General features: G+C 64.5%; 198 protein-coding genes and 5 tRNA genes (2 of these 203 only partly in view). 95 read left to right on the top strand and 108 right to left on the bottom strand.

What is annotated here, in order from left to right:
• From gdhA to folK, 6 genes are all read right to left on the bottom strand, one after another.
• Positions 1-628, bottom strand: the start of a protein-coding gene (gene gdhA, locus D619_RS0105845) for an NADP-specific glutamate dehydrogenase (protein ID WP_017667639.1). Its footprint begins 731 nt before the window's first position; only the first 628 of its 1,359 coding nucleotides appear in the window; it begins with the start codon at positions 626-628; its stop codon lies off the left edge, out of view.
• Between the two features lie 139 nt (positions 629-767).
• Positions 768-1,883, bottom strand: a complete 1,116-nt coding sequence (locus D619_RS15730; RefSeq protein WP_017667638.1) for a patatin-like phospholipase family protein — start codon at positions 1,881-1,883, stop codon at positions 768-770.
• Positions 1,883-2,308, bottom strand: coding sequence for an FKBP-type peptidyl-prolyl cis-trans isomerase (locus D619_RS0105835; RefSeq protein WP_026090760.1), 426 nt, complete (start codon positions 2,306-2,308; stop codon positions 1,883-1,885). The genes D619_RS15730 and D619_RS0105835 overlap by 1 nt, the downstream gene beginning before the upstream one ends.
• A 56-nt stretch (positions 2,309-2,364) precedes the next feature.
• A complete protein-coding gene (locus D619_RS0105830) occupies positions 2,365-3,156 on the bottom strand; it encodes a dienelactone hydrolase family protein (protein WP_017667636.1) in 792 nt (263 codons plus the stop codon).
• 266 nt (positions 3,157-3,422) lie between these two features.
• Positions 3,423-3,499 (bottom strand) — tRNA-Lys (locus D619_RS0105825).
• Between the two features lie 20 nt (positions 3,500-3,519).
• The gene (gene folK / locus D619_RS0105820) at positions 3,520-4,008 is read right to left on the bottom strand and encodes a 2-amino-4-hydroxy-6-hydroxymethyldihydropteridine diphosphokinase (RefSeq protein WP_017667635.1); all 489 of its coding nucleotides are present in this window, start codon (positions 4,006-4,008) and stop codon (positions 3,520-3,522) included.
• 29 nt (positions 4,009-4,037) lie between these two features.
• On the opposite strand from folK, the gene D619_RS0105815 reads away from it, so the two are divergent.
• Positions 4,038-4,676 (top strand): uracil-DNA glycosylase, encoded by a 639-nt coding sequence (locus tag D619_RS0105815; protein ID WP_026090758.1) that lies wholly within the window; start codon positions 4,038-4,040, stop codon positions 4,674-4,676.
• On the opposite strand, the gene aac(3) is transcribed toward D619_RS0105815, so the two are convergent.
• The 5 genes from aac(3) to D619_RS0105790 all read right to left on the bottom strand — a co-directional run bounded on the left by aac(3) (position 4,666) and on the right by D619_RS0105790 (position 9,176).
• Positions 4,666-5,490 (bottom strand): aminoglycoside 3-N-acetyltransferase, encoded by an 825-nt coding sequence (gene aac(3), locus D619_RS0105810; protein WP_017667633.1) that lies wholly within the window; start codon positions 5,488-5,490, stop codon positions 4,666-4,668. The genes D619_RS0105815 and aac(3) overlap by 11 nt on opposite strands.
• Positions 5,490-6,353, bottom strand: a complete 864-nt coding sequence (locus tag D619_RS0105805) for a nitrilase-related carbon-nitrogen hydrolase (RefSeq protein WP_017667632.1) — start codon at positions 6,351-6,353, stop codon at positions 5,490-5,492. Before D619_RS0105805 ends, aac(3) begins: the two co-directional genes overlap by 1 nt.
• Positions 6,354-6,398: 45 nt before the next feature.
• Positions 6,399-7,373 (bottom strand): agmatine deiminase family protein, encoded by a 975-nt coding sequence (locus tag D619_RS0105800; RefSeq protein ID WP_017667631.1) that lies wholly within the window; start codon positions 7,371-7,373, stop codon positions 6,399-6,401.
• Positions 7,374-7,509: 136 nt separating this feature from the next.
• Positions 7,510-8,202 carry an RlmE family RNA methyltransferase gene (locus tag D619_RS0105795; protein WP_033373048.1) on the bottom strand — a complete coding sequence of 231 codons (693 nt, stop codon included), beginning with the start codon at positions 8,200-8,202 and terminating at the stop codon, positions 7,510-7,512.
• The gene (locus D619_RS0105790) at positions 8,199-9,176 is read right to left on the bottom strand and encodes a Ppx/GppA phosphatase family protein (protein ID WP_017667629.1); all 978 of its coding nucleotides are present in this window, start codon (positions 9,174-9,176) and stop codon (positions 8,199-8,201) included. Before D619_RS0105790 ends, D619_RS0105795 begins: the two co-directional genes overlap by 4 nt.
• A gap of 276 nt (positions 9,177-9,452) precedes the next feature.
• Between D619_RS0105790 and D619_RS0105785 the strand changes: the two genes are divergently transcribed.
• From D619_RS0105785 to D619_RS0105775, 3 genes are all read left to right on the top strand, one after another.
• A tRNA-Gln gene (locus tag D619_RS0105785) sits at positions 9,453-9,526 on the top strand.
• Between the two features lie 102 nt (positions 9,527-9,628).
• Positions 9,629-11,362 carry a DUF6538 domain-containing protein gene (locus D619_RS0105780; protein WP_081587053.1) on the top strand — a complete coding sequence of 578 codons (1,734 nt, stop codon included), beginning with the start codon at positions 9,629-9,631 and terminating at the stop codon, positions 11,360-11,362.
• 106 nt (positions 11,363-11,468) lie between these two features.
• Entirely contained in the window at positions 11,469-12,563 is a 1,095-nt protein-coding gene (locus D619_RS0105775) for a hypothetical protein (RefSeq protein WP_152417319.1), read from the top strand.
• 22 nt (positions 12,564-12,585) lie between these two features.
• Here the strand turns inward: D619_RS0105775 and D619_RS17815 are convergent, their stop codons facing one another.
• The gene (locus D619_RS17815) at positions 12,586-13,266 is read right to left on the bottom strand and encodes a hypothetical protein (RefSeq protein ID WP_152417318.1); all 681 of its coding nucleotides are present in this window, start codon (positions 13,264-13,266) and stop codon (positions 12,586-12,588) included.
• Positions 13,267-13,354: 88 nt separating this feature from the next.
• Here D619_RS17815 and D619_RS17570 point away from each other — a divergent pair, with 88 nt between their 5' ends.
• Positions 13,355-14,014 carry a recombinase family protein gene (locus tag D619_RS17570; protein WP_081587052.1) on the top strand — a complete coding sequence of 220 codons (660 nt, stop codon included), beginning with the start codon at positions 13,355-13,357 and terminating at the stop codon, positions 14,012-14,014.
• On the opposite strand, the gene D619_RS0105770 is transcribed toward D619_RS17570, so the two are convergent.
• The gene (locus tag D619_RS0105770) at positions 14,001-14,339 is read right to left on the bottom strand and encodes a helix-turn-helix transcriptional regulator (protein WP_017667626.1); all 339 of its coding nucleotides are present in this window, start codon (positions 14,337-14,339) and stop codon (positions 14,001-14,003) included. The genes D619_RS17570 and D619_RS0105770 overlap by 14 nt on opposite strands.
• A 228-nt stretch (positions 14,340-14,567) precedes the next feature.
• Between D619_RS0105770 and D619_RS0105765 the strand changes: the two genes are divergently transcribed.
• The 7 genes from D619_RS0105765 to D619_RS0105735 all read left to right on the top strand — a co-directional run bounded on the left by D619_RS0105765 (position 14,568) and on the right by D619_RS0105735 (position 25,241).
• A complete protein-coding gene (locus D619_RS0105765) occupies positions 14,568-15,617 on the top strand; it encodes a hypothetical protein (RefSeq protein WP_017667625.1) in 1,050 nt (349 codons plus the stop codon).
• Between the two features lie 106 nt (positions 15,618-15,723).
• Positions 15,724-16,212 carry a DUF488 domain-containing protein gene (locus D619_RS0105760; RefSeq protein WP_017667624.1) on the top strand — a complete coding sequence of 163 codons (489 nt, stop codon included), beginning with the start codon at positions 15,724-15,726 and terminating at the stop codon, positions 16,210-16,212.
• Positions 16,213-16,669: 457 nt separating this feature from the next.
• On the top strand, positions 16,670-19,213 hold the full coding sequence (locus D619_RS0105755) for a type I restriction-modification system subunit M (RefSeq protein WP_026090754.1): 2,544 nt from the start codon (positions 16,670-16,672) through the stop codon (positions 19,211-19,213).
• On the top strand, positions 19,210-20,403 hold the full coding sequence (locus tag D619_RS17155) for a restriction endonuclease subunit S (RefSeq protein WP_017667622.1): 1,194 nt from the start codon (positions 19,210-19,212) through the stop codon (positions 20,401-20,403). Before D619_RS0105755 ends, D619_RS17155 begins: the two co-directional genes overlap by 4 nt.
• Positions 20,400-23,465: an HsdR family type I site-specific deoxyribonuclease gene (locus D619_RS0105745; RefSeq protein ID WP_017667621.1), complete on the top strand. Its 3,066-nt coding sequence runs from the start codon at positions 20,400-20,402 to the stop codon at positions 23,463-23,465. Before D619_RS17155 ends, D619_RS0105745 begins: the two co-directional genes overlap by 4 nt.
• On the top strand, positions 23,455-24,192 hold the full coding sequence (locus D619_RS17565) for a SprT family zinc-dependent metalloprotease (RefSeq protein ID WP_081587051.1): 738 nt from the start codon (positions 23,455-23,457) through the stop codon (positions 24,190-24,192). The genes D619_RS0105745 and D619_RS17565 overlap by 11 nt, the downstream gene beginning before the upstream one ends.
• The gene (locus D619_RS0105735) at positions 24,189-25,241 is read left to right on the top strand and encodes an endonuclease NucS domain-containing protein (protein WP_017667620.1); all 1,053 of its coding nucleotides are present in this window, start codon (positions 24,189-24,191) and stop codon (positions 25,239-25,241) included. The genes D619_RS17565 and D619_RS0105735 overlap by 4 nt, the downstream gene beginning before the upstream one ends.
• Before the next feature lie 167 nt (positions 25,242-25,408).
• Here the strand turns inward: D619_RS0105735 and D619_RS0105730 are convergent, their stop codons facing one another.
• Both D619_RS0105730 and D619_RS0105725 read right to left on the bottom strand, forming a co-directional pair.
• Positions 25,409-26,566 (bottom strand): hypothetical protein, encoded by a 1,158-nt coding sequence (locus D619_RS0105730; protein ID WP_152417316.1) that lies wholly within the window; start codon positions 26,564-26,566, stop codon positions 25,409-25,411.
• A gap of 98 nt (positions 26,567-26,664) precedes the next feature.
• Positions 26,665-28,695 carry an NADPH-dependent 2,4-dienoyl-CoA reductase gene (locus D619_RS0105725; RefSeq protein WP_017667618.1) on the bottom strand — a complete coding sequence of 677 codons (2,031 nt, stop codon included), beginning with the start codon at positions 28,693-28,695 and terminating at the stop codon, positions 26,665-26,667.
• Positions 28,696-29,062: 367 nt separating this feature from the next.
• Here D619_RS0105725 and D619_RS0105715 point away from each other — a divergent pair.
• From D619_RS0105715 to D619_RS0105690, 6 genes are all read left to right on the top strand, one after another.
• Positions 29,063-30,249, top strand: a protein-coding gene (locus tag D619_RS0105715) for an IS3 family transposase (RefSeq protein ID WP_152417314.1) whose coding sequence is annotated in 2 segments (ribosomal slippage) — positions 29,063-29,315 and positions 29,315-30,249 — 1,188 coding nt in all. Because the reading frame shifts where the segments join, the coding sequence is not laid out codon by codon here.
• A gap of 287 nt (positions 30,250-30,536) precedes the next feature.
• Positions 30,537-31,679, top strand: coding sequence for an alpha/beta hydrolase (locus D619_RS15720; RefSeq protein ID WP_017667615.1), 1,143 nt, complete (start codon positions 30,537-30,539; stop codon positions 31,677-31,679).
• Positions 31,676-31,981, top strand: a complete 306-nt coding sequence (locus D619_RS0105705; RefSeq protein ID WP_017667614.1) for a hypothetical protein — start codon at positions 31,676-31,678, stop codon at positions 31,979-31,981. The genes D619_RS15720 and D619_RS0105705 overlap by 4 nt, the downstream gene beginning before the upstream one ends.
• A complete protein-coding gene (locus D619_RS0105700; protein ID WP_017667613.1) occupies positions 31,974-32,798 on the top strand; it encodes a hypothetical protein in 825 nt (274 codons plus the stop codon). Before D619_RS0105705 ends, D619_RS0105700 begins: the two co-directional genes overlap by 8 nt.
• Complete coding sequence (locus tag D619_RS0105695) at positions 32,795-33,559, top strand: alpha/beta fold hydrolase (protein WP_017667612.1); 765 nt, start codon at positions 32,795-32,797, stop codon at positions 33,557-33,559. Before D619_RS0105700 ends, D619_RS0105695 begins: the two co-directional genes overlap by 4 nt.
• Positions 33,556-34,188, top strand: a complete 633-nt coding sequence (locus tag D619_RS0105690) for a hypothetical protein (protein WP_017667611.1) — start codon at positions 33,556-33,558, stop codon at positions 34,186-34,188. The genes D619_RS0105695 and D619_RS0105690 overlap by 4 nt, the downstream gene beginning before the upstream one ends.
• Here the strand turns inward: D619_RS0105690 and D619_RS15715 are convergent.
• Together D619_RS15715 and D619_RS0105680 are read right to left on the bottom strand one after the other, a co-directional pair.
• A complete protein-coding gene (locus D619_RS15715) occupies positions 34,160-35,383 on the bottom strand; it encodes an MFS transporter (protein WP_017667610.1) in 1,224 nt (407 codons plus the stop codon). The two genes, D619_RS0105690 and D619_RS15715, sit on opposite strands and share 29 nt — an antisense overlap.
• The gene (locus D619_RS0105680) at positions 35,380-36,138 is read right to left on the bottom strand and encodes an SDR family NAD(P)-dependent oxidoreductase (RefSeq protein ID WP_017667609.1); all 759 of its coding nucleotides are present in this window, start codon (positions 36,136-36,138) and stop codon (positions 35,380-35,382) included. Before D619_RS0105680 ends, D619_RS15715 begins: the two co-directional genes overlap by 4 nt.
• An 83-nt stretch (positions 36,139-36,221) precedes the next feature.
• On the opposite strand from D619_RS0105680, the gene D619_RS0105675 reads away from it, so the two are divergent.
• A complete protein-coding gene (locus D619_RS0105675) occupies positions 36,222-36,851 on the top strand; it encodes a TetR/AcrR family transcriptional regulator (protein WP_017667608.1) in 630 nt (209 codons plus the stop codon).
• A 9-nt stretch (positions 36,852-36,860) separates the two neighbouring features.
• Here D619_RS0105675 and D619_RS0105670 read toward each other — a convergent pair whose 3' ends face one another.
• The 7 genes from D619_RS0105670 to D619_RS0105640 form a co-directional block, all read right to left on the bottom strand.
• The gene (locus D619_RS0105670) at positions 36,861-39,116 is read right to left on the bottom strand and encodes a TonB-dependent receptor (RefSeq protein ID WP_017667607.1); all 2,256 of its coding nucleotides are present in this window, start codon (positions 39,114-39,116) and stop codon (positions 36,861-36,863) included.
• Positions 39,117-39,528: 412 nt separating this feature from the next.
• Positions 39,529-40,656, bottom strand: coding sequence for an FAD-dependent oxidoreductase (locus tag D619_RS0105665; protein ID WP_017667606.1), 1,128 nt, complete (start codon positions 40,654-40,656; stop codon positions 39,529-39,531).
• The gene (locus D619_RS0105660) at positions 40,653-41,444 is read right to left on the bottom strand and encodes a xanthine dehydrogenase family protein subunit M (protein ID WP_017667605.1); all 792 of its coding nucleotides are present in this window, start codon (positions 41,442-41,444) and stop codon (positions 40,653-40,655) included. Before D619_RS0105660 ends, D619_RS0105665 begins: the two co-directional genes overlap by 4 nt.
• Positions 41,441-41,917, bottom strand: a complete 477-nt coding sequence (locus tag D619_RS0105655) for a (2Fe-2S)-binding protein (RefSeq protein WP_017667604.1) — start codon at positions 41,915-41,917, stop codon at positions 41,441-41,443. The genes D619_RS0105660 and D619_RS0105655 overlap by 4 nt, the downstream gene beginning before the upstream one ends.
• The gene (locus D619_RS0105650) at positions 41,914-42,582 is read right to left on the bottom strand and encodes a carbon monoxide dehydrogenase subunit G (protein ID WP_017667603.1); all 669 of its coding nucleotides are present in this window, start codon (positions 42,580-42,582) and stop codon (positions 41,914-41,916) included. Before D619_RS0105650 ends, D619_RS0105655 begins: the two co-directional genes overlap by 4 nt.
• Positions 42,579-44,918, bottom strand: coding sequence for a xanthine dehydrogenase family protein molybdopterin-binding subunit (locus D619_RS0105645; protein WP_017667602.1), 2,340 nt, complete (start codon positions 44,916-44,918; stop codon positions 42,579-42,581). Before D619_RS0105645 ends, D619_RS0105650 begins: the two co-directional genes overlap by 4 nt.
• 425 nt (positions 44,919-45,343) lie before the next feature.
• Positions 45,344-45,428 (bottom strand) — tRNA-Leu (locus D619_RS0105640).
• Between the two features lie 647 nt (positions 45,429-46,075).
• On the opposite strand from D619_RS0105640, the gene D619_RS18305 reads away from it, so the two are divergent.
• Together D619_RS18305 and rsmD are read left to right on the top strand one after the other, a co-directional pair.
• Positions 46,076-46,831, top strand: coding sequence for a pseudouridine synthase (locus D619_RS18305; protein WP_017667601.1), 756 nt, complete (start codon positions 46,076-46,078; stop codon positions 46,829-46,831).
• A complete protein-coding gene (gene rsmD, locus D619_RS0105630) occupies positions 46,831-47,367 on the top strand; it encodes a 16S rRNA (guanine(966)-N(2))-methyltransferase RsmD (protein WP_017667600.1) in 537 nt (178 codons plus the stop codon). Before D619_RS18305 ends, rsmD begins: the two co-directional genes overlap by 1 nt.
• Position 47,368: 1 nt before the next feature.
• On the opposite strand, the gene D619_RS0105625 is transcribed toward rsmD, so the two are convergent.
• Complete coding sequence (locus D619_RS0105625; RefSeq protein WP_017667599.1) at positions 47,369-48,265, bottom strand: prephenate dehydratase; 897 nt, start codon at positions 48,263-48,265, stop codon at positions 47,369-47,371.
• Positions 48,266-48,399: 134 nt separating this feature from the next.
• Between D619_RS0105625 and D619_RS0105620 the strand changes: the two genes are divergently transcribed.
• Together D619_RS0105620 and D619_RS15710 are read left to right on the top strand one after the other, a co-directional pair.
• Positions 48,400-49,020 carry a cytochrome c family protein gene (locus tag D619_RS0105620; RefSeq protein ID WP_017667598.1) on the top strand — a complete coding sequence of 207 codons (621 nt, stop codon included), beginning with the start codon at positions 48,400-48,402 and terminating at the stop codon, positions 49,018-49,020.
• 195 nt (positions 49,021-49,215) lie between these two features.
• Complete coding sequence (locus D619_RS15710) at positions 49,216-49,743, top strand: hypothetical protein (protein WP_033372985.1); 528 nt, start codon at positions 49,216-49,218, stop codon at positions 49,741-49,743.
• 96 nt (positions 49,744-49,839) lie between these two features.
• Here the strand turns inward: D619_RS15710 and D619_RS0105610 are convergent, their stop codons facing one another.
• Both D619_RS0105610 and D619_RS15705 read right to left on the bottom strand, forming a co-directional pair.
• Positions 49,840-50,709 carry a TIGR00730 family Rossman fold protein gene (locus D619_RS0105610; RefSeq protein ID WP_017667596.1) on the bottom strand — a complete coding sequence of 290 codons (870 nt, stop codon included), beginning with the start codon at positions 50,707-50,709 and terminating at the stop codon, positions 49,840-49,842.
• A gap of 61 nt (positions 50,710-50,770) precedes the next feature.
• A complete protein-coding gene (locus tag D619_RS15705) occupies positions 50,771-51,571 on the bottom strand; it encodes an SDR family oxidoreductase (protein ID WP_017667595.1) in 801 nt (266 codons plus the stop codon).
• Between the two features lie 85 nt (positions 51,572-51,656).
• Between D619_RS15705 and bla the strand changes: the two genes are divergently transcribed.
• The 5 genes from bla (at position 51,657) to D619_RS0105580 (ending at position 57,645) form a co-directional block, all read left to right on the top strand.
• On the top strand, positions 51,657-52,523 hold the full coding sequence (bla, locus tag D619_RS0105600; RefSeq protein ID WP_017667594.1) for a class A beta-lactamase: 867 nt from the start codon (positions 51,657-51,659) through the stop codon (positions 52,521-52,523).
• Positions 52,524-52,756: 233 nt separating this feature from the next.
• A complete protein-coding gene (locus D619_RS0105595) occupies positions 52,757-53,878 on the top strand; it encodes a phosphoserine transaminase (RefSeq protein ID WP_017667593.1) in 1,122 nt (373 codons plus the stop codon).
• A gap of 138 nt (positions 53,879-54,016) precedes the next feature.
• Positions 54,017-55,597: a phosphoglycerate dehydrogenase gene (serA, locus tag D619_RS0105590; protein WP_017667592.1), complete on the top strand. Its 1,581-nt coding sequence runs from the start codon at positions 54,017-54,019 to the stop codon at positions 55,595-55,597.
• 57 nt (positions 55,598-55,654) lie between these two features.
• Complete coding sequence (locus D619_RS0105585) at positions 55,655-56,752, top strand: ATP phosphoribosyltransferase regulatory subunit (RefSeq protein ID WP_017667591.1); 1,098 nt, start codon at positions 55,655-55,657, stop codon at positions 56,750-56,752.
• On the top strand, positions 56,749-57,645 hold the full coding sequence (locus D619_RS0105580) for a 50S ribosomal protein L11 methyltransferase (protein WP_017667590.1): 897 nt from the start codon (positions 56,749-56,751) through the stop codon (positions 57,643-57,645). The genes D619_RS0105585 and D619_RS0105580 overlap by 4 nt, the downstream gene beginning before the upstream one ends.
• Before the next feature lie 24 nt (positions 57,646-57,669).
• Here the strand turns inward: D619_RS0105580 and D619_RS17810 are convergent, their stop codons facing one another.
• The 4 genes from D619_RS17810 to D619_RS0105565 all read right to left on the bottom strand — a co-directional run bounded on the left by D619_RS17810 (position 57,670) and on the right by D619_RS0105565 (position 62,762).
• A complete protein-coding gene (locus D619_RS17810; RefSeq protein WP_152417312.1) occupies positions 57,670-57,915 on the bottom strand; it encodes a hypothetical protein in 246 nt (81 codons plus the stop codon).
• 45 nt (positions 57,916-57,960) lie between these two features.
• Complete coding sequence (locus D619_RS17805) at positions 57,961-58,146, bottom strand: hypothetical protein (RefSeq protein ID WP_152417311.1); 186 nt, start codon at positions 58,144-58,146, stop codon at positions 57,961-57,963.
• A gap of 129 nt (positions 58,147-58,275) precedes the next feature.
• On the bottom strand, positions 58,276-60,333 hold the full coding sequence (gene ligA, locus D619_RS0105570) for an NAD-dependent DNA ligase LigA (protein ID WP_017667588.1): 2,058 nt from the start codon (positions 60,331-60,333) through the stop codon (positions 58,276-58,278).
• Between the two features lie 155 nt (positions 60,334-60,488).
• The gene (locus D619_RS0105565; RefSeq protein WP_017667587.1) at positions 60,489-62,762 is read right to left on the bottom strand and encodes a TonB-dependent receptor; all 2,274 of its coding nucleotides are present in this window, start codon (positions 62,760-62,762) and stop codon (positions 60,489-60,491) included.
• A 147-nt stretch (positions 62,763-62,909) separates the two neighbouring features.
• Here D619_RS0105565 and D619_RS0105560 point away from each other — a divergent pair, with 147 nt between their 5' ends.
• Positions 62,910-63,548, top strand: coding sequence for a TetR/AcrR family transcriptional regulator (locus D619_RS0105560; RefSeq protein WP_017667586.1), 639 nt, complete (start codon positions 62,910-62,912; stop codon positions 63,546-63,548).
• Between the two features lie 184 nt (positions 63,549-63,732).
• Here D619_RS0105560 and D619_RS0105555 read toward each other — a convergent pair whose 3' ends face one another.
• From D619_RS0105555 to recN, 4 genes are read right to left on the bottom strand one after another with little or no spacing between them, the layout of a single operon-like run.
• Positions 63,733-64,383 (bottom strand): hypothetical protein, encoded by a 651-nt coding sequence (locus D619_RS0105555; RefSeq protein ID WP_017667585.1) that lies wholly within the window; start codon positions 64,381-64,383, stop codon positions 63,733-63,735.
• Positions 64,383-64,790 carry a DoxX family protein gene (locus D619_RS0105550; RefSeq protein ID WP_017667584.1) on the bottom strand — a complete coding sequence of 136 codons (408 nt, stop codon included), beginning with the start codon at positions 64,788-64,790 and terminating at the stop codon, positions 64,383-64,385. Before D619_RS0105550 ends, D619_RS0105555 begins: the two co-directional genes overlap by 1 nt.
• 21 nt (positions 64,791-64,811) lie before the next feature.
• The gene (locus tag D619_RS15700) at positions 64,812-66,122 is read right to left on the bottom strand and encodes a serine hydrolase domain-containing protein (protein WP_081587049.1); all 1,311 of its coding nucleotides are present in this window, start codon (positions 66,120-66,122) and stop codon (positions 64,812-64,814) included.
• Between the two features lie 3 nt (positions 66,123-66,125).
• Positions 66,126-67,793 carry a DNA repair protein RecN gene (gene recN / locus D619_RS0105540; RefSeq protein ID WP_017667582.1) on the bottom strand — a complete coding sequence of 556 codons (1,668 nt, stop codon included), beginning with the start codon at positions 67,791-67,793 and terminating at the stop codon, positions 66,126-66,128.
• A gap of 244 nt (positions 67,794-68,037) precedes the next feature.
• Between recN and rpmF the strand changes: the two genes are divergently transcribed.
• From rpmF to D619_RS0105510, 6 genes are all read left to right on the top strand, one after another.
• Positions 68,038-68,217, top strand: a complete 180-nt coding sequence (rpmF, locus tag D619_RS0105535) for a 50S ribosomal protein L32 (RefSeq protein ID WP_017667581.1) — start codon at positions 68,038-68,040, stop codon at positions 68,215-68,217.
• Positions 68,218-68,257: 40 nt separating this feature from the next.
• Complete coding sequence (plsX, locus tag D619_RS0105530; RefSeq protein WP_017667580.1) at positions 68,258-69,310, top strand: phosphate acyltransferase PlsX; 1,053 nt, start codon at positions 68,258-68,260, stop codon at positions 69,308-69,310.
• Complete coding sequence (locus D619_RS0105525) at positions 69,307-70,287, top strand: beta-ketoacyl-ACP synthase III (protein ID WP_017667579.1); 981 nt, start codon at positions 69,307-69,309, stop codon at positions 70,285-70,287. The genes plsX and D619_RS0105525 overlap by 4 nt, the downstream gene beginning before the upstream one ends.
• Positions 70,288-70,436: 149 nt before the next feature.
• Positions 70,437-70,739 carry an integration host factor subunit alpha gene (locus tag D619_RS0105520; RefSeq protein WP_017667578.1) on the top strand — a complete coding sequence of 101 codons (303 nt, stop codon included), beginning with the start codon at positions 70,437-70,439 and terminating at the stop codon, positions 70,737-70,739.
• Positions 70,740-70,770: 31 nt separating this feature from the next.
• Complete coding sequence (locus D619_RS0105515) at positions 70,771-71,145, top strand: MerR family transcriptional regulator (protein WP_017667577.1); 375 nt, start codon at positions 70,771-70,773, stop codon at positions 71,143-71,145.
• Positions 71,146-71,152: 7 nt separating this feature from the next.
• A complete protein-coding gene (locus D619_RS0105510; protein ID WP_017667576.1) occupies positions 71,153-71,872 on the top strand; it encodes a ParA family protein in 720 nt (239 codons plus the stop codon).
• Between the two features lie 114 nt (positions 71,873-71,986).
• Here the strand turns inward: D619_RS0105510 and D619_RS0105505 are convergent, their stop codons facing one another.
• The 3 genes from D619_RS0105505 to D619_RS15695 all read right to left on the bottom strand — a co-directional run bounded on the left by D619_RS0105505 (position 71,987) and on the right by D619_RS15695 (position 82,798).
• The gene (locus tag D619_RS0105505) at positions 71,987-75,631 is read right to left on the bottom strand and encodes an SDR family oxidoreductase (RefSeq protein WP_017667575.1); all 3,645 of its coding nucleotides are present in this window, start codon (positions 75,629-75,631) and stop codon (positions 71,987-71,989) included.
• Positions 75,628-81,120 (bottom strand): AMP-binding protein, encoded by a 5,493-nt coding sequence (locus D619_RS0105500; RefSeq protein ID WP_017667574.1) that lies wholly within the window; start codon positions 81,118-81,120, stop codon positions 75,628-75,630. Before D619_RS0105500 ends, D619_RS0105505 begins: the two co-directional genes overlap by 4 nt.
• Before the next feature lie 208 nt (positions 81,121-81,328).
• Positions 81,329-82,798: an undecaprenyl-phosphate glucose phosphotransferase gene (locus D619_RS15695; RefSeq protein ID WP_193743255.1), complete on the bottom strand. Its 1,470-nt coding sequence runs from the start codon at positions 82,796-82,798 to the stop codon at positions 81,329-81,331.
• Positions 82,799-82,905: 107 nt separating this feature from the next.
• On the opposite strand from D619_RS15695, the gene D619_RS0105490 reads away from it, so the two are divergent.
• Complete coding sequence (locus D619_RS0105490; RefSeq protein ID WP_026090749.1) at positions 82,906-83,163, top strand: XrtV sorting system accessory protein; 258 nt, start codon at positions 82,906-82,908, stop codon at positions 83,161-83,163.
• Positions 83,164-83,171: 8 nt separating this feature from the next.
• Here the strand turns inward: D619_RS0105490 and epsI are convergent, their stop codons facing one another.
• From epsI to D619_RS0105460, 6 genes are all read right to left on the bottom strand, one after another.
• Entirely contained in the window at positions 83,172-83,870 is a 699-nt protein-coding gene (gene epsI, locus D619_RS15690) for an exosortase-associated protein EpsI, V-type (RefSeq protein WP_017667571.1), read from the bottom strand.
• Positions 83,867-84,763: an exosortase V gene (gene xrtV / locus D619_RS0105480; RefSeq protein ID WP_152417310.1), complete on the bottom strand. Its 897-nt coding sequence runs from the start codon at positions 84,761-84,763 to the stop codon at positions 83,867-83,869. Before xrtV ends, epsI begins: the two co-directional genes overlap by 4 nt.
• Positions 84,763-85,710 (bottom strand): hypothetical protein, encoded by a 948-nt coding sequence (locus tag D619_RS15685; RefSeq protein WP_152417309.1) that lies wholly within the window; start codon positions 85,708-85,710, stop codon positions 84,763-84,765. The genes xrtV and D619_RS15685 overlap by 1 nt, the downstream gene beginning before the upstream one ends.
• Positions 85,707-87,101, bottom strand: coding sequence for a Wzz/FepE/Etk N-terminal domain-containing protein (locus D619_RS15680; protein ID WP_017667568.1), 1,395 nt, complete (start codon positions 87,099-87,101; stop codon positions 85,707-85,709). Before D619_RS15680 ends, D619_RS15685 begins: the two co-directional genes overlap by 4 nt.
• 72 nt (positions 87,102-87,173) lie before the next feature.
• On the bottom strand, positions 87,174-87,953 hold the full coding sequence (locus D619_RS0105465; protein WP_017667567.1) for a polysaccharide biosynthesis/export family protein: 780 nt from the start codon (positions 87,951-87,953) through the stop codon (positions 87,174-87,176).
• A complete protein-coding gene (locus D619_RS0105460; protein WP_152417308.1) occupies positions 87,953-89,320 on the bottom strand; it encodes a hypothetical protein in 1,368 nt (455 codons plus the stop codon). Before D619_RS0105460 ends, D619_RS0105465 begins: the two co-directional genes overlap by 1 nt.
• A gap of 342 nt (positions 89,321-89,662) precedes the next feature.
• Between D619_RS0105460 and D619_RS17150 the strand changes: the two genes are divergently transcribed.
• The 9 genes from D619_RS17150 to nhaA all read left to right on the top strand — a co-directional run bounded on the left by D619_RS17150 (position 89,663) and on the right by nhaA (position 98,839).
• Positions 89,663-91,054 (top strand): ATP-binding protein, encoded by a 1,392-nt coding sequence (locus D619_RS17150; RefSeq protein ID WP_017667565.1) that lies wholly within the window; start codon positions 89,663-89,665, stop codon positions 91,052-91,054.
• Between the two features lie 16 nt (positions 91,055-91,070).
• On the top strand, positions 91,071-92,009 hold the full coding sequence (locus tag D619_RS15670; protein ID WP_017667564.1) for a glycosyltransferase family 2 protein: 939 nt from the start codon (positions 91,071-91,073) through the stop codon (positions 92,007-92,009).
• Positions 92,006-93,094 (top strand): glycosyltransferase family 2 protein, encoded by a 1,089-nt coding sequence (locus D619_RS0105445; RefSeq protein WP_017667563.1) that lies wholly within the window; start codon positions 92,006-92,008, stop codon positions 93,092-93,094. Before D619_RS15670 ends, D619_RS0105445 begins: the two co-directional genes overlap by 4 nt.
• Before the next feature lie 103 nt (positions 93,095-93,197).
• Positions 93,198-94,142, top strand: a complete 945-nt coding sequence (locus tag D619_RS0105440; protein WP_152417307.1) for a hypothetical protein — start codon at positions 93,198-93,200, stop codon at positions 94,140-94,142.
• A 51-nt stretch (positions 94,143-94,193) separates the two neighbouring features.
• Positions 94,194-95,069, top strand: coding sequence for a glucose-1-phosphate thymidylyltransferase RfbA (gene rfbA, locus D619_RS0105435; protein WP_017667561.1), 876 nt, complete (start codon positions 94,194-94,196; stop codon positions 95,067-95,069).
• A complete protein-coding gene (gene rfbC / locus D619_RS0105430; RefSeq protein ID WP_017667560.1) occupies positions 95,066-95,611 on the top strand; it encodes a dTDP-4-dehydrorhamnose 3,5-epimerase in 546 nt (181 codons plus the stop codon). The genes rfbA and rfbC overlap by 4 nt, the downstream gene beginning before the upstream one ends.
• Positions 95,608-96,459 carry a dTDP-4-dehydrorhamnose reductase gene (rfbD, locus tag D619_RS0105425; protein WP_017667559.1) on the top strand — a complete coding sequence of 284 codons (852 nt, stop codon included), beginning with the start codon at positions 95,608-95,610 and terminating at the stop codon, positions 96,457-96,459. Before rfbC ends, rfbD begins: the two co-directional genes overlap by 4 nt.
• Complete coding sequence (gene rfbB / locus D619_RS0105420; RefSeq protein ID WP_017667558.1) at positions 96,456-97,550, top strand: dTDP-glucose 4,6-dehydratase; 1,095 nt, start codon at positions 96,456-96,458, stop codon at positions 97,548-97,550. The genes rfbD and rfbB overlap by 4 nt, the downstream gene beginning before the upstream one ends.
• A 128-nt stretch (positions 97,551-97,678) precedes the next feature.
• On the top strand, positions 97,679-98,839 hold the full coding sequence (nhaA, locus tag D619_RS0105415) for a Na+/H+ antiporter NhaA (RefSeq protein WP_017667557.1): 1,161 nt from the start codon (positions 97,679-97,681) through the stop codon (positions 98,837-98,839).
• Here nhaA and D619_RS0105410 read toward each other — a convergent pair.
• The 3 genes from D619_RS0105410 to D619_RS0105400 form a co-directional block, all read right to left on the bottom strand.
• Positions 98,836-99,327, bottom strand: a complete 492-nt coding sequence (locus D619_RS0105410) for a Dps family protein (protein WP_026090745.1) — start codon at positions 99,325-99,327, stop codon at positions 98,836-98,838. The two genes, nhaA and D619_RS0105410, sit on opposite strands and share 4 nt — an antisense overlap.
• Positions 99,328-99,422: 95 nt before the next feature.
• Positions 99,423-100,100: a glycine zipper 2TM domain-containing protein gene (locus D619_RS17800; RefSeq protein WP_017667555.1), complete on the bottom strand. Its 678-nt coding sequence runs from the start codon at positions 100,098-100,100 to the stop codon at positions 99,423-99,425.
• A 23-nt stretch (positions 100,101-100,123) separates the two neighbouring features.
• Complete coding sequence (locus D619_RS0105400) at positions 100,124-100,507, bottom strand: glycine zipper 2TM domain-containing protein (RefSeq protein WP_017667554.1); 384 nt, start codon at positions 100,505-100,507, stop codon at positions 100,124-100,126.
• 207 nt (positions 100,508-100,714) lie between these two features.
• On the opposite strand from D619_RS0105400, the gene D619_RS0105395 reads away from it, so the two are divergent.
• The 6 genes from D619_RS0105395 to D619_RS0105370 all read left to right on the top strand — a co-directional run bounded on the left by D619_RS0105395 (position 100,715) and on the right by D619_RS0105370 (position 111,384).
• A complete protein-coding gene (locus D619_RS0105395; RefSeq protein ID WP_017667553.1) occupies positions 100,715-102,856 on the top strand; it encodes a bifunctional TVP38/TMEM64 family protein/FAD-dependent oxidoreductase in 2,142 nt (713 codons plus the stop codon).
• Positions 102,857-102,947: 91 nt separating this feature from the next.
• Positions 102,948-105,971, top strand: a complete 3,024-nt coding sequence (locus D619_RS0105390) for a TonB-dependent receptor (protein WP_017667552.1) — start codon at positions 102,948-102,950, stop codon at positions 105,969-105,971.
• Positions 105,972-105,984: 13 nt separating this feature from the next.
• A complete protein-coding gene (locus D619_RS0105385; protein ID WP_033373012.1) occupies positions 105,985-107,241 on the top strand; it encodes a nucleoside transporter C-terminal domain-containing protein in 1,257 nt (418 codons plus the stop codon).
• The gene (locus D619_RS0105380; RefSeq protein WP_017667550.1) at positions 107,234-107,839 is read left to right on the top strand and encodes a CDP-alcohol phosphatidyltransferase family protein; all 606 of its coding nucleotides are present in this window, start codon (positions 107,234-107,236) and stop codon (positions 107,837-107,839) included. Before D619_RS0105385 ends, D619_RS0105380 begins: the two co-directional genes overlap by 8 nt.
• Positions 107,840-107,881: 42 nt before the next feature.
• On the top strand, positions 107,882-108,574 hold the full coding sequence (locus D619_RS0105375) for a DUF3047 domain-containing protein (RefSeq protein WP_017667549.1): 693 nt from the start codon (positions 107,882-107,884) through the stop codon (positions 108,572-108,574).
• A gap of 41 nt (positions 108,575-108,615) precedes the next feature.
• Positions 108,616-111,384 carry a phosphoenolpyruvate carboxylase gene (locus tag D619_RS0105370; RefSeq protein ID WP_017667548.1) on the top strand — a complete coding sequence of 923 codons (2,769 nt, stop codon included), beginning with the start codon at positions 108,616-108,618 and terminating at the stop codon, positions 111,382-111,384.
• 155 nt (positions 111,385-111,539) lie between these two features.
• Here the strand turns inward: D619_RS0105370 and D619_RS0105365 are convergent.
• The 4 genes from D619_RS0105365 to D619_RS0105350 all read right to left on the bottom strand — a co-directional run bounded on the left by D619_RS0105365 (position 111,540) and on the right by D619_RS0105350 (position 117,001).
• A tRNA-Val gene (locus D619_RS0105365) sits at positions 111,540-111,614 on the bottom strand.
• Between the two features lie 75 nt (positions 111,615-111,689).
• A complete protein-coding gene (gene lon, locus D619_RS0105360) occupies positions 111,690-114,080 on the bottom strand; it encodes an endopeptidase La (RefSeq protein ID WP_017667547.1) in 2,391 nt (796 codons plus the stop codon).
• 135 nt (positions 114,081-114,215) lie between these two features.
• The gene (locus D619_RS0105355) at positions 114,216-115,406 is read right to left on the bottom strand and encodes a CoA transferase (RefSeq protein ID WP_017667546.1); all 1,191 of its coding nucleotides are present in this window, start codon (positions 115,404-115,406) and stop codon (positions 114,216-114,218) included.
• Between the two features lie 11 nt (positions 115,407-115,417).
• A complete protein-coding gene (locus D619_RS0105350; RefSeq protein ID WP_017667545.1) occupies positions 115,418-117,001 on the bottom strand; it encodes an MFS transporter in 1,584 nt (527 codons plus the stop codon).
• Between the two features lie 123 nt (positions 117,002-117,124).
• Between D619_RS0105350 and D619_RS0105345 the strand changes: the two genes are divergently transcribed.
• Genes D619_RS0105345 through edd form a run of 3 tightly spaced genes read left to right on the top strand, consistent with a single transcriptional unit; the run spans position 117,125 to position 121,408 of the window.
• Positions 117,125-117,910: a sulfite exporter TauE/SafE family protein gene (locus D619_RS0105345; RefSeq protein WP_017667544.1), complete on the top strand. Its 786-nt coding sequence runs from the start codon at positions 117,125-117,127 to the stop codon at positions 117,908-117,910.
• A gap of 45 nt (positions 117,911-117,955) precedes the next feature.
• On the top strand, positions 117,956-119,542 hold the full coding sequence (locus D619_RS0105340) for an NAD(P)/FAD-dependent oxidoreductase (RefSeq protein WP_152417306.1): 1,587 nt from the start codon (positions 117,956-117,958) through the stop codon (positions 119,540-119,542).
• A 45-nt stretch (positions 119,543-119,587) separates the two neighbouring features.
• Positions 119,588-121,408, top strand: a complete 1,821-nt coding sequence (gene edd, locus D619_RS0105335) for a phosphogluconate dehydratase (protein WP_017667542.1) — start codon at positions 119,588-119,590, stop codon at positions 121,406-121,408.
• A gap of 57 nt (positions 121,409-121,465) precedes the next feature.
• Here edd and D619_RS0105330 read toward each other — a convergent pair whose 3' ends face one another.
• From D619_RS0105330 to D619_RS0105315, 4 genes are all read right to left on the bottom strand, one after another.
• On the bottom strand, positions 121,466-121,897 hold the full coding sequence (locus D619_RS0105330) for a pseudoazurin (RefSeq protein ID WP_017667541.1): 432 nt from the start codon (positions 121,895-121,897) through the stop codon (positions 121,466-121,468).
• Between the two features lie 193 nt (positions 121,898-122,090).
• A complete protein-coding gene (locus D619_RS15665; protein WP_017667540.1) occupies positions 122,091-123,119 on the bottom strand; it encodes a DUF2855 family protein in 1,029 nt (342 codons plus the stop codon).
• Positions 123,116-125,050: a beta-galactosidase gene (locus D619_RS0105320; RefSeq protein WP_017667539.1), complete on the bottom strand. Its 1,935-nt coding sequence runs from the start codon at positions 125,048-125,050 to the stop codon at positions 123,116-123,118. Before D619_RS0105320 ends, D619_RS15665 begins: the two co-directional genes overlap by 4 nt.
• Positions 125,051-125,068: 18 nt before the next feature.
• Positions 125,069-126,361, bottom strand: a complete 1,293-nt coding sequence (locus D619_RS0105315) for an acyl-CoA dehydrogenase (protein ID WP_017667538.1) — start codon at positions 126,359-126,361, stop codon at positions 125,069-125,071.
• Positions 126,362-126,634: 273 nt separating this feature from the next.
• On the opposite strand from D619_RS0105315, the gene D619_RS0105310 reads away from it, so the two are divergent.
• The 5 genes from D619_RS0105310 (at position 126,635) to D619_RS0105290 (ending at position 133,802) form a co-directional block, all read left to right on the top strand.
• Positions 126,635-127,774, top strand: coding sequence for a PEPxxWA-CTERM sorting domain-containing protein (locus D619_RS0105310; RefSeq protein ID WP_243442608.1), 1,140 nt, complete (start codon positions 126,635-126,637; stop codon positions 127,772-127,774).
• A 130-nt stretch (positions 127,775-127,904) separates the two neighbouring features.
• Positions 127,905-129,602 (top strand): amidohydrolase, encoded by a 1,698-nt coding sequence (locus D619_RS0105305; RefSeq protein ID WP_017667536.1) that lies wholly within the window; start codon positions 127,905-127,907, stop codon positions 129,600-129,602.
• Between the two features lie 11 nt (positions 129,603-129,613).
• Positions 129,614-130,150, top strand: a complete 537-nt coding sequence (locus tag D619_RS0105300; RefSeq protein ID WP_020480395.1) for a GNAT family N-acetyltransferase — start codon at positions 129,614-129,616, stop codon at positions 130,148-130,150.
• A gap of 365 nt (positions 130,151-130,515) precedes the next feature.
• Positions 130,516-133,242 (top strand): TonB-dependent receptor, encoded by a 2,727-nt coding sequence (locus D619_RS0105295; protein WP_243442607.1) that lies wholly within the window; start codon positions 130,516-130,518, stop codon positions 133,240-133,242.
• Positions 133,243-133,331: 89 nt separating this feature from the next.
• A complete protein-coding gene (locus D619_RS0105290; RefSeq protein ID WP_017667533.1) occupies positions 133,332-133,802 on the top strand; it encodes a Rid family hydrolase in 471 nt (156 codons plus the stop codon).
• A 139-nt stretch (positions 133,803-133,941) separates the two neighbouring features.
• Here the strand turns inward: D619_RS0105290 and D619_RS0105285 are convergent, their stop codons facing one another.
• Both D619_RS0105285 and D619_RS0105280 read right to left on the bottom strand, forming a co-directional pair.
• On the bottom strand, positions 133,942-134,580 hold the full coding sequence (locus D619_RS0105285) for a carbonic anhydrase (RefSeq protein ID WP_017667532.1): 639 nt from the start codon (positions 134,578-134,580) through the stop codon (positions 133,942-133,944).
• Between the two features lie 15 nt (positions 134,581-134,595).
• Positions 134,596-136,158, bottom strand: coding sequence for a SulP family inorganic anion transporter (locus D619_RS0105280; protein WP_243442606.1), 1,563 nt, complete (start codon positions 136,156-136,158; stop codon positions 134,596-134,598).
• A gap of 140 nt (positions 136,159-136,298) precedes the next feature.
• On the opposite strand from D619_RS0105280, the gene D619_RS0105275 reads away from it, so the two are divergent.
• Positions 136,299-136,961 carry an MBL fold metallo-hydrolase gene (locus D619_RS0105275; RefSeq protein ID WP_017667530.1) on the top strand — a complete coding sequence of 221 codons (663 nt, stop codon included), beginning with the start codon at positions 136,299-136,301 and terminating at the stop codon, positions 136,959-136,961.
• A gap of 113 nt (positions 136,962-137,074) precedes the next feature.
• On the opposite strand, the gene D619_RS0105270 is transcribed toward D619_RS0105275, so the two are convergent.
• The 5 genes from D619_RS0105270 to D619_RS0105250 form a co-directional block, all read right to left on the bottom strand.
• Positions 137,075-137,494 carry an MAPEG family protein gene (locus tag D619_RS0105270; RefSeq protein ID WP_017667529.1) on the bottom strand — a complete coding sequence of 140 codons (420 nt, stop codon included), beginning with the start codon at positions 137,492-137,494 and terminating at the stop codon, positions 137,075-137,077.
• 22 nt (positions 137,495-137,516) lie between these two features.
• A complete protein-coding gene (locus tag D619_RS15660) occupies positions 137,517-138,317 on the bottom strand; it encodes an outer membrane protein assembly factor BamD (protein WP_017667528.1) in 801 nt (266 codons plus the stop codon).
• A gap of 74 nt (positions 138,318-138,391) precedes the next feature.
• Positions 138,392-139,834, bottom strand: a complete 1,443-nt coding sequence (locus D619_RS0105260; protein WP_017667527.1) for an aldehyde dehydrogenase family protein — start codon at positions 139,832-139,834, stop codon at positions 138,392-138,394.
• 12 nt (positions 139,835-139,846) lie between these two features.
• Positions 139,847-140,821 (bottom strand): NADPH:quinone oxidoreductase family protein, encoded by a 975-nt coding sequence (locus D619_RS0105255; protein ID WP_017667526.1) that lies wholly within the window; start codon positions 140,819-140,821, stop codon positions 139,847-139,849.
• 44 nt (positions 140,822-140,865) lie between these two features.
• Complete coding sequence (locus D619_RS0105250; RefSeq protein WP_017667525.1) at positions 140,866-141,771, bottom strand: hydrogen peroxide-inducible genes activator; 906 nt, start codon at positions 141,769-141,771, stop codon at positions 140,866-140,868.
• A 123-nt stretch (positions 141,772-141,894) separates the two neighbouring features.
• Between D619_RS0105250 and D619_RS0105245 the strand changes: the two genes are divergently transcribed.
• The 4 genes from D619_RS0105245 (at position 141,895) to D619_RS0105230 (ending at position 144,308) form a co-directional block, all read left to right on the top strand.
• Complete coding sequence (locus D619_RS0105245) at positions 141,895-142,443, top strand: peroxiredoxin (protein ID WP_026090738.1); 549 nt, start codon at positions 141,895-141,897, stop codon at positions 142,441-142,443.
• A gap of 180 nt (positions 142,444-142,623) precedes the next feature.
• Positions 142,624-143,142: a carboxymuconolactone decarboxylase family protein gene (locus tag D619_RS0105240; RefSeq protein ID WP_017667523.1), complete on the top strand. Its 519-nt coding sequence runs from the start codon at positions 142,624-142,626 to the stop codon at positions 143,140-143,142.
• Positions 143,143-143,263: 121 nt separating this feature from the next.
• A complete protein-coding gene (gene epsC, locus D619_RS0105235) occupies positions 143,264-143,935 on the top strand; it encodes a serine O-acetyltransferase EpsC (protein WP_017667522.1) in 672 nt (223 codons plus the stop codon).
• A gap of 31 nt (positions 143,936-143,966) precedes the next feature.
• Positions 143,967-144,308: a DUF2794 domain-containing protein gene (locus D619_RS0105230; protein WP_017667521.1), complete on the top strand. Its 342-nt coding sequence runs from the start codon at positions 143,967-143,969 to the stop codon at positions 144,306-144,308.
• 171 nt (positions 144,309-144,479) lie between these two features.
• On the opposite strand, the gene D619_RS0105225 is transcribed toward D619_RS0105230, so the two are convergent.
• From D619_RS0105225 to gph, 9 genes are all read right to left on the bottom strand, one after another.
• Entirely contained in the window at positions 144,480-145,382 is a 903-nt protein-coding gene (locus D619_RS0105225) for an SDR family oxidoreductase (protein WP_017667520.1), read from the bottom strand.
• Between the two features lie 121 nt (positions 145,383-145,503).
• Complete coding sequence (gene phoB / locus D619_RS0105220) at positions 145,504-146,226, bottom strand: phosphate regulon transcriptional regulator PhoB (protein ID WP_017667519.1); 723 nt, start codon at positions 146,224-146,226, stop codon at positions 145,504-145,506.
• 33 nt (positions 146,227-146,259) lie between these two features.
• Complete coding sequence (phoU, locus tag D619_RS0105215) at positions 146,260-146,970, bottom strand: phosphate signaling complex protein PhoU (RefSeq protein ID WP_017667518.1); 711 nt, start codon at positions 146,968-146,970, stop codon at positions 146,260-146,262.
• Between the two features lie 37 nt (positions 146,971-147,007).
• Entirely contained in the window at positions 147,008-147,754 is a 747-nt protein-coding gene (gene pstB, locus D619_RS0105210) for a phosphate ABC transporter ATP-binding protein PstB (protein WP_051033464.1), read from the bottom strand.
• A gap of 50 nt (positions 147,755-147,804) precedes the next feature.
• Positions 147,805-149,127, bottom strand: a complete 1,323-nt coding sequence (gene pstA / locus D619_RS0105205; protein WP_051033457.1) for a phosphate ABC transporter permease PstA — start codon at positions 149,125-149,127, stop codon at positions 147,805-147,807.
• A complete protein-coding gene (gene pstC, locus D619_RS0105200; protein WP_017667515.1) occupies positions 149,127-150,521 on the bottom strand; it encodes a phosphate ABC transporter permease subunit PstC in 1,395 nt (464 codons plus the stop codon). Before pstC ends, pstA begins: the two co-directional genes overlap by 1 nt.
• Positions 150,518-151,582, bottom strand: coding sequence for a substrate-binding domain-containing protein (locus tag D619_RS0105195; protein ID WP_017667514.1), 1,065 nt, complete (start codon positions 151,580-151,582; stop codon positions 150,518-150,520). The genes pstC and D619_RS0105195 overlap by 4 nt, the downstream gene beginning before the upstream one ends.
• A gap of 128 nt (positions 151,583-151,710) precedes the next feature.
• Entirely contained in the window at positions 151,711-152,871 is a 1,161-nt protein-coding gene (locus tag D619_RS15655; RefSeq protein WP_017667513.1) for an ATP-binding protein, read from the bottom strand.
• Positions 152,865-153,536: a phosphoglycolate phosphatase gene (gene gph / locus D619_RS0105185; RefSeq protein WP_026090736.1), complete on the bottom strand. Its 672-nt coding sequence runs from the start codon at positions 153,534-153,536 to the stop codon at positions 152,865-152,867. Before gph ends, D619_RS15655 begins: the two co-directional genes overlap by 7 nt.
• 118 nt (positions 153,537-153,654) lie before the next feature.
• Between gph and glmU the strand changes: the two genes are divergently transcribed.
• Both glmU and glmS read left to right on the top strand, forming a co-directional pair.
• A complete protein-coding gene (glmU, locus tag D619_RS0105180) occupies positions 153,655-155,010 on the top strand; it encodes a bifunctional UDP-N-acetylglucosamine diphosphorylase/glucosamine-1-phosphate N-acetyltransferase GlmU (protein WP_026090735.1) in 1,356 nt (451 codons plus the stop codon).
• A gap of 1 nt (position 155,011) precedes the next feature.
• Positions 155,012-156,847, top strand: a complete 1,836-nt coding sequence (gene glmS, locus D619_RS0105175; RefSeq protein ID WP_017667510.1) for a glutamine--fructose-6-phosphate transaminase (isomerizing) — start codon at positions 155,012-155,014, stop codon at positions 156,845-156,847.
• Positions 156,848-156,909: 62 nt separating this feature from the next.
• Here glmS and msrA read toward each other — a convergent pair whose 3' ends face one another.
• Positions 156,910-157,446, bottom strand: a complete 537-nt coding sequence (msrA, locus tag D619_RS0105170; protein ID WP_026090734.1) for a peptide-methionine (S)-S-oxide reductase MsrA — start codon at positions 157,444-157,446, stop codon at positions 156,910-156,912.
• Positions 157,447-157,592: 146 nt separating this feature from the next.
• Here msrA and D619_RS15650 point away from each other — a divergent pair, with 146 nt between their 5' ends.
• The 5 genes from D619_RS15650 (at position 157,593) to glnA (ending at position 162,756) form a co-directional block, all read left to right on the top strand.
• Positions 157,593-158,357 carry a LuxR family transcriptional regulator gene (locus tag D619_RS15650; protein ID WP_017667508.1) on the top strand — a complete coding sequence of 255 codons (765 nt, stop codon included), beginning with the start codon at positions 157,593-157,595 and terminating at the stop codon, positions 158,355-158,357.
• A 72-nt stretch (positions 158,358-158,429) separates the two neighbouring features.
• The gene (locus D619_RS0105160; RefSeq protein ID WP_017667507.1) at positions 158,430-160,061 is read left to right on the top strand and encodes an MFS transporter; all 1,632 of its coding nucleotides are present in this window, start codon (positions 158,430-158,432) and stop codon (positions 160,059-160,061) included.
• Positions 160,058-160,828 (top strand): SDR family oxidoreductase, encoded by a 771-nt coding sequence (locus D619_RS0105155; protein ID WP_017667506.1) that lies wholly within the window; start codon positions 160,058-160,060, stop codon positions 160,826-160,828. Before D619_RS0105160 ends, D619_RS0105155 begins: the two co-directional genes overlap by 4 nt.
• Before the next feature lie 140 nt (positions 160,829-160,968).
• Positions 160,969-161,307, top strand: a complete 339-nt coding sequence (locus D619_RS0105150; RefSeq protein ID WP_017667505.1) for a P-II family nitrogen regulator — start codon at positions 160,969-160,971, stop codon at positions 161,305-161,307.
• Positions 161,308-161,346: 39 nt separating this feature from the next.
• A complete protein-coding gene (gene glnA / locus D619_RS0105145) occupies positions 161,347-162,756 on the top strand; it encodes a type I glutamate--ammonia ligase (protein WP_017667504.1) in 1,410 nt (469 codons plus the stop codon).
• 284 nt (positions 162,757-163,040) lie between these two features.
• On the opposite strand, the gene D619_RS0105140 is transcribed toward glnA, so the two are convergent.
• Positions 163,041-164,348, bottom strand: coding sequence for an ammonium transporter (locus D619_RS0105140; RefSeq protein WP_243442609.1), 1,308 nt, complete (start codon positions 164,346-164,348; stop codon positions 163,041-163,043).
• A gap of 536 nt (positions 164,349-164,884) precedes the next feature.
• Between D619_RS0105140 and parE the strand changes: the two genes are divergently transcribed.
• From parE to D619_RS15635, 9 genes are all read left to right on the top strand, one after another.
• Entirely contained in the window at positions 164,885-166,888 is a 2,004-nt protein-coding gene (parE, locus tag D619_RS0105135) for a DNA topoisomerase IV subunit B (RefSeq protein WP_017667502.1), read from the top strand.
• Entirely contained in the window at positions 166,881-168,173 is a 1,293-nt protein-coding gene (locus D619_RS0105130; protein ID WP_017667501.1) for a polysaccharide biosynthesis C-terminal domain-containing protein, read from the top strand. The genes parE and D619_RS0105130 overlap by 8 nt, the downstream gene beginning before the upstream one ends.
• Positions 168,174-168,262: 89 nt before the next feature.
• A complete protein-coding gene (locus D619_RS15645; protein ID WP_017667500.1) occupies positions 168,263-169,084 on the top strand; it encodes an FkbM family methyltransferase in 822 nt (273 codons plus the stop codon).
• A 49-nt stretch (positions 169,085-169,133) separates the two neighbouring features.
• On the top strand, positions 169,134-169,595 hold the full coding sequence (locus D619_RS18415; RefSeq protein ID WP_017667499.1) for an acyltransferase: 462 nt from the start codon (positions 169,134-169,136) through the stop codon (positions 169,593-169,595).
• 4 nt (positions 169,596-169,599) lie between these two features.
• Positions 169,600-170,343, top strand: a complete 744-nt coding sequence (locus D619_RS0105115; protein WP_026090733.1) for a 3-oxoacyl-ACP reductase family protein — start codon at positions 169,600-169,602, stop codon at positions 170,341-170,343.
• Between the two features lie 72 nt (positions 170,344-170,415).
• A complete protein-coding gene (locus D619_RS0105110) occupies positions 170,416-170,646 on the top strand; it encodes an acyl carrier protein (protein ID WP_017667497.1) in 231 nt (76 codons plus the stop codon).
• An 18-nt stretch (positions 170,647-170,664) separates the two neighbouring features.
• Positions 170,665-172,050: an AMP-binding protein gene (locus D619_RS15640; RefSeq protein ID WP_017667496.1), complete on the top strand. Its 1,386-nt coding sequence runs from the start codon at positions 170,665-170,667 to the stop codon at positions 172,048-172,050.
• Positions 172,047-173,141 carry a hypothetical protein gene (locus D619_RS0105100; RefSeq protein ID WP_017667495.1) on the top strand — a complete coding sequence of 365 codons (1,095 nt, stop codon included), beginning with the start codon at positions 172,047-172,049 and terminating at the stop codon, positions 173,139-173,141. The genes D619_RS15640 and D619_RS0105100 overlap by 4 nt, the downstream gene beginning before the upstream one ends.
• Positions 173,138-174,343 carry an acyl-CoA reductase gene (locus D619_RS15635; protein WP_017667494.1) on the top strand — a complete coding sequence of 402 codons (1,206 nt, stop codon included), beginning with the start codon at positions 173,138-173,140 and terminating at the stop codon, positions 174,341-174,343. Before D619_RS0105100 ends, D619_RS15635 begins: the two co-directional genes overlap by 4 nt.
• 115 nt (positions 174,344-174,458) lie before the next feature.
• Here D619_RS15635 and D619_RS0105090 read toward each other — a convergent pair whose 3' ends face one another.
• Positions 174,459-176,327 (bottom strand): ABC-F family ATP-binding cassette domain-containing protein, encoded by a 1,869-nt coding sequence (locus tag D619_RS0105090; protein ID WP_017667493.1) that lies wholly within the window; start codon positions 176,325-176,327, stop codon positions 174,459-174,461.
• 48 nt (positions 176,328-176,375) lie between these two features.
• Here D619_RS0105090 and D619_RS0105085 point away from each other — a divergent pair, with 48 nt between their 5' ends.
• Positions 176,376-176,840: a hypothetical protein gene (locus D619_RS0105085; protein WP_017667492.1), complete on the top strand. Its 465-nt coding sequence runs from the start codon at positions 176,376-176,378 to the stop codon at positions 176,838-176,840.
• On the opposite strand, the gene D619_RS0105080 is transcribed toward D619_RS0105085, so the two are convergent.
• The 10 genes from D619_RS0105080 to D619_RS15630 all read right to left on the bottom strand — a co-directional run bounded on the left by D619_RS0105080 (position 176,837) and on the right by D619_RS15630 (position 187,936).
• Entirely contained in the window at positions 176,837-178,207 is a 1,371-nt protein-coding gene (locus D619_RS0105080; protein ID WP_026090732.1) for a M20/M25/M40 family metallo-hydrolase, read from the bottom strand. The genes D619_RS0105085 and D619_RS0105080 overlap by 4 nt on opposite strands.
• A gap of 326 nt (positions 178,208-178,533) precedes the next feature.
• Complete coding sequence (locus D619_RS0105075; RefSeq protein ID WP_017667489.1) at positions 178,534-179,211, bottom strand: cistern family PEP-CTERM protein; 678 nt, start codon at positions 179,209-179,211, stop codon at positions 178,534-178,536.
• 269 nt (positions 179,212-179,480) lie between these two features.
• Complete coding sequence (locus tag D619_RS0105070) at positions 179,481-180,221, bottom strand: PEPxxWA-CTERM sorting domain-containing protein (protein ID WP_017667488.1); 741 nt, start codon at positions 180,219-180,221, stop codon at positions 179,481-179,483.
• A 273-nt stretch (positions 180,222-180,494) separates the two neighbouring features.
• Positions 180,495-181,301, bottom strand: a complete 807-nt coding sequence (locus D619_RS0105065) for a LysR substrate-binding domain-containing protein (RefSeq protein ID WP_017667487.1) — start codon at positions 181,299-181,301, stop codon at positions 180,495-180,497.
• Positions 181,302-181,332: 31 nt separating this feature from the next.
• Positions 181,333-181,752, bottom strand: coding sequence for a Co2+/Mg2+ efflux protein ApaG (gene apaG / locus D619_RS0105060; RefSeq protein ID WP_051033456.1), 420 nt, complete (start codon positions 181,750-181,752; stop codon positions 181,333-181,335).
• Complete coding sequence (metZ, locus tag D619_RS0105055) at positions 181,749-182,957, bottom strand: O-succinylhomoserine sulfhydrylase (protein WP_017667485.1); 1,209 nt, start codon at positions 182,955-182,957, stop codon at positions 181,749-181,751. The genes apaG and metZ overlap by 4 nt, the downstream gene beginning before the upstream one ends.
• 87 nt (positions 182,958-183,044) lie before the next feature.
• Positions 183,045-186,104, bottom strand: coding sequence for an efflux RND transporter permease subunit (locus tag D619_RS0105050; RefSeq protein WP_017667484.1), 3,060 nt, complete (start codon positions 186,102-186,104; stop codon positions 183,045-183,047).
• The gene (locus D619_RS0105045; RefSeq protein WP_193743254.1) at positions 186,101-187,201 is read right to left on the bottom strand and encodes an efflux RND transporter periplasmic adaptor subunit; all 1,101 of its coding nucleotides are present in this window, start codon (positions 187,199-187,201) and stop codon (positions 186,101-186,103) included. The genes D619_RS0105050 and D619_RS0105045 overlap by 4 nt, the downstream gene beginning before the upstream one ends.
• A gap of 200 nt (positions 187,202-187,401) precedes the next feature.
• A complete protein-coding gene (locus D619_RS0105040) occupies positions 187,402-187,725 on the bottom strand; it encodes a hypothetical protein (protein WP_017667482.1) in 324 nt (107 codons plus the stop codon).
• Positions 187,709-187,936: a hypothetical protein gene (locus tag D619_RS15630; protein WP_033372982.1), complete on the bottom strand. Its 228-nt coding sequence runs from the start codon at positions 187,934-187,936 to the stop codon at positions 187,709-187,711. The genes D619_RS0105040 and D619_RS15630 overlap by 17 nt, the downstream gene beginning before the upstream one ends.
• A 153-nt stretch (positions 187,937-188,089) precedes the next feature.
• Here D619_RS15630 and D619_RS0105030 point away from each other — a divergent pair, with 153 nt between their 5' ends.
• Positions 188,090-188,767 carry a S24 family peptidase gene (locus D619_RS0105030; RefSeq protein ID WP_017667480.1) on the top strand — a complete coding sequence of 226 codons (678 nt, stop codon included), beginning with the start codon at positions 188,090-188,092 and terminating at the stop codon, positions 188,765-188,767.
• A gap of 300 nt (positions 188,768-189,067) precedes the next feature.
• Here D619_RS0105030 and D619_RS0105025 read toward each other — a convergent pair whose 3' ends face one another.
• Positions 189,068-190,120 carry a ribonucleotide-diphosphate reductase subunit beta gene (locus D619_RS0105025; RefSeq protein WP_017667479.1) on the bottom strand — a complete coding sequence of 351 codons (1,053 nt, stop codon included), beginning with the start codon at positions 190,118-190,120 and terminating at the stop codon, positions 189,068-189,070.
• Positions 190,121-190,560: 440 nt separating this feature from the next.
• Positions 190,561-192,516 (bottom strand): ribonucleoside-diphosphate reductase subunit alpha, encoded by a 1,956-nt coding sequence (locus tag D619_RS0105020; RefSeq protein ID WP_017667478.1) that lies wholly within the window; start codon positions 192,514-192,516, stop codon positions 190,561-190,563.
• 434 nt (positions 192,517-192,950) lie between these two features.
• Between D619_RS0105020 and D619_RS0105015 the strand changes: the two genes are divergently transcribed.
• The 3 genes from D619_RS0105015 (at position 192,951) to D619_RS0105005 (ending at position 195,797) form a co-directional block, all read left to right on the top strand.
• On the top strand, positions 192,951-194,474 hold the full coding sequence (locus tag D619_RS0105015) for a fumarate hydratase (protein ID WP_017667477.1): 1,524 nt from the start codon (positions 192,951-192,953) through the stop codon (positions 194,472-194,474).
• A 10-nt stretch (positions 194,475-194,484) separates the two neighbouring features.
• Positions 194,485-195,147: an HAD family phosphatase gene (locus tag D619_RS0105010; protein WP_017667476.1), complete on the top strand. Its 663-nt coding sequence runs from the start codon at positions 194,485-194,487 to the stop codon at positions 195,145-195,147.
• A gap of 83 nt (positions 195,148-195,230) precedes the next feature.
• On the top strand, positions 195,231-195,797 hold the full coding sequence (locus D619_RS0105005) for a hypothetical protein (RefSeq protein WP_017667475.1): 567 nt from the start codon (positions 195,231-195,233) through the stop codon (positions 195,795-195,797).
• Here the strand turns inward: D619_RS0105005 and D619_RS15625 are convergent.
• Positions 195,791-197,056 (bottom strand): serine hydrolase, encoded by a 1,266-nt coding sequence (locus tag D619_RS15625; protein WP_017667474.1) that lies wholly within the window; start codon positions 197,054-197,056, stop codon positions 195,791-195,793. The two genes, D619_RS0105005 and D619_RS15625, sit on opposite strands and share 7 nt — an antisense overlap.
• Positions 197,057-197,134: 78 nt before the next feature.
• Here D619_RS15625 and D619_RS0104995 point away from each other — a divergent pair, with 78 nt between their 5' ends.
• Positions 197,135-197,635, top strand: a complete 501-nt coding sequence (locus D619_RS0104995; protein WP_017667473.1) for a RidA family protein — start codon at positions 197,135-197,137, stop codon at positions 197,633-197,635.
• Positions 197,632-198,228, top strand: a complete 597-nt coding sequence (locus D619_RS0104990) for a pyridoxamine 5'-phosphate oxidase family protein (RefSeq protein WP_017667472.1) — start codon at positions 197,632-197,634, stop codon at positions 198,226-198,228. Before D619_RS0104995 ends, D619_RS0104990 begins: the two co-directional genes overlap by 4 nt.
• 180 nt (positions 198,229-198,408) lie before the next feature.
• On the opposite strand, the gene ettA is transcribed toward D619_RS0104990, so the two are convergent.
• Positions 198,409-200,088 carry an energy-dependent translational throttle protein EttA gene (gene ettA, locus D619_RS0104985; protein WP_017667471.1) on the bottom strand — a complete coding sequence of 560 codons (1,680 nt, stop codon included), beginning with the start codon at positions 200,086-200,088 and terminating at the stop codon, positions 198,409-198,411.
• 135 nt (positions 200,089-200,223) lie between these two features.
• On the opposite strand from ettA, the gene D619_RS0104980 reads away from it, so the two are divergent.
• Complete coding sequence (locus D619_RS0104980; protein ID WP_026090728.1) at positions 200,224-201,612, top strand: M28 family peptidase; 1,389 nt, start codon at positions 200,224-200,226, stop codon at positions 201,610-201,612.
• A gap of 183 nt (positions 201,613-201,795) precedes the next feature.
• On the opposite strand, the gene D619_RS0104975 is transcribed toward D619_RS0104980, so the two are convergent.
• Positions 201,796-202,377 (bottom strand): hypothetical protein, encoded by a 582-nt coding sequence (locus tag D619_RS0104975; protein WP_017667469.1) that lies wholly within the window; start codon positions 202,375-202,377, stop codon positions 201,796-201,798.
• A 98-nt stretch (positions 202,378-202,475) separates the two neighbouring features.
• Entirely contained in the window at positions 202,476-202,658 is a 183-nt protein-coding gene (locus D619_RS0104970) for a hypothetical protein (protein WP_017667468.1), read from the bottom strand.
• A 103-nt stretch (positions 202,659-202,761) separates the two neighbouring features.
• On the opposite strand from D619_RS0104970, the gene D619_RS18030 reads away from it, so the two are divergent.
• The 4 genes from D619_RS18030 (at position 202,762) to D619_RS0104955 (ending at position 205,800) form a co-directional block, all read left to right on the top strand.
• On the top strand, positions 202,762-202,917 hold the full coding sequence (locus D619_RS18030; protein ID WP_193743253.1) for a hypothetical protein: 156 nt from the start codon (positions 202,762-202,764) through the stop codon (positions 202,915-202,917).
• 221 nt (positions 202,918-203,138) lie between these two features.
• Positions 203,139-204,869 carry an alpha/beta hydrolase-fold protein gene (locus D619_RS0104965; protein ID WP_017667467.1) on the top strand — a complete coding sequence of 577 codons (1,731 nt, stop codon included), beginning with the start codon at positions 203,139-203,141 and terminating at the stop codon, positions 204,867-204,869.
• The gene (locus D619_RS0104960; RefSeq protein WP_017667466.1) at positions 204,869-205,132 is read left to right on the top strand and encodes a hypothetical protein; all 264 of its coding nucleotides are present in this window, start codon (positions 204,869-204,871) and stop codon (positions 205,130-205,132) included. Before D619_RS0104965 ends, D619_RS0104960 begins: the two co-directional genes overlap by 1 nt.
• Positions 205,129-205,800: an MnmC family methyltransferase gene (locus D619_RS0104955; protein WP_017667465.1), complete on the top strand. Its 672-nt coding sequence runs from the start codon at positions 205,129-205,131 to the stop codon at positions 205,798-205,800. The genes D619_RS0104960 and D619_RS0104955 overlap by 4 nt, the downstream gene beginning before the upstream one ends.
• Positions 205,801-206,105: 305 nt before the next feature.
• Here D619_RS0104955 and D619_RS15620 read toward each other — a convergent pair whose 3' ends face one another.
• The 11 genes from D619_RS15620 to D619_RS0104900 form a co-directional block, all read right to left on the bottom strand.
• Positions 206,106-206,567 carry a cupin domain-containing protein gene (locus D619_RS15620; protein ID WP_017667464.1) on the bottom strand — a complete coding sequence of 154 codons (462 nt, stop codon included), beginning with the start codon at positions 206,565-206,567 and terminating at the stop codon, positions 206,106-206,108.
• Positions 206,568-206,577: 10 nt separating this feature from the next.
• Positions 206,578-207,828 (bottom strand): ATP-dependent Clp protease ATP-binding subunit ClpX, encoded by a 1,251-nt coding sequence (gene clpX / locus D619_RS0104945; RefSeq protein WP_017667463.1) that lies wholly within the window; start codon positions 207,826-207,828, stop codon positions 206,578-206,580.
• A 200-nt stretch (positions 207,829-208,028) separates the two neighbouring features.
• On the bottom strand, positions 208,029-208,658 hold the full coding sequence (gene clpP, locus D619_RS0104940; RefSeq protein ID WP_017667462.1) for an ATP-dependent Clp endopeptidase proteolytic subunit ClpP: 630 nt from the start codon (positions 208,656-208,658) through the stop codon (positions 208,029-208,031).
• An 18-nt stretch (positions 208,659-208,676) separates the two neighbouring features.
• Positions 208,677-209,678 (bottom strand): acyltransferase, encoded by a 1,002-nt coding sequence (locus D619_RS0104935; protein ID WP_017667461.1) that lies wholly within the window; start codon positions 209,676-209,678, stop codon positions 208,677-208,679.
• Positions 209,679-209,778: 100 nt separating this feature from the next.
• Positions 209,779-210,711 (bottom strand): acyltransferase, encoded by a 933-nt coding sequence (locus tag D619_RS0104930; protein ID WP_020480389.1) that lies wholly within the window; start codon positions 210,709-210,711, stop codon positions 209,779-209,781.
• A 29-nt stretch (positions 210,712-210,740) separates the two neighbouring features.
• Entirely contained in the window at positions 210,741-212,315 is a 1,575-nt protein-coding gene (tig, locus tag D619_RS0104925; RefSeq protein WP_017667459.1) for a trigger factor, read from the bottom strand.
• Between the two features lie 65 nt (positions 212,316-212,380).
• Positions 212,381-212,465: transfer RNA gene (locus D619_RS0104920), tRNA-Leu, on the bottom strand.
• 116 nt (positions 212,466-212,581) lie between these two features.
• Positions 212,582-212,902: a superinfection immunity protein gene (locus D619_RS0104915; RefSeq protein ID WP_017667458.1), complete on the bottom strand. Its 321-nt coding sequence runs from the start codon at positions 212,900-212,902 to the stop codon at positions 212,582-212,584.
• 226 nt (positions 212,903-213,128) lie between these two features.
• Positions 213,129-213,242 (bottom strand): hypothetical protein, encoded by a 114-nt coding sequence (locus D619_RS18025; protein WP_017667457.1) that lies wholly within the window; start codon positions 213,240-213,242, stop codon positions 213,129-213,131.
• Positions 213,235-214,239, bottom strand: coding sequence for a cytochrome d ubiquinol oxidase subunit II (gene cydB, locus D619_RS0104905; RefSeq protein ID WP_017667456.1), 1,005 nt, complete (start codon positions 214,237-214,239; stop codon positions 213,235-213,237). The genes D619_RS18025 and cydB overlap by 8 nt, the downstream gene beginning before the upstream one ends.
• Positions 214,240-214,244: 5 nt before the next feature.
• On the bottom strand, positions 214,245-215,666 hold the full coding sequence (locus D619_RS0104900) for a cytochrome ubiquinol oxidase subunit I (protein ID WP_017667455.1): 1,422 nt from the start codon (positions 215,664-215,666) through the stop codon (positions 214,245-214,247).
• Between the two features lie 82 nt (positions 215,667-215,748).
• Between D619_RS0104900 and D619_RS0104895 the strand changes: the two genes are divergently transcribed.
• On the top strand, positions 215,749-217,470 hold the full coding sequence (locus tag D619_RS0104895; RefSeq protein ID WP_017667454.1) for a formate--tetrahydrofolate ligase: 1,722 nt from the start codon (positions 215,749-215,751) through the stop codon (positions 217,468-217,470).
• A 122-nt stretch (positions 217,471-217,592) separates the two neighbouring features.
• Here D619_RS0104895 and D619_RS0104890 read toward each other — a convergent pair whose 3' ends face one another.
• From D619_RS0104890 to D619_RS0104875, 4 genes are read right to left on the bottom strand one after another with little or no spacing between them, the layout of a single operon-like run.
• Positions 217,593-219,368, bottom strand: a complete 1,776-nt coding sequence (locus D619_RS0104890; protein WP_017667453.1) for a hypothetical protein — start codon at positions 219,366-219,368, stop codon at positions 217,593-217,595.
• A gap of 46 nt (positions 219,369-219,414) precedes the next feature.
• Entirely contained in the window at positions 219,415-220,785 is a 1,371-nt protein-coding gene (locus D619_RS15615) for a phospholipase D family protein (protein ID WP_017667452.1), read from the bottom strand.
• Entirely contained in the window at positions 220,782-221,489 is a 708-nt protein-coding gene (locus tag D619_RS0104880) for an endonuclease/exonuclease/phosphatase family protein (protein WP_017667451.1), read from the bottom strand. Before D619_RS0104880 ends, D619_RS15615 begins: the two co-directional genes overlap by 4 nt.
• A gap of 47 nt (positions 221,490-221,536) precedes the next feature.
• Positions 221,537-222,106 carry a CHRD domain-containing protein gene (locus D619_RS0104875; RefSeq protein WP_017667450.1) on the bottom strand — a complete coding sequence of 190 codons (570 nt, stop codon included), beginning with the start codon at positions 222,104-222,106 and terminating at the stop codon, positions 221,537-221,539.
• Positions 222,107-222,285: 179 nt separating this feature from the next.
• Here D619_RS0104875 and D619_RS0104870 point away from each other — a divergent pair, with 179 nt between their 5' ends.
• Both D619_RS0104870 and D619_RS0104865 read left to right on the top strand, forming a co-directional pair.
• The gene (locus D619_RS0104870; RefSeq protein WP_017667449.1) at positions 222,286-225,717 is read left to right on the top strand and encodes an indolepyruvate ferredoxin oxidoreductase family protein; all 3,432 of its coding nucleotides are present in this window, start codon (positions 222,286-222,288) and stop codon (positions 225,715-225,717) included.
• Between the two features lie 398 nt (positions 225,718-226,115).
• Positions 226,116-227,813: a class I adenylate-forming enzyme family protein gene (locus D619_RS0104865; protein ID WP_017667448.1), complete on the top strand. Its 1,698-nt coding sequence runs from the start codon at positions 226,116-226,118 to the stop codon at positions 227,811-227,813.
• 16 nt (positions 227,814-227,829) lie between these two features.
• Here D619_RS0104865 and D619_RS17145 read toward each other — a convergent pair whose 3' ends face one another.
• The 3 genes in view from D619_RS17145 to D619_RS0104850 are tightly spaced (each overlapping or abutting the next) and all read right to left on the bottom strand, a layout consistent with a single transcriptional unit that may run on beyond the window.
• The gene (locus D619_RS17145) at positions 227,830-229,113 is read right to left on the bottom strand and encodes an SPOR domain-containing protein (protein WP_017667447.1); all 1,284 of its coding nucleotides are present in this window, start codon (positions 229,111-229,113) and stop codon (positions 227,830-227,832) included.
• Positions 229,110-230,342, bottom strand: coding sequence for a dihydroorotase (gene pyrC / locus D619_RS0104855; RefSeq protein ID WP_017667446.1), 1,233 nt, complete (start codon positions 230,340-230,342; stop codon positions 229,110-229,112). Before pyrC ends, D619_RS17145 begins: the two co-directional genes overlap by 4 nt.
• On the bottom strand, positions 230,339-230,686 hold the final stretch of the coding sequence (locus D619_RS0104850) for an aspartate carbamoyltransferase catalytic subunit (protein WP_051033455.1). 642 nt of this gene lie beyond the right edge of the window; only the last 348 of its 990 coding nucleotides appear in the window; its start codon lies beyond the right edge, outside the window; the stop codon is at positions 230,339-230,341. Before D619_RS0104850 ends, pyrC begins: the two co-directional genes overlap by 4 nt.

Genomic DNA, 230,686 nt, shown 5'->3' with positions numbered 1-230,686 from the left:
TGCGGATCAGGCTGCCGCCCCATTCCAGACCCTTGCCGGTGAGCACGCCGGTGAAATGATTGGTGATGCGCTTGTACTGGCCGAACATGAAGCCGATCTCGCGCCCGCCCACGCCGATATCGCCGGCCGGCACATCAATATCGGCCCCGATGTGGCGATACAGTTCGGTCATGAAGCTCTGGCAGAAGCGCATGATTTCATTCACGCTCTTGCCCTTGGGGTTGAAGTTGGAGCCGCCCTTGCCGCCGCCCATTGGCAGGCCGGTGAGCGCGTTCTTGAAGGTCTGTTCGAACGCCAGGAACTTCAGCACGCTTTCGGTGACGGACGGGTGGAACCGGATGCCGCCCTTGTAGGGCCCGATGGCGTTGTTGTTCTGCACCCGCCAGCCGCGCTGCACGCGGATATTGTTGTTGTCGTCCTCCCAGCACACGCGGAACGACACGACACGGTCCGGTTCGGCGATGCGGCGCAGGATCTGGGCTTCATGATATTTCGGCTTGTCGCCGATGAAGTCGAAAATATCCTCGGCCACTTCGGTAACCGCCTGCACGAATTCCGGTTGCCCCGGATTGCGACGGCTCACCCCTGCGATGAATCCCGCCAGATCGACATGATCGCCAATGCCCATGATGATTCTCCCCCGGCTACTGAGGCAGACGCAGTCGCGCGCCCTCAGTGCTGTTCGCCAATCGCCGGCTTATGATGCCGGTCAAATTGTCGCAGCGTGTAGCCTATCAGAAATTCGGCATTGGCAAAGGGGTGGAAAATCAACCCTGCGCGGTGGCGTCAAAGCTCCACACGCCCGGCCCGGCCGGCAGCGCGGCCCAGCCACCGCGGGCCAGCATGGCGGCCACATCGGCTTCGCCATGACGCCAGTGCGTCTGCATGGTGGCTCTGCTGAACTCGCGACCCTTGGCAGCGCCCTGCCACGGCTGATCGCGATACACCAGCTGGGCCACGAGGGCCCGGCGGCCCCGCGCCAACCGGTCGAGCAGCCTCGCCTCGGCACTGTCGCGCAGTTCGGGGGGCAATTTCGCGGCCAGCCGCGCCCAGGCCTCACGCGGGCCGTTCAGCCGGGCCTGGGCATCGGTGGTGAAGCGGGTGCGGCTGGAAAAACGGATATCGGCGGCGCGTTCCTCGACTTCGGCCAGCGTGGTCGGCCGCGCGCCCCGCGCCGGGAACAGATCGACCTGAAAAATCGCCAGATCCTCATCGTCATCATGATCGAGCACATGATCGAGCGGCGTGTTCGACACCAGCCCGCCATCCCACCAATATTGGCCATCGATCTCCACCGGCGGCAGACCGGGCGGCAGGGCCCCCGATGCCATCACGTGGCGCACGTCCAGCCGCTGCTGCGTGGAGCAGAAATATTTGAAATTACCGGTTTCCACGTTCACCGCGCCCACCGCCAGCCGCACGGTGCCGCTGTTCAGCAGATCCCAATCCACCAGTTCCAGCAACGTGTCTTTCAACGCATCGGTTTCATAGAGCGCGATCTGGCCCGGCCACCAGCCCGGCATCCACGGCCAGCGCGGGCGGAAGAAACCGGGCGCGCCCATCATCGCCGTGGCCGCTGCCGCCCATTGGTGGCGCAACCCTTCGGCAACATCACCAGCCTTGCCGTCGCTGTGCAGCCATGACAGCGTCGGGCTGCCGGTGATGCGTTCCCAGAAGGTCATCAGCCGTTCGCGCCGCCGTTCGGGTGGGTTGCCGGCAATCAGCGCGCCATTGATGGCCCCGATCGAAATACCCGCCACGGCCTGCGGGCAATAGCCAGCCTGATCCAGGCCCGAGAACACGCCGGCCTGATAACTGCCGAGCGAGCCGCCGCCTTGCAGTACCAGCACGGGCTGGCCTGGCAGGGCGGGAAGGCCGGCCATCACTGCACCGCCAGCAGCTCGACGTCGAACATCAGCGTCGCACCTGGCGGGATCACGCCGCCGGCACCGCGTTCGCCATAGCCGGCTTCCGGCGGCACGATCAGGGTGCGCTTGCCGCCCACCTTCATGCCGGCCACGCCTTCATCCCAGCCCAGGATGACTTCGCCAAGGCCCAGGGTGAAGATGAAGGGCTGGCCGCGATCGCGCGAGCTGTCGAACTTGGCGCCCTTGCCGCCATCCACATAGAGCCAGCCGGTGTAATGCACCGCCACGGCGCGACCTGGTTCGGCCAACGCGCCAGTGCCGGCCCTTTCCTCGGTAAAGCGGGTGCCTCCGGGCAGCACGGCCTGCTGGGCAGCAACGCTGGTGGCCGACACAGCGGCAACAGAGACAGCCAGGGCGGCGATGGAAGCGGCAGAAGACATCAATCTATTCCCGTTATTGCAGTGCAGCACCGATGTGGCTGCACTCGCTCCGGCAATCAAGGGGGAGTTCGGCTCGCCAGCCCCAAACGATACTGCAGAAATGCGATTGTCTTCGTCTCGGCCGCCTTGCCGGGGCCGGTCTCGGGCAAGTGCACGGTCAACACGCTGTGCGGCGCCATGCCGGTGCCGGTGCGGGCATGTTCGTCGCCCAGCTCGATGGTTTCCACCCGGCCGGGGAATTCGCGTTCATAGCGGCGGAAGCGGGCATCGGGCACCAGCTTGTCGGAACGGTAGCGCAGGGCGAGCAGCGACAGATCCTCTGCCTCGAAGCGGCGGCGGGCACAGGCGATTTCCGTGGGCGTCGCATCGATGCTGCCGGTCTTGGCGCCGCGGATGGGCAGGCTGGGCTGGCTCAACACCGGCGCGATCACGCTGGGTTCCGTCATCATCGCCAGCGCAAAGCCGCCTGTGAAGCACATGCCGACGGCTCCCACGCCCGGCCCGCCGCATTCTTCGTGGGCCTGTTTCGCCAGCGCCCGCAGCCAATCGACAATCGGGCTGGAGCGGCCATCAGCCCAGGCCGAAAACTCGCGCCGGATGCAGATGTTGAGGAACAACTGCTTCGCCGCCGCGGCCTTGGTGGGCACCGAACCGGGCGTGCCGAACAGGCTGGGGCAGAAGACCGTCATGCCGGCTTCGGCAAGACGGTCGGCAAAGTCGATGACCAGCGTATGGAGCGCAGGCACCTCGTGAATGACGATGACCGCCGGGCCGCTTCCGCGGCGGTAGACCGGGCGGGTGTAGGGGCCGGCGGTGAAGTCGGACAGGCTATAGTCGGATAATGGCATGGGTGGTTCCCCAATTTGCGATGAGAATGCGGTGGTTGTGTCGGGCTGACAAGCGCAATCAGCACACGCAGCTCCCCTCCCGCCGGTGGGAGGGGCTGGGGGTGGGTTTTGCCGCAGAAACCACGCTGAGCCCATGCGGGCGCGGCCGGCGGCGGAGCCACGCCGTCGAAGCTGTTCTGCCGGGCTGAAGCCCGGCAGCCAGCCCGTCCGGCCTTGCGCCTGTCGGCGCGCTTGGCTGCGCCATGCGCGCTCGCGGCGCTGCGGCGTGGTGGGTCCTTCGGGACTTGAACCCGAAACCTACCGCTTAAAAGGCGGGCGCTCTAACCGATTGAGCTAAGGACCCTCACGCGAGGCTGGCGCACATCAGGCGCGGGGCAGGCCTTTAGGGCGAAGCGCGCGGGCGCGCAACTGTCTTGCCGTCAGATTGTGAATCGGGTGGCGCCAGCCGGGCGCGACGGTAACCAGCGGATCCAGCACGAACCGCCGTTGCGCCAAACGCGGATGCGGCACATTCAGGCCCGGCACCTGCACCACCGTTGCACCCGCCGCCAATATATCAAGATCGAGCACGCGATCACCCCAGCGCCGGGCGGCGCGGCGGCCAAAGCGGCGTTCCAGGGCTTTCAAGGCGCGCAGCAGGTCGGGCAGGCTGCCGGGCCAATCCAGCGCTGCCACGGCGTTGGCATAGCGCCGGCTGCCCGGCCCGATGGGGGCGGTATCAAGGATCGGCGAAGCCTGCGCCACCGGCGCCAGCAACGCCAGTTCGATCAAGGCCGCGCGCACCACGTCCGCCGGCCGGCCATGGCGGCCGTGACAGCGGTTCGATCCCAGCGCGACAAGGGTGATTGCCATATGCGCCCAGCCCCCTACAGGCATAAACGATGACTGACGAGAGCCTCCCCCACCCGGGCACCCCACCTGCAGACTGTGCCTTGTGCCCGCGCCTTGCCACTTATCGTGCCGAACAGCAGGCCCGCCATGCCGGCTGGTGGAATGCCCCGGTGCCGCCCTTGGGCGATGCCAATGCGTGGCTGGCCATTGTCGGCCTCGCACCCGGCCTGAAGGGCGCCAACCGTACCGGCAAGCCATTCCACGGCGATGAAGCCGGCAAGATGCTGTTTGGCACGCTGGCGGAACTGGGTCTGGCCAGCGAAACACCCGCGGGCTGGGATGCGCCGGGCCTGTTCATCACCAACGCCGTGGCTTGCGCCCCGCCCGGCAACCTGCCCGAAACGGCGGAAAAACAGAACTGCCGGTCATTCCTTGTAGAACAGCTGGCCGCCCTGCCCCAATTGAAAGTGGTGGTGGCGCTGGGCGAGACCGCCCACCAGGCCGCAATCAAGGCGATTGGCGGCAAGCTGCCCAAATATCGCTTCGGCCATGGCGTGACGCACAAATTGCCGTCGGGCGTGATGCTGGTCGACAGCTATCATTGCAGCCGCCTCAACACCAACACCGGCCTGCTGACGCCGGAGATGTTCAAGGCCGCGCTTGAGTCGACACTGGCCTTCAGGGCCTGAAGCGGCGCTCCAGCCAATTGACGGCAAAACGCGTCATCGCGGCGGCCGGCACCAGCACACAGGGCGCATCGCCCACCTGGCCTTGCTGGCCCTGCCCGCTGGCCAGAAAGTCAACGACGATGCTGGCGAAATAGTCCTCGTCCAACCCGTCCACCACCGGATCGACCGTGTCGAACTCGGTGATTGCCTGCCAGGCCACACCTGCTTCGGCTGCCAGCGGCACTTCCATGCGGCGCACATGCTTGCCTGGGATATCGGCGATATGTTCGGCGTGGTGCAGCAGGCTCATCGTGTCCCACGGCGCACCCAGCATCAGCACCTTGCCGCCAGCTTCCGCCAGCCGCGCAAAGGGCGATCCGGCGCCATAGCCATAATCCATCGGATGATTGGCGGTGAAGCCTTCCGCCCCTGCCCCCAAAGCTGCCACCGATGCGCCAGGATTGCCGCTGCGCCGCGTGCCCGGCGTCGTGCGCAGCGCTTCGGCGAACCAGCCATGATCGGGATTGGCGCGCGAGGTGGCGGCATCAAAGGGCGGAATGACGGGCTTCAGCGACGGATCAAGCCGGCCGTCATCATCCAGGGCATCTTCGAACTGCTCTAGCCAGCTGACATAGGCGAGAATGCAGCCCTGCGGACCAACCACGCGCCGCAGGGCGGCAATCACGCCGTCTGCCCCGCCCAGCACCGGGCCAACGCGGCGCAGGCTGGCGTGGACCATCACGGCATCGCCTGAAGCCAGACCCAGCGCCACCAGATCGTCGGCGAGCGCCTCAGCCGTCCAGAAACTCTCTTCACCCAGAGTGATGCGGCGCATCAGATATCCTGGGCGATGCGCCCATAGAGATCGGGCCGGCGATCGCGGAAGAAGCCAAAGGCAGCGCGGTGACGGGCGGCGAGATCAAGATTGAACGTCGCCTTCACCACGCCCGGCGTTGCATCATCCAGATCATCCACGATGTCGCCGCGCTGATCGCAGGCGAAACTGGTGCCATAGAAAGTCTGCGCGTGCGGCGTGCCGGCTTCTTCGGTGCCGATGCGGTTGCAGGCCAGCACGGGCACGACGTTGGACACGGCATGGCCCACCATCGCCCGCCGCCACAGCCGGCGCGTGTCGAGTTCAGGATCATGCGGTTCGGTGCCGATGGCAGTGGGGTACATCAGCACTTCGGCGCCCATGAGCATCATGGCGCGGGCGGTTTCGGGATACCATTGGTCCCAGCAGATGCCGATGCCGATGACGCCCTTCTTCGTGTTCCACACCTTGAAGCCGGTATTGCCGGGTCGGAAATAGAATTTCTCTTCATATCCCGGCCCGTCGGGGATGTGGCTCTTGCGATAGACGCCCATCACGTTGCCGCCATCATCGATCATGGCCAGGCTGTTGTAATGATGATGCCCGTCCTTCTCGAAGAAGGAACAGGGGATATAGGTCTTCGTTTCCAGCGCCACTTCGCGCATGGCGGCGACCGCCGGGTGCTTGTCCAGCGGCAGGGCGTTCACGAACAGGCCTTCATCCTCGTGCCGGCAGAAATAATGGCCTTCGAACAACTCGGGCGGCAGTACGACATCCACGCCGTCAGCCGCCGCGCGGGCAGCGGCGGCGGTCATGGCGATATCGGCGTCGCGATTGCCGGAAAAGGCCAACTGCAGGCCGGCGACAGTGATGGTACGGGTCATGATTTCGCCCCTAGCGCACGATTGTGGCGGGCGAAAGATGGCGCCTTATTTCGGCTGCTGCTGGGTGATGCAGTGGAAGCTGCCGCCGCCGGTCAGAATATGGTCGGCGCGCATGCCGATCACCTCACGCTCGGGGAAGAGCGCGGCGATGGCTTTCACCGCATCCTCATCGCTTGGCGCGCCATAAAGCGGCACCACCACCACGGCATTGGCGATATAGAAATTCATGTGACTGGCCGGGATGATCTCGCCATCGCGCACCACCTTGCCGGGTGATGGGATCGGCACCACGTCCAGTCCGAAATCGCGAGCGCGGTCCCAGGCGTCTTCGTAGACATCCTTGTTGGGATCATCCTTGCCTGCGGCCACCGGCAGCGCCAGCCGGCCGGGTGCCACGAAGCGCGCCAGATTGTCGACATGGCCGTCGGTATGGTCGTTCATGAGCCCCTCGCCCAACCACAGCACGGATTCGAGACCCAGATCGCGCCGCAAATGGCTTTCGACCTCCACCCGGTCCATCCTGGGGTTGCGATTGGGATTGAGCAGGCATTGCTCGGTGGTCACCACCAGCCCGGTGCCGTCCACATCGATGGCGCCGCCTTCCAGCACCCAGCCATGCTTGGCGAGCGGCGTCCTGGTGGCGCCGGCGATGAACGCCGCTACGCCCTCGTCGCCGGGCAGATCATATTTGCCGCCCCAGAAATTGAAGCGGAAACCGGCCGCCGCCAGCCCGTGCGGCGATTGCAGGAACAAGGGCCCGGTGTCGCGCAGCCAGATATCGCCAAAGCCATATTCGTGGATGCGGACATTCGCATCGCCCAGCAGCGCCAGGGCGGCCGTCGCTGCGGCAGCGTTGGCCACGAGCAGCTCGACGCGCTCCCCCCTGGCGATGGCACGCACCATGGCGGCCACTTCGGCCTGGGCGGGAGCCAGATCCTCTTCCCACAGCTCCGCATGGGACGGGAATGCCGTCCAGGTGGCGGCGTGGGCAGCCCATTCTGCCGGTTGTCGCGCCGTCATCGTCTTGTCCTGCTCCCCACATGTTCGTTGCTGCCACGCACCGCCCCCGGCGTGGCTGGCCGCCCTAAACTGTTGCTGTGGCGTTTGATTGCCAGCCAATGCCGGCGCTGGCAACCGCGAAGTGCGACTGGCTTGTTCAGGCCGCGGGCGGCTTGAAGCCCTGGGCCACCACATACCATTCGCTTGAACCCTTGCGGCTGGCCGGGGGCTTCACATGCTTGACGCTGGTGAAATGCTTGCGCAGCGCCGCGGTCAAATCGCCATCGCCGCCGCCGGCCAGCACCTTGGCAACAAAGCTGCCGCCGGGCCGCAGCAAGCGCGTGGCCATGTCGAGCGCGGCTTCGATCAGGCCCATGGTGCGCAGATGGTCGGTCATCTTGTGGCCCACGGTGTTGGCGGCCATGTCGCTCATCACCAGATCGGCCGGGCCGCCCAGCGTGGTGAGGATCAGCGCCTCGCTGTCATCGTCGGTGATGTCCTTCTGGAACAGGTCGACCCCAGCCAGCGGCTCGATGGCGAGCAGGTCCATGCCGACCACTCGCGCTTTCGGGCGCTTTTCCTTCACCACCTGGCACCAGCCGCCCGGCGCGGCGCCCAGATCGACGACCCGTTCAACCCCGGCCAGCATGCCGAATTCGGCATCCAGTTCCTTCAGCTTGAACGCCGCCCGGCTGCGATAGCCCTGCGCCTTGGCAGCGGCCACGTAAGGATCGTTCAACTGCCGTTCCAGCCAGCGTGTTGATTGCGGGGAACGGCGCCGGGCGGTCTTCACCCGCACCTTGCCGCCGCGCGAACGCCCGCCAGGGCCTGTGGGACCAGCGCCGCTCACTTGCCCGCCGCCCACACGCCGTCGCGTGTCATCAGCGTGCGCAAGATGCCTTCACGGATACCGCGATCGGCCACCCTCACCTGCCCGCCCGGCCAGCGGGTGAGAATGGCTTCCAGAATGGCACAGCCGGCAACGATCAGTTCCGCCCGGTCCGGGCCAACACAGGCAATGCGGGACCGTTCCTGCACGCTGGCCACGCCGATCGATCGGCACAGGGCGGCCAGGCTGGTGGTGTCTACCGCGCAACCATCCACCCGCCGTCGGTCATAGCCGGGCAGGCCCAGCTGCACGCTGGCGAGCGTGGTGATGGTGCCCGACGTGCCGAGCAACTGCACTTCGTGCACGCCGCGCGCCGCCAACTTGGTGGACATGCGGTCAAGCCAGGGCCAGATCTGGTCCAGCATCCGGTCATAGGCCTGCACCCGGTCCGGCGCCTGCGGCCATTGCGGTTCGGTTTCGGCCAGCGAGACAACCCCCCACGGCATCGAAATCCAGTCGAGAATGGCCGGTGGCGCGTCACCGATCCCGGATGGCGCCACCAGCATCAGCTCGGTCGAGCCGCCGCCGATGTCGAAAACCAGCGCCGGCGGGCCATCACCATCGATCAGCACATGGCAGCCCAGCACCGCCAGTCTGGCCTCTTCGGCGGCGCTGATGACATCAAGGGCAATACCGGTGGCGTTGTAGACGCGCTCCACGAAAGCCAGGCCATTGCTGGCGCGGCGGCAGGCTTCGGTGGCGACATTACGGGTGAGCCGCACTTCCCGGCGCGCCAGTTTGTCGGCACAGGCCGACAGCGCGGCCAGCGTGCGATCCATCGCGGCATCGGAAAGCCGGCCGGCATCCAGCAGCCCCTCACCCAGCCGCACCACGCGGCTATAGGCATCGACCACCGTGAAACCATCCGGCGACGGGCGCGCGATGAGCAGCCGGCAATTGTTGGTGCCCAGATCAAGCGCGCCATAGGCCCGCACGCGGCGCTGCTGGGAAGCGTATGCCCGGTTTCGGGCGGAGGGACCGCGACGGGGACCGTCAGCGGTTTCAAGCGGAGCCGGCATCGGCAAGTCCAGTCGATTCAAAAAACCGCCTTGATCGAGACGTTCAGCAAGAACGTCGCCGCAGCGGAACCTGACATCACGCTAGCCAATATCGGCCATGTTGGCAAATCGGGCTGGTCCTGCAGGAGGCGACGGCACGCGGCGGTTGACCGTTGCCGCCGCAGCCGCTAAATGCCCGCCCTCGCTGGCTGTTGCCCCGTCGTCTAAAGGTAAGACTCCGGACTCTGACTCCGTTAATCGAGGTTCGAATCCTCGCGGGGCATCCAGGCCAGCGGTTTATCCCCAATAACTCAAATGATTAGGTGGACGTCTCTGGCGTCCAGACGGTCAACTGTCACACATTTGTGTGACAGTGCGAGGCTTCCATAATGTCTCGCCCTCCCCATCTGGAACGGCGCGGCGCGGTCTACTACGTGCGGATCAGGTTGCCTTCCACACATAGCCAAGCCCTTGAAATTGCAGATTTCAGGCGGTCACTGGCAACCAAGGACTACGTGATCGCCAAGAGACGATGTATTGAAGCTGCTCGATGGTTTCATAGAACGGTAGAGCGCATGGCCAGGTCAGGATTGTTGGACCGGGAGCAATTGGAAGAGGCGGCAAGAGCCTACTTTGCACAGCTCGTGATGGACGTTGATCAACCACGCGAACTGCCTGCTGAAGACTATCAAAACGCCCTCGCTTTCCAGATCGAGCAGACCGAAGGCGAGATCGAACGGCAGGAAGACCACCTTACGGCGCACAGCTACACAGACGGCGACAGGATCGCTGCTAGAGCCATGCTCAAACCTATGGGCGTGGACTTCGACAAGTTGGAGCCGAATGGCCAGATTGCGGCCCTTAGCCATGTCGCACGGGCAAAGCGCCAACAGATGCGCTACCTCCTGCACGGCTTGAAAACCCCAGCAAGCCGGTTCAGTCCCGACGATGAGCTTTTTGCGCAGGGCCACGGTGCTCCCGTCGTTTTGGAGACTATCAACCCGGCAGCAACCGGTCCGAAGATCATTCGTCCAGAGCTCACGCTGGCCAATGCCGTGACCGAATACAACGCCTACCTAGTGCGGACGGAACGGCAAGGCTCTACCCGCGACGAGACAGCTCGTGTGCTTCGCTGGCTTCAAGAGGAAATCGCTCCAGAGACGCCCGTTGCCCACATCACGCACGATCAGATGCGGGAGTTCCGCAATTGCCTTTTGCAACTCGGAGCAGGCGCGCAAGGCAAGAAGCTGCCCTTCCGCCACCGGCTAGCTTTGCCGGGTCAGGCGAACCTTAAGTTCGTCACTCGACAACGGTATTGGCGCTTCACCACCAAGTTCTTTGGGTGGCTACAGGCCGAATATCGCATCCCAAACCCAACCAAGGATTTGCCATTCGAGGGCGGCAGAAATGAGCTGCGCCAGTCGCCCGAACCATTCTCGACAGAGGAATTGAAACGCTTCCTACAAACGCCGCTCTTCACCGGCTACAAGTCGCACAGCCGCATGATGGCCGAAGGCAGCTCTCTGATCCGCAACGGTTATTGGTGGTCGGCAGCACTGATGATGTTCACTGGAGCGCGGGCGGGAGATATTGCCCAGTTGCTCCCGAGCGACTTCCGATTGGACGACGCGGTGCCCCACCTAATCATCCAACCGGGTAAGCTGCCGGAGGGCGTTCCCAAGCGAAGCAAGTTCGGCCCCCGGACACACAAGGTGCCGCTGCACCCTGCCCTTCTCGAATTGGGCCTAAAGGAGTTTGTGGAAGCTCGGGCCAAACTCCACCCCGGCAAGCGCCTGCTGTTTGAAATCAGCATCGGCAAGAACCGGATGAGCGATGGCATGACCAAGTTTTGGTCGAGATACCTCCATGAGTTCGATCTGTTCAAACCGGGCCGTGCAACCCATGTTCACCGGCATACGATGGCCGCCCGGCTCCGGGCCGCAGGCGTTACCAACGAAGACATTGGTGCAGTCCTGGGTCATTCAGACGGATCAGTCACGGCTGGGTATGGCGGCGATCAGGGCTTGGAACGCAAGTTGGCCACGCTGAAAAAGCTGGATCATGGGTTCGATGTGGTCAAGGCGCTGGGTGGATCATACGATCCCAAAGTGCATCGTTACTGATAGACTCGGCGGCACTGATCCGCTAACCAGAGTGTGGTCCAGGATGCTGGATAGTTGCCCCGTTCCATCCTGCGCCAGGCGGGGGAATTAGAAGGGGCAACGGCACGTGCCGGTCAAGATTTCCGCCACCGCGAGCCAATCCTCTAACAAGCCGCAACCGTTCCCGAAACCGAAGCCACCGTATGAGTTGTTCCCAACGACGCTGTCGATGTGTGACGGGAGGATAGTCCGGGTCTCAGTGCCGGTTCCTGACCGGCTCAGTATGATAATAGACATTACGCCTGATATCTTCGGCCCAAAAACACCGGCTGGGGTAACGGTTGCGCAGTGGGTTAAGGGTGCAGGGCATTACCTGAACTCCAATCCACACAACACCCAGCCGCTCGGTTGCCAGTATTTCGAGAACAAGCAATGGTATCGACACGTCACCCTAGGCATGGGGCCTCGGGATAGCTCGGTGCGTTTCGAGTTTTCCGAGCAGACGAATAAAGCCCCAGCCCGCCTGCGGATCGAACTGAACCCGCGCAAGTTGGGCCCAAAGGGGTTCAAGACGCTGCTAGCAATACTGAATGATCCGGATGGACCATTTGCCGGGAAGGCGGTTCTCAAATCTGCCCGTGTCACACGCATCGATTTGGCTGTCGATCTGGAAGGGGTGCAAACGGATGATCTGGTTGCCTTCCACAAGAACGAGCAACAGCGCTCCATCTATATCGGCAGCGATGGTGTGATTGAAACGCTCTACCTTCACGGGAAATCCAGCAAGACGAAGCCGGCCGGTAAAGTGTTAGTCGGTCTCTACGACAGAGCAAAAGAGCGCATCAAGAAAGGTAAGGAGCCTCCGTTCGGCCCATCGCCGACAACACGGGTCGAACTCGTAAAAACCATGAAAGCCCCACACAATTCGCTGGCGAAGATCGCGACCATGGCGGACCCTTTCGGCTCGATTCGGGTCGGCTACCTGATGGGGCAAGGAGCGAAGCCTAAGCAATGGTGGCGCGAATATGTGGGGCTGCGGCGGGGAAAGAACCACGTAGCTACGATTGCGCTGCTGGGCTTGGACGCTACAATGGCAGAACAGTTTGCTTCTGCCTACCTCGTCCCCTGCCCAGAACTCGTCTCGAAGGGCATAAACTGGTCCGGCTGGGACCAGGGCTTGGAGGTGACGGGCCTCAATCTATTGCTTGGCGCACAAAAATAGATTGGGCCGAAGTCATGGCACATCAGAGCTCGAAGAGGTTGCGCACTCCTCCCGCAGGTCCTCGCCGCCGCACATACAGTGAGAAGCCAAGCCCGCAGTGCGGGTTCCCGTTTTCTAGAGGCGTTCGAATTAGCCCCGGAGCTTCAACACGCATTCGATCTGCAACCTCATGGATGCGTTGGATCTCAGTGTAGCTTGGTTGCTCGCGCTTAACTTCAAGCCACGTGTTAAAGAAAAGAAGATCGAGTGCCGTCGATTTAACAAAGTCAACACCTTCACGGTATCCTGCAATCCAATTCAATGAAATGTTTCTGCTCAGCAGGTAATTTGCCAACTGCTGTGTTCCGAAAAGACAGGAGCCAAGGTATAGGCCTCTGAGCCTTGCGCCTTGAACCGCTGATATGGTTCGGAGGGTATTGCGCAGATGCGTTCGGGACACTCTATCGCCACTATGCAAGTGCAACCCGCGCTCATTGCCATGCATGCCTAAATAGGCAACTGTGACTCGCCGACTACGTGACAGCCGCGCAAGAGCTTCGTCCAGCGCGGGCCGAGTTCCAACCATTTCGTACTCGAACGCATGGTGGGTGCCGAAATGAATATCCGAAAGAAACTCGAATAATGGGCGCACGGTCGTATTGCGCTCAATGCCGTTAGAGGGGCTGTGCCAGCGACTCTCTAGAACAGCGATCTTTGTGCTCATGGCGCCCTCCATAAGTCGGTTTGGACTATACAGCAACACTCTCAGGAGGCAGTTTTAACAGGTAAACCAACCATAACCTGTTAAAGATATGCCTGATTTCATTGTCTACCTTCGATGCTCCACTGGAAAACAGCAAGCTTCCGGCCTCGGCATCGAGGCGCAACGCGAAGCTGTAGAGCGATATACGGCCCAATCTGGTGGAACGATCATTACTGAATACACCGAGACCGAGAGCGGCGCGAAATCCGACCGGCCTCAGCTTTCCAGGGCGCTCGCTCATTGTCGTAGGGCTAAAGCCACCCTGCTGATTGCTCGCCTCGACCGGCTTTCACGCTCGCTTTCCTTCGTGGCCCAACTCCTCGACGCGAATGTGGAAATCCGCTGTGCCGACATGCCAGAGGCCAACCGGCTACTCTTGCAGATGTTGGCTGTCTTTTCGGAGCATGAGCGCCAGATGATCCGTGATCGGACGCGGGCAGCCTTAGCTGCCGCGAAGGCCCGCGGCACCGTGCTTGGCACACACGGCAAGGTTCTGGCGGCGAAGCATAGAGCAGACGCGCAAGCACATGCGGAGTGTCTTCGCCCAGCCATTGTGCAGGCACGGGCATCAGGATGTGCAACCCTGCCTCAGATTGCCAATTTCCTGACCGCTGGGGGGCATCCGACATCATCGGGTGGCAAATGGCACCCCATGACCGTTCGGCGCATCCTGGATCGACTGGAATTGCCGCCGCCTAACGATGCTTGAGAACCGCCGCCAGCACATCATCCAGCCAATCAAGGTCATCGTCGGACAAGCGCGCCAGCCGTGTGACAATAGCGTTGAGCTTGGGGCGGTCCAAGGCGGCCCTGGGTGAGAAGAGCTCCTCAGGCTCCACGCCGAGCGCGGTGGCCAGTTTGGCAATCGTGGTGAACCTGGCACCGGTAGCGCCGGCTTCAATTCGAGAAATCATGTCCACGCTGATCTGGGCGTGAGACGACAGGTCGTCCTGCGTCCAACCCCTCTCGCGGCGCTTGGCCGACACCAGCCTTCCGAATTGCGTTCGAAGCTTCTGCAGCGAGTCATTGGCCATGCCCCGTGATGTGACCGGGAAGCCAGACGGGTTGGAGTGAAGTAGACTACGGATTTCGGATTTCCGCTTTTGGTTTGCAAGCAAGTGCAAATGCGGCATCCCGGAAATCGCAACTCACTTCAGGGAGCGTGATCGGTGCAGCCCTCAAACCCTAGGTCGCTCGTGAAAACATCACTCGGGCTAATTGGATATGCTTTGGGCTCTGTCATTGCCCTTTCCGGCATTTCCATGGTCTCGGCAGCAGACCCGCCATCCTTGAGACCCGTCGGACTGCTGTTGGTGGTGGCGGGCCTGCTGCTGATGCCACCAACCGGCAAACGGCTTGGTGAACGCTGGCCGAAGTTGTCGGCATGGTATGCCGCGCCGGTTCTGGGCGGCTTGGTCCTGACCGTCGGCCTAGCCACCACTCTGATCGTCACCGCCGACTGGGAACGGAAACACCCGGAGATTGTGGCAAAGCGCGAAGCCGACAGAAAGGCCCGCCAGGATGCCGCCCGAGCCGAAGAGCAAGCCAAAGTCCACAGCGAGGCTGAAAATGCGGCCCCCTCCGTCACCGCTGGAACAACGCATCTCGACAGGACAGCCATGCTCGATGAAGCGCGATCCGCATTGAAAGCCAACCAACCCGAACGCGCACTAACAATCGTCTATGACAATGCCCCTTCAGAGATGCTTCGCACCGATGCCGAGGTCAAAGCATTGGTGGAACAGATTGAAGCACGGATCAAAGCCAATGATGCCTTGGCTCCTAACAGCATCTTTGCGGAGAAGGTCCGAACTTACTGGTTGCCACAGATAACGGGCATTGCCACAACCGCACCGGCATCAGCGCCGGATATATGGAACGCCATCACCAAGCTGGAAGACGCCGCCCGCGCCCTTGAAGCCAGCAATGCCATGATGCTAGATCAGGCGGGCAAGGATGCTCAGCGCAAGCTCCAAAAAGCCATCGCCGTAAAGCAGCGCGCCCTCTTCCCAATTTTGCGCGCAGCATATGGCAAAATCGTGGGGCAGGTGATGTGGGAGCGCGACATCGATGTGCGCGTAGCTGGCGCAGGCAATCGCAGGATCACGTGGACTGGCGGGCTATTCGCTGCACGTGCCAATATCGCTCGCGCTCAGGGCGGAGCGCAAACTCATTTGCTCCGATTGCGTTTTACGCACTCTAGCTATGAATGGGTCCGAGGGATCAGTGAGCGTTACACCTACACCATGGATGCGCCGTCCGATGACGCGGTGGGCTATTGGGATCAAGGTGCGTTCAAAGCCGTGAGGTAATCGAAGCGCGGTATCCCGCGCGCAATCGGCAGAAGTCCGCCGTTCTGGGCTGTCTAGGGACTCGTTCAAAAGTTAGACTCCATTGGGACAACCAACTGGAGTTATTATGATTTACACGATTGGCTATTCGACGCGGACGCTTCCCGAGTTCCTCCGCGAACTGGAACGGCGGCGTATCACGCAGCTATGGGACGTGCGGTCATCGCCGTGGTCCCGGAACCAGCCATTCAACGCCAACCAGATCGAACGGTGGGCAGAGCGTGGCGGCATCTACTATCGACAGACTGGCCGCGTGCTCGGCGGGCAGTCGGAGGTTGCGCTCGATGACCCGCGCTATATCGAAGCCTTGGACCAGTTGCTTGACGCATCTTGCAAAGAGCCTCTCGTCATTATGTGCGCCGAGGGCGATCCAACACAATGCCACCGGACTTGGGATATCGGTGCAAGTCTGCTTTTCCGTTTTGGTGTCATAGCTCGCTCGATCCTTCGCGACGGGCGCGAAGAGGATGTTACCCAGACAATCGCTCGAACCCCCCTCACCCAATTTGACGCTCGGATACTACGGCTAGGCAGCCCCCAGCCCGACTTGTTCTAAGCTCACGCTCGATAAAGTTCCGCCCAGTTTACGGCCATAAATCGTTCCAGCCACCGCACCGAAAAGACTCAAGGAATTGCGCCTCGGCCAAGCAACCATTGCCCCCCGGAAATTGCCCCAAATCAGCGCCACAAGCCTCCACAAGGCCGCATTGCACGGTTGGGCAACCCACTCATCCAAATGGCCGAAACGAACACCAAATGGCCCCCATTCCGGTTGCCATCAGAATTGCGTTTCTGCCATACGTTCCCTCGATGGCGACCGCCGAGCGACGGCTGGCAGGCGCGGACAGGCAATTGCAATCAATTGCACGCGCGACGCTCTGGGCATCGAGCCGCTACACGTGCAGAGTGGCGCCATAGACATAGGCTCAAGAGGCGGCTGACGCCTCGCGGTCCGCTGGCTGCATCACCGCAACCTACGGGCCTTAACACCAACTTATGGGGGCAACCACACCTTGGCCGTAAAGAAGTCACAGATTTACAGCTCGCTGTGGGCAAGCTGCAATGCATTGCGCGGCGGCATGGATGCTTCGATCTACAAGGATTACATCCTCGTCCTGCTGTTCGTAAAATATGTTTCCGACAAATACGGTGATGATCCCTATGCGCCCGTGATTGTGCCCAAGGGCGGCAGCTTCGCCGATATGGTGAAGCTGGTTGGCAGCAAGAACATCGGCGAAGGCATCAATACCATCATCGCGACGCTGGCCGAGCAAAATGGCTTGCGTGGCATCATCGACAATGCTGACTTCGACGATAGCGACAAGCTCGGAAAGGGCGATGAAAAGGTCAAACGCCTTTCGAACTTGGTCAGCATCTTCAATCGGTCCGATCTCAGCTTCAAGGGCAATCAGGCTGGCGGAGATGATATCCTGGGCGATGCCTATGAATATCTGATGCGCCACTTCGCCACCGAAAGCGGCAAGAGCAAGGGCCAGTTTTACACCCCCGCCGAGGTGTCACGGATCATGGCGCGGGTGATCGGTGTGCATGAAGCGAAGAGCGCCAGCCAGACAATCTATGATCCCACCTGCGGATCAGGCTCGTTACTGCTGCGTGCCCACCATGAAGCGCCGGTTGATCTCACGATCTATGGCCAGGAAAAGGACGTGGCCACACGCGGCTTGGCCGTGATGAACATGTTCCTTCACAACGTGCCCACTGCCGAGGTGAAGGCGGGCAACACGCTGACCGAGCCACAATTCCAGAAGGCGGGCGCACTCGACAGGTTTGACTTTGTCGTCGCCAATCCGCCCTTCTCGGACAAGGCGTGGATGACCGGCATTGTGCCGGACAAGGACGAGTTCGAGCGGTTCGAGCACTTTGGGATACCACCGAAAAAGAATGGCGATTATGCCTATCTGCTCCATGTCGTCGCGTCGATGAAATCGACCGGCAAGGGCTGCATCGTCATGCCCCACGGCGTGCTGTTTCGCGGCAACACCGAGGCGACGATCCGCAAGAAGCTGATCGAGCGGAGATACATCAAGGGCATCATTGGCCTGCCTGCAAACCTGTTTTTCGGAACTGGCATCCCCGCCTGCCTGATCGTCCTGGACAAGGAGCACACGGGCAACCGCAAAGGGATCTACATGATCGATGCCTCAAAGGGCTTCGTGAAGGATGGTCCCAAGAACCGGTTGCGCGACCAGGATGTGCACAAGATTGTCGATTGCTTCACCCGACAGCTGCATGTTCCTGGCTATGCCGAGATGGTTTCGTTCGAGCGGATTGAGGCCGAGGGATATAACCTCAACATCCCGCGCTACATCGACAGCAGCAGCGCCGAGGATTTGCACGACATCGAGGCGCATCTTCGCGGGGGGATTCCGGCGGCGGATATCGATGCGCTGCAACCCTATTGGGACGTCCTGGCCGAAACGCGAGCCCGCCTGTTTGGTGATGGACCGCGCCCCGGCACAGTGTCGCCATTGGTGTCTCCAATAGAGATGAAGGCAGTTATTTGCGATGGTGAGGATTTTGCGGCCTATGCACAAGCAGTGCATCAGGCGTTCGCAGGTTGGCGCGATGCGCACCGGCCCGCCCTGGCCGGCTTCGGGGTTGGGCACAGCCCGTCTGCGCTGATCCATGCCTTGTCGGAGGATTTGCTGGGTCGGTTTGCCGAACTGCCGCTCATCGACGGCTATGACGTGTATCAGCACCTGATGTCCTATTGGGACGAGGTGATGCAGGACGATGCCGGCATCCTCGCGATTGACGGCTGGGACGCGGCGAAGGTGATCCGCAAGGTTGAGCGGGACGAAGACAAGAAGTTTGCCGAAGAGCCGGATATCAAACTGGGCGGCGGCAAGAGCGCGATCTATCTCAAGGCCGAACTGATCCCGCCCTCGCTGATCGTGGCGCGCTTCTTTGCCGATGAGGCAGCGGAGATTGAACGGCTGGAGGGCGAGGTCGAGCGGCTGGAAGCCGAGCTTGCGGCGATGGTCGAGGAACATGGCGGCGAAGACGGTGACCTGTCCGAGGCGGTAGATGAGGACGGCGATTTTGACGTGAAGGCAGCGAAGGTTCGCCGGGCAGCGATTGTCGCCGCGTTTGACAAGGGCATCTTCAAAAAGTTCGAGAAAGCCGAGAAAGCAGGCACGGCTATACCAGATCGGCTGTGGTCCGAGTTCGTGGAGGAACTGCCGGAATTCCTCGAGTTTTTCCAGATCGACGAGGCGCTGAGACTGGCTGACGCGATCAAGGATGCAAAGGCCGATGTGAAGGCGGCGAAGGCCGCGCTCGATGGGACGGTGGTGAATCAATATACCAAGCTGACGTTGGACGAGGCCAAGGCGCTGGTGATCGACGACAAGTGGCTGGCACGGTTGGCGGCGGCGGTGGAAGGCGAGCTTGCGCGGGTGGCGCAGCGGCTTTCGGTGCGGTGCGGCGAACTGGCCAAACGCTACGACCGCAACCTGCCTGACTTAATGCAGGCAGCGAACGATGCGCAGGCGCGCGTCGCGGCACATCTGGCGAAGATGGGTTTCGCTCTATGAGTGTGCCCGCCGGATACAAGATGACCGAATTAGGCGTTCTCCCAAATGACTGGGATGCGAAGCCGCTCAATTCATTGAAGCCGTTCATCACCAGCGGATCGCGTGGCTGGGCCAAGTATTACGCCGAAACCGGCGACGCTTTCGTTCGGATCACGAATCTATCGCGGGAAAACATCTATCCCGACCTATCTGATCTCAGGTGCGTCAAGTTGCCGGAAAGCGAGAATGAGGGCACCCGCACCGCACTATGCAATGGCGATGTGTTGGTCTCTATAACCGCCGACATTGGCATAATTGGCTATGTTGATGACCGCGTGCCAAAGCCTGCCTACATCAACCAGCACATCGCAACGGTTCGGGTTGATCAGACGCAAGCCAATCCCAAGTTTCTCTCATATTTTCTTGCGACCGAAGGCTCTCAGCGTCGTGTTCGCGCCACAACCGACGCGGGTGCGAAAGCGGGCATGAGCCTAACCGGCGTTGGGAATCTGCTTGCTGCAATTCCCCCAACTGTTGCCGAACAATCTGCCATCGCCGAAGCCTTGTCGGACATGGACGAGGCGATTGCGGCGCTAGAGGCAGTGATCGCAAAAAAGTGCGCCCTTAAGACCGCGACCATGCAAGCCCTCCTCTCCGGCACCCGCCGCCTTCCCGGTTTTTCAGGGGAGTGGGAAAGCCGACCGCTTGCGGCCCTCTGCTCAATGAAAAGCGGCTTTGGGATCACGAGCAAATCGTTGTCTGATTACGGTCCATATCGCTGCTTTGGAGGCAATGGCTTTCGAGGGTTCACTGATCGCTATACTCATGAGGGAGTATTTCCGCTTGTTGGCCGCGTTGGCGCCCTGTGCGGCAATGTTACCTTAGCAGAAGGTAAGTTTTTCGCCTCAGAGCACGCCATTGTAGTGTCACCCAACTCAGATACGTCAGCTTTGTGGCTCGCAATCGTGCTACGAGACTTGAATCTGAATAAATTCTCGGAGGCATCGGCTCAACCCGTGCTTGTGGTTTCCAAGCTTCTTCTCATCCACTGCCTTACGCCGCCGACTAAAGATGAGCAGGACGCAATTGCATCGGTCGCTATGGACATGGATTCCGACATTGCTGTGGATCAGGCGCAACTCGTAAAGCTGCGACAGGTCAAAATTGGGATGATGCAGCAACTCCTCACCGGAAAGATCAGGCTGGCATGACCGATCCCAAGCCCATCCCTGTCGGCCAAATCGAGCGCGTGGTTCAGAACCGGGTGGTGGCGCTGTTCCGGGATCGGCTGGGCTACACCTACCTCGGCGACTGGCACGAGCGCGAGAACAACCGCGCCATCGAGCGCGATTTGCTGGGCCGGTTTCTGTCGGAAGAACAGGGCTATGACGCCGAACTTATCAAGCGGGCGCTTTTCCAGCTTGAGCAGGCGGCGGGCAATCAGTCGGCTTCGCTTTTCGACGTGAACCGTGAAGTCTATGGCCTGCTGCGCTATGGCGTGAATGTTTCCACCGGGGCGGGCGAGCACAAGCGCACGGTCGAACTGATCGACTGGCAGAACCCTAGCCGCAACCATTTCGCGATTGCCGAGGAAGTGACGGTTGCCGGGCAGCACATCCGCCGCCCCGACCTGGTGCTTTACGTGAACGGGCTTGCGGTTGGCCTGATCGAACTCAAGCGGTCCACGGTTTCTATTGGAGAGGGCATAAGGCAGGCGATTTCACTGCAAGGTCCGCAGTTCATCCGCCCGTTCTTCGCCGCGATGCAGCTGATCATGGCAGGCAACGACACCGAAGGTCTGCACTACGCGACGACGCAAACCCCGCAAAAATTCTGGCTGCGCTGGTTGGAGGAAGGCGCGGAGATCGATTCCACGCAAAGCCTTCTAGATCAGGCGCTTGCCCAGCTGTGCAACAAGGACCGAATCATCGAATTGATGCACGATTTCATCCTTTTTGACATGGGCGTGAAAAAGACCTGCCGGCACAACCAGTATTTCGGGATCAAGGCGGCGCAAGCCTATGTGAAGCGGCGCGAAGGCGGGATCATCTGGCACACCCAGGGATCGGGCAAGAGCCTGACGATGGTGTGGCTGGCCAAGTGGATCAGGGAAAACATCACCGGCAGCCGCGTGCTGCTTATCACCGACCGCACCGAACTGGACGAACAAATTGAAGGCGTGTTCCAAGGCGTGGGCGAGCCGATCTATCGAACCAAGAGCGGCGCGGACCTGATCGCCAAGCTCAACGACACGATCCCGCCGCTGATCTGCTCACTGGTCCACAAATTTGGCGGCAAGGAGGATGACGACAGCATTGCCGACGATTTCATCGCCGAACTGATGAAGGCGATCCCTTCAGATTTTGCGCCCAAGGGCGACCTCTATGTGTTCGTGGACGAGTGCCACCGGACGCAATCGGGCAAACTCCACTCCGCGATGAAGGCCATCTTGCCCGATGCGCTGTTCCTGGGCTTTACCGGCACGCCGCTGCTGAAGCGAGACAAACAGACGAGCATGGAGGTGTTCGGCCCCTTCATCCACACTTACCGCTATGACGAAGGGGTGCGCGACGGGGTGGTTCTGGACCTCCTCTATGAAGCGCGCGACATCGATCAGGACATCACGTCACCCGAAAAGATCGACAAGTGGTTCGAAGCGAAAACCGCAGGCCTCTCCGACCTCGCCAAGGCGCAGGTGAAGGAAAAATGGGGCACGATGCGCAAGGTCATGTCCAGCAAGTCGCGCCTGGAAAAGATCGTGCAGGACGTTGTGATGGATTTCAGCACCCGCGACCGGCTGATGAGCGGGCGCGGCAATGCCATCCTGGTATCGGACAGCATTTATAACGCCTGCCGCTATTACGAGATGTTCCAGCAGACGCCACTCAAGGGGCAGTGTGCCATTGTCACTAGCTACGAACCTTCGGCGGCAGACATCAAGAAGGAAGACACTGGCGAAGGGCTGACTGAGAAGCTGCTCCAGCACCAGATTTACACCGACATGCTGGCTGGCAAGACCACCGAAGAGTTCGAGAAGGCAGCCAAAAAGAAGTTTATCGATGAACCGGGGCAGATGCGGCTTCTGATTGTGGTCGCCAAGCTGCTGACTGGGTTTGACGCGCCTTCGGCCACCTATCTCTATCTCGACAAGCAGTTGCAGGATCATGGGCTGTTTCAGGCCATTTGTCGGGTCAACCGCCTTGATGGCGACGACAAGGATTATGGCTACATCATCGACTACAAGGACTTGTTCAGAAGCCTTGAGCGGTCGATGAAGGACTACACTTCGGAAGCCTTCGATGCCTATGCCAAGGAGGATGTAGAAGGGTTGTTGTCCAACCGCCTCGAGAAGGCAGCGCAACAGCTGGGGGACGCTCTGGAGACGATCCGGGCGCTGTGCGAGCCAGTAGAAGCGCCCCGTGACACGCCTGCCTTCATCCGCTTCTTCTGCGGCGGCAACATCAGCAACAAGGAGGGGTTGAAGGATACCGAGCCCAAGCGGTTGGCGCTCTATCAGTGCACCGCAAAGCTGATCCGCGCCTATGCAAACATTGCAAACGAGATCGCAGAGGCGGGTTATGACCCAGGCACGGCCAAGGCAGTGCACGACGAAATCGCGTTCTATGAAAAAGTTCGCAACGAGGTGAAACTGGCCAGCGGCGACTTCGTGGACCTGAAGCTCTATGAACCGGCGATGCGGCACCTGATCGATGCCTATATCCGCGCTGACGAGAGCGAAAAGATTTCCGCATTTGATGACATGACGCTCATCCAGCTCATCGTAGAGCGTGGCGAAGGGGCCATCGACGCTTTGCCCGAAGGTATCAAGGGCAGTCAGGAAGCTGTGGCCGAGACCATCGCAAACAACGTCCGCAAACTCATCATCGACGAAACACCGGTCAATCCACGCTATTATGAGCAGATGTCGCAACTGCTTGACGATCTGATTGAGCAACGGCGGACCGACGCAATCGATTATGAAAAATATCTCGCGAAAATACTGGAGCTGGCAAAGAAAGTTGCAGCACCACAGGGAGGTAGAGCGCGACCAGTTGAGATCGATACGCCCGAAAAAGTGGCGCTGTTTGATTACCTCGGAGACGATGCCTCGCTCGCAATTGCCATCGATGCCGCAATCCGAGCGGTCAAGAAAGACGACTGGCGAGGCAACCTCATGAAGGAGCGCGAGATCAAGCGGGCCATCCGGCAGCATGTGGATGATGGCAAGGTTGAAGACGTATTTGACCTGGTGAAGGGTCAACATGGCTATTGAAACCTGCACCCTAAATGTCGGCGGCTTGTCCATCGACTTGGTGCGCAAGCCTATAAAAAACCTTCATCTTGCAGTTTATCCGCCCGATGGACGCATCCGCGTTGCTGCCCCATGGCATGTATCCGAGGATGCAATTCGGCTCGCAGTCGCTACGCGGGTTGCATGGATCAATCGCCAACGCCGGAACTTCAAGGCGCAAGACCGCCAAACCGAGCGGCGGTATGTCTCAGGAGAAACTCATTACTTCCTAGGCAAGGGATATCGGCTGCAAGTCACCAGCGGAGGACCGCCCATCCGCATCCGGCTAGCAGGAGGCAATCGCATAGAGTTTTTCGCTCCTGTGGAGGCCAGCAGTGAGGCACGAGAAAAAGCCATGCAGATTTGGCATCGTCGTGAACTTCGCGCGCGAGCTGAAGCGGAAGCGACAAAATGGGCCGCGCGGTTGGGGCTTGAGCCGCCTGCGGTTGGTATCAGGAAAATGCGCACGAAATGGGGGACATCAAATCCTGCCGCACGGCGTATCTGGCTGAATCTAGAACTCGCCCAAAAGCCTCCTCGCTGCATCGCTTACATCGTGTTGCATGTGATCGTTCATTTCATACATCGCAAGCATGGCAACGAGTTCGTGGCACTTATGGATCGCCAAATGCCAAACTGGCGCGCTATTCGTGACGAGCTGAACAAGCTACCTTTAGCTTCTGTGCCCTTCTGCGAGGTGAAGGCATGACAAACCTTTTCAAGATCCAAGGCGGTCGCCTAGTCCGTGCCGAGCGGCGCGCCTTGTCTCAGGAAAGTCAGATTGAGGGTTGGGTTGCCGATGACCCATCACTGTTGGGGCTCGATGCTCTGATAATCGGTCGTCAAGTTGCAACCGATCACGGAAAGTTCATTGATCTGCTGGCACTCGACCGCTCAGGCGGGCTGGTTATCATCGAACTCAAGAAGGACCGCACGCCTCGCGATATCGTCGCGCAGATACTGGACTATGCCACTTGGGTGCGCACACTGACCACGCCCGCTGTGTATGAGTTGGCAGAGCGCTATCTCCCAGCCCGTCTGGCAGCCACATTTCAAGAGCGCTTTGGCGAACGCATCCCCGAACAGCTGAACGGCAGTCACTCCATGCTGATCGTTGCCAGCGAGTTGGACCCCGCCTCGCGGCGGATCGTCGAGTATCTGTCTGAAGAGCATGGGGTGGCCATCAATACTGCCTTCTTCACGGTTTTTGGGGCGGATGGTGGAGAGTGGCTGACCACGGACTTTTTGCTCGATCAGGCGGCAGTTGAGGAGCGCTCAGAGCGGAAGGTTCGAGCGCCTTGGTCCGGCTTCTTCTTTGTCAACGCTGGACTCAGCGATCACCGCTCGTGGAAAGACATGAGGCGCTATGGCTATGTGCAAGCCGGCGGCGGCCCCTTTTATTCGGGACGTCTGGATCAGTTGAATGTGGGCGACAAGATTTTCGCTTATCACAAGGGTGCAGGTTACATTGGTTATGGGATCGTGACCTCTCCGAAAGTTTTGGCGAGCCAGTTTGAAACGGCTAATGGTCCACTGTTCGACCAGCCATTAGACGGCCCAGCCATAAAATCGCGGTCAACCGATCCCGCGCTTGCCGAGTATGTAGTGGGTGTTGAATGGAAGCGCACTTTCGAAGCTCACGATGCGCGCACATTCAAAGGGGCGTTTGCCAATCAAAATGTGGTTTGCCGGCTCCGTGATCCCGAGACTGTAGATTTTCTCATTCGGGAGTTCGGAGTGGAAGATGCGCAAGATTGAAAATCTGGGCCGCCTCTGGGGGCGGTGTAACACACTGTCACACAATTATGTGGCACAAGAGGCATCCACATTCTATAATATGCTCTATTAAATCAATTATTTAGAGACGCGCTTGATCTCAACCTTCCCCTCCTCGCGGGGCATCCAGCGCGGCAAGGCCGCTCGCATCATGGCATGCGCCGGGCCGTGATCACCACATCGATATCGTCGGGACGCGGATTGAGGAAATCCAGCCGCGTACGCCCATCGGCTGTGGTGCTGATCGCAGCCGGTATCGTCGAATTGGCGAGCATCCAGCCGGCCGGCAGCACGACGGCATTGGCCGGGCGGCCAAACGCGCGGTGCCAGACAAGTTCGCCGGCCACGACACGGTAGCGATCGGGATCGGTGTAGGTTTCGGCGATGCGGATGCGCCGGCTGCCCCCTGCCGCCACGGGCGGAAAGCGGAACACCACTGCCGTGGTGTCCGCGGTCACACGCGTTTCCCGGGGGTCGATGGCGGTGATCGCCGCCCCTTTCACCAGTTCCGTGGCCAGCGCCGCACCCGTATCCAGGTCCCGCGCCGACGGGTTGGATACCGTGCTGCCTGCCCGGACGACATTGACATAGGCGCCAACGCCAGCCCGTTCCTCGGTATAATCGTGGGTAAGATCAAAACTGTGGGTATCGGGTTCGCGCAGATAATAGACGATCTCGCGGGTTTGCGCCGCGCGTTCGACGAGCCGGGCCGCCATCGCTGATCCCGCAGCCATCACGCCGCCCGGAACGGCACGAATTCGCAGCGGCATCGGCGCTGGCGAGGCGTTCAGGAACGACAGCGCGATGCGGCCATCGGCCTGTTGCAGCACCTGCACAAGCACATTCACCGACACCAGCCGATAGCCTGCCGGCAAGACAATGCTGTTGCGCTTGATCCCCAGCGAACGATCGAACACGATGGCGTCTCCATCGCTGTAATAGCTCTTGGCGTCTTCATAGGTCTTGTCGATCCGGATGCGCCCGCCGCCGCCTTCGGGCACCGGCCGCGCCAGCGTGACCGCGATATATCTGCTTCCCGGCGGCGCGTTGGCGACTCCGCCGGTCCGGGCGATTTCGCCATCAACTTCGGCAAAGGCCAGCGGCGCGCCCGTCGCCCGGTCGGTCACATGCTCGTCGGTGGCGATGCTGCCGGCGCGGATGGGATTATAATAAGTTCTGGCCCCCGGCGTTGTGGCGGTGATGTCGTACACGATGCGGAACTTGTGGGATGAAGGCGCGAGCAATTCATAGCGCGTGTAGGCCCCGTCGTCGGTTTGCGCCGGTGCAGCGCGTGCGGCCCCCGCCATGACCAGCAACAGGACCGCCCCGGCTGCACACATTTGCCACAAGCCAGGCCGTGCTGCTGGTTGCATGTCTGCCTCCCCTGCGCAGATGCGCACTGATCCTAGCTGGCCAGCGCCAGTTCCGTCGCTTCGGCAATGGCGCGCTTGGCGTCCAGCTCCGTCGCTTCGCTGGCGCCGCCGATCAGCTTGGCCTTCAGCCCGCGCGCCAGCAGTGCATCATAAAGCGTCCGTTCCGGCTCCTGCCCGGCGCAGATGATCACCGTGTCGACCTCGAACAGCCGCGGTTCATTGCCGATCAGCGTGTGCAGGCCTTCGTCATCGATCCTGAGATAGGTGACGCCGCCCATCATCTTGACGCCGCGCCGCACCAAGCTCAGCCGGTGTGTCCAGCCGGTGGTGCGCCCCAGTGTCTTGCCCGGCGCGCCGTCACGGCGCTGCAGGATCACCACCTCGCGATCGGTCTTTTCGATCTGCGGCACCAGGCCGGTAACACCGCCACGCGGGTGATTGACGAAATCCACCCCCCATTCGCGGCAGAAGGTCGGGATATCCACCGCCGCCGACGGCCCGGCATGGGTGATCAGCGTCGCCACGTCGAACCCGATGCCGCCCGCGCCCATGATGGCCACGCGACGGCCAATCGGTCGGCGGCCCAGGATGGCGTCGATATAGGGCACCGCCTTGGGGTGATCGATCCCCGGCATGTCGGGCGTGCGCGGGCGAATGCCGGTGGCGACAATCACTTCGTCGTGGCCAGCCGCGGCCAGGCTGTCGGCATCGACACGAGTGTTGAGCTTGAGCGTGATGCCCAGTTTTTCGATCATGCGCTTGAAATAGCGCAGGGTTTCGTGAAACTCCTCCTTGCCCGGCACGCGCTTGGCAAGGTTGAACTGGCCGCCGATTTCGGATGCGGCATCATACAGCGTGATCCTGTGGCCGCGCTGGGCGGCCTCCACGGCAAAGGCGAGGCCCGCCGGCCCGGCGCCAACCACGGCCAGATCGCGCGGGGCGGCCGCCGGCACCACCGGCATCAGCGTTTCATTGCAGGCGCGCGGATTAACCAGGCACGAGGTCAGCTTGCCGGTGAAGGTATGATCAAGGCAGGCCTGGTTGCAGGCGATGCAGGTGTTGATCTCGTCCTCGCGGCCTTCCCACGCCTTGTTGACCAGATCGGCATCGGCCAGCATCGGCCGCGCCATAGAGACGAGATCGGCATGGCCGGCGGCCAGCACCTGCTCCGCCGTTTCGGGCATGTTGATGCGGTTCGAGGTGATCATCGGCACGCCCACATGCTTGCGGATTCGCCCCGTCACTTCGGCAAAGGCGGCGCGTGGCACCATGGTGGCAATGGTCGGCACTTGCGCTTCGTGCCAGGTGAAGTGGGTGCTGATGATGGTCGCCCCGGCGGCCTCCACCGCATGCGCCAGCTGAATCACCTCCTCGCCCGACATGCCGCCTTCCAGCATGTCCATCGCCGGGATGCGGAAGATCAGGATGAAATCGTCGCCCACAGCCGCGCGCGTGCGGCGGATCACCTCGACGGGGAAGCGCATGCGGTTTTCGAAACTGCCGCCCCATATATCCGTACGGGTGTTGGTCTTCTCGACGAGGAAGGTGGACAGGAGATATCCGGCCGAACCGATGATCTCGACGCCATCATAGCCGGCGGCCTTCGCCAGCACCGCGCAATTGGCGAAATCGGCGAGCTGCTTCTCGATCCCGTCGGCGTCCAACTCATTGGGCACGAAGCGACCGATGCGAGAACGGATGGCGGATGGCGCCACGCAAGCCGGCGTGCCAGCCAGCGGGCCGGCGTGGAGAATCTGCATGACGATCTTCACATCGGGCGCGGCAGTGTGCACGGCCTCGGTGACGATGCGGTGTTGGGCGGCTTCCTCCGCCGTTGAAAGCTTGCCGCCGCCGCCGGCTTCATGATTGGGGGCAATGCCGCCGGTGATGATCATCCCCACCCCGCCCTTCGCCCGCTCGGCAAAGAAGGCCGCCATGCGCTCGAACCCACCCTCGATATCTTCAAGGCCGGTGTGCATCGATCCCATCAGGATGCGATTCTTGAGGCGGGTGAACCCCAGATCGAGCGGGGTGAAGGTGAGCGGGTATTTTGGGTGAGCCATGGGGGAGAGGCTATCAGGGGCGGCGGGGGGCGTCATCCTTCCTAGATTGCAGAGGGCAGCGCGTGTTGGCGCAGCCGGCGGCAGAGCCGCCGAGTCTGCTGGGGTGGCAGCGAAGGGAAGGAAAGAGCGTGGCAGAGCCACGTCGTCGGACGACACACGAAAAAGGCGACCTGAGGGTCGCTTTTTTGGTCGCCGGCCGATCTTGTGCGAGTCTGACTGCGGCACGCAGCCAGCCGCACTGCGATTTGGTGCACCAAAGAGGACAAAACTGGGCACTGGAATCATTGGGAAATTTTGACGCAGTTGACCTGACGCCCTGATTTTCCTCCACGATTGATTAGAGTCCGGCCCTTGGAGGGGACGGACGATGAAGCGAACGCGGTTCACGGAAGAGGAGATAATCGGCATTTTGAAGGAGGCCGAGGCGGGCGCGAAGACGGCTGAGCTGGCCCGGCGGCACGGTGTGTCGGAAGCGACGATCTACAACTGGAAGGCCAAGTATGGCGGCCTGGAGGTGTCCGAGGCGAAGCGGCTTCGGGCACTGGAGGAGGAGAACGCCAAGCTCAAGCGGCTGCTGGCGGACACGATGCTCGACAACGCGGCGTTGAAGGATCTGCTGTCAAAAAAATGGTGACGCCTGCCGCGATGCGGGAAGCGGTGGCGCATCTTCAGGCCAGCCTGGGGATGAGCGAGCGGCGGGCGTGCCGGGTTGTTGGGGCTGATCGCAAGAGCGTGCGTTATCGCTCGACGCGGCCGGATGATGCCGACCTGCGTGAGCGGCTGCGTGCGATGGCGGCTGAGCGCCGACGGTTCGGCTATCGCCGGCTGCACATCCTGCTGCGCCGCGACGGCGTGCTGGTGAACCGCAAGAAGACCCAGCGCCTCTATACCGAGGAGGGACTGACGGTGCGCAAGCGACGGGCACGCCGGCGTGCTGTCGGTGTCAGGGCGGCGCCACTGGTGCTGGCGCTGCCCAACCAGCGCTGGAGCCTGGACTTCGTCCACGACCAGATGGCATCCGGGCGCCGGTTCCGCGTGCTGAACATCGTCGATGACGTGACACGGGAGTGCCTTGCCGCAGTGCCAGACACCTCGATCTCCGGTCGCCGGGTGGTTCGGGAGCTGACAGAGCTGATCAGCCATCGTGGCAAGCCGGGCATGATCGTCAGCGACAATGGCACGGAACTGACCTGCAACGCGGTGCTGGCCTGGTGCAGCGAGGCCGCGATCAACTGGCATTACATCGCCCCCGGCAAGCCGATGCAGAATGGCTACGCGGAATCGTTCAACGGCCGGATGCGTGATGAACTGCTCAACGAGACGCTGTTCCTCAGCCTCGACCATGCCCGCATCGCGATCGCGGCCTGGGTGGCGGACTACAACCAACACCGGCCACACTCGGCCCTTGGCTACGAGACCCCAGCGGCGTTCGCCGCTGAACTGAACAAGAAATGGCCTGCTCCGCTGCGCCCTTCGGGCTCCGCTCCACAGGCCATTGCTTCCAACGCGCCCATGCGCAACAACAATCGCCCGGCTCTAATCCCCGCTGGATGAAATCAGGGGGTCAGGTCACAGTCTGTTGTCTGGCCGTGGTCGTCCAAAAATGGCTTGTGGCGCGGGGCAGGTTGACCCAACTGGCTGCCTCTGGTGCCAGCACATTTTCGAGATTGCTTGGCCTTGGTGACTATCGTTTCAGCGATCCGGGGGGGGCGTGTCGGAACCAGCAACGCCGGGTGGCAGGGCCGTTACGGTTCGCCCCCAGATAATGGGCCATTTGGCCCCAGCGCAAACATCCACAAGCAGCGTTGACATGGACTGTACAATCGTACAGTAATTTGGCCATGTTTGATCAGACGCCATCGCTTCCGCCGCGGCCCGAGACTCAGGAAGACCGGCCGCGCACCCTGGCCGAGGCCAAAGCCTGGATGCTGGATCGGGCGTCGCGCAAGATCCACCCGATGAACAACCTGTCGCTCGCCGACACGAAGGCCGTCGTTGACCAGTTGCAAGGGCTTGATCCTGTTTCGTGGGCGTCGGCGTGGAGCCAGGCGGGGGAAGCGGCGTTCAGTGCGGCTGCGGCCATCGCCGATCCGGTTGAACGGCGTGCCGGCTATCTGCGGGCCCACGGGTTTTTCTTTCTGGGGCGGTTTCCCTGCCCCAACCACCCTGACAAGCTGGCCTGCGCCGAGCGTGAGCGGGACGCCTATCTCGCAGCGGGCGCCTTGTTCAATCCTCCGGTTGTGCGCGTCACGGTGCCGTTTGAAGACAGTGAAGTGGTGTTCCTGTACCGACGCCCCCCTGGCATCGAGCGACCACCCGTTGTGGTCATGTGGGGCGGGGTCGATGCCTGGAAGGAACAGATGACAGCGGCGAGCGATCTCGTGCTGGCGCGCGGGATTGCCACGATTGCGGTCGATGGGCCGGGAACCGGCGAAAGCCCGGTCAAAGGCACGCCCGACGCCGATCGCCAGTTCCTGCCGGTCCTCGATTGGGCTGCAGCCCAGGCCGACCTGCGGGGCGCTCGGGTCGGTTTGCTGGGTCGTTCGTTCGGCGGCTATTGGGCGACAAAACTGGCCCATGTCGTTCCCGATCGCATTGCCGCAGCGGTGAACTGGGGCGGCGGCGCACATTTCATGTTCCAGCGCGAGTGGATCGACCGTTCGCGCCACCCGGACAGCTATCTGATGGAACTGGTGGAAACGCGGATGCGCATGCTTGGGGTGGACAGCGAGGAAGGCTATGCAAGGGCATTTGCAAGCCTGTCGCTGCTTGATCAGGGTTTGCTCGATCGGCCTTCGGCCCCGCTGCTTCTGGTAAACGGGCGCGGCGATACCCAATGCCCGGTTGCCGACATCGATCTTCTCACCGGCCATGGCAGCCCCAAGACGGTGCGAATGTTCCCCGGCGGCCATATGGGCATCACGCCCCAGACCTTGCCGCTGATCGTCGATTGGCTGTGCACGCGCGTGGCGGCAGACGCATGATGGCGCGCAACTGGGTTCTCGATGTGCCGACGGACGATGCCTACCGGATCGGCCGCATCCTGTTTGACGTCCAGCATGATCGTGCCGAGGAGGCCCGGTTCTTTGCTGATCCGGCCGCCTATCTGGCCTCGGCGGACATCTCGGAGGGCGCGCGCAAGGCCCTGGCCGAAACCGATATCGGCGCCTTGTATCTTCTTGGCGCCAACCCGTATCTGCTGCGCGCTTATTGCTTGCAGCTGCGGGTCCCCGAGGCCAAATATCTGGCGGCGCTGCGGGCTGTCGAGGGCCAAGCCCATGGCTGAAATCGCTGGGGTTTTCGCCGTTAGCCATACCCCCATCATGAGCAACATGCCCGATGCACCGGGCGTCTCGCGGCGTGATGCCGCCTTCGCGCAGTTCGAACGAGTCGGCGCGGAGATCGACAGCCTGGCGCCCGACGCCGTGCTGCTGATTTCGAATGATCATCTTCACAACTTCTATCTCGACAACCTGCCGGCTTTTTGCATCGGCATCGCATCATCTTACATCAGCCCGGTCGAAGGCTGGCTTAAGGTGCCAAAGCAGACCCTGCCGGGCGATCCGTTGCTGGGTGCGCATCTGCTGCGCGAAGTGATTGAAGCCGGTTTCGATCCGGCCCTGTCGATGGAACTCGTCCTTGATCATGGCACGCTGACGCCGCTTGATCGCGCCGGCATCGCCGGCCGCCATCCGCTGGTGCCGATCCTGGTCAACGCCGTGCAGCCACCGATGCCGACGATGCAGCGCAGCGTGGCGCTGGGCGGTGCTCTGCGCGCGGCCATCCAGTCATATAAAGGTGCCGATCGGGTCGTGGTGCTGGCAACCGGCGGGCTCAGCCATGATGTCGGGACGCCGCGCATGGGCCAGCTCAATGCGGAATTCGACCGGCAGTTCCTGCGCCATCTGGAAGCCGGCGGTCTTGACGTTGCCGCCCAATACGCCCGCGCGCACGTGAATTCTGCCGGCAACGGGGCAGAGGAAGTGCGAAACTGGCTGGTCGCCCAGGGCATTGCCGCAGGAGCACCGTTTGAAACCTATTTCTACGAGGGCATGGCCGAATGGTATACCGGCATTGCCCTCGGTCGTTGGCGGCTGCCATGACGATGGCCGCCCATCGCGCCGGTCCGTCCGATGCACCGGTGCTGGTGCTGTTGCATGCCATAGCAACATCCTCGGCACTCTGGACGCCCCAACTGGCAGCACTCGCATCACGGTTTCACGTGGTTCGCATCGATCTGCCGGGGCATGGCGACAGCCCGGCCATGACGGGAAGCCCCGGTTATCCCGACTATGCCGACGCGGTTGCCGCCACACTTGCCGGGCTCGGCATCCACAGTGCAAGCATCGCGGGCCTTTCGTTCGGCGCCATGGTGGCCATGCAGCTTGCTGTCCGGCACCCGGCGCTGGCAAGCCGGGTTGCCCTGGCCAATTGTGCGGCATTCACGCCGCCACCGGTGGCAGACATGTGGCGGGCGCGGATTGCAGCGGTGGAACAGGGCGGCATGGCCAGCCAGCGCGCCGTCACGCTCGATCGCTGGTTCACCCCCGGTTTCGCGGCATCTGCGGCGCTGACACTCGACTGGATCGGCAGCATGATCGAGGCGACGCCGTCGGCCGGCTTCATCGCGGCGGCCAGGATGATTTCCTCCCTCGATCATCGGGATATCCTGTCCGCGATCGCCTCTCCCACGCTGGTGTTGAGCGGCGCGCATGACCTTGCAACGACGCCGGCCATCATGGCCGGCATCGTTGCGGCACTGCCCCATGCGCAACTGGCCAGCCTCGACGCCGCGCATCTCGCCAATGTCGAAGCGCCCGTTGCCTTTGCCGAAGCGCTCGGGGCGTTCATGCTGGCGGCATGACGCGCATCGCCCTGATTCATGCCCTGCGCCAGTCGGTCGATCCGATCGCCGACGCGTTTGCTGTCCATTGGCCGGAAGCGGAAATCAGCAACCTCCTCGATGACAGTCTGTCGGCCGATCTTGCCCGCGATGGGCAGCTGAACGAGGCGATGGTTTCGCGCTTCCTGAAGCTGGGGCGTTATGCGCGCGACTCCGGGGCCGATGGCATATTGTTCACCTGTTCCGCCTTCGGCCTGGCAATCGATGCCGTCGCCGCCGATCTGGCACCGATGCCGGTCCACAAGCCCAACAGTGCGATGATCACCGCAGCGTGCGCGGCTGGCCAGCGCATCGGCCTGCTGGCCAGCTTTGCGCCAACGCTGGCCAGCATGGTTGGTGAATTTCCTGCGGATCGCACGATCGTGGCCTGCCATGCAGCCGGCGCGCTCGAGGCCTTGGCGGCAGGCCGCGGGCCGGACCATGATGCGATTGCGGCGTCCGCTGCCATGGCGCTGACCGATTGCGACGTGATTGCGCTGGCGCAGTTCAGCCTGGCCAGGGCCGCTGCTGCCGTGGCGGCCGCCACTGGCCGCCCGGTGCTGACCACGCCGGAATGTGCGGTCAGTGCGCTTCGGATGGCGATGGAATAGGTCGTGCCGGATAGGGGCCCAATCGGGCAAAACCGATCATGAACAGACCGGTGGCAACCGCAAGCACAATCAGGGCCACCGAATAGCTGCCGGTTGACGCCACGCTTGCGGCGATGGTGGCGGCGCCGGCGCCTGCTCCCATCTGGAACAGGCTGAAGATCGCGCCATACATCTTGCCGAACGAGCGCATCCCGAAATAGCGGCGCAGCACATAGGCGAGAATGTCGAACTCGGCGCCTGAAATCAGCCCGAGCAACACAGCCGCCGCCATCGCCAGCGGCACCGGCGGCCCGGCGGCAAGGGTGAGTAGCGCGGTGGCAGAAGCCGCTGCAAAGATATTGGCGACGCGCACCGCGTGAAAGCGGTCGAGCAGCCAGCCAGTGAAGAACCGACCGGTGAGTGCGGCGATGCCGAACAACGACATGCCAAGGACCGCCGTCGCCTGACTGGCGCCGGTCGACGCCAGAATCGGCACCAGATTGGCCAGCAGGCCGGTGCCGGATATGCCGAGCAGGAAGAAGCCGACCGCGATCGTCCGCCATTCCTTCTGCCGTGCCATTTCGGCGTAGCCCCACAATGCGGCAGGCTTGCCCGGCGCCGCATCTGCCGGGCGTTCGCGCAGGAACAACAGGGCAACGGGCAACGCTGTCAGCGCCAGCAACCCCATGCCGACAAAGGCGTTGCGCACGCCAAAGGCTTCGATCATCCGGTTGGCGATCGGCGGCATGATGATCGTGCCGATGCCAATGCCGGCATTGGCAACGCCGATCGCCAGGCCAAGCCGCGCAACAAACCAGCTGCTTACTGATTTCAGATAGGATGCAGGCCAGACACCGAACGCGAGAATCGGCAGCATCACCCAGGCGGCATAGAATAGGGTCAGGCTGCGCGGCAGCAGCGCCAGCGCGGCCAGGCCAAGAGCGAACAGCGGCACAGACACCAGAACAACGCGCCGCGGCCCGAACCGATCGATCAGCAGGCCCTGTATCGGTGCAACCAGCATGATGGTGACCGCCATCAGGCTGACAGCAAAGCCGATCTCACCGCGACTCCAGCCGAATTCGGCCGAAAGCGGCGCGACGAACGTGCCAAAGCTGGCGACAAGCAGCGCCGACGGTCCGACCGCGAGGCACAGCATGGCCGCGATCGAAACGCGCCAGCCGGCAGGCCCATCAACCCGGTCAGCCGCGATCATGCGCTCATGCCGCCATCGATCATCAGCGTGCTGCCGGTGGTGAAGCTGCTGTCGGGGCTGGCGAGGAACAGCGCACCGCGCGCCACCTCCACGGGATCGACGTGACGGCCAAGCGGTATCATCTGATTGAATTTCGCAGCGGCATCACTGCCGGTGGCGGCGGTCATCTGGATCTCGGCGGCGCGCATGAAGTCATTGTCCACCGGGCCGGGGTTGATGGTGTTCACGCGAATGCCGCGACCCGCGACCTCCTTGGCGATCCCACGTGCCAGGCCAATCTGGGCGTGCTTGGCCGCGACATAGGCACAATTGGCAGGGACCCCCATGACGCCAACCACGCTCGAGGTGATGATGATGCTGCCGCCATTGGCCATGTGCGGCACAGCATATTTGCATGCCAGATAGGATCCGCGCACATGCACGGCCATGATGCTGTCGAACATCGCTTCGGGATAGTCGGTCACGGGCAGGATCGGCCCATCGTTGCCGGCGTTGCTGAACAGAACATCCAGCCCACCAAAGCGCGCCAATGTGGCGGCCACATAGTGTTCGGTATCCGCCGCACGGGTCACATCCGCTGCCACGGCCAGCACGCGATCACCATCAAGTGCGGCGGCAGCCGTGGCCAGCGCGGCCTCATCGCGATCGACGATCACCACCCGTGCGCCTTCATCCACAAACAGCCGCGCGGTCGCGAAACCGATGCTGCCGGCTCCGCCGGTGATGATGCAGATCTTGTCGGCCAATCGATTCATTGTTTAGCTCCGCGTTCACCGCCACCATGATTGCCCCCGGCCGGCAGAGCGACTAGCTGTTGCAGGAACGGAAAGGACCCAGATTGATCAAGCCGACCCGAAAGGAACTCATCCTTGATGCAGCCGAGGTCCTGTTCGCCGAGCGCGGTTTCGATGGCGTTTCGATGCGCATGGTTGCTGATGCGGCTCCCGTCGGATTGGGGCTGCTTACGTATCATTTCGCTACCAAGGAAACCCTTTTCGAAGCGGTTGTGGAGCGCCGGGCCAGCGTTTTGTCCGGCGCTCGGCTGGATGCTCTGGCGGCGTTGGTCGACCCGACGCTGGAAGAGCTGATGGACGCCTTCATTCGGCCATACCGTGACCTGATCATGACCGGCGGGCCGGGCTGGCGATCCTACGCCCGGCTGCACGCGAATCTGACGCAGGACGCGCGCTGGACGGCATTGGCCATGCGCAATTTCGGCGATGTCGGCCGCACGATGATCGACAGAATCTGCGCGGCCGAACCGGGGATCGACCGCGCACTGGCAGTGCGCGGCTATGTGCATGTCATCGGCACGATGGTGAGCGTGTTCGCCAACACCGGTCTCATCGACCAATTGTCGGGCGGCACATTGTCAAGCCATGACATCGATGCCAGCCTGGCGCCGATGGTGCAATTCGGCGCTGGCGGCATTCGCGCGCTTGCGAAGCCAGCGCCGAGCAACATTTGACGCTGGCCTTCAAAAGCCGACCGACGCACGAATGCCGAATGTCCGCGGCGGACGCAGGGCGTTGTAGACGACCGGCAGCACCGGACGCAGCGAGGACGATGCGTAGATTGTCCGATTTTCGGCGTTGTTGACGAAACCCGTCAGGGACCAGCGCTCATCATCTGCGGCAAGCGTCAGATACAGGTCCGACATGCGATAGGCGGCCTGCTGCTGTTCCGGGAGAAACTCGATGGCAAGGAAGCGGCTCGATTCGATCCGTGTCCGCACCCCCGGCGTCAGCATCAGCTTGCCCAGCTTGAAGCTATGCTCATACCCAAGGTTCAGTGACCATTTTGGAGCGTTGATCCCCGATTTGCCGGAACAATTGATGCTGAACAGACGTGCCGGTGCTGCGACCGGCAGCGAGGTATCAGGGCTGACCGCACACCCGGAACGCACCGGCGCACCGGTTGCCGAGATCGCTGTGTAGACAAAGCTGTCATATTTGCTGTCCAGATACTGGATATTGGCTGTCAGGCGATCATTGGGGGTCGGCTGGAACAACAGCTCGAGTTCTGCGCCATACATCCGTGCCTGACCGGCATTGACCGTCTTGCCGCCGGCGCCGAAGATCCCCGGCGCCGTTTCGACCGGTCCAACGAAACCGATCTGCTGGTTGCTGTAGTCCCAATAAAAGGCTTCAACATTGAGCTGCAACCGATTGTCGAAGAAGCGGTTCTTCGAGCCGATGGTGTAGGCCGTCAGGGTTTCGGGATCGAACGTGTTGTTCCGGATGGCCACAAAGAAGCCGCCTGCCTTGAAGCCGGTCGCGACATTGGCATAGAGCAGCGAGCGTTCCCCGGCATCATACTCGACGCCGACCTTCCAGGTCACCTTGCTGAAATCAAGATCACCCGTCACGGTGTTGAAGGGCGGATTGGGGTTGGCAAGGCTTTGCTGGCGCAAGGGCGTATTCTGGCTCTTGCTCTCATTGGTGTAGCGGGCGCCGCCGACCAAGCGCAGGCCTTCGGCCACATCATAGGTCAACTGGCCGAAAATCGCCCTGCTGGTGGTATTGAGGTTGGGATTGAAGGTGGTCCGGGAGATGAGACCCTGGGTGAAGGCATTTTGTGCCTTCTGTGATTCGGTGAACAGAAATGCCCCGAGGACATAGCGCAGCCGCTGATCATCCTTCGACGCAAGGCGCACTTCGAGACTGCCCTGATCATCGATTTCGCTCACGGCGGCGCGAAACCCGAGATTGAATGAAACAAAATTGGGCTCGCTGCGCCGATAGCCAGCCAAAACGGTCAGCGTTGCAAAATCGAGATCGGCCTCGACGGACCCCGTGACGCCATAGAATGTGCTGTCGACAAAGCCATCCTGGTTCGGCGTTGCTGCGAGCCCGGGATTGACCAGCGCCGCATAGCGCAAGCGCAGTTCATCGACACTGCGCGGATCGGCACCACCAATGCGACTGGACACCGGCGGGGCCGTCGGCGTGTTCACGCCCGGCACCAGCACCGATCCGACGCCCCGTCCACCCTGGTGGAAATAATCACCGGTCAGCTGAAACGACAAACGGTCATTGGGCTTGACCAGCAACGAAATGCGCGCCGCCTGACCGACTTCGTCGTCATAGCCATCCGACAAGTAACCGTTGCGGTCAGAAACCTGGCCGGCAACACGCACGGCAGCGATATCACCGATCGGGATATTGACCGCAACAGAGCCGCGCTTTGAGGCGTAATTGCCAAGCTCTGCAGTTGCATCAACACCAAAATCGCCGAGTTCGGGAGCCTTGGGAATGACGTTGATCGCCCCGCCGGTGGCGTTGCGACCATAGAGCGTGCCCTGCGGGCCCTTCACCACCTCGATGCGTTCAAGGTCGAAGAATGTGCCCAGCGGCGACGTCGGCCGCGCGACATAGACCTCGGCGAAGTTGAACGCGATCGCGTTTTCAGCAAAGGCGTTGGTGGCATAGGAGCCGACCCCGCGCAGATAGAAGTTCGTGCTCGAACCACCATTCGGCTGGACGACCAGCGACGGCACCAGCCGTCCGAGATTCTGCACATCCGACACGCCGGACGCGATCAATTCCTTTGACGAAACGGCTGACACCGCCACCGCGACACGCTGGAGGTTTTCCGATCGCCGTTGGGCGGTGACGATGATTTCCTCGATGCCGGAGTCTTCGGCCGGTGCTGCCGCCGCGGTTTGGGCCAGCGCAGTGGACGCGCTGCAAACGGCAATCGCGGTTGTGCAATAAAAGCAGAGCTTCTTCATAACGTTCCCCTCCCAAATGCCGGTGCGCTTATGTGGCGATCACCCAAACCCGGACTGCCTGTTGCGATGATTAGACATACCGTACGATCGTACAGGAATTTGCACATCTATCCGGTATGTCAAGGGGCTGTTTTCAAGGAACTGTAACTATCTGAATCATAACGCTTAAAGCGCATATCTCCGAAGATGCCTGCTCAAGACACCGCCAAATTGGGCCGTGAACTCATAAGTGGTTGGGGTCGTGACGATGGTGATTTTGTTCACTGGAAAGGAGTTAGGAGGGCGCGATGCCCAAAAGGACTCTGGGCATCGCAACCGACGACACGACGCGGCCAGTGGGCAAAAGCGCTTCTCCGGACGATCCCGACCCCAACCATTTATGAGTTCACGGCCCAGGCGTTCAGCCTGACTGTCAGATCGGTTGCGCCAGCACCGCCAGGGATTGAGCGACCAGGCGGGTCTGCTCGGTTGGCGGGGCACCAGCCTGCTCGAGCCTACCGATGGCCAGCGAGTTTTCGACCACGAGCTGGCAGCGCGCTGCACGCCGCGCCATGAAGCCCGCCAATGCGGCCGCAACATTGTCGGCGGTATCGATCTGTTGCCCCAGCACGATGGCATCCTCAACCGCCATACCCGCCCCCGAAGCGAGCTGCGGCGTGGTGGGGTGGGCTGCATCACCGATCAGCAGCACGCGGCCCCGATACCAGGGGGCCGGCAGCAGAAACGCTTCGAGCGGCCGCATGATGATCGGAGACTGGGGCCCCAGCCCGTCCCGCAACCGACCGACAATGCCGCCATATCCCGCCATCAGCCGCGCCATTTCAGCGGCAAGCTCCGCGTCAGGCATGATCGGCCGCCGCGGCGTGTTTTCCAGAAGGAACAGATAGAGGCTCTGCTGTGACACCGGCGCCACGCCGATCTTCACCGGCCCGCCGAGGAAGAAATGCCGCCGGTCAATTTCGGGCGGGCGGTCGGCAAACAGCCGCCAGATCGTCTGCCCCGTGTATTCGGGCACCGGTGCCTCCGGGAAAATCAGCCGGCGCACCTTGGAATTCAGCCCGTCTGCACCGATCACGAGATCGTAGCGCCCGTGACCACCATCACTGAAGCGCACATCGACCCCAAGTTCATCGCTGGCGAGCGCATCCACCGTCACCCCCAGCTGCACCGCCGTGCCAGAGGCGCGGGTCCGCTCCGACAGGATCTGATGCAGCACGGGACGCATGATGCCGCCGCTGCCCGGCGCATCGACCCCCAATTCTGCCGGATCGGAAACCTCGTCCACCGGGGTGCCGTCGGTCGTGCAGATGCGGATGCCGCGGCCGGAATAGCCCCGTTCCAGCACCGCATCGAGGATGCCGAGTTGGCCGAAGGCGCGAAGCGTTGGCGCGGTGATCGTGATTCCGGCGCCATAGACCCGCCATTGCGGATCGAGATCGATCAGATCGACGGCGATACCGCGCCGACGCAGCTCGATCGCCGTTGCCATTCCGGCAATGCCGCCCCCAACGATCAGCACCGATTGCAGAGGCGGCGTCATGTCAGGCGGGCGACTGCGCGGGCGGCCAGCACCCGCGCCAATTGGGCGCGATACGCGGCGGAGGCATGCAGGTCGCTGGCGAGGCCGTCGGGCCCCAGCAGCGCGGCATCAAAGCTGGCGGCGGCAGGATCGCGGGCCAGCACGGCTTCGATGGCGCTGGCGCGAAACACGCAAGGTCCGGCACCGGTCACGGCCACGCGCGTGCCCTCGGCGTGCACGCCCACGAACACCCCCGCCAGCGCATAGCCGGAAACCGGATTGGCGAATTTGGCATAGGCACAGCGGCGCGGCGCCGGGAACCGCACGGCTGTCACGATTTCGCCCGGTTCCAACGCTGTCTCGAACATTCCGGTGAAAAACGCGTCGGCGGATATCGAACGCCGGTCGGTCACGACTTCGGCACAAAGCGCCAGCACGGCAGCCGGATAGTCGGCGGCGGGATCATTATTGGCTACCGATCCCCCGATGGTGCCGCGATTGCGCACCTGGAGGTCGCCGATCTGCCCCGCCAGGTCGGCAAGTCCGGGCAGGTGCGCGATGACGAGCGGTGACGTGGCAACATCATAATGGCGTGTCATCGCGCCGATCTCGATCACGCCGTCTGCCAGCCTGATGCCGTAGAGCACATCGATGCCCGCGAGGTCGACCAGCGCCGCCGGCTGGGCAAGGCCCTGCTTGAGCGTGGGGATCAGCGTCATGCCGCCCGCAATCGGACGCGCCTGCTCATCGCGCAGCAGCGCCAGCGCGTCGGCAAGCTGCGTCGGCCGATGATAGACGAAGGGAGTCAACCCGCCAGCTCCTTCCCGGCTTCCAGCACCGCGGCGATGATCGGCTGATAGCCGGTGCAGCGGCACAGATTGCCTTCCAGGGCGCCGCGCACCTCAGCGGCACCCACTGTCGGGTCGGTCGCCAACAGAGAGGCGGCCGCCATGATCATGCCGGGGGTGCAGAACCCGCACTGCAAGGCGTGACAACGCTGAAAACTGCGCTGCAGCGGGTGATCCGCTGCCGGATCAAGGCCTTCGATGGTGGTGACGGTGGCATCCTGGGCCTGCACCGCGAAGATCGTGCAGCTCTTGATTGCAATGCCATCCAGATGGACCGTGCAGGCGCCGCACTGGCTGGTGTCGCAGCCGACATGAGTCCCGGTCAGCCCGAGATTGTCACGCAGGAACTCGACCAGCAGGGTTCGGGAGGGAACGTCCGCGGTCACGTCGCGACCATTCACTTCGAGCGTGATGCGGGATGTGGGTTCGCTCATGGCTTCAACGCGTACATGACGGTCATGAACACCAGCAGCAGTGACAGCACGACGATGGTGAAGCTCTGGCTGTCGAAGCGCTTTGCGGCAGACGCGGGGAAACTGGCATCGGGCCGATCATCCCGAGTGACCGCGGCGCCTGGTTCAGCATCGGCAGGCACGTGCGGCGCGGATGGAGCCGGCGCCTCCGGTTGCACAGCAGCGGCGACAGCCAGATCCCTCTCGCCGCCAAGGATTGCCGCAAGCTGTGCGAAGAAATCATCGGCATAGCGCTGCGCAAAACTATCGATCAGCCGCGATCCAATCTGAGCCAACTTGCCACCGACCTGCGCCTGTGCGGTGTAACGCAGCACGGTGGCATCGGTGCCATCGGCATCAAGCTGCACGGTCGCTTCACCGCGCGCGAAACCGGCCGCACCGCCGCTGCCCTCCCCGACGATGCGGCAGCTGCTGGGCGGATCGAGATCCTCCAGCCGGATATTGCCCTGGAACCGCGCCTTCACCGGCCCCACCTTCGCCGTGACACGCGCGGTCCAGTTGGTCGGCGTGTTGCGGGTGATGGCCTCGCATCCGGGAATGCAGTGCTGCAGGATTTCGGGATCGTTGATCGCATCCCACACGCGGTTGCGTGGGGCGGCGATCCGATACTCGCCGGTCATCTTCATGCTGCGCCTCGCTTGCTGGCTTGATCAATCGCGGTCCAGACTCGGGCTGGCGTCAGCGGCATGGCGATATCGGTCACGCCAAGCGGCCAGAGCGCATCAAGGACCGCGTTAACCAGGGTTGGCGGGGCGGCGATTGTTCCGGACTCGCCCACCCCCTTCACGCCCAGAACATTGGTCTTGCAAGGAATTTCGGCCAGTTCCGACTCGATATGCAAGGGCATGGTATCGGGACGGGGCATGCCATAGTCACTGAAACTGCCGCTCAACAATTGGCCGCTGTCGGGATCATAGACGATCGCTTCCAACAGCGCCTGCCCAAGTCCCTGGGCGATGCCTCCAACAATCTGGCCTTCGCAGATCATCGGGTTGAGAATGCGCCCGACGTCATCAACCACCACATAGCGGTCGATATGGATCGCGCCGGTGGCAGGATCGACCTCGACTTCGCAAACATGGGCGCCGTTGGGGAAGTTGGGGCTTTGGCCGCCCGCCGTTCCGATGGTGGTGAGGCCAAGCGACAGGCCGCCGGGCACCCCGATCGGTCGATAGAAGGCCTTGACGACATCAGCAAAGCCGATGGTGCGGTTGCCTTGGCCAACGCTGTATTGCCCATCGGCAAACATGATGTCGTCGATATCGGCATCGAGCAGCTGCGCGGCCATCGTTCGGCCCTTGGCGATGGCATCTTGCGCTGCCGCATGAAGCGCGGTCCCGGCCAGCATCGAGCTGCGCGCCGCATAGGTGCCGCGCCCAAAGGCCACCTTGTCGGTATCACCCTGGATATACTTGATCTTGTCGTAGGGAAGACCGAGCCATTCGTGGATGAGCTGCGGAAAGACGGTGGCATGGCCCTGGCCGTGCGAATGGGTTCCGGCCAGGATCGTGACATTGCCTTCGGGGTCGAAGCGGAGTTCCATGCGATCGTTGAACACCCCGGCGCTTTCGAGGTAGCTGGTCACGGCGCGGCCCCGCAGCCAACCCTTCGCCTCGGTCTGCCGCTGCCGCTCGGGAAAGCCCGACCAGTCCGCAAGGCTGAGGCAGCGGTCCATCATCGCGCCAAAATCGCCCGAGTCGTACGTCACGCCAACAGCGGTGGTGTACGGCATCTGGTCGGCACTAATGAGGTTGCGCCGGCGGATATCGACGCGATCGATCCCGATGGCGCGCGCCGCCATGTCCATAAGGCGTTCAAGCGCAAAACATGCCTCGGGCCGGCCAGCACCGCGATAGGGGCCTGTCGGCGAACAGTTGGTAAAGGTTGCCGTGGTTCGCACCGCAACAGCCGGAATATCGTACACGCCCGGCAGCATCCGCATTGCAAAGGTAATCGGCGCCACGGTGGCCGACGCAACATAGGCGCCGAGGGCATGACGCGCGGTGAGCCGCAAACCGAGCGCCCGGCCATGTTCATCAAGGGCCAGCGCCGCATCAGCTGTCTGATCGCGGCCATGATTGTCACCCATCAGGGCCTCTGACCGCGTGCCGACCCATTTGACCGGGCGGCCGAGCCGCCGCGCTGCCCAAAGCACGATCGCATCCTCGGGGTAGGCATCGGCCTTCATCCCGAAGCCGCCACCAACATCCGGCGAGATCACCCGGATGTCATTCTCGGGCACATGCAGCACCGATTGCGCCAGCACTTTGCGGACGCCATGCGGATTTTGCGAACTCGTGTGCAGCACGAACCCAGCGGTCGCCGGATCAAAGCACCCCACAGCACAGCGCGGCTCGATCGAGTTGGCGCTGATGCGATTGTTGTGGATGGTCAGTGCCACCACGTGGGCGGCACGCGCAAACGCCGCCTCGGTTGCGGCGACATCGCCGAACGCCAAGGTGAAACAGGCGTTTCCGGGGCAGTCATCCCAGACGAGCGGCGCCCCGGGAGCCGCCGCAGCATCCGGCGACACGACTGCCGGCAGCGGCGCGATGTCGACATCGATCGCGGCGGCAGCGTCACGAGCCTGGCGTTCGCTCTCGGCGATCACGACGGCAATGCGGTCGCCGATGCAGCGAACCCGGTCTGCAACCAGGATCGGGCGGATGGTCCGGTAACCCGGCGGCCCGCCGCTGTCGGCGGGCATGAAATAGGGCGGCAGTCCGCCGATTCCGTCGGCAACCGCATCGGCCCCCGTCAGCACTGCGATCACACCCGGCATGGCGCTGGCGCGGGACGTGTCGATGGAACGGATCATGCCGTGCGCATGCTGCGAATAGACAACGACGGCATGCGCCATCCCGGGCAGCACGATATCGCCGACATACCGCCCGGATCCGGCAACGAACCTGCGGTCCTCGGCGCGACGCACCGCCTGCCCAATGCCGAATTTTGCTCCCACGTTTACCCCAAACCGAAGCACCGGATACCTCGGCCATGATAAACAGTACGATCGTACAGTCAACCCCAGCCGCTTTGCTCAATGCTCGACGATTGCGGAGATGGCGATTGTCCCGCGCCCGGGATGCAACCGCCCATCGGTTCGGCCGTGCCGAGTACGATTCAGACCAGCAAAAGCGCCGCCCGTGGCGGTCAGGTGAGGTGATGCCCGTCCGGAACGCGAAATCAGCCCTTCGCGGTCTTCGCGCTCTCGCCGCATGCAAGTTCGCTTAGGCAAACCAGCCAATCATCTGACAACTGCCGGCACTTTCGAGCTGCCGGTCTCATGGCCGGCCCGAGCACCGGCTAAGCGGTGCAACCGGACAAACCGGCGTCAAACTCAACCTGTAGTCCCCGCCTGGCGGGCCGCTGCGCATTGCAGGGAGGTGGTGCCCCTGGCCGGACTCGAACCAGCACGGATTTCTCCACTCGATTTTGAGTCGAGCGCGTCTACCAATTTCACCACAGGGGCACAGGCGCGCCGGTTAGCGCAAGGCGCGGCGCAGGGCAACGGGCGATGGCAAAAAGAAACAGGCTTCGCAAGCAGGCCAGCATCACAACTTCCGGCGCCTTCTCTTTTTGACAATCATTCGGCCCGGCCGCATGGGAAGCCCGATGCGACCACCCCGCAAACCAACTGGCGGTAAACGCCCTACCGGCTCCACTGGTCCCAAGACTGGTCATCGCGCCCCCGACCGCTCTGGCCCCCGTCCGCCTGGCCCCCGTCCGCCTGGCCAACGTCCGACTGGCCAACGCCCGCCTGGCGCCCCGCCGCCATCGCGCCGTGACCAGCGCGCTGCGGGCTGGAGCGACCGCCGCGAGCGCGCCGAAACCGATGAGCGCCCGGCCCGTTCCGAACGCCCCGCCCGCGCAGAGCGCCCCATTCCCAGCGAACGCCCCATTCGCAGCGAACGTCCACAACGTAGTGGCCGCCCGGACCGGACTGAACGCCCGCAACGCAGTGGAGGCCCGGCCAGAGGTGCCCGACCAGACCAACAAGATCGTCCGCCCCGCGCCGAACGTCCACAGCGCGGCGAGCGCCCTGCCCGCACCACCCCTGGCCCCGGCAAGCCGGCGCCGCGCGCCGAACCACCGCGCCTCAAGCGCAGCCCGGCGCCCGTGCGCCAGACCGAAGTCGCGCCGCAACGCATCGCCAAGGCACTGGCCCGCGCCGGCGTCGGTTCGCGCCGCGATATCGAGCGGATGATTGCCGAAGGCCGCATCGCCATCGCTGGCGAAGTGCTCACCTCACCGGCGCTCAACATCACCAGCCTGGCCAATGTCACCGTTGATGGCGAACCCGTGGCCGGCATCGCGCCGGCCAAGCTCTATCGCTTTCACAAGCCTGCCGGCTTCCTCACCGCCGCGCGCGATCCCGCCGGTCGCCCGACCATCATGGACATATTGCCGCCCGGCTTGCCGCGCGTTGTCCCCGTTGGCCGGCTCGACATGAACACCGAAGGCCTGCTGTTGCTCACCACCGATGGCGAGCTGAAGCGCGCGCTGGAGCTGCCGTCCAGCCAGGTGCCGCGCGTCTATCGCGTCCGCGCCTTTGGCGAGGTCACGCAGCAGGCGCTGGAGGCGCTGGCCGATGGCGTCAGCATCGATGGCATCCACTATGGCTCCATCCTCGCCGATATCGAGCGCAAGACCGGCCATAATCTCTGGCTGATCGTCACCATCCGCGAGGGCAAGAACCGCGAAGTGCGCCGCGTGCTCGAACATGTCGGACTGCAGGTGAACCGGCTGATCCGGGTTGCCTATGGCCCGATCGGCCTCGACGATCTGCCGCCGCGCATGGCCGACGAAATTCCCGAATCCGATGTGGCCCTGCTGAAAGCGTTGCTGAAGGCCGCAAGGACAGAGCCACGCTGATGCGTGTGATATCGGGCAAATGGCGGGGCCGCGCCCTGAAAGCGCCCGCTGGCGAATCAACCCGTCCGACCAGCGACCGCGCCCGCGAAGCCGTCTTCTCCATGCTCACCAGCCGGCTCGGCACCTTTGAAGACCTGAACGTGCTCGACCTGTTCGCCGGCACCGGCGCGCTGGGCATCGAGGCATTGTCGCGCGGCGCCGGCAGTTGCTGCTTCATCGACAATGACGCGGCCGCCGTGAAGGCGATCAAGGCCAATCTATCCGCGCTGGGCGCCGCTGGCGACGTGCGGCAAAGCCCGGTTGCCAGCCTTGGCGCTGCCCCGCGCGCGTTCCATTTGGTGTTCCTCGATCCGCCCTATGGCTTGGGCCTCGCCGATCCAGCGCTCATCCACCTTCACGAGCGCGGCTGGATCGCGCCGGGCGCACTCATCAGCGTCGAAACGGCTGCGGCCGATCCCCTGAGCTGTGATTGGGAACGCGTCGTCGAACGCCGCTTCGGCAAGGCGCTGGTGCGCCTGCTGCGCGCTCCGGCTTGAGCTACTCGGCCCGATCCCGCGCGCGGGGATAAGTACCGATCACCTTCACCCAGTTGGTGAAATACTCCAGCTCCTCCAGCGCGCGCGCCACCGGCGGTTCCAGCGGCGACCCCTCGATCTCGGCATAGAACTCCGCCTGGCTGAACTTGCCGTCGCGCAGATAGCTTTCCAGCTTCGTCATGTTCACGCCATTGGTGGCAAAACCGCCCAGCGCCTTGAACAACGCCGCCGGCACCGAGCGCACCTCGAAATTGAAGCTGGTCATCGCCGGAATGCCGAGGGGGGGCACCACCGCCTCCCGGCTCAGCACCACGAAACGCGTGGTGTTGTGATCGGCATCCTCCACCCCTTCGGCCAGGATGTTCAGACCATAAAGCTCGCCTGCCAGCCGGCTGGCAATCGCGCCCACGCTGGCATCGCCCTCTCCAGCCACGGCAGCCGCACCGGCGGCTGTATCGAAAAACTGCACCGGCGCGATGCCCCAGGCCCGCAAATGCCGGCGCACCTGGCCCAACGCCTGCGGGTGGCTCTTCACTTCTCGCAGTGCCGCCTTGTCGCCCAGCCCCAGCAGGCAATGGCGCACCCGCACGAAATGCTCGCCCACGATGCTCAGGCCGGATTCAGGCAGCAGGAAATGGATATCGGCTACCCGGCCATGCAGGCTATTCTCGATCGGAATCATCGCCACCCCGGCGCGGCCAGACTGCACGGCTTCGATGGCATCTTCAAAGCTGGCACAGGGCAAGGGCAGTCGATCCGGGAACGCCTCCCGCACCGCCTGATGGCTGTAGGCGCCGGGCGCGCCCTGGAACGCCACAGCCTGTTCCGGCGCCGCGGCAGCAGCGGCCACCATGCGATCAACCAGAGTTTGGGCCAGGGGTGGATAGCTGCTCGTCATGTCCGTTCGTTATGATAGTGCGCTGCAACAAGCAAATGCTTGCGGGCCTGCGCGATATTGCCTAATCGCTGCGTCAGGAAGGCGCAGGCAGGGCTCGTCCCCTGGGGCAACCGCGCCCACATTGGAGCTTCGACGTGGACAGCTTTGAGTGGAACAAGATTTTTGGTGGCGTTCTGGCCGGCCTGCTGGCCGTGCTGGGCGTGTCGATCATCAGCGACATGATGTTCGCCCGCCACCTGCCGGAAAAACCCGGCTATGAAGTGGCCGGCGCTGAAGAAGCCCCGGCCGAGGGCGCTGCTGCTGCCGAAGCCGAAAAGCCCGCCGCTTTCTATCTGGCCTCGGCCGATATCGCCAAGGGCGAAGCCGTGTTCAAGAAGTGCGCGGCTTGTCACAATGTCGATCCCGGCGGCGCCAACGGCACCGGCCCGGCGCTGCACGGCATTGTCGGCCGACCGATCGCTGCCGCTGCTGGCTTCAGCTATTCCGATGCCCTGTCGGGCATGAAGGGCAAGAATTGGGATTGGGACAATCTGTGGGGCTGGCTCAAGAGCCCGAAGGCCTTCATGGCCGGCAACAAGATGAGCTTCGCCGGCATCGCCAAGCCCGAAGACCGTGCCGCCGTGATCGCCTATCTGAACAGCAAGAGCGCCAGCCCGCTGCCGCTGCCCGCTGCCCCGGCCGAAGAAGCCCCGGCTGCCGTGGAAGCCGCTGAAGGCGAAGCGGCGCCGGCTGCTGAAGCTACTCCGACCCCGTAAGAGCACGTCATCACGAAATCAGGGGCGGTGGCTGCAGCTGCCGCCCTTTTTTGTTGCGCAAGCAAGAACATGCCTCTGGCGGGCAGGGACTCGTCCCTGCACCCGTGGAATAACAAGCGTTTCCAAACAGCTGATCGATCAAGTTAACGTATACGATTTCAGTCTATGCTGTCTTTGGCAATATGCGGGGCGAACATGTGGAATGATGACAATGCCTTCTACGACGATGGTGAATGGATCACGTGGACAGATATAAATGCCCATCTGAGCCAGCTTGAGCGTTTAGAGTTGCGGGCTCGATTCCCTCACATCAATCTCAATATGCTCCCGTATTTGCGGAGTCTCCTCGATCTGGCGGAATCATATTATGACCAAACTGGTAGGCATTTGCAGGTCTATGGAGATATCGGTGAGCTGTTCGGAGAGGTCGCCCACGGCCTAAAGCTGCATCGCAACTACGCTGAAGGCTCTGATGGAAAAATTGGCAATGATTTTGTCGAGGTTAAAACAATAACACCGTTCAAGAATAAAAGTTCCGTGACTATCAATCTTGAACGAAATTTCAGCAAGGTTCTGATTGTCAAAATCAATGCCAATTTCGAAATCAGCAGCAAACTGATCGACCGAAAATCGCTTCCCAAAACGAAAGGAAAGCTGCTTCGGCTGGATTGGGATGGATTCGATCATGAAGCAACAACGAGCGAATGGCTTGAAGAAATCTAACGGCTAGAATTGACGCAAATCTCCGATCAAGCACTCGCCTCCAACAAACGGGTGCAGGGTCTGCGACCCTGCCCGCCGGAGGCCCCTCCCCTTCCCTTACAACCCGTAATGCGCCTTCACGATCGCCCACCCCTCTTCCGCCGTTTCAACGAAATGGAACAGCTTCAGATCATCCGGCGCGATCACGCCTTCTTCGGCCAGCGCTTCGAAGTTCACCACACGGTTCCAGAAGTCGCGGCCATAAAGCAGGATCGGCAGCGGCGCGACCTTGCCGGTTTGTACCAGAGTGAGCAGTTCGAAAAATTCATCGAAGGTGCCAAAGCCGCCGGGGAACACCGCGACCGCCTTGGCGCGCATCAGGAAGTGCATCTTCCTGAGCGCGAAATAGTGGAACTGCACTGACAGGCCGGGGGAGACATAGGGATTGGGCACCTGTTCGTGTGGCAGCACGATGTTGAGGCCCACCGACGGCGCACCGCTTTCCCAGGCGCCGCGGTTGGCGGCTTCCATGATCGACGGGCCGCCGCCGGAGCAGACGGTGAAGCAGCGTTCGCCATCCTGGCAGTGCGTGGAAACCAGCACCGCCAATTCGCGTGCCACCGCATAATAGCGGGCGTTGGCGGCCAGGCGCCTGGCGACGGCCTGGCGTTCGGGTGTGGCAGCGGCATCGATCAGCGCCTGCGCGTCTTCCGGGGCAGGAATGCGGGCCGAGCCATAGAAGACGAAGGTGCTGTGGATATTGGCTTCGGCCAGCAGAAGTTCGGTCTTCAGCAATTCCAGCTGGAAACGCACCGGCCGCAGATCTTCGCGCAGCAGGAAATCATTGTCCTGAAAGGCAAGGCGATAGGCCGAATGTTCGGTCTGCGGAACGGCGGTGGGCTGGTTGCCCAGCCTGGCATCGGCTTCGGCGGTGGGAAAGATCCGTTCGGGCACAGTCGGCGGCACGGCAGATGTCATCGTCTTCATACTCTTTGCAAAACGGTCGCGCGGCTTAAAGCAGGCGTGCCTGCTTGTCACGCCCCCATTGTCATTGCGGGCTGGTCAGGCCCAGGGCTTCGGTGGCTTCGCCCACGCTCTGATAACGCCAGCCCATGTCAGCATGAAGATGGGCGTGGGTCGGGATATGGAACAGGCCGAGATCGAGGCCCTTCAGGCACAGCGCGGCCGCCCGTTCCGGCATGATGATGCCCATGTCTGCCGGCCATTTCGCCGGATCATCGCCCAGCCCTGGCGCCGTCATCCCGGTATACACACCACCGGGCAGCAGCACATGCACATCCAGCGGTTTGCCGGCGTTGCGGCTTTCAGTAGCCAGCCATTCCGCGAGGATCAGCACGCCATGTTTGGACGCCGCATACAGGCCAATGCCGTTGTTCTGCACCGACGGTGGCAGCGACAGGCTGTTTTCCGATCCGGTGATCACGATCCGCCCGCGCCAGCCGCCGGCTTCGGCCGCCTGGCACAAGGCCTGCGCCAGCCGGGTTGGCCCCAGCATGTTGATTTCCCACAGCCGCGCCAGGCCAGGATCATCCAGATCAGCCTTCAGCAGCCGGCGCCGATAGCCGATGCCGGCATTGGCGAACACCGCATCCAGCCGGCCATGGCGGGCAACCAATTGCGCCACCGCTTGCCCGCCGGCCGCAGCATCGGCCAGATCGAGCACCAGCGCTTCGCCGCCACACAGCGCTGCCGTTTCGGCAACGCCATCTTCATTGATGTCCGCCGCCGTCACCAGCGCACCACGCCGGGACAACTGCACCGCCAGTGCCCGCCCGATGCCGCTGGCTGCACCGGTGATCAGCACATGTTGGCCCGTCCAATCGATCATCCCCAAATTCCTCTTCCTGGTTGGATTGACGAGACGCCATCACCGGTGCGAGGTCAATGCCCCGGCCTTTGCGAGGGAGCCACGCATGATCGACCGCCGCACGTTCATCGCAGGCCTGCCGCTCCTCACCGCCGCCCCGACGCTGGCAAAGCCGGACCGTTTCGCCGCCCTGCGCCGCGCCATCTCGCAGATCGAGCGCAGCGCCGGCGGCCCCATCGGCATATCGCTGATCGATACCCAAACCGGCGAACGCTTCGGCCATCGCGCCAATGATCGTTTTCCCTTGTGTTCCACCTTCAAGCTGCTGCTCGCTGCTCGGCTGCTGCACGGGGCCGACAAGGGCGAATGGACGATGAACGACCGCCTGCCCGTGACCAAGGCCGACTTGCTGTTCAACGCACCCTTCACCGAAAGGCGCGTTGGTGGCAGCGCGTCCTTGCTGGAACTGGCCGAAGCGATGGCGGTGCTCTCCGACAATCCCGCCGCCAACATCGCGCTGGCCAGGATCGGCGGCCCGGTTGCCCTCACCCGCTGGCTGCGCGCCACTGGCGACCGGATCACGCGGCTGGACCGCAACGAGCCGGAGATGAACAACGAAAGGCCTGGCGACCCGCGCGATACCACAACGCCCACCGCCATGCTGGCCACGACGCGCGCCCTGGTGGAAGGCGGTATCCTGTCGTCAGCGGCGCGCCGCACCTTGTTCGGCTGGATGCAGGCCAGCAAGACCGCCGACTCCATGATCCGCGCCGCGCTGCCGCCCGGCTGGCAGGAAGCCAACAAGACCGGGGCCGGTTCCTGGCACGCGCGCAACATCGTTTCGGTGATCACCCCGCCGGGACGCAAACCAATCTGGGTCGCCGCCTATCTGTTTGCCGCCAAATCCGAACTGGGCGAACGCAATCGCCAGTTCGTGCCGCTGGGCCGGGCCATCGTCGAGTCGGTCGGCTAGGCCGGAGCCAGTGCATGCCTCGACAGTCTCGGCATGAGCGGTTCTGGCTGGTGCGGCACGAAGGTCGCTCCATGCCTCTTCAGTCATGGAAAAGCCCGCTCATGCCGAGCTTGTCGAGGCACACGCACGCGCGCCGCCTGGCCGAAACAACTTGACGCCCTGTTGCAAACCACTATGGCCGGCGACGGGCCACGCCGTCCCAACGCGGCGCGCGCTCTCTGTGAGGAGAGAACATGACTGACAAGCCGACCGCGCTTCCGGCGCGCCCCCATTTTTCGTCCGGGCCTTGTGCAAAACGTTCTGGATGGAGCCCCGAACAGCTCGACACCGCTTCCCTTGGTCGCTCGCACCGCTCCAAGCTCGGCAAGGCGCGCCTGAAACACGCCATCGACCTGACCCGCAAGATCCTGGGCGTCCCCGACACGCACCGCATCGGCATCGTGCCGGCCAGCGACACCGGCGCCTATGAAATGGCGATGTGGACGATGCTGGGTGCCCGGCCGGTGACGGCCATCGCCTGGGAAAGCTTTGGTGAAGGCTGGGTGACCGATGCGGCCAAGCAGCTGAAACTCAATCCCACCGTCATCACCGCGCCCTATGGCGAACTGCCCGATCTGGCCGCCGTCGATTTCACCAACGACGTGCTGTTCACCGCCAACGGCACCACGTCCGGCGTGCGCGTCCCCAATTATGATTGGGTGCCGGCCGACCGCGAAGGCCTGACCTTCGCCGACGCCACCTCCGCCGTGTTCGCGCAGGATGTCGATTGGGACAAGGTCGATGTGCTGACCTATTCGTGGCAGAAGGTGCTGGGCGGCGAAGGCGGCCACGGCATGCTGATCCTCGGCCCCCGCGCCGTCGAACGCCTCGAAAGCTACACGCCGGCCTGGCCGCTGCCCAAGATCTTCCGCCTCGTCTCCAAGGGCAAGCTGACCGAGGGCATCTTCGTCGGCGAGACCATCAACACGCCGTCGATGCTGGCAGTGGAAGACTATATCGACGCGCTGGAATGGGCCGACAGCCTTGGTGGCCTCGATGCGCTCAAGGCCCGCGCCAACGCCAATGCCGCCGCGCTCGACGCCTGGGTGCAATCGCGCCCGTGGGTGGAGCATCTGGCCAAGGATGCCGCCACACGGTCGAACACGTCAGTCTGCCTCGTTCTCCCCGGCCTCGCCGAAGAGCAGGTGAAGGCGATCGTCAGCCTCCTCGAAAAGGAGAAGGCCGCCTATGACATCGGCGCCTATCGCGACGCCCCGGCCGGCCTGCGCATCTGGTGCGGCGCCACCGTCGACACCGCCGACATCGCGGCGCTGACCCACTGGCTCGACTGGGCCTACGCGGAAGTCACCCAATAATCTCCCCTCCCTGCAAGGGAGGGGCCGGGGAAGGGTGCGAGCGCAGCGAGCTTCTCCTCTTCAGCCAAGCCAGCCCTTGCGGGGAGCACCCTCCCCCAACCCCTCCCTTGCAGGGAGGGGAGTTGAAAGGTTCACCCCATGCCCAAAGTCCTCATTTCCGACCAGATGTCCCCCAAGGCCGCCGAAATCTTCCGCGCCCGCGGTATCGAGGTGGACGAGATCACCGGCCTGTCGAAGGACGAGCTGATCAAGATCATCGGCAACTATGACGGCCTCGCCATCCGCTCCTCCACCAAGGTGACGAAGGAGGTGCTCGCCGCTGCCACCAACCTGAAGGTCGTCGGCCGCGCCGGCATCGGGGTGGACAATGTCGACATTCCGGCCGCCTCCGCGCTCGGCGTCGTCGTCATGAACACCCCGTTCGGCAACTCGATCACCACCGCCGAACACGCCATCGCCCTGATGTTCGCGCTCGCTCGCCAGCTGCCCGAGGCTGACGCCTCCACCCAGGCCGGCAAGTGGGAGAAGAACCGCTTCATGGGCGTCGAAGTGACCGCCAAGACGCTGGGCCTGATCGGCGCCGGCAACATCGGCAGCATCGTCGCCGATCGCGCGCTGGGCCTGAAGATGAAGGTGATCGCGTTCGATCCCTTCCTCACCCCGGAACGCGCCGAGCATATGGGCGTGACCAAGGTAACGCTCGATGAACTGCTGGCCGGCGCCGATTTCATCAGCCTGCACACGCCGCTGACCGAAAGCACCCGCAACATCCTCAGCCGCGAAAATCTGCTGAAGTGCAAGCCGGGCATCCGCATCGTCAATTGCGCCCGTGGCGGCCTGATCGACGAAGTGGCACTGAAGGAACTGCTCGATTCCGGCCACATCGCCGGCGCCGCGCTTGATGTATTCCTGGAAGAACCGGCCAAGGCCTCGCCGTTGTTCGGCACACCCAATTTCGTCTCGACGCCGCACCTCGGCGCCAGCACCGACGAAGCCCAGGTCAATGTTGCCATCCAGGTGGCGGAACAGCTCAGCGACTTCCTGCTTACCGGCGGCGTCACCAACGCGCTCAACATGCCGTCACTGTCGGCCGAAGAAGCGCCGCGCCTGAAGCCCTATATGGCGCTGGCCGAACGGCTGGGCAGCTTGGTGGGCCAGCTCGACAATGAGGGCATCAAGTCGGTGCGCGTCGAGGTCGAAGGCGCTGCGGCCCAGCTGAACCTGAAGCCGATCACGGCGGCGGTGCTGGCTGGCCTGATGCGCACGCACAGCGATACGGTCAACATGGTCAACGCGCCCTATCTGGCCCGCGAACGCGAGATCGAGATCGCCGAAGTGCGCCACGACCGCGAAACCGATTATCACACGCTGCTGCGCGTGACGGTGATGACCGCCAGTGGCCCGCGCACCGTGGCCGGCACGCTGTTCGGCATGTCCAAGCCGCGCCTCACCGAGATTTTCGGCATTACCGTCGAAGCCGATCTCGCCGGCGACATGCTCTACATCGTCAACGAGGACAAGCCGGGCTTCATCGGCCGCCTCGGCACCGCGCTGGGCGGGTCAGACGTGAACATCGGCACCTTCCACCTTGGCCGCCGCGATGCCGGTGACGAGGCCGTGCTGCTGCTCAGCGTCGATACCGCCATCCCCGACGCGCTGCTCACCACCATCCGCGCCCTGCCCGGCGTGAAGGTGGCCAGCGCGCTGCGCTTCGTGTGATGGCTGGCGGGGAGGAAGCGCTTGCTGCCCTCCCCGCTTGCCGCTAACCGCCTCCCCATGACAAGTTTCGGCCTCCTCCCCGAAGGGTTGCGCGATCGGCTGCCGCCGCAAGCCCAAGCCCTTGCCAGCCTGGTGCGCACCCTAACCGATGTGTGCGCCATGCACGGATATGAGCGGGTGGCGCCGCCGCTGGTGGAATATGAAGCCAGCATGGCCGGCGGCAGCAGCCGCGAACGCCTGCGCTTCACCGATCCGGTCAGCCAGATGACTCTGGCGCTACGGTCAGACATCACTGGCCAGGTTGGCCGCATCGCCGTCACCCGCCTTGCTGGCCAGGCCCGCCCCGTGCGCCTGATGTACGCTGGCCCGGTGCTGCGCGTGCGCGGTGATCAGCTTTCGCCAGAGCGTGAACGCACCCAGGCCGGCGCCGAACTGATCGGCAGCGACAGCCCCGCCGCCGCTGCCGAAGTGCTGGCCGTCGCCGTGGAGGCGCTCATTGCCACCGGCCTGACCGGGCTTTCGGTCGATCTCACCATGCCCACATTGGTTTCCGATCTCGCTGCTGCCGGCTGGTCGCTGGGCCATGCGTCGCTCAGCGACGTACAGGCCTGGCTGGATGGCAAGGATGTTGGTGCCCTGCGCGCTGCCGGCGCCGATCAATATGTGCCGTTGATCGCCGCTGCCGGCCCGGTCAACGCGGCGCTGGCGGCCTTGAAGCAGCTTGATCTGCCCGATGCCGTGCTGGCGCGACTGGATGCCATTGCCGCGCTGGCCGATGGCCTGAACGGCGTCTCCGTCACGCTCGATCCCACCGAACGCCACGGTTTCGAATATCAGACCTGGCTGGGCTTCTCGCTGTTCGGCGCTGGCCTGATGGCCGAAGTCGGCCGGGGCGGCGCCTATACGGTGGCGCACGCCGATGGCGGACAGGAAGCCGCGATCGGCTTCTCGCTCTATGTCGATGGGTTGGTCGATCTGGGCCTGGGCCAGGAAAGCAAGACGCGCGTGCTGCTGCCGCTGGGGACGCCAGCCGCTGTCGGGCTGGAACTCCGCAAGCAGGGCTGGATCACGGTGGCGGCGCTGGAAACCGGTGCCGATGCCAGCGCACTGAATTGCAGCCACGTGTTTGCCGATGGCGTGGTGCGGCCCGCATGAGCTGGGCGCTGCGCTTTGCGGTCAACCGCGCCGAAGCCGAATCCCTGCCCGATCTGTTCGAATTGATGGACGAGCCGCCCACGCTGAACGTCGAGGAGCCGGACCCGTCCAAACCCGATGATTGGGTGCTGACCGCTTACTTCGCTGCTCAACCCGATGGTGACATCGTTGCGCAGATCATCGGCCTGTTCCCGTCTGCCGCCAACCCGGCGCTGGAAGAACTGCCGGAAGCGGACTGGACCACAATGTCACAGCGCGACCTTGCCCCTGTGCGAGCCGGACGCTTCATCATCCACACCGCCGATCATGCCGATGCAGTGCGGATCGGCGATTGGGCATTCCGCATCGAAGCCGGCCTGGCCTTCGGCACCGGCCAGCATGCCACGACGCACGGCTGCTTGGCGGCAATTGCGCGCCTGAAAAAATTCCGCGATTTCCGCAATATCGCCGATATTGGCACCGGCACCGGCGTGCTGGCCATGGCGGCCCTGCAGGCCAATCGCAGCGCGCGGGCCATTGCCAGCGATATCGATCCGATTGCCATCGACGTGGCGGCGGAAAATCTGGCGCTGAACCATTTTGTCGCAGGTGCATGTGCCGGGCGCATGGCTCTTGCGGTTTGCCCAGGGCTTGCCGCCCCGGCGCTGCGCGACCGCGCGCCCTATGATCTGGTACTGGCCAACATATTGGCGCCGCCGCTGATCGCGCTGGCGCGGGACATGGCGGCTGTGATTGCGCCCGGCGGCGTGCTGGTGATGGCGGGGCTTCTACACCACCAGCAACGCGCCGTCGCCAACGCCTATCGCCGGCACGGGTTGGTGCCGGCGTGGCCGATGGACCGCAGGGCGGAATGGCCCTGCCTGGTTCTGACGAAGAAAAAGGTGCAAGCCTAACGGCTTGCGCCTGTTGAACGCGCCTTAGAGCGCGTGGAACAGACGGGCTTCAACCGCAGCGGGCGTCAGCATGATGCGACGCTTGGCGGTAGGCAGACGGCGAACCGGGGCCAGAATTTCGGCAACCGGAACAGCGCGCACCTGCGGTTCAAATTCAGTCGATACGACTTTCATTGGTACGCTCCTGTTGATGAGCCGGGCCAATTCCCGGCTGACAAGAGCTTTATTAGGACTGTCACACCCCTTTGTGCAGTGCAGCAGATCGGGCAACAGCCATGCATTGGGCGCATGGATTACAATGAAGCAGGACTCAGTTTATCGCTTGGGCAAGGGTTGGTGGATCGCATCCTCGATCGGGCTGGGCAGATGTGGCACGGGTGCCGCCGGTACGGTTCCATGCAAGGCATGGAACAGCGGCGCGGCGGAGACCGGCGTGAGTTCAACATGGAAAGCCTGTGGCCTGATTCCGTCCACCGGCGTTCCGTTCGATATGGTCTTCATGGAGACGCTCCTGTCTGATCAGCGGGGATATCCCCGACTGCCGGGAGCTGTGGTTCATGCGTCTCAGGCCAATCTGCGACGCAGCAGACTCGACGACAGCGACTGAATCTTAGCACGAACGGCTCCCGATCAGGACTCCGATTGCGCCTGCGCAACCAGCGCCAGCCAGCCATCTTCATCCGTCACCTGGACGCCAAGCGCTTGCGCCTTGGCCAGCTTGGATCCCGCCCCCGGCCCGGCAACGAGCAGGCTGGTTTTCGCCGACACGCTGCCCGAGGTTTTCGCGCCAAGCAGTTCGGCCTGGGCTTCGGCTTCTTCGCGGGTGCATTTCTCCAGCGCGCCGGTGAACACGATCGTCTTGCCGGAAAGCCCGGTCTGCTTGATTTCCGGCAGCGGCTGCGGCGTCACTTCGGCCAGCAGGGCGGCCAGCGTCTCGCGGTTGTGCGGTTCGGCGAAGAAATCGATCAGCGCTTCAGCGACAATGGCGCCGATGCCGTTCACCGCCGTCAGCCGATTGACCGCATCCTCGGCTATTGCCGCGTCCTGCACCGCCTGTGCCGAACGGAAGGCACGGGCAAGGTCGCGCGCCGTTACCTCACCGACATGACGGATCCCGAGCGCGAACAGGAAGCGATCCAGGCTCACGCTGCGCCGCTCGTCGATGGCGGCAAGCAATTTGTCGACCGACTTTTCCTTGAAACCGGGCAGCGCCAGCAGCGCGTCGCGCTTTTCGTGCAGATGGAACAGCGACACCGGCCCTTCGATCAGTCCCTGTTCGGCGAAAAGCTCCAGCCGCTCGGTGCCCAGCCCCTCGATATCAAAGGCATTGCGGCTAACGAAGTGGCGGAGCCGCTCGTGCCGCTGCGCCGGGCAGGTCAGGCCGCCCGTGCAGCGCCGCACCGCACCATCTTCCTCGCGCACCGCTGTCGAACCGCAGGCCGGGCAATGATCGGGAAACACGAACGGAGCGCCGCGCGGAGGCTCTGACGGCACCACACCCAGCACCTGCGGGATCACATCGCCGGCGCGCTGCACCTGCACCCGGTCCCCCACCCGAACGTCCAGCCGGGCAATCTCGTCCTCATTGTGCAGCGTGGCGTTGGTGACGACCACCCCGCCCACCGTCACCGGCGCCAGCCGCGCCACGGGCGTGAGCGCGCCGGTGCGGCCAACCTGGATGTCGATGGCTTCCAGCAAGGTTTCGGCCTTTTCCGCCGGGAACTTGTGCGCCACCGCCCAGCGTGGGGACCGCGCCACCTGGCCCAGCCGTTCCTGCCAGTCCAGCCGCTCCACCTTGTAGACGACGCCATCGATATCGAACGGCAGATCGGCGCGGCGGCGTTCCAGATCGGCGGTGAAGGCGAGGCATTCGTCCATCGTGGCATTGCCCACCGCCAGGCTGCCCGTGTCGAAGCCCCAACCGGCAATGGCGGCGGTCACCTCGCTTTGAGTCGAGCCCGGCATCGCACTCATCTCGCCCCAGCCGTGGACGATGAAGGCCAGCGGCCGGCTGGCGCTGATCGCCGGGTCCAGCTGGCGCAGCGAGCCCGCGGCGGCATTGCGCGGATTGGCGAAGATCTTGGCCCCGGCCTCCGCCTGCCGCGCGTTCAGGGCGGCAAAACCGGCCTTGGACATGTAGATTTCGCCGCGCACTTCGGCCACGGCTGGCGCGGCTTCGGGCAGCGTGTGGGCCAGACCCGTCACATGGGAGAGATTGGCCGTCACCTCCTCCCCCACCGCACCGTCACCACGGGTGGCCCCGTGCACCAGCCGGCCATTTTCAAACCGCATCGCGCAGGACAGCCCGTCAATCTTGGCTTCGGCGCGCAGGCGCACATCTTCATCTTCGGGCAGGTTCAGGAACCGCCGCACCCGCGCCACGAACTCGCGCGCCTCGTCATCGCTGAACACATTGTCCAGGCTCAGCATCGGTTTCGAATGGGTGATCTTGGCAAAGCCGGCGGCGGGCTTCGATCCAACGCGGAAGCTTGGCGAGTCACCGCGCACCAGATGCGGGAAGGCGGCTTCAATGGCGCTGTTGCGCTGCACCAGCGCATCATAATCCGCGTCCGAAATCCTGGGCGCGTCCTTCTGGTAATAGGCTTCGCTGTGATGGGCGATGGCTTCGGCCAGCCGCGCCAGTTCGGCAGCGGCGTCAGACTCGGTAACAGGCAGCGCGTCGGTCATGGCTGCAGGAGTAGCAGGCTGTTCAGGGTCGGCAAAGTAGGCCGCGGCCGGCGGCAAAGCCACGCCGTCAGACGAGTCAAAAAGAGCGGGGTGTTGGCCCCGCCCTTTTCGCTTGCTGGCCAATCTTGCCGGAGTCGACGCTCGCCCGGCGGCGATCAGAACTTGAAGCCCACCATCACGTTCCACGTGCGCGGATCGCCATAATACACCGTCTGGATATTGCCGACCGAGCTGAACTCCTGCCCGTCGGTGCGATAGCGTTCGTCGCCCAGATTCTTCACGCCGCCCTGCACGTACCAGCGGCCACCTTCCGCATCGAAGCGCACATAGGCATTGGCCAGCCAATAACCCGGTTCCACCAGCCCCGGGCGGTTGTCGACGCTGAGGAAATGCTTGTCCACGAACCGCGCATCACCGCCCAGCGTGATGCTGCCGGCATCGCCCACCGGGATACGGTAATCGGTGGCCAGCGTGAGGGTGAGTGGCGGGGCGAAGGCCGGTTCGCACGTCACCTGCGCGCCGGTCGGGTTGCAGCTGAACGCCGGCGCGCGGCGGCCATCGTTGAACTCGTCGTAACGCGCGTTCAGGTAACCGGCGTTCATCCGCAGGTTCCAATATCTGGTCGGCTTCAACGCTGCTTCCAGCTCCACGCCCCAGATCGAAAGCCGGCCGGCGTTCAGCACGGGGAAGGAGGCGACTGAACCACCGCCCACGCGTGCCTGGAAATCGCGGAAGTCGCTGTAGAACACGGTGCCCGAAAGGAACACGCGGCCATCAAGGAAGCTGCCCTTGGCGCCGCCTTCATAGGTCCACACGGTTTCAGGGCGGAAGGTGGTGACGATGGTCGGCACGCCATTCACCGTCTGGGTCAGATCGGCGATGCCATTGGCGCGGCCATTGAAACCACCCGACTTGAAGCCGCGCGACGCCGAAACATAGATCTGGCTGTTGGCATCCGGCTTCCACGCCAGGTTCACGCTCGGCGTCCAGGCATCATATTCGGCCTTGTTGTCGAGGTTGAACGGCGCCGGCAGGCTGCCGGGAAAACGGAAGGCCAACCCGTTGAGAGCGCCAAAGGTCGAAACCGTGGTGGTGAAGCGATCATAGGCCCGCTCCTCATGGGTATAGCGCAGGCCGGCCGTCAGGCTCAGCCTATTGGTGAACTTGTAGCTGGCCTGGCCGAAGGCGGCATAGCTCTTGGTGTTCTGAGCGTCGTCGATCAGGCGGGTGAACGGCACGCCGAACAGATCATCGGCATAGGCTTCCTGATGTGAAGCGATATTCTCGTTCAGGTAAAACAGGCCGAACACCCCTGAAAAACGGTCCGTGTTCCACTTCAGCTGCAGTTCCTGGCTGAACTGGCGCTGGTTGATGCCCACGAACACGTCACCCAGCTCGGCCTGGGTGGCGTCGATATCGATGAACAGGTCCGGGTCCAGCTTGCGCCATGCCGTGATGCTGGAGACCATGATGGCGTCGGAGAGCTGCCAGTTGGCGGTGAGGTTCACCCCCCAGTGATCAAGCCGCTGGCCCTCGTTGCCGGTGAAGCTGGTGGAGGCCTTGAAATCATAGGCGCCATAGGGCGCCGCCACCACCGGGCGCACGCCACCCAGATTTGCCGTGGCATAGCCCAGGGTAAGCGCATTGCGCTGGCGGTTGTAATCGCCGGAGACGAGGATCTCGAGCGCATCGGTCGGCTTGGCGCGCAGCTTGCCGCGCACGGTCAGGCTGTCGCGGTCATTATATTCCCGGCCGGTGCGCGGATCGGTGACAAGGCCGTCGCGCTTGTCCCACTGGCCGGCGAGGCTGAACGCCAGCTTGTCGCCGACCAGCGGGGCCGAGACATAGCCGTTGAGCACGATCTGGTTGTAGCTGCCATAAAGCGCCGAACCGGCAGCCTTCACCACCTCCAGATCGGGCTTGCGCGACACGATGGAAAGCGCGCCACCGGTGGTGTTCTTGCCATACAACGTGCCCTGCGGCCCGCGCAGCACTTCGATGCGCTCCACGTCGAACAGGTTGAGCAGTGCACCCTGGATGCGGGAGAGATAGACGCCATCAACATAAACGCCGACGGCCGGATCGAAGGTCTGCAGCGCATCGGGCTGGCCGATGCCGCGAATGAAGATATTGGCGCTGGCCGCCGAGCCACGGCCCTGCACCAGATTGAGATTGGGCGCGGCCGCCTGCAGGCCCGACAGATCAACCGCCTGATATTTCTGCAGATCAGCCTGGGAGAAGGCCGTCACCGCAACCGGCACATCGATCAGTCGTTCATCGCGGCGACGGGCCGAAACGATGATTTCTGCGTCACTGGTCAGGGCATCGCCCGCAGCCGCCGTCTGGGCAGCAGCCGGCAGACTGGCCAACAGGCCGGCGCTGGCCAGCAGGGCGAGACGGAAATTCGGGCGGATTCTGGCAGCGATCATGTGCATTCTCCCCACGGCGGGCGCCTGGCTGGCGCCGGTCTTGCGTGACTGTTGGCGATGCAATACTGAAACCTGAACCAGGATTCAACTCCTGACAGAAAAACAGTGCGCTTGACCGGCGGACAGGGATGAGATTGGAACCATGCTGTGACCGCGACGCCACAGACATCGGCCGAGACGCCGCATACCGAAAGCCGGAGCAAGGAACCGCGCACGGCACGCGGCCGCAAGACACTGCGCCTGATCCTCGATGCCGCTGCCGAGGAATTTGGCGCGCGCGGCTATCACGAAGGCAGCATCGCCCGCATCGCCCAGCGCGCTGGCGTCGCCATCGGCAGTTTCTACACCTATTTCGATTCGAAGGAGGCGGTGTTTCGCGCACTGGTGGCCGACATGAGCCGACAGGTGCGCGAACATGTGGTGCCGTTCATCCTCGCTGCGCCGGACCGACTGGCCGGCGAACGCGCTGGCCTGACCGCCTATCTGGATTTCGTGCGCACCCACAAGGCGCTGTATCGCATCATCGATGAAAGCGCCTTTGTTGCCGAAGACGCCTATCGCCGCCACTATGTCGATGTCGCTGATGGCTATGCCACGTCGCTGGAGCAGGCGTTCGGGCGCGGTGAGGTTTCGGATGGCGACTGGCAGGTGCGGGCCTGGGCGATCATGGGCATGAACGTGTTTCTGGGCCTGAAATATGGCGTGTGGGATGATGGCCGACCGGTGGACGAGATCGCTGCGGCCGCCCATGCCCTGATTGCCGATGGGCTGGCGCCGCCACGCTGAGCCGATCGGGCGCCTTCATGCCACTTTCTGCTTGAACATTACATCTATGTAATTATCTTGTCAGGCAGCCGGCACCGGTTGCGCCCCTAATCCCCCCCCTATGGACCCGGGTGCGGCCGGGTCGCGGGCGCCCTCCCCACCTTGGGGCGCCCGCGACAGCCGGCACCAGCGACCCATAAGCGCCTCAGCGGCACCGGTCGGCGCGGTCCACCACGGCCGCCACAGCCATGGCGACGGAAAAGCCCAGCAGGGCCAGCGCGCCCATGCCTGCTGGCGGCAGCGGCTCGCCGGGCAGAACATTGATGATGGCCAGGATCAGCGCCGCGCCAAACCAGCCGATCGCCGGCCGTGCCGCCAACCCCGCCCGGCCGCGCGCTGCCACCCACAGGCACATGGCCAGGCCCAGCAAGCCAAGTTCGACCAGCATTTCCAGCGCCGGCAGGTTCCACAGGCCAAGACCCAGCTTGGGCCCCTGCCACAACAACGGCAGATCGGGCCGGTGCACCAGCAGATCAGCCAGCCAGTGCGAGAATACCACCGCGCCGATCAGCCAGCCGGCCCAGGGAATCCTTGGGCCCCACAGGATCGCCGCCGCCACCCCGGCCAGCGCAGACCATGCCACAGCCATCGGCAGGCTGTGCGACCAGGGCATATATTCCAGCACCAGCGGTGAACCCGGCAGTGACGGATCAAGCTGGAGCCGCTCCACCCCGGCGATCACCAGCACGCCCCACACGATATCAACCAGTTGCGCCGCACCAACACAGGCCCAGAACGGCAATTGCGGCCGCACCGCCTTGGCCGCCACCGATGCAGCGAAATGGCCAACGAACATCAGTTCCGCTTTCGGAACGGCCAGTCGGTCACGCCGCCAGCCCACAACGCCCACCACACGATGACAGGCTGGGCCAGCAGGCGGGGCACATGATAGCCCAGGCCCGCCACCTGCCCGCCCAGCGCGATGCCTTCCACCGCATGCTTGATGTTGGCCGGAAACACGCACACCGCATAGGCTGCCAGCCCCCACGCCGCCGCCACGCGCAGGCGCGGCACCATCAACCCGATGGCGCCGGCAATTTCGGCCACGCCCGTGGCCAGCACCACTTCACGGGGGAACGGCACCCAATCCGGCATGATCGGCAAGAAGCCTTCCGGGCTTTTCAGATGGACAACACCAACGGCGAAATAGGCCAGCGCCAGCACGACGCGGGCGATCCTGCGGGCCGCCGTGTCAGGCGTCATCGGATTTCCTCTGGCGCTCGTTCACCGACCGTCCGCATCGCGGGCCAACGCCGAGGCGAGATCAGCATCACGCTGCAAGCGGCTGTCGCCCATGGTTTGCAGCATCAGCACCACGCCGAACTGGCGGACGCTGTCGGCCATGAACAGGGTGCCGGCGGCCCCGCCCCACCCATAGGCATCGGCCGTGCTGCCCGACCAGCCGGCCCGGCTCAGGCCAGCGCCGTTGCGCGTATCGAACAGGGTCACTCGTCCGCCGGCGCCAAAGCCATGCTGATTATCGAAAAACACGCCGGCCGGCATCAGATTGCTGGTTGCCAGCCGCGCCGTGCCACGCGGCAGGATGGTGCGGCCTTCGAACTGGCCTTCATTCAGCACCATCTGGGCAAAGCGGGCATAATCCCGCGCCGAACCAACAAGCCCGCCACCGCCCGAGAGCAATCGCGGCCGCGTGGTAAAGCCATCCTTTTCCAGCACCGAAATCGGAATCGGCTTGTCCAGCACCTTGCTGGTGCCCGGCGCCGTCCACAGATAATTGGCGGCCAGACGTGTCTTGTCCCTTGCCCAGAAGCCGGTGTCCTTCATGCCCAGCGGACCCAGGATCTGCTGTTCCAGCACCTTGTCGAACGTCATGCCGGTCAGTCGTTCCAGCAGCGCGCCGGCGACATCGAGGCTGACCGAATATTTCCACGCGGTGCCGGGATCGAGCGCCAGCGGCAGGCCAGCCAGCGCCGTGGCCATCACCTGCAGATCGGGCAAGGCACCTTCGCCGGGCTGCAGGAAGGCCGGCACGCTGCCGGGCTGGATGCCCAGGCGCTTGTATTCCTTCTCCAGCGGGCCATTGCCGTTGATCGAATAGGAAAAACCCGCCGTGTGGGTGAGCAGGTGGCGCACAGTGATCTGGCGCGTCGCCGGACGCGATTCGAGGCCCTTGTCGGGATCGACCAGCACCTTCATGTCGCGAAATTCCGGCATGATGTCGGCGATCGGCTGGTCCAGTTTCAACTCGCCGGTGGCAATGCGCTGCATGATGGCCATGGCGGTAATGGGCTTCGACATCGAATAGATGCGCCACAACGTATCAGGCGTGACCTTTTCGCTGCCGCCAAAGGCCGTCACCCCGGCCGAGACAAAAACCGGCTTGTGCCTGCCTGGCTCCACCAGCGCCACGACTGCGCCCGGCACCGCGCCCTTGGCAACATAGGCATCGATGAGCGACTGCACCGCATCATGGCGCAGCGGCGCCAGCCGTCCGGACGGCAATTGCGCTGCCGCTGGCCCGGCCGCCGCCATGGCAATGGCCGACAGCATCTGACGACGATCAAAAGCCTGCATCACTCAAACTCCTTCCAGCAGTCGCGCTGCCTGGGCGCGGGCTTCGGGGGTGACATCCGCCCCAGACAACATACGGGCAATTTCTTCACGGCGCGCCTCACCGTCAAGCGCGGTCAGGCGGGTGCGGGTGATGCCGGCGTCCACCGATTTCTCGATCCGCCATTGCGTGTGGCCGCGCGCGGCTACCTGCGGGCTGTGGGTGACCACCAGCACCTGGGCTTCGCCCGCCAGGCGCGCCAACCGCTCGCCGATGGCCGATGCCACCGCGCCGCCAACGCCGCGATCAATCTCGTCAAAGATGATGGTGCCGGCACTGCCGGCACTGGCCAGCGCCACCTTCAGCGCCAGGATGAAGCGCGAAAGTTCCCCGCCCGAGGCGATCTTGATCAGCGGCGCGAAATCGGCGCCAGGGTTGGTGGCGATCTCGAACTCGGCCCGTTCCTGCCCGTCGGCTCCCCATTCGCTGGCCGGCAACGGCGTGATCCGCGTGCGAAACCGGGCCGCATCCAGCTTCAGCGGCTTCAGTTCGGCCGCCACGGCCGCGTCCAACCGGGCTGCGGCCATGGCCCGCGCCGCACTCAGCGTGGCGGCGGCGCGCCCATAGGCCGCTTCGGCAGCCTTCACGGCCGCATCAAGGACCACCAACCCTTCCTCGCCGGCCACCAGGGCTTCGGCCCGCGCTTTCAAGGCCGCCGCCAGATCCGGCAGGGCTTCGGCCTCCACCTTGTGCTTGCGGGCCACGCCGCGGAGTTCGAACAGGCGGCTTTCCACCTGTTCCAGCCGGGCCGGGTCCGCATCCAGCGCGCCAACAGCTTCGGCGAGGCGGGATTCCGCCTCGCCGGCTTCAACGAGGGCCCGGTCGAGCGCCTCCAGCGCGGCAGCCAGCAAGGGATGCTCCGCCGAAATCCGGTCGAGCCGCCGTGCCCCCTGCCCCAGGGTGGCGCTGCCCTGGCCGAACAGATCGGCAATCGTCGCCAGATCGTCGGTCAGCCGCGCACCCTTCTGCATGGCAGCGCGGGCCAGCGCCAGTTCGGCTTCCTCGCCCGGCTGGGGTTCCAGCGCTTCCAGCTCGGCGACGGCATGGTCCAGCCACTCGCGGTCGCGCTGGTCGGTAGCCAGGCGTTCCCGCGCGGCTTCGGCGGCAGCGCTGGCCTCCCGCCAGGCGGCCCAGGCTTCATTGGTGGCAGCCAGGGGCACCGCAAGGCCACCAAACTGGTCGAGCAAGGCGCGGTGCCCCCTGGGGCTGAGCAGCCCACGCTCATCATGCTGGCCGTGAATTTCCACCAGGCAGCCGCCCAGTTCGCGCAGCAATGTCGCCGAAACCGGCTGATCGTTGACGAAGGCCCGGCTGCCGCCATCGGCCTTCAACTGGCGGCGCAGGATGATGGCGCCATCACAATCCAGATCATTTTCGGCCAGCAGCGCCCGCACCGGATGGTCGGGCGCCACGGCGAATTCTGCCACCACGCGGGCGGTATCGGTGCCGGCCCGCACCAGCGATGCATCCGCCCGGCTGCCCAGCACCAGGCCGAGCGCGTCGAGCAGGATGGATTTGCCGGCCCCGGTCTCGCCGGTGAGCACCGCCAGGCCCGGCCCATGCAAACTTGGCGCGAACTCGATGGCCAACGCCTCGATCAGCACGACATTCTGGATGGCAAGCGCGGTGAGCACGGCTATGCTGTTAGCTCATTGCCACGCTGCGACGCGAGAGGCATTTTCACACACCCGAATGCCCGCCATTTGGCATTCACGCTTGCACTGGCGCGAAAATCGAATATAGCCGCGTGCTTCTCTGTCAATCCGGGGTTCTTGCCCGGTCTTTTGCCATGGCCAGCGTCACGGCACAGCCAGGGTTGGGGCACCCCACCGGTTGATGGATCAAACGACCGTTCAGATTGATGGATACAGGTGCCTCATGGCCGTTCCCAAGCGCAAGACTTCGCCTTCCCGCCGCAACATGCGTCGCAGCCACCATGCGCTGACTGCGACCCAGTTTCAGGAATGCCCGAATTGCGGCGAACTGAAGCTGCCGCACAACATGTGCGGGGCCTGCGGTTTCTACAACGGCCGCGAAGTCGTTTCCGTCGAAGCCTGATCCTGGCGCCCGGCGGGCTGGCCCGGTTCCTATGACAGGCATGCCAAACCGGGATCCGGTCATCGCGCTCGACGTGATGAGCGGCGATGCCGGGGCTGCCGAAGCCATCGCTGCTGCTGACATAGCTGCAGAACGCTACCCGCGCCTGTCGTTCCTGCTGTTTGGCCGGCAGGACGTGATCGCGGCCGAACTGGCGCGCTGGCCGCGGCTGGCGTCGCGGTCGCAGACCATCCATTGCGAAGATGTCGTCGCCATGAGCGACAAGCCCAGCCAGGTGCTGCGACGTGCCCGCACCACCTCGATGGGCATGGCCATTGATGCGGTGAAACAGGGCCAGGCCAATGTGGCCCTGTCAGCCGGCAATACCGGCGCGCTGATGGCGATGTCGCTGTTTGCGCTGCGCACCATGCCGGGCATCGACCGGCCGGCGCTGGCCGCGGTGCTGCCAACCCTGAAATCCGAATCGGTGATGCTCGATCTGGGCGCCAACACCGAATGCGATGCCCGCAACCTGGTGCAGTTCGCGGTGATGGGCGCGGCCTTTGCGCGCACCGTGCTGGGGCTGGAACGGCCAAAGCTCGCCCTGCTCAACATCGGTGAAGAAGAATTGAAGGGCACGGACGAAATCCGGGCCGCCGCCACCGTGCTGAAAGGCGCCCGCCTGCCGATGCAGTTCCTGGGCTTTGTCGAAGGCGACAAGATCGGTTCCGGCGATGTCGACGTGGTGGTGACCGACGGTTTTTCCGGCAACATCGCGCTGAAGACCGCCGAAGGCACCAGCCGGCTGGTCACGGGCCTGCTCGGCAACGCCTTCCGCGCCTCGATCTGGGGCAAGCTCGGCTATTTCATCGCACGCGGCGCCCTGCAGTCGCTGCGCGCCCATCTCGATCCCAATGCCCACAATGGTGCTGTGTTCCTGGGTCTCAACGGTCTGGTGGTGAAAAGCCACGGCAGCGCCAATGCCCGCGGCCTCGCCAATGCCATTGGTGTGGCGCATGATCTGGTGATCGGGGACGTCAGCCGCCGCATCCGCGACGATCTGGCCGGCATCGACATGGCGTCTGCCACCACAGCCGAGCCGGATGCAGCATGAGCAAGCGGCGTTCCGTCATCATCGGCACCGGCAGCTATCTGCCGCAGACCGTGTTGTCCAATGAGGATCTGGCCGCCCGGCTCGACACTTCGGATGAATGGATCATCGAGCGCACTGGCATCCGCCGTCGCCATATCGCGGCGGAAGGCGAATTCACTTCTGATCTCGCCGTCGAAGCCGCGCGGCGGGCGCTGGCAGCCGCACAACTGACGCCCGACGATATCGATCTGATTGTCGTTGCCACCGCCACGCCCGACCAGACTTTTCCGGCCGTGGCCACCGTGGTGCAGCACAAGCTGGGCATGATGCATGGTGTGGCCTTTGACGTGGCGGCTGTCTGCTCGGGTTTCCTCTATGCCCTTACCGTGGTGGATTCGCTGCTGGCTACCGGCGCCCACAATCGCGCGCTGGTGATCGGTGCCGAAACCTTCAGCCACATCCTTGATTGGGAAGACCGCACCACTGCCGTGCTGTTCGGTGATGGTGCCGGCGCCATCGTGCTGGAAGCACAAACGCAGCCCGGCGAAAATTCCAGCGATCGGGGGGTCATCGCCTGCCGCCTGCACAGCGATGGCCGCTACAATGATCTGCTCTATGTTGATGGCGGGCCGGGTTCCACCGGCACCACCGGCAAGCTGCGGATGAAGGGCAAGGAAGTTTTCCGCCACGCTGTTGTCAATCTTTCCAGTGTGATGGGCGAAGTTCTTGAGGCAGCGTCTTTGAAGCCGTCGGATGTCGCCTGGGTAGTGCCGCACCAGGCCAATCTGCGCATCCTGGAAGCCACTGCAAGGAAACTGAACCTGTCGCCCGATCAGGTGGTGGTGACGGTGGACCAACATGCCAACACATCGGCCGCCTCGGTACCGCTGGCGCTGGATACGGCCGTGCGCGATGGCCGGATTCAGCCGGGCGATCTGCTGCTGCTGGAAGCCATGGGCGGCGGTTTCACCTGGGGCGCTGCTGCCGTTCGCTGGTAAGCCTTGAACGCCCTGCGACAGGGTGCGACAATAAATATAGCGAATCAAAAAAAAGCGCGTAAAATCACGCGATAACAGGGCACGCTTGCCGCTTTGTCTCACCAATCGGGTCAACCGCTGTCGGGCAGGCAGCAAATGGGGGAGAAGTCATGGCCACCACAGCATCTGCAGGAAGCGTCACACGCGCTGATCTGGCTGATTCCGTCCATCGTGAGATCGGCCTGTCACGAACGGAATCAGCGCAACTGGTCGAACAGGTTCTCGACCGGATCAGCGAGGCGCTGGTTGCCGGCGGCAACGTCAAGATTTCCAGCTTTGGCAGTTTCGTCTTGCGCAGCAAGGGCTTGCGCGTTGGCCGCAACCCCAAGACCGGGGTGGAAGTGCCGATCGAGCCGCGCACGGTGCTGACCTTCCGGCCCAGCCAACTGCTGCGCGAAGCCATCAACAAGTAAGGACTGAGGCGGCCAGAGGAATGGGCAGAACGTGACCGACAAATCCGATACAGCGTTCCGCACCATTTCCGAAGCTGCCGACGAGATTGGCGTCCCGGCGCACGTGCTGCGTTTCTGGGAAACCCGCTTCACGCAGTTACAACCGCTGAAGCGCGCCGGCGGCCGGCGCTATTATCGCCCGGTCGACATGAGCTTGCTGCGTCAGATCAAGGCCTTGCTGCACGATGATGGCATGACCATCCGCGGCGCTCAGCTGGCGCTGACCGGCAAGGGCGTGGCCGCCAAGGATGTGCCGCCGGCACCGGCCATGGCAGCGCCGGTTGTGGCGGTGGCGCCCGCCCGCAGCCCGGATCGTCAGCGCCTGATCGCCATCCGCGATTCCCTTGTCGCCGCCCTGGCGGCCTGAGCCGCCCATGCGCTGCATTGCCCTGTTCAGCGTGAAGGGCGGAGTGGGCAAGACTGCGCTGGCCGTCAATCTGGCCCATGCGGCGGCAACGCTTTCCGGCAGGCGCACCCTGCTCTGGGATCTGGATGCCCAGGGCGCTGCCAGCTGGTTGCTGAAGGTGGAGCCCCGCGCCGGTGCCAAGGCCCGCAAGGGTCTTGCCGAGGCCGATCTTTCTGACTTGGTCCAGCCCACCGCGTTCCCCAATCTGGACGTGCTGGCCGCGGATCGCTCGCTGCGCCGGCTGGAGGCCGATCTTGCCACGGAAGGTGAAAAGAGGCTGAAAAAGGCCTTGAAATCGCTGGAAGATCGCTATGATCGAATCATTCTCGATTGCCCGCCTGGCCTGACCGAGCTGGCCGATCAATTGTTTCGCGCCGCCGATCTGGTGGTGGTACCTCTGATCCCCTCACCGCTTTCGACGCGCGCCCTGGTGCGATTGACTGAGCATCTCGGCAGCGAGATGAAATCACCGCCATCGGTCATGCCGGTGTTCTCCATGGCCGATCGCCGCAAGGGGCTGCACCGCGAAGCCCTGGCGCTGCACCCTGATTGGCCCGTGATCCCCTATGCGGCTGCCGTTGAAGCCATGACCGCCACGCGCACGCCATTGCTGGCGGGCCGCAGCAGCCCGGCCGCCACGGCCATCGCCGGACTTTGGGCCGATATCGAGCGGCGGCTGACCGCTTGATCTGACTGCCGCAAGGCCAGACCCGCTCATGCCGAGCTTGTCGAGGTACGCAGGAAGGGTGGTGCGTGCCTCGACAAGCTCGGCATGAGCGGTTCAGCCTTGTTACGGGCAGGCCTACACCGTCAGCGACATTCCGCGATAGATGCGGCTGCGATAACGGCTGTCCTCCGCATCCGGCAGCGGCGCACCGGCCAGCAGCACGGCCCGGGCAAAGCGGCGCACTTCTTCCTCATGCTCGGCGGCATTGCGCGGCTCCTCGGAGCGCACGCGGCGGGTGAGGTTGATCTGGTTCACCGCCACTTCGTGCACCAGCCGCTCATTTTCCACCGCGATGGTCGCCGTGAAGGCATGCAGCGTCGTCTTCACGAAATTGGCCAGTGCGAAGGCGCCCTTGGCGCCCTCACCCATCGGCACATCCGGCGATACCAGCACCAGCTGGCATTCGTCGAACAGCGACACCTTGCGGGCGATGCGGAAATGATGGGTCAGATTATGCTCCACCACATCGGCAAAGCCGTCACCATCCAGCGGGCTTTCCGCATCGAACAGCTGGTCCGGCAGGGCTTTCAGCGGGGTCGAAACGATGGTGGTGGGGTGGCCCCAGGTGGCCAGCGCCTGATCCATCGCGGCTTCGATATCGCCTTCGATCAGCTGCGTTTCGATACGGCCGCCCTCGGCGATATGGCCCTTGATGGCGTCGGCACCGGCCGCGCTGGCCGTGATCAGCACCACGCGCGCCACGTCGCAATCGAGGAAACCCCTGGCCGCCGCGCCGAGATAGTCAGCGAGATGCTCGCCGACCAGCCACACGGTCTTGCCGCCCATCTTGGCAAGGCGCTCGGCCTTGGGGCTGCCAAACAATTCGCGTTCGGTGTTGGACCGTTCGACGTTGAGACCTCCCGACGGCATGAAGGTTTCGCCTGACACGGCGCGATCAGCCAGGAAGAACACCGTGGCCTGCGCCACTTCCGTCTCCGTGGGCATCTTGCCCAGATGAAGCTGGCTCAGCACGCCGCCGCGCACCTTGGCGGCTTCACGGCCGATCTGGGCCAGCGGAAGCCAGGGCGTATCGTCCGGTGGCACGCGCAGCAGCCAGTCATTGGCGTCGCGGGTCTGCCAGTCGGTGCCGATCAGCCAGCCGCCCAGCCGCAGTCGCTTCAGCAGCTTGGCCGCCAGCGGCGGGGTGAGGATGAAGCGATCCCAGCAGCAGACCTCGTCCCCTTCGCGGGCGCAGGCCAGGGCCAGGTCGCGGATCGGCTGCGGGTTGGAACGGTCATGGCTCAATTGCACGCTGTCATTGCGGGCAAGGCGTGACAGCAATTGCGCGACCGGCGCGCCGCCGCGTACCGCCTTGATCACGGCGGCATGGACAGCATTGAGCCGCTTGTTCTCCAGGATCAGCCGGCCGCGCCGCTCGAACAGGCCGGGCTTGCCGCCCAGGCCGGCCAGGCGATCACCATCCACCGGGCCGGGCGCAATGGCGTTGATCTGGATTTCCGGGCCGAGGTGACGAGCCATGGATTCGACCATGGCGCGCTGTCCCGACTTGGAAACGGCATAATCGGTGCGGTTGGGGTAGGAGACAGCGAGAAACTTCTCACCACCGAAGTAACTGGACACATTCAGGATATAGCCCGAACCTTGGCGGCGCATCATCGGCACCACCATGTGCATCAGGGCATAGTTGGAGATGAGGTTGGCAAACTGGGTGTGGCGGAAATTCTCCACGCCCATGTCAACGGCCATCTCTTCCGCGCCCGACACGCCGGCGTTGTTGATCAAATAGTCGATGCGGCCAAAGGCGCGCACCGTCTCGTCAACAGCGTGCTTCAGGCTCTTCATGTCGGCCACATCGATACCGGCCAGCGTGCGCACGCGGCGCTCGACCCCGGCAAAGCCGATATCCTGCAGTTCGCCCACAATGCGTTCGCGCGCGGCATCCAGTTCGGATTCGCGGCGGGCGACCATCATCACCTTGGCCCCAGCCAGCGCCAGCAGGCGGGCGAGCGCGCCGCCGATGCCGGCTGAACCGCCGGTGATCAGCGCCACCTTGCCCAGGTGCAGGCCGGTGATGTTTTCCGCCGTGCCCGCCAACGCACGGCGCGCGCCGGTGGCGCGGCTGATGCTGGCGGGGATGTAGAGATTGATCGGCTCGATATGGCGACCGCCGAGCAGCAGGCGCGCGGCATGGCCAGCGGCAAAATCGCGGTTTTCCGCTTCGCCATTGCCAAAGCGCACGATCTGATTGCCCCACACCGGGCGGCGCGTCTTGCCCTGCGCGGCGGCGACGCGGGCTTCATCGCGCCACACCCGCAGCAATTCCTCGATGGCCGCACGGCCGACATCGGCCCAGCCATTGCCGGCACCGTCATCAGCATTGGTGATGAACAGCACGCGCGGATCGGCGGGCAGATCATCGCTCTGCTGCCAATAACGGTCGAGCGTGCGGGCCACGGCAATGGCGCCTTCGAGTTCGTCATCCACGAAGCGTTCGACGGCGGCATCACTGGCCTGCGCCAGATCGCCGGTGAAATAGCCGGCCCCGCGCGTTGGCAGGATGATGGCACCATCTATGGGCGCAACATGCGCGGTAAAGCGCGCCAGTTCGGCATCCATCGCCATATGATCGTGGCGCGGGAAGCGCACCGCCTTCACGCCGGCGGGCAGCCGTTCGGCGGCATCATCCAGCGCCGCCTGGGCGTGGAAGCCCAGCAGCACCTTGGCCCCCTGCCCGGCGAACAGGCCGGCCATGGCCAGCGTGTCGTCCAGCTGGTTGCCGGCGCTGATCAAGATGCCGTGGCCATCGCCATCGATGGCGCGCAGATCGGGCCGGTGCAGGAATTCGCTGCGCGATTCCAGCGGCACGGCCATGCCGTGGGTGACTTCGAAATCATGGGCGGCAAAGGCGGCGCTTTCGTCGGACCCCAGGAACACGCAGGTGTTGGCGATATCGGCGGGCACCGGGAAGGTCTTGGCCTTGGCCTCGTCGCCCACGCTGCGTTCCAACGCCATCAGGTTAAAGAAATGATTGGCGGTGCTGCCCGCGTCATCGCCCTTCAACTTGTCCATCGCCGCAAACACGGTGCGAATGCGTTCGGACGCAATCGGACCGGGATAGAGCTGGTTCACCCGGATTCCGCGCGTGCCGAGCTCGCGCGCCAACCCCTTGGAAAGGATGTTGAGCGCCGCCTTCGGCACCGTGTAGGCCGCGCGGCCGAAATAATCGGTGCGGCTGAAGATGGTGGAAACATTGATGATGCTGCCGCCCTCGCCCATTGCCGGCGCTGCGGCGCGCACCAGGTTCCAGGCCACCACCATGATGTTGCGGGCGGCGTCGCCCACGGTTTCGCTGTCGGGCGTGCCCTCAAGCTCTTCGGTTAGCAGCGGCAGATCGCCCAGCACCTGCTTCGGCCCCGCCGAACCGGCGTTGTTGACCAGGATATCGATGCGGCCGTGGCGAGCGACGATTTCGGCGATGCCAGCGCGCACGGATTCGATATTGGCACCATCCATGGTGACGATGCTGGCCGTACCGCCCACATCGGCCACGGCGGCATCCAGCGCGGCCTGGGTGCGGGCCGCATCACGGCCGCTCATCACCACGGTTGCGCCTTCGGCCAGGTAACGGCGCACGATGCTGCCGCCCAGATTGCCGGCGGCGCCGGTAATCAAGGCCACCTTGCCGGCGAGGCGGCCGGATGCGCCGGGCTGCGGCGCGGACATGGGTTCACCGCCCTTGGTCTTCGACATCGCGTTCATTCCCCCTGCCCCTTCAGTGAGGCCCAGGCCTCGTACAGTTCATCCTTGCCGCGCAGGCCCATCGCCGGCAGCGCGTGATTGACGATATAGGTCGCGCCGGTGTGGCGGTTGTCCCACATGCTCTGGTGCGCTTCCGGCAGGCCTTCCCACGGCACCACCGTCGGCTCGGTCACATCGAGGATGCCGGCCGCGATCATGTCGTTCATGCGGGTGACTTCATAGGCGTTGCACAGGTGGGTGCCGCGGATCTCCGCCATCGGCATGATGATCCGGCGCTGGCGGGTCCACACCTGCGGCGCGTAGAAGTTATAGCGCTGGCCGGCCATGTCTTCGCAGTAGACGACGCGGCCAGTGAACGGCTTCACCAGCGCCGTGGTCACGCCCAGCGTGTCCTGCTGGCTGCGTTCCAGCACGATATCCGGGTTGCCGCGCGGATTGTCGGGCGAACGCAGCAGCTTGCCGACGGCGTTGCCGAAGGGCTTCAGCACCTTGTCCTGGAAATGGCGCACGGCCTCGCGGAAATTCTCGATATCCTCGCGCGCCACCGGCAGGCGCGGCATGGTGTCGGGCCAATCGAAATTGGCACCCTCCCGCCGCTTGATGCCTTCGAGGCTGACAACGCCGGCCACTGCATCTTCAAAGCCGAGGCTGAGGATGAACTCGCGCTGGCCATCGGTGTTGGTGACGACGACGATGCGGCAGCCCAGGCCGCGCGCCGCCTCGATCATCTCGAGGCCGGTCTCGTCCGCCAGCTGGGTGGTGCCGGGGCCGTAGAAGATCAGCACCGCCTCGCCGCCACGCGCGCCGGCACGGGCCAGCATGGTGACGGGATCGGAACCGCCCTTCTTGCCCATGAAGCTGAGGTGATAGCCCGACGACGCGCCATAAAAGGCCAGCACGCCGCCATCGCCCAGCAACTGGAACGAGCGCGGGAAGGCGGTTTCGCCGGCGTGGCTGACGGCATAATCCGCCAGCTTGCCGCCATTGATGGCCTTGTATTCGGTCACCAGCGCTTCGCCAGCCTGCTCCCAGGCCGCCCAATCGGCCTTGGTGCCATCGGGGACGGGCGTGAACAGCGCCTTGAAGCGCGGATCGGTGCGATCGAGCGCACCGACGGCGCCCTTCGACTTCACGAAGTCGGCGCGGGCCGGGCTGGAGACGAGGCCGGTGACGGCGAGGCCGCTGGCCTTGGCCGATTTCAGCGCATCGAGGCCGGTGCCGGTGGCGGACCCTTCGATGAAGATGGTCTTGCCGCCGACGATCTCGAGCGTGGTATAGAGGCAGCGCCAGATGGTGCCGAGGTTGAGGATGTAGCTGCCGGCCTGTTCCAGCGTCAGGTCACCGGGCACCGGGTGCAGCTGCGGCGCCTGCACCGTGAGGAACTGCGCGTGGCTGCCCGATTTGGTCTCGTACCCCTGGATGGCGAAATCGGCATACATCGGGTCCCGCCCGGCCTGCGGGGACAGCAGATCCGAGGTGCCGGAATAGACCGCCACCATGTCCCCCACCTTCAGGCGCCCCTGCCCGCGCACTTCGCTGCCCAAGGCTGCGACCAGCGCCAGACCACCGGAACCGGTGAGCTGCACATCCTCCTCGTGATTGTCGAATGGGGAGACGGGGATGCCGGTCAAGGCCCAGATATCGTTGAAGTTCACTTCGCTGCTGAGCATGTACACCAGCGCCTCGTTCGGCTCCGGCTGCGGCGTCGGCACGATCAGCTGCTTCTCGTGGCTGGCGGGCGGGCCGAACTGCGGCGCACCGGTATCGGGGCTGCGGGCGATGCCGAAGCCATATTGATGGCCGGGGATCGGGGTGACGCCGGGGAAGAAGGGCGCGCCCACCGGCAGCAGGTCGCCAGCCGCTTCCAGGCGCTTGGCCTTGGCATCGAACTCGGCCTCGATATGCACGCCGTCGCGGCGGACGGGCAGCGGCGGCGCCTTCTTGTCCATGAACAGGCGGATGCCGGTCTTGCCGCCATCGGGATCGACCACGGCCTGCGCGAACAATTCGGCTTCGCGGGCGAGGCCGGCGGCCATGCCCTGGGTCCAGCCGGTGCGGATGGCGTCGATGGCGCGCATCCCCGCCTTGCCGCGGCCGGCCCAATCGAGCTGCTTCAGGATGCGCTGCACGAAGTCGTCGCTCAGCGCGTGATCGAGATCGACATGGCCTTCATGCTGCCAGGCGCTCTTGGCGGCCTTGCGGCGTTCGGCCCAGGCGCGGCCGAGATGGCTGGTGTCGCCGAGGCGGACGAACTCGCGCACGGCCGCATGGGCGAGGCTGAGCGCGTCGTTCGACCCATCGGCAATGGCATCGATGGCGCCCATTTCGAGCGCAGCCGACGCCTCGACACTGCGGCCGCCCAGGATCAGGTCGAGCGCGTCGAGCATGCCTTCCGGCCCGCGCCGATCAGTGAGCAGGCGCGGCAGGCGCTGGGTGCCGCCATAGCCGGGCAGCAGGCGCAGGCGGATTTCCGGCTGGCCAAAGCGGGCGTGGGATTCCGCCACGCGATAATGGCAGGCCAGCGCGAACTCCATGCCGCCGCCGAGCGCCACGCCCTGGATGGCGGCCACGCAGGGCTTGCCCATCTGCTCGATCTTGCCGAACGCCAGCTGGGCGTTGGCCGGCAGCACGCGGGCCTCCTCCAGCGTGTGGATTTCCTCCAGAAACTGGCGGATGTCGGCGCCGGCGACGAAGCTCGCCGTGCCGTCACCAGTGAATACCACGGCGGCGACATCGTCGCGGCGCGACAGATGTTCGACGACAATCACCAGTTCATCGATGGCGCGTTCGTTGAGCGCGTTCACCGGCGGGTTGGTGATGAACACCGTCGCCACCTTCTTGCCGGGCGCCACCGTGTTGTACTGGATGCGGAAATAGCGATAGCGGTCGAAGATGTCCTGATCGTCGGACAGGCGCTGCTTGCGCTCCCAGGCGGTGATGACGCGCTTGAGTTCGTCGAGGCTTTCGGGGTTCTTCAGCGTCGTCACGTCGCCAATGGGCGTGCCCTCCACCAGCGCGCGCACCATGCGGCGCATATATTTGCCGCTGCGGGTTTCCGGGAACTGGCTGACCGTGATGAAGTCACCCGGCACCGCCACCGCGCCCTTTTCGGTGCGGACGAGATCGGCGAGGCGGCGCTCGTCATCGCGGGTGATGACCTGGCCCGGCGCGGGGGTGATGAAGGCGAGCGGGGTCAGCCCCTTCTCACGGTGCGGCGCACCGACCACGAGCACGTTGCCGACAGGGCTTTCCGGGTTCAGCGCCTTGTCACGCAGGATGGCGCCTTCGATTTCCTCGGTGCCCATGCGGTGGCCGGAGACGTTGATGACGTCATCCGAACGGCCATGCAGCGAGAAGCCGTCATCATCGCCCTGGACGGCGAAATCGCCCTGGGTATAGGCCCAGACGCCCTGCCAGCGGCCCCAGTATCCATCGCGCCAGCGGTCGGCATCACCAGCCCAGTTGCCGGCAACCTTGCCATCCTCGACCCGGAAATTGTCGCTGTCGCCCCACACGGTGCGCGCCAGATAGGGATAGGGCGCGGCGATGATGATCTCGCCTTTCTCTTGCCTGCCGGCCTTGCGCCAGGTGACGCCGTCCGTGCCGTCGCGGGTCAGCAGCACGCGGGCGTTCTTGTCGCCGGCTTCATCTTCCACCCACACGTCCCCGACGATCCACGGCAGCGGGAAGGTGCGCGCGTCGGCGGCCAGCGGGAAATCGCCGTTGCCATAGAAATGGGTCCAGGCAATGCCGCCATGCTCGGTCGCCCAATAGCTGTTGATATATTGCGGCGTGATATTCGCCATGCCGAAGGCCTGAACGGGGGGCGAGCAGGGCTCGGCGCAGAAGGTGGCGACGCGCAGCTTGGTCAGGTCGTAGGCCTGGATGTCCTTCAGATTCTGCGGGTCGGTCATCACCGCCTTGAGGAAGGTGACACCGGCCTTGAAGATGGTGACATTGTGGTTCTCGATCATCGCGGCAAAGCGGCCGGCGTGCGGGAACACCGGCGAGCCTTCGGCCAGCACGGTGGTGACGCGGGACAGCAGCGCAGCAGCGATCATGTAGCTCTGGCCGGTGATCCAGCCCGGATCGGCGACGACGAAGATGGTGTCGCCCGGCCGCGCATCGAAGGCGACCTTCATCGTCTCCATGATGCCGCTGGCATAGCCGCCGTGGACATGGACAACGCCCTTCGGCTTGCCGGTGGAGCCCGAGGTGTAGATGAAGAACAGCGGATATTCGGCATCGACCGGCAGCGGCTTCGACGCCTTCCACAGCGCAGCGACAAAGGCCTCGTCATCCAGTGCGTGCAGCGCCGCTTCATCGGGCAGGCCGGCGGCGGCCAGGATGTCGGCCAGCGCGGCGTTGGTGAGATCATGGCTCCACACGTCGCGGTCGCGCCAGACGAGATCGGGCACATGCGTGTGGTTGGCGACGATCACCGCATCGACGCGCGGCGGGGTAGAGACCAGCGCTTCGGCAATGGCGATACGGATGCGCGCCGATTGGGCGGCATCCACTTGGCCGTCCTTGCCCAGTTCCGCCAGCGCCCGGCCAAGGCCGCGCATGACGTCGCCGCGCTCGACGGTGACTTCGCCCTTCAGCGCCGTCGCCACGATACCGGCCATGGCCGTGCGCGTGTCGGCCGACAGGCCCAGATCGGCTCCGTTCAGCCGCTCTTCCAGCAGGCGCAGCGCGACCGTGACCGGCACATAATTGTCCAGCGCCGGATCGGTGTAGGCCGTCTTGAACGGCACTACCTGGGCGTTGCGATAGCCGCCGTCCGCCGTGATGACGATGCGGGCACCGGCATCGTGGATGCGATCAGACAGGGTCTTGTCGGAAAAGCCGCCGAACACCGGCGTGTAGATGACGCCGATGCGCTTGGCGCCTTCCGTCCAGTACAGCTGGGCCGGCACGTTCGGCATGTTGAGCGCGATGCGGTCACCCGCCTTCAGCCCCAGCTTGGTCAGCGCAACGGCGCACTTGGCGGCCTCCAACAACAGCTGGCGGCGCGAGACGCTGAGGCAATCCACCGGCGCACCACGGCCGTTGTTGGCGGCCAGATCCCAGCGGTCGCCTTCGAAGATGAAGGCGGTCTCGGCGCCGTGACCGGCCAGCACATGGCGATCCAGCTCGTTGAAGGCGGCATTGGTGCGGCCGCCTTCGAACCAGCGGAAGTTCGGTGCGTCATCCGCGTTGAAGGCACGGGCCCACGGCGCGAAATCGGCCGGCAGATCGGCGTTCACCGGCGCCGCAGTCTCGGCATCCCAGCCCATCCAGCGGCCATCTTCGCCCCGGCTGGCCCAGGCCTTGCGTCCGCCCACATCCACCAGCCAGTGCAGGTTGCGCGCGGCGATCCTGCCGTGGAACGCGCCGGGATCGGCCAGCACTTCGGCGCGCATCGCATCCCAATCGGCGCGGTTGCGCACCGGGTTGATGCCGGGGGTCGGAACCGGAGCGCGCGTGGCGGCGGCGGGATCGTACATGCTCGTTCTGCCCAACTGATGCCGCAGGCCCGATTGCACCGAGCCAACAGACAGGAAACTTTGATGAGGCAGCCGTTAGAGTAATATTATGTCCGCGCCTAGATAGAAGCGGCAACATTCGAACACATGCGACATTCTGCCCTGCTCTCGCGACACAGGGCAGCGGCAGGATGTGCGGTGACGGCGGTGAGTGGTGGCTTTCGCCCGTTCAAAAGGCGTTCTTGGGCAGCAGCACGGCCCCAACGGTGCGCACCAAAATGTAGAGATCAAGCCAGATCGACCAGTTCTCGATATAGTAAAGGTCGTGCTCGAAGCGCTTGATCAATTTCTCTTCGGTGTCGGTCTCGCCACGCCAGCCGCACACTTGCGCCCAGCCGGTGATGCCAGGCTTCACCTTGTGGCGGGCGGCATAGCTTTGCACGACGTCGGAGAACAGGCGGCCACCGGCGCGCGTTGAGGCGGCGTGCGGGCGCGGCCCCACCAGCGACATGTCGCCCAGCAGCACGTTGAACAGTTGCGGCAGTTCATCGATGCTGGTGCGCCGCAGGAAACGCCCGATCCGGGTAATGCGCGGATCATCGCGGCTGGCCTGGGTGATATTCTTGTACTCCAACTGCTCATGATACATGGTGCGGAACTTGAAGCAGTTGAAATTCTGGTTGTTGAAACCTTCGCGCGGCTGCCGGAACAGGATCGGACCGGGCGAATCCAGCCTGACAGCCAGCGCCGCCAACAGCATGATGGGCGACACGCCGATCAGGATCAGCGCCGTCAACAGCTTGTCTTCCAGGGTCTTCACGATCGCCGACATGCCGGAAATCGGCCGTTCGAACAGGGTCATCACCGGAACGTCGCCCAAGATGACCACCGGTCGGCGCGCAAAGGTGAAGCTGACCAGATCGGGCGCCAGCCGCACCTTCACCGGGGTCAGCACCAGCCTGGCCATCACGTCCTGCAGGCGGCGTTCGGCCGCCCATGGCAGCGCCACCACCACCTGATCGATCATGCCTTCGCGGATCATGCCAATCAGCGTGGTGAGATTGCCCAGCACCGGCACGCCAGCCGCTTCCGTGGGCAGTCGATCGGGGCGACGATCATCGAAGATGCCAACCAGCGTGATTGTCAGGCGATCATGCGCCTGCACATATTCGGCAAAGCGCACGCCCTGCGGCCCGGCCCCGAAGATGGCGACGCGTTCGTTGAAGGTGCCACGCTTCTTGAGGCGACGCACCCACATGGTGGTAGCAATGCGGGTGAACAGCAAGGCACCGCCGCCGGCAACGAACCAGCTGATCGCCCAGGCCCGCGACACTTGCTCGGAGGATTTCAGCAGAAAGCCGATGGTGATGAGGAAGAGGGCCGCCATTGTCCACGCCAGCAGAACCCGGCGCCAGCCCAGCCGCAGGCTGAATTGCGCTTCGATGTCGTAACTGCCCAGGCTTTCGGCCAGAACGGCAAAGGCCAGGCTGGCGATCAGGGTGACGCGCGTATAGATGGCAACATTGCTGCCCAGATCTGTGGGTCCGATCTCGACCAGCATCAGGCCAGCCAGGCCCACTGCCATGAATTCCAGCAAGCGCACAATGAGGATCGCCAGGCCAAGCGGCATACCCGGCCCACCAGCAGCGGCAGCGGTTGGTGCAGGCGTCGCCGTGGTGATCTGATGGTGACTGTTCACGACACGGCGCCTCCGCCCAGCGGTGGGCAAAAACCATGACGAACCGGAAATATTCTGGCCAGCCGCTGCCAGATTGCTATAGAGGCGCAAGTGAAGGAGTTGATTGCATGGAAACGCCATACGACTGGTTGACGGTAATGACCTTCGCCGGCCTGATCGTGCTGTTCCTGCAGCGCAGCCAAGGCGAACCGCGCGACCATCTCTGGCAATATATGGTTGCTGCTGTAGGCTGTGCCGTAACCAACTATCTGGGCAATGAAGCCATGAAGTCCGGCGAGATGCTGATGCATGCCGGTGCCGTGGCGCTGTTCATTGCCACCATCGGTTTCATCTGGCGCGTGCTGCAGCCCTTCAACCAGGGCTGATCGCTGCTTCATGCCAACTGGGCCGCAAGCGGCCGTCCAACAAGCGCCGGCAGATCAACCGCCGGCACAGCTTTCACCAGTTCACGCGCGAACTCTGCCAGCTGGTCACGCACGCCGGGTTCCGGCGGCACGGCACAGCTCAAGCGCACCAATATGCCATCGGCAATATAGCCCGCCCATTGCTGCTTCAGCTTGGCGACACGTTGTTCGGTGCCGTTGGTGGGCAGATCATCGCCAACGCGCGTCCAGTAGGTGATGGTTTCGATCCGGCGTTCGGATTCGGCGACCAGCTCGCGGATCGGCAGTTCCACCCCCGCCGCCAGCGGCAGCCGGGCCGACGTGGTGCCCGAGACCTGAAAACCCACCGCCGTGTAGCACACCTCTGGACGGTGCAATTGCAGCAGATCATTCTGCACCGGGCCATAAGCCATCACCAGGATCACCGGCAGCCGCGATTCCGACACATAGACCCGGCTGAGCACATCGCCATACAGCTTGGCCGACAGCGTGCCTTCGGTGCGCGGCATGACGATGCCAGGGGTGGGCACATAGGTCCAGCCGCCCAGCTTCTTGGGCACGATGGCTTCCAGTTCATGCCCCTTCGGCATCAGCACCAGCCGGCCGCGCGGCACCAGCGCAGCGGCCCCGCCAGCACCGGCCAGCAAGGCGCCGCCCAGCAGCACATCACGGCGATTGATCCCGCTCATGCAACCTTGCCTTCGAGGCGGCGGCGGATCGGGCTGAGCGCCCAGTCCAGCGCGAAGATGAACAGCAGCGCCGACACAAAGGTGACCATGCCGGCGAAATTGTGCAGATAACCCTGCGCCATGGCGTTGCCCAGGTGATAGGTGATCAGCACCAACGCCGCAACCCGCACGCAGTTGGCGGCAATGGCGATCGGGATCACCATGGCCAGCAGCAGGAGCGAATAGAGCGGGTTGGAGCCGCGGATCAGATAGACATAGAACAAGCCGATCGCGGTCAGGCTGACCAGCGAATTGAGGCCGGAACAGGCGTCTTCCACCAGCAGCTGGTAGGAACCAATGTAAAGGGTGACACCCATGCGACCGACCGGATAGCCGGCCGCCGCCAGCGAGCCCGTGACCAGTTCGGAGACAAACTCCTTGAGCGGCAGGGTGATGGTATCAAGGAACCAGCCCGGGATGGGCACGACAAAGCCGAGATAGACGATCGGGAACCACAGCATGGCCGCGACCTTCAGCCCCCAATATTGGTGGGCAACCGCCACGATGGCCAGCAGCAGCGCTGCGGCTTCGATGCTGATGAATTCGAACGCGCGCCCTGCCACATAGAGCGGAATGGCGACGGCAAAGGCGGACGCTGTGAGCAAGGGATTGCCTTCCTGACGGGCCGCCATGATTTCATCTTGCCGGCGCCATACCAGCCACAGGCCGGTGACCAGCACGATGATGCCGTGCACGCCGGACTCTTCCTGCCATGGCCCCTGCGCCAGCGCGAGTAACGTCGGCAGGCCCATCGCTGCCAAGCCTAGCCACATCGGCCAGTGCGCCAGCAGCACCGCCCGCCAATCGGTTGCGGGCGGTGCCGCAGCCGGCGCTATTCCCCCCGTATCCGGCATCAGAACTCGTTCAGCACCGCGCCCACGACAGCGCAGCGGGCCGCCGCCAGCTGATCGGTCAGGGTGTTGATGTCCTTGTAGAAACTGTGATTTGAGCGACCGACCACGAGGGCATAGGCCGCGCCTGCTCCAACATTCAGCGCATCGGCGCTGGTGTTGGCGGCCGGCGTGTCAAAGATCACCAGATCATATTCACGCAGCAGCGTGTTGACGCCGTCGCGGAAGCGGTTGCCCGACAGCAACTCCTGCGGGCGGCTGGTCGGCGGGCCGGCCGTGATCAGCGCCAGGCCAGGCAGCACATTGGCATTCACCACGCGTTCCGGGCGGGCAACCTGCAGCGACAGGAAGCTCGACAGGCCGGGCGCATTGGGATCGAGGCCAAAGATCTGGTCCTGACGCGGCGAGCGCATGTTGGCATCGACCAGCAGGATCTTGAAACCGACCTGACTGAGCGCCACAGCGAGGTTGGCGGCGACCCACGAACAACCATGGCCATCGGCGGTGGCCACCACAGCCAGACCGCGCCGGCCGTTCTTGATATGCTGGGCGATCACCGATGTGCGCAGCATGCGGATCGATTCCGCCCGCACCGAACCAGGATCAGACAGCACCACCAGTTCGTCCGACACCGGACGGCGGGCGATATTCTGCAACGCCAGGCTGTTTATCAGCTGTTCTCGGGCGCGATCCAGATCATCGGTCGTGATGAAGCCCAGTTCCAGCGCTGCCTGATCGAAATCCAGGCCGCGTTCTGCGGCATGGACCTGCACCTTGGCTACCTGATCCTGCGAAAGATAGCCGAGCCGGGTGAGCACATCCCGGATGGGCGCGTCATAGCGGTCGTTGCTGTCCGTGCTGCCTGTGACCTGGCTGGCGGCGGTCCCATCGGTTTCGGCCTCGGTGGCGCCGATGTCGGTTTCGATATTGTCCATGGGATCACTACTCATTCGGCTGGCTGCATGCCCGACGCGGTGGTGTTACCGCGCGCCAGGATGCGCTTGAGGATCTGGTGCCATTCCGGCTTGCGACGTTCGGCGATGACGGCAAACACCGGAACGCGGGCCGCATAGCTCAAGTCTTCGGCGCCGCGAACCCGGCGGTTCACCAGTTCGACGAACAGCCCAAGAACGATGCCCAGCGACAGGCCGGCACCGACGGCCAGACCGATGATCAACGGCCAGTTCGGGAAGGACGGATCCTGGGAAACCGTGGCATCGCCCAGCACGACGAGGCCGGCGTCGGCCACATTCGATTCCAGCTGCAGATCGGCGGTGCGCTTGGCAGCGGCTTCATATTGACCGCGCCGCAGGACCACTTCGCTGACCAGCTGATTCAACTGGTCCAGCTTCTCTTTCATGGAGAAGACCTTGGCACGCTGCGCTTCATAGGCTGCTTCGATCTGGGCAACGCTGCTGCGCGATGCGCCTAGCTGGGCCGCGCCGGCCTGGCGGGCAGCGGCCTGCTCGCGGCCGAGCTGACGTTCCAGCTGCTGCCGGCGCGACAGCATGGCGATATAGGTCGGGTGCTGCACGCCCAGACGTTCCGACGCCATCTCGATCTGGTCGTTGAGCGTGGCCAGTTGCACCTTCAGCGTATCGACCACGCTCGATGTGGTGGACTGCTTGACCGCCTCGAACTGCTGCATGCTCTCGTTGCTACGCGCCGCGGTCAGCGCGGCCTGCAGACTGGCCAGCTTCACCGTTTCGGCTTCGCCGCCCGAGGTCATCACGATGCCGTTTTCCTGCTCGAACTTGGTCTTGGCCGATTCGGCGGCTTCCAGCGCCTTCAGGGCGCGATTGGCTTGTTCGCGATACCATTCGGCGGTCCGGCCAGCGCTGTCGGTACGGAACTTCAGGCTGTTTTCGATATAGGCCTCACGCAGGGCGTTGGCCGTGCGCCGTGCCACTTCGGGATTGCTGGCCTCGTAATTGATGGCGAGAATGTTGCTATTCTCGATGAGATCGACGCGGGTGCTGGCAATGATCCGATCGGCAACCCAGCGGCGGAAATCGCCGTTGCCGCCGGTGGCGGATTGCCACTGCGCCAGCAGATCGGCATTGCTTGTCAGGCCCAGCTTGTCCACAGCTTCACCCGCGATGCGATAATCCTTGATCAGCTCCATCTGGGTGCGCGTGAAGCTGCGCAGGCCCAGCGCATTCATCATGGTGCCGGTGACCGGGTCAGGCTTGAAATTGTCCATCAGCACGCGGGCCGTGGCCGGAAAGCGGGCCGGCAGGATCTTGCCCACTGCTCCTGCCACAATCAGGGCGAGGATCATGCTGCCAAAGACGATCCATCGCCGGGCCACCAATATACGCAGAAGCTGAATGATGCTCATTTTCTCATGCCAGTTTGCCTGGCCCCTTTCCCATTACCCACCGCAAGAACGCGCATTTCAATTATGCCCTGATCAGAACAGGCGTTCCTTGATGATGATCACATCGCCATTTTGTACCTTCATGGACGGATCGGCATCGATTTCCTTGCCTGAACCGCGCACCAGGCCAACCTTGTCCGCCTTGCCCGACGCCGACACGCCGCCCGAAAGCGCAATCGCCTGACGGATGGTCATGCCCGGCAGGATGCCCTTCATGCCCGGCGCATTGATCTGGCCATAGATGAAGAAGGTTTCCGCCGGCGGCACGAACAGCGTGTCACCGGGCACCAGCAACGGATCGCTGTTGGCATCGCCGCGCACCAGTTGTTCCACTTCAAGCTTGCGCTCGGGTTGGCCCACTCGGCGCAGATAGACATAGTTGGCGCCATCGCTACGCACCCAGCCGGCCTTGAGCAGCGCTTCAAGTGCGTGATAGGGCCGGTCCAGCGGGACGATGCCTGGCTGGCCTACAGCGCCCGCAATATTGACCGAGCGGGAGATGTAGCTGCCCACTTCGACGTTGACGAGCGGATCCTTCAGATAACCGCTGGCCACCAATTTGTCGGTAACCACCTTGGCCAGCGTGATATTGGTTTCGCCACTGGCCTTCACGATGCCGATCAGCGGCATGACGATGGAGCCATCTGCCTTCACTCGGGTGGTGACATTGAACTCGCTCTGGCCGTAGACGATCACCTGCACGCTGTCGTCGGGACCGAGCACATAGCCCTTGTAATCATTGTTCTGGGCCACAGCGGCGCCGGACAACAGCACCGAGACCATGGCTGCCTGCATCAGACGTGTCATCATCATCAACTTCTTCCCAACTGATAACCCAGCGACAGGCCAACACCTGTCGAGTTGAAATTCAGGACGGCCGGATTCGACTTGCGCCGGCTGTGCGCGACATCGACCGAGAAGCGCAAGCGCCGTCCCAGCCGTCCTGAAAACTGGCTGAAGATACGCGTGAAATCATCCGATTGACGCCGTACCTGGTCCAGATTCGACACAAAGGCACCGCGGAACTGGCTGTCACGCAGGTTGATCCCGGTCGACAATGTGTAACGCGAGCCAAGGCGATAATCGATCTGCGCCGCCCAGAAGGTCGAAATCGTGAACTGGGCGCCCACAACGCCATTGGCGCTGCTGTTGCGCCCGGCCGTGAAGCCCAGGTTGAGGCGCGGCGAGAAGGCGATATCAATGGCAGCATCATAGCCGGCCCCCTTGAACCCGGGCCGATCAACCAGCTGCGGCACGCCATCGACGAAGATCACATTCACCGTCGTGCTGGGCTGGGTATCGAGATAGGACACGCCAGCGGAAATATTGATCTTGGAACCGAACCGCCGCGAATAGCCAAGCCGCACGCTGCGCTGGTCAAGACCATCATCCATGAAGCCAGTGGGAGTCAGCACCTGGCGCCCCGGCATCTTCGAATCCGAAATCGAACCGCCCAGGTTGAACTGACCCAGCGTGGGATTGCCGAAGCCGATGCCTGCCGAATAGCTCCAGCGCTCCTGGTTGAAGGCCGAGGAGTTTGGGCCGGCGGCATTCTGCGTAACCGTCGAATCCGAACGCAGCACCGAACCGTTGATGCTCAGCGCCCCGCCCAGCCGGCATTGCGCGGCAAAGCCGGCTGTTGCCGTTTCCACTTCGAAACCACCGAACTGTGACACATCGGTGAGGAAGCTGAGACCGCGGCGCCAGGAACCGCCGACCTGGCCGGTGCAGCGCGACAGGCTGAAATCAAGGCCGCCACCCATCATCAGGCGTTCCGATGCTGCCACGCGCCGACTGCCATAGATCATGTCGCGGCCATAATTGCCCTGCACGAACAGGCCACCGCGCCCGAGACCAAGACCATAGCTGCCGCTCACCTGCGGTCGAACGCGCACGCCGTCGTCCTTGACCATCTGGCGCAGGAGATTGTCTTCATAACGGGTTGCAATCGAAGCCGTCAGCGCCAGGCCGCGGTTGTAGCCCGCCAGGCCCGGCACCGCCGAAGGCGCCCGCAGCGGATCATCATCATTGTCGCCGGCGCTGGCGGTCTGGGCATAGGGATTGATCTGGGCGGTGGCCGGTGCCGCCAGCGACGCGATCAACGCCAGCGATGCCAGCACGGGCCAAAGTGGCCGCTGCCGCATCTCGTCGTCAGTCCCGTTCAAACCTGCACCGTTCATCGTGATCCATTCCCCCGCCACGGCAGCTTGCCGCAAGATCAAGTCAACCCTGTTACGGCAATACAGCAGAAACCCTAACAGGCGGTTTGCTACACGTGTCCGCTACTTGCGGCAACCTTCTCACCCGATTTCGCAGCCGTTTTCGGGCGGATTGTCCCGTTCGGGCCACAATTCCCCCTCGCTTCAGAGGCCGCTTCGTGGCACATCGGCGGCAAGCGATGCCGCGTCGCGGCCGTTATGGCGCTGCAGGTTGCCGCCTGCTGCCAATGCGGTCCGGCCGGTGCGGTGCCGGCTTGCGCTGTTGCAGAAAGCCGGTGCCGGCCAGAAATTTTCGGGGTGTGTATGATTTGGAAACGCAAGCTTCGTGACGAAACCACCGAACTGATCGGCGGCGAGCAGGTCGATGCCGGTCTGCCGATCGCCCAGCCCGACGATCAACCGGCGCCAACCATCGTCGAAAGTGCGCCTGCTGCCAGCGGCGAAGTGTGGCGACGCCCTGCGGCCGAGCCGGGCCCGATGCTGCCGCGGTTCATGGCCAGCGCCTCCGACGACGTGGAAACCGATCTGGCCAACGAGTCGGCCCGCCGCCGCCTCGCCCTGCGTGATGCGCTCGGCGCGTCGCAGCCGGTGATCGCCCGCGAATCCTTTGCCGGCCGCCGCGATGCGATGTCGGACCTGATCAATGCCGTGGAAGAACAACGCGTTCACGTGGTCATCTACGGCGAACGCGGCATCGGCAAGACCAGCCTGGCCCATGTGTTTGCCGAAACCGCCCGCGAAGCCCGCTATCTCGTCATCTATGGCAGCTGCGGCACCGCCGCCAATTTCTCCGACATGTTCCGTTCGGTCTGCGCCCGCATTCCGCGCATCTATCACACATCGGTTCTGCCCAATTCGGCCGAAGCGGAAAAGGGCGAGAATTTCGAAGTCATGCTGCCCGATGGCCCGTTTGGCGCCCGCGAACTGGCCGACGTGATGGCCGGCGTGGTCGGCACCCGCGTGCTGGTCATCCTCGACGAATATGATCGTGTGGTGGATGTGAACTTCCGCCGCGAAGTTGCCGAACTGATCAAGAACCTGTCTGACCGTGCGGCCCGCGTGCAGCTGGTCATCACCGGTGTCGCGCTCAACCTCGACGAATTGATCGGCTATGCCCCGTCGATCCGCCGCAACATCACCGGCCTGCCGATGCGGCCGATGAACAGTGCCGAGGTGAAGGAACTGCTGCGCCTGGGCGAGCGCGCCGCCGAAATCCGCTATGATGCGGCCGCGCTGGCGATGATCACCCAGATGGCCGGCGGGTCGCCCTATCTGGTGCGCCTGCTTGGCCACCAGGCCGGCCTGATGGCCATGAACGACAATCGCAACGTGGTGGGTGACGCCGATGCCCGCGTCGCTGTGGAGCGGGTGATTTCGGACTGGCAGGCGAGCCTGCCGCGCCGTGTCCAGGCCAATCTGGCCCGCGATGAAGCCCGTGTCCACTGGGGCCTGCTGGTCGCCGCCGCCCGCGCCGGCAGTTCGGCCGATGGCTGGTTCACCGTGGATGATGTCTATGCCGAAATGGGCGGCGCCCATTCACCGCTGGCCATCGAGCGTGACCTCAAGCTGTTCGTCAACACCGTCGATCTGCTCGAACGGCGCGAAGGCCCTGGTGATCCGCATTTCCGCTTCGGTTATCCCGGCGTCGCCTCGCTGTTGATGATGTCGGCGGCAATGGCCCGGCTGGCCGCCTGACAGACAGGTGCCTGCCATGGCCAGCCTGCCGGCCAGCAGCCCGGATCAGTTTCGGGTGTCGGTGATCATTCCGCATTTCAACATGCCCGACGCGCTGGCGCGTTGCCTTGCCTCGGTAACGGGGCAGCAACTGGACGGCGCGGTGGAAATCATCGTGGTCGACAATGGCTCCCGCCAGTTGCCGACGGAGGTTGTTGCACAATTTCCGGGTGTGCGACTGCTGTCGGATCCCACGCCCGGCCCCGGCCCCGCCCGCAACACCGGCGTGGCGGCGGCGCAGGCGCCGGTGCTGGCTTTCATTGATGCCGATTGCCGGGCCGGTGAAGGCTGGCTGCAGGCCGCCGTTGCGGCGGTGGAAGCCGGCGGCAATCGCGCCGTGGTCGGCGGCGATGTGCGGATCGATTTTGTCGACCCGGTTCGCCTCACACCCGTCGAGGCCTATGAGGCGGTATTTGCCTACCGTCAGCGCATGTATATCGAACAACAGGGTTTTTCCGGCACCGGCAATCTGGCGATGCACCGCGACGTGCATGCCGCAGTTGGCCCCTTTGCCGGGATCGGCGTGGCCGAGGATCGCGATTGGGGCTGCAGAGCCAGCGCGGCCGGTTACCGCCCGGTCTATGTGCCAGCCATGCGCATCTATCACCCGGCCCGTACCGATGTGGCCAGCCTGGCGCTGAAATGGCAGCGCCACGTCGCTCATGATTGGGCCGAACACCGCAGCCAGGGCCGGCCGTTGTGGCGCTGGCTGCTGAAGGCGGCGCTGATGCCGGCTTCGGTGCTGGTGGATGGCGGCAGGATGTTGTTTTCGCAGCGGCTTCCCGGTTTTTCCAACAAGCTGCGCGGCATGGCGGTGCTCGCCCGGGTCAGGCTGCTGCGCGGCGCCGAGATGCTGCGCGTGATCGGCGCCACCGGCGAGGATGCCGGCACCCATTGGCACGGCGGCGCGGCATGACCAGCAGCAATCCCGGCACCAGTTCTGCCCCCCGCGCGCCCGGCGCGCTTGCCCCTTCGGCCCTGCCGCCGCTGCTGGGGGTGGTGATCGTCAATGATCGCAGCGTTTCCGATACGATCGAGTGTCTGGAAAGCCTGCTGCGGTCGGCCTTGCCGATGAAGATCGTGATTGTCGAAAACGGATCGGACGACGATTCCATCAGCCGCCTGCGCGCCTGGGCGGCCGGAACGCTGGAAGCGGTGCCGGAATCGACCGAAATGGCCGCCTTTTCAACGCCACCGGTGGCCAAGCCGGTGCCGATGGCCGAACTGCGTGCGGCCGCGCCAAGAGATGCCGCCACGGTGGCACCGTTGACGCTGATCCTGTCCGAGACCCGGCTGGGCATGGGCCGCAGCCACAATCTGGGCCTGCGCCACCTGCTGCGCGATGGCCAGCTCAAGCATTTCTGGCTGCTCAGCAACGAAACGGTGGTGGCACCCGATGCGGCGATGGGCCTGTTGTCACGCATGATGGCCACGCCGCGCGTCGGCCTGTGCGGCACGGTGGTGCGCCAATATTGGGCGCCGGCCCGCATCGAGGCGCTGGGCGGCTATGCCTACAACAAGGTGACCGGCCTGCGCCGTGCGCTGGGCGGTGATCAGCCGGCCACCATCAGATATAGTCCGCAGGATGTCGCCGACGCCACCGATTTCGTGTCAGGCGCCAGCCTTGCCGTCAGCCGCGCGTTCCTTTCGGATGTGGGCCTGATGGTGGAGGATGATCTCACCCATTTCGAGGAAATCGAATGGGCGGCGCGCAACCAGAAGCTGGGTTCGCAGGCCCTTGAAACCGCCTTTGCTCATGGTGCCACCGTGTTTCACAAGGCGGGCCGCACCACGGGCTATGGCCGGACGCTGGCCAAGCGCAGCGCCGAGACCGATCACGCCCTGGCGCGCTCGCGGCTGCGCTTCACCTGGCGCCATCATCGCTGGCTGTGGCCGCTGCATTGGCTGATCTGCTGGGGCCAGTTCCTGCAGCGGCTGCTGCGACGGCAGGGCCGCAACGCCTTTGCGATACTGCGCGCTGCCTTTGGCCGACCCTACTGACGCGCCGCGCCATTGACCATTGCAGCACAGGGCGGCAAGAGATGCACATCATCCGGCGCTCCGCAGGCGGGGCACCAAATGTGAAAATGGTGGGAGTGAAGTCATGAAAACGACACATGTTCCGATGTTGCTGGCCGCCGCGGCGGCGCTGGCGCTGACCGCATGCAGCAAGGACGCCAAGGCCCCGGAAGGCCAGGTTGTGGCCACGGTTGATGGCACGGATGTCACCATTCACGAGGTCAACGCCGAAATCGGCGGCATGGGCGCCCAGGCACAATCGGCACCGCGCAAGCTGGTCGAATCCGTGGCCCTGTCGCGGGTGATCGAGCGCAAGATGCTGGCGGCCGAGGCGCGCACCAAGAAGCTCGACCAATCTCCGCAATTCGTGCTGGCCAAGGCCCGCGCCGATGAAAATCTGCTGGTGCAGGCGCTGCAGGCCGATGTGGCCGGCAAGGTGCAGCAGACCCCGCGTGAAGCCGCCCAGAAATTCATCAGCGACAACAAGATCATGTTTGCCGATCGCCGCATCATGACGCTGGACCAGATCCAGTTCCTGCGCACGCCCAAGTCGGCCTCGCTGCCGCTGAAGGACGCCAAGACCATGGCGGAAGTGGAACGGGTGCTGATCCAGGAGAATATCGAGTATCGCCGCGCCCCGCAGCAGATCGACACGCTGGTGATCGATCCGCGCCTGAGCCAGGAATTCGTCAAGCTGGCAAAGGGCCCGAATGGCGAGCCCTTCATGTACACCGACCAGCCGCAGGGCGCGCCGGCGCCGGTGGTCTATGTCAACGTCGTTTCTGAAATGCGGATCGATCCGTTCCTGGACGAAAAGGCCATCACCTACGCCCAGCAGGTCATCCAGCGCCAGGAAGTGGGCAAGCGCCTGCAGGCCGAACTGACCCGCCTGCGCGAAGCCAACAAGGCGAAGATCAAATATGCCAACGGCTATGACACGCCTGACAAGGTGGCGGCATCGCTCGAGAAGGCTGGCGCGGCTGCACCGGCAGGCGGCGCCGCCAAGCCGGCGGCACCGGCAGCCAAGTAAGCGGTGAAGCGGGCGGGACCCCCATCCCGCCCGACAAGGAGAAGACAGGCGATGCGGCGTGGGATCATCCTGGCCGGCGGTTCAGGCACGCGCCTGTATCCGCTGACCAAACCGGTATCGAAGCAGCTGATGCCGGTGTATGACAAGCCGATGATCTATTACCCGTTGTCGGTGCTGTTGCTTGCCGGCGTGACGGAAATCCTGATCATCACCACCCCGGCTGATGCGCCGGCGTTCGCAGGTCTGCTGGGCGATGGCAGCCAGTGGGGCATCAGCATCCATTATGCCCAGCAGCCGCGCCCGGAAGGGCTGGCACAGGCCTATCACATCGGCGCGGACTTTGTGGGCGACAACCCCAGCGTGCTGATTTTGGGTGACAATATCTATCACGGCCACGGCCTGCCCGAACTGCTGGCCAGTGCGAACGCACGCACCGATGGCGCCACCGTTTTCGGCTATTATGTCAAGGATCCGCAGGCCTATGGCGTGGTGTCGTTCGACGCGAACGGCCGCGCCCAGACCATCGAGGAAAAGCCGCAGCACCCCAAGAGCCACTATGCCGTCACCGGCCTGTATTTCTACGATGCAGACGCTGTGGCGCTCGCCCGAGACCTGAAGCCGTCCCCACGCGGCGAGTTGGAAATCACCGATCTCAACCGGCTCTATCTCGACGCAGGCAAACTGCATGTCGAGATGATGGGCCGCGGCTTTGCCTGGCTCGATACCGGCACCCATGGGTCGCTGCTCGATGCCGCCAATTATGTGCGCATCGTCGAGGAACGCCAGGGTCTGAAGATCTGCTGCCCCGAAGAGATCGCCTGGCGTCTCGGCCATATCGATGATGCCCAACTGGAGGCCATCGCTGCGCCGCTGCGCAAATCAGGCTATGGCGAATATCTGCTTGGCCAATTGAAGGACGGCCGATGAACATCGTCGAAACCGCCCTGCCCGGCGTGCTGATCATCGAACCGAAGGTGTTTGGGGATGCGCGCGGCTTCTTCCTCGAAAGCTGGAACAAGGCGACGTTCGCGCAGGCCGGGCTGACCATGGATTTCGTGCAGGACAATCACAGCCGCTCTACGCGCGGCGTGCTGCGCGGGCTGCATTACCAACTGGAAAATCCGCAAGGCAAGCTGGTGCGGGTCACGCAGGGGGCGGTGTTTGACGTGGCGGTGGATATCCGCCGCTCCTCGCCGCATTTCGGCCAATGGGTGGGCGTGGAACTCAGCGCGGAAAACCACCGCATGCTGTGGATCCCGCCCGGCTTTGCCCACGGCTTTCTGGTGATCAGCGAGACAGCGGACTTCCTCTACAAATGCACCTCTCTCTATCATTCGCCCAGCGATCGCGGCATCCGCTGGGATGATCCGCAGATCGGCATCGCCTGGCCGGATGCCGGCATGGCGCCGCAGCTTTCCGGCAAGGATGCCGCCGCGCCACACCTCGCCCATGCGGAGGTTTTCGCGTGAAGGTGCTGGTCGCCGGAAGTGGTGGCCAGTTGGGCCGGGCGCTCGCCGCCAGTGCGCCGAACGGCATCACCCTGATCGCGCCGCCAGAGGCGGCGTTTGATATCGGCAATGCGGCACAGGTCGCCGCCGTGGTCGACGCTGCACGGCCCGACCTGCTGATCAACGCCGCCGCCTGGACCGCCGTCGACAAGGCCGAGGCCGAGGAAGCCGCTGCGCTGTTGGTCAACGCCACCGCCGTTGGCCATCTCGCGGCAGCCGCGGCCAGCGTTGGCGCCCGCTTCGTGCAGGTTTCGACCGATTATGTGTTCGACGGCCAGGCCTGCGCGCCCTATCGCCCCGACACGCCGCCCGCCCCGGCCAGCGCCTATGGCCGCACCAAGCTGGCCGGCGAGCAGGCGGCCGCCACCCATCACCCGGCGCCGCTGATCGTGCGCACCGCCTGGGTATATGCTGCGCAGGGCAACAATTTCGTCAAGACCATGCTGCGCCTGATGGCCGAACGCGACGAAGTGCGGGTGGTCGCCGATCAGGTCGGCACGCCAACCCACGCGCTCAGCCTGGCCCGCGCCATCTGGGCCCTGCACGGCCACAGCGGCATCTTTCACTGGACCGACGCCGGCATCACCAGCTGGTATGATTTCGCCGTCGCCATCCAGGACGAGGCGCTGCGCCTGGGCCTGCTCAGCCAGGCCAAGCCGATTATCCCCATCGCCACGGCCGATTATCCCACCCCGGCGCGCCGTCCGGCGTGGAGCGTCCTCGACAAGTCGACGAGCTGGGCCATCACCGGTCCGGCCCGGCATTGGCGCCACGAACTGATCGATTGCCTGAAAGCGATTCCCGCATGACCAACCTGCTCGTGACCGGTGGTGCCGGCTTTATCGGCGCCAATTTCGTCCATTACTGGCTGCAGCAGCATGCCGCTGACAAGGTGGTGGTGCTCGATGCCCTTACCTATGCCGGCAACCGCGCCAATCTGGCCGGCCTGAACAGCGTGGAATTCGTGCACGGCGATATCCGCGACACCGCGCTGGTCGAAACATTGCTGAGCGATCACGCCATCGATACCATCGTGCACTTCGCCGCCGAAAGCCATGTCGATCGCTCCATCCACGGCCCGGCGGCGTTTGTGGACACCAACGTGATCGGCACGCTTTCGCTGCTGACGGCGGCGCGGGCCATGTGGCTGGCGGGTTCGGGCAAGCCGCATCGCTTCCATCATGTTTCCACCGACGAAGTCTATGGCTCGCTGGGGCCAAATGATCCGGCGTTCAGCGAGACGACCGCCTATGCCCCCAACAGCCCCTATTCGGCGAGCAAGGCAGCCAGCGATCACCTGGTGCGAGCCTGGCACCACACCTATGGCCTGCAGGTCACCACCAGCAATTGCTCCAACAATTACGGGCCCTACCAGTTCCCGGAGAAGCTGATCCCGCTGTTCCTGATCAACGCCCTGCACGGCCGGCCGCTGCCCATCTATGGCGACGGCATGCAGATCCGCGACTGGCTGCATGTGGAAGATCATTGCCGCGGCATCGAGGCCTGCCTGATGAAGGGCCGGGTGGGCGAGACCTACAATATCGGCGGCGGCGCCGAACTGCCGAACCTGACCGTGATCGAGACTCTGTGTGCTGCCGTGGATACAGCGTTTGCGGCCGATCCGGCGCTGGCGGCGCGTTTCCCGGACTCGCCGGCCGCAAAGGGCCTGCCCACGGCCAGCCTGAAGCGCTTCGTCACCGATCGCCCCGGCCATGATCGCCGCTATGCCATCGACGAAACCAAGGCGCGCGCCGCGCTGGGCTATGCCCCGGCCCGCACCTTCGAACAGGGTTTTGCCGAAACGCTGCACTGGTATCTGGCCAATGAAGGCTGGTGGCGGGCAGTGCTGGACGGCAGCTATCGCGACTGGGTCGACGTCAATTACGCGGCGCGGGGGTAAAACAGGCCCTCCCCAGCCCCGCTTGGCTGCGGGAGGGGCTGGAGGTCGGAAACAGACATCGCTCAAGCCCACGTGCCGCTGTGCCGGTTTCGCTTTCCGGCCATGCCCGGGCCTGTTAATCCAAGGCCATGCGCCCGCCCCTGCCCCGCATCCGCTTTACGGTGATCCGCGAACTGCTGGCCAGCCAGGCCAGTGGCGGCCAGGTGCTGATGATGGCGGCGGCCGCGGCCATGTTTGCCGCCAACTCCGTGCTGTCGGAGCAATATTTTCACCTGCTCCACCTTCCGCTGGGCCCGATGAGCCTGCTGCACTGGATCAATGATGGCCTGATGGCGGTGTTTTTCCTGCTCGTCGGCTGCGAGATCAAGCGGGAGTTCGTCGATGGCGAAATGGCGACCTGGCCGCGCCGCATCCTGCCCGGCGTGGCGGCTGCGGCCGGCATGGCAGTACCGGCGCTGGTCTTTCTGGCGTTCAACCGGGCGGCGCCGGGCAATATCAATGGCTGGGCCATCCCCACCGCCACCGATATCGCCTTTGCCCTTGGCGTGATGGCCCTGCTCGGCAACCGGGTGCCGGCCAGCCTGAAACTGCTGCTCACCGCCATCGCGGTGATCGACGATCTCGGTGCCATCGTGGTGATTGCCGCCGTCTATACCGAAGGGGTTGATCTGGCGGCACTGGCGGCAGCGGCTGGGCTGTGCGGGCTGTTGGCGCTGCTGAATTGGCGGCGCGTGCAGCTGGTGTGGCCCTATCTGCTGGTGGGCATCGCCTTGTGGGTGGCGGTGCATGCCAGCGGCATCCACGCCACGCTGGCCGGGGTGATCACGGCGCTGGCGCTGCCGATCCAGCCCAGCCCCGGTGTACCGGAAATCCGCGACAGCCCACTGCTGCGCGTCGAACATGCGCTGGCGCCGATCGTTGGTTTCGCCATCGTGCCGATCTTCGGCTTTGCCAATGCCGGGGTCGATCTGCGCGACCTGTCGTTGAATATCGCGTTCGATCCACTGGTGCTGGGGATCGGGTTCGGGCTGCTGATCGGCAAGCAGGCGGGCATCTTCGGTTCGATCATGGCGCTGGTAAGGCTGAACATCGTCGACATGCCGGCCAACGCCTCGCCGCGGCAATTGTGGGGCATGACGCTACTGTGCGGCATCGGCTTCACCATGAGCCTGTTCATCGCCGCATTGGCCTATGGCACCGGCAGCGATCAGGAGGCCACGGCCAAGCTGGGCATCATCGCCGGCAGCCTGGCTTCGGCCCTGATCGGGCTGCTTGTCCTGCGCCGCTAGCCCAGGTTGGCGCGCAGCATCCACGCCGTCTTTTCGTGCACCTGCATGCGCTGGGTAAGCAGATCTGCGGTCGGTTCATCATGGGCGGCATCGGCCAGCGGAAAGATCGAGCGTGCCGTGCGGGCAACGGCCAGCTGATCATCGGCAAGGATGCGCACCATGTCGGTGGCGCTGGGCACCCCGTCGGCTTCCTTGATCGACGCCAGTTTCGCATAGGCGGAATAGCTGCCAGGTGCCGGTTCGCCCAGCGCGCGGATGCGCTCGGCAATCAGGTCCACGGCCAGCGCCAGTTCGGTATATTGGCCTTCGAACATCAGGTGCAGCGAATTGAACTGCGGGCCCGTCACGTTCCAGTGGAAATTGTGGGTTTTCAAATAGAGCGTGTAGGTATCGGCCAGCAGGCGCGACAAGCCATCCGCAATCGCCCGGCGTTGAGCATCGGGCATGCCCAGGTTGATCGCATCATCCCTGGCTTTTTTCTTGGCCATCATCTGTCTCCTTGGTGGCGCGATGATAGGCCGGTCAGGCAAATGGCGTCCATCGGGGATTTCCGATGAACGCCATCGCTTCCGTCAATTGTGGCTTAACGGCAAACCACGCGACCCCGATCGATGCTGTTGCCCACCACGGCTCCCAGCGTGCCGCCGATGATGCTGCCCAGCACCTTGGAGCCACCCGGCGCCAGCACATTGCCGAGCGTGCCGCCGGCAAGGCCACCAATGATCAGGCCCGTGGTGCCGTCGCTGCGGCGGCAATAATAGCGATTGTCATAGCCCCGCCAGATCGGATCGTTGACGCCCAGATAGCGCGGGCGATAGCGGCTGTCGTTCACGTAGAAACTCTCCGCGTGCCAGCCCGGCCGGTTCCAGCCATCGCGGTGCCAGGTCGGATCGTTGGCCGGGCGACCACCGGGACCCCAACCATTGCCACGGCCATTACCGCGCCGACGATCATCATCATCCCAGCGCCCACGGCGGCGATCATCATCCCAGCCGGCCCGATAGAGATCGGCACGGTCCTGGCGGAATTCCCGTTCGGCGCGGCGCAGTTCGCGGGCTTCCTCGCGGATGTCGTCGCGGTCGCCACGCCACTGGGCACGGGCCAGATCGCGACGCTCTTCCTGCACCCGGTCCCAACTGCGGGCCACTTCGCGCGGGGACGCGCTGCGGCGGTCGCGCCAATCATCGTCGCCGGCCAGGGCCGGGGTTGCGACACCCAGGGTGAGCAGCGCCAGGCTCAGGCTGATTTTCCTATTGATCATCGTCGCTCTCCTTGGTTCAAATTTCAGCGGCACACGGTGCGGCCGCGATCAATGCTGCGGCCTAGCAGGCCACCCACCACCGCGCCGGCCACCGTGGCCACCGTCTTGTCGCGGCGCTTGGCAACCTGGTTGCCGATCACGCCGCCCGCCACGGCACCAACGATGGTGCCGGTGCTGCCGCTGCTGCGCCGGCAATAGCCGTCGTCGCCGTTCCACTGGCCATAGCGACCATTGGCACGATTGCCGTTCCAGCCGGCGTTGCCATAATAGCCATCATCATAGCCGCCGCCCTGATAACCGCCACCCCAGCCGATCGGCTGCACGGGATCATGCCACTGCGCCGCGGCCGGGGCAGCCAGCCCCAGGCCCAGGGTGGCGAGAATTGCGATGGTCAGCTTCGTCTGCATTGCCCGTCTCCGGCTGGTGTTGATGGCAACTGATTCGCACAACGCACATGTGAACTGTCTGAACGGACTTGTTATCGCTCGTTCAGATTGGCAGCCGGCATGAAAGGGGGAGGCAACTGCATCCTTTGGCGCCCATGGTGCGAATAATCGCTTGGCGCTGGCGACGGTTTGCGTCCAACCTGCCACCATGAAACGAAAGCCCGCCCGATGAAACGCCTGCCCATCATCCTGCTGTTCGTGGCCGCGGTCATCGCCTGGTTCCAGTTCGACCTGGGCCAGTATCTGACGCTCGATGCGCTGAAGGCGCGGCAGGCCGATATCGCAGCGCTTTATGCCGCCAACCCGCTGCAGGTGATCGGCGTCTATTTCCTCGCCTATGTGGCGCTCACCGCGCTGTCCTTCCCGGGCGCTGCGATCATGACGCTGGCCGGCGGGGCGGTTTTCGGCGTCGGGCTTGGCACGCTCATCGTCTCCTTCGCCTCCACCATCGGCGCGACCCTGGCGTTCACCGCCTCGCGCTATCTGTTGCGCGATTGGGTGCAGGGCAAGTTTGGCGAGCGACTGGCCGCCATCAACACCGGCATCGAGAAGGACGGCGCCTTCTATCTCTTTTCGCTGCGGCTGGTGCCGGTCTTCCCCTTCTTCGTCGTCAATCTGCTCATGGGCCTCACGCCCATTCGCACCTTCACCTATTTCTGGGTCAGCCAGATCGGCATGTTCCTCGGCACCATCGTCTATGTGAACGCCGGCACCCAGCTGGCCAGCATCTCGAGCCTGCGCGATGTCGCCTCGCCGGGCCTGCTGGGGTCATTCGCCGCGCTTGGCCTGCTGCCGTGGATTGGCAAGGCGGTGATGGGCGCACTCAAGCGCCGCCGCGTCTATGCGCGCTGGCCGCGACCCAAGCGCTTCGACCGCAACATGGTGGTGATCGGCGGCGGCGCGGCCGGGCTGGTTTCGGCCTATATCGCTGCCACGGTAAAGGCGAAGGTGACGCTGGTGGAATCCCACAAGCTGGGCGGCGACTGCCTGAATTATGGCTGCGTGCCATCAAAGGCGCTGATCAAATCGGCCCGCATCGCCCACCAGATGCGCCATGCCGAAACCTATGGCCTGACGCCGAAGACCCCCGAATTTGATTTCCGCGCCGTGATGGCGCGCATCAAGGGCGTCATCGCCGCCATCGAACCCAACGACAGCGTGGAGCGCTACACCGGGCTGGGGGTGGACATGGAACTTGGCCATGCCCGCATCCTTGATCCGTGGACGGTGGAGATCACCCGCCACGACGGCACGACGCAGCGCCTCACCACGCGCAGCATCGTCATCGCCGCCGGCGCCGCGCCGCTGGTGCCGCCGCTGCCCGGCCTCACCGACCACAATCACCTGACCAGCGACACGCTGTGGGACGCCTTTTCGGCGCTCGAAACCATTCCGCGCCGCATCATCGTGCTGGGCGGCGGCCCGATCGGCTGCGAACTGGCGCAGGCGCTGGCGCGGCTGGGCGCACAGGTGCAACAGGTCGAAATGGGCCCGCGTGTGTTGCCGCGAGAGGATGACGATGTCGCCGCCATCGCCCACGCATCGCTGGTCGGTTCGGGCGTCGAGCTACTCACCGGCCATGCCGCGCTGCGGGTGGAGGGCGAGCAGACATTGATCGTTGCCCACGACGGCCAGGAACGCGCCCTGCCCTATGACGCGCTGATCGTCGCTGTTGGCCGCAAGGCGCGGCTGACCGGCTATGGGCTCGAAGAACTCGGCATCGAGACCGACCGCACCGTGGTGACCGACGATTATCTGGCGACGCTCTATCCCAATATCTACGCCTGCGGGGATGTGGCCGGGCCCTACCAGTTCACCCACGTCGCCTCGCACCAGGCCTGGTATGCGGCGGTGAACGCATTGTTTGGCCAGTTCCGCCGCTTCAAGGCCGATTACCGCGTCATCCCGTGGACAACTTTCCTCGATCCCGAAATCGCCCGCGTCGGCCTGTCGGAAGATGAAGCCAAGGCCAGGGGCATCGCGTTTGAAGTGACCACCTACCAGCTGCACGAACTCGATCGCGCCATCGCCGACAGCGCCACCACCGGCTTCGTGAAAGTCCTCACCCCGCCGGGCAAGGACCGTATCCTGGGTGCCACCATCGTCGGCGAGCATGCCGGCGAGTTGCTGGCGGAATATGTGCTGGCAATGAAGCACGGCCTGGGCCTCAACAAGCTGCTCGGCACCATCCATACCTATCCCACCATGGCCGAAGCCAACAAGTTCGCCGCGGGCAACTGGAAGCGGGCACACGCGCCGCAGGGCCTGCTGGCCTGGGTGGGCCGCTATCATGCTTGGCGCAGAGGGTAAGCTTGGGCGGGTAACCAAATGCCCTGCTGTTGCGTATTTGAAGCGCAGACGTCATGAAATCGGCGGGGCAAAGGGCTAACAGGGGAACGAAATGAAGGGTTTGAACCGGGCTGCGGCCGTCTTTCTGGCCGGCGCAGCGATGGTGGCGATGCCGGCGCAGGCGCAACAGGCCGGCATCCAGATTTCAGTGGTCGATGCCGTCAGTGGCGCGCCTGCTGCCGATATCGAGGTCGTCATCGAAAACCCCGGCACCGGTTTCCGCCGCGTGGCCCGCACCGATGCGCAAGGCCTGCTGCGACTGGAAGGTCTGACCACCAGCGGCCAGTTCCGCATCAGCACCGCCGCCAGTGCCGCCTATGACGCTGCCGAACCGCAGGCGCTGACCCTGCGCAGCAATTTTTCCAGCAGCATCACCCTGCGGTTGACCCCTGTGGGCCAGACCATCACGGTGACCGGCGCGCGGACGGTTGTTGGCCTCAACGCCGTCAACGCCGAAGTCTCCGCCTCGCTGGGCCGTGAGCAACTGACCGCCCTGCCCATCGAAGGCCGCGACGTGATCGGTTCGCTGATCCGGTTGCCGAACGTGGTGGCCAGCACCGGCTTCTTCCCGGAAGCGCCGTCGATCTCGATCAACGGCAGCAATGGCCTCGACACCAATTATCTGATCGACGGCCTGGACAATAACGAGAATTTCCTTGGCGGCATCAAGTTCCCGGTGCCGCTGGGCTTCACCCGCAGTGTGACCGTGCTCGCCAACAGCTACTCGGTCGCCTATGGCCGCACCGCCAATGGCATCGTGAACTACACCACGCCGTCGGGAAGCAACGCGTTGCACGGCGAAGCCTATGCGCTGCTCCGCCCCGGCCGGCCGCTTGATGCCGCCTCGCCCTTCCCGCGCCGCGACCTGTCGGGCAACCAGGTGGGCGAAAGTTTTGAGCGTTATCAGGCTGGTTTCGCGCTGGGTGGGGCGATCGCCAAGGACAAGACGTTCTTCTACATCAACTATGAATATACCCGCGACCGCAACACCCAGGTCGTTGATGCGCCGCTGCTCGGCATCACCGACAATGTAACCGGCAACAACCAGTTCCACCTCGCCTCACTGCGGCTCGATCACCGGCTGACCGACGACTGGACGCTGGGCCTGCGCGCCAACATCGGCCGCGTCACCATCGAACGGCCCGGCGGGGGCTTGGGCGGCGGCAACAACAGCCTGCCTTCGGCCGGTTCCAATCAGGATCGCCATTCGACGCTGATTGCGGCCACGGCGAGCTATGCCGGCGATGACTGGAGCTATGACGGGGCGGTGCAATATGCCCGCTTCCGCTGGGATTATGGCGAAGCGCTGGCCGGCCCGGGGCCGCAGGTGGTGATCCGCGATCCGTCGGGGCTCACCGCCGGCGTGGTCGGCCACCCGGGCTATCTGTTCGACAGCCTGGAAGAAACGATCCAGACCACGCACCGGCTGCAGCGCAAGCTGGGCGCGCACCGGCTGCGGCTGGGTGCTGACGTCATCCACAGCAAGTTCACGCTGCTGGGCGGCGGCAATCCCGATGGCAATTTCGTCGTCGATCTGACCGCGCCGCAGCTGACGGCGCTGCGTGCTGGCGGCCGCGGGCTGGGGCTGACCGCCTCCGACGTGCTGGCGCTGAACCCGGTGGTCGCCAATTATGCCGTTGAATTGCGGCCGCAAAGCTTTGGCACCGATCAGACTTTGCTGGCCTTCTACCTGGAAGACGAATGGCAGATCAGCCCGCGCCTCACCGCCACGCTGGGCCTGCGCTGGGATTATGACAGCCTCACCGCCAAGGGTGCCGGCGGCGGCGATTTCGACAATATCGCGCCGCGTCTGGCGCTGAACTGGCGGCCGGATGCGCGCTCGTCGGTGCGCTTCGGGGCCGGCATCTTCACCGGCAAATTGAGTTATGCCGTCATTTCCGACGCCCTGCAGCGCAACACCACGGCGCCGGGCTTCCTCACCCAATTGGGCCAGTTGCAGAGCCGCGGCCTCATCCCGACCGGTATCAACCTGCGCGATGTCACCTTCGCCGGCAATCTCACCGTCGCCCCGCCTTGCGCCACGGTTTCGGCCTGCCCAACCCCGGCGCAGGTGCAGGCGCTGCGCGACACCGCCACGCTGGGCGAAGCACGCATCCTGTCGCCCACCGGCTATGACAGCCCGTGGAGCCTGCAATTGAGCGGCGGCTATCAATATCAGGCGACTTCGACACTCACGTTGAGCGTCGATGGCATCTACAGCCGCAGCCGCAATCTGGTGCGGCTGCGCGATCTGAATGCGCCGGCGGCCTTCACGCCCAACGCCGCCGCGCTCACCCCGGCCAATATTGCCCTGCTGCAGGCCGCGCCCGACAATGCGGCGCGCACCGCTCTGGCGCAGACGCTGGGCCTCGTCCGCAGCCAGGCTGCCGCTGATGCAAGCCGGCCCGTTGCATTGGTGGCGGGCGGGGCACGGCAGATCACGGTGTCGGAAACCGCAGGCCGCTCGGAGTATATGGCGCTCATCTTGGCTGCCGTGAAGGAACGCGGCAGCGATGATTATGGCTTCCGCCTCAGCTACACGCTGTCGCGGCTGAAGAACGACACCGACGACATCAATTTCCGCGCCGCCAACGCCAATGATTTCAGCACCGAATATGGCCCGTCGGCCAACGATCGGCGGCATGTGATCTCTGCAGTCGGCTATCTCTATCCGCTCGATGGCCTCACCTTCACGGCCGCCGGCCTGTTCCAGTCGGGTCAGCCGGTCAATCTGGTGCCCGATGCACGGATTTTCGGCACGCAGGATCTGAACGGCGATGGCGCTTCGTTCGGCGAGAATTTCGTCGGCAACTCCGACCGTTTCCCCGGCGCCGCCCGCAACTCGGCGCGGCTGCCGTGGTCGGCCACGGTCGATCTCGGAATCCGCTATCTGCTGCTGAAGCGCATCGAGCTTTCGGCCGACGTGTTCAACCTGTTCAACGCCAACAACCAATCCGGCTTTGCCAACGCCGCCACCACGTCGAACCAGGTGCAGTTCGGCGGCGGCGCACCCTTCGTGCAACGCAACGCCGGCCCGCCAAGGCAGTTCCAGTTCGGTATCGCGTACAAATTCTGATATGCATGGCCTGATGCAGCAATTTCAGGGTCTGATCGGGCTGGCGGCCATCTTGCTGCTGGCTTGGACGTTCAGCGAAGACCGCGCCAATCGCCCAGGCTGGCGCTGGCTGGTCGGCGCGCTGCTGCTGCAACTGGCGATTGCTGTCATCGTGGTGCGGGTGCCGCCGATCTGGGCGGCCGTTGGCGTCGCCAATCAGGGGGTGGCTGCCATCGAGAAGGCGACGCTGGTCGGCTCCTCCTACATGTTCGGCTATCTCGGCGGCGCGCCGCTGCCGTTTGCGCTCGCACCTGGCGCCAGCCCACCGCTGATCATCGCCTTCCAGATCCTGCCGCTGATCATCGTGTTTTCGGCGCTTTCCGCGCTGCTCTGGCACTGGGGCATATTGAGGGCGCTGGTGCGCGGGCTCAGCTGGGCCTTGCGGCGCACGCTGGGCGTTTCGGGCGTCGTCGGGCTGGGCGGTGGCGGCACGCTGTTCCTGGGCGTCGTTGAATCGCCGCTGGTGCTGCGCGCCTGGTTTGCGACCATGAGCCGGTCTGATCTGTTCGCCATCATGGCGATGATCATGGCGACGATTTCGGGTGCGATTCTGGTGCTCTATGCCAGCACGCTGGGCAAGCTCATCCCCAACGCCGCCGGCCATCTGATCGTTGCCAGCCTGATTTCGCTGCCCGCCGCACTGATGGTTGCCCGGCTGATGGTACCGGGCCAGCCGCAGTCCGGCGACGCGGCCGAGCCTGACCTCGCCTATGATGGCGCCATGGACGCGGTGGTGCGCGGTGCCATGGAAGGCGTGCAACTGATGCTGGCCGTCATCGGCATCATCATCACCATCTTCGCGCTGGTGAACCTGGCCGATCAGATCCTTGCACTGGCGCCGCATGTCGACGGCACCGCCCTCACCCTCAAGCGCATGTTCGGCTGGATATTCTCGCCGTTCATGTGGGCCATCGGCGTGCCGTGGGATCAGGCGCCGGCGGCGGGCGCGCTGATGGGCACCAAGGCGATCCTGAATGAATATGTCGCCTATCTCGATCTGGCCGCCCTGTCCGCCGGCACGCTCGATCCGCGCAGCACGCTGATCGTCACCTATGCGCTGGCCGGCTTTGCCAATCTGGCCAGCATTGGCCTGCTCGTTTCCACCATCGCCAGCCTGTGCCCGCAGCGCCGCGCTGAAGCGGCCGGACTGGGCATCAAGAGCTGGATTGCCGGCAATTTTGCGACGCTGATGACCGGCGCGATGATCGGCCTGGTGACCCCTCTTGCTTGACGCCCGCCTGCGCCCGCTGATCGACCCGCCATTGAATGCGCTGGGGCGGACGCTGGCGGCGCTGGGCGTGACGGCCAATGCCATCACCTGCATCGGCATCCTGCTCGGCATCGGGGCGGGAGCGCTGCTGGCGCAGGGCCAGTTCAAGGCAGCGCTGGCGGTGATCATCGTCAATCGCCTGCTCGACGGGCTGGACGGCGCGGTGGCGCGAGCAACGAAGATGTCGGATTTCGGTGGCTATCTCGATATCGTCGGTGATTTCGTCTTCTATCTGGCTGTGCCTTTGGGCTTTGGCCTGGCTGCCCCCGGCAATCTGGTGCCGGCGCTCATCCTGATGGGCTGCTTCGGCCTCACCGGCATCAGCTTCCTTGCCTTTGCCACCATCGCCGGCAAGCGTGGGCTGGAAACCAGCGCCCACGGCAAGAAGAGCTTCTTCTACAACACCGGCCTGGCCGAAGGGACGGAAACGATCATCGTCTTCATCGCCTTCTGCCTGTGGCCGCAGCATTTCCCGATGATCGCGCTGGCTTATGCCGGCCTGTGCATCCTCACCGTCATCCAGCGCACGGTGGCGGCCTGGAATGCGTTCCGCGATTGACACGGGCTGCAACGAATTCGCCTGCTGCGGCGTAAGACAGACATGCTCACCCTCCTGCTCGCTGCCCAGTTGATGGTTTTTCCCGCCGAAGGCCCAGTGCCGCCGCCGTGGCAGGTGGCGCCTGTGTCGAAGAAGGTGCCGCCTACCCGGTACCGCATCACCCGCATCGATGGTGTGACCGGCGTCGAAGGCAGCGCCAGCAAATCCATGGCGCTCCTCGCCCGCCCGGTCAGCGTCGATCTGGCGGCTCATCCGATCCTGTGCTGGCGCTGGCGCATCGAAGCGCCCATCGCCGGTGCCAACATGAGGACCAGGGCCGGCGATGATTATGCCGCGCGCGTCTATGTCGGCTTCGACATTCCCGACAAGCAGATGGCACTTGGCACAAGACTGAAGCTCGGCATGGCCCGCCGCCTGTTTGCCGGCCCCATCCCTGATGCCGCCTTGAACTATGTGTGGGACAACAGCCACCCGATCGGCACCACCGCGCCCAACGCCTATACGGATCGCGCCCAGATGGTGGTGGCGCAAAGCGGGGCGGCCGCTGCGGGCCGCTGGGTGGAACAACGCATGGATCTGACCCGCGATTATGCCCGCGCCTTCCCCGGCACCAGCGGCACCCCCACCTCCGTCGCCGTGGCCGTGGATACCGATCAGACCGGCGGCACCGCGCGCGGCTGGTTCGCCGATCTGCACTTTACCGCCCGCGATCAGGCCTGCCGTTTCCCGGCCTGAACCATCTTGCCGCACTGCACAAAAAGCGCGAGCATGGCGGCATGATCGACTCCTATCGCCAGCGCCTGGCCGAACTCCACGCGCGAACGGCGGAAACGCCGTTGTTCAATCCGGTGTTCCAGCTGGGGCTGGAGATCAGCCGCGGGCTGGAAGATGGCACGGTGACGCTGGCCGGACTGGCCAATGCCATCGCCGAACTGGGCCGCGAAGGCTTGCAGGCACGGAGCCAGCGGCTGGCGCGCTTGCTCGGCAGCCTGGATGATGCTGCCAATATCGCCGCCTTCCGCGCCCAGGTCGAAGCATCGGCAACGGGCGATTTCGCGGCCTTCAAGGCCCGCTGGGAGGCGCCGCTGCTGCACGTGGTGTTCACCGCGCACCCGACCTTCCTGCTGACTTCGGATGAATATACCGCCGTGGCGCAGGCAGCGGTGAGCGGCGCGCCGGTGGCCGTGGCGCCTGTGGAAACCCGCCCTTCCCCCAGCCTGCTGGAAGAACATGAGGCGGTGCTGGCGGCCATCACCCGGGCACTGGCGGCGCGCGATCTGTTGCACAATGAATTGCTCGCCGTGGCGGCACGCGCTTATCCCGATGAATGGCAGGCGCTCACCCCCTGCCTGTTCCGGCTGGCGAGCTGGGTCGGCTATGACATGGATGGCCGCACCGACATTGGCTGGGCCACCAGCATCGGGTTTCGCGCCCATGAAAAGGGCGAGCGCCTGGCCCTGCTGGCCGGAGAAGCGGCCCGGCTGGGCGAGCTGGCCCTGGCCGAGCGCCTGTCACGCGCTGGCGCCCATGCCCATGCCCAGGCCGCGCTGTTCGCCGGCAACAGCGATGATGCCGCTGCGCTGTCGGCCATCGCCAACCGGGTGACTGCACCGCATGTCGACGCGCTGACCAGCCTGGCCGAACCCATTGCCCAATTGAAGGCCACCGCCGCCAGCCTGCCCGTCGATCAGGCGCGCGCGCATCTGGTGCTGGCCGCTGCCATGGCCGGCGATGGCCTGGGCATGGGCTGGATCCATTTCCGGGTGAACGCCGCGCAATTGCACAACGCCATCCGCCGCCGCATTGATCCCGATGGCCAACTCGATATGGGCAGCGGCCAGGCGCTGATCCGGCTGCGCGGCCTGCTTGATACGGTGAAGCCCTTGCGGTCGAACTTCGCGGCGCTGGCGGTGGAGAGCACGACCGCGGTGCGCCAGTTTCTCGCCATGGCGGCGATCCTGAAGCATCTGGATGCCGATACGCCCATCCGCCTGCTGATCGCCGAATGCGAACAGCCGCAAACCGTGCTGGCCGCGCTCTATTTCGCGAAGCTGTTCGGCATTGCGACCCAAGTGGACGTGTCGCCGCTGTTCGAGACGGAAACCGCGCTGGAGCATGGCGGACGTTTCCTTGATGCGCTGCTGGCGGAACCTGCCTATCGCGCCTATGCCCGGGCCCGCGGCCGGGTGGCGATCCAGACCGGCTTTTCCGATGCCGGGCGCTTTGTGGGCCAGGTGCCGGCGGCGCTGGCCATCGAGCGGCTGCAAGGCCGGCTGGCGCGCGCCATGGTCAAGAACGGCCTGTCGGACGTGGCGGCGCTGATCTTCAACACGCACGGCGAATCGATGGGCCGCGGCGCCCACCCCGTCAGCTTCACCGATCGCCTGGCCTGGCCACTCAGCCGCTGGGCGCGGGCACAGTTTGCCGCTGCCGGCATCCGCGTCGAGGCCGAAGCCAGCTTCCAGGGCGGCGATGGTTTCCTGTTCTTCGGCCATGACGCGCTGGCGCTGGCGACGCTGACCCGCATTGCCGAAATCACGCCGACGCTGGCGACAGGCGGCGCGGATGACCCCTTCTACACCCGCACCGATCTCAGCCTCGATTATTACCGCATGATCCGCCGCCACCAGCGCCAGATGTTCGAAGCGCGGCCCTATGCCCGGGCGATCACGGCGTTCGGCCTCGGCCTGATTCCGGTGACGGGTTCGCGGCGCCTGAAGCGCCAGAGCGATATCGGCAGCGATCGCGACGCGTCGTTGCGTTCGATCCGCGCCATTCCGCACAACGCGATTTTGCAGCAACTGGGCTATCCGGTGAACGTGCTGGCCGGGGTCGGCTCTGCCGGGATGGACGCGCAGGAAGCGCTGGCGGCGCTGCTGGCGAGTTCGGCGCGCGGGCGGCAATTGCTGGGGCTGGTGGAAACCGCCAACGCCATCGCCAGCATCAAGACGCTGGCCGCCTATGGCGAATTGTTCAACAGCGCCTATTGGGCCACCCGCCCCTATCGCGGCACCGAGGAAGCGCTGGCACGGCCCTGCCTCGCGCTGGCCGAGAAACTGGTGGAGGATGATCGCTCCGGCCAGTTCCGCCGTCTCGCCTCCATGTTGCGGGTCGATAATATCAAGCTGCGGCAGTTGCTGAGCCACCTGCCCGAACCAACGCCCGCCGATCCGGGTACCGAGGCCACCCGCCGCACGCTGGGCGTGCTGCACGCGCTGCGGCTGGCGCTGATGCAGCATCTGTTTTTGCGGGCCGTCGATATCCCGGCCTTTTCGCGCCGCAATGACATCAGCCGTGATGACGTGCTCGACATGGTGCTATCCCTGCGCACCGACGAGGCGCTGGAACAGCTGCGCCGCGCCTTCCCGGTGACAGCGCCCGATCTGGCGGATTATCGCATGGATGAGCCCACCGATTGGCCCGAGGATGACGCGCAGGCCTATGCCGGCATCCAGCGCCGCTTCATCGAGCCAATTGCCACGACCGCGCGACTGATCCCGCTGATCAGCATCGCAATTGCCAATCATTTCGGGGCCTATGGCTGAAGACTCCCCTCCCAGCCTGCAGGGAGGGGCTGGGGGAGGGTGAGTGGAGAATGCGCCACACCCCGAGGTCAGGCACGCGCGCGAAGCACCCTCCCCCGGCCCCTCCCTTGCAGGGAGGGGAGCAGGAAGGATTGCGCTTTTCGGGAGGGACCGAGTGGTGGGCGCGACAGGGATTGAACCTGTGACCCCTGCCGTGTGAAAGCAGTGCTCTACCGCTGAGCTACGCGCCCACTCGTGTCGGGAGGCGGCGAATTAGGCGAGATGGGCGGCGCTGTAAAGCCCCGCCCAGTCGTTTCGCACAAAAATCAGTGCCGCACCGCCGGTTCGCTGGCCACGGTGGCCGCTGGCATGGCGGCCTTCTCGTCGGCCTCGGTCCATTCGATCGGCACCAGCGGCTGGGTCAGCGCCAGCGCCAGCACTTCATCGACGTGGCTCACCGGCACGATCTTCAGGCCCTGCTTCACATTGTCGGGGATTTCGACCAGGTCCTTCTCGTTCTCGGCCGGGATCAGCACCATGGTGATGCCGCCGCGCAGTGCTGCCAGCAGCTTCTCCTTGAGGCCACCGATCGGCAGCACACGGCCGCGCAGCGTCACTTCACCGGTCATCGCCACGTCGCTCTTCACCGGCACGCCGGTCAGCGTCGAGATGATGGCGGTGACCATGGCGATACCCGCCGACGGGCCATCCTTGGGCGTTGCGCCTTCCGGCACGTGCACATGGATGTCCTTCTTGTCGAACAGGCTGGGCTTGATGCCATAGTGCGTCGCCCGCGCCCGCACGAACGACAGCGCCGCCGAAATCGATTCGGTCATCACGCTGCCCAGCTTGCCGGTGGTCTTGATATTGCCCTTGCCGGGGCTGGTGACAGCCTCGATGGTGAGCAGATCGCCGCCCACTTCCGTCCAGGCGAGGCCCGTGACGGCACCGATCTGGTCTTCGGCATCGGCCAGACCATAGCGATATTTCCGAACCCCGGCGAAATCGGCCAGATTGTCCGACGTGACGGCCACGCTGGTTTCCTTGCCTTCCAGGATGCGGCGCAGCGCCTTCCTTGCCAGCTTGGCAATCTCGCGCTCCAGCCGGCGCACACCGGCTTCCCGGGTGTAATAGCGGATGAGATCGCGCAAGGCATCGTCGCCCACGCTGAACTCCGCCTTCTTCAGCCCGTGCGCTTCATATTGCTTCTCGATCAGATGGCCCTTGGCGATCTCCACCTTTTCATCTTCGGTGTAGCCCGACAGGCTGATGATCTCCATGCGGTCCAGCAGCGGCTGGGGCATGTTGTAGCTGTTGGCGGTGGTCACGAACATCACGTCCGACAGGTCGTAATCGACCTCCAGATAGTGATCGTTGAACGCCTTGTTCTGTTCGGGATCGAGCACTTCCAGCAGAGCCGAGGCCGGATCGCCACGGAAATCCTGGCCCAGCTTGTCGATTTCATCGAGGAGGAACAGCGGGTTGGAGGTACCAGCCTTCTTCAGGTTCTGGATCACCTTGCCGGGCATCGAGCCGATGTACGTCCGGCGGTGGCCACGGATTTCGGCTTCATCGCGCACGCCGCCGAGGCTGTGGCGGATGAACTCGCGCCCCGTCGCCTTGGCGATGCTGCGGCCCAGCGAGGTCTTGCCGACACCGGGCGGGCCGACGAGGCACAGGATCGGCCCCTTCAGCTTGTTGGTGCGCGCCTGCACGGCCAGATATTCGATGATCCGGTCCTTCACCTTCTCAAGGCCATAATGATCAGCATCAAGCACGGCCTGGGCTGCGATGATGTCCTTCTTCACCTTGGATTTCTTGCCCCACGGCAGGCCGAGCAGCGTGTCGAGATAATTCCTGACCACCGTGGCTTCGGCCGACTGCGGCGCCATCGCCTTCAGCTTCTTCAGCTCGGCCACGGCCTTCTCGCGGGCTTCCTTGCTGAGCTTGACCTTCTTGATCCGCTCTTCCAGCTCGGCGATTTCGTCCTTCTCCTCGTCGGAATCACCCAGCTCGCGCTGGATCGCCTTCATCTGCTCGTTGAGATAATATTCGCGCTGGGTCTTCTCCATCTGCCGCTTCACGCGGTTGCGGATCTTCTTTTCCACCTGCAGCACGCCCATCTCGCCTTCCATGAAGGCGAAGATCTTCTCCAGCCGCGTGCCCACGTCCGGCTCGGCCAGCAGCGCCTGCTTGTCGGCGATCTTCAGGCCCAGATTGGCCGCAACCGTGTCGGCAAAGCGGCCGGGTTCTTCCACGGCTGAAATCTGGCTGGCAATTTCCGGGGCCACCTTGCGGTTCAGCTTGATGAACTGTTCGAACTGACTCTGCGCCGAACGCAGCAGGGCGGCGACTTCGGTTTCGTTGCGCTCCACGTCTGGCCGGTCCTCAACCTCGGCGACGAGATAGGGGCCGCTGGCATCGAGCTTGACCAGCGACGCGCGGCCCTGGCCTTCCACCAGCACCTTCACCGTGCCATCGGGCAACTTCAGCAACTGCAGCACATTGGCAAGCGTGCCGACATCATACAACTCGTCAGCACCGGGATCTTCATCGCCGGGGTTCTTCTGGCTGAGCAGGAACACGGTGCGGCCATCGTTCATCGCGGCTTCGAGCGCCGCCACCGATTTCTCGCGGCCAACGAACAGCGGCACGATCATCTGCGGAAACACCACGATATCGCGCAGCGGCAACACGGGCAGGGTCTGGTTGGTCATCTCATCTCCGTCGTGAGGCACTGAGCCTCACCTTGTCCCGGCTGATATGGGTAGCGGCCTTTGCGGGTGCAATGGCAGAATCAGCGCAAGCTTGTCGCAGATGATGCAAGAGCCGTGCCGGCCGCGATAGGGGCTTCAGCCCTTGAGGACGCCCTTATCCACAAGTGCGGCAATGGCGGCAGCATCATAGCCCAGCGCGGCAAGGATTTGCCGGCCATGTTCGCCCAAATGCGGGGCCGGGCCAACCGGATCCAGCGCGGAACCAAAGCGCGCCGGCGGCCGCGCCTGCTGCACGCGGCCCACGCCGGGGCCATGGTCCACCGCGACGCAAATGCCATTGTGCTGCACCTGCGCGTCATGCGGCACATCGGCCAGATGCACCACCGGGCCGCCGACAGCCCCCTGCTCCACAAAACCGGCCATCAGTTCGGCCCGCGTGCGGCGAGCAATTTCGGCGGAAACCTGCGGCGCCCATTCGCGCTGATGCTTGATGCGGCCCGCCGACGAGCGGAAACGTTCATCCTGCGCCAGATCCTCGCGGCCAAGGCTGCGGGTGAGCGCGACAAATTCCGCATCCTGCAGCGCGCCGATCGCCACCTGACCATCGGCGGCCTTCCACAGCCGCATCTGCGCGCCATATTCGGGCCAGGTCGCCGGCGCGTCATCCATGAAGCTGTAATTATACATGCCTTCCGGCCAGTTGAAGGCAATGGCGGCATCCAGCATGGCAACCTCGATACGCTCGCCAGGCGCATCGGCGCCGGCGCGTTCGCGGCGCAGCAGGGCCGCGGTGATGGCCTGCGCGGCGGTGAGCGCCGTCACCTTGTCTGCCACCAGATGGCGCACGAGGCCGGGGGTACCTTCCTTGTCCACCTGGGAAGCGGCAATGCCGGATACGGCCTGGATCACCGGATCATAGACGCGGACATTCTGATACGGCCCGTCCTGGCCAAAGCCGGTGATGCTGCAATAGATCAGGCGCGGATTGAGGGCCTGCATCCGTTCCCAATCCAGCCCCAGCCGGGCCAGCACGCCGGGGCGGAAATTTTCCACCAGCACATCCGCCGTCGCCACCAGCCGTTCCAGCACCGCCACACCGTCGGGCGATTTCAGATCGAGGCACAGGCCCTGCTTGCCGCGGTTGACGGCGATGAACATGGACGAAAGATCGGTCTTGCGTGGCCCCAGCCCGCGCACCGGATCGCCGCCGGGGCTTTCGACCTTGATGACCTCGGCGCCTTGATCTCCCAGCATGGTGCAGGCCATCGGGCCCGAAACGATTTGCGAACAATCAACGATGCGGAAGCCGGCCAGTGGTCCACTCATCGCCTTCACCCTCAATCGTTGATGTTGATATCGCGTGTGTCCTTCAGGAACAGCAGCATCACCACCAGCCCTACCACCACCACCGCGATCGTGTACCACAGCCCGGCAAACACATCGCCAGTCTTGACCACGATATATTGCGAGATGACGGGCAGGAATCCGCCAAAATACCCCGTGCCGATGTGATAGGGCACCGACATCGAGGTATAGCGCACCCTTGCAGGGAACATCTCCACCAACAGCGCCGCAATCGGCGCATAGGTCCAGCCGCTGAGCAGGCCGATGGCCATCACCGCCAGCAGCAATTGCCAGGCGACGATGCGATCCGGATCGGCCTTTTCCGGCCAGCCGGCGGCATTCAGCGCGGCGTTCCACTTGTCCTTGTCAAAGCCTTCCAGTCGCGCGCCAGCAACCCGCATGGCCAGCAGATCGGCGTCTTCCTTGGCATAGGAGACGCCGCGCTTGGTCAGCCATTCCAGCGCCTTGCCGCATTCGGCTTCCTGCTTGGTGAAGATATTATATTGGCAGGCCGGCAGCTCGACCGTGACCGGTGCCGTGGCGAGGGCTTCAGACAGGGCCGGATTGGCGCCCTTCGCCATCAGGTTGAAGATCGGGAACAGTGCGACCAGCGTGAGCGCAAAGCCCGCCACCAGCACCTGCTTGCGGCCAAAACGATCGGAAAGCCCGCCGAAATAGACATAGGCCGGGGCCGAAACCAGCACGCCGACCGCGAGATAGAGCAGCGCCTCGGTTTCCGGCAGGCGCGCCGTATTCTGCAGGAAATAGAGCGTGCCGAACTGGCTGGTGTAGAAGATCACCGTGAAGCCGGCTGAAACGGCCAGCGCCACCAGCAGCCGGCCCTTGTTGCCCGGCGCCGACAGCGCGTCCTTGAACGGATTCTTGGATGTGGTGCCCGCCGATTTCATCTTCTGGAACACCGGGCTTTCCGACAGTTTCAGCCGCACCCAGATCGAGATGCCGAGCAGCAGGATCGACATCAGGAACGGGATACGCCAGCCCCAGGCGGCGAATTCGGCTTCGGGGATGATCGCCTTGGCGCCCAGCACCACGCCCAGCGTGAGCATGAAGCCGCCGGCCGCCGCCGCCTGAATCCAGCTCGTGTACGCCCCGCGTTTGCCCTTGGGTGCATGTTCGGCAACATAAATCGCCGCGCCGCCATATTCCCCGCCCAGCGCCAGGCCCTGCAGGGTGCGCAGCAGCAAGAGCATGATCGGCGCGGCGATGCCGGCCTGTTCGAATGTGGGCAAGAGGCCGATGCAGGCCGTGGCGCCGCCCATCACGCTGATGGTGATCAGGAAAGTATATTTGCGCCCCACCTTGTCGCCGAACCAGCCGAACAGCAGCGCGCCCATCGGCCGGAAGAAAAAGCCGATGGCAAAGGCGAACAGACTGAACAGCAGCTCGGTGGTGGGGCTGCCGGTGGCAAAGAACAATTTGCCGAGCAGGCTGGCCAGGATGCCGTAGAGGAAGAAATCATACCATTCGAACACGGTGCCCAGCGAGCTGGCCACGATCACCAGCCGATCCCGCTTCGGGTCGATCACATCCTCGACCGCCTCTTGTGCAACGCTCAAACTGGCCTCCCCGCATGTTTCTTGCCTCCCCGCATAGCGAATGCGGCGAAGGTTGCAACCGGAGGGTGTGGGGGGCGGTCTTATCGATTGCGGCAGGGCCGGGTGGCCGGCATAGGGAAGGCCATGGATATGGTAGTGATCGCCGTGGTGGCAGCGCTGGCATCGGCGCTCACCCTCTATTCGGGCTTCGGCCTCGGCACCATCCTACTGCCGGCCTTTGCATTGTTCTTCCCGGTGCCGGTGGCGGTGGCGGCCACCGGCGTTGTCCATCTGCTCAACAATATCTTCAAGGCCGGGTTGCTGTGGCGGCAGGCGGATTGGCGGGTGGTGCTGCGCTTTGGCATCACGGCCGTGCCGGCGGCCATGCTGGGTGCCTGGCTGCTGGCCCGGCTGGGCGACACGCCGCAGTTGTTCACGTGGAATGCCATGGGCCGCAGCTTCGGGCCGACCGGTGCCAGCCTGGCCGTGGGGCTGCTGTTGCTGATCTTCGCGCTGCTCGAACTGCAGAGCTGGTTCCAGACACTGGCCGCGCCGCCGCGTCTGCAGCCGCTGGGCGGGCTGGTCACCGGCTTCTTCGGCGGCCTCACCGGCCAGCAGGGGGCGCTGCGTTCCATCTTCCTGCTGCGCGCCGGGCTGGACGCCAAGCCGTTCATTGCCACCGGCGTGATGATCGCGATTCTCGTCGATCTGGCCCGCCTGTCCACCTATGCGGCGTCTTTCACTGCTCTTGGCCTCAATCCGGCCGGGCGGGAGGCGCATTTGGTCGGCGTCGGCACACTCGCCGCTTTTGCCGGGGCATGGGCGGCCACGCGGCATCTCGAAAAGCTCACCATAACGGCGATCCGATCATTGGTCGCGGCGCTGATGGGCCTGATCGGGCTCGCACTGTGCGCCGGCGTACTAGGGTGAATCGCCGCCCGCAATTGACCCCTCGCCCACAGCGGGGCATGGCATCTGCCCATGCAATATGATGCGATCATCATCGGCGGGGGCCACAACGGACTGGTGACGGCCTTCTACCTGGCAAGGGCCGGGCTGAAGGTGCATGTGTGCGAAGCCCGCGACGTGGTGGGCGGCGCGTGCGTGACCGAGGAATTCGCGCCCGGCTTCCGCAATTCGACCGCCAGCTACACGGTGTCGCTGCTGCAGGACAAGGTCGCCTGCGACATGAACCTGGCCGAGCATGGCCTGAAGATCGTCAACCGGCCGCTCAACAATTTCCTGCCGCTGGAGCGGGATTATCTGAAGGTCGGCCCCGGTGTGACCGAACGGGAAGTGGCGCGCTTCAGCAAGAAGGATGCGGCGGCCCTGCCCGCCTATGACGCACGGCTGGAGGTGCTGGCCGATCAGCTGCGCCGGCTGGCACTGAAAACCCCACCGGGGCGCGGGCTGAAGGGCATGGCAGCGATGGCAGCGCAGGGCTGGCCACTGCTTGGCCTGTCTGGCCCCGAACAGCGCGACCTGTTCAACCTGTTCACCCGCAGCGCGCGCGAATTTCTGGATGGCTGGTTCGAAAGCGATCCGATCAAGGCAGTTCTGGGGTTCGATTCCATCGTCGGCCATTTCGCCAGCCCGGATACGCCGGGCTCGGCCTATGTGCTGCTGCATCACGTGTTTGGCCAGGTGAACGGCATCAAGGGCGCCTGGGGCCATGCCATTGGCGGCATGGGCAGCATAACCCAGGCCATGGCGCGGGCGTGCGAAGAAAAGGGCGTGAGCATCGGGCTGGAAGAGCCGGTGGCTTATGTGAATGTCGGCGGCGGCACGGCACGCGGCGTCACCCTCGCCGATGGCCGGGTGCTCGATGCGCCGATCATTGCCAGCAATGTCGGCCCGGCGCTGCTGTTTGGCCAGCTGATCGACCGGTCCGACCTTCCGGACGATTTCGCCCGCGCCATCGATGGTTATGCCTGCGGGTCCGGCACCTTCCGCATGAACGTGGCGCTTTCGGAGCTGCCGGAATTCTCGGTGCTCAAGGAGCCCGGGCACCACCACGGCGCCGGCATCATCATTGCGCCCAGCCTGGATTACATGGACCGCGCCTATACCGGCGCCAAGGCCTATGGCTGGTCGGCCAGACCCATTGTCGAAATGCTGATCCCGAGCACGCTCGACGATACGCTGGCCCCGCCCGGCAGCCATGTCGCCAGCCTGTTCTGCCAGCAGTTCGCGCCTCGCCTGCCCGATGGCCAGAGCTGGGACGATGTGCGCGAGAAGGTGGCCGATCTGATTGTCGATACCGTCACCGCCCACGCCCCCAATTTCAAGCGCAGCATCATCGCCCGGCAGATCCATTCGCCGTTGGATCTGGAACGCAAGTTCGGGCTGATCGGCGGCGATATCTTCCATGGCCGCATCAGCCTTGATCAATTGTGGGCGGCCCGCCCGGTGCTGGGCCACGGCGATCACCGCATGCCGATCAAGGGCCTCTATCTGTGCGGCAGCGGCGCCCATCCCGGTGGCGGCGTCACCGGCGCGCCCGGCCACAACGCGGCGCGCGAAATATTGGCGGATCGGCCCCTGTTCAAGCTGCGCGCATAGCTATTCACCCTGCCCAAGTGCGGCGATGCTGCCTATGGTGGGTCCATGACGACTCTGCACCCGACCCTCGCCCGCGTGACCGACCGCATCATCGAGAAGAGCCGCCCCGGCCGGCGCCGCTATCTCGATTTCATCGCGCAGGAGCGCGAGAATGGCATGGGCCGTGAGCGGCTGTCCTGCTCCAACCTGGCCCACGGCTTTGCTGCGGCACTGGATGATCAGGCCACCATCAAGGCTGGGACGCGCGTCAATATCGGCCTCGTCACCGCCTTCAACGACATGCTTTCGGCCCATCAGCCCTATGGCACCTACCCGCCGCAGCTGAAGCTGTTTGCCCGCGAAGTCGGCGCCACCGCGCAGGTGGCCGGCGGCGTGCCGGCGATGTGCGATGGCGTGACGCAAGGCCAGGTGGGCATGGAGCTTTCGTTGTTCAGCCGCGATGCGATTGCACTGGGCACGGCCGTCGCGCTCAGCCACGGCATGTTCGAAGCCGTCGCCCTGCTCGGCATCTGTGACAAGATCGTACCCGGCCTGCTGATCGGTGCGCTGCGTTTCGGCCATCTGCCGATGCTGTTCGTGCCGGCCGGGCCGATGCCATCGGGCCTGCCCAACAAGGAAAAGCAGCGCATTCGCCAGCTCGCCGCCGAAGGCAAGGCCAGCCGCGCCGAGCTGCTGGAGGCTGAAAGTGCTTCCTACCACAGCCCAGGTACCTGCACCTTCTACGGCACCGCCAATTCGAACCAGATGATGATGGAAGTGATGGGACTGCACGTACCCGGCGCCGCCTTCGTCAATCCCGGCACCGGCCTCAGGAACGCCATGAACCGCGCCGCCATGCACCGCCTGGCCGGCATCGCCCTGAATCAGCCCGACGAGCGCCCGCTGGGCGTGTGCGTGGATGAACGGGCCATCGTCAACGCCATCGTCGGCTTGCTCGCCACCGGAGGTTCCACCAATCACGCCATCCACCTGCCGGCGATTGCCCGGGCGGCCGGCATCAGCATCGATTGGCAGGATTTCGACGCGCTTTCGGCCGTTGTGCCGCTGCTTGCCCGCGTCTATCCCGGCGGCGCGGCGGATGTGAACCAGTTCCATGCGGCCGGCGGCATGGCCTTCACCATCAGCACCCTGCTCGAAGCCGGGCTGCTTCACGGCGATATCACCACCGCTGGCGGGCAGAACCTGGCCGATTTCGCCCGCGATCCGATGATGGCCGACGACAAATTGAGCTGGCAGGACGTGCCGGCCAGCCGTGACGAGACTATCCTGCGCGCCGTCTCCAACCCGTTCCGCGCCGATGGCGGCATGCGGTTGGTGAAGGGCAATCTGGGCCGCGCCATCTTCAAGACCAGCGCGGTGGAGGAAGATCGTTGGACCATCGAGGCCCCGGCCCGGGTGTTCGAGGATCAGGAATCGGTGCAGGCGGCCTTCAAGGCCGGCGAGCTGGATCGCGACGTGGTGGTGGTGGTGCGCGGTCAGGGTCCGCAGGCCAACGGCATGCCCGAACTGCACAAGCTGACCCCGCCGCTGGGCGTGCTGCAGGATCGCGGGCACAAGGTGGCACTCGTCACCGATGGCCGCATGTCGGGCGCGTCGGGCAAGGTGCCGGCGGCGATCCACCTGTGCCCGGAAGCCATGGCCGGCGGGCCGATCGCCCGGGTGCGCGATGGCGATGTGATCCGCCTTTGCGCACACAAGGGCCAACTGGATGTGCTGGTGGATGCGGCTGAATTTGCTGCCAGAACGCCTGCTTCCATCACGGCATCAGGCGATGGTACGGCACGCGAATTGTTCGCCTTTTTCCGCAGCGGCAGCGACGATGCCGAAGCCGGCGGTTCGGCGATGCTGAAGGCCGCTGGCCTGTAACAAACGAAAGCGGCCGGGGTGTCGCCACCCCGGCCGCTTCTCATCGCGTGGAGGCGATTACTTGGCCTGGGCCAGGTAGGCGGTCATGCGCTTGGTGGCGAGCGGCGAAAGCTTCACGGCCTTGGCGGCAGCGAGGTTGGCCGACGGGCCGTTGCCGGACTGCACCAGGGCAACCATGCCCATGGAGAAGTGCGGCAGGCACTTGATGCCATACAGGCCGGGCTTGCCAACCTTCAGCACGAAATCCTTGCCCATGGCGCCCTTCTGCTCGGCTTCACCGGCCGGCAGCATGCCCGCGATGGTCTGGGCGTTGTGGCCCGGATTGGTGGCCACGAACTTCACGGTGTCGCCCGGAGCAGCCTTGATGAACGCCGGTTCGAAAACCATGGCGCCTTCCTTGCCCTTGTTCAGCATCTTGACGGTGATTTCCTTGGCGGCAGCCGGAGCGGCGATCACCAGGGCAGCGGCGACAAAACCCAGAATCTTCATCTGTCTCTCTCCTCGCGCCGGCGTGTGGCCGGCAGGTTTTTCACACGCCCGGGCGTCTGCGCCGGATCGCTTGGACGGGCTCCATACGCTTCGACCCTTGTGTGCTCAAGCACTGGGGATTGCGACACTTTGTCCAAAACCCCAGCCGCGAGATGTAGATTGCTGCAGCGGCGCTTTCGGCAAGCTGAACAGATCAGAGGCTGGCGATGATGCCAACCGCCGGATCGATGCGCCCATCCACCAAGTCGGCCCAGGCCTTGGCAACCGCGGCATCGCCGGTTACCCGCTCCACCTTCAGCCAGCCCAGGGTGGCGACAAAACGCGCCCAGCTTGCAATCAGCCGCTGATCAAAGCCCGCCGGACCCCATTCGGCGACACGGGCCTGCGCAATGGTCGGCGCAAAGAAGGGCTGCGGCACCGGGCCGGGCAGTGATCCGAATTTGGGGCTATACCAATGCGTATCGCCGACAACATGGGTTTCCTTGAGCCGATCACCCAGCAACGCGTGTACGGCCGAACGCACGGCGCCATCGCCGGCGATATCGATGAAGGCAATGGCCTCGCCCGCGATCCTGTCGATCTCGTCATAGCTCAGCACCTGATCATAATAGCCTGTCTTGATGCAGAAATCGCGATTGATCGCCGACGTCAGGCCAACCACGCGTTGGCGACCCTTGGCTGCAAATGCCGCGCCGAGCGCCGTCTTCGAGGAGGCCGATGACAGTACCACTGTATCCACCGGCCGCGACGCAACCAGGCAATCGATCAGGAAGCTGGTGGTGTAGAGAATGCGCAGCAGCGATTGCAGCGCCTCGTCACCCCAGTCGGCACTGGCGGGCAAATAGCGATTGTAGATCGGCGGCAAGCCAGCGCGGTGCGCCGCGCCATCGGTAAAGCCATGGGCCGACAATTGCACAGGGGTAAGCACCAGCTGGGCGGCCATCGGCCAATAGCCGAAGAAACGCTGGCCAACGCTGATGCCTTCGGCTTTGCTTTCCGTGACACGGCCAAAGCCCCACACCGGTACGATGCCATGGCCTTCTGGCGCCGGGAAGAAGCGCCAATAGGCGAAATCATCGCCGTGCACGGCATAGGTGACATTGTTGGCAGTCAGCGCGAAATGTTCGACAACGAACCGCGCTTCACCTTCGCCAATCGGGCCGGGATCGGGCAGCGCGGTGGTTTCAGCGAGAGCGCCAATCTTGGCCGCAAGCGTCGTCATGGGGCTTCATCCTTCCAGATGGCGACGCCAGCGGGCGGCACCAATTTGCTTCCGATCACTACGCGTTCTTCAATCGCAACGGCTTGCGGGCCATAGTTGAACAGGAAATGCAGCGCGCCGCGCCGTTCGATCCGCACATCCGGGCCAAGATCGCGCGGATGCAGCCCGGCGGCCACGGCAACGTCGATCAGGATGCGGCGCAGCAGGCCATCATCGGTGTGGCCGGCGAGATAATGCGCCTTGTCGTGGGCAAACCACAGGCCGCGGCCATCATCGAGGGCAAGGCGGGTTTCGACCGCAGCGCTGGCCTCCACATCCTCCATCCAGCCCGTCACCTGCCCGCCATTGCCGGCAGCCAGCACGATGCCGGGCGGCAGGCTTTCCACCCGCGCCACCGTCACGTCGATCAGCGCCTGCAAACCATCCGGCGGCAGCGTGGCCGGAATGGCGAAATCCCGCGTTTTGGAACCGGTGCGCGGGCCGGCGAGCACGGTTGCGCCGCTTTGCGCAAGGCGCTGCGCCAACGCTGCATCCAGCACAATCTGCCCCGGCAGCAGCACCAATGCGTAACCACTGAAATCGGCATCGGACGCCACGATATCCACGCTCAAACCCAGCCGCCGCGCCGCCGTGTGCCAGGTCATCGCCGTGGCCAGCGCATCCTGATCGCGGCCCTGCGGCTGGCTCTGCACCGCCCACACGCTGTCATAATCGAACACCAGCGCCACATCGCTGCGGCCGCGCTCCGGCAGCGGGCCAAGCGCGGCCAGCCCGGCGGCGAGCGCCTTCACCTCCGGCCACGCCGCCGCCGGCTGATTGTCGGGCCGGTTCAGGCCAGCGTGCATGGCTTCCTGCCCCGTGGGTGCCTGCCGCCAGCGGAACCAGCTCATGCGTTCGGCCCCAAAGGCGACGGCTTCCCAGCCCCACAATTCCACCGCGCCTTTCGCCGGCGCCGGATTCCACGCCGCCCAGTTCACCGGGCCGGGCTGCTGTTCGATCACCCACCAGCGCCCCTGCCCGCAGGCGCGATAGAGGCTGTGGTGAAAGGCGGTGAGATCGGGGTGGCCGGTGCGCAGGTAGCGCGCCTTGTCCGCCGCGCTGAACGGCCCCTGCCCCAGGAAGCCGATCGGGTAACTGTCCCACGTCGCCACATCGAGCTGACGGCCGACGGCATAATGGTCGAACTCGGTAAACAGCCCCATGAAATTATGGACGATGTCCCGCCCCGGCGATGCGGCGCGCAATATCTCTACCTGCGCCGCGTTGAACCGCTCCACCATGGCGGAGGAGAAACGCTGCCAGTCCAGCCGGTGCGCCGGGTGGCTTTCGGTGACGGTGCCGAACGGCGCATCCACCTCGTCGAAGCTGCGATATTCCTGGCTCCAGAAGGCCAAGCCCCACGCCGTGTTCAGCGCCGCAACATTGCCATAGCGCGCCGCCAGCCAGCGCCGGAACGCCGCCTTGGCCGCGTCGGACGTGCTCACCACCGTGTCGTGGCAGCCATATTCATTGTCCGTCTGCCAGGCGACCACGGCGGGGTGGCGGCCATAGCGATCGGCCATCAGCGCCGTGATGCGTTTTGCCTGTTCGAGATAGACATCGGACGAAAAGCAATAATGCCTTCGCGAACCGAACCCGCGCACCTGCCCGTCGCGGCCCTTGGCCAATATCTCCGGATGGGCATCGACCAGCCATTTCGGCGGTGTGGCGGTGGGTGTGCCCATCACCACCTCCAGCCCCGCCGCGTGCGACAGATCGACGGCGCGATCGAGCCAGTCCCAGTCGAACTGACCGGGTTCCGGTTCGATCCTGCTCCACGCGAATTCGCCGATCCGCACGAAGGAAAGGCCCAGCGCGGCCATGCGCTGCACATCGCTGGCCCAAAGGGGCTCAGGCCATTGTTCGGGATACCAGCAAACGCCCAGTTTCATGAGCGTTTCCTGCCACGCTTACAGTTCTGCGAACAGCTTCTTTCGCGGCCCAAGATAGCCGAACAGATAGGCGGCCACCTTGCGCATCTGTATCTCTTCGGAACCCTCGGTGATGCGATAGCGGCGGTGGTGGCGGAAGATATGTTCGAACGGCTTGTGCCGGCTGTAACCGATGCCGCCATGTACCTGCATCGCCCGATCGGCGGCTTCGCACACCAGCCGGTTGGCCCAGTAGTTGCACATGGAAATCTTGTCGGAAAGCTGGCTCTCGATCGCCTCGTGGGGCATGTTGTCCATGTCCCACGCCGTCTTGTAGATCATCAGGCGCAGCATCTCGCACTGGGTGGCGAGCTCCACCAGCGGGAACTGGATGGCCTGGTTCTTCGACAGCGCCTCACCGAAGGGCTTCCTTTTGCGGGCATAGCGCACGCTCTCTTCCACACAGAATGTCGCGGCGCCCAAGGACGACGCCGCCTGGCGGATGCGGTTCTGGTGCACAAAGCTCTGCGCCAGTGACAGGCCGCCATCCAGTGGGCCAAGCCGGGTCGAATCGGGCACCCACACGTTGGTGAAGCTTACCCGTGGGTGATCGGTGGGCATGTTGAACGTCCACAGATATTCTTCCACCTTCAGGCCGGGCGTGTCGGTGGGCACCAGGAAGCAGCTGATCCCACGCGCCGCGCCAGGCGCACCCGATGTGCGGCAGAAGGTGGCGCAGTGGGTGGCGACGTGCATGCCGGTCGTCCACATCTTCTCGCCGTTGATCAGCCAGCCATCCACACCATCGCGGGTTTCCGGCACGGCGGTGGTTTCCATGTGGGTGGCATCGCTGCCGTGATCGGGCTCGGTCAGGCCGAAGGCCGTGATGCGGTTGCGCGCAAAGCCGCCCAGGATGAATTCCTCCTGCTGGGCCGGCGTGCCAAAGGTTTCGAACATGGCGACAAAGGGGAAATTGCCGACGATGCTGTGCTCGTTCTGCAGATCATTGTGCAGGCCCAGGCCCTTCGCAGCGAACTTGTCGCGGATCACCGCCATCCACAGGTTCGAACCATCCTTGCCGCCATATTTCTTCGGCGCCGAGAAACGCCAGTGGCCGGCCTTGTCGGCGCGGATGCTGGCCTCGCGCAGCAGAAGTTCCCATTCGCGGCGCGGCAGTCCACCGTGCTCGAAATCGGTCCGCGCCCATTCGCGGCGATGATCGAAGAAACGGATATTGTCGTCCTGGTTCTCCAGCGGCTTGATCTCGGCTTCGATGAAGGCGTCAAGCTCGGCCAGATAGGCAATCAGATCGGCGGGCAGGGCAAAATCCATGGCAATGTTCCTTGTTCGCTACCGGGCCAGTGTGGGCCGCCTGACGAGCCGACAAAACTGACTGATTGAGGGAGGTCGGGTCGCTGTCCTCAGGCCGCGCGAAAAGCGCCGAAATGGTTCAATTTGTGTCGGATTATCTTACAAAATGGGCGTAAATACTTCCTTAACTATTGTTTGTTTTCAATATGTTAACACGTTCTCCTGCAGTTGGCGCGATTCTTGCTAGCGAAGGGGGTGTAGTCCCATCGGGTCGGGATCAGAGGGTCGTTTTCAGTGACAAGATTTGCGAAGCTGGTTGTGATCATGTTCGGTGGGGCGAGCATGGTCGGTTCGGTGCAGGCGGCCACGCCGATCTCGGTGACTCAAAGCACCACGGCGGCCCAGTTCACCACCACCCAGGTGCAAAGCGCCAACGGAGGTGGCACCTTCAACTTCCCCGGCACTGTCAGCACCACCGGCCCGACCCTGGTACCGATCAGTCGCTTTGATACCAGCACCGGCATCCTGGTCGGGGCGCGGATGAGCGTGAACATCCCCTATTCGATGAGCGTTTCGGCGACCGGCCTCATCCCGGCCTCCGGCAGCGGTCGTACGGTTGATGTCACCTCGGGCATCGCCGGCACGGTCACCATCGCCGGCACCAACATCAGCACCACCAGCTTTGCCGCGTCACCGAAGTGCAATTCGGGTGACTGCCTCAACCAGTCCAACAACAACACCGCCACCACGACCGGCACGCTCACCGGCAACGCCACCGTCGCCACCGCCAATTTGGCGTCGCTGACCGGTACCAGCCCCGGCTCGGTGAACTTCTCCACCTCGGTGAACAACACCAACACGCAGATCATCAATGGTTCGGCGGTCACCACCGGTTTCGCGACCAGCAACTTCGTGATTGGCAGCACGACGCAGGCCAGCAATCAGTATAGTGTCACCTATGATTATCTGAACTTCGCCAATCCGTCGTTCAACACCGGATCCGTTGTCACCACCAGCACATTGGATTTCGGCACGCTGGCGTTGAATTCCGGTCTTGCCACGCTGAACTTCAACATCACCAATATCGGCAACATCAATTCGGCCGGCCTTGAACTGTTTCAGATCAATGGCCCCGGCAACGCCCAGTTCAGCAGCAACATTTCGCCGTTCCTCGATCTGGCCGGCGGCAACACCAGCGCCTTCACCGCCAGTTTCAATCCCTTGAATGTTGGCCTTTTCAGCGGTGCCTACACATTCCTGTTCCGCGATCATGCGCCGGGCGGGGTGGGCATCCGCAATTATTCGCTGACCCTGAACGTGATCGGCAATGTCTTTGATCCGGTACCGGAACCGGCAAGCTGGATGACGATGCTGCTGGGCTTTGGCCTGGTGGGCAGCATTGCGCGCCGCCGTGCCCTGGGGCAGCCTGGCTGATCTGATTTCGCTCGTCGCGAAATGGGCGGAGCTGGCGGGGGCCGGCTCCGCCCTTTTTCTTGCCTCTTGCACTCGCCGGTTTGTGGCGCGACGATGCCAGCAGTGGCAACGAGCCCAGGGGGACCAGCCAATGACCATGCACGCCAATCGCCGCCACCTGCTTGCCGCCGCCATGGCTTCACCCTTGTGGGCCAATTGGGCCGCCCGTGCCGCCGCGCATGAACGCGATGCCGATACGATCCTGCACAATGGCCGGCTGATCACCATGGATGAGGCCCGCCCCACCGCCACGGCGATGGCGATCAAGGACGGGCGCATCATGGCGGTCGGCGATGCGGCGGTGAAAGGCCTGGCAGGCAAAGCCACCCGCCTGGTCGATCTGAAGGGCGCCTGCGTGGTGCCGGGCTTCATCGATTGCCACAATCACCCCATTGGCGACGTGCTGCTGTATGAAGTGCTGGTGGGCAATCCGTTCGAGGTGGAGTTCGTCACCATCGCCTCCATCATCGACAAGCTGCGCGCCAAGGCCGCGCAGACGCCGCCCGGTTTCTGGGTGGAGGGTTATTTCCACGACGATACCAAGCTGAAGGATGGCCGCCAGCTGACCGTCGATGATCTCGACCGGGTGAGCCAGACTCATCCGGTGATGGTGCGCCACCGCGGCGGCCACACCGTGTTCGTGAACAGCGTGGCGCTGCAACTGGCCGGGGTGACGAAAGACACGCCCAACCCGCCCGGCGGCACCTTCGATCGCCTGCCCGATGGCCGGCTGAGTGGCCGCATCACCGACAATGCCATTGATCTGGTGGAGGAAAAGGGCCAGCGCCCGGTGCTGGATGCGGCCGAGAAGGCGAAACGCGCCCGCGCCGGCATGGCCCATATCAGCCGCGAATTCAGCCGCTATGGCCTCACCACCGTCCATCACCAGGGCGGCGACATGGCGGCGATCCAGGACGTGCGTGCCGCCGGCCAACTGACCCACCGGGTGAATTACGAAGCGCGCGGCGCCTTCCTGGACCAGATGGTGGCGAGCGGGTTGAAGACCGGTTTCGGTGACGACTGGATCCGGCTGGGCGCCACGGCCGAACATCTGGCCGATGGCAGTTTTTCCGAACGCACCATGGCGATGTCCACGCCCTACCCCGGCCGCACCCCACCCTATTTCGGCAATATCACCGAGCCGCAGGACGTGCTGGACGCCTGGGTGGAGAAAATGGTGCGCGCCGGCATCACGCCCAACATCCATGCCAATGGCGATGTGACCATCGGCATGGCACTCACCGCCTTTGAACGCGCGCAGGCAAAACTGGCCGTCAAGGATCTGCGGCCCAAGATCACCCATTGCACATTGGTCAATGAAGGCCTGCTGAAGCGCATGGCGGCGCTGGGCGCGGTGCCGGCACCGTTCACCAGCTATGCCTATTACAACAGCGACAAGTTCGGTTTCTATGGGGCCGACCGCATGGCCAATGCCATGGCCTTCCGCAGCTTCCTCGATCACGGCATCAAGGTGTGCGCCGGCAGCGATTTCTTCCCTGGCCCGTTTGCACCGCTGATGGGCATCCAGGGCATGGTCACCCGCACCGGCTGGAACGGCGAGACGTGGGGCGCCAACCAGCGCGTGAGCGTGCTGGAAGCCATCCGCATCAACAGTCTGAATGGCGCGTGGGCGGCAAAGGAAGAAGCCATCAAGGGCAGCCTCACCGCCGGCAAACTCGCCGATTATGTCGTGCTGGCCGAAGACCCGACCCAGGTGAAACCCGATCATATCAAGGACATCAGGATCATCGAAACCGTGGTGGACGGGCGCGCCATGTATCGGGCATGACAGATGCTGCCATGACCGACCTCATCATCCGCCCGGCCCGCGCCGACGAAATTCCGGCGCTGGAAGCGCTGATCACTGCTTCGGCCCGCATCCTGAGCCGGGGCTATTATTCGCCGGAGGAAACCGAGGCCGCCATCACCCACGTGTTTGGCGTGGACAGCGAACTGGTGGCTGATGCTACCTATCTGGTGGTGGAAGATGCCGCCGGTGACCGACTGGGTTGCGGCGGCTGGAGCAAGCGCGCCACCCTGTTTGGCGGCGACCGCTTTGCCGGCCGCGAATCCGGCCTGCTCGATCCGGCGCATGATGCTGCCAAGGTCCGCGCCTTTTTTGTGGCGCCACAGGCGGCCCGCAAGGGCGTGGGCGCCGCCTTGCTCAAGGCCTGCGAGGATGCGGCAGCGGCAGCCGGCTTTGCCCGCACCGAATTGATGGCCACCCTGCCCGGCGTGCCCTTCTATGCCGCCCATGGCTATGCCGCCCAGGGCGAGATCAGTCTCGATTGCGGCGGCGTCGCGGTGCGGTTCGTGCCGATGGGCAAGGCGCTTTAGGACTGCCCAAAGGCAATTTCCGAGCGAAATACCGTCCAGGACACCGGAAACTGTTGCGCGCAGGCCACGCCCGGCAACTGTATCATTGCCGCAACAGGCCTGCGGCCAAATAGCGGGGTGCGCAAATGGCGTATGTCATGCAGCATGGTCTCGGCGCTTGAAGACATCCGCCAATGAAGGGAAGCTGGCGCACAACACGTGCCATGGCGACCTTTTACGGTGGGCGTCGTCAGTGTGAAGGCGATCCGAATCGACCCAATCTGGCGATTGAGTCGCTTCGCGCCCGGCCAGGGTCAGTTGCGTGGGTGCGGTAGAGGGGACGCACCAAGGCAGTTGACGAAACGAATTATAACCAGGGGACTGACATGAAGCGAATGAACGAACAGGCTCAACGGGTCGATCTGAAGCTGGCCACCTCGATGGTCGCTCTGGTGCTGGCCGGCATGGCCGCACCGGCGCTGGCCGCCGATGATCAGGCCGCTACGGCCGCCGCAGAGGAATCCAAGGAAGATACCACGATCATCGTGACCGGCACCCGCCGTACCGACCGCACCGTCGCTGAAAGCCCGGTGCCGATCGACGTCTTCTCCACCGAAGATTTCAAGGCGCAGCCGTCGCCGCAGCTGCAGAACATCATCAAGACGCTGGTGCCGTCGTTCAACCAGAACCGCAACCTCTTGGGCGATGCCTCGGCCTTCGTGCGTCCGCCGAACCTGCGCGGCCTGCCGGCTGACCAGATTCTCGTTCTCATCAACGGCAAGCGCATGCACCGTTCGGCACTGGTGCAGGTCACCGGTGACGCCCTGAACGTCGGTTCGCAGGGCCCCGATCTTTCGCAGATCTCCAGCCCGGCCGTGAGCCGCATCGAAGTGCTGCGCGACGGCGCTGCCGCCCAGTACGGTTCGGATGCCATCGCCGGCGTGATCAACATCGGCCTCAACCGTTCCGATTCGGGCTACAATCTTGCCGCCCGCTATGGCCAGACCTATCGCGGCGACGGTGAAGACCTGCAGCTGTCGGCCAACGCCGGCTTCAAGCTGGGTGATGGTGGCTTCTTCAACATCACCGGCGAATTCATCGATCAGAACGTGTTCGACCGCTCGGTGCCGCGCCCGGAAATCGCTCCGCTGATCGCGGCCGGCATCACCCCGCCGCGCCCCACGGGTAACCGCCTGGGCCAGCCGTCCAACCGCGCCTATCGCGTGGTGTGGAACTCCGCCGTGCCGGTGGGTGACGGTGATGAAGTCTATGCCTTCGGCAACTATGGCTGGCAGCGCCAGTCCAACGACTTCAACTATCGCCGCCCGATTGGCGTGACCGCACCCGATATCCCGCTGCGTCCGGGCACCGGCAACCTGACCAAGTCGATCAACTCGCTGTGGTATCTTGATCGCATCGGCACCGATCCGGTGTCGGGCCGCGCCATCTTCAGCGAAACCGGTCGCACCTGGTCTGATACCGTGCTCTTCCCCAACGGCTTCGTGCCGGTCTTCGAAGCCTCCATCGAGGATCTGTCGATCGTCGGCGGCTACAAGGGTTCGACCGAAGGCGGCCTGAAGTATGACTTCACCGCTGCCTATGGCCGCAACCAGATCCGTTACTTCATGTATGACACGCTGAACCCGTCGCTGGGTCCAGCGACGCCGACCGATTTCTATCTCGGCAAGGTCACGCAGCAGGAATATAACCTCAACGCCGATTTCAGCTATGAAACCGATATCGGCTTGTACAAGCCGCTGTTCATCGCCGCCGGTCTGGAATTCCGGCGCGAAACCTTCGCGGTGGGCCTGGGTGACCGCGCGTCGTGGGAGCCGGGGATCTTTGGTTCCCAGCTCGTGCAACGCGCCAACGGCACCACCTTCAACGTGACCAAGCCGGTCGGCGCCAATGGCTTCCCGGGCTTCGGCCCGGACTCGGTGGCAGAAGGTGGCCGCAACAACTATTCGGCTTATATCGATTTCGAAGCCGAAGTGGTTGAAGGGCTCGATCTCGGCCTGGCTGCCCGCTACGATTATTTCAACGATTTCGGCAGCACCTTCAACGGCAAGTTCAGCGCCCGTTGGGCCATCAACGATGTCATCGCCCTGCGCGGTGCCGCGTCGACCGGCTTCCGCGCGCCGACCCCCGGCCAGCAGTTCACCCAGAACACGCAGACCGGCTTCCCGCAGGGCAGCCCGGTGCCGGTGGCCACGCAGACCGCCCGTCCGGACAGCATCTCGGCGCAATATTTCGGCGCCCAGGAACTGGAACCGGAAAAGTCGACCAGCTTCTCCGGCGGCATCGTGCTCACGCCCGGCAGCGGCTTCAACCTGACGGTCGATGCCTACAACATCGTCGTGCGTGACCGTATCGGCATCACTTCGTCGATCAACGTGACGGCGGCTGACCAGCAGGCGCTGCTGGCGCTGGGCCTGCCGACCGCGCTCGATCTGGGCCAGGTGAACTATTTCACCAACGGCTTCCGCACCCGCACCCAGGGCTTCGACATCGTGCTGTCGCACCGTGGCGACGTGGCAGGCGGCCGGCTGAATTCCAGCCTGGCGGTGAACTACAACAAGACCAAGGTCACCGACCGCCGCAGCATCGCGCTGTCGGCGATCCGGCCGACCGACACCCGCGTGCTGAGCCTGATCGACAACACGCGGAAGGGCAATATCGAAGACAGCAACCCGCGCTGGCGCGCGGTGCTGAGCACCAACTACACCAATGGTCCCTTCGATCTGACCGTGCGTGCCAACTATTTCGGCAAGTTCACCACCTACTTCCTGCCAGTGGGTTCGGTGCCGGCCGGGGTTGATCCGGTGGCCTTCCGCGCCCTCTATCCGGCGCCGAACGCGGCGGCGGGCATCCCGGAATGGGGCAAGACCTTCGGTGCCGAAATCGGCATCGACGTCGAAGCCGGCTTCACCGTCGCCGAGAATTATCGTCTCGCCGTCGGTGTCGAAAACCTGTTCAACAACTATCCGGATGTCGAAACCCGCAACGCCTATCCGTCCACCGGCGGCCAGGCCAACGGTTCGCTCTACCCTGGCTCCTCGCCGCTGGGTCAGGCGGGCGGCTTCTGGTACGTGCGCGCAACCGCCAAGTTCTGAGGCGGGGCCAAGCATTATCGCTTGCCAACAGCGGGCGGCAGGGCAATCCTGCCGCCCGCTTCTTTTTGCAACCGAAGGGGACCTTACCCATGAAATTGTTCACGCTTGCCGCTGCCACCCTGGCCATGGCGATTGCCGCACCGGCGTTCGCTCAGAATGTCGAGAAGGTCGGCCCTGCCGGCGGCCGCATCCTCACCGCCGCCAAGGTCAAGGCCGGTGCCACCACCGTGTATCTGTCGGGCAATCTCGCCTCGCCGGCCACGCCGGGCGGCACGGATTATGGTGACACCAAGACCCAGACGATCAGCACGCTGAAGAAGATCAAGGAACTGCTGGCCGCCCACGGCATGACGATGAAGGACATCGTGCGCATGGATGCCTATCTGGTCGCCGCGCCCGGCATGGACGGCAAGATGGACTTTGCCGGCTTCAACGCCGGGTTCGCCGAGTTCTTCAACAATGCCGAGAACCCCACCACCACCACCCGCACCACCATGCAGGTCGCCGCGCTAGCTGGCCCGCAGTTCCTGGTGGAGCTGACGGTAATCGCCGCCAAGTAAGGCCATTCTCACACCTCTCCTCGCCGGGGAGAGGTCGAGAGACGAGCGCAGCGAGGCCCGGGAGAGGGGTGGGCGACGAGGCCGCCCCTCTCCCGCCGGGCTTCGCCCGAGCCGACCTCTCCCCGGCGGGGAGAGGTGATCAGAGCAGCACGCGTTCCGGTTTCGGCACTTCGTTCAGGATTGTTTCGCGATCGATGCGCATCAGTGGCTTGATATGGCCGTCGCGCAGATCATAGACCCAGCCGTGCAGTTGCAGCGGCTTGCCAGCAGCAAAGGCATCCTGCACCGGGCCGGTGCGGGCGAGGTGCAGCAGCTGGTCGCGCACATTCACTTCCACCAGCCGGTTCACCTGCTCGTCGCCCTGCGGCAGGGCTTCGATCTCGCCGCGGTGATCGTTCAGCACCTGGCGAGCATGTTCAAGCCAGTGGGCGATCGGGCCTTCGGGCGCCCCGTCGAGCGCGGCCTGGATGCCGCCACAGCCATAGTGGCCGCAGATCACCACATGGTTCACTTCCAGCACGTTGATGGCGTAATGCAACACCGCCATCAGGTTGCGATCATCAGGGTAGACAAGATTGGCAATGTTGCGATGCACGAACAGGCCGCCCGGCACCGCCTGGGTCATCTGGTCGGGCGCCACCCGGCTATCGGAACAGCCGATCCACAGAAACACTGGCCGCTGCAGATTGACGTTGCGATTGAAGAATTCCGGGTTCTCGGCCAGCATTTCGGCGGCCCAGGCTCGGTTTGACAGCAACAGCTGATCGATTTCGTGCATGGTGATGGTCCGGATTCAAGTCGCGCGGGCGCGGGTGACGGGGGCGATGATCTGCGCGGCGGCGCGGCGCGTGTGATCGGCGCGTATCTTCACGTCGATGCCGCGATATTGGGCAGCCTTGGCAAAACCGTTGATGATGTCGATGCAATCCAGATCGACGTAGGAGGTCGCCGACAGGTCGATCAGCAATTGGCGGCCGGCCGGCACCCGTTCCAGCGCCTGCTGCAGTGCCGGCTTGTGCATGAAATAGAGGTTGCGCCGCGCCCGCACCATCACCGTTTCGCCCAGTTCGACATAGGTGATGATATTGCCAGTGGAGCGCCATATGACAAAGCCCATGCCGACCACCAGGCCGATGGCGATGCCCACCAGCAGGTCGGTGAACAGGATGGCCAGCACGGTCACCACGAACGGGATGAACTGGCTGAGCCCCTGTTTCCACCGCTGCAGGAACAGCGCTGGCTTGGCCAACTTGTAGCCGGTGGCGATCAGCACGGCGGCCAGCGCGGAGAGCGGGATGAGGTTGAGGATGGCCGGCATCAGCGCCAGGCCGAGCAGCAGCCAGGTGCCGTGCAACATGGTGGACAGGCGCGAATCCGCACCGGATTCGACATTTGCCGACGAGCGCACGATCACCGAGGTGACTGGCAGGCCGCCCAACAGGCCGGAGACAAGGTTGCCTGCGCCCTGCGCCAGCAATTCGCGGTTCTTGTCGGTCACCCGGCGCTTGGGATCGAGTTCGTCGACCGCCTTCACGCTGAGCAGGGATTCGAGGCTGGCGACGATGGCCAGGGTGAGCGCCACCGTCCACACCTTGGGATTGGTGATGGCGGTGAAATCCGGCAGACGGATCTGATCGGCGAGGTCCCAGGGCGTCGCCGACACCGGTACCTGCACCAGATGGCTGGAGGCAATGTAGAGATCAGGCGCGAATTGCCGGAAGGCTTCGTTGGCGCCCACCGCAAACAGCACCACCACCAGCGGGCCGGGCAGCAATTTCAGTGGGCCATCCTTGGGTTTGGCCTTGTCCCACCAGAACAGGAAGGCCAGGCTGAAAACGGCGACCAGCGCTGCACCCCACAGGAAATCATTGGTCAGCATATGGCCCAGAGCAGACAGCGTGTTATCGCCGTCGCGCTGGAAAAAGCTGAAATCACCCTCCGGATCACCATCATAGCCAACCGCATGCGGCAATTGTTTCAGGATCAGGATCAGACCGATGGCGGCCAGCATGCCGGTGATCACGGCGCCCGGCACGAATTCGGCGATCACACCGCCGCGGGTGGCGGCAAACACCAGCTGGATTGCCCCGCCCAGGCAGACGGCAAGCAGGAAGGCTTCAAAGGTTGGCAGGCTGGTGATGCCGGCGAGCACGATGGTGGTCAGGCCGGCCGCTGGCCCGGAGACCGACAGCGGCGAGCCGCTGAGCGCACCAACGACGACGCCACCAACGATCCCGGCCACCAGCCCCGCCATGAGCGGCGCGCCAGAGGCCAGCGCGACACCCAGGCACAATGGCAGCGCCACCAGCGCCACCACGATCGACGCGGGCACATCCTGCCGCCAACTGGCCAGCATTCCAGACTTTTCCTGCATCTAACGCCTCGTTCATTACAGACAGGCAATGGATAGCAGCCCTGCACTGCATTGCATCATTACGGAACCGCAATGTTTCTGCCGGCTTGCACTGAAGGCAGGGATTCGCCACTGATAGCGGCATGTCGACAAAGCCGCCGCTGCAAGCCGTCATCGTGCCAGTCACGCCCCTCCAGCAGAATTGCACCCTGATCTGGTGCACGAAAACCATGCGCGGCGCCTTCACCGATCCGGGCGGCGATCTTGAACGGTTGAAGAAGGTGGCGGCCGATCATGGCGTCACCATCGAGAAATTGCTCGTGACGCACGGCCATATCGATCATTGCGGGCTGACGGCCGTGCTGGCCCGCGATCTGGGCGTGCCGATCGAAGGCCCCCACCCTGACGACAAGTTCTGGATCGACATGAACCCCGCCCAGGGCGCCGCCTATGGCGTACCCGGCGCCGAAGCCTTCACGCCGGATCGCTGGCTGCATGATGGTGACCAGGTGACGGTGGGCGAGCTGGTGCTGGATGTCTATCATTGCCCCGGCCACACGCCTGGCCATGTCGTGTTCCACCATGCACCCTCGCAGCTCGCCATCGTGGGTGACGTGCTATTCCAGGGCAGCATCGGCCGCACCGATTTCCCCAAGGGCAATTTCAACGATCTGGTGGAAGCCATCACCACCAAGCTGTGGCCGCTGGGCAATGAAACCGCGTTTGTGCCCGGCCACGGCCCGATGAGCACCTTCGGCCGCGAACGGCAGGCCAATGCCTTTGTGGCGGATCGGATGCTGGGTTAGCGTCGAATGGAAGCTGCAATAGGGTTCATGCCGAGCGTGTCGAGGCACTAACCACATTTGGCGGGTGCCTCGACACGCTCGGCATGAGCGATTTCGTTCTGCTCTGGCCGAGACTAGACGAAGTTCGGGGCGGTGGCGGAGCCCAATCCGAGGCCCAGCGCCAGCGCCCACAGCGACAGCCCGATCATCAAGGTGAAGGTCACGGCAATACCGACGGAACGAAAGCCATTCGGTGACGGCCGCGACATGCCGACGGCGTGCGAAATCCGGGCCAGCACCAACGTTGCCCCTGACAGCCAGAGCCAGGGCGAATGGTGGCCGGCGGTCAGCTCGATGCCGGCCATCAGCACCAGCAGAAACGGCACATGTTCGGCAAAATTGCCGTGGGCGCGGATGCGTTCCAAGAGGGTCGGATCGCCGCCGTCACCCATGGAAACCATGCCCGCCAGCCGACGCTGCACCACCCGCAGGCTGAGCACGAAGAACACCAGGCCCAGCGCACCCGCCGTCAGCAATGTGGCCGGAATCAGCATGGCATCTTCCCTTGCGCGATTGTCAGGACTGCGCGCCCTTCCTCGGCGCGTCCGGCACCCAGCGGCCGATCAGCTTGTAGCTGCGATCATACCATTTGGACGACGGATAATTATTGCCCAGCACGGCGGCAGATTTTGAAGCTTCTTCCGGGATCCCCATCGCCAGATAGGATTCGACCAGCCGGTGCAGCGCTTCGGGCGCGTGGCTGGTGGTATCATAATTGTCGATCACGGTGCGGAAGCGGATGATGGCCGCCAGATACAGGCCCTGGCTCTGGTAGAAACGCCCGACCTGCATTTCCTTGCCGGCGAGGTGATCGCGGGCCAGATCGATCTTCAGCCGGGCATCGGCGGCATAATCGGTGTTGGGATAGCGCCGGATCAGTTCGCCCAGCGAGTCGAGCGCCTGCTGCGTCGTCTTCTGATCCTTGGTCACCGGCATGATCTGGTTGTAGTGGCTGAGGGCCACCATGTAATAGGCATAGGGCGCTTCACGGCTGCCGGGGTGCAGCGACAGGAAGCGTTGCGCGGCGCCAATGGCTTCCTGATATTCGCCGGCGGCATAATAAGCGAAGGATGACATCAGCTGCGCGCGGCGGGCCCACACGCTGTAGGGATGCTGACGCTCCACTTCATCGAATTGCGCGCCGGCCAGGCGATAATTGCGCCGTGCCAGCGTTTCGCGGGCGGCGCTGTAGAGCGTCTCGACATCCTGCGCGAGATAGCTCTGATCCTTCTTGGCCTTGCGGGCACCACCGCAGGCGGTAAGCACCAGCGGGGTCAGCAGCAGCAGGGCAAGCGCGGAGCGGTTCAGACGGGGCATGCAGGCACCACTAGCAGGATGGATGTTGGGGGGAAAGGTGCGCTTGTGAGGATGAATGGCGGCTGGCCGCCGCCTCACATGTCCTGCGGGCGTCGGCGGATGACGAGATTGCGGATCTCGGTCATGTCCTCCATGGCAAAGCGCACGCCTTCGCGGCCCAGGCCCGAATCCTTCACGCCGCCATAGGGCATGTTGTCGACCCGGTAGCTGGGCACATCATTGATCACCACACCGCCGACATCGAGCACATCCCAGGCCTTCAACATGTGGAACAGATCGCGGGTGAAGATGCCGGCCTGCAGGCCGAACTTGCTGTCATTCACGATGTGCAGCGCTTCATCGAACGTCTTGAAGCGCGTGAAGAAGGCGACCGGGCCAAAGGCTTCCTCGGTATTGAGCTTCGCGCTGCGCGGCACATCTTCCAGCAGCGTCGCGCCGAGCATGGCGCCGTCGCGCTGACCGCCGCACAGCAGCTTCGCACCACCAGAAACGGCTTCACCAATCCAGTTTTCCAGCCGCGCCGCTTCCTTCACGTCGATCATCGGCCCGATGAAGGTGCTCTCGTCGCTCGGGTTGCCGGCAATGAGCTTTGCGGTGCGCTCGACCAGCTTGGCCTTGAAGGCGTCGTAGACATCATCATGCACCAGGATGCGCTGCACGCCGATGCACGACTGGCCGGACTGGTAGAAGGCGCCAAACACCGTCCGGTCCGCCGCATCATCCAGATCGGCATCGGGCATGATCACCACGGCGGCATTGCCGCCCAGTTCCAGCACCACCTTCTTCTTGCCGGCGCGCGCTTTCAGATCCCAGCCCACATCGGGCGACCCGGTGAAGCTCAAGAGTTTCAAGCGATCATCGGTGGTGAACAGGTCTGCGCCTTCGCGGTGGGCGGGCAAGATGGAAAAGGCGCCCGGCGGCAGATCGGTTTCGGCCAGCACCTCGCCGATGATGATGGCACCCAGCGGCGTGCGGCTGGCCGGCTTCATCACGAACGGGCAGCCCACCGCGATGGCCGGGGCGATCTTGTGGGCGGCCAGGTTGAGCGGAAAATTGAACGGGCTGATGAAGCTGCACGGGCCGATCGGCACCCGCTTCCACATGCCCTGATAGCCCTTGGCGCGCGCCGAAATGTCGAGCGGCTGCACTTCGCCCGTCATCCGCACGCTTTCTTCGGCCGCGATGCGGAACGTGTCGATCAAGCGGCCGACTTCGCCACGCGCGTCGCGGATCGGCTTGCCGGCCTCGATGCACAGCGCCTGCGCCAGCTCATCGGCGCGCTCGGTGAAGCGCTTCACGCAATGGGCGAGCACGGCCTGCCGTTCAAAGCTCGCCATGCGGGCCATCGGCTCGGCCGCGGCCACCGCTGCGGCGATACCACGGTCAATCGTCGCGGCATCAGCCATGGCGACCCGCGTGGCGGGCAAACCGGTGAACTTGTCGGTCACCACCAGATCGGCGTTGGGCTGCTCCGGCACATTGGCCACATAGAGCGGATAGGTGTCGCGCAGCGCCATCGCCTTCTCTCCTCAGACGGTCAGGACGATCTTGCCGAGCGCCTTGCGGTCCATCATCCAGCGGATCGCCTGCGGGCCTTCATCCAGCGCGAAATGGCGCGAGACATGCGGCTTCAGCTTGCCTTCGGCATACCAGCGCAGCAGCTCTTCCATGTTCTGCTGGTGCAGCGCCGGTTCGGCCTGGGTGAACGCGCCCCAGAACACGCCAACGATGCTGGCGCCCTTGATCAGCGGCAGGTTCAGCGGCAGCGCCGGGATGGCGCCGGCGGCAAAACCGATCACCAGATAGCGGCCATTCCAGGCAATGCCGCGGAAGGCCGGTTCGGCATAACGATCGCCCACCGGATCATAGATCACATCAACGCCGCGACCGTTGGTGAGCGCCTTGATACGCTCCTTCAAATCTTCGGTGGCATAGTTGATCACCTCGTCGGCGCCCATCTCGCGGCACAGCGCCAATTTCTCATCGGACGAGGCCGCGGCAATCACCTTGGCGCCCATCACCTTGCCGAGTTCCACCGCCGTCAGGCCCACGCCGCCGGCCGCGCCCAGCACCAGCAGCGTTTCGCCGGGCTTGAGCGCGCCGCGCTGCTTCAGCGCATGATGGCTGGTGCCATAGGTCATGGTGAAGCCGGCAGCGACGTCGAACGGCATGCCGGGTGCCATGCGGACGATCTGGCCGCGATTGGCGATCACTTCCTCGGCCATGGCGCCATTGCCGGTCATGGCGATCACTTCATCACCCACCGCGATATCGGACACGCCCTCTCCCACCGCGCTCACTACGCCGGCACATTCACCGCCGGGGCTGAACGGCAGCGCCGGTTTGAACTGATAGAGATTCTGGATGATCAGCGTATCGGGGAAATTCACCCCTACCGCCTTCACGCTGATCCGCACCTGGCCGCGGCCGGGCTCCGGCGTGGGAATGTCCTTCACCACCAGCTTCTCGGGTGGCCCATGTTCAACGCACAGCACGGCCTTCATGCGATTGTCTCCCCAACATCAATTCGCCAGACCATAGCGGCGGGTTACGGCAGCGCCAATCCTGCCAATAGTGACTCGCCCAGCAAGCGGAATTCGGCTTCGCGTGGGCTGCCGTGCCGCCACACCAGCGACACGGTGCGCGCCGCGTTGCCTGAAACCGGCCGCGCAATCAGATTGCCGTGGGTGAGGATGCCGGCATCCAGCGCCAATTTCGGCACCAGGGTCTGGCCCAGGCCGCCGGCCACCATTTCGACCAGCGTCACCAGGCTGGTGCCGCGATGTGCGGGATCGGCGCGCAATTCGGGTCGGCCGCAGGCGGAAAGCGCCTGCTCTTTCAGGCAATGGCCATCTTCCAGCAGCAGCAATGCATGCGGATCGATTGAATCCGGCGCCACGGCTGGCGGCGGATCGGGCAGATCACCGGGACGAAACACCAGGAAGAAGGGATCATCGAACAACGGCATCACGCTCAGCCCTGCCGTCTCCCACGGCAGCGCCAGCAGCACCACGTCCAGCATGCCGCGCGCCAGGGCTTCGGTCGCCGGGCCGCTCATCTCCTCGCGCAGGTGCAGTTTCAGCTCGGGCCAATCGGCGCGCACCCTGGGCAGCGCGCGCGGCAGCAGGAACGGTGCGATGGTAGGGATGACGCCGAGCCGCAGCGGGCCAGAGAGCGGCTTGTCCCCACCCACGGTCAGCCCGGCCAGTTCATCGGCTTCGCGCAGCACGGCATAGGCCTTGGACACCACGCGTTCGCCCATCGGCGTGAAGCGCACGACCCGGCGGTTGCGCTCCACCAACCGCACGCCCAGCAGCGATTCCAGTTCGGCCAGACCGGCCGACAGGGTGGATTGGGTGACGAAGCAGGTTTCCGCTGCCCGGCCGAAATGGCCATGGATGTGCAGCGCGGTGAGATACTGCAATTGCTTCAGCGTGGGCAGGAAGGCTGTCATCGACAAACTCGATTTGTAACAGCGATATTATCGATTGGATTTCTATCTCGCGCAAGGCCAATGGAACCGCGCTGGCCTCTGGTCAGTTCCGATTTTCTCCCTCACTTCACAAGGATCCACCTCATGGCTCTCACCGTAGGCGATAAAGTTCCGTCCTTCGATCTTCCCGTGCAGCAGGGCGTTGCCGCGCTGCCGAATGGCGAAACGCTCGACATCACCACCGCTTACCCCGGCAAGTGGAAGATCCTGTTTTACTGGCCGAAGGATTTCACCTTCGTCTGCCCGACCGAAATCATCGGCTATGGCGATCTGAAGGGCGATTTTGCTGACCGCGATGCCGTGCTGATCGGCGCTTCGACCGACACCGATTTCGTGCACTTCGCCTGGCGCAAGAGCGACGAGCGCCTGGCCGCCTGCGATTTCCCGTGGCTGGCCGACAACTCGAAGCTGCTCGCCGATGCGCTGGGCATTATCGTGGCCGGTGCCGGCGTGCCGCTGCGCGCCACCTTCATCATCGATCCGGAAAACGTGATCCAGCACATCACGGTCAATGGCCTGAACGTGGGCCGCAACCCGGCCGAAACGCTGCGCATCCTCGACGCGCTGCAGACCGACGAGCTGTGCCCGTGCAACTGGCAGGGCGGCGAAGAAACGCTGAAGCCGGCGGCCTGATTTCTTCCCTCTCCCCTCGTGGGAGAGGGTCGACTCGCGCGAAGCGCGGCGGGGTGAGGGGGTGCCGCACGCGCCCCCTCCTCCACCCTTCCCTACCCCTCACCCCGGGCCGCGCCTGCGGCGCGTCTCTCGCCCTCTCCCTGCCCAAAAGCACTTGGGGGAGAGGGGAAAGGTTGACCCATGATCTTTTCCGAACTCGCCAAGACCCTGCCGGATTACGCCAAGGATCTGCGCCTCAACGTTTCCAGCCTGCTCACCGAGCAACTGCTCAGTGATCAGCAGAAGTGGGGCACCATCGTCGCCGTGGCCCATGCCTGCGCGCACAAGCCGTTGATCGACGCGGTGGAAGCCGAAGCTGCCACCAAGCTCAGCCCCGAAGCGCTGAATGCCGCCAAGGCGGCCGCCAGCATCATGGCGATGAACAATATCTATTACCGCTTCACCTACATGGCGTCGCGGCCGGACTACAAGACGATGCCGGCCAAGCTGCGCATGAACGTGATCGGTACGCCCGGCATCGAGAAGGCCGATTTCGAGCTCTACAGCCTGGCGGTTTCCGCCGTGAACGGCTGCGGCATGTGCATCGACGCCCACGACAAGGTGCTGGCCCAGCACGGCGTCGCCGCCGACAAGATCCAGGCCGCGGTGCGGATCGCTGCCGTGGTGCACGCCGTGGCGCGGACGCTGCAGGCGCTTTGAACACGCCTGACGTGAACATGAAAGGTCAGTCATCCCATGCGGGATGGCTGGCCTTTTTGCTTGAAATGGCTTAAGTGACGCTCAAATCGGCTGCCACCCCCGGGCCGGCCGGAGACATGCCATGGGTTTGATCACCTATCTCGATTCGGTGAAACAGCGCGATCCGGCGCCGCGCTCGCGCTGGGAAATTCTCACCTACCCGGGCGTGCTGGCGTTGGGGCTGCACCGGGTTGCCCATCTGCTCTTCCGCGGGCGCTTCTTCTTCGCGGCGCGGCTGGTCAATCATTTCAGCCGCTTCCTTACCGCCATCGATATCCACCCGGGCGCCCGCATCGGCCGCAATTTCTTCATCGATCACGGCTTCGTGGTGATCGGCGAAACGGCGGAAATCGGTGACGAGGTGACCATCTATCAGTGCGTGACGCTGGGCGGCACCGATCCGGCTGGCGGCACGGGCGGCAAGCGCCACCCCACCATCCTCGATGGCGCCATCGTCGGTTCCGGTGCGCAAGTGTTGGGCCCGATCACGGTTGGTGCCAAGGCCCGCATCGGCGCCAATGCAGTGGTCACACGCGATGTACCGGAAGGCGCCACCATGGTCGGTATCCCGGCCAAGCCGGTGGTCATGGCGGCGGAAGATTATGTGAAGCCGTTCCTGCCCTATGGCACGCCCTGCGCGCAGAAATTCGATCCGGAAACCCAGAAGCTGGAATTGCTGCGCTGCGAGATCGATACGCTCAAGGCCCGGCTTGACGAGCTGACCCGCGAGGATACGCACCGCAAGGCTGGTTGACCTTGGCGCTGCCGCGGGCCAGATTTGCGGCGTGAGCATCGTCATCCCGCTGGCCCCCACCGCAGGCGTTCGTCAGGTCGCCTTCACCCGGTTCGAACTTGATCGCATCATGTCGCTCTATGGCCGCATGGTCGCTGCCGGCCTGTGGCGCGATTATGCGCTGGAACTGGGCGCCAAGGTGGCAAGCTTCTCCGCCTTCCGCCGCTCTGCCGAAAACCCGGAAGTGCGGCTGGTGAAGGACCCTGCCCTGCGCCAGCGCCAGGGCGAATGGGTGCTGTATGGCGAAGGCGGCGTGGTGCTGAAGCGTGGCCACGAGCTGGCCGGCGTGCTGGCCGTGGTGGAACGGCGATTGCTGAAGGCGGTGGAGGGGTAAGCGCGGCCGGCGGCAAAGCCGCCGAGTCCGCTTCTGCAACAGCAAGAGGCAGAAGGAAGATGCGCGGCGAAGCCGCGCCGTCAGACGAGTCAAAAAAGGCGGCCCGAGGACCGCCTTTTTCGCTCGCTGGCCGGGCTTGGCCGAGTCAGACGATAAGGCCTGGCCTTATCGTCAGCCGGCCCGCGCCCCGCCCAGCGCCATTGCCGCCTGCGCACCGCCATTGTCCGGCGCCACTTCACCAGTGCGATCGCTGATCTCGGCAAAGCGCGCGGCGACGTTTTCGGCGGTCAGCTCGTCAGCACCAAGATGGATGCCGCGGGTGAGTGTCACATAGGCACGCTCGACACCGCCGCCGCCAGCGTTGAGGATCACATTGGTCGGCGCTTCTTCCGACACAAGATAGACCGACGCCGGTACCACGGTTTCCGGGCCGAGCTTCTCCAGCATCGCCGGTGGCATCAGATCCTCGGTCATGCGGGTGGCCGCCAACGGCGCGATGGTGTTCACATGCACGTTGTACTTGGCACCTTCCAGCGCCAGCGTCTTCATCAGGCCGACCAGCGCCAGCTTGGCCGCGCCATAATTGGCCTGGCCGAAATTGCCGTACAGGCCGGTCGAGCTGGTGGTCATCAGGATGCGGCCATAGCCTTGCTCGCGCATCAACTCCCACACCGCCTTGGTGCAGTTGACGCTGCCCATCAGGTGCACATCGATGACGGTGCGGAAATCATCCAGGGTCATCTTCACGAACGTCTTGTCGCGCAGGATGCCGGCGTTGTTGATCAGGATGTCGACACGGCCCCAACGCTCCTTCACGTTGGCGACCATCTTTTCCACCGCCGCCATGTCGGTGACGCTGGCGCCGTTGGCCATGGCCTCGCCGCCGAACGCCGTGATTTCGTCCACAACGGCCTGCGCCGCCGACAGCGAGGCGCCCGAACCGTCGCGGGCGCCGCCCAGATCATTGACAACCACCTTGGCGCCGCGCCGCGCAAGATCAAGCGCATAGGCCCGGCCAAGGCCGCCGCCGGCGCCGGTGATGATGGCAACGCGCCCTTCAAAACTGATGGTCATGAGATGCTGTACCCCTAATCAATGGAATCATGCTCGCAGATGGGCGGTTTAACCAAGCCGGCCGATGCTGCAAAGCGATTCCGCCACTGGGACACAGAGGCAAAGCGCCAGAACGGGCCGATCAGGCCGCCGCTTGCGCCGACACCGGAGCCGCATCCAGCGAATAGCCGGCCGAGCGCACCGTGCGGATCAGATCGGGCAGTTCCTCGCTGCCCGGGCCGGCGTTCACGGCCTTGCGCAGGCGGCGGATATGCACGTCCACCGTGCGCTGCTCCACATAGACATCGCGGCCCCACACGGCATCGAGCAATTGTTCACGGCTGAACACGCGGCCCGGATGTTCGAGGAAGTGGCGCAGCAGGCGGAACTCCGTGGGCCCCAGCTGCACGGTGCGGCCATCGCGGGTCACCCGGTGGGCGGTGGTGTCCATGGCAATGCCGGCGAATTCCAGCGCGCCACCCTGCAGGGCCGGGCGCAGGCGGCGCAGCACGGCGCGGATACGGGCGACCAGTTCGCGCGGCGAAAACGGCTTGGTCATGTAATCGTCGGCGCCGGTTTCGAGGCCGCGGATGCGATCCGCCTCGTCACCGCGCGCAGTGAGCATGACGATCGGCAGATTGGCCGTGGCCGGCGCGCGGCGCAGGCGGCGGCACACCTCGATGCCCGACAGGTTGGCGATCATCCAGTCGAGGATGACGAGATCGGGCTTTTCCTCTTCGGCCAGGGTCAGCGCTTCCTCACCGTCGCCGGTGCGGACCACGTCAAAGCCTTCCTTTTCAAGGTTGTAGGTCACCAGCTCAACCAGGCTGGCATCATCTTCAACAAGCAGGATCTTGGCGCGCATGGTGCGAACTCCTGTGGGTTATTCGAGCCAAATTCACTCGGGACTGTAAACGGTGGACGTGAAATCATTCTTCGGTCGCTCGGCCGGGCGCTGGCCGGTGACGGAATAATAGACCATCTCGGCCACCGACGTGGCGTGATCGCCAATCCGCTCCAGATTCTTGGCGACGAACAGCAGATGGGTGGACGGCGTGATATAGTGCGGATTTTCCATCATGAAGGTGAGCAGCGCGCGGAACAGCGAGTTGTAATATTCGTCCACCTGCTGATCGCGCTGCAGCAGGGCCACCGCCTTCACTGGATCACGATCAACAAAGGCATCCAGCGTGTCACGGATGATTTCGACCACCACGCGGGCCATTTCCGGGATGATCACCGCCGGCGCCACCGGCTGCGACTGGGCCACCACGGCGGACCGCTTGGCGATATTCTTGGCATAATCGCCGATGCGTTCCAGCACGCCGGCGATCTTCAGCGCCGCCACGATCTCGCGCAGATCATCGGCCAGCGGGGCGCGCAGGGCGATGATGCGCACAGCCAGCGCCTCGGCCTCGGCTTCCAGCGCATCAAGGCGCTTGTCATTCTCGATGATGGTCTGGGCGGCTTCGGAATTGCGGCTCATCAGCGCGTCGACGCTTTCGGCGATCTGGGTTTCGCACAGGCCGCCCATGCGCGTGATCACCGCGCGCAGCTGGGCAATGTCCTCGTCGAAACTCTTGACGGTGTGGGCGGCGAATTCGGCCATGGCAGGTGCCTTTCAGGGGCGGCGGATCGGGGGCGGATCAGCCGTAACGTCCGGTGATGTAATCCTTGGTGCGGGTCGCCTTCGGGTTGGTGAAGATCGACGACGTGTCATCATACTCCACCAGCGTGCCGAGATGGAAAAAAGCCGTCTTCTGGGAAACGCGGGCGGCCTGCTGCATGTTGTGGGTGACGATGACGATGGCATATCGGCCACGCAGTTCGTCGATCAGTTCCTCGATGCGGGCCGTTGCGATGGGATCAAGCGCGGAGCAGGGCTCGTCCATCAGGATGACTTCGGGATCAACCGCGATGGCGCGCGCGATGCACAGGCGCTGCTGCTGCCCGCCCGACATGGCGGTGCCGCTTTCGCCCAGGCGATCCTTGGCTTCATCCCACAGGCCGGCGCGCTTGAGGGCGGATTCCACAATCTCGTCCATGTCGGCCTTGGACCGGGCCAGGCCATGCAGACGCGGGCCATAGGCGACATTCTCATAAATCGACTTGGGAAACGGATTGGGCTTCTGGAACACCATGCCAACGCGGGCGCGCAGCTGCACCACGTCCATGTTGCTGGCATAGACATCCTCGCCGTCGAGTTCGATGCGGCCTTCGACGCGGGCGCCGTCTACCGTGTCGTTCATGCGGTTGAGGCAGCGCAGGAAAGTGGACTTGCCACAGCCCGACGGGCCGATGAACGCCGTCACATGTTCGGCCGAAATATCGATGGAGACGTTCTTGATGGCCTGTTTCTGGCCATAGAAAACGTTGACATCACGCGCCGTCATCTTGGGGACGGCATTGTGGCCGATTGCCGGCTTTGGGGCAGGGTTCTGGTTCACCAGCGCCTCTCGAAACGGTTGCGAAGATAGATGGCCAGGCTGTTCATGGCGATCAGCACCAGCATCAGCACCATGATGGCCGCCGAGGTTTTCTCGACAAAGCCGCGCTGCACATCATCGGACCACAGGAATACCTGCATCGGCAGCACCGTGGCCGGCGACGTGAAGCCCTGCGGCACATCGGTGACGAAGGCGCGCATGCCGATCAGCAGCAGCGGCGCGGTTTCCCCCAGCGCGCGGGCGATACCGATGATGGTGCCGGTCATGATGCCGGGCAGCGCCAGCGGCAGCACATGGTGGAACACCACCTGGATCGGTGAGGCGCCGATGCCCAGCGCGGCATCGCGGATCGACGGCGGCACCGCCTTGATCGCCACGCGCGAGGCGATCACGATCACCGGCATGATCATCAGCGCCAGCGTGATACCGCCCACCAGCGGCGCCGATCGCGGCATCCCGGCAAAATTCAGGAAGAAGGCGAGGCCGAGCAGGCCGAAGATGATCGACGGCACGGCGGCGAGATTGTTGATCGACAGCTCGATGATGTCGGCCAGCCGGCCCTTGGGGGCGAATTCCTCCAGCCACACCGCCGAAAACACCCCCAGCGGGAAGGCAATCGCGATGGTCACCGCCAGCGTGAGCAGCGAGCCCAGGGCGGCGCCGCCGATGCCGGCCAGTTCCGGCTCGGTGGAATCGGCGCCGAACAGGAAGGTGGTGTTGAAGCCGGTGCGCAGCCGGCCAGCCTTTTCCAGCCAGCGCCAATCGGAGACTTCGCGATCAGTGACGCCGCGGCTTTCGGCGGGCGCTGTCAGATCATATTTGCCCTTGGCCAGCAGATCGATCGACGATCGCACCGGCACCCACAGGCTGGCGCGCTTGCCGAGCAGAGCGGGATTGTCCATCAACGCTTCGCGCAATTCCATCCACGCCGCATCCGACAGCGTGCCATCGGCCGGGCCGAGTTGTTCGGCCGCCTTCAGCAGCAGCGCCTGATAGTCGGCACGGGCCAGCAGGGACTGCCCCTGCGGACCCGCCACCGCTGCCGGATCAACGCCAAGCGTGGCGGCATCAAACTGCACGTCGATGCGGGTTTCGGTGCGCTGGAAACCGGTCCAGCCATCGCGCACGATGGTGAACAGCAGGAAAGCGAGGAAGCTGGCGGCAATCACCAGCGCTGCGGCACCCAGGCGGCGGAAATTGCGTTCAGCGCGGTAGCGCGCGGCGATGCGCGACTGCATGGCCGGGGTCGTCCAGTCGGTGGGCTGGCGCTCGGCGATGGGCGCGGCAGGGGCGGCCAAGGGACTCGACACTGTCGCCATCACTCGTAGGCCTCGCGATAGCGCTTCACCACGGCGAGCGCATAGATGTTGAGGATCAGCGTCATCACGAACAGCACCAGCCCCAGTGCAAAGGCCGAAAGCGTCTTGGCGCTGTCAAACTCCTGGTCCCCGGTGAGCAGCGCGACGATTTGGGTGGTGACGGTGGTGACGCTGCTGAACGGATTGGCGGTGAGATTGGCCGCAAGCCCTGCCGCCATCACCACGATCATCGTCTCGCCGATGGCGCGGCTCACCGCCAGCAGCACGCCGCCCATGATGCCGGGCAGCGCCGCGGGCACCATCACCTTCTTCACGGTTTCCGATGGGGTGGCGCCCATGGCCAGGCTGCCATCGCGCATGGCGCGCGGCACGGCGGCCAGCGCATCATCGGCCATCGAGGAGACGAAGGGAATGATCATCACCCCCATCACCAGCCCGGCGGCCAGCGCGGAATCGGATGAGGCATCGGTCATCCCCAGCGCCACGGCAAAGCTGCGCACCAGCGGCGCGATGGTGAGCGCGGCGAAGAAGCCGTAAACCACCGTGGGCACCCCGGCGAGCAGTTCCAGGATCGGCTTCAGCCATTTGCGCAGGCGCGGATCAGCATATTGGGTAAGATAGATCGCCGACATCAGGCCGAGCGGGATGGCCACGGCCATGGCGATGATGGCGCCGATGAAGATCGTGCCCCAGAACAGCGGCACCGCCCCGAACGCGCCGGTGGAACCAACCTGATCGGCGCGGATCGCCGTCTGCGGGCTCCAGGCCAGACCGGTGAGGAATTCGACCGGGGACACCAGCTGGAAGAAGCGGATCGATTCAAAGATCAGCGACAGCACAATGCCGAAAGTCGTCAGGATCGCCACGATCGACGCGATCAGCAGCAGTGCGCGCACCTGGATTTCCACGCGGTTGCGGGCGCGGAAATCCGGGCGCAGCCGCGACCAGCCCCACAGGCCGCCCATCGCCAGCAGGGCCACCGCCAGTGCGCCGGCGAGCAGATCGCCGTTGGTTCGGGCTGCCGCATAGACCGGCGCCAGTCGCGGCGCGAGCGGGTTGAAAGCTTGCGGCAGATCGCCATTCACCAGGCCGCGCACTTCGTTCATCAGCGCATCGCTGTCGTTGCCAGAAGCTGGCCGCTCGGCGGCTGTCAGGCTGCCCAGCACCTGGCCCTCGATCAGGCCTTCGCCCACCATGCCCCAACCGGCCAGCACCAGCAGCGCCGGCGCCAGTGCCAACACCGCGACATAGGCACCATGATAGACGGGCCGCGAATGCACCGCCCCGATCCGGCCACCGGCCGCCACCACCATGCGGTTGCCGCGGGAACGGCCAGCCAGATAGGCCAGGCCCGCCAGGCCCAGCACCAGCGCAAGGGCGATCAGCAACCTCATTGCAGGGCACCTTCGTCCATCGCGGTCAGGTTGCGGGCCGTGGTTTCACCGGCGCGGCGGATGGCTTCCGGTGCGGCCACCAGGCCCTTTCTGGCCAGATAGCCTTCACGGCCCCAGGTCGATTCCCGCGCATATTCGGCCAGGAACTCGCGCATGCCGCGCACCGCCGGCACGTGCTGCACCTTCACATAGAGATAGAGCGGCCGCGACGCCGGGAAACGGCCGCTGGAGATATTCTCGTAGGTGGCGGTGACGCCGGACAGCGGCACATCCTTCACGCGGTCGCTATTCTCTTCCATGAAGGAAAAGCCGAACACGCCCAGCGCCTGCGGATTGGCCGATACCTTCTGCACGATCAGATTGTCGTTCTCGCCGCCTTCCACATAGGCACCATCTTCGCGCACCTTCTCGCAGATCTGCTTGTGGGCGCTCTCGTCGCGCGCCTTCAGATCCTTCATCGCGGCTTCCGTGTTGCAGCCCTTCAGCATGTACAGCTCGTTGAAGCTGTCGCGCGTGCCGCTGGTCGGCGGCGGGCCGATCACCTCGATGCGGATGTCGGGCAGCGCCGGGTTCACATCCTTCCAGGTGCGCGCCCGATTGGGCCCCTTGCCGAACGGATTGGCGGCCAGCGCCAGATAGACATCGCGTTCCGTGAGCGACGGGAAATTGGCTTCGCGGGACTGGGCGATGACCAGGCCATCGATGCCGACCTGCAATTCGATCAGGCCCTTCACGCCATGCTTGGCGCAATCATCGACTTCGCTTTTCTTGATGCGACGGGACGCGTTGGCGGCATCGGGGAATTGCGCGCCAAGGCCGGCACACATCAGCTTGATGCCGCCGCCGGTGCCGGTCGATTCGACGATGGGCGCCGGAAATTCCGTCCACTTGCGCTTGAACTGTTCCGCCACGGCCGTGGTGAAGGGATAGACGGTGGACGAACCAACGATGCGGATCTGCGTACGACTGCCGCCCGAACAGGCCGCAAGCCCTGCCGCCAAAAAGGCAGCCAGGCCGAAACCGAAGGCGGCAGACGCGCGGCTTGGAAGCAAGAAATCCATCCTCTTGGGGTCATGGCCAGGCGACTCGCAGTCCCGTCCTTCTGCCCCACTGGCTCGGCCTTTATGACCGTCGGATGTGGGCCATATGACGCTTTGGTGACATATTTGTTACGCCGCCTGTGGATGGTTCAGGCGATGGGCAAGGTAAACGAAACGCTTGTGCCTTCCCCCAGCCGGCTGTCGATCTCCAACCGGCCGCGGTGCCGTTCCACGATATGCTTGACGATGGCCAGCCCCAGCCCGGTGCCGCCCAGCGTGCGGCTGCGCTGGGAATCCACGCGGTAGAAACGCTCGGTCAGCCGCGGCAGATGCTCGGGCGCGATGCCATCGCCTTCATCGGCCACCGTCACCTTCACGCTGCCGCCCGGCGAGGTGGCGACGCTGGCCAGGCTGACCCGGATCGGGGTGCCGCTGCGGCCATATTTCAGCGCGTTGGAAATCAGATTGTAGAGCACCTGCAGCACCTGGTCGCGATCGGCGATCACGCGCGGCAGCTCGACCGGTTCATCGATCAGCAGCGCGCGGCTGTCGCCTTCCAGTCGCATGGCCAGCGTGCTGCCGACTTCGGCGACCAGGCCCTTCAGGTCGAGCGGCTGGGTGGGGCGCACGAACTTGTCCAGTTCAATGCGCGACAGGCTCATCAGATCGTCGATCAGGCGGCGCATGCGATCGGCTTCGGTGGCCATGATGGTCAGGAAACGCTGCCGCGCCGGTTCATCCTCTGCCGCCGGGCCCTGCAGCGTTTCGATGAAGCCGGCCAGCGTGGCCAGCGGCGTGCGCAGTTCATGGCTGGCATTGGCGACGAAATCGACGCGCATGCGCTCGGTCACCTTGGATTGGGTGATGTCATCCAGCAGCACCAGGCAGCGGATCGGGCCGTCATCGTCGTCATCACCCACCACGCGCAGGCGGAAACTGCGATTGCCGCTGCCAAGACCAGTCAATTCGCGATCTTCGGCCAGCTGCCCGGCCATCACCGCTTCCACCGCATCCAGCAGCGCAGGGTGACGCACGGTCAGCCGAAGATCGCTGCCGACAATGCGGTTGCCGAACAGGGCGCGGGCCGCGGCATTGGCGGCCTCCACCAACGGGCCACGGGTGAGCAGCGCTGCATCGTTCAGGCTTTCGATGTGGATGCGGTCAGCCGATGGCAGCGGCGGTGGCGGCGGTGGGACCGGCGCGGGGGGCAGCGCCGGCGGCCCCGGATCGGGCGCGCTCATGCGGCCGAGCACGAAGCCCAGCAGCAGCGCGGCAAAGCCCAGCAAGGCCAGTTCAAACGCCGTCACCATCGCCGCAACGTCCGCAAGGCCGGCAGCAATGCATCATAATGATCGATCACCATGTCGCCGCCCAGTTCATGCGCCGGCCGATCAGTATAGCCGAAGCTGACCAGCACGACCGGCAGGCCGGCATTGCGCGCCGCGCCCACATCGGTCGCGGAATCGCCGACGAACGCCGCATCATCCGCCACGCCGCCAGCCGCGGCCAGCGTGGCAAAGACATGGCCGGCATCGGGCTTGGGCCGTTCGACACTGGTAGCCCCGATCACGGCGGCAAAGCGCCGCTGCCAGCCGAGCGCTTCGACCAGCGCTACCGCAAGATGGGTGGGCTTGTTCGTGCAGATGGCAAGCCGGCAGCCGGCATCGGCCAGTGCATCCAGTGCCGCCTCCACGCCATCGAAGGCACGCGAATCATTGGCGATGTTGGCGGCATAATGGGCCAGGAACAGCGGCATCGACGGTTCAACGAGCTGCAGCGCCGGATCCCCCGTCGCCGCCAACCCGCGCGTCACCAGCGCCCGCGCGCCATGGCCCACGAGGTGGCGCACATCGTCCGCCGGCAAGGGCGGGCGGCCATGGGCGGCGAGGACATGGTTCATCGCGCCAGCCAGATCAGGCGCGGTATCGACGAGCGTACCGTCGAGATCGAACAGGATGGAACGGGGCAAAGTCACGAGCGCTGGGCCTTGCACTTCTATTATTGCAGTCGTGCGACAGGCGTTGCGCCGGGTGGCGGCACTTTTCAACCCCCCAAGCTTTTCAACCACCGGCCATTATGGCAGGGCTGCGTTCGTGACATCCCCTGCCCCCTTTGCTGCCATCATCCTTGCCGCCGGCATGGGCACGCGCATGAAATCGGCCCGCCACAAGGTGCTGCATGCCATTGCCGGCAAGCCGATGCTGCGCCACCTGACCGACAGCCTGGCAACCCTCAATCCGGCACGCACCGTGATCGTGGTGGGTGCGTTGAAGGAGCAGGTGGAAGCCGAAGTCGCCGGCCACTCCGGCCTTGGGCCAGATGTGGTGGTGCAGCAGCCGCAACTCGGCACTGGCCATGCCGTGCAGCTGGCAGCGCCGCAACTGGCCGGATTCGAAGGCAAGGTGCTGGTGCTCTATGGCGATGCGCCGCTGGTGCCGGCCGCGACCATGCAGCGGCTGCTCGATGCGCTGACCGATGATGTGGCGGTGTCGGTGCTGGGGTTCCGGCCAGAAAATCCGGGTGCCTATGGTCGCATCATCGCAGGCAATGGCGCGATCCGGAAGATGGTGGAATACAAGGACGCCTCCCCCGCTGAACGGGCAGAAACATTGTGCAACAGCGGCCTGATGGCGGTGCGGGCCGCCGATCTGTTCCCGTTGCTCGCCCGCGTCACCAACAATAATGCAGCAGGCGAATATTATCTGCCCGACGTGGTGGGCCTGGCGCTGGGTGACGGCCGGGCATGCGTGGTGATCGAGACGGCGGCAGATGATGTCGCCGGTGCCAACAGCCGCGCCGAACTGGCCGCGCTGGAAGCGATTTTCCAGCGCCGCCGCCGTGCCGAATTGATGGCCGCCGGCGTTTCGATGCAGGCGCCCGAAACCGTGTTTTTCGCCGCCGACACTGAAATTGCGGCCGATGTGGAGATCGAACCGTTCGTGGTGTTCGGCGCCGGGGTGAAGATTGCCAGCGGTGCGCGCATACGGGCCCACAGCCACATCGAAGGCGCCACCATCGGCGAGGGCTGCGAGATCGGCCCGTTCGCGCGACTGCGCCCGGGCACGGTGCTGGGCGCCAATGCCAAGATCGGCAATTTCGTCGAGACCAAGAAGGCCGTGCTGGGCGAGGGCGCCAAGGCCAATCACCTGACCTATCTGGGCGACGTGACGGTGGGCGCCAGGGCCAATATCGGCGCCGGCACCATCACCTGCAACTATGATGGCTTCTTCAAATATCAGACGGTGATCGGCGCCGGCGCCTTCATCGGATCGAACAGCGCGCTGGTGGCGCCGGTGAACATTGGCGATGGTGCCATCGTGGCGGCCGGCAGCACGGTCACCCGCGATGTCAGCGGCGATGCGCTGGCGCTGGTGCGCCCCGAACAGAGCGAAAAACCCGGCTGGGCGGCGCGTTTCCGCAGCATCCAGTCGGCGAAAAAGGGCAAGTGACATGTGCGGTATCATCGGCATCGTATCAGGCGAAGCGGTGGCGGACCGGCTGGTTGATGGCCTGCGCCGGCTTGAGTATCGCGGCTATGACAGCGCGGGCATTGCGACCATAGAAGTGACTGGGTCCGGGGCGTTGATGGACCGCCGCCGCGCGCCCGGCAAACTCGCCAATCTGGCCCGCGAACTGGCCCTCTCCCCCCTGCCCGGCCGCATCGGCATTGCCCACACCCGCTGGGCCACCCACGGCGCGCCAACGCGGGACAATGCCCACCCGCATGCGACGGAAAATGTCTGCCTTGTCCACAACGGCATCATCGAGAATTTCAAGCCGCTGCGCGCCGAAGTGCTGGCTGCCGGGCGCACGCTGAGCAGCGACACCGATACCGAAGTCGTCGCCCACCTGCTTGAACTGGCGCTGGCGAACGGCGCCTCGCCGGATGCGGCGGTTGCAGCGACGCTGAAGCGCCTGCACGGTGCGTTCAGTTTCGCGATCCTGTTCCGCAATCACCCCGGCATCATCTATGGCGCGCGGCGCGGTTCACCGCTGGTGGTCGGGCGTGGTGACGGCGAGATGTTTCTGGGGTCCGACGCCCTCGGCCTTGCGCCCTTCACCAACCGCATCGCCTATCTGGAAGAAGGTGACTGGGTGCGGCTGACCACCGACAGCGTCGCCATCTTCGATGCGAATGACCAGCCGGTGACACGCGCCTTCATCACCTCGTCGGCCAGTGCGGCGGTGATCGAGAAGGGCAACCACCGCCACTACATGGAAAAGGAAATCCACGAGCAGCCGATCGTGGTGGCGCAGACATTGGGTGCCTATCTTGACCCATTGGCCGAAACCGTCGCCCTGCCCGGCCTGCCCTTTGATCTCGCCGCCGTGAAGCGTGTGCAGATCGTCGCCTGCGGCACCGCGCTGCTGGCAGGCCATGTCGCCAGTTACTGGCTGGAGCAACTGGCGCGGGTGCCGGTGAGCATCGAGAACGCGTCGGAATATCGCTATCGCGACCCCGTTTATGAAGACGGCGGCCTGTGCCTGTTCATCAGCCAGTCGGGCGAGACGGCCGACACGCTGGCGGCGCTGCGCCATGCGCTGGCCGGCGGCCAGATGGTGGCGGCGGTGGTCAATGTCGCCACCTCGACGATGGCGCGCGAGACGCAGCTGCTGCTGCCCACCCACGCCGGCCCGGAAGTGGGCGTCGCTTCCACCAAGGCCTTCACCTGCCAACTTTCGGTGCTGGCCGCCTTTGCCATCGCGCTGGGCAAGGCCAAGGGCCGGGTGGATGCGGCCGAGGAAGCAAGGCTGGTGCATCTGCTCACCGAAGTGCCAGCCGCAATGAACGCGGCGCTGAAGACCGAGGATGCCATCGCCGCCCTCGCCCCCAATTTGGCGAAGGCGCGCGACATTCTCTACATCGGCCGCGGCCCGGATTATCCGATGGCGCTGGAAGGCGCGCTGAAGCTGAAGGAAATCAGCTATATCCACGCCGAAGGCTATGCGGCCGGCGAGTTGAAGCACGGCCCCATCGCGCTGATCGACGAGCATGTGCCGGTGATCGTCATCGCGCCATCAGGCCCGCGTTTCGAGAAGACCGTGTCGAACATGCAGGAAGTGATGGCGCGCGGCGGCCAGGTCGTGCTGCTGTCGGATGCCGAGGGCATTGCGACCCACGGCCAGGGCACCGCCGCTGCCGTGGCGCTGCCCACGGTCGATCCGTTCATCAGCCCGCTGGTCAGCGCCATTCCGGTGCAGTTGCTGGCCTATCATGTCGCCGTGGCCAAGGGCACCGACGTCGATCAGCCGCGCAACCTCGCCAAATCGGTGACGGTCGAGTGAGTGATTTCCACGCCGCGAACTGAAACAGTTCACGGCTCGGAAACCACGTCAACCAAGGCCGGTCAGCGGCCCTTCAGCCGCGCCGCATAGCCCTTGCGGAACTTGGCCAGCTTCGGCCCGACAACCGCGACGCAATAGCCGTTCTTGGTGCCATTGTTCTCGAAATAGCGCTGGTGATAGGCTTCGGCCGGCCACCACGGGGCGTTGGGCTCGATCGCGGTGACGATGGGATTGTCCCAACTTGCCTGGTTGCGGGCAATTGCCGCTTCGGCCTCCACCGCCTGCACGCCGTTCTGCGGGAAGATGGCCGAGCGATATTGCGTGCCGACATCGCCGCCCTGGCGGTTGAGCGTGGTCGGGTCATGCGTGTGGAAGAAGATATCGAGCAGCTCGGCATAGCTGATGATGTCCGCATCATAGACGATACGCACTGCTTCGGCATGGCCGGTGCGGCCAGAACAGACTTCTTCATACGTGGGATTGTCGCGGGCGCCTCCGATATAGCCCGATTCGACTGTGTCGACGCCCTTCAGCTCGTTGAACACAGCTTCGGTGCACCAGAAACAACCGCCGGCAATGATTGCGACATCGCGTGACATGAACACCTCGTTGTCAAATTTTTCTGTGGTGACTATAAAGAAATCTGTCACCTGAATTTGTTCGCATAAGCTGGTAACAGGGGCCCGGCAAGTGCGAAGCCAGCAGGCGATGCGTCGCAGTGTCACGCGATTGCCAGGGGGTCTTTGTGAGCAAATTCCAGGACGTGCAGACCTTCGTGCGCGCCGTACGCACCGCCCCAAGCCTGACCGATATCGGTCTGGTGCTGAAGGAGGCCACGCGCAGCTTCCACTTCGATCATTTCGCCCTGGCGCAGCGCATCAACAGCCCCGGCCGGCTCGGGCCCTTGGCGCTCACCGATTTTCCCGATCAATGGGTCAATGGCCTGATACCCAGTGGCCGGGTGGCCGATGATCCGGTGCTGCTGGCCTGCGAACGCAGCGTGGCGCCCTTTGCCTGGAGCAACCTCGATACCATCCTGCCGATGACCGCCCGGCAGAGGGCCTACATGACCCAGGCGCGCACTGCCGGGCTGGCCGAAGGCTATACCGTGCCGATCCATGTGCCCGGCCAGGCCTCCGGGTTGGTCAGCTTCGTCATGGCCGAAGGCCGGCAATTGCCCACGGATTCCCTGCCAGCCGCCCAATATCTCGCCTGTTTCGCGTTCGAGGCGGCACGCCGGCTGAAGCTGCAGATGGCCGGCGACGATCCACCCGAAGGCCCGAAGCTGACCCAGCGCCAGCTCGATTGCCTGGTGCTGGCAGCACGCGGCAAATCCAATTGGGTGGCCGGGCAATTGCTCGGCCTGTCGGGCGGCACGGTCCACAAATATCTGGAAGCCGCCAAGACCCGCTATGGCGTCTCCACCCGTACCGAACTGGTGGTGCGCGCGCTCTATGACGGCCAGTTGGCATTCTCCGATGTGATGGGTGACAGCCGCCGGGACGGCTGATAAGCCTTTGGCCAGATGGGGCCTGTTGACGCCCTGCAGCAGCTTGAGAGTCATTGGGGGCGAGCAGAGCGGATGGCCGAAAGCGAAACCGAATCCGGCAAACCGGTTCCGCCGGTTGGCGGGCCCTATGCCTGGTATGTGCTGGCGCTGCTGGTGCTGGTTTACGTGATGAACTTCATCGATCGGCAGATATTGTCGATCCTGGCGGAAGACATCAAACGCGACCTCGGCCTGACCGATGCCCAACTGGGTTTCCTCTATGGCACCGCCTTTGCCGTGTTCTACGCGTTGTTCGGGGTGCCGATCGGCAGGCTGGCCGATAATTGGGTCCGCACCCGCCTGCTGGCGCTGGGCCTGACCCTGTGGTCGGGGATGACTGCCATGTCCGGCCTGGCCGGCAGCTTCGCGCAATTGTCGCTGGCCCGGGTCGGCGTCGGCGTGGGCGAGGCCGCTGCAGGCCCGTCGGCCTATTCGATGATTTCCGACTGGTTCCCCAAGGCCCGCCGCGCCACGGCAATCTCCATCTATGCCGCCGGGCTCTATCTGGGCGGCGGCGTGTCGCTGCTGATCGGCGCGGTCGTGGTGAAGGGCTGGAATGCCGCCTATCCCGGCGGCGGCCCGCTGGGGCTGGTCGGCTGGCAGGCGGCGTTCATGGCGGTCGGCATTCCCGGGCTGTTGCTGGCCCTGTGGGTGGCCACGCTGATCGAACCGATCCGTGGCCGCGCCGATGGCCTGCCGCCGCCGGTGCCGATGAACGGCAAGACGATCATCCGCAATTTCGCCGCCGATCTGGCCAGCGTCATCCCGCCGCTCACTCTCGTCAACATGGCGCTGCTCGGCCGCCGCGCGCTCATGGAAAATGTCGCCGCGTTGGCGCTGGTGGCGGGCCTTGTCGCCACGCTGGTGCATCTTACCGGCGAAATCCCGCAGTTCCTCGCTGTTGGCACCGGCCTCTATGCGGTGATCAGCTGGGCGCAATCGATCAAGCGCCGCGACAAGCCAACCTATGAGATGATCTGGGGCACCCCGGCCTTCATCCTCACCATCCTGGGCTTTGGTTCGATCAGTTTCGTCGGATACAGCGTCGGTTTCTGGGCGGCGCCCTATGCGCTGCGCACCTTTGCCGAACCGATGATCGCGGCGGGCGGCCCCATCCCCTGGTATGGCACCAAGGAGGCGGTGGCCTTCATCCTGGGCGGTGGCGGCGCGCTGGGCGGCTTTGTCGGCACCATCTTGGGCGGCGTGCTCGGCGATTGGGCCAAGAAGCGCCATCCCTCTGGCCGCATCATGGTGGGCGCGCTGGCAACACTGGTGCCGGCGCCCTTCATCTGGCTGCAATATACCACCAGCGATCTGGCGATGTTCTTCCTGTGCTTTGCCCCCACCACCGTGTTCGGTTCGATGTATGTCGGCGTGGCCGCGGCCACCACGCAGGATCTGGTGATGCCACGCATGCGCGGGGCGGCCACCGCCACCTTCTTCATTGGCACCACCCTGTTCGGGCTGGGCCTGGGGCCGTGGTTCACGGGCTTTGTTTCGAAGGTCAGCGGCAGCCTGGGCACTGGCGTGCTGGCGCTACTGTTGATGGCGCCCTTCACCGTCACCTGCCTCTATTTCCTCTATCGCCTGCTGCCCAAGGCCGAAGCCACGCGGCTCGATCGCGCCCGCGGCGCCGGCGAAATCATCGGAGCCTCCGCCACATGAGAATCGAATCCCTGTTCAACGTTGCCGGCAAGACCGCCGTCGTTACCGGCGGCAGCCGCGGTATCGGCGAGATGATCGCCCGCGCGCTGATCGAGAATGGCGCCAACGTCATCATCACCAGCCGCAAGATCAGTGATTGCGAAAGCCTCGCCGCCCAGCTGGGCCCGGCCTGCACCGCCATTCCGGCCGATCTCAGCCAGATGGCCGAGATCGAGCGTTTTGCTGCCGCCGTCGCCGCCGTCACGCCAAAGGTGGACATCTTGTTCAACAACGCCGGCGCCTCGTGGGGGGCAGGCTTTGACGAATTCCCGGAATCTGGCTGGGACAAGGTGATGGACATCAATGTGAAGTCCGTCTTCTTCCTCACCCAGAAACTGGCGCCGTTGCTGGAGGCCGCTGCCGGACCCGGCAATCTGGCGAAGGTGATCAACATCGGCTCGATCGATGGCCAGCATGTCTCTGATCTGGAAACCTACTCCTATGCCGCGTCCAAGGCCGGCGTGCTGCACATGACGCGGATGATGGCCAAGTTCCTCGCCAAGCGGCACATCGCGGTGAACGCCATCGCGCCGGGCTTCTTCCCATCCAAGATGACTGCCGGCATCGCCGAGGAGTTCCGCGAGGCCTTCCGCGCCGCCACCCCGATGCAGCGCTGGGGCACGCCCGAAGACATGGCCGGGGTGGCGCTTTTCCTGTCCAGCCGGGCCAGCGATTATCTGTGCGGCAGCGTGATCACGGTCGACGGCGGTTACGCCACGACGGTGTGATTCTGGTGGGCGCTTATTGCCGGCATATGGGGAAAATACCGGTGGCGCGGCCAAATCAAAAAGCGCATTGAAATCCCATCCGGCCCGTGGTTATCGCCACGGGTGTGCGTTGATTGTGCCTTCACAGGCGGGGATGGACCGTGAAAAAGATCGAAGCTGTCATCAAGCCGTTCAAGCTGGATGAAGTGAAGGAAGCGCTGCACGAAGTGGGCGTGTCCGGGATCACGGTCACCGAAGCCAAGGGCTTTGGCCGCCAGAAGGGCCATACCGAACTGTATCGCGGCGCCGAATATGTGGTGGATTTCCTGCCCAAGGTGAAGCTGGAGGTTGTCGTGGACGACGACCAGGTGGAACGGGTGGTGGATGCCATCACCAACGCGGCGCGCACCGGCCGCATCGGCGACGGCAAGATTTTCGTGTCGCCCATCGAAATGGCCGTGCGCATCCGCACCGGCGAACGCGACAGCGACGCAATCTGAGTTTTTTAGCCAACCAAGAAGAAGACAAGGGAAGATCCGATGACCACGGCTGCTGACATTCTGGCGATGATCAAGGAGAAGGAGATCGAGTGGGTCGATCTGCGCTTCACCGATCCCAAGGGCAAGTGGCAGCATTTGACCATGGTCTCCAGCGTCATCGATGAAGACATGCTCAACGATGGCTTCATGTTCGACGGATCGTCGATCGCCGGCTGGAAGGCGATCAACGAGAGCGACATGATCCTGATGCCGGATCTGGATGCGACCTATATCGATCCCTTCTCGGCCACGCCGATGATGATCCTGGTGTGCGATATCGTCGAGCCGTCGACCGGCCAGCTCTATGGCCGCGATCCGCGTTCCACCGCCAAGCGTGGCGAAGCCTATCTGAAGGCCAGCGGCATCGGTGACACTGTCTATGTCGGCCCGGAAGCCGAATTCTTCGTGTTCGATGATGTGCGCTTTGGCCTGGGCTACAACGAAGGCTTCTTCCACCTCGACGATATCGAACTGCCGACCAACAGCGGTCGCCAGTATGAACAGGGCAACATGGCCCACCGTCCGCGCGCCAAGGGCGGTTATTTCCCCTGCGCACCGGTCGACAGCGCCGTTGATCTGCGCGCCGAGATGGTCGCCACCATGCTGGAAATGGGTCTGCCTTGCGACAAGCATCACCACGAAGTCGCCAGCGCACAGCACGAGCTGGGCCTGACCTTCGGCAAGCTGGTCGAAACCGCTGACCGCATGCAGGTGTACAAGTACGTCGTGCACCAGGTCGCCCATGCCTATGGCAAGACCGCGACCTTCATGCCCAAGCCGATCAAGGACGACAACGGCAGCGGCATGCACACCCACCTTTCGATCTGGAACGGCAAGACCCCGCTGTTTGCCGGCGACCAATATGCCGGCCTCAGCGAGATGGCGCTGTTCTTCATCGGCGGCATCATCAAGCACGCCAAGGCCTGCAACGCCTTCACCAACCCCGGCACCAACAGCTACAAGCGGCTGGTGCCCGGCTTCGAAGCCCCGGTGCTGCTGGCCTACAGCAGCCGCAACCGTTCCGCCTCGTGCCGCATCCCGTACGGCACCGGTGCCAAGTCCAAGCGCGTCGAAGTCCGCTTCCCGGATGCGCTGGCCAATCCGTATCTGGCCTACACTGCGCTCTTGATGGCCGGCCTCGATGGCATCGAAAACCGCATCCACCCTGGTCCTGCCATGGACAAGAATCTTTATGACCTGCCGCCGCGCGAACTGAAGAAGGTGCCGACGGTGTGCGCCTCGCTGCGCGAAGCGCTGGCGGCTCTGGACAAGAGCCGCGCGGTGTTCACCAAGGGCGGGGTGTTCACGGATGACCAGATCGATTCGTATATCGAATTGAAGATGGAAGAGGTGTTGCGGTGGGAGATGACGCCGGCGCCGGTGGAATTTGATATGTATTACAGCGCATGACGGCGTGCAGATAACGCGCAGCGTTATCTGCCGACTCGTCAAAGATCGGACGGCGAGCGAAAAAGGCGGCCCCAACAGGCCGCCTTTTTTGACTCGTCCGACGGCGTGGCTCCGCCACGCTCTTCCTTTCTTTCTTCCTTGAATGCCCTGCACGGACTCGGCGGCGCCGCCGCCGGCCGTGCCCTCCCCGGCGGCCAGCCCTCTGGCAAGCCGGCTTCGACAAGCTCAGCCTGAGCGGGTGCTGTGGCTGCAAAGGCCGGAGTCAGCGAAGACCCCTGCTCACCTCACGGATTATACGCCCGCTCGCCATGCTCGCCCAGGTCAAGCCCTTCGCGCTCCACATCGCTGGTGACGCGCAGGCCCGTCACCGCCTTGGCAACATAAACCGCGACCACCGTGCCAATGGTGGCCCACAATATCGTGGTCCCCACCGCCGCCAGCTGGACGCCGATCTGGCTGACCATGTCGAACGACGCAGCCCCCTGCCCGCCCAGTGCCGGCGAGGCGACAACGCCGGTGCCAACGGCCCCCACAATGCCGCCAACGCCGTGAATCCCGAAGGCATCGAGCGAATCGTCATAGCCAAAGCGCGGCTTCAGCGTGGTCACGGCGGCATAGCAGACCGCCGACGCCACGGCACCGAGCAGGATGGCGCCCATCGGCCCGGCCAGGCCCGCCGCCGGGGTAACGGCCACCAGGCCAGCGATGATGCCCGAGGCAAGCCCCAGGCCCGACGGCTTGTGGCCGGCGAGCCTTTCCACCGCCAGCCAGGCCAGCGCGCCCGAAGCGGTGGCCACAAACGTGTTGATCATCGCCAGCGCCGCCGAGCCATTGGCTTCCAGCGCCGAGCCGGCGTTGAAGCCGAACCAGCCCACCCACAACATGCCGGTGCCCACCAGGGTGAGAGTGAGCGAGTGCGGCGCCATGATCTCGCGGCCATAGCCGATACGCTTGCCCAGAATGATGGCGGCGACCAGCGCCGACACGCCGGCATTGATGTGGACGACGGTGCCGCCGGCAAAATCCAGCGCTCCCATGGTGAAGAACAGGCCCGACGAAGCCCACACCATGTGCGCGATCGGCAGATAGACAAGCGGCAGCCAGACCAGGGTGAAGATCAGCACGGCAGCGAATCTGATCCGCTCCACCACCGAACCCAGCACCAGGCTGACGGTGATGGCGGCAAAGGTCATCTGGAAGCAGACAAAGACATATTCGGGGATGACAACGCCGGTCGTGAAGGTTGCTGCGGTCGACGCCGGGGTGATGCCGGCCAGGAACAGCCGGTCCAGGCCGCCAATATACGGCTTCAGCGCACCGACGGCTTCCGGGCCAAAGGTCAGCGAATAGCCGAACATCACCCACATCAGCATGGCCATGCAGGTGGCGGTGCCGATCTGCGTCATCGTGGAAAGCATGTTCTTGGTGCGGGTGAGGCCGCCATAGAAGAGCTGCAGCCCGGGCAGGATCATCAGCAGCACCAACAGGGTGGAAACCATCATCCAGGCGGTATCGCCCTTGTCGGGCACCGGCGCGGTCTCTGCCGCCAGTGCGGGTGCCGTCAGCACCAGGGCAGGCAGCACGGCGGCCATGATCCGCAAGGCCGAAACCGGTCGCTTTTCGAACATCCTGGTCATCATTCCCCGTGCCCTGCTGCCCTGACGGGCTCAACTTTCAGATATGATGTTGAGCCTGTGGCTGAACCATGTGCAAGCCAAGTTGCGATAGTGGTAAAATTGCGGTGGCGCCAATCGTCCGGAAAAGGCATCGCGCCCGGCGCTCCGGCAGCGGTTGCAGCCGTTTGCCCGCCGTCGAACGCCGCCGCTGATGCGGTTCACTGATTCGACAGCAGACCATCAATTGTGCATTGCACCAATTTCCACCGGCTCGATCCGGCCTGCCCGCCTTCCTATCCAACAATCGGAAAATACATAAAAAAAGGGCCGGAACCTGAGTTCCGGCCCGAGTAAATCCTTGGGGAGGATCGCCATATCGGCATCGCCCTTTTGCACCGCACAATGTTACAGAACAATGCGCGAAATGGCGTAGGGCCAAAAAAAATTGTCGCACCCCGCCCAAAGTCCCTACCCGCTGGCGGCCCGTGCCGGAGCACCCTATACAAGCGCCCATGACACCACCGCCCTCTGATCTGTTCGCTGCCACGCAAAGCTCCACCGATTATGACGCCAGCCATATCGAGGTGCTGGAGGGGCTGGAGCCCGTCCGCCGCCGCCCCGGCATGTATATCGGCGGCACCGATGAGCGCGCCCTGCACCATCTTGCCGCCGAAGTGCTGGATAACGCGATGGACGAAGCCGTGGCCGGGCACGCCAGCCGCATCGAGGTGACGCTGGAGGCCGACAACAGCCTGACCATCACCGACAATGGCCGCGGCATCCCGGTTGATCCGCACCCGCGCTTTCCCGACAAATCGGCGCTGGAAGTCATCCTGACGATGCTGCATTCGGGCGGCAAGTTCAGCGGCAAGGCCTATGCCACGTCCGGCGGCCTGCACGGCGTGGGCATCAGCGTCGTCAACGCGCTGTCGGACGAAACGGTGGTGGAAGTTGCCCGCAACAAGCTCTTGTATCGCCAGCGTTATTCGCGCGGGATTCCGCAAGGGCCGATCGAGGAACTGGGCGCCACCCAGAACCGGCGCGGCACCAGCGTCAAGTTCCATCCCGATGCCGAGATCTTTGGGGAAGATGCCCGCTTCAAGCCGGCCCGGCTCTACAAGCTGGCCCGTTCCAAGGCCTATCTGTTCGGCGGCGTCGAAATCCGCTGGCGTTGTGCGCCGGAACTGGCGACTCCCGATGTGCCGGAAACCGCCGTCTTCACCTTCCCCGGCGGCCTGGCCGATCACCTGAAGGAGCGGCTCGACAATCGCCCGCTGGTGGTGCCCGATCTGTTCGCCGGCCGCACTGATCTGCCCGCCGGCCCCGATGGCAAGCCGATGGGCGCGGTGGAATGGGCCTGCGCCTGGCCGCAATATGGCGAAGGCTCCGCCAGCTTCTATTGCAACACCATCCCCACCCCCGATGGCGGCACCCACGAAGCCGGCCTGCGCCTGGCGCTGACGCGCGGCCTGAAAAATTATGCGGGCCTGACCGGCAACAAGAAGGCGGCTGATCTTTCCGGCGAGGACGTGTTTGCCGGGGCGGAGATCATGCTGTCGCTGTTCATCCGTGACCCGCAGTTCCAGAGCCAGACCAAGGACCGGCTGACCAGCCCGGAAGCCACGCGGCTGGTGGAAGGCGCCATCAAGGATCATTTCGATCACTGGCTGGTGGCCAATGGCGAACGTGGCAAGGCGCTGCTGGCCTTCGTGGTGGAGCGCATGGAAGACCGGCTGCGCCGCCGCCAGGAAATGATGGTGAAGCGCAAGACGGCGACCAGCAAATCGTCCTTGCGCCTGCCGGGCAAGCTGACCGACTGCGCCCGGGACGACGCAGTGGGCACCGAATTGTTCATCGTAGAAGGCGATTCGGCCGGCGGCAGCGCCAAGCAGGCCCGCGATCGCAACACGCAGGCCATATTGCCCATCCGCGGCAAGATATTGAACGTCGCCAGCGCCAACATGGCCAAGATCGGCGCCAATAATGAAATCGCTGATCTGACGCTGGCCATGGGCTGCGGCACGCGCGACAAGTACAGCCCGGAAAATCTGCGTTACGAACGCATCGTCATCATGACCGACGCCGATGTCGACGGGGCCCATATTGCCACGCTGCTGATGACCTTCTTCTTCCGCGAGATGCCGGGCCTGGTGCGCGATGGCCGGCTCTACCTGGCCCAGCCGCCGCTCTATCGCCTCGCAGCTGGCGGCACCGTCGCCTATGCCCGCGACGATGCCCACCGCGCCGAGCTGATGAAGACCGTGTTTGCCGGCAAGTCCAAGGTGGAAGTCAGCCGGTTCAAGGGCCTGGGCGAGATGAACCCGGCGCAGCTGAAGGAAACCACCATGGATCCGGCGCGGCGCAGCCTGATCCGGGTGAAGCTGCCCGAAGATGTGGATGGCAGAGCCGATGTCGCCGATCTGGTGGAGCGGCTGATGGGCCGCAATCCCGAACATCGCTTCCATTTCATCCAGAGCCACGCCACCTCGATCGAGGCCGACGCCATCGATGCCTGACGCGCCGCCCTCGGGCTGGCGGGCGAATATCGCGCCGCTTTTGCGCTATGCCAGCGTGATGGGCATCAAGGCCGGCAACATCGCCACCGGCCTGATCGTCACCCTGCTGCTGGCCCGCGCCGGCGGACCTGAAGTGCTGGGCAGCTATGCGATGGCGATCCAGACGGCGCAGCTGGTCTCCATTCTCGCCGTCGTCGGGTGCGATCAGCTTGCCCTGCGCGAAGTGGCGGCTCATCTGCGGTTGGGCGACAAGGCGGCCGCGGCCAGTCATATGCGCCATTATCTGAAGTTCGTGACACCATTGGCTGCACTGGTCACCGGGCTGTATGCCGGCGGCATCTGGCTGCTGCTCAACGCCGGCTTTGCCCCGGCACAGCAGGGCGCGCTGCTGGCGGCGACCGGTTTTGTTGCGGCCAACGCCTTTTATCTGATGGGCCTGGGGATCGTGCGCGGGCTGGGCAACGCGGTCAGGGCGCAAGTGTTCGATGGCCTGTTCACCGTGCCGCTGGCGCTGGCGCTGGGCCTGCTGCTGCTGAACGGAGGCCGCATCGAGGCGCAGACCAGCGTGCTGGCCGCCACCGCCTGCCTGATCGCCCTGATGGCGCTGCTGTTCGTGCTGGTCTGGCGGCAAACGCGGCATTGGGGGGCGTCGGCGGTGCCGGATGCCCCGTCACCGTGGCGGGACGGCGCGCCGATGATGCTGATTTCCTTCCTGATGTTCTTTGGCCAGTGGCTGCCACAATTCCTGGCCGGCGCATTGGGCAGTGCTGGCGATGCCGGGGCGTTTCGCGCGGCCTGGCAGGTCGCCATGCCGTTTGCGGTGATCTATTCGACCGTGGCGACCATGATATCGGCGCCGGTTTCGGGCGATCTGCGCCAAGGCCGCCCTGATCTGGCCCATCGCCGCCTGCGCCGATACCGCTATGCCGCGCTGGCATCGACCTTGCCGGTGGCCGTGCCGCTGCTGATCTGGCCGGAACCGGTGTTGGCCCTGTTGTTTGGCCCGGCGTTTGCCGGCGCGGCCCCGCTGCTGCAGTGGCTGGTGGCAGCCAACATGCTGGCCATCCTGGCCGGGCCATCGGGTGCGATCATCACCATGGCCGGCCGCAGCCGCGAGACCATGCCCTGGATGCTGGCCGGCGCCGCGCTGATGGTGGCGTTGGCCTTTGCGCTGGTGCCCATGCTGGGAATCGCGGGCCTGGCGATGGCCTATGCCGGGGGTTATGCCCTGCGGACCGTGCAAGCCTGGTGGCTGGCGCGCCGTATATTGTTGGCCAAGCCCTGAGACAAGCGGGCCGCCCGGCAGCCGGTTTGAGACTTGACAAGCGTTGTTGCACTGCGACAAGCCAGCACTCTGTAAAACGGGAGTATCAGATGCAAACCGGCCAGCCGGCAACAGATCCGGAGTCGATCGATACTGGGGCGCTGGATTCAGCGGTCCGACACAGGCGGTCGGCCGGGGTCATTCTGCGGGCGCTGTTCGAACGCCGCCACTATGTTGCTGCCGCCAATGCGCTGGCCAAGGTGGATGCGCCCATCGATTTCCTGAAGCGCTATGTGTCGAATGGCGGCACCTATCCGGCTGATATCACCGTGCGCACACCGCAAGGCCCGATCACGCTGACCACCTATTCCCCCGACGATGTGCAGACCATCAACGAGATTTTCCTGCGCGGCGACTATGATGCGCCGGCCGATGGCCAGGTGGTGGTCGATTTCGGTTCCAACATCGGCATTTCGGCGGCCTTCTTCCTGTCGCGCCGGCCGGATGCGGTGATCTATTGCCACGAACCGGTGCCACGCAACATCGAACGGCTGAAGAAGAATCTGGCCCAGTTCGGCGACCGGGTGACGCTGCATGAAACCGCCGTGGGCACCGAAAACGGCATGGTGCAGTTCGGCTGGGAACCCACCGGCCGCTATGGCGGCGTGGGCCGCGATACCGGCACGTGGATCGAAGTGCCGTGCGCCGACAGCAATGAAATGCTGGCCGCCGTGATCGCCAAGCATGGCCGCATCCACACGCTGAAAATCGACATTGAAACCATGGAAGCCGCGGTGACCAGCCGCATCACCCCCGAACTGTCTGACAAGATCGACAATGTCGTGGTGGAATATCCCTTTGAAACCAATCCGCTGGCCGCCACACACGACATGGAGCGGCGGCATTTCGTGACCTTGTTCCGGCATCGCTGAACGGAGCGGAACAATGGCAACAACAAGACTGTCCAGACTGCGGCGCGATTTGCGCAACGCCATCATGGAATGGCGGCGCTTCTACTTCAACCGCGTCTGGGGCATGAACATCGGCAAGGGCAGCGCCATCAGCTTCTCCGCCAAGCTTGATCTCACCAACCCGGCCGGCATTCACATTGGTGAGGATACCGCCATCGTGTTCGGCGCCACCATCCTGTCGCATGACATGACGCGCAACCTGCACATCGATACGAAGATCGGCAGCCGCTGCAGCATCGGCGCGCACAGCATCATCATGCCGGGCGTGACGGTGGGTGATGGCAGCATCGTGTCGATGGGCAGCGTGGTGATGCGCGACGTGCCGCCGGGCAGCATCGTGTTCGGCAACCCGGCGCGCGTGCTGGAGACCGGCATTGTTACCGGCAAGTGGGGCCTGATCCTCGATCGCGAAAGCAAGCGCACAGCCGAAGGCGCGGCCCCAGCTGCCACCCAGGCCGCAGCGGCCGAATAAGGCCATGGCAGGCGAACTTTCCGGCCGCGTCGCAATGGTCACGGGCGGCACCCGCGGCATCGGCCGGGCCATCGTGCTGGCCCTGGCCGGCGCCGGTGCCACCGTTTTCGTCGGCGGCCGCAGCGCCGAAGCAGTGGACGCCATGATCGCCGGCAGCGGCATGGCTGATCATCTGCACCCCCTGCCCTTTGATGTCGCCGATCCGGCGGCGGTCAAGGCCGCCTTCATGGCCCTGCAGAAACAGGCTGGCCGGCTCGATATCCTCGTCAACAATGCCGGTGTGCTGAAGGACGCGGTGATCGAGATGACCAGCACCGGCCTCATGGCGGAAACGCTGGCCACCAATCTCACCGGCACCCTTACCTGCTGCCAATATGCGGTGCGGCTGATGGCGCGCGCAGGCGGTGGTTCGATCATCAACCTCACTTCGATCATCGGCCGCGTCGGCTATCCCGGCCACACCGCCTATGGCGCCGCCAAGGCCGGGGTGATCGGCCTGACTCTCAGCCTTGCCCGCGAGGTTGGCGCGCGTGGCATAAGGGTGAACGCGGTCGCCCCCGGCACGATCGAGACCGACATGACCGCCGGCATCCCCGACGACAAGCGCGCCGCCCTGGTGGAGCGCATCGCGCTAGGCCGGACCGGCCGGCCGGAGGATGTGGCGCCGCTGGTGCTGTTCCTGGCCGGCGACGGCGCCCGTTACATCAGCGGGCAGGTGATCGGGGTGGATGGCGCGATGGCGATGTGAGGCCTGCGTGCTTGATTCTGCAACGTCCAACCCGTTATGAACGGTCATCCTTTTGTTGCCGGGAATTGCCTGATGAAATCGCTTGCCGAAGTCTTTGCGGAATCGCTGATGATTGATGCGGCGAGCGTGGTGGACAGCCTTGCCTATCAGTCGATCAAGGAATGGGACTCGGTGGCCCACATGGTGCTGGTGACGGCGTTGGAAGACAATTTCGACATCATGCTGGATGCCGACGACATTGTTGCCATGTCGAGCGTGGCCAAGGTGCGCGAGATCCTGGCCAAATATGACGTTGCAGCCTGAACGACTGACCCGCCGGCCATGACGACCGGCACCCCCTGGACTGCGATTCTTGCCGGCCATGGCGATGCCGTGGCGGTGCGCGATGATGCCGGCACCGCATTGACCTACGCCGACGTGCTGGCGCAGCGGGCCAGGCTGGATGCGGCGCTGGGCAGGCGATCCCTCGTCTTCCTGCGCACCGCCAACAGCGCGCCATCGGTGGCGACGTGGCTGGCGCTGCTGGCCAGCGATCACGCGGTCCTGGCCATCGAGCATGACCTGGCGCCGGACCGGCGGGCGGCGCTGGTCGATCTCTATCGCCCCGATGCCATCATCGATCCCGACGGCACGATCACGCCCGGCCCCGGCGGCACCACGCTGCACCCCGATCTGTCCGTGCTGCTCTCCACCTCGGGCAGCACCGGCAGCCCGAAACTGGCGCGCTTCACCGCCGCCGCCCTGATGGCCAACGCGCAGGCCATTGCCGACTATCTGGGCCTGACCGCTGCCGAGCGCCCCTTCCTCGCCCTGCCGACCAGCTATTCCTATGGCATGAGCGTCATCAACAGCCACGCGCTGGTGGGTGCCTGCATCGAGGTGACCGCCCACGGCGTCATGCAGGCCGAATATTGGGACGGGCTCAGGACCCGCGCCGCCACCAGCCTGTCGGGCGTGCCCTTCCATTATGACGCCATCCGCCGGCTGGGGCTGGACCGGCTGGCAACACCGACGCTCACCACCCTCACCCAGGCCGGCGGCAAGCTGGCGGCGCCGGTGGTGGCCAAATATGCCGAATGGGCCGCCGGCAACGGCCGGCGCTTCATCACCATGTATGGCCAGACCGAGGCCGGCCCGCGCCTGACCTGGCTGCCGCCGGAACATCTGCCCGGCCATGCCGGCGCCATCGGCGTGCCGATCCCCGGCGTTTCCATCGATCTGATCGCCGGCGATGGCAGCGTGATCACCGAACCCGGCGTTTCCGGCGAAATGCGCTGCACGTCGCCCGCCATCATGATGGGCTATGCGCAAGGGCCCGATGATCTGGTGCGCGGGGACGAGCTGGGCGGCGTGCTGATGACCGGCGATCTGGCCAGCCGCGACGAACAGGGCATCCTGTCCATCACCGGCCGCGCCAGCCGCATGATCAAATTGTTCGGCACGCGGGTGAATCTGGATGATATCGACGCGCAGCTCGCCCGCATGGACGTCGCCGGCGCTGCCTTCGGGCTGGACGACCAGCTTCGCGTGCTGATCGAGGGTGGCGACGCCGATGCCGTGCGCGCCGCGCTGGTGGAGGCCTTTTCCTTCCCGCCACGCGGCCTGCTGGTGAAGGCCGTGGCGTCCCTGCCGCGTGCGTCGTCGGGCAAATTGCTCTATGGCGCACTGGGGGCAGCATGGGATCAGGTGGGGGAGGCAGCGACATGAGCGAGGCACTTGAGGCACGCGATGCGGTGCTGGCCACCCCGCCCTTTGCGCTGAACGCGGCCGAAAAGGGCCGGCTGCTCGGTGCGGCGCTGGCCGAACTGACGGCCCATCACGCCGCCCATTGTGCGCCCTATGCTGGGATCCTTGCCGCGCAGGACGGCGGGCCGCCGATCGGCATTACGCAAGTGCCTTTCCTGCCGGTGCGGCTGTTCAAGGAACTGGACTTGCGGTCCATCCCGGCCGATGCGGTGTTCAAGACGCTCACCTCGTCGGGCACCACCGGGCAGGTGCCGTCGCGCATCTACCTCGATCAGGCCACTGCCCAGGCCCAGAGCCGGGCACTGGCCGCCATCACCACCGATTTCATCGGCAAGGATCGCCGGCCGATGCTGATCATCGATCACCCCGGCGTGGTCCGCGATCGCACCAGCTTCTCGGCGCGCGGTGCCGGCATCCTCGGCATGATGACCTATGGCCGCGCCCACACCTATGCCCTCAACGATGAGGACATGGGGCTGAACCTGCCCGCCATCACCGAATTTGCCGAGAAGCACGCCGGCAAGCCGATCTTTGCCTTCGGCTTCACCTTCATGGTGTGGAAATATTTCCTCTCCGCGCTGGAGCGCGCTGGAATCACGCTGGATTTCCCCGGCAGCGTGCTGATCCATTCGGGCGGCTGGAAAAAACTGGAAGACGAGGCGGTATCGAACGAACAGTTCAAGGCCGTGGCGCAGGCCCGCGCCGGCTTCGATCATGTCCACAATTTCTATGGCATGGTCGAACAGGTGGGATCGGTGTTCATGGAATGTGATCATGGCCGCCTGCATGCGCCGGGCTTTGCCGATGTGATCATCCGTGACCCGCTCGACTGGAAACCGCTTGGGCTGGGCCAGGAAGGCATTATCCAGGTCGTTTCCGCCATCCCGCTTTCCTACCCCGGCCACAGCCTGTTGACCGAGGATCGCGGTGTGCTGACCGGCGAGGATGATTGCCCCTGCGGCCGCATGGGCAAGACGTTTCGTGTGCTCGGCCGCATCCCGGCCGCCGAAATGCGCGGCTGCTCTGACACGCACACGGCCCGCGCCGCATGAGCATCGCGCCCGAGATTGCGCGCCAGATCAGCATCATGGCGCCGGCCAGCGGCAGCCTGGCCGCCACGCTGGCCGCACCGCGCGCCGCGCCGTTTGCGCCGGAACGGCTGGCGCTGGTCGATGCGGTGCGCAAGGCCATCCTCGCCGATCCACAGGCACGCAGCCGGCCGGAAATGGTGGCGCTGGCCTTCTGGGCCCGCGCGGCCAGCCTGGCACAGCTCGCGCCCAAAGATGGCCTCACCCGGGCTCCACGCGGCCTCGCCCTCCACATCGCGCCCGGCAATGTCGATACGATGTTCCTCTATTCGGCGCTGCTGTCGGTGCTGGCTGGCAATGTGAACATCGTGCGCGTCTCGGGCCGCGAATCCGATGCGCTCACCCTGCTGCTGCGCCTGCTGAACGAGGCGCTGGCCACGCTGCCGGAGGACGTGCGGGCCTGCCTGCTCATCGTGCGCTATCCAGCCGAAAAGCCGATCAACGATGCGCTGTCCGCCCATGCCGATGTGCGGGTGATCTGGGGCGGCGACGACACGGTGCGCGAGGTGCGCCTGAGCCCGCTGCCGCCGCACGCCAGCGAACTGACCTTCCCCAGCAAGGTCTCGGCCGCCGTCATCGACGCCGCCGCTTGGGGCTCCGCGCCCGACAGGCAAGAACAGGCCCGCCGCTTTGCGCTGGATGCCATCACCTTCGGCCAGCAGGCCTGTTCCTCCCCGCTCGCCCTGTTCTGGCGTGGCGACGCCGCCAGCGTGACGGCCGCGCAGGCGACCTTCTGGCCCTTGGTGGAATCCGCCATTGCGGCTGCTGGCGAGCCCTTCGCCGCCCGCGCCGCCGTGGACAAGCTGGTTGCCGAACAGATGCTCGCCGCCGCCGGCCCGGTGCACCACCGCGACACAAGCGATTATCGCCTGCGCGTCACCGAAACGCCCGATCTCGCCCGCCTCACCCGCCATGCCAGCGACGGCTTCTTCGTCGAGCGCCGCATCGATGCGCTGGCCGATCTTGCCCCCATGGTCCAGCGCGACTGGCAGACCATCGCCAGCCTTGGCGTGAGCGGCGACGACTGGCGCGCCATGCTCGCCGCCAGCCGCCCGCACGGCATCGATCGCATCGTGCCCTTCGGCCAGGCGCTGGCGTTCGGGCACGTGTGGGACGGGGTGAATTTGCTCACCGCGCTCACCCGCATCGTCAGCGTCGAAGTCTAATCCCTCTTCGAAAACCTGGACAGAGCCGCTCATGCCGAGCTTGTCGAGGCACGCTCGGGCTGTGGCGCGTGCCTCGACAAGCTCGGCATGAGCGGGCCAGAGCGTTCCACGGCCCTCAGGGCGCGGCCACCGCCACGTCATAGGCCTCGCTGGCTGCGGCCCACGCGTCTTCAGCGGCCGTGATGCCGGCATCCAGCACACTGTGCCGCTGCATCAGCGCGGTGATATCGGCCGGGGCCTGCGTCATCTGCTCGTCCACCGCCTCGCGTTCGGCAATCAATCGGTTCATCTGCGCTTCGGCGGCCAGCATCGCCTGGCGCAGCGGCTTGGCCGCCTCTCTACGGGCGGCAGCCTGGCGGCGGGCTTCCTTGGGGTCGATGCGCTGGGCCCTGGCGGCGGGGGTGGCGCCATTGCCACTGGTGCCGGGGCCAGCCAGGATGAGCGCCTCATAATCATCAATGCTGCCGTCGAACTGGCTGGCGCGTCCGGCATCAACCAGCACCAGCCGATCGGCACTGGCCTCGATCACGTGGCGATCGTGGCTCACCACCACCACCGCGCCTTCGTAACCGGCCAGCGCCTGCACGAGGGCTTCGCGGCAATCGATGTCCAGGTGGTTGGTCGGTTCGTCGAGCACGATCAGGTGCGGCGCATCGCGGGTGACGAGCGCCAGCGCCAGCCGCGCCTTCTCGCCGCCGCTCATCGTGCCGATGCGCTGCTCAGCCACCGGCCCGGTGAAGCCGAAGCGGCCCAGCTGCGCCCGCACCGCGCTGGGGGTGGCGCCCTTCATGGCGCGGCCCATCATCAGCACCGGCGTGGCGTCGCCGTCGAGTTCCTCCACCTGATACTGGGTGAAATATCCCACCTTCAGCTTGCCCGAGGCAAAGCGCGTGCCGGCCATCGCCGGCAACTGGCCGATCAGCAGCCGGGCCAGCGTCGTCTTGCCATTGCCGTTGCGGCCAACCAGCGCCAACCGGTCATCAGGATCCAGCCGGATATCGAGATTGTTCAGGATCGCCCGGCCATCATAGCCGACATCGGCATGATCCAGCGTCACCAGCGGCGGGCGCAGCGGTTCCGGGCTGGGGAAATCGAACTTCATCGTCGGATCATTGGCGGCTTCGGCAACAGGCTGCATCTTGGCCAGCGCCTTCTGCCGGCTCTGCGCCTGCTTGGCGGTGGAGGCGCGGGCACTGTTGCGGGCGATATAATCCTGCAGCTTGGCGCGCTGCGCGGCCTGGGCGGTACGCGCCGCTTCCAGCTGCGCCAGCCGCTCGGCGCGTTGCCTTTCGAAACTGTCGTAATTGCCGGTATAAAGCTGCACCTTGCCGCCTTCGAGGTGCAGGATCATGTTGGCAACGCGGTTCAAGAGATCACGCTCGTGGCTGATCAGCACGATCAGGCCGGGATAGCTCTTCAGGAAATTTTCCAGCCACAGCGCCGATTCCAGATCGAGGTGGTTCGACGGTTCGTCGAGCAGCAGCACATCGGGCCGGGTGAACAGCAGCGCCGCCAGCGCCACGCGCATGCGCCAGCCGCCCGAATAGCTGTCGAGCGGGCGGCCCTGCATCTCCTCGTCGAAACCCAGGCCCACCAGGATGCGCGCAGCGCGGGCCGGCGCGGTGTGGGCATCAATGGCGATCAGCCGCTCGTGGATATCGGCGACACGCTCCGGGCTGGCGCCGGCGTCTTCCTCGGCAATCAGCGCCGCGCGTTCGGTATCGGCGGCCAGCACGGTTTCAAACGGCGTGCCCTGGCCCATCGGGGCTTCCTGCTTCAGCCAGCCCAGCCGCGTGCCGCGCGGCCGTTCGATGCTGCCGCCGTCGGGTTCAATGGTGCCGGCCATCACCTTCATCATCGTGGATTTGCCGGCGCCGTTGCGGCCGATCAGGCCCACACAGCCGCGCGGCGGCAAGGTGGCGTTGGCGCCATCAATGATGGAGCGCCCGCCCAGTCGGACGACGAGATTTTGCACAGACAACATGATGCGCGCCGCCTAGCAGGATGCGCCGCTGCCGGCTAGGCTGTTGCCATGGTCAATCGTCGTATCGTCCTTGCCCTGCCCCTGTTCCTTGCCGTGCCGACATGGGCCCAACCGGCTGATGCACTGGCGGCGGCGCTGGTCGCTTGCTGGCAGGCACGCGGCATCCGCTTCACGGTGGAGCAGGTGGCGGCCCGCATCGGCGGGCGCACCGGTCGCGAAGCGCTGCTCGCCGTGGCCGGCGCCGCGATCAGCGCCGATGAGGACGAGGTCGAAACCGCCGTCGAGATCCTGTGGGAGGCCGGCGCCACCTCCTCCCCGGCGGCGCCGTTGATGGCGCGCGATCTGGGGGCGGGCCTGCCGCTGCTGCTGATCACCGGCGATGGCCGCGCGCTGCTGCTCCACGCGGTGAACGGCGGGAGCGCAACGGCCAGCGAGCCGCTCAGCGGTCAGCGATTCACCTTGCTGATGAACGAGATCGCCTTGATCGGCCGGCCCGTGATTGCCGGCGCTTAGGGCCGCGGCTGGGGGGACGGGAACGGCGGGTTGCTGATGAAGTTGCCGGCATCGCCCGGATAGGCGATCGGGCTTTCGCTGCCATCGGCGGCCACGGCGGAAACGCCGAACAGCCAATCATCGATCGACACATGTTCCAGCACCAGCGAGGTGGCGGCAGCATCGGCGCTGCGGCTGTTCTGCCACTGCGGCGCAGTGGTGTCGCGCCACCAGATCTTGTAGCCGGCAGCACCCTTCACCGGGGCCCAGCTCACCATGGTGTTGGAACCGGCATTGCGTTCGATGGAGACGGCCGGCGGCATCGGCGCACGCGCCAGCGCAGCCAGGCCCGCCACATTCAGCCTGGTGACCTTGCCAAGATACTGGAAATCGACGCCATCGATCAGATCGCCATAGCGGCGGCCATTTTCCACCCGCACATTCTGGTGCTGGCGGTCATAATGTTCCACGCTTTCGGTGATGCGCACCGCCGGATAGCCGGCTTCCAGCAGACGGGTCTGATCGCCGCCCCGGCCAAACCTGTCGGTGCGATAGATCATCTTCACATCCAGGCCATCGATGGTGTGATCGGCAAGGCGGTCGAGGAAGCGCGCCACGTTGCGGCTGGGCGAATCATTCTCGCCGCCGTTGTAGCGACGACGGTTGGCCTGGGCGGCGCTTTCCACCGCCTTGGTGCCTTCGGAAAACACGCGGACATGGCCTGAATCCTTCATGCCGCCGATACCCGTGCTGTTGCCGATGATGTCGTTGTTCAGATCGGCTTCCACCATCCAGCCCTGGGCGCGGGCATAATCGGCCAGCACCTTGCCGCCGTTCAGCCCCTGCTCCTCACCCGACAGCACGGCATAAACGATGGTGGCGGGAAATTTGTGCTGCGACAGCACCCGCGCCGCCTCGATCACGGCGGCGGTGCCGCTGCCATCATCGTTGGCGCCCGGCGCATCGCCCTTGGCGTCGTTGGGATCGCTGTTGCGGCTGTCGATATGGGCGGAAATGATGATGACCCGGTTGGGATCACTGGTGCCGCGCTGGATGGCCAGCACGTCCACGATCTCGGTCGGGTTGGGCAGGCGTTCACCTGTGAAGATCTGCGCCGGCTTTTCGATGGTCAGGCAATTGCCGCAGGCGGCGCTGAACGCCTGGAAACGGGCCTCGGTCCAGCGGCGGGCAGCGCCGATGCCACGCGTCGGGCTGCTTGTGTCACTGGCCGAATGGCGGGTGCCGAAACCGACCAGCGCGGTGATGTTGGCCTTGAGCTCGGCTTCGTTCACCCCGGAGGCAAGCGCAGTGAGCGGCACTTCGGCAGCCAGCACCGGCGACGTTCCCGCCAGCAAGGCCGCCACAGCCACCATTGATCGCATCATCATCATCGCATTGCCCCTGTTGCTGCCGGTTGTTCTTGCGATGGCGTGACGCTGCCGCCTTGGCAAGACTGCGTGTATGGGCGGGGCTGCGCCAAATGGCTGCAGAATTTGACGGAGATCAACAATTGGCCGGCAAAATGCGGCTAAGCACGGCATTGGCGCAGCCATAACCATGGCGGGCCGTGTTCAGCCCGGGATTGTCCCAACCGGGTTGAAGGTGACGGCGGTGCCTCCCGGGGTGCCGCCGGCGCCATTTTGGGCCACAGCGCACAGGCACGAAAAAGGCCGGCCCCCGCGAGGGGACCGGCCCTTTTTGTGGCGCCGTTGCTTCAGGCAGCGACGCTGAGCGCACCGCGGCGACGGCGGGCGGCAAAGCCGACCAGGCCGAAGCCCGTGAGCAGCATGGCCCAGGTCGCCGGTTCCGGCACTGCGCCGCCACCCGGGATGAAGCCGTTGCCACCCAAGCCGATGCCCGAAGTGCCCAGCGTGGTGCCGGTGACCGACTGGTAGCGGATGATGAAGTTGTTGAACGTCACCGATGTGATCGGATTGGCGAAGCTCAGCGAGAACGTCTGAGTGGCAGAAGCGCCATCCGCCACGCCGCCACCGCCGCCGCCCTGGCAGTTGTTGTTGGCAGTGAGGCAGAAATCGATGGTCGTGCCGCCACCAAGCTGCGGGAAGCCGGCATTCAGCAGCGCTCCGGTGAAAGGACCCGAAAGCGGCGTCGCGCCCGTGATTTCCGGGTTACCGTTGAAGCCGAAGCCCGAGATGCGGCCGCCGACGGGGGCGGTCGACTGGGCGTTGTCGAAATCAGCCGAGAAGGTCCAGACGTTGGCCGACACACCGGTGAGCGTGAACGTGATGGCCGCGGTCAAGCCGTCAACGAACGTTTCGCCGACGATCCCATTGAAATTGTAGGTGAAGGACGACCCGATATCGCCACTGTTCACGGTGACCGGCGAATCCACCAAATCGACCGCAGCCGCTGGAATTGCGCTGAAAGCCATGGCTGTCGCTGCAATGAGCATTCCAAGTTTCATGATTACCACCCTCGCATTTTGTGGAAGCGAGCCGCTTCCGATTGTCCCGTTCACAATGATCAACAATGTGTGACCAAATGTCAACGATGGTTAGGTCTTATTTAATATTTCATATATATTTTTTAGTCCTGCCAGCGCCCGAGCGACCATAGGCTGTTGGCAGTCAGTGTGCGGGGCCAGGCCCAGACCCAATTCGCCGGCCGCGCCGACGTCTGGGCCTGGCCCACGCAATGCAATCAGGCAGCAACCGCCGTCTGGCGGCGGCGGGCGGCGAAGCCCACCATGCCGAAGCCGGTCAGCAGCATCAGCCAGGTGCCCGGTTCCGGAACGGTTGCGGTGAAATCACCCGAACCGCGCGCCACAAAGTCGGTGAAGCGGGCGTTGGACTGGGTGCCCAGACCACCGCTGCCGATGACGAAGCCAGGAACCACGTTGGCCAGGCTGATCGAGAAATCGGTCAGCTGGACGGGCGGGAACGGCAGATAGTCGCTCGTCACGTTGGCGAAGCCGTCGCCCGGGATCGAGACCAGCGCGTTGCCCGAGCTACCCGGCACCACGGCCGACAACTCACCACCGGTGAAGCTGAGGGTCAGGATGTTGGAGCCAGCCGCATAGACGGTCGAACCAATGGAGAAAGCAGCGGCCGAGGTGAACGACACGGTGCCGCCGGTGAAAGCTTGCGACCACAGGTTACCCGTCGTGTTCTGGGCAAAGCTGGTGCCGGTGCCGGAGAACGTCATCTGGGCTGCGACGCCCGAAACGAAGCCGCCGCCGAAATCTTCCAGCGTCACCAGCACGTTCTTGGGGGTCACGGTGGACAGCGTCCAGCCAGCTGCACCGTTGTCGGTGTAGGTCAGGTTCGGACCGGCCTGGTTGGCGGTGAAGCTGACGATCGACACGGTCGTGGTGGCCTGCGCAGCCATCGGCATCGCTGCCAGCGCCACAGCGGCGATCGCGGACTTCAAGAAATTACCCATAATCTACTCCCTCGTTGAAACTGTCCCACCCTGGCGCTCACAGGCCCCAGTTGCTCTCATTCATGCAAAATTCATACCAACTTAATAACTTTGTAAGTTTCTGAACGATTCAAGCACCTTAAGAAAGAACTGCGTTTTTCTTAATTTTATGGATTGTAAAGTTTTCCGACAGTTTTCTGTTAATCTAGGTTAACCCTAACGCCTTTTCACGCAGAGGTTCATCGCCGCGCCAGAGGCTGGCGGCAACGCGCGTTGGGACCGATTTGGAGCTATTCAGCCGATGAGAAAGGCGACCAGCGCCCGCACCTTGGCCTGTCGCCATTGCGGGGTTGGTGCGGTCAGCCACCAGGCCGCAGCCATGGCTTCGCCCGCATCCAGGGCGACAACCCGGCCCGCAGCCAGGTCGGCGGCGGCAAGCAGGGCCGGCACCCGGGTCTTGCCCAGGCCGGCGGCGGCGGCGTCAATGGCCAGACCAGCGTCGGCCACGGTCAGCCCGCTTTCGACACAAGGGGTTTCCGGATCAAGCGGATGCGCGATGCAGGCCGCATCCGGCGCTGTGCCCGGCGCCGCCACCGTGATCAGCCGCTCTTCCCCCAGCGTGCGACCGTGAATGCCTTCGGCTTGCGGTTCGCCGCCGAACGACAGCGCCAGATCGAGATTGGCCTGGGTGAAATCCACCTCGCCGGCTTCATGCGCACTGATCGAGAAGCGCAGTTCGGGATTGAGCCGGCCATATTCGGCGAGCCTGGCCGTCAACCATTTCGCCATCAAGGCGCGCGGCGCCGCGATGGACAGCACCCGGCTGGACTGCCCCGCCTGCATCTGCCGCACCGCCTCTTCAAACGCGAGGAAGCCCTGCTGCAAGGCCGGCAGTGCCTGTTCGGCTTCATGGGTGAGTTCCAGATTGCGGGTCAGCCGGCGGAACAGCACGACGCCGAGCGTTTCTTCCAGCGCGCGGATCTGCTGGCCCACGGCTGCCGGCGTGACCGCCAGTTCATCGGCCGCACGGGTGAACGACAGGTGGCGCGCGGCCGCTTCGAACACGCGCAGGGCATTGAGGGGCAGATGGGTACGCTTCATGGGGAAAGAATGGCTGGCCTGCGCGCCGCAATCAATGGACTGGCGGACGACCGACCGGCACTTCCAGCGCAAAGGCCGGGATGACAACGGTGTAGCGCACACCATCTTCACCCATCATCACGTAACGGCCCTGCATGCGCCCTGATGCGGTGGCCAGCGGGCAGCCCGAGACATAATCATAGGCGCCGCCCGGCGCGATCAGCGGTTGCACGCCCACCACGCCATCGCCTTCCACCTGCTCGGTACGGCCATCGCCATCGGTGATCAGCCAGCGCCGCGCCATCAGCCGCACCGGCGCCGTGCCGCCATTTTCCACCCGGACATGGTAGGCCCAGACATAATAGCCGCGTTCCGGATCAGACTGATCGGGGAGATAGTGAGGGGCGACTCGCACGGTGATGCCGCCGGTGGTTTCGGCATAGGGGAAGATCTGGCCGATCATCCCCGTCATAGGCCGGCCGATCTGAGCGCGGCGGAGAGATCATCGATCAGATCGTCCGCATCCTCCAGCCCGATGCTCAACCGCAACATGCCTTCGGTGATGCCCATTTCCGCCCGCACCGCATCCGAAACGCTGGCGTGCGTGGTGCTGGCCGGATGGGTCATCAGCGACCGCGAGTCGCCAAGATTGTTGGAGATATCAATGATGGTGAGCGCATCGAGCAGCGCCTGCGCCTGGGGCCGGCCGCCATCGAGATGCAGGGCAATGATGGTGCCGCCGGCCTGCATCTGGCGCTGGGCCAGGGCGTGCTGCGGATGGCTGGCAAGACCGGGATAGACCAGGCGCGGCACGCGGCCTTCGAGGAAGCTGGCCACCTTCAGCGCATTGGCGCATTGCTGGCGCACGCGCAGATCGAGCGTTTCCAGGCTCTTCAGCACCACCCAGGCGTTGAACGGTGACAGATTCGGCCCGGTGTGGCGCGCAAACGCCAGATAGGTGTCGTTGATCCACTTCTCGCTGCCGACCACGGCGCCGGCCAGCACGCGGCCCTGCCCGTCCATCAGCTTGGTGGCGCTGTAGGCGACAATATCGGCACCATGTTCCAGCGGCTTCTGCACGATCGGCGAGGCAAAGGCATTATCCACCATCACCAGCGCGCCGGCATCATGGGCAATATCCGCAATCGCGCGAATGTCGCACAGGTCGAGCCCCGGATTGGTCGGCGTTTCGAGGAAGAAGGCCCTGGTGTTCGGCCGCCGCGCCCTGGCCCAGGCATCGACATCGCGCGCATCCACCGTGGTGGTTTCAATGCCGAAGCGCGGCAGGATCGTATCGACCAGCACCCGGCACGACCCGAACAGCGCCCGACCCGCCACCAGGTGATCGCCCGCCGACAGGGTGGACATCAGCATCCCCGTCATCGCGGCCATGCCGGTGGCCGTCGCGCGCGCGGCTTCGGCGCCTTCGATCAGGGCGATGCGCTTTTCCAGCATCTCCACCGTCGGGTTCTGCAGGCGGCTGTAGGTCATCCCCGGCCGCTCGCCGCGGAAACGCGCGGCCGCTTCCTCGGCATTGTCGTAGCAATAGCCGGAGGTCATGAAGATGGCTTCGGAGGTTTCGCCCACCTCGGTGCGCATGGTACCGCCACGCACCATCTGCGTGGCCGGGCGCCACTGTCTTACCTGTTCAAGATCCTGGCCGGCATGACGCTTCATGCGAGTCGCGATAAACCTGTGCCGGCCCGGGCGCAATGAAGCGCGCCGGAAAATTGCCAAAGCGTCACACAAGCCTGAACAGGCGGCCTATTCTGCCGGAACCGCGATGGTCTTGTCGCCCTGTACGATCAGCAGATACATCACCGGCGTGACGACGCGGCTGAGCACGGTGGACGACACCAGCCCGCCGATGATCACCCAGGCCAGCGGCGAATAGAGGCCCGAGCCCGACAGCGCCAGCGGCAGCAGGCCGCCGATCGCCGTCACGCTGGTCAGCAGCACCGGCAGGAAGCGCACCTCGCCGGCTTCCTCGATGGCTTCGCGCAGCGGCCGGCCGGCTTCGCGCAGCTGCGTGGTGAAATCGACCAGCAACAGGCTGTTCTTGATCTCGATCCCGATCAGCGCGACGAAGCCGATGACAGCGGTATAGCTGAGGCTGTTGCCGGTGAGGAACAGCGCCACCAGCCCGCCGAACAGGCCGAGCGGGATGACCCCGGCCACCACCAATGTTTCACGGAAGCGGCCGAATTCAATCACCAGCACCGCCAAGATGCCGAACACCGCCAGCGCAATGATCGGGCCCAGCCCACCGAAACTGCGTGCCGCGGTTTCCGCTTCGCCGCCCACTTCGAAACGATAGCCTTCGGGCAGTTTCACCTTGCTCTGCACGGCCTTCACCACCGCGTCGTTCACCTTGGCGATGAGGTAGCCTTCCTGCACCTGCGCATCGACATAAACCACCCGGCTCTGGCGGGAACGGTTGATGCGCGGCGGCGCCGAATCAAGATAGGGTGTCGCAATTTCGCGCAGCGGCACCGCGCTCTGGTTGCCGGGCAGGTAGATATCATCAAGCACGCTGATATTGTGCCGCTCCGCCAGCGGCAGGCGCACGACAACATTATAGCTGTCGCCTTCCACATCGCGGAACCGCCCGGCGGTCTCGCCGGCCAGCGCCAGCCGCAGCGCCCGCCGCGGTGCACCCGGTGCCACACCCAAAAGGGCGGCCTTGTCGCTGTCCAACCCTAGATTGAGCCGCGGCGTATCGACCGCCACCGGATTGCGCACGTCGCGCGTGCCCGGCACGGTGCGCATCACCGCCTCGGTTTCTGCAGCCAGCCGTTTCAACACATCCAGTTCCGGCCCGATGATCCGCATCTGGATCGGCGCATCGATGGGCGGTCCGTTCTGGAAAATCTTCACCACGAACTGTGCATCCGGAACCTTGGCAAGCTTGGCGCGCAGACGCTCCACCATATCAGGGCTGCCGGGCTTGTCCCAGGCTTTCAGCGTCACCAGCACTTCGCCGATGTTGCTGCGCTGATCATTGTTGACCTGATTATAGAAGATACGCGGATTGGCGCGGCCGATATTGCTGGCAATGCCGGTCACGTTCGGTTCACCCTTCAGCGCTTCCTCCACGGCCAGCACGGCCCTGGTGGTGGCCGGAATGGCGGCGCCTTCGCTGGCTGTTACCTGCACGGTGAAATAGGGCGTTTCAGCCGGCGGAAACAGGCTGGAGCCGATCAGGGGTACCAGGCCAAAGCCGGACAGGATCAGCAGCGTCGAAACACCCATCGCCCGCCACGGATGCGTGAGGCCCCAATGCAGCACCGGCTGGTAAAAACGGTGGATGCCGCTGTTCACGGCCTGCAGGAAGCGGTTGCCATGCTCGCTTTCTTCGCGTGGCAACAGGCGGCTGGCCAGGAAAGGCACGATGGTGAGACTGACAAGCAGCGACGCCGCCACCGTGCCAAGCACCGCCACCGGCAGGCTGCGCGTGAACTTGCCGGCGCCTTCGGGCAGCATGGTGAGCGGCAGGAAGGCAAAGAGCAGCACGAACGTGCAGCCGATCACCGCCACGGCAATCTGGGTAGTGCCATCGATGGCGGCCTGTTCGCGCGTCTTGCCCATGCGCAGGTGGCGGGCGATATTTTCCGTCACCACGATGCTGTCATCCACCAGCAGGCCCAACGCGATGATGAAGCCTGAAATCGCCAGCTGGTTGAGGGTGAAGCCGCTCCATGCCAGCACGGCCACACCCATGGCGAGGCTGAGCGGCACCGATACCATCACCACGATACTCGCCCGCCAGCCCAAGGGCAGCAACGTGATCAGCACCAGGCCCAGCGCAATGCCGAAATCGCGGCCCAATTGCCCGAGCTTGCGGGCGATATCGTCGCTCTGGTCAAACGCCACATGCAATTGCACATCAGGCGGCAGCAGGTTGCGAAATTCATCTGCCGCTGCCACCGCGCCATTGCGGATATCGAGCACGTTGAGCCCATCCTTCTGGGTCATCGTCACCCACACCGCGCGCTTGCCGTTGTAACGGGCGAAATGCGGCTGTTCCTCATAGGCCCAGCCAACGCTGGCAATATCCTTCACCCGAACGATCCGGCCATCGCGGGCCCGCACGGGCTCATCGCCCACATCGGCAACCGACTTGTACGCACCGCCGGCCTGCACATTCAGCCGGGCTTCGCCGGATTGCACGGCGCCCGGTGGCAGATCCTGGCCACCACCGCGCAGCGCATCCGTAACTGCGGTGACCGGGATGCCGATCTGCGCCAAGCGACCGGTGTCGAGCGCCACCCGCATTTCCGGCGTGGGCAAGGCAAACACCCGCGCGGCCCGCACGCCCGGCACGCGGATCAGCCGCTCGCGCAGGTCCTTGGCAACTTTTTCCAGCCGACGGTAACTCGCCGTGTCTGATACCAGGGCGAATTGCAGCACGGCCGCTTCGGTGGTCCGCGATTTCTGGAATTCCAGCCGGGTCAGCGCGCTTGGCAAATTCTGCCGAATGGCGTTCACTTCGCGCACGATCTCGTCGTAGTTTTTCTCCGGATCGCCATCCCAGCTGAATTCGCCGGTGATGATGGCGGTGGAATCGGTCGATCGCGATTCCACCTTCACGATGCCATCAAGGCCCTGAATCACGTCCTCGATCGGCTTGGCGATCGTGGTTTCCATGTCGGCCGGCTCGGCGCCAGGCACGTTGGCGATCACGCTGATGAACGGCGACGGGAAATGCGGATCAACCGATCGTGGAATGGTGAAGAACGCCGAAAGCCCCAGCGCCGCCAGCGCCAGGAATATCACCAGCGTGATCTGCCAGCGCTGAATGGCAAAGCGGATGATGGCGTTCACTTGCCCGCCTGCCTCCCGGCAGGCACTGAATTTGGCGCGACCTCGATCACCTGGCCTTCACGCAGCCGATCTATGCCGGTCGTGGCCACCATTTCGCCGGGCTTCAGGCCGCCTGTCACCACCACGCCCTGCGGCCCGACGGTGCCCAGCGACACCAGCCGCTGCCGCACCCGCCGGGTTTCCGGCTCAAGCACATAGACAAAGCCTTCATCGGCCCGCGCCGAAAACACGGCCGTGGCCGGCACCAGCAAGGGCGCCCCCGGTTCCGCCGGGCCGAGCACCAATCGCGCGCTGCCGATCTGACCAGAAGCGAGGCGGGCATTGGCCGGCAGCTTCACTTCGATGCGGAACGTGCCGGTGCCATCATCGCCGCGCGCGCCCACTTCGCTCACCTGGCCCTGCATCGATTCGTTGCCCAGCGCCGGAATGGTCACCGTCGCCGGCTGACCCTGCCGCACCCGTGCGGCATCACGGTCGGCCAGCGGAAGCCGCATCACAAAGCCTTGATTCAGCTCGCCAATGGTCAATATGGCCTGGCCCGGCTGGGCGATCTGGCCCGGCTCTCCGGGCCGCGCCAGCACGATGCCGCCGGAAGGGGCCCGCAAACTGGCCAAGGTGATGTCAAAGCGTGCCGCCCGTGCCCGTGCCTGCGCCGCCGCCATCGTTGCCCGCGCCTGCTCGACGCGCGGCGCCGTCACCCAGCCCTTGGCAAACAGATCTTCGGCACGCCTCACATCGGCCTGCGCCCGCACCACTTCGGCGGCGGCAGACGCCTGGTTCGCCCCCAGCGCCGTGGTGTCGAGCCGCGCCAGCAACTGCCCGGCCTGCACCCGATCACCTTCGCGCACCAGGATGGCCGCGATGCGCCCCGGCGTGTTGAAGGCCAGCGGCGTTTCGCGCTTCAGCCGCACGGTGCCGGCCACATCAAGCGCGGTCACGCCGCTCACCGGCGCCACGCTCACCACCCGCACCGGCAGGGCCGGGCCGGGCTGCGCTTGCGGCGCAGCCGGTTCGCCGCACGCCGCCAGCAGGATTGAAAGGAAGAAGATGGCCGGGATGCCAGTGCCCGGCGCGCGGCCTGCGGCTCTGGTTGCCATGTCCAAGGTGACCATATGCGCCCGCCGACCCCGTTGCTGCCGGCCGAAGGGCCGTTTTGATTGCCACTCATATCTTGCCCACACGCCAAACGGCTGGCAAGTTTTTTTGAGCGCCGCTCAACTTTGTCGCAGGTCAGGGGCCCCGCCGGCGCCAGCACGCCCGGCGCGTGCTGGCGAGGCAGGTGACGGCCTTCGTCCGTTCAGTCGTTGATCACCAGGACGCAGATGGTCATGGCCACGCCCGTGTCATCCGCCGTGCCGGGTTCGATCACGGCTTCCGCCACGATCTGGCCCGGGATGCTGATCGCCGCTTGCGGCAGGCGCTCCCCCAGGGCGGCCATGGCAGCCGCTGCACCCGGACCATCCAGGCGGACATCCAGTTCATGGCGGCTGCCGGTCAGGGTCAGGCTGGCCCAATCACGGGCTCGCAGTTCTTCGATCACCAGCATCGCGCCATAAGGGGCCGCGATGGCGGCCGCCGCCCGCAGGATGGCAGATTGGGCTTTGTCACAATGCGGTCGCATGAGGACCCTCCATCCGGCTGTTGGCGATGCGAAGTTGGGATTCGGTGCTGGCAATATGGGCCAGCACGCGGTCACGGGTGGCGGCGCGCGGTTCGCGGCCACGTCGCAGGTCGAACACAAGTCGCGGATCACCGGTCACCAACCGGCCAAAGCGCGAGGGTGGTACGCTGTGAGCGCGCAAATGGCGCTCCACGACAGGCAACAAGCTCATGTCGTTCACTCCCTATTCGGATTGGACACAATATCAGCCTATCCCTCGCGATACGGCTGATGTCTCACTTTATTCCTATCCAAATCCTACTAGTCTAGGGAAAAAACTACTGTTATAGGCCCTTTCGTGGGCTTGGAGAGGAGGCCCACACCTATGGACAGCACCGCCATCCGGTCACGGTTGGATGCGCTGATCGCATCGCGTGGCGAGGATTATGCCTCGCTCTCACGCCTGCTCGGTCGCAATGCCAGCTATATTCAACAGTTTATCAAACGCGGCGTGCCGCGCCGCCTGTCGGAATCCGATCGGCGCATACTCTCCCACCATTTCGGCATCGCCGAACATCTGCTCGGCGGCCCCGCCGAAGAAGGCCGTGCGATTCTGCCGCGCCCCGGCCTCGCCCGCGCCGCCGACGATTATGTGCTGATCCCCCACTACCAGGTCCGCGCCTCCGCAGGCCCCGGCGCCCTGCCCGATGCCGAAACCCCAACAGCCCGCATCGCCTTCCAGGCCGGCTTCATCCGCGATCTCGCCCAATCCCCCCCCGAAGCCCTCGCCATCCTCTCCGTCGAAGGCGATTCGATGCTGCCCACCCTCGCCCACGGCGACCAGATCCTGATCGACACCAACGACCAATCCGCCGCCCGCGACGGCATCTACGTGCTGCGCGTCGACGACTCCCTCCTCGTCAAACGCCTCTCCCTCCACCCCGCAACCCGCCGCCTCACCATCAATTCCGACAACGACGCCTACCCCAGCTGGCCCGACTGCGACCCGGGCGCGATCCACATCATCGGACGGGTGGTGTGGGTCGGACGGAAACTGAGCTGAGAACAGGCAATTTCCTTTCTGGGAAAAGGAAGAAGGAGGGCCTCCGGCGGGCAGGGACTCAGTCCCTGCACCCGTTTGTTGGGGATGGTTCTCACTGCACGGCCGTCGCTCCGGACTTGATCCGGGTTCCGCTGACTTCGGTCGACCGGCACGGGGGCACCAAAAGGGAAAAGCCTGCCGCCAAAGGCAGCAGGCTCGATTCCATGTCAATATCGGCGAACGCGCTGATATCGGGTGCCGGCTCCAGCGAACGGGTGCAGGGACTGATTCCCTGCCCGCCGGAGGCCCCTTTGTTGCCTCTTACTCCGCAGCCACGCCCAGCAACCCACCCTGGGCGTCATCCGCATTCGCCGGCGCACTTTCACTGGCGATCTTGGCGGCCTTGCGGCTGTCGAAGGCGGTCCACACTTCGTTCCAGTCGCCCTTGGTCGCGGCCTTCGAATATTCGGTGGCGCGGGCTTCGAAGAAGTTGGCGTGTTCCACACCGTTGAGCAGCGGGGTGAGCCAGGGTAGCGGGTGTTCCTCGATCATGTAGATCGGAGCCAAGCCCAGCTGCTTCAGACGCCAATCGGCGATGTAGCGGACGTAGCGCTTGATATCCTTGGGCGCCATGCCGGAAACCGGGCCCTGTTCGAAGGCCAGATCGATGAACGCGTCTTCCAGGCGCACGGTGCGCTGGCACACGTCGGCGATGTCGTCGCGGATCTTGCTGGTGAGCACCCCGGTTTCGGCACAGAAGGCGTGGAACAGCTTCACGATGCCTTCGCAGTGCAGCGATTCATCGCGCACGCTCCACGAAACGATCTGGCCCATGCCCTTCATCTTGTTGAAGCGCGGGAAGTTCATCAGCATGGCAAACGACGCAAACAGCTGCAGGCCTTCGGTGAAGCCGCCGAACATCGCCAAGGTCTTGGCGATATCCTCGTTGCTGCCCACGCCGAACGTGTTCATGTAATCATGCTTGTCGCGCATTTCCTTGTAATTCAGGAACGCGCTATACTCGCTCTCGGGCATGCCGATCGTATCGAGCAGGTGACTGTAGGCCGCGATGTGGATCGTTTCCATGTTGGAGAACGAGGTCAGCATCATCTTGACTTCGGTTGGCTTGAACACGCTGCCATATTTATCGTGGTAGCAATCCTGCACCTCGACATCGGCCTGCGTGAAGAATCGGAAAATCTGGGTGAGCAGGTTGCGCTCGTGATCGGTCAGCTTTTGCGCCCAGTCACGGCAATCCTCGCCCAGCGGCACCTCTTCCGGCATCCAGTGGATCTGTTGTTGACGTTTCCAGAAGTCATAGGCCCAGGGATATTCAAACGGCTTGTACGACTTGGATGCCTGAAGCAACGGCATGGTTCAAAATCCTGCGCTAATGATTGAAGAAACAACAGAAAAACTAGGCCTTCGGCGGACAGGGGCCGAACCCCTGCACCCACCCTTCGCCGGTGCCTGGGCCATCAGTGGGCCAGCCCGGAACGCCTGCGAAGGTGAGGACAATGTTGCACGGCTGGTGCGCCTTGCACCCGCACCAGCCGTGGAACATGAGAACTTTGCCTGCAGCGCTGCGACACCCGATGGCATCGGCAAACATCCACTGGAGGCGATACGCATCCCGCCGAAGGCACGCCCACTCGCAACTTTGGCCCCGGCATGAACAACCATCTGGCCTACGGTTGGGAGGGGGTCGTGGCCACACGTCGTGGAGTGCATCGCCACGACCCCCTCACCGTCCAGCCGGGCAGCATCCCGGCCGGTGGATCGCCCCGCGGAATGGCAGGGCAAGCTGAAACGCATCACTGACAAGCAAGACACTCGTCGTAATCACGCCGCTCTACCTGGATCACGGGGGCTTCGCTCGTATTGTCGGCTTCAACGCCGCCGGCGAACCCAGCCCGCTGTACACTCATCGAGCGGAGATAATAAAGCGATTTGATGCCCAGTTCCCAGGCGCGATAGTGGAGCATCAAGAGATCCCACTTTTCGACATCGGCCGGGATGAACAGGTTCAGCGACTGCGCCTGATCGATATAAGGCGTGCGATCGGCCGCCAACTCGATCAGCCAGCGCTGATCAATCTCGAAGGCGGTGCGATAGGTGGCCTTTTCGTCGGCGGTGAGGAAATCCAGGTGCTGCACCGAACCGCCGCGCTCCAGGATCGAATTCCACACCGCATCGCTGTTCTTCGCCTTGGAAATGAACAGTTTTTCCAGGTAGGGATTCTTGACGACAAAGCTGCCCGAAAGCGTCTTGTGGGTATAGACATTGGCGGGGATCGGCTCGACGCAGGCCGAGGTGCCGCCACAGATGATGGAAATGCTGGCTGTCGGCGCAATCGCCATCTTGCAACTGAACCGTTCCATCACGCCCATGTCTGCGGCATCCGGGCAGGGTCCGCGCTCCACGGCGAGATTCATCGACGCCTGGTCGACCTGAGCGCGGATATGCTTGAAGATCTTCTTGTTCCAGCTCTTGGCCATTGCGCCTTCAAACGGCAGCCCGCGCGCCTGGAAGAAGCTGTGCAGGCCCATCACGCCCAGGCCCACCGAACGTTCGCGTGATGCGGCATAGGCGGCGCGCGCCATCGCCGGTTCGGACCGGTCGATATAATCCTGCAGCACGTTGTCGAGAAAGCGCATGCAATCCTCGATGAACAGCGGATCATCGTGCCACTGGTCCCAGGTTTCGATGTTCAGCGACGACAGGCAGCACACGGCTGTGCGATCATTGCCGAGATGATCGGTGCCAGTGGGCAGGGTGATTTCCGAGCACAGGTTCGATGTCGACACCTTGAGCCCCAGATCACGCTGGTGCTTGGGCATGGTCCGGTTCACTTCATCGATGAAGATGATGTAGGGCTCGCCGGTGGCCAGGCGGGTTTCCACCAGCTTGGTGAACAGCGCGCGGGCATCGACCTCGGCACGCTTCTCGCCGGTCTTCGGGCTGACCAGATCGAACTTGTCGCCGTCGCGCACCGCTTCCATGAACTTGTCGGTGATCAGCACGCCGTGATGCAGGTTCAACGCCTTGCGGTTGAAATCGCCCGACGGCTTGCGGATTTCGAGGAACTCCTCGATCTCCGGATGGCTGATGTCGAGATAGACAGCCGCCGAACCGCGGCGCAGCGAACCCTGGCTGATCGCCAGCGTCAGGCTGTCCATCACCCGCACGAACGGGATGATGCCGCTGGTCTTGCCGTTGAGGCCGACCGGCTCGCCAATGCCGCGCACATTGCCCCAATAGGTGCCGATGCCGCCGCCGCGCGAAGCCAGCCACACATTCTCGTTCCAGGTGCCGACGATGCCATCCAGGCTGTCAGACACGCTGTTCAGATAGCAGCTGATCGGCAGGCCACGGCCGGTGCCGCCGTTGGAGAGCACCGGAGTCGCCGGCATGAACCACAGCTTCGACACATAATCATACAGGCGCTGGGCATGTTCGGCATTGTCGGCATAGGCGGCGGCCACGCGGGCAAACAGGTCCTGATAGGATTCGCCCGGCAGGAGATAGCGGTCGTCCAGCGTGTCCTTGCCGAAATCGGTGAGCAGCGCGTCGCGGCTGCGATCCACCGTCACCGGGAAGCGCCACGGCATGACCTCGCTGCTGCCGGGCTTGGCCGGCTTGGCGGTCGCAGCCGAAGCCGCGGCCTGCGCCAGCACACCGGCCGCCATGCTCGCCGCCAAAGCAGCGCCAGCGTCGGCGGAGTCGGTCGTGTGATCGGCGGTGGTCAAACCGGCGCTACTGTCAGTCATGCGAAACTCGCTCATTGTCACTTATGCCCCTCAATCATACGAGGGGAACAAATCGGGGTCACGCGCCTTCTTTGCCGCAGCGACACTTGTCCCCGATATCCACAGGCCGGTTCGCCCTACCGCCCGTGTGTCCCCCGCCCGGAACCACCACAACTTGTGTCTGGCTGGCTCCGATACGCTAGCGATAGTGCCACAGCCGATTCCGCGCGCAAGCCCCAATGTTTGCTTGACGTGCCCGAAACGGTTGAATCGGCTTGGATTCATCCACAGGCTGGCGACGCGCTGGCGCCCGGGGGATTCGTGTCATCAAGGGCTTATGTAAACTTCCTGCAACACGGCCACAGCCAGGCCCCGTGAAAATATGGACGCTTCGCCGCGCCCGGCCTACAGATTGGCCAGCAACCCGTGACCAAAAGGCAACAGGATTCCCCCCCATGACCGCTACGACCGTGATCCGCGAAGAGGATGTCATCACCTCCGTGGCCGATGCGCTGCAGTATATCAGCTATTTCCACCCGATGGATTATATCCGCGCGCTTGGCCGCGCCTATGAACTGGAAGAATCGCCGGCCGCCAGGGACGCCATCGCCCAGATCCTCACCAACAGCCGCATGTGCGCCGAAGGCCATCGCCCGATCTGCCAGGATACCGGCATCGTGGTCGCCTTCGTCAAAGTTGGCATGAATGTCCGCTGGCAAGCCACGAAAACTGTTCAGGAAATGGTGAACGAAGGCGTGCGCCGGGCCTATCTGCACCCCGAAAACAAGCTGCGCGCCTCCATCGTCGCCGATCCGGCCTTCACCCGGGTGAACACCCGCGACAACACGCCGGCCGTGGTCCACATCGAACTGGTCCCCGGTGACCATGTCGAAATCATCGTTTCGGCCAAGGGCGGCGGCAGCGAGAACAAGGCGAAATTCGCCATGCTCAACCCCAGCGATTCGATCCGCGACTGGGTGGTGAACACCGTGCCGCTGATGGGTGCCGGCTGGTGCCCGCCCGGCATGCTGGGCATCGGCATCGGAGGTTCGGCGGAAAAGGCGATGATCCTGGCCAAGGAATCGCTGATGGAGCCGATCGACATGGCCGAGCTGAAGGCGCGTGGGCCGAAGACGCCGATCGAGGAGCTGCGGATCGAGCTTTACGATGCGGTCAACGATCTCGGCATCGGTGCGCAGGGGCTGGGCGGGCTTTCGACCATCCTGGATGTGAAGATCCTCGACACGCCCACCCACGCCGCGTCGAAACCCATTGCCATGATCCCCAATTGCGCCGCCACCCGCCACGCGCACTTCACCCTCACTGGCAATGGCCCCGCCTATCTTGAGCCGCCGAAGCTGGAGGACTGGCCGCAGGTGCACTGGACGCCGGACAAGGCCTCGAAGCCGGTCAATCTCGACACGCTCACCCCGGCCGAGGTGGCGAGCTGGAAACCGGGCGACCGGCTGCTGCTGTCGGGCAAGATGCTCACCGGCCGCGATGCCGCGCACAAGCGCATGACCGACATGCTGGCGAAGGGCGAGGCCCTGCCGGTCGATTTCACCAACCGCGTCATCTATTATGTCGGCCCGGTCGATCCGGTGGGCGATGAAGTCGTCGGCCCCGCCGGCCCGACCACCGCCACCCGCATGGACAAGTTCACCGAGACCATGCTGGCGCAGACCGGCCTGATCGCCATGATCGGCAAGGCCGAACGCGGGCCGATGGGCATCGAGGCGATCAAGCGCCACAAGGCCGCCTATCTGATGGCGGTGGGCGGCGCCGCCTATCTGGTGGCCAAGGCGATCAAGGCTGCCCGAGTGGTGGCGTTCGAGGATCTGGGCATGGAAGCGATTTACGAATTTGAAGTCAAAGACATGCCGGTGACTGTTGCGGTTGATTCTGAAGGCACCAGCGTCCACCAGACCGGCCCGGCCGACTGGAAAGCCCGCATCGCCCGCGCCAAGCAATCCGCCTGACTGTCCTCACATGATAATAGTCCGCCCGGCGGCCATCCTGTTCGACATGGACGGCCTGCTGCTCGATACGGAACGGCTGATCCGCGATGCCATGATCGCGGCGATGGGCGATCTGGGTTTTGCCATGACCGGCGCCGATTATGCCGAACTGATCGGACGGCCGGAACCGGCGAGCCAGGCGATCATGCAGGCGCGCTTTGGCGCCGAACTGGATTATGATGCGATGCGGGCCGAGGTTCGGCGGCGCATCCGGGAAGAATGGGGCCCGATCCGGCCCTTGAAGCCCGGCGCGGCGGCGCTGCTGGCGCAGGTGAATAGGGCCGGCATCCCGGCTGCCGTGGTCACCTCGTCCGAACAGGCGCTGGCCCGCGCGCATCTGGGCCATGTCGGTCTGCTGGATGGGTTTGCCACCATCGTCGGCTGCGACGACGTTGCCAACGGCAAGCCACATCCCGAACCCTATCGCACCGCCGCCGCCCGCCTTGGTATCGCGCCCGGCGCCGCGCTGGCGCTGGAAGACAGTCACAACGGTATCATCGCCGCCCACATGGCGGGCGTGCCGGTGATCATGGTGCCCGATCTGCTGCCCGCCACACCCGATATCAGGCCGCGCCTGCTGGCCGTGGCCGATGATCTGCACCAGGTCGGCCGCTGGCTGGCGGATACACGCTGACCCGGAAGCAGCGTTCAGCTTGCTGAAAGCTGGCCTGATGTTGATTGCAGGACGGCAAGACCATCGTTGCGGGAGAGGGAATCATGCACAACATCAAGGCGCTGGCATCGATGCCAGCGAAGGGGACACATGTCTTCACCATGCTGTCCCTGCTGGCCCTCGCCGCGTGCAGTACCGGCATGCGACCGCCGCCGCAGGCAGCCGCACCGCCAACACAGGTGACGGCCGTGGTCCCCACTGCCCCCACCCGCATCGTGCCCGATGCCGTGGCAGCCAGCGCCGAAGTGGTGTGGGCGCTGCGCGGCGGCCTGAACGTGGCAGCGCTGATCTGTCAGAATCGTGCACTGGCAGCAGATTACAACCAGATCCTGAAAACCCATCGCAATGTCTTGAACGAAGCCTATGCCGCCGAACAGGCGCGCTATCGCCAGCAGCATGGCAGCGCCGGCCTGGCCCGCCACGATGTTGCAATGACCCGGCTGTACAACGGCTTTGCCAGCGTGCCGGATCGCCGGCGTTTCTGCACGCAGGCCAGCCGCGTTGCCGATGAACTGTTGACCCTGCCCTCGGCCGATGTGCCGCGCATCGCCGCCCGCGCGCTCACCACCATGGAACCCGGCGCGATGCGACTGGTGAACAGCGCTTATTGAAGCGCCGCCACCACCGCATCATAGGCCGGCACCGTCACGGCCGCATTGCCGCGGTTGCTCGCCACCGGATGGCTGCCCAGCCGGGCAATCACCACGCCGGCGCCGCGATCGACATAAATGCCCTGGCCGTGCACACCCATCGCCATCAATTGCCCGCCGGCGCGGTGCCACCACTGGCTGCCATAATTGCCATCCAGATTGCCGGTGTACTGGCAGGCGACGAACGCCGCCGGCTCACCGCCGGCAAAGATGTGCTCCACCACGGCTTTGGGGACGATCTGCGCGCCATTGAAGTGCCCGCCCAGCCGCATCATCTCGCCAATGCGGGCAATATCGCGCAATGATGCCATCAGGCCGCCGCCGCCAAAGCCGGTGCCCAGCCGATCCACCCCCAGCGCCGCATCATGGTCCATGCCCATCCGCGCCCAGAAGCGCGCTTCGATCTGTGCCGACAGGGGCTGGCCTTCGATACGCTCGATGATCCATTGCAGCGCCGTGGTGTTGGGCGTGCGATAGACGAAATCGCCACCATGGGGCGCGTTCTTGCCCAGGCTCGCGGTAAAGGCGAAATTTCCGTCCGGCCCCTCGTAATCGGCCAGGCGCGGCACCCAGCCGGTGGCGATGCTCATGCGCTGCACATCGGTGAGGCCGGTCTGGCCAGGCACATAATCTTCGGAGAAGGCAAGGCCCGTGCGCATGTCCAATATCTCGCGCACGGTTGCATCGCCAAGGCCAGAGCCAGTCAGTTCAGCCACATAGACCTGCGCCTTCGCATCCGGGTTGAGCTTGCCTTCGTCGATCAGCAGCTCGGCAATGGTGCCGACAAAGCTTTTCGTCACGGAGAAGAGGATATGCTGCGTGGCCGGCGTGGTGACGCCGAAATAGCGTTCATGGATCACCACGCCATCCTTCATGATCAGGATCGCGTCGGTGTAGGTCGCCGCCAGCGATTCCCGCCACGTCATCACTTGTCCGTCCAGCGTCGTCAGCCGCACATCATCCACATCATCGCGCAAGTCCACCGGCAGCACGCTCACCGGGCCGGCGCGCCCGATATTCACCGTCGGCACCAGTTCGCGCATGTGCGAAAAGGCCCAGCGCTGCTGCGGGAAGCGCCACATCGAACCATCGGTCCAGCGCACCTGTTTGTCGGGCGGCACCGGCGCGCCCTGCATCAGGCCCAGCACTGCCGGATCGGTTTCGGCAGCGCTGCCATTCTGGCCATGGGCAAAGCCCGGTACGTGATGCGATGCGGCCATGACCGGCCCTCCCCTGTTTGCGGTTGTTGGCCTTGATGCTAGGCGGGTGGGGTGAACCCGGCAAGGAGTCCCCGGCTTATGCGCATCGCTCTCATCGCTCTCGCCCTTCTGGCCAGCCCGGCGCTTGCCGAAACCCCGGAACAGCGGCTGGCCAAGGCAGGCCTCACCCTGCCGCCGCCCAACGCGCCGATCGGCCTGTATGTGCCAGCCGCGCGGGTGGGCAAATTGCTGTTCCTGGCCGGCCACGGCGAATGCCCGGCGGGCGGTGCCGGCAAGCTGGGCGCGACGATGGACGTGGCCGCCGGCAAGGCCCATGCGCAGCGCGTTGGCCTGTGCCTGCTGGCGACCCTGAAGGCCGAGCTGGGCGAACTGAGCCGCGTGAAGCGCGTGGTAAAGGTGATGGGCCTGGTCAACGCCACGCCGGAATTCACCCAGCATCCCGAAGTGATGAACGGCTTTTCCGAAGTGATGGTCACCGCGTTCGGCGATGCCGGCAAGGCGCCCCGCGTCGCCGCCGGCGCCGGCAGCCTGCCGCGCGGCTGGCCGGTGGAGGTGGATGCGATTGTTGAAGTGAAATGAGGCCGGAAGACTCGCTCCCCGACATACGCGCCCACGCCTGGAGCCTGCTGGTGCGCGGCGGGGCAGACCGCAAGAGCCCCATCCACACGCCGGTGATCGCCAGCGTGGACGCGGATGGCCTGCCCCATGCCCGCGTGATGGTGCTGCGCAAGGCCGATCCCGCCACGTCCACACTGCGCCTCCACACCGACGCGCGCAGCCCCAAGGTGGCGCAACTGGATGGCAAGCCGGTCGCCGTGCTGGCCTATCACCCAGCCGAACAGGTGCAATTGCGCCTCTCCGGCACCGCGCGGATCGGTCGCAGCGTCGGCGAAGTGGACTCGATCTGGGAACAATCCACCTTGTTCGCCCGCCGGTGCTACCTGGCCGAGCAGGCCCCCGGCACCCCCATGCCCGGCCCATCGTCGGGCCTGCCGGCGTGGATCGAGGGCGAACAGCCGACCGCCGAGCAGATCATGCCGGCCCGGGCAAATTTTGCCGTGCTGTGGGTGGGGGTGACGGCGATCGACTGGTTGCACCTCGCCAACAGCGGCCACCGCCGGGCGATGTTCCGCGCGAGCGACGGCTGGGCGGGGGAGTGGGTCGCGCCGTGAGGACGCGGTAACGCGGCCGGCGGCAAAGCCGCCGAGTCCGCTGCCTCATGGAAAAGGAAACAAGGAAGAGGGCGGCAAAGTCGCGCCGTCGAAGCTGTTCGGCTGGCCTGACAGCCAGCCGCCAGCCCGGCCGCCCTTGATCAAATCCGAAATTATCGCACCGCGATAATTTCTGGCCGATCAGCGTGTCAGCTTCTTGTACGTCAGCGCATGCGGACGATCCGCAGCGTCGCCCAGGCGCCGCCGCTTGTCTTCCTCATACATCTGGAAATTGCCTTCGAACCATTCGACATGGCTGTCGCCTTCGAACGCCAGGATGTGCGTCGCCAGGCGATCGAGGAAGAAGCGATCGTGGCTGATGACCACGGCGCAACCGGCAAAGCTTTCCAGCGCTTCTTCCAGCGCACGCAGGGTTTCCACATCGAGATCGTTGGTCGGTTCGTCGAGCAGCAGCACGTTGCCGCCCTTCACCAGCATCTTGGCCATGTGGACGCGGTTGCGTTCACCACCCGACAGCAGGCCCACCTTCTTCTGCTGGTCCGGCCCCTTGAAGTTGAACGCGCCCACGTAAGCGCGGGTCAGCACCTCGTTCTTGCCGAAATAGAATTTGTCGTTGCCGCCGCTGATTTCTTCCCAAACATTCTTGTTGGGGTCGAGCGCGTCGCGGCTCTGGTCGACATAGGCCATCTTCACCGTTTCACCGATGGCGATCTCGCCGCTATCGGGGACTTCCTGGCCGGTGATGATGCGGAACAGCGTCGTCTTGCCCGCGCCGTTCGGCCCGATGATGCCGACGATGCCGCCGGGCGGCAGGCTGAACGACAGATTCTCGAACAGCAATTTTTCGCCATAGCTCTTGGTGAGGTTCTTCGCCTCGATCACGCGGTTGCCCAGGCGTTCCGGCACCTGGATCAGGATCTGGGCTTCACCCAGGCGGCGGTTGGCCTGTTTTTCCACCAGTTCGTCAAAGGCCTTGATGCGGGCCTTGCTCTTGGTCTGGCGGGCCTTGGGCGAGGCGCGGATCCACTCCAGTTCCTGCTTGATGGCCTTCTCGCGGCTGGCGTCTTCCCGCTCTTCCTGGCCCAGGCGCTTCTGCTTGGCTTCCAGCCAGTCGGAATAATTGCCTTCGAACGGAATGGCGCGGCCGCGATCCAGTTCGAGAACCCATTTCACCACATTATCAAGGAAGTAGCGATCGTGGGTAACCAGGATCACCATGCCCTTATATTCTTTCAGGTGATTTTCCAGCCACGACACGGATTCCGCGTCGAGGTGGTTGGTCGGTTCGTCGAGCAGCAGGATTTCCGGCTTTTCCAGCAGCAGCTTGCACAGCGCGACGCGGCGTTTTTCACCGCCGGAAAGCTTTTCAACTCCGCTGTTGCCCGGCGGGCAGCGCAGCGCGTCCATGGCGATTTCCAGCTGGTTGTCGAGCGTCCAGCCATCCACCGCGTCGATCTTTTCCTGCAGCGTGCCCATTTCCTCGAGCAGCTTGTCGAAATCGGTATCGTCCTTGGGATCGGCCATCTCGGCGCTGATGGCGTTGAAACGGTCCACCAGATCGGCCACGGGGCGCACCCCGTCCATCACGTTGCCCTTCACGTCCTTGCTGGGATCCAGATGCGGTTCCTGCGGCAGGTAACCCACCTTCACGCCCTCGGCCGCCCAGGCTTCGCCCTGGAACTCCTTGTCGATGCCGGCGATCACCTTCATCAGGGTCGATTTGCCGGCGCCGTTGGGGCCGATGATGGCGATCTTCGCCCCCGGCAGGAACGACAGGGTGATATCCTTGAAACAGGGCTTGTTGGCGCCGGGATAGGTCTTGGAAAGACCCTTCATCACGAACGCATATTGATAGGCCACGGGAAGGCTCCGGATTCTGGATGTTGGCAGGGACGCGGCTGCATTAGCCGATGGGCGCGGTGGGCGCAAACGCGTCGATTGACCGGGGCGCGCGATCGCCGCACAAGGACCGCGGCTCGACCAAGGGGAAGTTCCATGCGCCAACCGATGATTTCTCTGGCCCTGCTCGGCCTGCTGGCCGCCACCACCGGCCAGGCGCAGACGGCAAGCCCTGCCGGGCGGATCGAAACGGCGGCGAAACTGCGGGATGCCGCCCTGGCCGACAACAAGGCCTGGGCCCTGCTGAGCGACCTGACCGACACGGTTGGCCCCCGCCTTGCTGCCAGCGAAGCCGAAGCGCGTGGCCGAGTGTGGGCCAAGACCGCCTTGCAGAAATTGGGCTTCGTCAACATCCGCGAGGAAGCCTTCCCGATGACCGCGTGGGAGCGCGGCACCGCCAGTGCCAGCATCGTTGGCAGCAATCACGCGCTGGCCATCACGGCGCTGGGCACATCGGGCGCCACCCCAAAGGGCGGGCTCACTGCGCCGGTCAGCTGTTTCGACAATCTGGCCGCCATGCGCGCCGCCCCCGTTTCCGAAGTGAAAGGCCGCATTGTCTTCATCGATCACCGCATGACCATCACCCAGGATGGCAGCAGCTATGGCGTCAACGGCGGCGTGCGCCGGATCGGCCCGGCATTGGCGGCGCAAAAGGGCGCGGCGGCCGTGATGATCCGCAGTCTCGCTACCGATTATCACCGCAACCCGCATACCGGCTCCACCGGCTTTCCCGCGGGGGTGACGCCCATTCCCGCCGTGGCGCTGGCGCTGCCCGATGCCGAACTGCTGGCGCGGCGCTGCGCAGCCGGGCCGGTGACGGTGCAGCTGATCTCCACTCCCGTCAGCAAGCCAGGCCAATCCGCCAATGTCTCCGCCGAAATCCCCGGCACCGTGCCCGGTGAGATCGTGGTGCTGGGCGGCCATCTCGACAGCTGGGATCTGGGCCACGGCGTGTTTGACGATGGCGCCGGCGTTGCCATCACCATGGCAGCCGCAGCGGCCATCAAGTCACATGTGGACCGCACCGGCCAGGCCCCGCGCCGCACCATCCGGATCGTGCTGTGGGGTGCCGAGGAATTCGGCGTGATCGGCGGCCGCGCCTATGCCGCTGCGCACGCAGCCGAAAATATCGTGCTGGCCGGCGAAAGCGATGCCGGCGCTGACCGCATCTACAATGTCGGATCGCGGGTGGCTGAAACCGGCCTGCCGCTGTTTGGCGAAATCGGGGCACTATTGGCCCCCCTCGGCGTGCAGCCCGACAGCAGCAACAAATCGGGCGGCGGTGCCGATGTTGGACCACTGGCCGCGCTGGGCGCCGGCGTCCTCGATCTGGGGCAGGACATGACACGCTATTTCGACGTGCACCACACGCCTGACGACACGCTGGACAAGGTGGACCGCAAGCAGCTCGATCAGAACGTCGCGGCGTGGACAGCAGCGATCTGGTTGGCGGCAACGGATGACCGACCGCTCAGGACGAAGTGAGCGCGATCGAGGTGATAGAGCGGGTAAACGGCAGAAAACAGCCCCCGGCGGGCAGGCCTGAGGCCTGCACCCATTTGTCCTGATATGCCATTGGCGTGAACGTTGTTCCTGGTCAGACCTGGACGAAAGTGGGTCCCGCGGCACAGGCCCTGCCCGCCGGAGGTCCGTTTCCTCTGCTCTTCGTCAGCGCTTCGCCAGCGGGTCGGCGCAATGGGTGACGACCGGCACGCGGGCCGTGGTGCTGGCACCGTCCTTGATGCTGAAATTCAGCAGCAGCTCATCAGGTGCGTCGGCGGCGATGATCAGACGCACCAGGCGGCAAGCGTGCGCGAAGCAGTTCTGTGCTGATGGGCGCTCGGCGGGTTTCAGCGATTTGTCGTCCTCGTTCAGCGTTTCCAGTTTCAGGCCGGGGCTGTCGCTGGCCAGGCTGATTTCGGCCATGCCCAGATTGGCACCTTCCAGCCGTATCACGCTGGTGATCGCGCCGCCGGGGCAGCTGCGGGTGGGCCGCCACTGCGCCGGCACCTTGCTGGTGACTGGTCCCACGGTCAGGCTGGCGCGGCAGGCAGCGCGCGGATCGCCCTCCACCACGCCCTGACCTGGCCGAGTGCACACCGGCAGGCGGGCGGCCGTCTCCAGCAGGAACCCTGGCGGGCAGATCAGGCTACGATCGGCGCGCGGCTTGGGCGGCACGGTTTCGGCCGGCGCGGCTGCAGCCACCGAACCCTTTTCGGGCAGATGGGCGCAAAAAGAGGGCGCTGCCATCGCTGGCAACGCCCCCAGTAAGTACAGTGGTAGAAAAAGAAGGGCGCGCATGGCGCCAAACTAGACAGTGTGCCGGGCAATAGCCAGCCCGGCGGCAGTCACAAAAGGCGGCGGAAGTTCACTGCACTGGCCTGGGTCATCGAACGCGGCAGACGACGCGGGAACGAACGACCTGACCACAACATGCCCAGCAGAATGCCGAACATCATGGAAAGGACCATCAGAGCCCCATCGGTTGCCAGCAGGTTACCGATCACCTGTGCAAGACCTTCGAAAATCATACGCCGCCCTTACCCGTTAACACTTGATAGAGGATTGCACTAAGGCAGAATTTACTGGGTGTAAAGTGTAATTGCGGCGCGTTAACTATTTTTCTGTTAATTCATGTTGAAATCTGTTTACTATTTCTCAGCGTTTGTCGCGCCGATCGCTGCCGCCTCCCTTCGCGTCATTATTATTATCGGCTCTGGACTTTTCCCAGAATATGCCAATCAATCCGCCCAAAACCAGCGAAAAGCCGACCAATATCACATCCGATGACAAGATTTGCTGCATTTTTCACTTTCTGATTGTCAGGATTTGCTTGGTACCGACCATAATCGATTCGTCATCGCAGGCAAGTGCTCGCCCCGTGTGATGCACCATCATTGTTCTGTTTGTGCACAGATATTCATGGTTAACGTAGCTTCATCTGCAATCGGGAGATGCGTTGCCGGTGCTTTCAATCCATGCTTAAAAATGCCGATCGGGGAGTGACGGACATGAACAGGCAAAAATCAGCATGGTTGGCAGGTGGCACGGCCGGGCTTTGGGCCGCGCTGCTGGCAGCGCCGGCGTTGGCTACCGATTTCCGAATCACCCTTCCCGCTACGGGCATCGACGCCAGCAACGATGGCCGCATCATCCTGGTGATCACGCCCGACGGATCGAAGGAACCGCGCTTCCAGGTCAAGCTGGGCGCCGATGCGCCGCAGGTGTTCGGTGTCAATATCGATGGCCTGAAGCCCGGCGGCAGTGCCAGCATCGGCCGCGGCGTGCTCGGCTATCCGGCGGAAGATCTCTCCAAGGTGCCAGCCGGCGACTACACGGTCCAGGCCGTCCTCCACAAATATCAGACCTATAATCTCTCAACCGGCCACACGGTAAAGCTGCCGGCCGCGCGCGGCGCAGGGCAGAACTGGCGCGCCGAACCGGGCAACATCATTTCAGAACCCATCAAAGTGCGCTTCAACCCGGCCACGAAAGAGATCGTCACCATCCCGCTCACCAAGGTGATCCCGCCGGTCGTGGAACCCAAGGACAGCGAATTCATCCGCCACCTCAAGATCCGTTCGGAACGCCTTTCCAGATTCTGGGGCACCGATGTCTATCTGCGCGCCCACGTGCTGGTGCCGCGCGATTTCGACAAGCATCCGGAAGCGCGTTACCCGCTGATCATCAACCACGGCCATTTCCCGGCCGATTTCGGCGGCTTTTCAACGACTCCGCCCGATCCCAACGAACCCTGCAAGCCGGAACCGCGCTTCAACGAGCCCTGCTACAACAGGATCGAGGCGCAGGAGGCCTTCGACCTCTACAAGCGCTGGACCTCCGACAATTTCCCACGGATGCTCATCGTCGAGATCGACCACAGCAATCCCTATTATGACGACAGCTATGCGGTGAACTCCGCCAATCTCGGCCCCTATGGCGATGCCATCATGAAGGAGCTGGTGCCAGAGATCGAAAAGCAGTTTCGCGGTCTGGGCCAGGGTTGGGCGCGCTTTACCTACGGCGGCTCCACCGGCGGCTGGGAAGCGCTGGCCGTGCAGATGTTCTACCCCGATGATTTCAACGGCGCCTTCGCCGCCTGCCCGGATCCCATTGATTTCCGCCAATATACCAACATCAACATCTATGAAGACAAGAATGTCTTCTGGAAGGTCGGCCCATTCGGCAAGGTCGATCGGCCGGCCCATCGCAACTATCTGGGCCACGTTGATTACACGGTGGAACAGGAACAGCGGCTGGAACTGGTGCTGGGCGACAAGTCCCGCTCCGGCCAGCAGTGGGACATCTGGGAAGCCGTCTATTCCCCGCAAGGCGCCGATGGCTATCCGCAGCGCATCTTCGACAAGCGCACCGGCGTGATCGATCCCAAGGTCGCCGCCTACTGGCGCGAAAATTACGATCTGCGGCACATCATGCAGCGCGACTGGAAGACGCTGGGCCCCAAGATCCGCGACAAGATCTTCCTCTATGTTGGCGACATGGACAATTATTACCTCAACAATGCCGTCTATCTGACCGAGGATTTCCTGAAGAAAGCCGATCCGGCGTTCACGGGTGAAATTGCATACGGCGATCGGGCCGAACATTGCTGGAACGGCGATCCGAACCAGCCCAACCACATCAGCCGGCTGCGCTATCACACCATGTATGTGGACAAGATGCTGAAACGCATTGAAGCTGCCGCTCCGAAGGGAGCTGATCTGAAGAGCTGGCGTTACTGATGAACACGCCGCTCCCCGGCCTCTACCGCGTGCAGTGGAACCAGTTCGGCCAAGCCACGGCCTTGCCGGCCCTGTTCTGGGCCCTGCCATGGCCCACGCCGCTGGCACTGGCCGGCGCGGTGCTGCCGCCGTTCGTCATGGCCATCAACCTGGCCCTGATCGCCTTCATCAAATGCCCGGCCTGCAGCAAGCGCCTGATGATCAAGGGCCTGATTGTCTTCCCCCGCCGCAAATGCCCGCACTGCCGCGAAGTCGTGGCGTGATCCCCCGTGAACTGATCGGCGAGGCCGACGTGCCCGGCGGCCCGCCGCTGCGGTTGTTCCGGCGCGGCAGCGATTTCATGATCGTGCTCGAACGCAACGAACTGATGAGCACGCGGATGCACGGCTCCGAAGTCGCGCTCGGCACCATGGCCTGCGATCGGCTGGCCAGCCACAAGAGCCCGCATCTGCTCATCGGCGGCTATGGCATGGGCTACACGCTGCGCGCCGTGCTCGGCCAACTAGGGCCCACCGCGCGCGTCACCGTCGTCGAACTGGTGCCCGGCATCATCGATTGGGCGCGCGGGCCCATGGCCGCCGTCACCGCCGGCTGCCTCGATGATCCACGCCTGACGTTGACCATGGGCGACGTCGCCGCCAGCATGGCCCAAAGCACCGCCCAGTATGACGCCATCCTGCTCGATGTCGACAACGGCCCTGACGGCCTCACTCGCGCCGCCAACGATGGACTCTACAGCTCGCGCGGCCTCGCCGACGCCCGCAACGCCCTTCGCCCCGGCGGCGTGCTCGCCGTCTGGTCCGCCGCACCCGACACTGCCTTCGGCCGACAACTGGAACGCAGCGGTTTCACCGTCGAAACGGTGCGGGTCCGCGCCCGCGAAACCGGCAAGGGCGCCACCCACGTAATCTGGTTCGCGGTAAAGCGCTGATCATTCCCCTCTCCCCTTGCGGGAGAGGGCGAAAGACGCCGCAGGCGGCCCGGGGTGAGGGGTTGGCACGTGCGGAAGCAAGCAGGCGCCTCCGGCGGGCAGGGACTCGTCCCTGAACCCGTTCAATTCAGGGCGCGCCTGACCCAATCAAACCCTGTCATGCTGGCGCAGGCCAGCATCCACTGTAGGGCAAGGGCCAACCATCGCGACATGGATGCCTGGCTATGTAATGGATGCTGGCCTGCGCCAGCATGACGGGGGCTTTGGCGACAAGGACACCCCAAAACAGAAGTGGGTGCAGGGGCTTAGCCCCTGCTCGCCGGAGGCCCCTTTTCTCTTTCCAAACCCGGCGACCAGCCCGGCGCGGCCAGCGTGAAGCCGGCAAAATCAAAGCCCGGCGCCACGATGCAACTGACCAGCGCCCAGCCGTCGGTGGCCTCGGCGGCCTGCCAGTGGCCGGTGGGGATGGTGAATTGCGGCACCTGGCCAGCGTCGATATCGGGGCCGAGCGAAACCCACGCCGGCGCATCCTGATCGCGCGCCGCGTGGCCCAGTCGCAGCGGACTGCCGGCGTGCCAGCACCAGATTTCGGTGGCGTCCACCGTGTGCCAGTGGGAACGCTGGCCGGCTTCGAGCAGGAAATGGATGGCCGTGACGGTGGCGCGTTCCGGTCCGTCCACCCGCAGGGTTTCGCGATACCAGCCGCCCTCCGGATGCGGCGAGAGGCGCAGTGCCGCGATCAGGCGCTGCGCCTCTCCCGTGTCCATTGCCGGCGGCTCAGGCGGCTTTATCAGCCACCATCAGCCGTGCCGGTTGCTTGGTGCCGGCGACCACGTCCTTGTCCACCTGCACTTCTTCCACGCCTTCCAGGCCGGGCAGATCGAACATGGTGTCGAGCAGGATGCCTTCCATGATCGAACGGAGCCCGCGCGCACCGGTCTTGCGTTCGATGGCGCGCTTGGCGATGGCCGACAGTGCGTCGGCGGTGAAGGTCAGCTTCACGCCCTCCATCTCGAACAGGCGGGCATATTGCTTGACCAGCGCGTTCTTCGGCTCGGTCAGGATCTTGATCAGCGCCGGCTCGTCCAGATCTTCCAGGGTGGCGATCACCGGCAGGCGGCCGATGAATTCCGGGATCAGGCCGAAGCGCAACAGGTCTTCCGGTTCGCACTTGCGCAGCAGTTCGCCCACCCGGCGTTCGTCGGGCGCGGCGACGTGGGCGCCAAAGCCCATGCCGCGGCCCTGCATGCGATCACCGATGATGCGATCGAGGCCACTGAACGCGCCGCCGCAGATGAACAGGATGTTCGTCGTGTCCACCTGCAGGAATTCCTGCTGCGGATGCTTGCGGCCACCTTGCGGCGGCACGGAGGCAGTGGTGCCTTCCATGATCTTGAGCAGGGCCTGCTGCACGCCCTCACCCGACACGTCCCGCGTGATCGACGGATTGTCGGACTTGCGGCTGATCTTGTCGATTTCGTCGATATAGACGATGCCGCGCTGGGCGCGTTCGACGTTGTAATCGCTCGCCTGCAGCAGCTTCAGGATGATGTTTTCCACATCCTCACCCACGTAACCGGCTTCGGTCAGCGTGGTGGCATCGGCCATGGTGAACGGCACATCCAGGATGCGCGCCAGCGTCTGGGCGAGCAAAGTCTTGCCGCAGCCGGTGGGGCCGACGAGCAGGATGTTGGACTTGGCCAATTCCACTTCGGCACCCTTGCCTCCGTGATTCAGCCGCTTGTAGTGGTTGTGGACGGCGACCGACAGCACGCGCTTGGCGTGGAACTGCCCGATCACATAATCATCCAGCACCTTGCAGATTTCGCGCGGTGTGGGCACGTCGCCGGATTTCTTTACCAGCGCCGTCTTGGTTTCCTCGCGGATGATATCGTTGCACAGCTCCACGCATTCATCGCAGATGAACACGGTCGGGCCCGCGATGAGCTTCCTCACCTCGTGCTGGCTCTTGCCACAGAAGCTGCAGTAAAGCGTGCCTTTGCTATCGGTACCGCCCAGCTTCGTCATGGTTTTCCTTCCTCTGGCCCGCCGTGGACGGGTTGGCCTACTTCACGCCGGCCCGCCCCAACCGACACAGAACATCACTGCCGGCATGCCACCGGCTCGACAGTGTAGCGATGATTCGGCGGTTGCCGCAAGTGCGGCCTGCCGGCAGGCTGTCACATCATTGCAACCATGCTGGCGGCAATCGCGCCAATCATGGCCGATCAGGCGGCCAGCGCGTCGCCTTCGGTCGGCAACGGCCGCTTCTCCATCACGGCATCGATCAGGCCGAATTCCTGCGCCTCTTCCGGGCTCATGAACTTGTCGCGATCCATGGCCGCTTCGATATAGCTGATGTCCTTGCCGGTGTGCTTGGCATAGAGCTCGTTCAGGCTGGCGCGCATCCGCAGGATCTCGCGGGCCTGGATCTCGATGTCAGACGCCATGCCCTGGGCGCCGCCCGACGGCTGGTGGATCATGATGCGGGCATTCTTCAGCGCGATGCGCTTGCCCGGCGCGCCGGCGGACAGCAGGAAGCTGCCCATGGATGCGGCCTGGCCAACGCACACGGTCGCCACGTCGGGGCGGATATATTGCATCGTGTCGTAAATCGCCATGCCCGAGGTCACCACCCCGCCCGGCGAATTGATGTACATGTAAATGTCTTTCTTGGGATTTTCCGATTCCAGAAAGAGCAATTGGGCCACGATGAGCGAGGCCATGCCATCTTCCACCTGGCCGTTCACGAACACGATGCGATCGCGCAGCAGCCGAGAGAAAATGTCGAAGCTGCGCTCACCCCGGTTCGAGCTTTCGATAACGATGGGAACGAGACCAGCTTGCGGATTGATCATGGGAGACTCCTTTGCCCCCTAGTTCGGACGTTTGCGGCGCAAGTTCAAGGGGGCAAAGCCGTGCCATGGCAGCACAGGACCCTGGCGGCGTGCAATTTCCAGTGGATGATCGATCCAGCGGTAAATACCCCACGCGGCAAGCGCGATGATCGGCAGGGCCGCCAGCTTCAGCGCCAACCCCTGCAATGCGGTCATCGCCGCCAGCAGGGTGATCGCCGGCGCATGCACGAGATAGAGCGCATAGGACGCGTCGCCCAGCGCCTTGTCACGCGCCGAACTGGGCCCGGCCACCACCCAGGCAACCAGCGGCAGCAAGGGTAGCGACCAGGCCAGATGCGCCAGGTGCGCCAGCACGGGGGGCAGACCATCGGCCTTGAACACCAGCGGCCGCGTGACCGGCCAGGCCGCCAGCACGGCGCCGATCACCGCAAACAGCGCCAGCCCGACGAGCACCGGCCCGCTGCCCCAATGCCAGCGCACCCGCGTCAGCCACATGCCGGCCGCGAACGCCGGGAGGTATAGAAGGAAGCTCCAGGCACCGCGCGCCATCAGCCAGATGCCCACACACCAGGCAGCGCCAGCGACCAGCGCCAATTGCCGGCCGGACAGCCGCCGGGCCAGTAGCCACATCAGCGGCAGCGCGAGATAGAATTGCAGTTCCAGATCGAGCGACCAGTCCACGCCCAGCAGCAGATCACCGCGGCTGGCGCTGCCCAGCAGCAGCAGCCCGGCGGCCAGATCGGTCGATCGCGGCAGGCCGACGGCACCCAGCATCAGCCAGGTGGCGCCAGCGACCAGTGCAAACAGCGGCCAGACCCGCAGGAAACGCGCCAGCACAAAGCCGATGATGCTCTGGTTGCTGCTGTGCCAGCGCCGCGACACCCAATAGCCGCTGAGAACGAAGAACAGCACCACCGCCGGCGGCCCGATATTGAGCGACGACATGTGGGATAGCAGCACGACCAGCGCCAGCAGCAGGCGCAGGGCGCCGGGGCCGGGTCGAAGGCGGGCAAGCTGCATCGGGCGCGTCCTTTCGGGCGGCGCGCGACACCGTGGACCAGTCCCCCCCGGTGCGCGCAGCCGCGCATCACCCGGGAATCACGACCGGAAGGGGCGAATCTTAAGCCGGCCTGGCGCGACGCCACAGGCGCTGGCGGCGGGCTTCCAGCGGGCGATCGACTCCGATGAACAGCGCGATGCTTACCACCATGATCGCCGCGACGGCCACCAGCTTCCCGCCGGTATCGGTCACCGGCACGACTTCGGAAAGCAGCCGAACCACTGGCAGATGCACCAGATAGAGCGGGTAGGAGAGATCGCCGAGCCAGCGATCAACCCGGTCAGATGGCTGGTTGATGTTCCATGCCACCAAGGGCGCCAGCAGCAGGATCCAGGCCATGTGGCCAAGATTTTCGGCCACGCTGTCGGTGAACTCGGCCTTGAACAGGAGCCCGCCCAGCCCCGGCAGCGTGGCCGCAGCCAGCGTGAAGGCGGCAGCGGCGGCCAGACTGGCGCCAACCAGGCCGGCACCAGGCTGCCAGTGCAGGCGATGGAAGGCAAAGCCGGCAAGGAAGGCCGGCAGATAAAAGAGCAAGGTCGGCACGCGCGCGGCAAATAGCGCGATGCCCAGCCCGAAGGCCGCCACGGCGATGGCCAGCAGCCAGCGCGGCGCCAGCCGCTGCGCCGCCAGGGCAATCAGCGGAACGGCCAGATAGAATTGCAGTTCGATATCCAGCGACCAGGACACGCCAATCACGTCACCGGAACGCGCCGCCAGCCCGAGCAGGGTAAGCGCCGACCACAGGCTTTCCGGCCGCACCGCTTCGGCGTGGGCGTGCAGCAGCCAGGCCACCAAGGTGGTGACGGCATAGAGGGGCCAGACCCGCAGGGTTCGGCTGGCGTAGAAGGCCGGCACGCTGGCCTGCCAACCGGCAAACAGCCGCGACACCCAATAGCCGCTGAGCATGAAGAACAGCAGCACGGCTGGCCGGCCAATATTGAGGCTGGTGAGGTGTGACACCACCACCATCGCTGCGAGGATGAATCGCAGCATGCCAGGTCCGAGCAGCCGCAGCTGCGGCATTACTCGGCGGCTTTTTTGGCGGCCTTCTTCGGCTTGGCAGGTGCAGCTTCAGCGGCCGGTGCAGCTTCGGCCTTCTTGGCTGCGGCCTTCTTGGCAGGCGCCTTCTTCACTGGTTCGGCTTCGGCGACCGGTTCAGCGGCCTCAGCCGGTTCGGCCTTGGCCGCCTTCTTCGGCTTGGCCGGCGCATGGTCATGATCGTGATCATGGCCGCAGCCGGGACCGTGGACATGGCCGCCCGGGGTCTCGTCCTCGCTCTCGATCGCGGCTTCCAGTTCGGCGCGGGTCACGGTGCGTTCGGTGATCGTTGCCTGGCCAATCAGGAAGTCCACCACCTTGTCTTCATACAGCGGCGCGCGCAGCTGCATGGCAGCCATGGCATTTTCCTGGAAGAATTTCACCACCTTCTGCTGTTCGGCCGGGGCATAGCGCGCGGCTTCCTGGCCGATCAGGCGGTTCATTTCGGCCTGAGAAACATTCACGCCATTGCGCTGGCCGATTTCGGAGAGCAGCAGGCCCAGGCGCACGCGGCGCACGGCGATGCGGCGGTAATCCTCACGCTCGGCTTCGATTTCGGCCTTGGCGGCTTCCGGATCGGCTTCGCGGGCGGCTTCGCCTTCCAGCGTCTGCCAGATCTGTTCGAACTCGGCATCGACCATCGATTCCGGCACGTCGAAATCGTGACGGGCAGCCAGCGTGTCGAGCAGCTTGCGCTTCAGGTAGGTGCGCGACAGGTTGCCCAGCTCGGCATCGAGCTGATCCTTCAGAATTTCCTTCAGGGCATCGAGGCTGTCGAGGCCAAAGCCCTTGGCGAAATCATCGTCCAGCTTGGTTTCGGCCGGCACTTCGACGCCGGTCACTGTCACGTCGAAGGTGGCGGGCTTGCCGGCCAGATTGGCAGCGCCATAATCAGCCGGGAAAGTAACGTTCAGCGTGCGCTGTTCATTGGCCTTGGCGCCGATCAGCTGGTCTTCGAAACCGGGGATGAGCTGGCCGGAGCCGATCTTGACCCGCATGCCTTCGCCCTTGCCGCCATCGAACGGCACGCCATCCACCTTGCCTTCGAAATCGATGATCACCGTGTCACCGGTCTTGGCCTTGTGCTTGGCGGGAGCCGGTTCGCTGCGCTGCGCCGATTCGGCGAGGCGGGCCAGGGCCCCATCCATGGCGGCATCGTCAGCCGGCACCACCAGCTTTTCCAGCGCCAGATCGTCGGCCTTCAGCTCGGCGATGGTCGGCAGGATTTCCATGGAGACGGTGAAGCGGGCATCGCCCTCTTCCGGCAGTTCGCCATCCACATCCACCTGCGGCTGGGTGGCGGGGCGCAGGCCATGATCGGCGATCACCTTGTTGACGCCGTCGTTCAGGGCCGCCTGCAGTGCTTCCCCGCGCAAGGCTGCGCCATGCATTTTCTTGACGAGATTGGCCGGCACCTTGCCCGGACGGAAACCCGGCATCTTGATCGTCTTCGACACTTCGGCCAGGCGGGCATCAAGGCGCGCGGCGATGGCATCGGCGGGGATCACCAGCGAATAAGCGCGGCGCAGGCCCTGGTTGGTGATTTCGGCAATCTGCATCGAAGAATCCGTCGTGTTGAAAGTTGAAATTCTGGCGAGTTTGGCCCGAACGAGCAGCGGCAGGATGGTGCGGGCGAAGGGACTCGAACCCCCACGTCTTTCGACACTGGAACCTAAATCCAGCGCGTCTACCAATTCCGCCACGCCCGCACTCGGGAAACGAGCGCCCGCCTATAGCAGGCACAATCCGGAGTGCAAGGCAGCAATGGCGTCTGCACCGATAGAAGGAAAGCGGGACCTGGCGGCATTTGCGCCGCCCGCAGTGGTCAGGCGAGGTTGAGTGACATCGCCGTGGTGGCAAAGCCAGCCAGCACCAGCGCCGAGACCGAAGCGACGAGGCGGCGGCGGCGCTGCGGCGAGCCGACAAAGCGCTGGATCATCGGGTGGCTGCTGGTGCCCGATACGGCCCAAGCCATCAACGCGATCCACAGCGCGAAGGAAAACAGCGAGACGACGTTGAGGGCGGCGAGCAGATGACGATCAGGGTGGCGGTTCACATAGGCCACGCAGGCCGGCAGGAAGTTGAACACGCACAGAAAAATGAAGATGCCGACGATAACAGTCGCCGCCGTTGTACCCACAATCATGCGTGCCTCCCTACGCAACTTGACCCACTGCCACCGGACCGTACCGTCTGGATTCAAGGCTCCCCCAAGAACCTTGACCGCGGCCGTCCAATTCGGCCTGGGCGAGTCGCTCCAGTGACATCAATCACAGTTTACGCACCGTTAAGCATATCGCAAGGCAAAATGTAACGATTTAGGAACATATTTGATATTTTCCAATCTGGCCGGGCCAGACAGGCGAAGCTGCTCAGCCCAGGAGCCAGCCGCGAATGATGAGGCCCACGGCGCCAACCACCGCAACGCCGCCCGCCCACAGGCCGACGAACCACGCCAGCCGACGCGACAACGGCTGCTCAGGCATAACCTTCGGCCCCAACCTTGCCGCGGAACAGCCAATAGCCATAGGCGGTGTAGCCCAGGATCACCGGCAGCAGCAGGCCAACGCCAACCAGCATGAAGCGTTGCGCATTGGCGGCGGTAGCGGCCTGCCAGATCGTCACCTGCCCCGGCACCGCCCACGGGAAGATGGATATGCCCAGCCCCACAAAGGTGAGCAGGAACAGCAGTTCGGCAAGCAGGAAGGGCGCGACTTCGGCTCGGCGCCTGAGGGCGCGGATGAACATCAGGCCGGTGATGGCCAGCAGGATCGGCACCGGTGCCGAGAAATAGAGGCCCGGCGCTTCGAACCAACGACTGAAATAATCATGGCTGAGGAAGGGCGTGGCGAGGCTGACCGCCGCAATCGCCGCAATGCTGGCCGCGCCGCCGCGCCATGCCATGCGATAGGCGTGATCCTGCACCGCGCCTTCCGTGCGCCAGATCAGCCAGCAGGCGCCGAGCAGCGCATAGGCCGCCACCACCGAGGCACCGGTGAGCAGCGAGAAAGGCGACAGCCAATCCCACCAGCCGCCGGCATAGCTGCGCCCTGAAACCTTCACGCCTTGCAGAACGGCGCCCAGAATCACGCCCTGGGCAAACGCCGCCAGCGTGGAGCCGGCGAAAAAGGCGAAGTCCCACAGCCAGATACGGCTGGTGCGCGCCCGATATTTGAAGGCGACGCCGCGGAAGATCAGGCCCAGCAGCATGGCGATCAGCGGCGCATAGACCGCCGGCATCAAGATCGCATAGGCCAGCGGAAAGGCGGCAAACACGCCGCCGCCGCCCAGCACCAGCCAGGTCTGATTGGCGTCCCACACCGGCTTGATGGTGGCGATCGCGGTCTCGCGCTCGGCACCCGGCGCCATTACCGGGAAGAGGATGCCGATGCCGAGGTCAAAGCCGTCGGTGATCACATAGATGAAGATGGCCAGGCCGATGATGCCGGCCCAGACGAGGGTGAGAACGGGATCGGGTGCCATCAGCCCTACTCCGCCAGCTGGAAGCCGAACAGCGCATCGGGCGGCAGGCTGCCCACGTCCACCGTCTGCTCCTTGCCGGGGCCCTTGTCCTCGGGGTTTGGTTCATTGCCCATCAGCTTGATGATGAACCAGGTGCCGACGCCGAACACGAAGAAATAGACAATGATGAAGGCGATCAGCGAGGCGGCGACGGCCGGCGCGGCCAGCGGCGAAGCGCTTTCCGCCGTACGCAAAAGCCCAAAGATCGTAAAGGGTTGGCGGCCGGTTTCGGTGGTGATCCAGCCGGCCAGCACCGCGACAAAGCCGGCCGGGCCCATGGCAAGCGCCAGCCGCTGCTGCCAGACGCCGTCGAACAGCCGCCCCCGCCAGGCATTGAGCGCCGCCCAGCCGCCGAGCAGCAGCATGAGCACGCCCAGCCCCACCATCACGCGGAAGGCGTAGAAGGGAAAGGCGACCTTGGCGCGATTTTCGGGGGCGACCTTGTCGAGGCCCGTCGTGGCCGCTTCTATATCATGTTGCAGCACCAGGCTGCCCAGCGCCGGCACCTCCAGCTTGTAGTGCATCACTTGCGCGGCATCATCGGGAATACCGAACAATATCAATGGTGCAGCACGATCATGGCTTTCATAATGGCCTTCCATCGCCGCGATCTTGGCCGGCTGATGCTGCAGCGTGTTCACGCCATGCTCGTGGCCGGCCAGCACCTGCAGCGGCGCGGTGACAGCCACCATGCCCATCGCCATGGCAAACATGATCTTCGTCGCCGGCTGGGCGGCACGGCCGAGCTTGCGATCCTTCAGCAGATGCCAGGCCCCGACCGCGCCGACAACCAGCGCGGTGGTGAGATAGGCGCCCAGCAGCGTGTGGGCGAGGCGGTAGGGCATCGACGGGTTGAACACCACCTGCAGCCAATCAGTCGCATAAAATTGCCCATTGGAAGCAATGGCATAGCCTTGCGGCGTCTGCATCCAGCTGTTGACCACGATGATCCAGAAGGCCGAGATGGTGGTGCCGATGGCCACCAGGCAGGTGGCCATGAAATGGAGTTTCTTGCCCACCCGGTCGAGCCCGAACAGCATGACGCCCAGGAAGCCGGATTCGAGGAAGAAGGCCGACAGCACTTCATAGGCCATCAGCGGCCCGATCACCGGCCCGGCCTTGTCCGAAAAGGCCGACCAGTTGCTGCCGAACTGATAGGCCATCACGATGCCGGAAACCACGCCCATGCCAAAGGCGATGGCGAAGATCTTCAGCCAGTAATGGAACAGCTGCAGATAGACATCGCGGCCCGTCTTCAGCCAAAGCCCTTCCAGAACAGCGAGATAGCTGGCCAATCCGATGGAAAAGGCCGGGAAGATGAAATGGAACGACACGGTGAAGGCGAACTGGAATCGGGCCAGTGCGAGGGCGGACATATCGTCGAACATGATGACCAACAGGCTCCTTCCCGGCGCTGTGCAAAGCCTGTAGGCGCAGCAGGAATCAACGCGGGGCTTATGACGGGGAATCATGGCGACGGACATTGAAATCGCGCGCGCAGCGACATTGCGCCCCATCCGGGAGATTGCAGCTGGCCTTGGCCTCGCTGAAACCGACATCGAGCCGCATGGGCATTTTATCGCCAAGATTGCTGGCAAAGCGCTGCCGGCGGTGGCCGGCCGTGATCCGGCCGCTGGCGGCGGTGTTCCCGCGGCTGGCGGCAAGCTGATTCTGGTGACCGCTGTCAATCCAACGCCGGCGGGGGAAGGCAAAACCACCACAACCGTGGGCCTCGCCGATGCCCTCAACCGCATCGGCCGGCGCGCGGTGATCGCACTGCGCGAGCCCAGCCTGGGCCCGGTGTTCGGCCGCAAGGGCGGTGCAACCGGCGGCGGCCAGGCGCAGGTGCTGCCGATGGAGAAGATCAACCTCCATTTCACCGGCGACTTCCACGCCATCACCTCGGCCCACAATCTGCTCGCCGCGATGATCGACAATGCGGTGCATTTCGGGGCGCCAATGCCATCGGGCGCCGCCATCAACCCGCGGACGGTCACCTGGAAGCGCGTGCTGGACATGAACGACCGCGCCCTCAGGCAGATCGTTTCGGGCATGGGCAGCGGCAACCACCCGCTGCGCGAAACCGGGTTCGACATCACGGTGGCATCCGAAGTGATGGCGATCCTGTGCCTGGCCGATGACGTGACCGACCTGCAGGCCCGGCTGGCGCGCATCCGCATTGGCAAGGACATGACGGGCAATCCCGTCACTGCCGGCGACATAGGCGCGGCCGGCGCCATGGCAGCGCTGCTGGTGGAGGCGATGCAGCCCAATCTGGTGCAGTCCATCCACGGCTCCCCTGCCCTCATCCACGGCGGGCCGTTTGCCAACATCGCCCATGGCTGCAATTCGGTCATCGCCACCCGCACCGCGCTGGCGCTGGGTGAATTAGCCGTCACCGAAGCCGGGTTCGGGGCCGATCTGGGGGCGGAGAAATTCGCCCATATCAAGTGCCGCTCCGCCGGCCTCGCGCCGGCCGTTGCCGTGGTGGTCGCCACCGTGCGCGCGCTCAAATATCACGGCGGCCTGGGCCTCGCCGATCTGGGCCTAGCCGATGCCCATGCGCTGCACGGCGGACTGGCGGTGCTGGCCCGCCACGTTGAAAATCTGCAGAGCCTCGGCCTGCCCGTCGCCGTCGCCATCAACGCCTTCGCCAACGACCGGCCGGAAGAACAGGCCGCCGTGTTGGCGCACTGCCGCGACACGCTGGGCGTTGCTGCCCATCTGTGCAGCCACTGGGCCGACGGCCCGGCCGGTGCGGAGGACCTCGCCCGCAGCGTCGCCGCCCTGGCCGATGCCAATGCCGATCCGGCCGCCGCCTTCACGCCGCTCTATGCCACCGGCACCGACGTGTTTGACGCGCTCACCACAGTGGCCACCCGCATCCACCGCGCTGCCCAGGTCACCCTCTCACCCGCCGCGCAGAAGCAACTTGCCGCGCTGCGCCACGAGGGCCTCGCCAATCTGCCCGTGTGCCTTGCCAAGACGCCCTACAGCTTCACCGCCGATGAGAAAGTGCGCGGTGCCGTGTTCGGCCATGATCTGCCCATCCGCGAACTGCGCCTCGCCGCCGGCGCCGGCTTCATCGTCGCACTGGCCGGCGAGATCGCCACCATGCCGGGGCTGCCGAAAGTGCCGTCGGCGCTGGGCATCCACCTCGATGCCGAAGGCCGGATCGAGGGTTTGAGCTAGATTCGATTGCAGATGGATCGAACCGCCCATGCCGAGCTTTTCGAGGCTCGCACCACCGTCAGAGCGTGCCTCGACAAGCTCGGCATAAGCGGGGTTGGTGCATCAACCAAACTGCAATTGCGCTAAAGCCGCTCCAGCTGCAACCACGCCGGATCGCCGACCCAGGCGCGGCGGAAGGCCTGTTCGGCGGCGGCGGCCTCGGCCTTGTGGCCGGCGGCCGCTTCGCTGCGGGCCAGGCCAAAGAGCGCCCAGCCGTTGCGCGGCGTTTGCGCCAACGCCGCCCGGAACGCTTCCGACGCGCCGGCAGCATCGCCGGCCAGCAACCGCGCCGCGCCCAGCGACTGGTTTACCGGATAATGCCAATAGCTTGGTTCCATATAAGGCACGGTCGCCTCGATGGCGGCAGCGGCGCGGAAATGCGCGGCCGCCACGACATGCAGCCCCTTGGCCATCGCCCAGCGCCCGCGCGCGACATTGTCGGCCAGCCGGATGATGTCGGGCAGCGGCACCGCCTGATCGACCAGCGCGCTGGTGCCGGGATGATCCTTCAGCGCGCCCATCGCCTTCAATTCGGCATCAAAGGCCACACGATCGCCGGTGCCTGCAAAAGCCACGGCACGGGCGAAATGATACATGGTGCCGGCCAGCGGCAGCCGCGGATCGGGCGCCGGCATGGCCAGGATCTGGGCCGGTGTGCCGATCATCGCCATGGCCTGATAGGGCGCGCCATCCACCGCCTGCACCGTGCCCAGGCTCGCCGAGATTTCGGCATCGAGCAGGCTGGCCAGCCGCTTTGACTCCCGCATCACCATGGCCATGTCTCCCGCCATCAGGGCCGACGTGACGATGAAATGGACATTGTGGGGATAATAGCCATAGCGCAGCATGCCGTTGTCGCCGGTGGCGGCAATCCAGGCTTCATCGGCGCGGGCAGCGGCGATGTTGACGCGGATCGAATCCTGATAACGCCCGCGCCGGTGCCAGATGTGCGACGGCATGTGCACCAGGTGGGCCGCGCTGCCCACGCTGGCAGTGGCGAGCCGGTCTGCTGCCGCTTCGGCCCGGGCCGGATCGGGCAGTTCCATCATGTGGATATAGAGGTGCGCGGCCTGGGCATGGCCGGGATTGCGCGCCAGCACGGCTTCCAGCAGCCGCACCGCCTCGCCGCTGCGGCCCACCGTCTTGCCATTCGGCAGCCAGTAGTTCCAGGGGCTGGTATCCATCACCGCTTCCGCGGCGAGCACGGCGATCTCGTCGTCATTCGGGTAGCGCGCCGCCACCGCCAGCATGGCATCGGCATAGGCGGCATCCAGCGCGGCGCGATCCGCCTTCTCGTCACGCGAATAGCGGGTGGCGAGTGCAGCGATCAGTGATTGCCCCTTGGGGCTGGCGGTCTCCTTCAGGGCCAGCGCCCGTTCCAGCGCGGCAAGCGCCGCCGGTCGATCGCGCCCATCCATCGGCGCGTTGATATTGGGGCCCAGCGCCATCGCCTCCCCCCACCAGCACAGCGCGCAGGCGGGATCGATGGCCTGGGCGCGGCGAAACGAGGCGACCGCGCCGGCATGGTTGAAGCCATAGCTGAGCAGCAGCCCTTGCGTGAACCACAGCCGGGCATCGGCCTTTCTGCTGGGCGCCAGCGTTGGCGGCAGCGGCGTGGCGGCCAGATCAGGCAGGAAGGGCACGCCGGCGGCGGCGCTGCTGGGCTGCGCCACGGCAGCGGCCGCCAGCAGCGCCCGTGTCGGGTTCATTGGCGAGCGGCGGGGATCGCACAGCGCTTCCGCCTGACGGGTGGGATCAAGCGCCGCCAGCAGGTCGGGCGACAGGCCCGGCGGCGCGGATGCCGCCAGCGGCACCAGCAGTGCCGCGCCCAGTGCCAGATGCCGGATCATCCTGTTCATCGCGCAATCCCCCCGCGCCGCATTGTGCCAGAGCCGGCGCGCACACTCAAAAATATTCCGCCAGCGGCAGCCGGCCGAGCAGCCGCATGACCAGGCGTTGCAGGGCCGTGGTGCCGGGTTCGGGCTTGAGAAGATGGCCATTGTCGCGCCAAGCAAGCTGGCCCTCGTGCAGTTCCAGAGCCCAGGCAAAGCGTGGCAGGCCGGCATCGAGCGCCGCCTCCAGCCGGCCAGCAAGGGCAGGCGAATCGATCAGGAATCCCATCTCGGTGTTGAGCTTCCACGAGCGCGGATCGAAGTTCATCGAGCCGACGAACAGCCAGCGGCCATCGGCGATGAAGCTCTTGGTGTGCAGTTCCGACGCGCTGGCGCGGAAGAAGCTGGTGGCATCGCGGCGACGGCGCAGACGGCGCGGCACCAGCCCGAACGACACACGGTCCCCCGCCACGCCGCGCATTTCCCACAGGCGCACGCCGGCCTTCAGCAACCGCACCCGCCACGGCGCATACCAGGCGTGGACGAGCGCGACATTGTTCGACAGCAGGCTGTTGGTGAGCACGTCCACCGTCACGCCCTGCTGCACCAGCCCGCCGAGCAGCGAAGTGCCGCTGGCCGTGGGCACGAAATAGGCCGAAACCAGCAGCAGGCGCCGGCGCACCGGGCCCAATGCGCCAACCAGTTGCGGCAGCAGCAGGCGCGCTTCGGCGGCCGCACCGGCGATCTTTTCGGGCGGGTCGCTCAACATCCGCACCTGCGCCCAGGTGAAATCGCGCGCGTCATCGATCATGGCATGGGTGGCCGGGCTGTCGGCGGCGGCCAGCCAGCGCATGCGGCGCGCCGCTTCCCCCACCGGCAACACGGCAGTGCCGGGGGGGCGCGGCACGGCATGATCCCAGTAACGCTGGAAATCCGCGGCCACTTCAGCGGCAATCGTGCCGATGGCCAGCACGTCGAGATCCACCGCCAGATCGGCATGGGCATCATCGAAATATTCATCGCCGATGTTGCGCCCGCCGATCACCGTGGCGATGCCGTCCACCGTCAGGCTCTTGTTGTGCATGCGGCGGTTGAGGCGGGGGAAATCAAAGAGGGCGTTGAGCCAGCGCCAGCGCCGGAGGCGGCCCGGATTGAACAGGCGCACCTCGATGCCCGGCAGCGCCAGCCCATCAAAGCCGGGGCAGCCGAAATCATCGAGCAGCAGCCGCACGCGCACCCCGCGCGCGGCGGCCGCCACCAGTTCGGCCAGCAGCAAGCGGCCGGCGGTATCGTGCCGCCAGATATAATATTGGCAATCAATGGCTTCGCGGGCGCGGCGCACCAGCGCGATGCGCACCGCCAGTGCGGCCGGGCCATCATCCAGCAGTTGCACGCCGCTCTGGCCGGGGTGCGCGTTGCACAGGCGGGCCAGCGCCGCCGTCATGACGCCAGCCGCACCCAGATCGGCAGATGATCGGAGGCCGCGCGCGCCAGCGGGCTGGCATGCACGGCGGCATCGGTCACATGCAGGGCATGATGGGCAAAGGCGCGATCGAGCCGGCCGATCGGCAGCCGCGCCGGAAAACTGGGGCCCAGCGCCACTTCGCGCCAGTGCCGCGCCAGCGCCGCCAGCGCCGCGCCGCCCTTTCGCCATTCGTTGAAATCGCCCATCACCAGTTCCGGTGGATTGCCCGGCGCCTTGGCCACCGCATCGATGATGGCGTGCATCTGGCGAGCCCGCGCCAGGCCCGACAGATCAAGATGCGCGCCGACCAGCCGCAGCACATGATTGCCGTGGGCCATATCGGCCAGCACCGCGCCGCGCGGCTCGATGGCCGGCAGGGTGATGCGATGGCTGTGGGTGAGGCGCACATCACCCCGCAGCAGCACGGCATTGCCATGCCAGCCCAGCGCGGCGCGCCCTTCATGATGCAACTGGCCCAGCGGCGCCGCCTGCCAGCCGCGCGCGCTCAGCAAGGCTTCGGGCAATACCGAGGTGCGCAGCCCCAGCCGCGTGTCCGCCTCCTGCAGCAGCGCCACATCGGCGCCGATTTCATCCAGCACATCGAGGATGCGTTCGGGCACCCGCCGGCCATCGCTGCCCACGGCCTTGTGGATATTGTAGCTGGCGACGGTCAGCGGCTGCACCGGGCCACGCTAGCACGCGCGGCCCGGTGTGCCGATAGATGCTGTGATCAGGCCGCCACGGCGCGGCGACGGCGGGCGGCGGCGCCAACGAGGCCGAAGCCGGCGATCAGCATCGCCCAGCTCGACGGTTCCGGCACCGCGCCAAGGTTGCCGCGGATTTCGCCGCCGGGGAAGGTGGAGGTGTGCAGGTTGAAATAGACCTGCCCGGCATCCAGCGCCGTGAGGAAGCGGGCCTGCGCCAGCGCTGCGGTGCCGCCACTGGCCGTGATGAAACCACCGGTATAGGTGCTGGCCAGGGTCAGATCATAGAGGCGGCTGAACGACCCGGCCGAAAGCGACGGCGGCAGGAAATCGATGGCCACCCCGGCGTTGGCACCCGCCGCCGCGCAGCAGTGGGCGTGCGCCACCGTGAGCGGTGCCGTGAGCCCGGTGAAGCTGACATCGACCTGGGCAAAGCGGTTGTCTGCGCTCAGCACCAATGTGCCGATGCCGGTGGCCGGGGTGTTGCGGGCCGGAACTTCGTTGGCGCCCAACAATGTGGCGGCATAGCTTGTGGCGGCGGCGGGGCTGGCCGCGATCGCCAGCGCCGCAGCGCTGAACAGAAGCGTCTTGATCATCTCATTCACCCTCGAATGCGGAGAGACTATACCCTCCATTAACCCTATACGCCCAAAGCCGGTTGTCGGATGATGGCAATTTGGTCGCAGGGCCATGGGCGCAAAGTCACAGCGCCGCCCTTGCGCTGCGCAAGAAAGGTCAGTATTATTGACCAATTCTGGAACAATGGGACTCGCGCATGGTCGCCGGACTGCCTCCTGTCAGCCTTGAAGACAAATATCGCTTCCGCGACGGTCGGGTGTTCATGTCGGGCGTGCAGGCCCTCGTCCGCCTGCCGCTGGTGCAGAAATGGCGCGATGCCGCCGCCGGGCTCAACACGGCCGGCTTCATCTCCGGCTATCGCGGCTCGCCGCTGGGCGGGTACGATCAGGAATTGTGGCGCGCCAAGAAGTGGTTGAAGGAACAGGATATTCACTTCGTTCCCGGCGTGAACGAGGAACTGGGCGCGACCGCGGTGTGGGGCACGCAGCACGTGGCGCTGAACCCGAAGGCACAGCGCGATGGCGTGTTCGGCATCTGGTATGGCAAGGGGCCGGGCCTTGATCGCGCCATGGACGTGCTGAAGCACGGCAACGCCGCCGGCACCTCGGCCCATGGCGGCGTGCTGGCGATCGTCGGCGATGATCATGGCGCGAAGTCCTCCACCCTGCCCCACCAGAGCGACCATAATTTCCAGGCCGCCTTCGTGCCGTTCCTGGCACCGGCCTCGGTCCATGAATTCGTCGAATATGGCCTGCTCGGGATTGCCATGAGCCGCTTTGCCGGCACCTGGGTCGGCTTCAAGGCCACGGCCGACACGGTGGAAACATCGGCGACCGTCGATCTGGCCGGCGAAAACCGCTCGATCATCATCCCCGAGTTCGAGTTCCCCGATGGCGGCGTCCACATCCGCCCCGGCGACATCTGGCGCGAGGAAGACACCCGCCTGCAGCGCTACAAAGGCTTTGCCGCCATGGCCTTCGCCAAGGCCAACGGCATCGACAAGGTGGTGTGGGACAGCCCGAAGCCCCGCATCGGCATCGTGTCGACCGGCAAGGCCTTCGCCGACACGATGGAGGCGCTGGACGAATTGGGCATCGATGCCCGCGTCGCGGCCGATATTGGCCTGAAGGTCTACAAGGTCGGCATGCCCTGGCCGCTGGAGCCGGACGGCATCCGCGCCTTTGCCGAGGGCCTCGATGAAGTGCTGGTGATCGAGGAAAAGCGCGAGTTCATCGAGCATCAGCTGAAATGGCAGCTCTACAACTGGCGCGAATCGGTGCGGCCGCGCGTGGTCGGCAAGCATGACGAGAGCGGCGAGTGGCTGCTGTCGCCCGACAACGAACTCTCCCCCGGCGTCATCGCCCACGTCATCGCCGCGCGCCTGCAGCATTTCCACGACACCGATCGCATCCGGAACGCGCTCGCCTTCTTCCGTGATCAGGCCGGCAAGTCCGCCGCGCACGTGACGCCGGTGAAGCGCAGCCCCTATTTCTGCTCCGGCTGCCCGCACAACACGTCCACGAAAGCCCCCGAAGGCCAGCGCGCGCTGGCCGGCATCGGCTGCCACATCATGGCGATGTGGATGGACCGCGCCGAAACCTTCACCCAGATGGGCGGCGAAGGCGTGACCTGGGTGGGCGAAGCGCCCTTCGTCGGCGAAAACCATGTCTTCGCCAACCTCGGCGACGGCACCTATTTCCACTCCGGCCTGCTCGCCATCCGCCAGTCGATCGCGGCCAAGGTGAACATCACCTACAAGATCCTCTACAACGACGCCGTCGCCATGACCGGCGGCCAGAAGCACGATGGCGAACTGGGCGTGGACCAGATCGCGGCGCAGATGCTGGCCGAACATGCGAAGAAGGTGGTGATCCTCACCGAGGACCTTGAGCGCTATCGCGGCATCACCCTGCCCGCCGGCGTGCGCCTGCTCGATCGCGGCGAACTGGAGACCATCAGCAAGGAATTCGCCGAAACCCCCGGCTGCACGGTGATCATCTTCGATCAGACCTGCGCCGCCGAAAAGCGCCGCCGCCGCAAGCGCAACCAGATGGTGGACCCGGCCCGCCGTATCTTCATCAACCCGGCGGTGTGCGAAGGCTGCGGCGACTGTTCGGTGCAATCCAACTGCGTCTCGGTGGAGCCGGTGGAAACCGAATTCGGCCGCAAGCGCCGCATCAACCAGTCGAGCTGCAACAAGGATTACAGCTGCATCAAGGGCTTCTGCCCCAGCTTCGTCACGGTCGATGATGCCCAGGTGAAGAAATCCAAGGCCGATTTCAGCCTCGATGGCGTCGCCGATCCCGTCATCCCCGCCCCCGGCCACGGCTACAACATCATGGTCACCGGAATCGGCGGCACCGGCGTGCTCACCGTCTCGGCCCTGCTCGGCACCGCCGCCCATATCGAGGGCCTGGCCAGCACCACCGCCGACATGGCCGGCCTCGCCCAGAAGGGCGGCGCGGTTTACAGCCACGTCCGCATCGCCGGCACCAACAACGATCTCCTCTCCCCGCGCATCATGGCCGGCAGCGCCGATCTGGTGCTGGCCTGCGATGCCGTCGTCGCCGCCGACAAGCCGACGCAGACGCTGATGATCCCGCAGCGCACTGCCGTCATCGCCAACGCCGATGTGGCGCCCACCAGCGACTTCGTGCGCAACCGCGATTTCGATTTCAACAGCGCCGCCGTCGAACGCGCCATCCGCAAGGCATCGAACCCCAACGCCTGCGATTTTGTCGCCGCCGATACCGTGGCCACCGCGCTGCTCGGCGATGCCATCGGCTCCAACATCCTGCTGATGGGTTATGCTTGGCAGAAGGGCCTGATCCCGCTGAAACGGACAAGCATCGAGGCCGCGATTGATCTCAACGGCGTTGCCATCCCCTTCAACAAGAAGGCGTTTGCGTTGGGCCGTCTGCTCGCCACCCGGCCCGATCAGGTGCTGGCGCTGGTGGAAGCTACGCGCGGGCCCCAGCCGGAACCGCCGGCCACCAGCCTCGACGAGATGATCGCCCGCCGCGAGGCTGATCTCGTCCTCTACCAGGACGCCGCCTACGCGCAGCGCTTCCGGCAGACGGTGGACAAGGCCCGCACCGCCGGCGGCGACGCGCTCGCCGAAGCGGTGGCCAAGAGCCTCTACAAGCTGATGGCCTACAAGGACGAATATGAAGTCGCCCGCCTCTATTCGGATGGCCGCTTCCAGGCCGCCTACGCCGCGCAATTCGCGGGCGGCAAGCCCCGCGTGCTGCTCGCCCCGCCGCTCCTCACCCGCACCGATCCCGCCACCGGCCGCCCGAAGAAGATCAGCTTCGGCCCATGGGTGTTCAAGGCGTTCGGCCTGCTGGCCAGGTTCAAGGGCCTGCGTGGCACTGCGCTCGACATCTTCGGCTACAGCGAGGAACGCCGCCACGAGCGCGCCGACATCGCCGCCTTCGAAGCCGACGTGGCGCGCCTCCTCGCCGACGTGAACCCCGCCAACATCGGCCTCGCCATCGCCATCGCCAAGCTGCCGATGGACGTGCGTGGCTTCGGCCCGGTCAAGGCGAAGGCCCGCGAAGACATGCTGAAGCGCCGCGAAGCGCTGTGGGCGAAATGGCCGGGGCTGGCGGTAAAAGCGGCGGCGTAAGAGAAGAACTGCCTCCGGCGGTCAGGGTCACAGGCCCTGCACCCGTTCGGTTTAGACCAATCTTTCATCCCGCACTCGTCTTGCTGGCGCAGGCCAGCATCCATTGCTGGGCGTGAGCACATGAACTCGCAGGGTAAACCGGCCGCCAGGTGGATGCTGGCCTGCGCCAGCATGACGCGTGCTTGATGGATAAAGCCACCTGAAAACAAACGGGTGCGGGGACGAGTCCCTGCCCGCCGGAGGCCACTTGCCTGCTCTAGAAAAGTGCGCCCGCGATCACGTTCGGGGCGACGATCAAGACCGATTGGGGAAGTGGCGCATCCGCTGGCTCTAGATAGCTTTCCGGACATCGGATCGCGTGTATCACTGTGTTCCAGGAACAAACTCTGGGGAGGGTTATGCATTACGCTGAACTGGCGCAGGCGCGTGAGGAGCTGACGGGCCCCGGTGGGGCGTTCGAGATTGTTCCAGTCACGGTGGGCGGCATCACGGTGCGCGCTTACCGCCATGCGCTGCCCGATGTGCGGGCGCTGTGGCAATCGACGCAGCCATTCGCCGACCGGACCTATCTCGTCTATGGCGACGAGCGGCTGACCTATGCCGAAGCCGACGCCCAGGTGAACGCCATCGCGGCGTGGCTGGCGGCGCAGGGCATCGGGCCGGGCGACCGGGTGGCGATTGCCATGCGCAACTATCCGGAATGGCTGCTGATCTATTGGGCGTGCGTCTCCACCGGCATCGCCGTTGTCGGCATGAACGCCTGGTGGACGCCCGAGGAAATGGCCTATGCGCTGGCGGACTCGGCGCCGAGAGCACTGTTTCTCGATGCGGAACGGCTCGGCCGTTATCGCGAGATCCCCGAACCGCCAGCCGGTCTGAAGCTGATCGGCGTGCGGCTGGGCGAGGCCGAAGCGGGGGTGACGGCCTTTGCCGATGTGATCGCGCAACGAGGCGCCATGCCCGATGTGGCGATCGATCCCGATGCCGATGCCTGCATCTTCTACACTTCGGGCACCACCGGTTTCCCCAAGGGCGCGCAGCTCACCCATCGCGGCTGCATCACCAATTTGTTCAACATGCTCTATGCCGGCGCGTCGACGGCGCGGGCGGTGCAGCTCGCCACCGGAGTGGCACCGCCCGCCGTGGCGCCGGTGCCCGTCTCGCTGCTGACGACGCCGCTGTTCCATGTAACGGCCAACAACTGCGGCGCCTATGCCACCACCGCGGCTGGCGGCACCATCGTGCTGATGTACCGCTGGGATGCCGGCGAGGCGCTGCGCATCATCGAGAAGGAACGCGTCACCTCCATCGGCGGTGTGCCGGTGATGGCGCGCGAACTGATCAACCACCCGGATTTCCTCACCACCGACGTGTCGAGCCTCACCGCCATGTCCGGCGGCGGCGCGCAGGTGCCGCCAGACCTTGTCCACAAGATCGAGGACAAGGTGGCCAGCGCGCGGCCCAGTACGGGTTATGGCATGACCGAAACCTGCGGGATCATCACGTCCGTCTCCGGCGATTTCTTTGTCGACAAGCCGGACAGCGCCGGCCCGGCGATGCCCGCCTATGAAGCCAAGTGCGTAGATGACGCCTGCAACACGGTGGCGCCGGGCGAGATTGGCGAACTTTGGGTGAAGGGCGCCGCCGTCATCAAGGGCTATATCAACCGCCCGGAGGCCACTGCAGCGTCGATCACCGATGGCTGGCTGCACACCGGCGACATCGCCCGCATCGACGAGCATGGCTTCATCTTCATCGTCGATCGCAAGAAGGACATGGTGCTGCGCGGCGGCGAGAATGTCTATTGCGCCGAGGTTGAAGCCGCCATCTACCGCCATGCTGCGGTGGCCGAATGCTGCGTGTTCGGCGTGCCCGACACCCGCCTGGGTGAGGAAGTGGGCGTGGCCGTGGTGCTGAAACCGGGCGAGAGCCTTGACGAGGGCGCGCTGCGCAGTTTCGTCGGCGGCCTGATCGCCAATTACAAGGTGCCGCGCCACATGTGGTTCATGGCCGAACCGCTGCCGCGCAACGCCAGCGGCAAGTTCCTGCGGCGCGAGCTGCGCGACCGGTTGGCGAAGGAATTGCCGGCGGTGTGACGGGCGGTCGGCGCGCTCAATCGATATTGAGCGCGAAGCAGCCGTTCTTGCCGATTTCCAGCGTCTTGCAGCCGTCGCGGGCTTCGTCGCGGGTGGGGAATGGGCCAACCTGCAGGCGATAGTTGCCGCCGAACTTGCCGATCACCGGGCGCAGGCCCCTGGTTGCCTTCCTGTTGCTGGCGGCGAGCTTGGTCCAGGCCTGCATGGCGGATTTCTGGTTGGGGTAGGTGCCGAGCTGGATGCGCCAGCCGGTCTCCCTTGCGGCTTCGGCGGCCTTCTGGGCGGCCAGTTTCCTTTCGGCGGCGCGCTTGTCGGCCGCGCGTTTCTCGGCGGCGGCTTCGGCGGCGGCCTGTTTTTCGGCCGCGGCGTCGGCGGTGCGACTGGGCCGGGCGGCGGGCGGTGCAAGCGGGGGCGTGCTGGCGGCCGGGCCGGGTTGGCGCCCTGGCGCGTCGGCGGCGGGCGCGTCCTGTTCTTCTTCGGTGTCGCCTTCGCCGGCATCGCCAGCCGCGGCTTTCAGGGCGGCAGCGTTGAGGGCGGCGGTGCTGGTGCCGGATGCGGGTGCGGCCGCAGCGGCGCTGGCGACCACGATCGCCGGCGGCGGCGTGGTGACGGCCATCATCGGCGGCGGCTGGATGCCGGGCTGGAACTGGGCGGGCACGCCGCTGCCATTGGCCAGCGCGGTGGCAATCTGCCAGCCATTGGCGCGATCAAGCGGCTGGATCACCTGCGAAAGTTCGTTCAGCGCCTTGGTGGCTTCGGGCAGGCCTTGCGCGGCGGCGCGCACAAGATAGGCATAGGCCAGCGGCAGCGATTTCGCGGCGCCGTCGCCATTCCAGTGCACGATGCCCAGCACATATTGGGCGCGCATTTCGCCCTTGTCGGCAGCAGCCTTCAGCCAGCGGACGGCTTCGGCCTTTTCGGTGGCCTGGAACAGCAATATGCCCAGATTGGCCTGGGCCGGCAGATGGCCCTTCACGGCGGCGCGGCGATACCAATCCTGGGCGATGGCCTTGTCCTGGGCAACGCCGCGACCGAGTTTATAGGCCTGGCCCATGTTGAACATGGCATCGGCATCGCCATCCTGCGCGAACGGCTGCCACATCGAAACGGCGGCATCCCATTTGCTGGCGCGCCACAGTTCCACGCCCTGGCGTACGGATGGCGGCGGCGGCGTGGCGCGGGCCGGGGCGGCGGCCGCAGGGCGGCTGGCACGGCCCTTCTTGCCCTTCTTCTTGCGGGCGGCGAGCGCCGGATCGCCGGCCACCAGGGCCAGCACCAGCAGTGCGCCAATAGCCTTCAAACCCGCCAAACCACATCTCCGCCCTTGATTGTCATGCGCACGATACCGGCGGTTGGCACACCATCAAATGGCGTATTGCCGGCGCCGTGAAACTTTCGTCCGTCGATACGCCAGGGCGCGGCTTCATCAAAGACCATGAGGTCCGCCGGTGCGCCGAGTTGCAGCGTTCCGGCGATGAGCCCAAAGCGGCGGGCCGGATTGAGGCTGAGCATGGCCACCAGGCGCGGCAAATCGATCACCCCGTCGCGCACCAGCCCAAGCCCCAGTGCCAACAGGGTTTCGGCGCCAGCCATGCCGGCCCGGGCATCGGCGAAGGGTTGGCGCTTGTCTTCCTGGCTTTGCGGGTCGTGGCCGGAGGACAGGATGGTGATGATCCCGGCGCGCACACCTTCGATGGCGGCCAGCCGATCGCGCTCGTCGCGCAGCGGCGGCGACAGGCGGGCAAAGCTGCGGAAGCCCGATACGGCCATGTCGTTGAGATAGAGGTGCGCGGGCGTGATGCCGGCCGTCACATTCACACCCCTCGCCTGCGCGGCGGCGATGGCGGCAAGGCCTTCGGCGGTGGTGACCTGGCGAATGTGCAGCGCGGCGCCCGTCGCTTCGGCAAGGCGGCAATCGCGGCTGATGGCCAGCGCTTCGGCAAAGGCCGGCGCAGCGGCGAGGCCCAGCCGGGTTGCATATTCGCCCGCCGTGGCAACGGCACCGGCGGTGAGCGCGGAGTCTTCGGCGTGGCTCACCACCGTCAGGCCATGGCCATGGGCATAGGCGAGCAGCCTGTGCATGACGCGCGCGTTTGCAATGGCGTGACGGCCGGTGGCGACACCCACGGCACCGGCGGCCTTGGCCAGGCCGATTTCCGCCAGTTCCTCACCCTTCAGTCCGCGCGTGGCGGCAGCGAGCGGGTGCACCCACACGTCGGGCTTGCCCGATCCTTGCGCATAGGCGACCAGCGCCGGCTCATCCAGGGGCGGTGACTGATCGGGCATCAGCACCATGCGGGTGATGCCGCCCGCGTTGGCCGCAGCGGTATCGGCCTTGAACACGCCGGCATCGATGATCCCCGGCGCCACCACCAGCCCGCTGGCATCGATCACCGTGGCGTCCGACGGCGGCTCAACCGGCCCGATGCCGGCAACCTTGCGGTCCTTCAGCAATATGGTGGCGATGCCGTCGTGCCCGGTCGCCGGGCAGATGATCCGGCCACCGGTGAGGGCGATGGGGCCGTTCATGCCCAACCCTCGATGCCGCGCCGCCGCCGCGTCAGCACATCAAGGCAGGCCATGCGCACGGCCACGCCCATCTCCACCTGTTCGGTGACAGCACTTCTCGCGATATCGTCGGCAATGGCGCCATCAATCTCCACGCCGCGGTTCATCGGGCCGGGATGCATCACCAGCACATCGGGCGCGGCCTTGGCCAACCGCGCCTCGGTAAGACCGTAGAAGCGGAAATATTCGCGCGGGGATGGCACATAGGCGCCCTCCATCCGCTCGGTCTGCAGGCGCAGCATCATCACCACGTCTGCCCCGGCAAGGCCGGCATCCATGTCGGTGAAGCTTTCCACCGCATAGCC

The organism is Sandarakinorhabdus sp. AAP62 (genome assembly GCF_000331225.1).
In the GTDB taxonomy this organism is placed as follows: Bacteria; Pseudomonadota; Alphaproteobacteria; order Sphingomonadales; family Sphingomonadaceae; genus Sandarakinorhabdus.
Note: the sequence above shows the minus strand (reverse complement) of the source record. Positions and strands in the feature narration are given on the sequence as shown.

Coding starts and splice junctions, on each gene's coding strand:
- D619_RS15730 (WP_017667638.1), bottom strand. CDS start 1,883: ATGGCCGGCCTTCCCGCCCTGCCAGGCCAGCCCGTGCTGGTACTGCAA.
- D619_RS0105835 (WP_026090760.1), bottom strand. CDS start 2,308: ATGTCTTCTGCCGCTTCCATCGCCGCCCTGGCTGTCTCTGTTGCCGCT.
- D619_RS0105830 (WP_017667636.1), bottom strand. CDS start 3,156: ATGCCATTATCCGACTATAGCCTGTCCGACTTCACCGCCGGCCCCTAC.
- folK (WP_017667635.1), bottom strand. CDS start 4,008: ATGGCAATCACCCTTGTCGCGCTGGGATCGAACCGCTGTCACGGCCGC.
- D619_RS0105815 (WP_026090758.1), top strand. CDS start 4,038: ATGACTGACGAGAGCCTCCCCCACCCGGGCACCCCACCTGCAGACTGT.
- D619_RS0105805 (WP_017667632.1), bottom strand. CDS start 6,353: ATGACCCGTACCATCACTGTCGCCGGCCTGCAGTTGGCCTTTTCCGGC.
- D619_RS0105800 (WP_017667631.1), bottom strand. CDS start 7,373: ATGACGGCGCGACAACCGGCAGAATGGGCTGCCCACGCCGCCACCTGG.
- D619_RS0105780 (WP_081587053.1), top strand. CDS start 9,629: ATGTCTCGCCCTCCCCATCTGGAACGGCGCGGCGCGGTCTACTACGTG.
- D619_RS17815 (WP_152417318.1), bottom strand. CDS start 13,266: ATGAGCACAAAGATCGCTGTTCTAGAGAGTCGCTGGCACAGCCCCTCT.
- D619_RS17570 (WP_081587052.1), top strand. CDS start 13,355: ATGCCTGATTTCATTGTCTACCTTCGATGCTCCACTGGAAAACAGCAA.
- D619_RS0105770 (WP_017667626.1), bottom strand. CDS start 14,339: ATGGCCAATGACTCGCTGCAGAAGCTTCGAACGCAATTCGGAAGGCTG.
- D619_RS0105765 (WP_017667625.1), top strand. CDS start 14,568: ATGGTCTCGGCAGCAGACCCGCCATCCTTGAGACCCGTCGGACTGCTG.
- D619_RS0105760 (WP_017667624.1), top strand. CDS start 15,724: ATGATTTACACGATTGGCTATTCGACGCGGACGCTTCCCGAGTTCCTC.
- D619_RS17155 (WP_017667622.1), top strand. CDS start 19,210: ATGAGTGTGCCCGCCGGATACAAGATGACCGAATTAGGCGTTCTCCCA.
- D619_RS0105745 (WP_017667621.1), top strand. CDS start 20,400: ATGACCGATCCCAAGCCCATCCCTGTCGGCCAAATCGAGCGCGTGGTT.
- D619_RS17565 (WP_081587051.1), top strand. CDS start 23,455: ATGGCTATTGAAACCTGCACCCTAAATGTCGGCGGCTTGTCCATCGAC.
- D619_RS0105735 (WP_017667620.1), top strand. CDS start 24,189: ATGACAAACCTTTTCAAGATCCAAGGCGGTCGCCTAGTCCGTGCCGAG.
- D619_RS0105730 (WP_152417316.1), bottom strand. CDS start 26,566: ATGGCGGGGGCCGCACGCGCTGCACCGGCGCAAACCGACGACGGGGCC.
- D619_RS0105725 (WP_017667618.1), bottom strand. CDS start 28,695: ATGGCTCACCCAAAATACCCGCTCACCTTCACCCCGCTCGATCTGGGG.
- D619_RS15720 (WP_017667615.1), top strand. CDS start 30,537: ATGTTTGATCAGACGCCATCGCTTCCGCCGCGGCCCGAGACTCAGGAA.
- D619_RS0105705 (WP_017667614.1), top strand. CDS start 31,676: ATGATGGCGCGCAACTGGGTTCTCGATGTGCCGACGGACGATGCCTAC.
- D619_RS0105700 (WP_017667613.1), top strand. CDS start 31,974: ATGGCTGAAATCGCTGGGGTTTTCGCCGTTAGCCATACCCCCATCATG.
- D619_RS0105695 (WP_017667612.1), top strand. CDS start 32,795: ATGACGATGGCCGCCCATCGCGCCGGTCCGTCCGATGCACCGGTGCTG.
- D619_RS0105690 (WP_017667611.1), top strand. CDS start 33,556: ATGACGCGCATCGCCCTGATTCATGCCCTGCGCCAGTCGGTCGATCCG.
- D619_RS15715 (WP_017667610.1), bottom strand. CDS start 35,383: ATGATCGCGGCTGACCGGGTTGATGGGCCTGCCGGCTGGCGCGTTTCG.
- D619_RS0105680 (WP_017667609.1), bottom strand. CDS start 36,138: ATGAATCGATTGGCCGACAAGATCTGCATCATCACCGGCGGAGCCGGC.
- D619_RS0105670 (WP_017667607.1), bottom strand. CDS start 39,116: ATGAAGAAGCTCTGCTTTTATTGCACAACCGCGATTGCCGTTTGCAGC.
- D619_RS0105665 (WP_017667606.1), bottom strand. CDS start 40,656: ATGACGCCGCCTCTGCAATCGGTGCTGATCGTTGGGGGCGGCATTGCC.
- D619_RS0105655 (WP_017667604.1), bottom strand. CDS start 41,917: ATGAGCGAACCCACATCCCGCATCACGCTCGAAGTGAATGGTCGCGAC.
- D619_RS0105650 (WP_017667603.1), bottom strand. CDS start 42,582: ATGAAGATGACCGGCGAGTATCGGATCGCCGCCCCACGCAACCGCGTG.
- rsmD (WP_017667600.1), top strand. CDS start 46,831: ATGCGTGTGATATCGGGCAAATGGCGGGGCCGCGCCCTGAAAGCGCCC.
- D619_RS0105625 (WP_017667599.1), bottom strand. CDS start 48,265: ATGACGAGCAGCTATCCACCCCTGGCCCAAACTCTGGTTGATCGCATG.
- D619_RS15710 (WP_033372985.1), top strand. CDS start 49,216: ATGTGGAATGATGACAATGCCTTCTACGACGATGGTGAATGGATCACG.
- D619_RS0105610 (WP_017667596.1), bottom strand. CDS start 50,709: ATGAAGACGATGACATCTGCCGTGCCGCCGACTGTGCCCGAACGGATC.
- D619_RS15705 (WP_017667595.1), bottom strand. CDS start 51,571: ATGATCGATTGGACGGGCCAACATGTGCTGATCACCGGTGCAGCCAGC.
- bla (WP_017667594.1), top strand. CDS start 51,657: ATGATCGACCGCCGCACGTTCATCGCAGGCCTGCCGCTCCTCACCGCC.
- D619_RS0105595 (WP_017667593.1), top strand. CDS start 52,757: ATGACTGACAAGCCGACCGCGCTTCCGGCGCGCCCCCATTTTTCGTCC.
- serA (WP_017667592.1), top strand. CDS start 54,017: ATGCCCAAAGTCCTCATTTCCGACCAGATGTCCCCCAAGGCCGCCGAA.
- D619_RS0105585 (WP_017667591.1), top strand. CDS start 55,655: ATGACAAGTTTCGGCCTCCTCCCCGAAGGGTTGCGCGATCGGCTGCCG.
- D619_RS0105580 (WP_017667590.1), top strand. CDS start 56,749: ATGAGCTGGGCGCTGCGCTTTGCGGTCAACCGCGCCGAAGCCGAATCC.
- D619_RS17805 (WP_152417311.1), bottom strand. CDS start 58,146: ATGAAGACCATATCGAACGGAACGCCGGTGGACGGAATCAGGCCACAG.
- ligA (WP_017667588.1), bottom strand. CDS start 60,333: ATGACCGACGCGCTGCCTGTTACCGAGTCTGACGCCGCTGCCGAACTG.
- D619_RS0105565 (WP_017667587.1), bottom strand. CDS start 62,762: ATGATCGCTGCCAGAATCCGCCCGAATTTCCGTCTCGCCCTGCTGGCC.
- D619_RS0105555 (WP_017667585.1), bottom strand. CDS start 64,383: ATGTTCGTTGGCCATTTCGCTGCATCGGTGGCGGCCAAGGCGGTGCGG.
- D619_RS0105550 (WP_017667584.1), bottom strand. CDS start 64,790: ATGACGCCTGACACGGCGGCCCGCAGGATCGCCCGCGTCGTGCTGGCG.
- D619_RS15700 (WP_081587049.1), bottom strand. CDS start 66,122: ATGCAGGCTTTTGATCGTCGTCAGATGCTGTCGGCCATTGCCATGGCG.
- rpmF (WP_017667581.1), top strand. CDS start 68,038: ATGGCCGTTCCCAAGCGCAAGACTTCGCCTTCCCGCCGCAACATGCGT.
- plsX (WP_017667580.1), top strand. CDS start 68,258: ATGCCAAACCGGGATCCGGTCATCGCGCTCGACGTGATGAGCGGCGAT.
- D619_RS0105525 (WP_017667579.1), top strand. CDS start 69,307: ATGAGCAAGCGGCGTTCCGTCATCATCGGCACCGGCAGCTATCTGCCG.
- D619_RS0105520 (WP_017667578.1), top strand. CDS start 70,437: ATGGCCACCACAGCATCTGCAGGAAGCGTCACACGCGCTGATCTGGCT.
- D619_RS0105510 (WP_017667576.1), top strand. CDS start 71,153: ATGCGCTGCATTGCCCTGTTCAGCGTGAAGGGCGGAGTGGGCAAGACT.
- D619_RS0105505 (WP_017667575.1), bottom strand. CDS start 75,631: ATGAACGCGATGTCGAAGACCAAGGGCGGTGAACCCATGTCCGCGCCG.
- D619_RS0105500 (WP_017667574.1), bottom strand. CDS start 81,120: ATGTACGATCCCGCCGCCGCCACGCGCGCTCCGGTTCCGACCCCCGGC.
- D619_RS0105490 (WP_026090749.1), top strand. CDS start 82,906: ATGGAAACGCCATACGACTGGTTGACGGTAATGACCTTCGCCGGCCTG.
- epsI (WP_017667571.1), bottom strand. CDS start 83,870: ATGAGCGGGATCAATCGCCGTGATGTGCTGCTGGGCGGCGCCTTGCTG.
- xrtV (WP_152417310.1), bottom strand. CDS start 84,763: ATGCCGGATACGGGGGGAATAGCGCCGGCTGCGGCACCGCCCGCAACC.
- D619_RS15685 (WP_152417309.1), bottom strand. CDS start 85,710: ATGAGTAGTGATCCCATGGACAATATCGAAACCGACATCGGCGCCACC.
- D619_RS15680 (WP_017667568.1), bottom strand. CDS start 87,101: ATGAGCATCATTCAGCTTCTGCGTATATTGGTGGCCCGGCGATGGATC.
- D619_RS0105465 (WP_017667567.1), bottom strand. CDS start 87,953: ATGATGATGACACGTCTGATGCAGGCAGCCATGGTCTCGGTGCTGTTG.
- D619_RS0105460 (WP_152417308.1), bottom strand. CDS start 89,320: ATGAACGGTGCAGGTTTGAACGGGACTGACGACGAGATGCGGCAGCGG.
- D619_RS17150 (WP_017667565.1), top strand. CDS start 89,663: ATGATTTGGAAACGCAAGCTTCGTGACGAAACCACCGAACTGATCGGC.
- D619_RS15670 (WP_017667564.1), top strand. CDS start 91,071: ATGGCCAGCCTGCCGGCCAGCAGCCCGGATCAGTTTCGGGTGTCGGTG.
- D619_RS0105445 (WP_017667563.1), top strand. CDS start 92,006: ATGACCAGCAGCAATCCCGGCACCAGTTCTGCCCCCCGCGCGCCCGGC.
- D619_RS0105440 (WP_152417307.1), top strand. CDS start 93,198: ATGAAAACGACACATGTTCCGATGTTGCTGGCCGCCGCGGCGGCGCTG.
- rfbA (WP_017667561.1), top strand. CDS start 94,194: ATGCGGCGTGGGATCATCCTGGCCGGCGGTTCAGGCACGCGCCTGTAT.
- rfbC (WP_017667560.1), top strand. CDS start 95,066: ATGAACATCGTCGAAACCGCCCTGCCCGGCGTGCTGATCATCGAACCG.
- rfbB (WP_017667558.1), top strand. CDS start 96,456: ATGACCAACCTGCTCGTGACCGGTGGTGCCGGCTTTATCGGCGCCAAT.
- nhaA (WP_017667557.1), top strand. CDS start 97,679: ATGCGCCCGCCCCTGCCCCGCATCCGCTTTACGGTGATCCGCGAACTG.
- D619_RS0105410 (WP_026090745.1), bottom strand. CDS start 99,327: ATGGCCAAGAAAAAAGCCAGGGATGATGCGATCAACCTGGGCATGCCC.
- D619_RS17800 (WP_017667555.1), bottom strand. CDS start 100,100: ATGATCAATAGGAAAATCAGCCTGAGCCTGGCGCTGCTCACCCTGGGT.
- D619_RS0105400 (WP_017667554.1), bottom strand. CDS start 100,507: ATGCAGACGAAGCTGACCATCGCAATTCTCGCCACCCTGGGCCTGGGG.
- D619_RS0105395 (WP_017667553.1), top strand. CDS start 100,715: ATGAAACGCCTGCCCATCATCCTGCTGTTCGTGGCCGCGGTCATCGCC.
- D619_RS0105390 (WP_017667552.1), top strand. CDS start 102,948: ATGAAGGGTTTGAACCGGGCTGCGGCCGTCTTTCTGGCCGGCGCAGCG.
- D619_RS0105385 (WP_033373012.1), top strand. CDS start 105,985: ATGCAGCAATTTCAGGGTCTGATCGGGCTGGCGGCCATCTTGCTGCTG.
- D619_RS0105375 (WP_017667549.1), top strand. CDS start 107,882: ATGCTCACCCTCCTGCTCGCTGCCCAGTTGATGGTTTTTCCCGCCGAA.
- D619_RS0105370 (WP_017667548.1), top strand. CDS start 108,616: ATGATCGACTCCTATCGCCAGCGCCTGGCCGAACTCCACGCGCGAACG.
- lon (WP_017667547.1), bottom strand. CDS start 114,080: ATGACCAACCAGACCCTGCCCGTGTTGCCGCTGCGCGATATCGTGGTG.
- D619_RS0105355 (WP_017667546.1), bottom strand. CDS start 115,406: ATGAGTGGACCACTGGCCGGCTTCCGCATCGTTGATTGTTCGCAAATC.
- D619_RS0105345 (WP_017667544.1), top strand. CDS start 117,125: ATGGATATGGTAGTGATCGCCGTGGTGGCAGCGCTGGCATCGGCGCTC.
- edd (WP_017667542.1), top strand. CDS start 119,588: ATGACGACTCTGCACCCGACCCTCGCCCGCGTGACCGACCGCATCATC.
- D619_RS0105330 (WP_017667541.1), bottom strand. CDS start 121,897: ATGAAGATTCTGGGTTTTGTCGCCGCTGCCCTGGTGATCGCCGCTCCG.
- D619_RS15665 (WP_017667540.1), bottom strand. CDS start 123,119: ATGACGACGCTTGCGGCCAAGATTGGCGCTCTCGCTGAAACCACCGCG.
- D619_RS0105320 (WP_017667539.1), bottom strand. CDS start 125,050: ATGAAACTGGGCGTTTGCTGGTATCCCGAACAATGGCCTGAGCCCCTT.
- D619_RS0105315 (WP_017667538.1), bottom strand. CDS start 126,361: ATGGATTTTGCCCTGCCCGCCGATCTGATTGCCTATCTGGCCGAGCTT.
- D619_RS0105305 (WP_017667536.1), top strand. CDS start 127,905: ATGACCATGCACGCCAATCGCCGCCACCTGCTTGCCGCCGCCATGGCT.
- D619_RS0105300 (WP_020480395.1), top strand. CDS start 129,614: ATGACCGACCTCATCATCCGCCCGGCCCGCGCCGACGAAATTCCGGCG.
- D619_RS0105295 (WP_243442607.1), top strand. CDS start 130,516: ATGAAGCGAATGAACGAACAGGCTCAACGGGTCGATCTGAAGCTGGCC.
- D619_RS0105290 (WP_017667533.1), top strand. CDS start 133,332: ATGAAATTGTTCACGCTTGCCGCTGCCACCCTGGCCATGGCGATTGCC.
- D619_RS0105285 (WP_017667532.1), bottom strand. CDS start 134,580: ATGCACGAAATCGATCAGCTGTTGCTGTCAAACCGAGCCTGGGCCGCC.
- D619_RS0105280 (WP_243442606.1), bottom strand. CDS start 136,158: ATGCTGGCCAGTTGGCGGCAGGATGTGCCCGCGTCGATCGTGGTGGCG.
- D619_RS0105275 (WP_017667530.1), top strand. CDS start 136,299: ATGTCGACAAAGCCGCCGCTGCAAGCCGTCATCGTGCCAGTCACGCCC.
- D619_RS0105270 (WP_017667529.1), bottom strand. CDS start 137,494: ATGCTGATTCCGGCCACATTGCTGACGGCGGGTGCGCTGGGCCTGGTG.
- D619_RS15660 (WP_017667528.1), bottom strand. CDS start 138,317: ATGCCCCGTCTGAACCGCTCCGCGCTTGCCCTGCTGCTGCTGACCCCG.
- D619_RS0105260 (WP_017667527.1), bottom strand. CDS start 139,834: ATGGCGCTGCGCGACACCTATCCGCTCTATGTGGCCAATGTGCCGGAG.
- D619_RS0105255 (WP_017667526.1), bottom strand. CDS start 140,821: ATGAAGGCCGTGCTGTGCGTTGAACATGGGCCACCCGAGAAGCTGGTG.
- D619_RS0105250 (WP_017667525.1), bottom strand. CDS start 141,771: ATGACAGCCTTCCTGCCCACGCTGAAGCAATTGCAGTATCTCACCGCG.
- D619_RS0105245 (WP_026090738.1), top strand. CDS start 141,895: ATGGCTCTCACCGTAGGCGATAAAGTTCCGTCCTTCGATCTTCCCGTG.
- D619_RS0105240 (WP_017667523.1), top strand. CDS start 142,624: ATGATCTTTTCCGAACTCGCCAAGACCCTGCCGGATTACGCCAAGGAT.
- epsC (WP_017667522.1), top strand. CDS start 143,264: ATGGGTTTGATCACCTATCTCGATTCGGTGAAACAGCGCGATCCGGCG.
- D619_RS0105225 (WP_017667520.1), bottom strand. CDS start 145,382: ATGACCATCAGTTTTGAAGGGCGCGTTGCCATCATCACCGGCGCCGGC.
- phoB (WP_017667519.1), bottom strand. CDS start 146,226: ATGCGCGCCAAGATCCTGCTTGTTGAAGATGATGCCAGCCTGGTTGAG.
- phoU (WP_017667518.1), bottom strand. CDS start 146,970: ATGGCCGAATTCGCCGCCCACACCGTCAAGAGTTTCGACGAGGACATT.
- pstB (WP_051033464.1), bottom strand. CDS start 147,754: ATGACGGCGCGTGATGTCAACGTTTTCTATGGCCAGAAACAGGCCATC.
- pstA (WP_051033457.1), bottom strand. CDS start 149,127: ATGGCGACAGTGTCGAGTCCCTTGGCCGCCCCTGCCGCGCCCATCGCC.
- pstC (WP_017667515.1), bottom strand. CDS start 150,521: ATGAGGTTGCTGATCGCCCTTGCGCTGGTGCTGGGCCTGGCGGGCCTG.
- D619_RS0105195 (WP_017667514.1), bottom strand. CDS start 151,582: ATGGATTTCTTGCTTCCAAGCCGCGCGTCTGCCGCCTTCGGTTTCGGC.
- D619_RS15655 (WP_017667513.1), bottom strand. CDS start 152,871: ATGGTGACGGCGTTTGAACTGGCCTTGCTGGGCTTTGCCGCGCTGCTG.
- glmS (WP_017667510.1), top strand. CDS start 155,012: ATGTGCGGTATCATCGGCATCGTATCAGGCGAAGCGGTGGCGGACCGG.
- msrA (WP_026090734.1), bottom strand. CDS start 157,446: ATGTCACGCGATGTCGCAATCATTGCCGGCGGTTGTTTCTGGTGCACC.
- D619_RS0105160 (WP_017667507.1), top strand. CDS start 158,430: ATGGCCGAAAGCGAAACCGAATCCGGCAAACCGGTTCCGCCGGTTGGC.
- D619_RS0105155 (WP_017667506.1), top strand. CDS start 160,058: ATGAGAATCGAATCCCTGTTCAACGTTGCCGGCAAGACCGCCGTCGTT.
- glnA (WP_017667504.1), top strand. CDS start 161,347: ATGACCACGGCTGCTGACATTCTGGCGATGATCAAGGAGAAGGAGATC.
- D619_RS0105140 (WP_243442609.1), bottom strand. CDS start 164,348: ATGGCCGCCGTGCTGCCTGCCCTGGTGCTGACGGCACCCGCACTGGCG.
- parE (WP_017667502.1), top strand. CDS start 164,885: ATGACACCACCGCCCTCTGATCTGTTCGCTGCCACGCAAAGCTCCACC.
- D619_RS0105130 (WP_017667501.1), top strand. CDS start 166,881: ATGCCTGACGCGCCGCCCTCGGGCTGGCGGGCGAATATCGCGCCGCTT.
- D619_RS15645 (WP_017667500.1), top strand. CDS start 168,263: ATGCAAACCGGCCAGCCGGCAACAGATCCGGAGTCGATCGATACTGGG.
- D619_RS0105115 (WP_026090733.1), top strand. CDS start 169,600: ATGGCAGGCGAACTTTCCGGCCGCGTCGCAATGGTCACGGGCGGCACC.
- D619_RS0105110 (WP_017667497.1), top strand. CDS start 170,416: ATGAAATCGCTTGCCGAAGTCTTTGCGGAATCGCTGATGATTGATGCG.
- D619_RS15640 (WP_017667496.1), top strand. CDS start 170,665: ATGACGACCGGCACCCCCTGGACTGCGATTCTTGCCGGCCATGGCGAT.
- D619_RS0105100 (WP_017667495.1), top strand. CDS start 172,047: ATGAGCGAGGCACTTGAGGCACGCGATGCGGTGCTGGCCACCCCGCCC.
- D619_RS15635 (WP_017667494.1), top strand. CDS start 173,138: ATGAGCATCGCGCCCGAGATTGCGCGCCAGATCAGCATCATGGCGCCG.
- D619_RS0105090 (WP_017667493.1), bottom strand. CDS start 176,327: ATGTTGTCTGTGCAAAATCTCGTCGTCCGACTGGGCGGGCGCTCCATC.
- D619_RS0105085 (WP_017667492.1), top strand. CDS start 176,376: ATGGTCAATCGTCGTATCGTCCTTGCCCTGCCCCTGTTCCTTGCCGTG.
- D619_RS0105080 (WP_026090732.1), bottom strand. CDS start 178,207: ATGATGATGCGATCAATGGTGGCTGTGGCGGCCTTGCTGGCGGGAACG.
- D619_RS0105075 (WP_017667489.1), bottom strand. CDS start 179,211: ATGGCTTTCAGCGCAATTCCAGCGGCTGCGGTCGATTTGGTGGATTCG.
- D619_RS0105070 (WP_017667488.1), bottom strand. CDS start 180,221: ATGGGTAATTTCTTGAAGTCCGCGATCGCCGCTGTGGCGCTGGCAGCG.
- D619_RS0105065 (WP_017667487.1), bottom strand. CDS start 181,301: ATGAAGCGTACCCATCTGCCCCTCAATGCCCTGCGCGTGTTCGAAGCG.
- apaG (WP_051033456.1), bottom strand. CDS start 181,752: ATGACGGGGATGATCGGCCAGATCTTCCCCTATGCCGAAACCACCGGC.
- metZ (WP_017667485.1), bottom strand. CDS start 182,957: ATGAAGCGTCATGCCGGCCAGGATCTTGAACAGGTAAGACAGTGGCGC.
- D619_RS0105045 (WP_193743254.1), bottom strand. CDS start 187,201: ATGGCAACCAGAGCCGCAGGCCGCGCGCCGGGCACTGGCATCCCGGCC.
- D619_RS0105040 (WP_017667482.1), bottom strand. CDS start 187,725: ATGCGACCGCATTGTGACAAAGCCCAATCTGCCATCCTGCGGGCGGCG.
- D619_RS15630 (WP_033372982.1), bottom strand. CDS start 187,936: ATGAGCTTGTTGCCTGTCGTGGAGCGCCATTTGCGCGCTCACAGCGTA.
- D619_RS0105030 (WP_017667480.1), top strand. CDS start 188,090: ATGGACAGCACCGCCATCCGGTCACGGTTGGATGCGCTGATCGCATCG.
- D619_RS0105025 (WP_017667479.1), bottom strand. CDS start 190,120: ATGCCGTTGCTTCAGGCATCCAAGTCGTACAAGCCGTTTGAATATCCC.
- D619_RS0105020 (WP_017667478.1), bottom strand. CDS start 192,516: ATGACTGACAGTAGCGCCGGTTTGACCACCGCCGATCACACGACCGAC.
- D619_RS0105015 (WP_017667477.1), top strand. CDS start 192,951: ATGACCGCTACGACCGTGATCCGCGAAGAGGATGTCATCACCTCCGTG.
- D619_RS0105010 (WP_017667476.1), top strand. CDS start 194,485: ATGATAATAGTCCGCCCGGCGGCCATCCTGTTCGACATGGACGGCCTG.
- D619_RS0105005 (WP_017667475.1), top strand. CDS start 195,231: ATGCACAACATCAAGGCGCTGGCATCGATGCCAGCGAAGGGGACACAT.
- D619_RS15625 (WP_017667474.1), bottom strand. CDS start 197,056: ATGGCCGCATCGCATCACGTACCGGGCTTTGCCCATGGCCAGAATGGC.
- D619_RS0104995 (WP_017667473.1), top strand. CDS start 197,135: ATGCGCATCGCTCTCATCGCTCTCGCCCTTCTGGCCAGCCCGGCGCTT.
- D619_RS0104990 (WP_017667472.1), top strand. CDS start 197,632: ATGAGGCCGGAAGACTCGCTCCCCGACATACGCGCCCACGCCTGGAGC.
- D619_RS0104980 (WP_026090728.1), top strand. CDS start 200,224: ATGCGCCAACCGATGATTTCTCTGGCCCTGCTCGGCCTGCTGGCCGCC.
- D619_RS0104975 (WP_017667469.1), bottom strand. CDS start 202,377: ATGGCAGCGCCCTCTTTTTGCGCCCATCTGCCCGAAAAGGGTTCGGTG.
- D619_RS0104970 (WP_017667468.1), bottom strand. CDS start 202,658: ATGATTTTCGAAGGTCTTGCACAGGTGATCGGTAACCTGCTGGCAACC.
- D619_RS18030 (WP_193743253.1), top strand. CDS start 202,762: ATGTTGAAATCTGTTTACTATTTCTCAGCGTTTGTCGCGCCGATCGCT.
- D619_RS0104965 (WP_017667467.1), top strand. CDS start 203,139: ATGAACAGGCAAAAATCAGCATGGTTGGCAGGTGGCACGGCCGGGCTT.
- D619_RS0104960 (WP_017667466.1), top strand. CDS start 204,869: ATGAACACGCCGCTCCCCGGCCTCTACCGCGTGCAGTGGAACCAGTTC.
- D619_RS15620 (WP_017667464.1), bottom strand. CDS start 206,567: ATGGACACGGGAGAGGCGCAGCGCCTGATCGCGGCACTGCGCCTCTCG.
- clpX (WP_017667463.1), bottom strand. CDS start 207,828: ATGACGAAGCTGGGCGGTACCGATAGCAAAGGCACGCTTTACTGCAGC.
- clpP (WP_017667462.1), bottom strand. CDS start 208,658: ATGATCAATCCGCAAGCTGGTCTCGTTCCCATCGTTATCGAAAGCTCG.
- D619_RS0104935 (WP_017667461.1), bottom strand. CDS start 209,678: ATGCAGCTTGCCCGCCTTCGACCCGGCCCCGGCGCCCTGCGCCTGCTG.
- D619_RS0104930 (WP_020480389.1), bottom strand. CDS start 210,711: ATGCTGCGATTCATCCTCGCAGCGATGGTGGTGGTGTCACACCTCACC.
- tig (WP_017667459.1), bottom strand. CDS start 212,315: ATGCAGATTGCCGAAATCACCAACCAGGGCCTGCGCCGCGCTTATTCG.
- D619_RS0104915 (WP_017667458.1), bottom strand. CDS start 212,902: ATGATTGTGGGTACAACGGCGGCGACTGTTATCGTCGGCATCTTCATT.
- D619_RS18025 (WP_017667457.1), bottom strand. CDS start 213,242: ATGCCTGAGCAGCCGTTGTCGCGTCGGCTGGCGTGGTTCGTCGGCCTG.
- cydB (WP_017667456.1), bottom strand. CDS start 214,239: ATGGCACCCGATCCCGTTCTCACCCTCGTCTGGGCCGGCATCATCGGC.
- D619_RS0104900 (WP_017667455.1), bottom strand. CDS start 215,666: ATGTTCGACGATATGTCCGCCCTCGCACTGGCCCGATTCCAGTTCGCC.
- D619_RS0104895 (WP_017667454.1), top strand. CDS start 215,749: ATGGCGACGGACATTGAAATCGCGCGCGCAGCGACATTGCGCCCCATC.
- D619_RS0104890 (WP_017667453.1), bottom strand. CDS start 219,368: ATGAACAGGATGATCCGGCATCTGGCACTGGGCGCGGCACTGCTGGTG.
- D619_RS15615 (WP_017667452.1), bottom strand. CDS start 220,785: ATGACGGCGGCGCTGGCCCGCCTGTGCAACGCGCACCCCGGCCAGAGC.
- D619_RS0104875 (WP_017667450.1), bottom strand. CDS start 222,106: ATGATCAAGACGCTTCTGTTCAGCGCTGCGGCGCTGGCGATCGCGGCC.
- D619_RS0104870 (WP_017667449.1), top strand. CDS start 222,286: ATGGTCGCCGGACTGCCTCCTGTCAGCCTTGAAGACAAATATCGCTTC.
- D619_RS0104865 (WP_017667448.1), top strand. CDS start 226,116: ATGCATTACGCTGAACTGGCGCAGGCGCGTGAGGAGCTGACGGGCCCC.
- pyrC (WP_017667446.1), bottom strand. CDS start 230,342: ATGAACGGCCCCATCGCCCTCACCGGTGGCCGGATCATCTGCCCGGCG.